Annotated in this window: 210 protein-coding genes, 1 tRNA gene, 2 other RNA genes, 7 pseudogenes and 1 riboswitch (1 of these 221 only partly in view); of the genes and pseudogenes, 133 read left to right on the plus strand and 87 right to left on the minus strand. The window is 62.2% G+C overall.

Features of this window, described 5'->3' with window-relative positions; translation table 11 throughout:
- Nucleotides 1-68 precede the first annotated feature (68 nt).
- Both ACS4RS_RS14525 and ACS4RS_RS14530 read left to right on the plus strand, forming a co-directional pair.
- Entirely contained in the window at nt 69-407 is a 339-nt protein-coding gene (locus ACS4RS_RS14525; RefSeq protein ID WP_439010415.1) for a TIGR01244 family sulfur transferase, read from the plus strand.
- A gap of 75 nt (nt 408-482) precedes the next feature.
- Nucleotides 483-827: a RidA family protein gene (locus ACS4RS_RS14530; RefSeq protein ID WP_239791724.1), complete on the plus strand. Its 345-nt coding sequence runs from the start codon at nt 483-485 to the stop codon at nt 825-827.
- Nucleotides 828-877: 50 nt separating this feature from the next.
- Here the strand turns inward: ACS4RS_RS14530 and ACS4RS_RS14535 are convergent, their stop codons facing one another.
- Genes ACS4RS_RS14535 through ACS4RS_RS14550 form a run of 4 tightly spaced genes read right to left on the minus strand, consistent with a single transcriptional unit; the run spans nt 878 to nt 5,652 of the window.
- Nucleotides 878-2,536, minus strand: coding sequence for a thiamine pyrophosphate-binding protein (locus ACS4RS_RS14535; RefSeq protein WP_449313698.1), 1,659 nt, complete (start codon nt 2,534-2,536; stop codon nt 878-880).
- Nucleotides 2,533-3,732: a CoA transferase gene (locus ACS4RS_RS14540; RefSeq protein WP_439010413.1), complete on the minus strand. Its 1,200-nt coding sequence runs from the start codon at nt 3,730-3,732 to the stop codon at nt 2,533-2,535. Before ACS4RS_RS14540 ends, ACS4RS_RS14535 begins: the two co-directional genes overlap by 4 nt.
- Nucleotides 3,733-3,748: 16 nt before the next feature.
- Entirely contained in the window at nt 3,749-4,705 is a 957-nt protein-coding gene (locus ACS4RS_RS14545) for a DMT family transporter (protein WP_449313699.1), read from the minus strand.
- Between the two features lie 17 nt (nt 4,706-4,722).
- Nucleotides 4,723-5,652 carry an alpha/beta fold hydrolase gene (locus tag ACS4RS_RS14550; RefSeq protein ID WP_439010412.1) on the minus strand — a complete coding sequence of 310 codons (930 nt, stop codon included), beginning with the start codon at nt 5,650-5,652 and terminating at the stop codon, nt 4,723-4,725.
- 158 nt (nt 5,653-5,810) lie between these two features.
- Here ACS4RS_RS14550 and ACS4RS_RS14555 point away from each other — a divergent pair, with 158 nt between their 5' ends.
- The 4 genes from ACS4RS_RS14555 to metF all read left to right on the plus strand — a co-directional run bounded on the left by ACS4RS_RS14555 (nt 5,811) and on the right by metF (nt 10,391).
- Nucleotides 5,811-6,551, plus strand: coding sequence for a ribonuclease T2 family protein (locus tag ACS4RS_RS14555; RefSeq protein ID WP_439010411.1), 741 nt, complete (start codon nt 5,811-5,813; stop codon nt 6,549-6,551).
- A gap of 98 nt (nt 6,552-6,649) precedes the next feature.
- Nucleotides 6,650-8,299, plus strand: a complete 1,650-nt coding sequence (gene ettA, locus ACS4RS_RS14560; RefSeq protein ID WP_439010410.1) for an energy-dependent translational throttle protein EttA — start codon at nt 6,650-6,652, stop codon at nt 8,297-8,299.
- Between the two features lie 162 nt (nt 8,300-8,461).
- Nucleotides 8,462-9,487, plus strand: coding sequence for a metalloregulator ArsR/SmtB family transcription factor (locus tag ACS4RS_RS14565; RefSeq protein WP_439010409.1), 1,026 nt, complete (start codon nt 8,462-8,464; stop codon nt 9,485-9,487).
- Nucleotide 9,488: 1 nt separating this feature from the next.
- On the plus strand, nt 9,489-10,391 hold the full coding sequence (gene metF / locus ACS4RS_RS14570) for a methylenetetrahydrofolate reductase [NAD(P)H] (protein ID WP_449313700.1): 903 nt from the start codon (nt 9,489-9,491) through the stop codon (nt 10,389-10,391).
- A gap of 563 nt (nt 10,392-10,954) precedes the next feature.
- On the opposite strand, the gene ACS4RS_RS14575 is transcribed toward metF, so the two are convergent.
- From ACS4RS_RS14575 to ACS4RS_RS14595, 5 genes are all read right to left on the minus strand, one after another.
- Entirely contained in the window at nt 10,955-11,860 is a 906-nt protein-coding gene (locus ACS4RS_RS14575) for an EamA family transporter (protein ID WP_439010407.1), read from the minus strand.
- Nucleotides 11,861-11,992: 132 nt separating this feature from the next.
- Nucleotides 11,993-13,210: a lytic murein transglycosylase gene (locus ACS4RS_RS14580; RefSeq protein ID WP_439010406.1), complete on the minus strand. Its 1,218-nt coding sequence runs from the start codon at nt 13,208-13,210 to the stop codon at nt 11,993-11,995.
- 81 nt (nt 13,211-13,291) lie between these two features.
- On the minus strand, nt 13,292-14,089 hold the full coding sequence (locus ACS4RS_RS14585; protein ID WP_439010405.1) for a GH25 family lysozyme: 798 nt from the start codon (nt 14,087-14,089) through the stop codon (nt 13,292-13,294).
- Between the two features lie 125 nt (nt 14,090-14,214).
- On the minus strand, nt 14,215-14,889 hold the full coding sequence (locus ACS4RS_RS14590) for a methyltransferase domain-containing protein (RefSeq protein ID WP_439010404.1): 675 nt from the start codon (nt 14,887-14,889) through the stop codon (nt 14,215-14,217).
- Nucleotides 14,886-16,130 carry a DUF3419 family protein gene (locus ACS4RS_RS14595; RefSeq protein ID WP_439010403.1) on the minus strand — a complete coding sequence of 415 codons (1,245 nt, stop codon included), beginning with the start codon at nt 16,128-16,130 and terminating at the stop codon, nt 14,886-14,888. Before ACS4RS_RS14595 ends, ACS4RS_RS14590 begins: the two co-directional genes overlap by 4 nt.
- Before the next feature lie 190 nt (nt 16,131-16,320).
- Here ACS4RS_RS14595 and ACS4RS_RS14600 point away from each other — a divergent pair, with 190 nt between their 5' ends.
- Nucleotides 16,321-17,745: a serine hydrolase gene (locus ACS4RS_RS14600; protein ID WP_439010402.1), complete on the plus strand. Its 1,425-nt coding sequence runs from the start codon at nt 16,321-16,323 to the stop codon at nt 17,743-17,745.
- A 30-nt stretch (nt 17,746-17,775) separates the two neighbouring features.
- Here ACS4RS_RS14600 and ACS4RS_RS14605 read toward each other — a convergent pair whose 3' ends face one another.
- From ACS4RS_RS14605 to ACS4RS_RS14615, 3 genes are all read right to left on the minus strand, one after another.
- Entirely contained in the window at nt 17,776-18,717 is a 942-nt protein-coding gene (locus ACS4RS_RS14605) for a transglycosylase SLT domain-containing protein (RefSeq protein ID WP_449313701.1), read from the minus strand.
- Between the two features lie 115 nt (nt 18,718-18,832).
- On the minus strand, nt 18,833-19,468 hold the full coding sequence (locus tag ACS4RS_RS14610) for a LysE family transporter (protein ID WP_439010400.1): 636 nt from the start codon (nt 19,466-19,468) through the stop codon (nt 18,833-18,835).
- A 57-nt stretch (nt 19,469-19,525) separates the two neighbouring features.
- Nucleotides 19,526-20,737 carry a pyrophosphate--fructose-6-phosphate 1-phosphotransferase gene (locus ACS4RS_RS14615; RefSeq protein ID WP_439010399.1) on the minus strand — a complete coding sequence of 404 codons (1,212 nt, stop codon included), beginning with the start codon at nt 20,735-20,737 and terminating at the stop codon, nt 19,526-19,528.
- A gap of 459 nt (nt 20,738-21,196) precedes the next feature.
- On the opposite strand from ACS4RS_RS14615, the gene ACS4RS_RS14620 reads away from it, so the two are divergent.
- From ACS4RS_RS14620 to murB, 18 genes are all read left to right on the plus strand, one after another.
- Complete coding sequence (locus ACS4RS_RS14620; RefSeq protein ID WP_003593343.1) at nt 21,197-21,904, plus strand: J domain-containing protein; 708 nt, start codon at nt 21,197-21,199, stop codon at nt 21,902-21,904.
- Complete coding sequence (locus ACS4RS_RS14625; RefSeq protein WP_439010398.1) at nt 21,901-22,662, plus strand: N-acetylmuramoyl-L-alanine amidase; 762 nt, start codon at nt 21,901-21,903, stop codon at nt 22,660-22,662. Before ACS4RS_RS14620 ends, ACS4RS_RS14625 begins: the two co-directional genes overlap by 4 nt.
- 261 nt (nt 22,663-22,923) lie before the next feature.
- The gene (locus ACS4RS_RS14630) at nt 22,924-23,451 is read left to right on the plus strand and encodes a transglycosylase SLT domain-containing protein (protein WP_439010397.1); all 528 of its coding nucleotides are present in this window, start codon (nt 22,924-22,926) and stop codon (nt 23,449-23,451) included.
- Between the two features lie 138 nt (nt 23,452-23,589).
- Entirely contained in the window at nt 23,590-24,777 is a 1,188-nt protein-coding gene (locus tag ACS4RS_RS14635) for an FAD-dependent oxidoreductase (protein ID WP_439010396.1), read from the plus strand.
- 11 nt (nt 24,778-24,788) lie between these two features.
- The gene (locus ACS4RS_RS14640) at nt 24,789-25,964 is read left to right on the plus strand and encodes an FAD-dependent oxidoreductase (RefSeq protein ID WP_439010395.1); all 1,176 of its coding nucleotides are present in this window, start codon (nt 24,789-24,791) and stop codon (nt 25,962-25,964) included.
- A 53-nt stretch (nt 25,965-26,017) separates the two neighbouring features.
- Nucleotides 26,018-26,415: RNase P RNA component class A (rnpB, locus tag ACS4RS_RS14645), an RNA gene on the plus strand.
- Between the two features lie 427 nt (nt 26,416-26,842).
- On the plus strand, nt 26,843-27,280 hold the full coding sequence (gene mraZ, locus ACS4RS_RS14650) for a division/cell wall cluster transcriptional repressor MraZ (protein WP_024320776.1): 438 nt from the start codon (nt 26,843-26,845) through the stop codon (nt 27,278-27,280).
- Nucleotides 27,281-27,297: 17 nt separating this feature from the next.
- Entirely contained in the window at nt 27,298-28,323 is a 1,026-nt protein-coding gene (gene rsmH / locus ACS4RS_RS14655; RefSeq protein ID WP_439010394.1) for a 16S rRNA (cytosine(1402)-N(4))-methyltransferase RsmH, read from the plus strand.
- 1 nt (nt 28,324) lies between these two features.
- Complete coding sequence (ftsL, locus tag ACS4RS_RS14660) at nt 28,325-28,798, plus strand: cell division protein FtsL (RefSeq protein WP_439010393.1); 474 nt, start codon at nt 28,325-28,327, stop codon at nt 28,796-28,798.
- Entirely contained in the window at nt 28,798-30,558 is a 1,761-nt protein-coding gene (locus tag ACS4RS_RS14665; RefSeq protein ID WP_439010392.1) for a penicillin-binding transpeptidase domain-containing protein, read from the plus strand. Before ftsL ends, ACS4RS_RS14665 begins: the two co-directional genes overlap by 1 nt.
- Before the next feature lie 6 nt (nt 30,559-30,564).
- On the plus strand, nt 30,565-32,085 hold the full coding sequence (locus ACS4RS_RS14670; protein WP_439010391.1) for a UDP-N-acetylmuramoyl-L-alanyl-D-glutamate--2,6-diaminopimelate ligase: 1,521 nt from the start codon (nt 30,565-30,567) through the stop codon (nt 32,083-32,085).
- The gene (locus tag ACS4RS_RS14675; protein WP_439010390.1) at nt 32,082-33,521 is read left to right on the plus strand and encodes a UDP-N-acetylmuramoylalanyl-D-glutamyl-2,6-diaminopimelate--D-alanyl-D-alanine ligase; all 1,440 of its coding nucleotides are present in this window, start codon (nt 32,082-32,084) and stop codon (nt 33,519-33,521) included. Before ACS4RS_RS14670 ends, ACS4RS_RS14675 begins: the two co-directional genes overlap by 4 nt.
- Nucleotides 33,522-33,543: 22 nt before the next feature.
- A complete protein-coding gene (gene mraY / locus ACS4RS_RS14680) occupies nt 33,544-34,644 on the plus strand; it encodes a phospho-N-acetylmuramoyl-pentapeptide-transferase (protein ID WP_439010389.1) in 1,101 nt (366 codons plus the stop codon).
- A 7-nt stretch (nt 34,645-34,651) separates the two neighbouring features.
- The gene (gene murD, locus ACS4RS_RS14685; protein WP_439010388.1) at nt 34,652-36,064 is read left to right on the plus strand and encodes a UDP-N-acetylmuramoyl-L-alanine--D-glutamate ligase; all 1,413 of its coding nucleotides are present in this window, start codon (nt 34,652-34,654) and stop codon (nt 36,062-36,064) included.
- A 1-nt stretch (nt 36,065) separates the two neighbouring features.
- Nucleotides 36,066-37,220 carry a putative lipid II flippase FtsW gene (gene ftsW / locus ACS4RS_RS14690; protein ID WP_439010387.1) on the plus strand — a complete coding sequence of 385 codons (1,155 nt, stop codon included), beginning with the start codon at nt 36,066-36,068 and terminating at the stop codon, nt 37,218-37,220.
- 6 nt (nt 37,221-37,226) lie between these two features.
- Complete coding sequence (gene murG, locus ACS4RS_RS14695; RefSeq protein WP_097628245.1) at nt 37,227-38,351, plus strand: undecaprenyldiphospho-muramoylpentapeptide beta-N-acetylglucosaminyltransferase; 1,125 nt, start codon at nt 37,227-37,229, stop codon at nt 38,349-38,351.
- Nucleotides 38,348-39,763 (plus strand): UDP-N-acetylmuramate--L-alanine ligase, encoded by a 1,416-nt coding sequence (murC, locus tag ACS4RS_RS14700; protein WP_449313702.1) that lies wholly within the window; start codon nt 38,348-38,350, stop codon nt 39,761-39,763. Before murG ends, murC begins: the two co-directional genes overlap by 4 nt.
- Nucleotides 39,760-40,734: a UDP-N-acetylmuramate dehydrogenase gene (gene murB / locus ACS4RS_RS14705; RefSeq protein WP_439010386.1), complete on the plus strand. Its 975-nt coding sequence runs from the start codon at nt 39,760-39,762 to the stop codon at nt 40,732-40,734. The genes murC and murB overlap by 4 nt, the downstream gene beginning before the upstream one ends.
- Nucleotides 40,735-40,738: 4 nt before the next feature.
- On the opposite strand, the gene ACS4RS_RS14710 is transcribed toward murB, so the two are convergent.
- Nucleotides 40,739-41,668, minus strand: a complete 930-nt coding sequence (locus tag ACS4RS_RS14710) for an NAD-dependent epimerase/dehydratase family protein (protein ID WP_439010385.1) — start codon at nt 41,666-41,668, stop codon at nt 40,739-40,741.
- A gap of 307 nt (nt 41,669-41,975) precedes the next feature.
- Here ACS4RS_RS14710 and aqpZ point away from each other — a divergent pair, with 307 nt between their 5' ends.
- The 10 genes from aqpZ (at nt 41,976) to ligA (ending at nt 54,882) form a co-directional block, all read left to right on the plus strand.
- A complete protein-coding gene (aqpZ, locus tag ACS4RS_RS14715; RefSeq protein ID WP_439010384.1) occupies nt 41,976-42,662 on the plus strand; it encodes an aquaporin Z in 687 nt (228 codons plus the stop codon).
- A gap of 287 nt (nt 42,663-42,949) precedes the next feature.
- A complete protein-coding gene (locus tag ACS4RS_RS14720) occupies nt 42,950-43,876 on the plus strand; it encodes a D-alanine--D-alanine ligase (protein WP_439010383.1) in 927 nt (308 codons plus the stop codon).
- Nucleotides 43,864-44,796 (plus strand): FtsQ-type POTRA domain-containing protein, encoded by a 933-nt coding sequence (locus ACS4RS_RS14725; RefSeq protein ID WP_439010382.1) that lies wholly within the window; start codon nt 43,864-43,866, stop codon nt 44,794-44,796. The genes ACS4RS_RS14720 and ACS4RS_RS14725 overlap by 13 nt, the downstream gene beginning before the upstream one ends.
- Nucleotides 44,793-46,124 carry a cell division protein FtsA gene (gene ftsA / locus ACS4RS_RS14730; protein WP_003565034.1) on the plus strand — a complete coding sequence of 444 codons (1,332 nt, stop codon included), beginning with the start codon at nt 44,793-44,795 and terminating at the stop codon, nt 46,122-46,124. Before ACS4RS_RS14725 ends, ftsA begins: the two co-directional genes overlap by 4 nt.
- 55 nt (nt 46,125-46,179) lie before the next feature.
- Nucleotides 46,180-47,895, plus strand: coding sequence for a cell division protein FtsZ (gene ftsZ, locus ACS4RS_RS14735; protein ID WP_439010381.1), 1,716 nt, complete (start codon nt 46,180-46,182; stop codon nt 47,893-47,895).
- A gap of 261 nt (nt 47,896-48,156) precedes the next feature.
- Nucleotides 48,157-49,113 carry a UDP-3-O-acyl-N-acetylglucosamine deacetylase gene (gene lpxC, locus ACS4RS_RS14740; RefSeq protein ID WP_439010380.1) on the plus strand — a complete coding sequence of 319 codons (957 nt, stop codon included), beginning with the start codon at nt 48,157-48,159 and terminating at the stop codon, nt 49,111-49,113.
- 244 nt (nt 49,114-49,357) lie between these two features.
- A complete protein-coding gene (locus ACS4RS_RS14745) occupies nt 49,358-50,227 on the plus strand; it encodes an outer membrane protein assembly factor BamD (RefSeq protein WP_439010379.1) in 870 nt (289 codons plus the stop codon).
- 5 nt (nt 50,228-50,232) lie between these two features.
- On the plus strand, nt 50,233-51,906 hold the full coding sequence (recN, locus tag ACS4RS_RS14750) for a DNA repair protein RecN (RefSeq protein ID WP_449313703.1): 1,674 nt from the start codon (nt 50,233-50,235) through the stop codon (nt 51,904-51,906).
- Between the two features lie 78 nt (nt 51,907-51,984).
- A complete protein-coding gene (locus tag ACS4RS_RS14755) occupies nt 51,985-52,512 on the plus strand; it encodes a DUF6886 family protein (protein ID WP_439010377.1) in 528 nt (175 codons plus the stop codon).
- Nucleotides 52,513-52,725: 213 nt separating this feature from the next.
- The gene (ligA, locus tag ACS4RS_RS14760; protein ID WP_439010376.1) at nt 52,726-54,882 is read left to right on the plus strand and encodes an NAD-dependent DNA ligase LigA; all 2,157 of its coding nucleotides are present in this window, start codon (nt 52,726-52,728) and stop codon (nt 54,880-54,882) included.
- Between the two features lie 31 nt (nt 54,883-54,913).
- Here ligA and ACS4RS_RS14765 read toward each other — a convergent pair whose 3' ends face one another.
- A complete protein-coding gene (locus ACS4RS_RS14765; protein ID WP_439010375.1) occupies nt 54,914-55,450 on the minus strand; it encodes a GNAT family N-acetyltransferase in 537 nt (178 codons plus the stop codon).
- 286 nt (nt 55,451-55,736) lie between these two features.
- Between ACS4RS_RS14765 and ACS4RS_RS14770 the strand changes: the two genes are divergently transcribed.
- Together ACS4RS_RS14770 and ACS4RS_RS14775 are read left to right on the plus strand one after the other, a co-directional pair.
- Nucleotides 55,737-56,327 (plus strand): 3'-5' exonuclease, encoded by a 591-nt coding sequence (locus ACS4RS_RS14770; RefSeq protein WP_184378204.1) that lies wholly within the window; start codon nt 55,737-55,739, stop codon nt 56,325-56,327.
- 181 nt (nt 56,328-56,508) lie between these two features.
- On the plus strand, nt 56,509-57,003 hold the full coding sequence (locus tag ACS4RS_RS14775) for a CreA family protein (protein WP_439010374.1): 495 nt from the start codon (nt 56,509-56,511) through the stop codon (nt 57,001-57,003).
- 251 nt (nt 57,004-57,254) lie between these two features.
- Here ACS4RS_RS14775 and ACS4RS_RS14780 read toward each other — a convergent pair whose 3' ends face one another.
- A complete protein-coding gene (locus ACS4RS_RS14780; RefSeq protein ID WP_003541378.1) occupies nt 57,255-57,725 on the minus strand; it encodes a chemotaxis protein CheW in 471 nt (156 codons plus the stop codon).
- 318 nt (nt 57,726-58,043) lie between these two features.
- On the opposite strand from ACS4RS_RS14780, the gene ACS4RS_RS14785 reads away from it, so the two are divergent.
- From ACS4RS_RS14785 to ACS4RS_RS14805, 5 genes are all read left to right on the plus strand, one after another.
- Nucleotides 58,044-58,646, plus strand: coding sequence for an SCO family protein (locus ACS4RS_RS14785; protein WP_003593391.1), 603 nt, complete (start codon nt 58,044-58,046; stop codon nt 58,644-58,646).
- Nucleotides 58,647-58,714: 68 nt separating this feature from the next.
- Complete coding sequence (locus tag ACS4RS_RS14790; protein ID WP_439010373.1) at nt 58,715-59,593, plus strand: 50S ribosomal protein L11 methyltransferase; 879 nt, start codon at nt 58,715-58,717, stop codon at nt 59,591-59,593.
- A 395-nt stretch (nt 59,594-59,988) separates the two neighbouring features.
- Nucleotides 59,989-60,849, plus strand: a complete 861-nt coding sequence (locus ACS4RS_RS14795; RefSeq protein ID WP_439008560.1) for a tyrosine-type recombinase/integrase — start codon at nt 59,989-59,991, stop codon at nt 60,847-60,849.
- Nucleotides 60,850-60,861: 12 nt separating this feature from the next.
- Nucleotides 60,862-62,037 carry an IS91 family transposase gene (locus ACS4RS_RS14800; protein WP_439008559.1) on the plus strand — a complete coding sequence of 392 codons (1,176 nt, stop codon included), beginning with the start codon at nt 60,862-60,864 and terminating at the stop codon, nt 62,035-62,037.
- Nucleotides 62,038-62,424: 387 nt separating this feature from the next.
- A protein-coding gene (locus ACS4RS_RS14805; protein ID WP_439009996.1) for an IS630 family transposase occupies nt 62,425-63,371 on the plus strand; the annotation gives its coding sequence in 2 pieces (ribosomal slippage) (nt 62,425-62,763 and nt 62,766-63,371; 945 coding nt in all).
- A 176-nt stretch (nt 63,372-63,547) separates the two neighbouring features.
- On the opposite strand, the gene ACS4RS_RS14810 is transcribed toward ACS4RS_RS14805, so the two are convergent.
- Nucleotides 63,548-63,721 carry a hypothetical protein gene (locus ACS4RS_RS14810; protein WP_449313704.1) on the minus strand — a complete coding sequence of 58 codons (174 nt, stop codon included), beginning with the start codon at nt 63,719-63,721 and terminating at the stop codon, nt 63,548-63,550.
- Nucleotides 63,722-63,999: 278 nt separating this feature from the next.
- Here ACS4RS_RS14810 and ACS4RS_RS14815 point away from each other — a divergent pair, with 278 nt between their 5' ends.
- Nucleotides 64,000-65,835, plus strand: coding sequence for an aminopeptidase P family protein (locus tag ACS4RS_RS14815; protein ID WP_449313705.1), 1,836 nt, complete (start codon nt 64,000-64,002; stop codon nt 65,833-65,835).
- Between the two features lie 36 nt (nt 65,836-65,871).
- On the opposite strand, the gene ACS4RS_RS14820 is transcribed toward ACS4RS_RS14815, so the two are convergent.
- A complete protein-coding gene (locus ACS4RS_RS14820) occupies nt 65,872-66,180 on the minus strand; it encodes an AzlD family protein (RefSeq protein WP_439010372.1) in 309 nt (102 codons plus the stop codon).
- 3 nt (nt 66,181-66,183) lie between these two features.
- Nucleotides 66,184-66,915, minus strand: a complete 732-nt coding sequence (locus ACS4RS_RS14825; protein ID WP_439010371.1) for an AzlC family ABC transporter permease — start codon at nt 66,913-66,915, stop codon at nt 66,184-66,186.
- Nucleotides 66,916-67,015: 100 nt separating this feature from the next.
- Here ACS4RS_RS14825 and ACS4RS_RS14830 point away from each other — a divergent pair, with 100 nt between their 5' ends.
- Nucleotides 67,016-68,059, plus strand: coding sequence for an IS481 family transposase (locus tag ACS4RS_RS14830; RefSeq protein ID WP_439010370.1), 1,044 nt, complete (start codon nt 67,016-67,018; stop codon nt 68,057-68,059).
- A pseudogene (locus tag ACS4RS_RS14835) lies at nt 67,962-68,630 on the plus strand (hypothetical protein); the annotation flags it as partial. The gene ACS4RS_RS14830 and the pseudogene ACS4RS_RS14835, both read left to right, overlap by 98 nt.
- 21 nt (nt 68,631-68,651) lie before the next feature.
- Here the strand turns inward: ACS4RS_RS14835 and ACS4RS_RS14840 are convergent.
- The 3 genes from ACS4RS_RS14840 to ACS4RS_RS14850 form a co-directional block, all read right to left on the minus strand.
- Nucleotides 68,652-69,317 (minus strand): dihydrofolate reductase family protein, encoded by a 666-nt coding sequence (locus ACS4RS_RS14840; RefSeq protein WP_439010369.1) that lies wholly within the window; start codon nt 69,315-69,317, stop codon nt 68,652-68,654.
- Between the two features lie 169 nt (nt 69,318-69,486).
- Nucleotides 69,487-70,113, minus strand: coding sequence for a bifunctional nicotinamidase/pyrazinamidase (gene pncA, locus ACS4RS_RS14845; protein ID WP_439010368.1), 627 nt, complete (start codon nt 70,111-70,113; stop codon nt 69,487-69,489).
- Between the two features lie 250 nt (nt 70,114-70,363).
- Entirely contained in the window at nt 70,364-70,867 is a 504-nt protein-coding gene (locus tag ACS4RS_RS14850) for a hypothetical protein (protein WP_439010367.1), read from the minus strand.
- A 416-nt stretch (nt 70,868-71,283) separates the two neighbouring features.
- On the opposite strand from ACS4RS_RS14850, the gene ACS4RS_RS14855 reads away from it, so the two are divergent.
- Nucleotides 71,284-71,631, plus strand: coding sequence for a hypothetical protein (locus ACS4RS_RS14855; RefSeq protein WP_012558348.1), 348 nt, complete (start codon nt 71,284-71,286; stop codon nt 71,629-71,631).
- Between the two features lie 28 nt (nt 71,632-71,659).
- Here ACS4RS_RS14855 and ACS4RS_RS14860 read toward each other — a convergent pair.
- Both ACS4RS_RS14860 and ACS4RS_RS14865 read right to left on the minus strand, forming a co-directional pair.
- Nucleotides 71,660-74,136, minus strand: a pseudogene (locus ACS4RS_RS14860) (ATP-dependent helicase).
- Nucleotides 74,137-74,188: 52 nt separating this feature from the next.
- Nucleotides 74,189-74,323 (minus strand): hypothetical protein, encoded by a 135-nt coding sequence (locus ACS4RS_RS14865; RefSeq protein WP_449313706.1) that lies wholly within the window; start codon nt 74,321-74,323, stop codon nt 74,189-74,191.
- A gap of 42 nt (nt 74,324-74,365) precedes the next feature.
- Here ACS4RS_RS14865 and ACS4RS_RS14870 point away from each other — a divergent pair, with 42 nt between their 5' ends.
- The 9 genes from ACS4RS_RS14870 (at nt 74,366) to ACS4RS_RS14910 (ending at nt 88,157) form a co-directional block, all read left to right on the plus strand.
- A complete protein-coding gene (locus ACS4RS_RS14870; RefSeq protein ID WP_439010365.1) occupies nt 74,366-74,842 on the plus strand; it encodes a VOC family protein in 477 nt (158 codons plus the stop codon).
- A gap of 407 nt (nt 74,843-75,249) precedes the next feature.
- Nucleotides 75,250-77,193, plus strand: a complete 1,944-nt coding sequence (locus ACS4RS_RS14875) for a PrkA family serine protein kinase (RefSeq protein WP_449313707.1) — start codon at nt 75,250-75,252, stop codon at nt 77,191-77,193.
- 12 nt (nt 77,194-77,205) lie between these two features.
- On the plus strand, nt 77,206-78,480 hold the full coding sequence (locus tag ACS4RS_RS14880) for a YeaH/YhbH family protein (protein WP_449313708.1): 1,275 nt from the start codon (nt 77,206-77,208) through the stop codon (nt 78,478-78,480).
- The gene (locus ACS4RS_RS14885) at nt 78,477-80,027 is read left to right on the plus strand and encodes a SpoVR family protein (protein WP_439010363.1); all 1,551 of its coding nucleotides are present in this window, start codon (nt 78,477-78,479) and stop codon (nt 80,025-80,027) included. Before ACS4RS_RS14880 ends, ACS4RS_RS14885 begins: the two co-directional genes overlap by 4 nt.
- A 169-nt stretch (nt 80,028-80,196) precedes the next feature.
- A complete protein-coding gene (locus tag ACS4RS_RS14890; protein ID WP_439010362.1) occupies nt 80,197-81,111 on the plus strand; it encodes an adenylate/guanylate cyclase domain-containing protein in 915 nt (304 codons plus the stop codon).
- 266 nt (nt 81,112-81,377) lie between these two features.
- Nucleotides 81,378-82,601: an efflux RND transporter periplasmic adaptor subunit gene (locus ACS4RS_RS14895; RefSeq protein WP_439010361.1), complete on the plus strand. Its 1,224-nt coding sequence runs from the start codon at nt 81,378-81,380 to the stop codon at nt 82,599-82,601.
- Complete coding sequence (locus ACS4RS_RS14900; protein WP_439010360.1) at nt 82,598-85,753, plus strand: efflux RND transporter permease subunit; 3,156 nt, start codon at nt 82,598-82,600, stop codon at nt 85,751-85,753. Before ACS4RS_RS14895 ends, ACS4RS_RS14900 begins: the two co-directional genes overlap by 4 nt.
- Before the next feature lie 265 nt (nt 85,754-86,018).
- A complete protein-coding gene (locus ACS4RS_RS14905) occupies nt 86,019-87,017 on the plus strand; it encodes a flagellin N-terminal helical domain-containing protein (protein WP_003593421.1) in 999 nt (332 codons plus the stop codon).
- A gap of 474 nt (nt 87,018-87,491) precedes the next feature.
- Nucleotides 87,492-88,157, plus strand: coding sequence for an OmpA family protein (locus tag ACS4RS_RS14910; protein ID WP_049733608.1), 666 nt, complete (start codon nt 87,492-87,494; stop codon nt 88,155-88,157).
- A gap of 50 nt (nt 88,158-88,207) precedes the next feature.
- Here ACS4RS_RS14910 and ACS4RS_RS14915 read toward each other — a convergent pair whose 3' ends face one another.
- Nucleotides 88,208-88,615 (minus strand): DUF2000 family protein, encoded by a 408-nt coding sequence (locus ACS4RS_RS14915; protein ID WP_439010358.1) that lies wholly within the window; start codon nt 88,613-88,615, stop codon nt 88,208-88,210.
- Nucleotides 88,616-88,655: 40 nt separating this feature from the next.
- On the opposite strand from ACS4RS_RS14915, the gene ACS4RS_RS14920 reads away from it, so the two are divergent.
- Nucleotides 88,656-89,567 (plus strand): AraC family ligand binding domain-containing protein, encoded by a 912-nt coding sequence (locus ACS4RS_RS14920; RefSeq protein WP_439010357.1) that lies wholly within the window; start codon nt 88,656-88,658, stop codon nt 89,565-89,567.
- Here ACS4RS_RS14920 and ACS4RS_RS14925 read toward each other — a convergent pair.
- Both ACS4RS_RS14925 and ACS4RS_RS14930 read right to left on the minus strand, forming a co-directional pair.
- Nucleotides 89,527-89,701, minus strand: a pseudogene (locus tag ACS4RS_RS14925) (AbrB family transcriptional regulator); the annotation flags it as partial. The gene ACS4RS_RS14920 and the pseudogene ACS4RS_RS14925 sit on opposite strands and share 41 nt — an antisense overlap.
- A 98-nt stretch (nt 89,702-89,799) precedes the next feature.
- A complete protein-coding gene (locus ACS4RS_RS14930; RefSeq protein WP_439010356.1) occupies nt 89,800-90,702 on the minus strand; it encodes a LysR substrate-binding domain-containing protein in 903 nt (300 codons plus the stop codon).
- A 92-nt stretch (nt 90,703-90,794) separates the two neighbouring features.
- On the opposite strand from ACS4RS_RS14930, the gene ACS4RS_RS14935 reads away from it, so the two are divergent.
- Nucleotides 90,795-91,829, plus strand: a complete 1,035-nt coding sequence (locus ACS4RS_RS14935; protein ID WP_439010355.1) for an aldo/keto reductase — start codon at nt 90,795-90,797, stop codon at nt 91,827-91,829.
- A 15-nt stretch (nt 91,830-91,844) separates the two neighbouring features.
- On the opposite strand, the gene ACS4RS_RS14940 is transcribed toward ACS4RS_RS14935, so the two are convergent.
- Nucleotides 91,845-92,852 carry a zinc-binding dehydrogenase gene (locus ACS4RS_RS14940; RefSeq protein WP_439010354.1) on the minus strand — a complete coding sequence of 336 codons (1,008 nt, stop codon included), beginning with the start codon at nt 92,850-92,852 and terminating at the stop codon, nt 91,845-91,847.
- A 95-nt stretch (nt 92,853-92,947) separates the two neighbouring features.
- Between ACS4RS_RS14940 and ACS4RS_RS14945 the strand changes: the two genes are divergently transcribed.
- The 3 genes from ACS4RS_RS14945 (at nt 92,948) to ACS4RS_RS14955 (ending at nt 99,197) form a co-directional block, all read left to right on the plus strand.
- Nucleotides 92,948-93,874 carry a LysR substrate-binding domain-containing protein gene (locus ACS4RS_RS14945; RefSeq protein WP_439010353.1) on the plus strand — a complete coding sequence of 309 codons (927 nt, stop codon included), beginning with the start codon at nt 92,948-92,950 and terminating at the stop codon, nt 93,872-93,874.
- A 119-nt stretch (nt 93,875-93,993) separates the two neighbouring features.
- Nucleotides 93,994-95,406, plus strand: coding sequence for an FAD-linked oxidase C-terminal domain-containing protein (locus tag ACS4RS_RS14950; RefSeq protein WP_439010352.1), 1,413 nt, complete (start codon nt 93,994-93,996; stop codon nt 95,404-95,406).
- A gap of 89 nt (nt 95,407-95,495) precedes the next feature.
- Nucleotides 95,496-99,197 (plus strand): AsmA family protein, encoded by a 3,702-nt coding sequence (locus ACS4RS_RS14955; RefSeq protein ID WP_439010351.1) that lies wholly within the window; start codon nt 95,496-95,498, stop codon nt 99,195-99,197.
- 17 nt (nt 99,198-99,214) lie between these two features.
- On the opposite strand, the gene ACS4RS_RS14960 is transcribed toward ACS4RS_RS14955, so the two are convergent.
- The 4 genes from ACS4RS_RS14960 to ssrA form a co-directional block, all read right to left on the minus strand.
- Nucleotides 99,215-99,439, minus strand: a complete 225-nt coding sequence (locus ACS4RS_RS14960; RefSeq protein WP_439010350.1) for a ribbon-helix-helix domain-containing protein — start codon at nt 99,437-99,439, stop codon at nt 99,215-99,217.
- 103 nt (nt 99,440-99,542) lie between these two features.
- Entirely contained in the window at nt 99,543-99,737 is a 195-nt protein-coding gene (locus ACS4RS_RS14965) for a DUF4169 family protein (RefSeq protein WP_439010349.1), read from the minus strand.
- A 49-nt stretch (nt 99,738-99,786) separates the two neighbouring features.
- Complete coding sequence (locus ACS4RS_RS14970) at nt 99,787-100,302, minus strand: SspB family protein (RefSeq protein WP_439010348.1); 516 nt, start codon at nt 100,300-100,302, stop codon at nt 99,787-99,789.
- Between the two features lie 128 nt (nt 100,303-100,430).
- Nucleotides 100,431-100,793, minus strand: a transfer-messenger RNA (tmRNA) gene (ssrA, locus tag ACS4RS_RS14975).
- A gap of 111 nt (nt 100,794-100,904) precedes the next feature.
- Between ssrA and ACS4RS_RS14980 the strand changes: the two genes are divergently transcribed.
- The 5 genes from ACS4RS_RS14980 (at nt 100,905) to ACS4RS_RS15000 (ending at nt 106,360) form a co-directional block, all read left to right on the plus strand.
- Nucleotides 100,905-101,699, plus strand: coding sequence for a thymidylate synthase (locus ACS4RS_RS14980; protein ID WP_439010347.1), 795 nt, complete (start codon nt 100,905-100,907; stop codon nt 101,697-101,699).
- A gap of 13 nt (nt 101,700-101,712) precedes the next feature.
- Complete coding sequence (locus tag ACS4RS_RS14985; protein ID WP_439010346.1) at nt 101,713-102,231, plus strand: dihydrofolate reductase; 519 nt, start codon at nt 101,713-101,715, stop codon at nt 102,229-102,231.
- 148 nt (nt 102,232-102,379) lie between these two features.
- The gene (gene hflK / locus ACS4RS_RS14990; RefSeq protein ID WP_439010345.1) at nt 102,380-103,465 is read left to right on the plus strand and encodes an FtsH protease activity modulator HflK; all 1,086 of its coding nucleotides are present in this window, start codon (nt 102,380-102,382) and stop codon (nt 103,463-103,465) included.
- A gap of 3 nt (nt 103,466-103,468) precedes the next feature.
- Nucleotides 103,469-104,428 (plus strand): SPFH domain-containing protein, encoded by a 960-nt coding sequence (locus ACS4RS_RS14995; RefSeq protein WP_439010344.1) that lies wholly within the window; start codon nt 103,469-103,471, stop codon nt 104,426-104,428.
- A 207-nt stretch (nt 104,429-104,635) separates the two neighbouring features.
- Nucleotides 104,636-106,360 carry a Do family serine endopeptidase gene (locus ACS4RS_RS15000; RefSeq protein ID WP_449313709.1) on the plus strand — a complete coding sequence of 575 codons (1,725 nt, stop codon included), beginning with the start codon at nt 104,636-104,638 and terminating at the stop codon, nt 106,358-106,360.
- 303 nt (nt 106,361-106,663) lie between these two features.
- Here ACS4RS_RS15000 and serB read toward each other — a convergent pair whose 3' ends face one another.
- On the minus strand, nt 106,664-107,554 hold the full coding sequence (serB, locus tag ACS4RS_RS15005) for a phosphoserine phosphatase SerB (protein ID WP_439010342.1): 891 nt from the start codon (nt 107,552-107,554) through the stop codon (nt 106,664-106,666).
- On the opposite strand from serB, the gene miaA reads away from it, so the two are divergent.
- On the plus strand, nt 107,553-108,449 hold the full coding sequence (miaA, locus tag ACS4RS_RS15010) for a tRNA (adenosine(37)-N6)-dimethylallyltransferase MiaA (protein WP_439011827.1): 897 nt from the start codon (nt 107,553-107,555) through the stop codon (nt 108,447-108,449). The genes serB and miaA overlap by 2 nt on opposite strands.
- Here miaA and pdxR read toward each other — a convergent pair.
- A complete protein-coding gene (gene pdxR / locus ACS4RS_RS15015) occupies nt 108,446-109,948 on the minus strand; it encodes a MocR-like pyridoxine biosynthesis transcription factor PdxR (protein ID WP_439010341.1) in 1,503 nt (500 codons plus the stop codon). The two genes, miaA and pdxR, sit on opposite strands and share 4 nt — an antisense overlap.
- Nucleotides 109,949-110,045: 97 nt before the next feature.
- On the opposite strand from pdxR, the gene ACS4RS_RS15020 reads away from it, so the two are divergent.
- Both ACS4RS_RS15020 and ACS4RS_RS15025 read left to right on the plus strand, forming a co-directional pair.
- Complete coding sequence (locus ACS4RS_RS15020) at nt 110,046-110,660, plus strand: LysE family transporter (RefSeq protein WP_439010340.1); 615 nt, start codon at nt 110,046-110,048, stop codon at nt 110,658-110,660.
- Nucleotides 110,661-110,681: 21 nt separating this feature from the next.
- Nucleotides 110,682-111,596 carry a dihydrodipicolinate synthase family protein gene (locus ACS4RS_RS15025; RefSeq protein ID WP_439010339.1) on the plus strand — a complete coding sequence of 305 codons (915 nt, stop codon included), beginning with the start codon at nt 110,682-110,684 and terminating at the stop codon, nt 111,594-111,596.
- Here the strand turns inward: ACS4RS_RS15025 and ACS4RS_RS15030 are convergent.
- Nucleotides 111,581-113,605, minus strand: a complete 2,025-nt coding sequence (locus ACS4RS_RS15030; RefSeq protein WP_439010338.1) for a helicase HerA domain-containing protein — start codon at nt 113,603-113,605, stop codon at nt 111,581-111,583. The genes ACS4RS_RS15025 and ACS4RS_RS15030 overlap by 16 nt on opposite strands.
- A 324-nt stretch (nt 113,606-113,929) precedes the next feature.
- On the opposite strand from ACS4RS_RS15030, the gene ACS4RS_RS15035 reads away from it, so the two are divergent.
- Entirely contained in the window at nt 113,930-115,720 is a 1,791-nt protein-coding gene (locus ACS4RS_RS15035; protein ID WP_097629310.1) for an acetolactate synthase 3 large subunit, read from the plus strand.
- A gap of 82 nt (nt 115,721-115,802) precedes the next feature.
- Nucleotides 115,803-116,375, plus strand: coding sequence for an acetolactate synthase small subunit (gene ilvN / locus ACS4RS_RS15040; RefSeq protein ID WP_097629311.1), 573 nt, complete (start codon nt 115,803-115,805; stop codon nt 116,373-116,375).
- A 40-nt stretch (nt 116,376-116,415) separates the two neighbouring features.
- Here the strand turns inward: ilvN and ACS4RS_RS15045 are convergent, their stop codons facing one another.
- Nucleotides 116,416-117,264, minus strand: a complete 849-nt coding sequence (locus ACS4RS_RS15045; RefSeq protein ID WP_439010337.1) for an aldo/keto reductase — start codon at nt 117,262-117,264, stop codon at nt 116,416-116,418.
- A gap of 150 nt (nt 117,265-117,414) precedes the next feature.
- Between ACS4RS_RS15045 and ACS4RS_RS15050 the strand changes: the two genes are divergently transcribed.
- Entirely contained in the window at nt 117,415-118,008 is a 594-nt protein-coding gene (locus tag ACS4RS_RS15050) for a LysE family transporter (RefSeq protein WP_439010336.1), read from the plus strand.
- On the opposite strand, the gene ACS4RS_RS15055 is transcribed toward ACS4RS_RS15050, so the two are convergent.
- Nucleotides 118,000-118,476: a DUF2269 family protein gene (locus ACS4RS_RS15055; RefSeq protein ID WP_439010335.1), complete on the minus strand. Its 477-nt coding sequence runs from the start codon at nt 118,474-118,476 to the stop codon at nt 118,000-118,002. The two genes, ACS4RS_RS15050 and ACS4RS_RS15055, sit on opposite strands and share 9 nt — an antisense overlap.
- A complete protein-coding gene (locus ACS4RS_RS15060) occupies nt 118,476-119,750 on the minus strand; it encodes an NAD(P)H-binding protein (RefSeq protein WP_439010334.1) in 1,275 nt (424 codons plus the stop codon). The genes ACS4RS_RS15055 and ACS4RS_RS15060 overlap by 1 nt, the downstream gene beginning before the upstream one ends.
- A gap of 327 nt (nt 119,751-120,077) precedes the next feature.
- Here ACS4RS_RS15060 and nthA point away from each other — a divergent pair, with 327 nt between their 5' ends.
- From nthA to ACS4RS_RS15075, 3 genes are read left to right on the plus strand one after another with little or no spacing between them, the layout of a single operon-like run.
- The gene (gene nthA, locus ACS4RS_RS15065; protein WP_439010333.1) at nt 120,078-120,761 is read left to right on the plus strand and encodes a nitrile hydratase subunit alpha; all 684 of its coding nucleotides are present in this window, start codon (nt 120,078-120,080) and stop codon (nt 120,759-120,761) included.
- Nucleotides 120,758-121,417, plus strand: a complete 660-nt coding sequence (gene nthB / locus ACS4RS_RS15070) for a nitrile hydratase subunit beta (RefSeq protein WP_439010332.1) — start codon at nt 120,758-120,760, stop codon at nt 121,415-121,417. Before nthA ends, nthB begins: the two co-directional genes overlap by 4 nt.
- Nucleotides 121,404-121,775 (plus strand): nitrile hydratase accessory protein, encoded by a 372-nt coding sequence (locus ACS4RS_RS15075; RefSeq protein WP_439010331.1) that lies wholly within the window; start codon nt 121,404-121,406, stop codon nt 121,773-121,775. Before nthB ends, ACS4RS_RS15075 begins: the two co-directional genes overlap by 14 nt.
- A gap of 3 nt (nt 121,776-121,778) precedes the next feature.
- On the opposite strand, the gene ACS4RS_RS15080 is transcribed toward ACS4RS_RS15075, so the two are convergent.
- From ACS4RS_RS15080 to ACS4RS_RS15090, 3 genes are read right to left on the minus strand one after another with little or no spacing between them, the layout of a single operon-like run.
- Nucleotides 121,779-122,561, minus strand: a complete 783-nt coding sequence (locus ACS4RS_RS15080) for an anti-sigma factor family protein (RefSeq protein WP_439010330.1) — start codon at nt 122,559-122,561, stop codon at nt 121,779-121,781.
- Nucleotides 122,558-123,073 carry a sigma-70 family RNA polymerase sigma factor gene (locus ACS4RS_RS15085; RefSeq protein WP_439010329.1) on the minus strand — a complete coding sequence of 172 codons (516 nt, stop codon included), beginning with the start codon at nt 123,071-123,073 and terminating at the stop codon, nt 122,558-122,560. Before ACS4RS_RS15085 ends, ACS4RS_RS15080 begins: the two co-directional genes overlap by 4 nt.
- Nucleotides 123,074-123,101: 28 nt before the next feature.
- On the minus strand, nt 123,102-123,482 hold the full coding sequence (locus ACS4RS_RS15090; RefSeq protein WP_439010328.1) for a COG4315 family predicted lipoprotein: 381 nt from the start codon (nt 123,480-123,482) through the stop codon (nt 123,102-123,104).
- A gap of 272 nt (nt 123,483-123,754) precedes the next feature.
- Between ACS4RS_RS15090 and ACS4RS_RS15095 the strand changes: the two genes are divergently transcribed.
- Nucleotides 123,755-124,243, plus strand: a complete 489-nt coding sequence (locus tag ACS4RS_RS15095; protein ID WP_003593477.1) for an RrF2 family transcriptional regulator — start codon at nt 123,755-123,757, stop codon at nt 124,241-124,243.
- Nucleotides 124,244-124,290: 47 nt separating this feature from the next.
- Here the strand turns inward: ACS4RS_RS15095 and ACS4RS_RS15100 are convergent, their stop codons facing one another.
- From ACS4RS_RS15100 to ACS4RS_RS15115, 4 genes are all read right to left on the minus strand, one after another.
- Nucleotides 124,291-125,769 (minus strand): mechanosensitive ion channel family protein, encoded by a 1,479-nt coding sequence (locus tag ACS4RS_RS15100; RefSeq protein ID WP_439010327.1) that lies wholly within the window; start codon nt 125,767-125,769, stop codon nt 124,291-124,293.
- A 94-nt stretch (nt 125,770-125,863) separates the two neighbouring features.
- Nucleotides 125,864-126,280, minus strand: a complete 417-nt coding sequence (locus ACS4RS_RS15105; protein ID WP_439010326.1) for a cupin domain-containing protein — start codon at nt 126,278-126,280, stop codon at nt 125,864-125,866.
- 61 nt (nt 126,281-126,341) lie between these two features.
- Entirely contained in the window at nt 126,342-127,097 is a 756-nt protein-coding gene (locus ACS4RS_RS15110) for an NAD(P)H-binding protein (protein WP_439010325.1), read from the minus strand.
- Nucleotides 127,098-127,166: 69 nt separating this feature from the next.
- Nucleotides 127,167-127,646, minus strand: a complete 480-nt coding sequence (locus ACS4RS_RS15115; protein WP_003593481.1) for a carboxymuconolactone decarboxylase family protein — start codon at nt 127,644-127,646, stop codon at nt 127,167-127,169.
- Between the two features lie 132 nt (nt 127,647-127,778).
- On the opposite strand from ACS4RS_RS15115, the gene ACS4RS_RS15120 reads away from it, so the two are divergent.
- On the plus strand, nt 127,779-128,705 hold the full coding sequence (locus ACS4RS_RS15120) for a LysR family transcriptional regulator (protein WP_449313710.1): 927 nt from the start codon (nt 127,779-127,781) through the stop codon (nt 128,703-128,705).
- A gap of 70 nt (nt 128,706-128,775) precedes the next feature.
- Nucleotides 128,776-129,903 (plus strand): ATP-dependent DNA helicase, encoded by a 1,128-nt coding sequence (locus ACS4RS_RS15125; RefSeq protein ID WP_003593484.1) that lies wholly within the window; start codon nt 128,776-128,778, stop codon nt 129,901-129,903.
- 79 nt (nt 129,904-129,982) lie between these two features.
- Here ACS4RS_RS15125 and ACS4RS_RS15130 read toward each other — a convergent pair whose 3' ends face one another.
- Nucleotides 129,983-130,675 carry a MerR family transcriptional regulator gene (locus tag ACS4RS_RS15130; RefSeq protein ID WP_184379087.1) on the minus strand — a complete coding sequence of 231 codons (693 nt, stop codon included), beginning with the start codon at nt 130,673-130,675 and terminating at the stop codon, nt 129,983-129,985.
- 173 nt (nt 130,676-130,848) lie between these two features.
- Complete coding sequence (locus ACS4RS_RS15135; protein WP_439010324.1) at nt 130,849-131,052, minus strand: hypothetical protein; 204 nt, start codon at nt 131,050-131,052, stop codon at nt 130,849-130,851.
- Between the two features lie 78 nt (nt 131,053-131,130).
- Here ACS4RS_RS15135 and ACS4RS_RS15140 point away from each other — a divergent pair, with 78 nt between their 5' ends.
- Both ACS4RS_RS15140 and ACS4RS_RS15145 read left to right on the plus strand, forming a co-directional pair.
- Complete coding sequence (locus ACS4RS_RS15140) at nt 131,131-131,883, plus strand: pyridoxine 5'-phosphate synthase (RefSeq protein ID WP_439010323.1); 753 nt, start codon at nt 131,131-131,133, stop codon at nt 131,881-131,883.
- 277 nt (nt 131,884-132,160) lie between these two features.
- Nucleotides 132,161-133,891, plus strand: coding sequence for a WG repeat-containing protein (locus tag ACS4RS_RS15145; RefSeq protein ID WP_439010322.1), 1,731 nt, complete (start codon nt 132,161-132,163; stop codon nt 133,889-133,891).
- Nucleotides 133,892-134,005: 114 nt separating this feature from the next.
- Here ACS4RS_RS15145 and ACS4RS_RS15150 read toward each other — a convergent pair whose 3' ends face one another.
- Nucleotides 134,006-134,914, minus strand: a complete 909-nt coding sequence (locus ACS4RS_RS15150) for an NmrA family NAD(P)-binding protein (protein ID WP_449313711.1) — start codon at nt 134,912-134,914, stop codon at nt 134,006-134,008.
- Nucleotides 134,915-135,037: 123 nt separating this feature from the next.
- Between ACS4RS_RS15150 and ACS4RS_RS15155 the strand changes: the two genes are divergently transcribed.
- A complete protein-coding gene (locus ACS4RS_RS15155; protein ID WP_003593493.1) occupies nt 135,038-135,454 on the plus strand; it encodes a winged helix-turn-helix transcriptional regulator in 417 nt (138 codons plus the stop codon).
- Nucleotides 135,455-135,460: 6 nt separating this feature from the next.
- On the opposite strand, the gene ACS4RS_RS15160 is transcribed toward ACS4RS_RS15155, so the two are convergent.
- The 4 genes from ACS4RS_RS15160 to ACS4RS_RS15175 all read right to left on the minus strand — a co-directional run bounded on the left by ACS4RS_RS15160 (nt 135,461) and on the right by ACS4RS_RS15175 (nt 139,320).
- The gene (locus tag ACS4RS_RS15160; protein WP_439010321.1) at nt 135,461-136,669 is read right to left on the minus strand and encodes an MFS transporter; all 1,209 of its coding nucleotides are present in this window, start codon (nt 136,667-136,669) and stop codon (nt 135,461-135,463) included.
- A 100-nt stretch (nt 136,670-136,769) separates the two neighbouring features.
- Complete coding sequence (locus ACS4RS_RS15165; RefSeq protein ID WP_449313712.1) at nt 136,770-137,390, minus strand: TetR/AcrR family transcriptional regulator; 621 nt, start codon at nt 137,388-137,390, stop codon at nt 136,770-136,772.
- A 60-nt stretch (nt 137,391-137,450) separates the two neighbouring features.
- Entirely contained in the window at nt 137,451-138,368 is a 918-nt protein-coding gene (locus ACS4RS_RS15170) for a GNAT family N-acetyltransferase (RefSeq protein ID WP_439010319.1), read from the minus strand.
- Between the two features lie 232 nt (nt 138,369-138,600).
- Complete coding sequence (locus ACS4RS_RS15175) at nt 138,601-139,320, minus strand: amino acid racemase (RefSeq protein WP_439010318.1); 720 nt, start codon at nt 139,318-139,320, stop codon at nt 138,601-138,603.
- Between the two features lie 155 nt (nt 139,321-139,475).
- Here ACS4RS_RS15175 and ACS4RS_RS15180 point away from each other — a divergent pair, with 155 nt between their 5' ends.
- The 5 genes from ACS4RS_RS15180 (at nt 139,476) to ACS4RS_RS15200 (ending at nt 145,202) form a co-directional block, all read left to right on the plus strand.
- Nucleotides 139,476-139,940, plus strand: a complete 465-nt coding sequence (locus ACS4RS_RS15180) for a winged helix-turn-helix transcriptional regulator (RefSeq protein WP_439010317.1) — start codon at nt 139,476-139,478, stop codon at nt 139,938-139,940.
- A gap of 27 nt (nt 139,941-139,967) precedes the next feature.
- Nucleotides 139,968-140,525, plus strand: coding sequence for a PH domain-containing protein (locus ACS4RS_RS15185; protein WP_439010316.1), 558 nt, complete (start codon nt 139,968-139,970; stop codon nt 140,523-140,525).
- Between the two features lie 126 nt (nt 140,526-140,651).
- A complete protein-coding gene (locus tag ACS4RS_RS15190; protein ID WP_439010315.1) occupies nt 140,652-141,170 on the plus strand; it encodes a BA14K family protein in 519 nt (172 codons plus the stop codon).
- A 282-nt stretch (nt 141,171-141,452) separates the two neighbouring features.
- Nucleotides 141,453-142,718, plus strand: a complete 1,266-nt coding sequence (locus tag ACS4RS_RS15195; protein ID WP_439010314.1) for an FAD-dependent oxidoreductase — start codon at nt 141,453-141,455, stop codon at nt 142,716-142,718.
- A 372-nt stretch (nt 142,719-143,090) separates the two neighbouring features.
- Nucleotides 143,091-145,202: a GTP-binding protein gene (locus ACS4RS_RS15200; RefSeq protein WP_449313713.1), complete on the plus strand. Its 2,112-nt coding sequence runs from the start codon at nt 143,091-143,093 to the stop codon at nt 145,200-145,202.
- Here the strand turns inward: ACS4RS_RS15200 and ACS4RS_RS15205 are convergent.
- Complete coding sequence (locus tag ACS4RS_RS15205; RefSeq protein ID WP_439010312.1) at nt 145,163-146,209, minus strand: alcohol dehydrogenase catalytic domain-containing protein; 1,047 nt, start codon at nt 146,207-146,209, stop codon at nt 145,163-145,165. The two genes, ACS4RS_RS15200 and ACS4RS_RS15205, sit on opposite strands and share 40 nt — an antisense overlap.
- A gap of 218 nt (nt 146,210-146,427) precedes the next feature.
- On the opposite strand from ACS4RS_RS15205, the gene ACS4RS_RS15210 reads away from it, so the two are divergent.
- From ACS4RS_RS15210 to ACS4RS_RS15220, 3 genes are all read left to right on the plus strand, one after another.
- Nucleotides 146,428-147,336 carry an AraC family transcriptional regulator N-terminal domain-containing protein gene (locus tag ACS4RS_RS15210; protein WP_439010311.1) on the plus strand — a complete coding sequence of 303 codons (909 nt, stop codon included), beginning with the start codon at nt 146,428-146,430 and terminating at the stop codon, nt 147,334-147,336.
- 98 nt (nt 147,337-147,434) lie between these two features.
- The gene (locus ACS4RS_RS15215) at nt 147,435-148,490 is read left to right on the plus strand and encodes a glycosyltransferase (protein WP_439010310.1); all 1,056 of its coding nucleotides are present in this window, start codon (nt 147,435-147,437) and stop codon (nt 148,488-148,490) included.
- The gene (locus ACS4RS_RS15220; RefSeq protein WP_439010309.1) at nt 148,490-150,172 is read left to right on the plus strand and encodes a hypothetical protein; all 1,683 of its coding nucleotides are present in this window, start codon (nt 148,490-148,492) and stop codon (nt 150,170-150,172) included. The genes ACS4RS_RS15215 and ACS4RS_RS15220 overlap by 1 nt, the downstream gene beginning before the upstream one ends.
- Here ACS4RS_RS15220 and ACS4RS_RS15225 read toward each other — a convergent pair.
- The gene (locus ACS4RS_RS15225; RefSeq protein ID WP_439010308.1) at nt 150,167-151,171 is read right to left on the minus strand and encodes a sugar-binding domain-containing protein; all 1,005 of its coding nucleotides are present in this window, start codon (nt 151,169-151,171) and stop codon (nt 150,167-150,169) included. The two genes, ACS4RS_RS15220 and ACS4RS_RS15225, sit on opposite strands and share 6 nt — an antisense overlap.
- A gap of 93 nt (nt 151,172-151,264) precedes the next feature.
- On the minus strand, nt 151,265-152,299 hold the full coding sequence (locus ACS4RS_RS15230; protein ID WP_439010307.1) for a sn-glycerol-3-phosphate import ATP-binding protein UgpC: 1,035 nt from the start codon (nt 152,297-152,299) through the stop codon (nt 151,265-151,267).
- Between the two features lie 151 nt (nt 152,300-152,450).
- Here ACS4RS_RS15230 and ACS4RS_RS15235 point away from each other — a divergent pair, with 151 nt between their 5' ends.
- The 6 genes from ACS4RS_RS15235 to ACS4RS_RS15260 all read left to right on the plus strand — a co-directional run bounded on the left by ACS4RS_RS15235 (nt 152,451) and on the right by ACS4RS_RS15260 (nt 158,998).
- Complete coding sequence (locus ACS4RS_RS15235) at nt 152,451-153,809, plus strand: extracellular solute-binding protein (protein WP_439010306.1); 1,359 nt, start codon at nt 152,451-152,453, stop codon at nt 153,807-153,809.
- A 13-nt stretch (nt 153,810-153,822) separates the two neighbouring features.
- On the plus strand, nt 153,823-154,788 hold the full coding sequence (locus tag ACS4RS_RS15240) for an ABC transporter permease subunit (RefSeq protein ID WP_439011826.1): 966 nt from the start codon (nt 153,823-153,825) through the stop codon (nt 154,786-154,788).
- A 2-nt stretch (nt 154,789-154,790) separates the two neighbouring features.
- On the plus strand, nt 154,791-155,711 hold the full coding sequence (locus ACS4RS_RS15245) for an ABC transporter permease subunit (RefSeq protein ID WP_439010305.1): 921 nt from the start codon (nt 154,791-154,793) through the stop codon (nt 155,709-155,711).
- Nucleotides 155,712-155,739: 28 nt separating this feature from the next.
- Nucleotides 155,740-156,468 (plus strand): glycerophosphodiester phosphodiesterase family protein, encoded by a 729-nt coding sequence (locus ACS4RS_RS15250; RefSeq protein ID WP_439010304.1) that lies wholly within the window; start codon nt 155,740-155,742, stop codon nt 156,466-156,468.
- Nucleotides 156,469-156,471: 3 nt separating this feature from the next.
- The gene (locus ACS4RS_RS15255) at nt 156,472-157,188 is read left to right on the plus strand and encodes an HAD-IA family hydrolase (RefSeq protein WP_439010303.1); all 717 of its coding nucleotides are present in this window, start codon (nt 156,472-156,474) and stop codon (nt 157,186-157,188) included.
- 178 nt (nt 157,189-157,366) lie between these two features.
- Nucleotides 157,367-158,998, plus strand: a complete 1,632-nt coding sequence (locus ACS4RS_RS15260) for an FGGY family pentulose kinase (protein WP_439010302.1) — start codon at nt 157,367-157,369, stop codon at nt 158,996-158,998.
- Between the two features lie 26 nt (nt 158,999-159,024).
- Here ACS4RS_RS15260 and ACS4RS_RS15265 read toward each other — a convergent pair whose 3' ends face one another.
- The gene (locus ACS4RS_RS15265) at nt 159,025-159,483 is read right to left on the minus strand and encodes a hypothetical protein (protein WP_439010301.1); all 459 of its coding nucleotides are present in this window, start codon (nt 159,481-159,483) and stop codon (nt 159,025-159,027) included.
- A 170-nt stretch (nt 159,484-159,653) separates the two neighbouring features.
- On the opposite strand from ACS4RS_RS15265, the gene ACS4RS_RS15270 reads away from it, so the two are divergent.
- Both ACS4RS_RS15270 and ilvC read left to right on the plus strand, forming a co-directional pair.
- Entirely contained in the window at nt 159,654-160,319 is a 666-nt protein-coding gene (locus tag ACS4RS_RS15270; protein ID WP_439010300.1) for a TetR/AcrR family transcriptional regulator, read from the plus strand.
- Between the two features lie 50 nt (nt 160,320-160,369).
- Entirely contained in the window at nt 160,370-161,389 is a 1,020-nt protein-coding gene (gene ilvC / locus ACS4RS_RS15275) for a ketol-acid reductoisomerase (RefSeq protein WP_004668557.1), read from the plus strand.
- 106 nt (nt 161,390-161,495) lie between these two features.
- Here the strand turns inward: ilvC and ACS4RS_RS15280 are convergent, their stop codons facing one another.
- A complete protein-coding gene (locus ACS4RS_RS15280; protein WP_439010299.1) occupies nt 161,496-162,443 on the minus strand; it encodes a LysR substrate-binding domain-containing protein in 948 nt (315 codons plus the stop codon).
- Between the two features lie 84 nt (nt 162,444-162,527).
- On the opposite strand from ACS4RS_RS15280, the gene ACS4RS_RS15285 reads away from it, so the two are divergent.
- The gene (locus tag ACS4RS_RS15285) at nt 162,528-163,052 is read left to right on the plus strand and encodes a hypothetical protein (protein ID WP_439010298.1); all 525 of its coding nucleotides are present in this window, start codon (nt 162,528-162,530) and stop codon (nt 163,050-163,052) included.
- A 95-nt stretch (nt 163,053-163,147) separates the two neighbouring features.
- Here ACS4RS_RS15285 and ACS4RS_RS15290 read toward each other — a convergent pair whose 3' ends face one another.
- The 5 genes and pseudogenes from ACS4RS_RS15290 to ACS4RS_RS15310 all read right to left on the minus strand — a co-directional run bounded on the left by ACS4RS_RS15290 (nt 163,148) and on the right by ACS4RS_RS15310 (nt 165,881).
- Nucleotides 163,148-163,735 carry a methyltransferase domain-containing protein gene (locus ACS4RS_RS15290; protein WP_439010297.1) on the minus strand — a complete coding sequence of 196 codons (588 nt, stop codon included), beginning with the start codon at nt 163,733-163,735 and terminating at the stop codon, nt 163,148-163,150.
- A complete protein-coding gene (locus ACS4RS_RS15295; RefSeq protein ID WP_439010296.1) occupies nt 163,725-164,060 on the minus strand; it encodes a type II toxin-antitoxin system RelE/ParE family toxin in 336 nt (111 codons plus the stop codon). The genes ACS4RS_RS15290 and ACS4RS_RS15295 overlap by 11 nt, the downstream gene beginning before the upstream one ends.
- Nucleotides 164,044-164,295 (minus strand): type II toxin-antitoxin system ParD family antitoxin, encoded by a 252-nt coding sequence (locus tag ACS4RS_RS15300; RefSeq protein WP_439010295.1) that lies wholly within the window; start codon nt 164,293-164,295, stop codon nt 164,044-164,046. The genes ACS4RS_RS15295 and ACS4RS_RS15300 overlap by 17 nt, the downstream gene beginning before the upstream one ends.
- A 116-nt stretch (nt 164,296-164,411) precedes the next feature.
- A pseudogene (locus tag ACS4RS_RS15305) lies at nt 164,412-164,672 on the minus strand (PIN domain-containing protein); the annotation flags it as partial.
- A gap of 108 nt (nt 164,673-164,780) precedes the next feature.
- Nucleotides 164,781-165,881, minus strand: coding sequence for a branched-chain amino acid aminotransferase (locus tag ACS4RS_RS15310; protein WP_439010294.1), 1,101 nt, complete (start codon nt 165,879-165,881; stop codon nt 164,781-164,783).
- A gap of 317 nt (nt 165,882-166,198) precedes the next feature.
- On the opposite strand from ACS4RS_RS15310, the gene ACS4RS_RS15315 reads away from it, so the two are divergent.
- Nucleotides 166,199-167,419: an aminotransferase class I/II-fold pyridoxal phosphate-dependent enzyme gene (locus ACS4RS_RS15315; RefSeq protein ID WP_439010293.1), complete on the plus strand. Its 1,221-nt coding sequence runs from the start codon at nt 166,199-166,201 to the stop codon at nt 167,417-167,419.
- Nucleotides 167,420-167,772: 353 nt separating this feature from the next.
- Here ACS4RS_RS15315 and ACS4RS_RS15320 read toward each other — a convergent pair whose 3' ends face one another.
- Both ACS4RS_RS15320 and ACS4RS_RS15325 read right to left on the minus strand, forming a co-directional pair.
- Nucleotides 167,773-168,831 (minus strand): aldo/keto reductase, encoded by a 1,059-nt coding sequence (locus ACS4RS_RS15320; RefSeq protein WP_439010292.1) that lies wholly within the window; start codon nt 168,829-168,831, stop codon nt 167,773-167,775.
- Between the two features lie 239 nt (nt 168,832-169,070).
- The gene (locus tag ACS4RS_RS15325) at nt 169,071-169,532 is read right to left on the minus strand and encodes a transcriptional regulator, SarA/Rot family (protein ID WP_439010291.1); all 462 of its coding nucleotides are present in this window, start codon (nt 169,530-169,532) and stop codon (nt 169,071-169,073) included.
- A gap of 221 nt (nt 169,533-169,753) precedes the next feature.
- On the opposite strand from ACS4RS_RS15325, the gene ACS4RS_RS15330 reads away from it, so the two are divergent.
- From ACS4RS_RS15330 to ACS4RS_RS15375, 10 genes are all read left to right on the plus strand, one after another.
- Complete coding sequence (locus ACS4RS_RS15330) at nt 169,754-170,521, plus strand: alpha/beta fold hydrolase (protein ID WP_439010290.1); 768 nt, start codon at nt 169,754-169,756, stop codon at nt 170,519-170,521.
- A gap of 187 nt (nt 170,522-170,708) precedes the next feature.
- Nucleotides 170,709-171,686: an extracellular solute-binding protein gene (locus ACS4RS_RS15335; protein WP_439010289.1), complete on the plus strand. Its 978-nt coding sequence runs from the start codon at nt 170,709-170,711 to the stop codon at nt 171,684-171,686.
- A 7-nt stretch (nt 171,687-171,693) separates the two neighbouring features.
- Nucleotides 171,694-173,388, plus strand: coding sequence for an ABC transporter permease (locus ACS4RS_RS15340; RefSeq protein ID WP_449313714.1), 1,695 nt, complete (start codon nt 171,694-171,696; stop codon nt 173,386-173,388).
- Nucleotides 173,376-174,395 carry an ATP-binding cassette domain-containing protein gene (locus tag ACS4RS_RS15345; protein ID WP_439010288.1) on the plus strand — a complete coding sequence of 340 codons (1,020 nt, stop codon included), beginning with the start codon at nt 173,376-173,378 and terminating at the stop codon, nt 174,393-174,395. Before ACS4RS_RS15340 ends, ACS4RS_RS15345 begins: the two co-directional genes overlap by 13 nt.
- A 542-nt stretch (nt 174,396-174,937) precedes the next feature.
- Entirely contained in the window at nt 174,938-176,047 is a 1,110-nt protein-coding gene (locus ACS4RS_RS15350) for an endonuclease/exonuclease/phosphatase family protein (RefSeq protein ID WP_449313715.1), read from the plus strand.
- Nucleotides 176,048-176,055: 8 nt separating this feature from the next.
- Entirely contained in the window at nt 176,056-176,826 is a 771-nt protein-coding gene (locus tag ACS4RS_RS15355) for an NUDIX hydrolase (protein ID WP_439010287.1), read from the plus strand.
- Nucleotides 176,827-176,956: 130 nt separating this feature from the next.
- Nucleotides 176,957-177,868, plus strand: coding sequence for a PhzF family phenazine biosynthesis protein (locus ACS4RS_RS15360; protein ID WP_003593544.1), 912 nt, complete (start codon nt 176,957-176,959; stop codon nt 177,866-177,868).
- A 218-nt stretch (nt 177,869-178,086) separates the two neighbouring features.
- Nucleotides 178,087-178,162 (plus strand) — tRNA-Lys (locus ACS4RS_RS15365).
- A gap of 154 nt (nt 178,163-178,316) precedes the next feature.
- Nucleotides 178,317-178,613 (plus strand): hypothetical protein, encoded by a 297-nt coding sequence (locus ACS4RS_RS15370; protein WP_439010286.1) that lies wholly within the window; start codon nt 178,317-178,319, stop codon nt 178,611-178,613.
- Nucleotides 178,614-178,671: 58 nt separating this feature from the next.
- Nucleotides 178,672-178,974 (plus strand): hypothetical protein, encoded by a 303-nt coding sequence (locus tag ACS4RS_RS15375; RefSeq protein ID WP_439010285.1) that lies wholly within the window; start codon nt 178,672-178,674, stop codon nt 178,972-178,974.
- A 221-nt stretch (nt 178,975-179,195) separates the two neighbouring features.
- On the opposite strand, the pseudogene ACS4RS_RS15380 reads toward ACS4RS_RS15375, so the two are convergent.
- Nucleotides 179,196-179,511: pseudogene (locus ACS4RS_RS15380) on the minus strand (hypothetical protein).
- A gap of 258 nt (nt 179,512-179,769) precedes the next feature.
- Here ACS4RS_RS15380 and ACS4RS_RS15385 point away from each other — a divergent pair.
- A complete protein-coding gene (locus ACS4RS_RS15385) occupies nt 179,770-180,585 on the plus strand; it encodes a chromate resistance protein ChrB domain-containing protein (protein WP_439010284.1) in 816 nt (271 codons plus the stop codon).
- A gap of 1 nt (nt 180,586) precedes the next feature.
- The gene (gene chrA / locus ACS4RS_RS15390; protein ID WP_439010283.1) at nt 180,587-182,008 is read left to right on the plus strand and encodes a chromate efflux transporter; all 1,422 of its coding nucleotides are present in this window, start codon (nt 180,587-180,589) and stop codon (nt 182,006-182,008) included.
- Nucleotides 182,009-182,066: 58 nt separating this feature from the next.
- Here the strand turns inward: chrA and ACS4RS_RS15395 are convergent, their stop codons facing one another.
- Together ACS4RS_RS15395 and ACS4RS_RS15400 are read right to left on the minus strand one after the other, a co-directional pair.
- Nucleotides 182,067-183,398, minus strand: coding sequence for a CNNM domain-containing protein (locus ACS4RS_RS15395; RefSeq protein WP_439010282.1), 1,332 nt, complete (start codon nt 183,396-183,398; stop codon nt 182,067-182,069).
- A 166-nt stretch (nt 183,399-183,564) separates the two neighbouring features.
- Entirely contained in the window at nt 183,565-183,948 is a 384-nt protein-coding gene (locus ACS4RS_RS15400) for a VOC family protein (RefSeq protein WP_439010281.1), read from the minus strand.
- Between the two features lie 314 nt (nt 183,949-184,262).
- Here ACS4RS_RS15400 and ACS4RS_RS15405 point away from each other — a divergent pair, with 314 nt between their 5' ends.
- A complete protein-coding gene (locus tag ACS4RS_RS15405) occupies nt 184,263-184,589 on the plus strand; it encodes an RcnB family protein (protein ID WP_439010280.1) in 327 nt (108 codons plus the stop codon).
- Between the two features lie 288 nt (nt 184,590-184,877).
- Here ACS4RS_RS15405 and ACS4RS_RS15410 read toward each other — a convergent pair whose 3' ends face one another.
- The 3 genes from ACS4RS_RS15410 to ACS4RS_RS15420 all read right to left on the minus strand — a co-directional run bounded on the left by ACS4RS_RS15410 (nt 184,878) and on the right by ACS4RS_RS15420 (nt 187,404).
- Nucleotides 184,878-185,057, minus strand: a complete 180-nt coding sequence (locus ACS4RS_RS15410; protein WP_439010279.1) for a hypothetical protein — start codon at nt 185,055-185,057, stop codon at nt 184,878-184,880.
- Complete coding sequence (locus tag ACS4RS_RS15415; protein WP_439010278.1) at nt 185,054-186,259, minus strand: GTP-binding protein; 1,206 nt, start codon at nt 186,257-186,259, stop codon at nt 185,054-185,056. Before ACS4RS_RS15415 ends, ACS4RS_RS15410 begins: the two co-directional genes overlap by 4 nt.
- A 110-nt stretch (nt 186,260-186,369) precedes the next feature.
- Nucleotides 186,370-187,404, minus strand: a complete 1,035-nt coding sequence (locus ACS4RS_RS15420) for a metal ABC transporter solute-binding protein, Zn/Mn family (RefSeq protein ID WP_439010277.1) — start codon at nt 187,402-187,404, stop codon at nt 186,370-186,372.
- 101 nt (nt 187,405-187,505) lie between these two features.
- Here ACS4RS_RS15420 and ACS4RS_RS15425 point away from each other — a divergent pair, with 101 nt between their 5' ends.
- Genes ACS4RS_RS15425 through ACS4RS_RS15435 form a run of 3 tightly spaced genes read left to right on the plus strand, consistent with a single transcriptional unit; the run spans nt 187,506 to nt 189,614 of the window.
- Entirely contained in the window at nt 187,506-188,411 is a 906-nt protein-coding gene (locus ACS4RS_RS15425) for an ATP-binding cassette domain-containing protein (protein WP_439010276.1), read from the plus strand.
- Entirely contained in the window at nt 188,404-189,219 is an 816-nt protein-coding gene (locus tag ACS4RS_RS15430; RefSeq protein ID WP_439010275.1) for an iron chelate uptake ABC transporter family permease subunit, read from the plus strand. Before ACS4RS_RS15425 ends, ACS4RS_RS15430 begins: the two co-directional genes overlap by 8 nt.
- Complete coding sequence (locus ACS4RS_RS15435; RefSeq protein ID WP_003593569.1) at nt 189,216-189,614, plus strand: Fur family transcriptional regulator; 399 nt, start codon at nt 189,216-189,218, stop codon at nt 189,612-189,614. The genes ACS4RS_RS15430 and ACS4RS_RS15435 overlap by 4 nt, the downstream gene beginning before the upstream one ends.
- A 147-nt stretch (nt 189,615-189,761) precedes the next feature.
- Here ACS4RS_RS15435 and ACS4RS_RS15440 read toward each other — a convergent pair whose 3' ends face one another.
- Nucleotides 189,762-190,859, minus strand: coding sequence for a hypothetical protein (locus tag ACS4RS_RS15440; protein ID WP_439010274.1), 1,098 nt, complete (start codon nt 190,857-190,859; stop codon nt 189,762-189,764).
- 190 nt (nt 190,860-191,049) lie between these two features.
- Between ACS4RS_RS15440 and ACS4RS_RS15445 the strand changes: the two genes are divergently transcribed.
- Together ACS4RS_RS15445 and ACS4RS_RS15450 are read left to right on the plus strand one after the other, a co-directional pair.
- On the plus strand, nt 191,050-191,625 hold the full coding sequence (locus tag ACS4RS_RS15445) for a transglutaminase-like cysteine peptidase (protein ID WP_439010273.1): 576 nt from the start codon (nt 191,050-191,052) through the stop codon (nt 191,623-191,625).
- 233 nt (nt 191,626-191,858) lie between these two features.
- Nucleotides 191,859-192,260 (plus strand): hypothetical protein, encoded by a 402-nt coding sequence (locus tag ACS4RS_RS15450; RefSeq protein ID WP_439010272.1) that lies wholly within the window; start codon nt 191,859-191,861, stop codon nt 192,258-192,260.
- 101 nt (nt 192,261-192,361) lie between these two features.
- On the opposite strand, the gene ACS4RS_RS15455 is transcribed toward ACS4RS_RS15450, so the two are convergent.
- The gene (locus ACS4RS_RS15455; RefSeq protein ID WP_439010271.1) at nt 192,362-192,892 is read right to left on the minus strand and encodes a DapH/DapD/GlmU-related protein; all 531 of its coding nucleotides are present in this window, start codon (nt 192,890-192,892) and stop codon (nt 192,362-192,364) included.
- A gap of 10 nt (nt 192,893-192,902) precedes the next feature.
- Nucleotides 192,903-193,598: a fumarylacetoacetate hydrolase family protein gene (locus ACS4RS_RS15460; RefSeq protein WP_439010270.1), complete on the minus strand. Its 696-nt coding sequence runs from the start codon at nt 193,596-193,598 to the stop codon at nt 192,903-192,905.
- Between the two features lie 278 nt (nt 193,599-193,876).
- Between ACS4RS_RS15460 and ACS4RS_RS15465 the strand changes: the two genes are divergently transcribed.
- Complete coding sequence (locus ACS4RS_RS15465) at nt 193,877-194,629, plus strand: nucleotidyltransferase domain-containing protein (RefSeq protein ID WP_439010269.1); 753 nt, start codon at nt 193,877-193,879, stop codon at nt 194,627-194,629.
- A 219-nt stretch (nt 194,630-194,848) separates the two neighbouring features.
- Here ACS4RS_RS15465 and ACS4RS_RS15470 read toward each other — a convergent pair whose 3' ends face one another.
- A complete protein-coding gene (locus tag ACS4RS_RS15470) occupies nt 194,849-195,829 on the minus strand; it encodes an NAD-dependent epimerase/dehydratase family protein (protein WP_439010268.1) in 981 nt (326 codons plus the stop codon).
- 171 nt (nt 195,830-196,000) lie between these two features.
- Nucleotides 196,001-196,558, minus strand: coding sequence for a DUF308 domain-containing protein (locus ACS4RS_RS15475; protein WP_439010267.1), 558 nt, complete (start codon nt 196,556-196,558; stop codon nt 196,001-196,003).
- 139 nt (nt 196,559-196,697) lie between these two features.
- Here ACS4RS_RS15475 and ACS4RS_RS15480 point away from each other — a divergent pair, with 139 nt between their 5' ends.
- Complete coding sequence (locus ACS4RS_RS15480) at nt 196,698-197,279, plus strand: TetR family transcriptional regulator C-terminal domain-containing protein (protein WP_439010266.1); 582 nt, start codon at nt 196,698-196,700, stop codon at nt 197,277-197,279.
- 95 nt (nt 197,280-197,374) lie between these two features.
- Here the strand turns inward: ACS4RS_RS15480 and ACS4RS_RS15485 are convergent, their stop codons facing one another.
- Both ACS4RS_RS15485 and ACS4RS_RS15490 read right to left on the minus strand, forming a co-directional pair.
- A complete protein-coding gene (locus ACS4RS_RS15485; protein WP_439010265.1) occupies nt 197,375-199,348 on the minus strand; it encodes a CHASE2 domain-containing protein in 1,974 nt (657 codons plus the stop codon).
- Complete coding sequence (locus ACS4RS_RS15490; protein ID WP_439010264.1) at nt 199,348-203,106, minus strand: FecR domain-containing protein; 3,759 nt, start codon at nt 203,104-203,106, stop codon at nt 199,348-199,350. The genes ACS4RS_RS15485 and ACS4RS_RS15490 overlap by 1 nt, the downstream gene beginning before the upstream one ends.
- A 127-nt stretch (nt 203,107-203,233) precedes the next feature.
- Here ACS4RS_RS15490 and ACS4RS_RS15495 point away from each other — a divergent pair, with 127 nt between their 5' ends.
- Nucleotides 203,234-203,773 carry a Pycsar system effector family protein gene (locus ACS4RS_RS15495; protein WP_003593591.1) on the plus strand — a complete coding sequence of 180 codons (540 nt, stop codon included), beginning with the start codon at nt 203,234-203,236 and terminating at the stop codon, nt 203,771-203,773.
- 97 nt (nt 203,774-203,870) lie between these two features.
- On the opposite strand, the gene ACS4RS_RS15500 is transcribed toward ACS4RS_RS15495, so the two are convergent.
- Entirely contained in the window at nt 203,871-204,359 is a 489-nt protein-coding gene (locus tag ACS4RS_RS15500) for a RidA family protein (protein ID WP_439010263.1), read from the minus strand.
- The gene (locus tag ACS4RS_RS15505) at nt 204,353-205,078 is read right to left on the minus strand and encodes an SDR family oxidoreductase (protein ID WP_439010262.1); all 726 of its coding nucleotides are present in this window, start codon (nt 205,076-205,078) and stop codon (nt 204,353-204,355) included. Before ACS4RS_RS15505 ends, ACS4RS_RS15500 begins: the two co-directional genes overlap by 7 nt.
- A 193-nt stretch (nt 205,079-205,271) precedes the next feature.
- On the opposite strand from ACS4RS_RS15505, the gene ACS4RS_RS15510 reads away from it, so the two are divergent.
- Nucleotides 205,272-206,174: a LysR substrate-binding domain-containing protein gene (locus ACS4RS_RS15510; RefSeq protein WP_439010261.1), complete on the plus strand. Its 903-nt coding sequence runs from the start codon at nt 205,272-205,274 to the stop codon at nt 206,172-206,174.
- A gap of 108 nt (nt 206,175-206,282) precedes the next feature.
- Nucleotides 206,283-207,059, plus strand: a complete 777-nt coding sequence (locus tag ACS4RS_RS15515; RefSeq protein ID WP_439010260.1) for a DUF1194 domain-containing protein — start codon at nt 206,283-206,285, stop codon at nt 207,057-207,059.
- Nucleotides 207,060-207,249: 190 nt separating this feature from the next.
- On the opposite strand, the gene ACS4RS_RS15520 is transcribed toward ACS4RS_RS15515, so the two are convergent.
- Nucleotides 207,250-207,939: a VOC family protein gene (locus ACS4RS_RS15520; protein WP_449313716.1), complete on the minus strand. Its 690-nt coding sequence runs from the start codon at nt 207,937-207,939 to the stop codon at nt 207,250-207,252.
- A 161-nt stretch (nt 207,940-208,100) separates the two neighbouring features.
- Nucleotides 208,101-208,535: a 6,7-dimethyl-8-ribityllumazine synthase gene (locus ACS4RS_RS15525; RefSeq protein ID WP_012558171.1), complete on the minus strand. Its 435-nt coding sequence runs from the start codon at nt 208,533-208,535 to the stop codon at nt 208,101-208,103.
- A 78-nt stretch (nt 208,536-208,613) separates the two neighbouring features.
- A riboswitch (FMN riboswitch) is annotated at nt 208,614-208,757 on the minus strand.
- A gap of 228 nt (nt 208,758-208,985) precedes the next feature.
- Here ACS4RS_RS15525 and ACS4RS_RS15530 point away from each other — a divergent pair.
- Both ACS4RS_RS15530 and ACS4RS_RS15535 read left to right on the plus strand, forming a co-directional pair.
- Nucleotides 208,986-209,432: an SRPBCC family protein gene (locus tag ACS4RS_RS15530; RefSeq protein ID WP_003593603.1), complete on the plus strand. Its 447-nt coding sequence runs from the start codon at nt 208,986-208,988 to the stop codon at nt 209,430-209,432.
- 183 nt (nt 209,433-209,615) lie between these two features.
- Nucleotides 209,616-209,936 carry a GCG_CRPN prefix-to-repeats domain-containing protein gene (locus ACS4RS_RS15535; protein WP_439010259.1) on the plus strand — a complete coding sequence of 107 codons (321 nt, stop codon included), beginning with the start codon at nt 209,616-209,618 and terminating at the stop codon, nt 209,934-209,936.
- A 186-nt stretch (nt 209,937-210,122) separates the two neighbouring features.
- On the opposite strand, the gene ACS4RS_RS15540 is transcribed toward ACS4RS_RS15535, so the two are convergent.
- Nucleotides 210,123-210,347, minus strand: coding sequence for a hypothetical protein (locus ACS4RS_RS15540; RefSeq protein WP_003593606.1), 225 nt, complete (start codon nt 210,345-210,347; stop codon nt 210,123-210,125).
- Between the two features lie 194 nt (nt 210,348-210,541).
- On the opposite strand from ACS4RS_RS15540, the gene ACS4RS_RS15545 reads away from it, so the two are divergent.
- From ACS4RS_RS15545 to ACS4RS_RS15555, 3 genes are all read left to right on the plus strand, one after another.
- Nucleotides 210,542-211,654 (plus strand): adenylate/guanylate cyclase domain-containing protein, encoded by a 1,113-nt coding sequence (locus ACS4RS_RS15545; RefSeq protein ID WP_439010258.1) that lies wholly within the window; start codon nt 210,542-210,544, stop codon nt 211,652-211,654.
- A 72-nt stretch (nt 211,655-211,726) separates the two neighbouring features.
- Nucleotides 211,727-212,377 carry a helix-turn-helix domain-containing protein gene (locus ACS4RS_RS15550; protein WP_439010257.1) on the plus strand — a complete coding sequence of 217 codons (651 nt, stop codon included), beginning with the start codon at nt 211,727-211,729 and terminating at the stop codon, nt 212,375-212,377.
- On the plus strand, nt 212,374-213,639 hold the full coding sequence (locus tag ACS4RS_RS15555; RefSeq protein ID WP_449313717.1) for an MFS transporter: 1,266 nt from the start codon (nt 212,374-212,376) through the stop codon (nt 213,637-213,639). Before ACS4RS_RS15550 ends, ACS4RS_RS15555 begins: the two co-directional genes overlap by 4 nt.
- On the opposite strand, the gene ACS4RS_RS15560 is transcribed toward ACS4RS_RS15555, so the two are convergent.
- On the minus strand, nt 213,628-214,551 hold the full coding sequence (locus ACS4RS_RS15560; protein WP_439010256.1) for a LysR substrate-binding domain-containing protein: 924 nt from the start codon (nt 214,549-214,551) through the stop codon (nt 213,628-213,630). The genes ACS4RS_RS15555 and ACS4RS_RS15560 overlap by 12 nt on opposite strands.
- Before the next feature lie 129 nt (nt 214,552-214,680).
- A complete protein-coding gene (locus tag ACS4RS_RS15565; RefSeq protein WP_439010255.1) occupies nt 214,681-215,604 on the minus strand; it encodes a phytanoyl-CoA dioxygenase family protein in 924 nt (307 codons plus the stop codon).
- Nucleotides 215,605-215,701: 97 nt separating this feature from the next.
- On the opposite strand from ACS4RS_RS15565, the gene ACS4RS_RS15570 reads away from it, so the two are divergent.
- Nucleotides 215,702-216,526, plus strand: a complete 825-nt coding sequence (locus ACS4RS_RS15570; protein WP_449313718.1) for an AraC family transcriptional regulator — start codon at nt 215,702-215,704, stop codon at nt 216,524-216,526.
- Nucleotides 216,527-216,550: 24 nt separating this feature from the next.
- Here ACS4RS_RS15570 and ACS4RS_RS15575 read toward each other — a convergent pair.
- Nucleotides 216,551-217,572 (minus strand): annotated as a pseudogene (locus tag ACS4RS_RS15575) (LLM class flavin-dependent oxidoreductase).
- Between the two features lie 145 nt (nt 217,573-217,717).
- Here ACS4RS_RS15575 and ACS4RS_RS15580 point away from each other — a divergent pair.
- Both ACS4RS_RS15580 and ACS4RS_RS15585 read left to right on the plus strand, forming a co-directional pair.
- Nucleotides 217,718-217,974: pseudogene (locus ACS4RS_RS15580) on the plus strand (inositol monophosphatase family protein); the annotation flags it as partial.
- 213 nt (nt 217,975-218,187) lie between these two features.
- Nucleotides 218,188-218,829: a metallophosphoesterase gene (locus tag ACS4RS_RS15585; RefSeq protein ID WP_439010252.1), complete on the plus strand. Its 642-nt coding sequence runs from the start codon at nt 218,188-218,190 to the stop codon at nt 218,827-218,829.
- A gap of 182 nt (nt 218,830-219,011) precedes the next feature.
- Here ACS4RS_RS15585 and ACS4RS_RS15590 read toward each other — a convergent pair whose 3' ends face one another.
- Complete coding sequence (locus ACS4RS_RS15590; RefSeq protein ID WP_439010251.1) at nt 219,012-219,374, minus strand: hypothetical protein; 363 nt, start codon at nt 219,372-219,374, stop codon at nt 219,012-219,014.
- A gap of 5 nt (nt 219,375-219,379) precedes the next feature.
- On the minus strand, nt 219,380-220,177 hold the full coding sequence (locus ACS4RS_RS15595) for a DUF899 family protein (protein WP_439010250.1): 798 nt from the start codon (nt 220,175-220,177) through the stop codon (nt 219,380-219,382).
- A gap of 118 nt (nt 220,178-220,295) precedes the next feature.
- Between ACS4RS_RS15595 and ACS4RS_RS15600 the strand changes: the two genes are divergently transcribed.
- From ACS4RS_RS15600 to ACS4RS_RS15610, 3 genes are all read left to right on the plus strand, one after another.
- Nucleotides 220,296-221,516, plus strand: coding sequence for a helix-turn-helix domain-containing protein (locus ACS4RS_RS15600; RefSeq protein ID WP_439010249.1), 1,221 nt, complete (start codon nt 220,296-220,298; stop codon nt 221,514-221,516).
- 44 nt (nt 221,517-221,560) lie between these two features.
- On the plus strand, nt 221,561-222,199 hold the full coding sequence (locus ACS4RS_RS15605; protein ID WP_439010248.1) for an outer membrane protein assembly factor BamB family protein: 639 nt from the start codon (nt 221,561-221,563) through the stop codon (nt 222,197-222,199).
- A gap of 206 nt (nt 222,200-222,405) precedes the next feature.
- Nucleotides 222,406-223,320 (plus strand): phosphotriesterase family protein, encoded by a 915-nt coding sequence (locus ACS4RS_RS15610; protein ID WP_439011825.1) that lies wholly within the window; start codon nt 222,406-222,408, stop codon nt 223,318-223,320.
- A 21-nt stretch (nt 223,321-223,341) separates the two neighbouring features.
- Here ACS4RS_RS15610 and ACS4RS_RS15615 read toward each other — a convergent pair whose 3' ends face one another.
- Entirely contained in the window at nt 223,342-223,875 is a 534-nt protein-coding gene (locus ACS4RS_RS15615; protein WP_449313719.1) for an N-acetyltransferase family protein, read from the minus strand.
- Nucleotides 223,876-223,959: 84 nt separating this feature from the next.
- Here ACS4RS_RS15615 and ACS4RS_RS15620 point away from each other — a divergent pair, with 84 nt between their 5' ends.
- Nucleotides 223,960-224,247, plus strand: partial view of an ATP-binding protein gene (locus tag ACS4RS_RS15620; RefSeq protein ID WP_439010247.1) — the beginning only. Its footprint extends 1,455 nt past the window's final position; only the first 288 of its 1,743 coding nucleotides appear in the window; its start codon is at nt 223,960-223,962; its stop codon lies off the right edge, out of view.

Consider the following 224,247-nt stretch of genomic DNA (forward strand, 5'->3'; position numbering starts at 1 on the left):
AAGTGTTGTTGACGCTTGCCAAGCTGCGTCGTAGACCTTCAGCCCACCATTTTTGAGGAGACAGAACGATGGATATTCGCCAGATCGACGATGAATATTCGGTTTCGGGTCAGATCACGCCCGAGGACCTCGACGAGATCAAGGCGCAGGGGTTCAAATCGATCGTCTGCCACCGCCCCGACCATGAAAGCCCGGATCAGACGTCGTTCTCCGTTATCGAGGCACGCGCCAAGGAACTCGGTCTGGAGATCACCCATGTGCCTGTCGGGCCGATGGGCGTGACCGAGGAAGCCGTGCAGGGCATGGTCGATGCGCTCGATGAATTCCCCCGGCCGATGCTCGGCTATTGCCGCTCCGGCGCCCGCTCGACGGCAATCTACCAGAAGACCCACCATATCCGCAGCTAGGCCCCGGTTCCGGCTGCCGATTTTCCGGCGCTGCACCGCAGCGCCGCCACCTTCCCATTCACTCAGGAGACTATGATGAGCATTAAGCGTATCGACGTCGGCGCACGCATGAGCGGCGCCGTCATTCACGGCAACACGGTTTATCTCGCAGGCCAGGTCGGCGAGGGCGAAAGCGTCACCGATCAGTGCAAGTCCTCGCTTGCCGAAGTCGACCGCCTGCTGGCTGCATCCGGCAGCAGCAAGTCGAAGATCCTGCAGACGATCGTCTATCTCTCCGACATTGCCTATTTTGCCGAGATGAACGCCGCCTGGGAAGCCTGGATCGATCCCGCCAATCCGCCGGCCCGCGCCACCAGCGAAGCCAAGCTCGCAGCGCCGAAATACAAGGTCGAGTTCATCGTCACGGCCGCGATCGACTGATCGTCGCCGCAGCACTGCATCTAAGCCGGTAAGTGCGTGGGCTCACGGACTTACCGGCTTTTTGTTTGCGCGATTTCCGAGAGCGTGCGTGTCGGCGTGATCGCCTCGGGATCGAGTTTGACTTCGATGATTGCCGGCTTGCCGCTTGCGCGCGCCCGCTCGAAGGCGGGAGCGAATTCTTCCGTGCTCTCCACTGTCTCGCCATGGCCGCCATAGGCGCGGGCAAGGGCTGCGAAGTCGGGATTGGTCAGATCGGTGCTGCTGACGCGGCCGGGATATTCGCGCTCCTGATGCATGCGGATCGTGCCGTAGATGCCGTTGTTGACGACGACTGATATGATCGGCAGGCCGTAGCGGATGGCGGTGGCGAACTCCTGGCCGTGCATCAGGAAACAGCCGTCGCCGGCAAAGCAGATGACCTCGCGCTCTGGAAAAAGCCGCTTGGCGGCGACGGCGGCGGGCAGGCCGTAACCCATCGAGCCTGAGGTGGGGGCGGCCTGGGTATTGAAGCGGCGGAAACGATGGAAGCGGTGCAGCCAGGTGGCGTAATTGCCGGCGCCGTTGGTGAAGATCGTCTCAGGCCCGGTATTGGCTTCCAGCCACTCCATGATCGGCCCCATATGGACGGCGCCCGGACCTGTCGCCGGCGGTTTCGACCAAGTGAGATAGGACTGGTGCATGCGCTGCGTGCGCTCCGCCCAATGCGGCTCGGCCGGCGCTTCCAGGTCGGCAAGTGCAGCCACGAAGTCGGCAGGTGCGGCGCAGATGGCGAGATCCGGGCGATAGATGCGCCCGAGTTCGGACGCGTCGGGATAGACGTGAACCAGCGATTGCTGGGGGTAGGGGATATCGATCAGCGTATAGGACGAAGACGGCATTTCCGACATGCGGGCGCCGAGCAGGATCAGCAGGTCGCTCTCCTTGATCTCCTTTGCCAGCGCCGGATTGATGCCGATGCCGACATCGCCGGCATAGGAGGGATGGAGATGATCGAACAGCATCTGCCGGCGGAAGGAGCAGCCGACCGGCAGTTGGAAACGCTCGGCGAAAATTGCAAAATCGGCGACGGCATCGGCATCCCAGCGCGTGCCGCCGAGGATCACCATCGGCCGCTCGGCTTTTAGCAGTCTTAGATAGAGATCGTCGATCTGGCGGCGGCCGGGATGCGCCTCGACGCCCACGTAACGCTTGGCGCGGGGCGCTTCGACTTCGTCGCGCAGCATATCTTCCGGCAGCGTCAGCACTACGGGGCCGGGGCGGCCGGAGGTCGCGATCGCAAAGGCACGGGTGACGAATTCGGGAATGCGAGCGGCATCGTCGATCTCGCCCACCCATTTGGCGAATTCGGTGAAAGCGCGGCGGAACTCGACCTCCTGAAAGGCTTCGCGCTCGCGTGCTTCACGCTGCACCTGGCCGATGAAGAGGATCATCGGAATCGAATCCTGCTTGGCGATATGCAGGCCGGCAGAGGCGTTGGTGGCGCCGGGGCCGCGGGTGACCATGCAGATGCCGGGTTCGCCGGTCAGCCGGCCCCAGCAATCCGCCATCATCGCCGCGCCGCCCTCCTGGCGGCAGACGAGCACGTCGATATCGCTGTCGCGCAGCGCATCGAGGACGGCGAGGAAACTCTCGCCGGGCACGCAGGACAGACGCTTGACGCCGTTCGCCTTCAGCGCCTCGACGATCAGTTCCCCGCCGGTCTTCTTCATGACGATGCCTTCCTCTCGCGCTCGGCGAGTTCCGCCAGAATTTCTTCGGTGTGTTCGCCGAGACGTGGGCTCGGCCTGCTATAGTGCAATGGCGTCTCCGACAGCACCACCGGCGTCCTGACCCCGGGGATGATGGTGCCGGCGGCATCGGCAAGATCAATGCGCAGGCCGCGGGCTTCTACCTGCGGATCGGCGAACATCTCCTCGATCGTATTGATCGGGCCGGCAGGGACCCCGTTCTCCTCGCAGGCCTTCAACAGATCGGCCTTCTGCCATTTCAGCGTCTCGGTGGAAACGAGACGGCGTAGTTCGCCGCGATTGGCGACGCGGGCCTTGTTGGTGGCGAAACGCTCGTCGTCGGCGGTTGTCTCCAGGCCGAGGATGGCGCAGAGGCGGCGAAACTGGCCATCGTTGCCGACCGCGAGGATAAGATAACCGTCCGCCGCCGGCACGACCTCATAGGGCGAGATATTCGGATGGGCATTGCCGAGACGGGTGGGTGCGGCGCCGGAGACGAGATAATTCATGTTCTGATTGGCGAGCACGGCCGATTGCACGTCGAGTAGGGCCATGTCGACGAGCTGGCCTTCGCCTGATTTGAGTGCGTGGATCAGGGCGGCCTCGATCGCCGAGACGGCATAGATGCCGGTGAAGATATCGGCGATGGCGACGCCGGCCTTCATTGGCTGGCCGTCCGGCTCGCCGGTGATCGACATGAAGCCCGACATGCCCTGGACGATGTAATCATAGCCGGCGAGGCCGGCATAGGGGCCGGTTTGGCCGAAGCCGGTGATCGAGCAATAGACGAGCTTCGGGTTGACCTTGCGCAGGCTGTCGTAATCGAGGCCGTATTTGACGAGGCCGCCGCGCTTGAAATTCTCGATCACCACATCGGCTGACGCAACCAGGCGGCGGACGAGATCCTGGCCTTCGGGGCTCCTCAGATCGGCGGTGACGGAGCGCTTGCCGCGATTGGCGGCGTGGTAATAGGCGGCCGAGAGATTTTCGCCATCCGCGCCTTCGATGAAGGGCGGCCCCCATTGCCGGGTATCGTCGCCGCCGTCGGGGTTTTCGACCTTGATGACATCGGCGCCGAGATCGGCAAGCATCTGTCCCGCCCAAGGGCCGGCCAGCACGCGGGCCAGCTCGATCACCCGGATGCCGGCAAGCGGCGGCTTTTTCGTGGTCTGCGTCATATTCCCTCGTCGGTCCTTACGGCGCCAGCGTCGCCTCAGATGTATCGGATACGGGCTTTGAAGCAAAGCGGCGCTCGCGCCAGAGGATGTACAAGCCCGATGCCATGATGATGGCGATGCCGAGCCATTTGACCGCATTCGGAAAGTCGCCGAAAACCAGCCAGGCGAAGATCGTCGCCGAGACGATTTCGAAATATTGCAGCGGCGCCAGCGTCGAGGCCGGTGCGGCGCGATAGGCATAGACGCCGAAGATGCCCGCAATTGCGGCCATGGCGCCGACGCCAGCGACGTAGAACCAGGCGCTGCCTTCGGGCATGACGGGATCGAAGAGATCGGAGCCGCTTCCATCGCCGATAAAAAGCAGGATGGCGCAGAAGAGCAGGCCCCAGATGCCCATCTGGAGCTGCATCGCCCAGGGATCTTCCCGGTGCGAGAGGACGCGGGTCATCAGCACGAAGATCGCGATGCAAAGCGCGCTGAGCACGGGCAGGAGGGCGATATAGCCGACCTCCTGGAAACTCGGCTGGATGATCAGCATCGCCCCCAAGAAACCGACGCCGCATGCGGTATAGCGCCGCCAGCCGATCGTCTCCTTCAGGAAAATGCCGCCGAGGATCGTCACCATGATCGGCTCGACGAAGAAGATCGCAATGGCGTCGGCAACCGCCATGTATTTCAGCGTGGTGACGAAAGAGATCATCGAGACGGTGATGATTAACCCGCGGATGGCATGGAACAGGCTCTGGCGCCAGGAGAAATCGGCAAAGCTGCGCCGCCATATGACGATAGGCAGCATGCACAGCGCCTGCACGACGAAGCGACCGGCAGTGACCTCGGCGGAGGGGATGGTGACGACGGCAAGCTTGGCGAAAATATCGATGAGCGGCGAGAACATCACCGAAAGAAACATCAGCGCGAGCCCCATCGTTACCTCGGAGGTTGAGGAAACGGGGCGGGCGGAGGTGCTGCTCATGACGGAATCTCTCTGGTTCAGGAAATTGCGACGGCCTCGTCGCACCAGTCCGCGAAGGCGGCGGTTGCAGCATCCGCGCCGATCTCGTTCAGCGTTTCGTGCCGCATGTCCTGATATATCTCGGTGCTGATACGAGAGAAGCCGCAGGCTTTCAAATGGTTTGACAGCCAGAGCACGGCTTTTCCGCGCTCCGTCGCCGGGTCTTCTCCGCCGCCGACGAGATGGATTGGCAGGTCGCGCGGCAGCCGATCCAGATGGAGCTTCTGCGGGGCGCGAAACGTCAGCTCGAAGAGATCGAGCCAGAGTGAAACAGAAGCGTCGAAGCCGCAGAGCGGATCGGCGATATATTTGTCGACTTCACCGGGAAGGCGCGACAGCCAGTCGAACTCGGTGCGGCGGCCCGCAATGGATTTCCCCCAGGCTGCGAAGGTGAGCTTCGGCAACAGGCCGCTCGGCACGTCGGCACCCTTCAGCATGCGTTCGGCAAGCAGGATCGCCTGGGCGGCCCGGCCGGCAAGGCCGACAGCGAAATTCGAATTCCAGACGGCGACGGCGTCGAAATCGGCCGGCGCCGTGACGGCAGCATTGAGGGCGATCAGGCCCCCCATCGAATGGCCGAAGAGGATTACCGGCAGGCCGGGATGGCGCATGGCCGCGTAAGCGCGCATGGCACGGACGTCGCCGATCACCCTGTCGACGCCGCCTCGCCGGGCGAAGCGGCCGATCGGGGCGTCGGGCGCCGTTGTCTCGCCGTGGCCGCGATGATCATGGGCATAGACATGATAGCCGCGCGCCGCCATCGCCTCGGCGAAAACGCGATAGCGTTTCGAATGTTCGGCGAGACCGTGCGATATCAACAGGATGCCGCGTACCGGGCCGGTGGCCTCGGCATGGTGATAGGCGAGCGACGCCCCCGTCGAAGCGAGCCGTTGCGTTTCAGAAAACATCTGGGTCCTCCTTGCGGCAACAGACCAGATCACCGCCCAAAAGCAACATCGGTTCCGGGTTTATCCGATAACAAATTGCGTTGCTGCTGCGATTCAGGGTTGCGGGCTGTCGATCTTCGTGCTTATTTGTTCCCGTATTGTTCTTTTTGGGGGTTGAAATGAGCAGCATGCAGTTGCGTACCTTGACGTTCGCCGTATCGATGGTTCTCGCAGGCGCCGCCGCGTCGCAGGAGGCTGGCGGGCGCACCCGTTTTATACTTTCGGCGAGCTGGCAGCCCGCTTTTTGCCAGACGAACCAGAAGAAGGCCGAATGTGCGAGCCAGACCGGTGAGCGCGCCGATGCGACGAATTTTTCGCTGCACGGGCTTTGGCCGATGCGGCAGAATTATTGCGACGTCAGTGCCGAGCAGAAGGCTGCCGACAAGGACGGCAAGTGGGACACATTGCCGGCGGTCACCCTGTCGGCCGAGACGCAAGCCGCGCTGGCAAAGGCGATGCCCGGCACGCAATCCGGCCTGGAACGGCATGAATGGGTAAAGCACGGCACCTGCACGAAAATGAGCGCCGACGATTATTTCGGCGTCGGCGTGCATCTCGTCGGTGCGCTCAACACCTCGTCCGTGCGCGATCTCTTCGCCGCCAATATCGGCAAGCCGGTCAAGGCCGAGGCGATCAAGGCGGCTTTCGACAAGAGCTTCGGGCCGGGTGCCGGCGACCGCGTCAAGATGAGCTGCCGGCGCGCCGGCAATGTCAAGATGATCAGCGGGTTGACCATCGGGCTTTCGGAAGCCGCCGGGTCGGCGTCGGCGAAGAGCTCCGGGCTTGGCGATCTGATCCAGGGCGCGGGAAAAACGACGTTCGGATGCGACGAGGGCGTCGTCGACGCTGCGGGCTTCTGACCGGAATTCCTGCGTAAACCGGGTTTCGGCGTTGCCCGCAGGCGCTGTTTCGCCTACATAGCGGCACAATCGAAGTTTCCCGCCCGGAGCAGCGCAGTATGGCACGTCAGTTCATCTATCATATGTCCGGCCTCAACAAGGCCTATGGCAACAAGAAGATCCTGGAGAACATCCACCTTTCCTTCTACCCGGATGCCAAGATCGGTATTCTCGGGCCAAACGGCGCCGGTAAATCCACTGTGCTGCGCATCATCGCCGGCCAGGACAAGGAATATACCGGCGAAGCCTGGCTCGCCGAAGGGGCGACGGTCGGCTACCTCGAGCAGGAGCCGCACATCGATCCCAACAAGACGGTGTTCGAGAACGTGATGGAAGGCGTTGCCTCGAAGACGGCCGTGCTCGAGCGCTACAATGAACTGATGATGAACTATTCCGACGAGACGGCGGAAGAGGGAGCCAAGCTTCAGGACATTATCGACAGCCAGAACCTCTGGGATCTGGAAAGCCAGGTCGAGATGGCGATGGAAGCCTTGCGCTGCCCACCGCGCGACGCCGATGTCGCCAGCCTGTCCGGCGGCGAGCGCCGCCGTATCGCGCTCTGCCGGCTGCTGCTTTCGCAGCCGGACCTGCTGCTGCTCGACGAACCGACCAACCACCTGGACGCCGAGACGATCGCCTGGCTCGAAAAGCATCTGCGCGACTATCCGGGCGCCGTGATGATGATCACCCACGATCGTTACTTCCTGGACAACGTCACCGGCTGGATCCTCGAACTCGACCGCGGCCGCGGCATTCCCTACGAAGGCAATTACTCGGCCTACCTGCTCGCCAAGGCCAAGCGCATGCAGCAGGAAAACCGGGAAGAGGCCGGCCGCCAGAAGGCGATCAGCCGCGAACAGGAATGGATCGCCTCCAGCCCGAAGGCCCGTCAGGCCAAGTCCAAGGCGCGTATCAAGTCCTATGAACAATTGGTGGAAGCGGCCGAAAAGCAGCGTCCCGGCGACGCTCAGATCATTATCCCGGTCAGCGAGCGCCTCGGCCAGGTGGTCATCGAAATGGAAGGCATCACCAAGGGCTTCGAGGGCCGCACGCTGATCAACGACCTGTCGATCAAGCTGCCGCCGGGCGGCATCGTCGGCATCATCGGCCCGAACGGCGCTGGCAAGACGACGCTGTTCCGCATGATCACCGGTCAGGAAAAGCCGGACGCGGGATCGATCCGCATCGGTGAGACCGTCCATCTCGGTTATGTCGACCAGAGCCGCGATGCGCTTGACGGCAGCAAGACCGTCTGGGAGGAAATCTCGGGCGGCGCCGAAGTCATCAAGCTCGGCAAGTTCGATATGAACTCCAGAGCCTATTGCGGCGCCTTCAACTTCAAGGGCGGCGATCAGCAGCAGAAGGTCGGCAATCTCTCGGGCGGCCAGCGCAACCGCGTTCACCTTGCCAAGATGCTCAAGGCCGGCGGCAACGTGCTGCTGCTCGACGAACCGACCAACGACCTCGATACGGAAACTCTCGGTGCACTGGAAAGCGCGCTTGAGGCGTTTGCCGGATGCGCCATCATCATCAGCCACGATCGCATGTTCCTCGACCGCCTGGCGACGCACATCCTGGCTTTCGAAGGCGAAGGCCATGTCGAATGGTTCGAAGGCAACTTCGAGGATTATGAGCAGGATAAGGTGCGCCGTCTCGGTCCCGATGCCCTCAATCCGGGCAGCCAGGCCCATAAGCGCCTGACGCGCTGATCGCAGCCATTTTTGCAGTCGAGAAGCCCCGGTTCCTACCGGGGCTTTTTCACGTCTGGCCTGTCGCAATTTGAGCAGGCAATTTCGCTGAAGTGCGAATTGCCGCTTGTCACCATCGTTCAAATCACATAAAGATATCTTTATATCTTGATTGGATCAAAGATGAGCGAACCCTTGAAGCTTGGACTGGATGCGCTGGTGGACGTCATGAAGGCGGCCGGCGAGCCCACGCGCCTGCGTCTTCTGGCGCTTCTTGACGGCGGCGACCTGACGGTGACCGATCTTACCGAAATTCTTGGCCAATCCCAGCCCCGCATCTCCCGCCATCTGAAGCTGCTCGGCGAGGCCGAACTGATCGAACGCTACCAGGAAGGCGCCTGGGCCTATTTCCGCCTCAAGCAGGAGGGCAAGGCGGCCATGCTGGTGCGGGCATTGCTGAAGCATGTCTCCGAGAACGACCCGACCGTGCTTCGCGACGGCGAACGGCTGTCGCAGGTCAAGCGCCAGCGCGCCGAGCGAGCGCAGGCCTATTTCAGCCGCAACGCCGCGGAGTGGGATGAGCTTCGCCGCCTGCATGCCGCCGATGAAGAGGTCGACGCCGCCGTCATCCGGCTGCTCGGCAGCCAGCCGATCGATTCGCTGCTCGATCTCGGCACCGGCACCGGCCGCATCCTCGAACTGCTGTCGGGGCTCTACCGCCGGGCGATCGGCGTCGATGCCAGCCGCGACATGCTGAGCGTGGCGCGCGCCAATCTCGACAAGTCCCGCATCACCAAGGCCACCGTACGCCACGCCGATATCCTGAACCTGCCGTTCGAGGGTCAGGATTTCGACCTGGTGACGATCCATCAGGTGCTGCATTTCTTCGACCAGCCGGAGATTGCGATCGCGGAAGCGGCGCGCATGCTCCGGCCGGGCGGCCGGCTGGTGGTCATCGACCTTGCGCCGCACGCGCTCGAATATCTTCGCGACGAGCATGCGCATGTCCGTCTCGGTTTTTCGCACCAGGCGATATCCGACTGGCTGCACCGGGCCGGGCTCGACGTTGAGCAGGTCGTCGACCTTCATCCGGGTCAGCAAAGCGGGCAGGGGTTGACGGTCACCGTCTGGCTCGCGCGCGATCCGAGGCGCCTGATGGCTTCGCAGACGAGCGAGGGCGCCGAACCTACATTTGCCGGGAGAGTATGACATGGCTTTGAATAACGAGGCACGCGGCCGCAACATCGGGATCTCCTTCGAATTCTTCCCGCCGAAATCGGAGGAGATGGAAGGTCAGCTCTGGGATACGGTCAGCAAGCTGCAGGACTGGGACCCGGATTTCGTCTCGGTGACCTATGGCGCCGGCGGCACCACCAAGGCGCCGACGCTGACTGCCGTCACACGTTTCCTGTCGCAGACGCCGCTCGCCACCGCTTCGCACCTGACCTGCGTCGGCGCGACGAAGGAAGAGACGCACCAGATGATCGAGACGTTCCGCAAAGTCGGCGTCACACATTTCGTAGCGCTGCGCGGCGATGCGCCCGGCGGCGCCGGCGCGCCCTACCAGCCGCATCCCGGCGGTTATGCCAATGCGGCCGAGCTGGTGGCCGGCCTCAAGGCGGTCGGTGATTTCGAGATTTCGGTTTCCGCCTATCCGGAAAAGCACCCGGAAAGCCGTGACACGGCCGCCGATATCGACATGCTGAAGCGCAAGGCCGACAATGGCGCCGACCGGGCGCTGACACAGTTCTTCTTCGACAACGACAATTTCGAGCGCTACCTGGAGAAAGTGCGCGCTGCCGGGGTCTCGATCCCCGTTGTGCCCGGTATCATGCCGATCCAGAACCTGACGCAGCTGAAGCGTTTCGCCGGCGCCTGCGGCATGATCATCCCGGCCTTTCTCGATGAACGCTTCGCCGGCTTCGACGACAAGCCCGAGGAGCGGGCGAAGGTCGCAGCCGATGTCGCCGCCGAACAGATCGAGGATCTCGTCCGGCGCGGCATCCATGAGTTCCATCTCTACACGATGAACCGCGCGCCGCTGGTTTCCGCCGTGCTCGACAATCTCGGCTTTTCCCGCCGGGCGGCAAAAAGCGCGGGCGCGGCGGCCTGATCCTTCTAAAGCGCGTCGCGATCTTTCAGATTGCTCCTTGCGCTTTAGCTCTTTGTTTTTACGCAGTCGTTGCCGCAAAACCGCTGCGCACTTTTGCGCGACATGCTTTACACGGTTCAAAAAGGTGAAAAAGCGCATGTCGGGCGGGACATGCGCTTTTTCATTGGCGGATTGATCAGGGGAGTTCAGGTACTACCAGTCATTCCGCTTTCACCGGCCAGCTCAGATGAAGAGCATGGACAAGACGAAAGCAAACGCTGCACTGACCAACAGAACATTCAAGGATTGCGTGAGTCCCATGTCTGTCTCCTCGCGTTAACCGGCCGATAATATGTCGGAAATATGTCGATTGGGAAGCGGATTCTATGCTGCGCTGCCGAAGGGCGCGGTGGAAAAATCGAAGAACATCTCGGCAAGCCGTTGAAACTAATCGATTATATTCGATAAATTTTTGTTCACAGATTTTAACGTGCCGTTAAATCCGGCGATTACCAGTTTACCTATGCGCCGAAAACATGGCGAGCGGCCAACCGGTTGAAAACACGTGGAATTCACAACCGATATCAGGTGGTCTTCGCTAGCAGGCGATAGGCGCGGCCGTCGAGAATGACGAGGCCGAAACCGATCAGCGCCATGCCGGCAAATTCACCTGACGTGAGCCTTTCACCAAGGAAAAGCACGCCGAGAAGGATGGCGCTCGGCGGCACCAGCAGAGTGACGAGCGAGGCGTTGGTGGCGCCGGCTGCCGCCATGATCCGGAAATAGAGGATATAGCCGAACGCCGTCGAGAGCAGCGCCAGCGCCAGGATGGCAAGCAGCGCATCCAGCGGCGGCGCGGCCAGGGTCCAAGGGCGATCGGCGAGCAGCGACAGCGGCAGCGCGATCAGCGAAGAGGCGGTCAACTGGCCGGTAGCGGTGACCGGGGCCGGAACATTCCTGAAACGTTTGCCGTAGGTGGCGGCGAAACCATAAGAGATGGCGGCAAGCACGGGGAGCAGCAGCGCCCAGAGCGGCGCCTCGCCGCCGGCCGAGATGCCAGGACCGATCAGCACGATCGTTCCGGCGAGACCGACGAGGCAGCCGGCGATTTTTGCCGATGACAGCTTCTCGTCGGCGGTGAAGTAATTGGCAATGAGCACTGTCCAGATCGGTGTCGTTGCGTTCAGGATCGCCGCAAGGCCGGCGCCGATGCGGGTCTGGCCAAAGAAGATCAGCGCATGCGGCAGGGCATTGTTGATGAGCCCGAGGATCAGGAATTCGCGCCAGCGGGCCTTGAGGATCGAATAGACGTCGAAACGGCCGGCGATATAGACATGTAGCGCCAGCGCTGCAACCAGCAGCCTGAGAAAGACCAGGGTCAGCGGCGGCACATGCTGGACTGCGATGCGGGCAAAGAAGAAGGAGGCGCCCCAGATCAGGCCGAGCAGGACCAGCAGGCTCCAGGTCCACGCATTCATTCTGCTATCCACGCCGGTTCCTCCACCGCAAGCCGCTCGTTTACCGAAAACCGGGAGCGGTTTCCAGGACTGATGCTTAGGCCATACGGCGGACTGCGCCACCCGTTTCTTGCGAAATAGGGGGCGGTGAGGTGTCGGCGGCGATTAGAGAGCGTTGAGGAGGGCAGGCGTTGCCCAGCCGTCGGCCGGCATGCCGAGGCGCTGCTGCTCCTTCTGGATCGCGACACGCGTGCCGGAGCCGAGGATGCCATCGATCTCGCCGACATCATGACCGAGCGACTGCAGCTTGGTCTGCAGCGTCTTCATCTGGTCGTTGGCGAGCCCCTGTTCCGGCACGCCCTTGAGATAGGTCGGAGCGCCGGAAAGCCGGGTCCCGAAATAGGCGGCCGAGGTCGTGTAGATGAACGACTTGTTCCATTCGAGATAGATCTTGAAATTCGGGTAGGCGATGAAGGCCGGTCCCATGCGGCCCTGCGGCAGCACCAGGTCGCCTTCCAGGTTGCCGAAGGCGGTGTTGCCGTCGCGCGGCTTGACGCCGAGCGCGAACCATTCGCCTGCCGTCATCGTGCCGCCGAGGCCGGATTTCTCCCAGGGCAGATTGTCGGGCAGGGTGACTTCCTGCAGCCAGGGCTGGCCACGCTCGAAGCCGAGATGCTGGATGAATTTCGCCGCCGTCAGGATGGCGTCCGGGCCGCTCTGCTTCAGGCGGACATGGCCGTCGCCGTCGCCGTCCATGCCATAGGCGATGATGTCGCGCGGCAGCATCTGCACCTGGCCGATCTCGCCAGCCCAGGCGCCGGTATTGGTTGCGGGGTCGAGGTCGCCGTGCTGGACCATCTCGATGAGGGCGATCAGTTGCGGGCGGAAGAGCTCCGGGCGGCGGCAGTCATGCGACAGTGTCACCAGGGCGTTGCGGGTGTTGAAATCGCCTTGGACGGCGCCGAAATCGGTTTCCATCGCCCAGAAGGCGGTAATGACGCCTGCGGGAACGCCGAATTCCTGCTCGGCACGGGCAAAGACGTCGGCATATTGCTTCATCTTCTGGCGGCCGATGTCGAGGCGGGCTTGGCTGACGGTGCGCTGGGAGAATTCGAGGAAGGTCTGCTTGAAGACGCCCTGGGCTCGATCGCGGCTCAGAACCTTGGGGTCGATCTCGGCGCCGGCAAGGGCTGTGTCGGCGGCTGCCGCACTGGCGCCGGCGGCAATTGCATCCTTCTTGACGCCTTCAAGGAAGGCGGACAGATCGCCGCCACAGGGCGCGGCCGGGGCCGCGTCCGGCGCTTGCTGGGCGGCTGCGCCGCTGGCAAGCGCGAGGGCAAACAGGAGGGCGAGTGCAGAGCGGCTTGCGAGCGAGCGGTGCATGGATGCGGTCCTTATATCAAACAGATTGCCGTCGCTTTCACAGAGGAATGTGACAGAAGCAAGAAACATCATAAGACGTTACTAAGAATTTCTATCCTTGGAAACGGCCGCAACCCAATTGTTCCAGTTCTTTGCGCTGCCGGCAAAGACATTGATATCGGTGGGACCGCTGATGCCGGGAATGACGCCGGTCGAGGTATATTGCCAGAAGGCCCAGCGGCGGTCGGAATAGGTCACTTCGGGGTGTTTTGCCACCGAACGCACCCAGAAATGATAATCCTGGAAGTAACCGGCGAGGTTGTCGCGGTGGAAATCGACTGAGGTGTAGATGATCGGGCGCTTGCCGTAATAGGCCTCCAGCCGGTCCATGAAACGCTGCATTTCGGCGCGCACCGTTTCCGGGTCGGGACGGTAGCGGCAGGTCTTCGATTCGGCGTTCCATTCGACGTCGAGCACCGGCGGCAGGCGCATCGCCTCCTTCGGCACGTTGCGGATGAACCAGTCGGCCTGCTGATCGGCTGAAGAGCAGAAATAGTAGAAATGGTAGGGCGCATGCGGGATGCCGGCGGCTCGGGCCTCGCGCCAGTATTCGTCGAAGCGCGGATCAACCCGGTCCTTGCCTTCGGTCGCCTTGATGAAAGCGAAGCCGACGCCGGAATTTTTCACCGTCGCCCAGTCGATATCGCCCTGCCATTTGGAGATATCGATGCCGTGGACCTGGTTCTGCTGCGGATGCTTCGGGCCGAAATCCTGCGGATCGGTGTCCTTGAAGCGCGTCTTCGGCTTAATCGATGCTGTTTCGAGATAGTCGTGGCCAGAAGAGGAGCAGCTTGCCAGAAGAATGGCCAGAGGCAGAACGCAAAACAAAAGCCGGCGCATGGGCATCCCGTCGTGAACCGAATGATCTCTTTGCCCCACAGCCTGACCTTCGAAAAAGACGAGTCGGCAGAGGATAACCCTCTTTTCACCATATCAACGTAAAAAATCGGTTAGTTTCAAGCGAATTATGAGCGCTTGCTGATAATGGCCGCCCGCCAGGCATAACCGCCGCCGACGGTATCGAACAACAATCTCGCGTTGTTTTCATGGGCTTGCGCTTCCAGGACCTCGCGCAGATCGGAGCGCGGGGTGACGTGGAATTTTGCGAGCCATGACTGCAGCATGCGGCGGAACCAGCCGGGCAGGCCTTCCTGCTGGCCGAAATCGACGATGTGCAACTGACCGCCGGGGTTGAGTGCGGCAATCGACGCATCGACGGCGCGCTCCCAGTCCGGGATCATCGACAGGGCATAGGAGATCACGATGCGGTCGAAGCCGCTGACGCCGAAGTCGCGCGGCGTGAAGGCGGTGGCGTCGGCGACGCGGAATTCCGGGATCGTCGCCCTGGTGGCGAAGGTCTTGCGTGCCGAAAACAACATTTCCTGAGAAATGTCGAGGCCGAACAGCTTGGCCGTCGGGAAATGCCGATGGGCGAAGGCCATGTTACGGCCGGTGCCGCAGCCGACTTCAAGCAGGGTGCCGCCCTCGGGCACGTCGAGATTGCGGATCGTGCTGTCGCGGCCGAGAAGGTAATATTTGCGCGTCAGATCGTAGATATGGCGCTGGTAGCGGTACATGCCATCCATCAGGCTGGCATGTTCGCCGCTCTTTCCTGCCGTCTCGGTGCTGACCTTGCTCACGCCTTCTTCCCGTAAATGTGGAAGCCGCCGTAGATCGCCGAACGATCGAGCGCCGTCAGTTCGCGCGACTTCTCCTCGAAGTAATCCCACTGGTCGCGGATCGAGGGTGACAGGCGGCCTTCGATGATGCTCTTCTCGGCGGCAGTGCGGAAGATCACGCGGGCGCCTTCACGCGCCGTGCGGGTGATTTCCCGCCAGACGTCGTCCAGCTGCTCCTCCGTCATCCAGTCCTGCGCGTCGAGCAGGATGTAGCGGTCGCGCGAGGCGGCCGGCTCGCGGGCCAGAAGCTCGGTGAAGCTTGCATGGTGGACGTTGACGCGGTCGACATTGGCGCGGATCACTTCATAGTGCTCGGGCTTCAGATAGGTCGGCAGCGGGCCTTCCTCTTGGGTGCCGTAGCGGCGGCCGAAGGCCTGCCAGGCGAAATAATTGTCGCGCATCGGGAAATGACAGGCGAGCTTTTCCAGGCGGTGCTTCAGCACCGGTGCGATCGAATGATCGGCGGCGAGGCTTGCGAGCTCGTCATATTGCTGCGGCGGGATGCCGAGGCCGAAGAGCGAGCTCTTGCGGCCGGTGATCCAGCGCACCACCGGCTTTTCGAACAGCGGCGCGATCTGTTCTTCGAAGAACTGGCGCTGCTCGCGGATCGAGCGGGTCTTGGTCATCTCGCGCAGCTTGACGCCATGCAGGCGGGCAAGAAGATGGGCCGCGCCGATGAAGCGGCCGAGCAGGCCGGTCTCGTAGATGTTGCGGTCGAAGACAGTGACACGGCGGCGGCCGAACTTGCGGCCGTTCCAATAGCTGCGGGTCGCCTCGTCAAGCTTGACGGCGAGATGCCGGTCGTAGGCGCGGCTATTCGACTTCTCGTTCGGCATGGCCAGGAAACGGACGAGATCGGCATGATCCGGCAGGTGCTTGAAGGCGGCAAGTTTCAGGCGGTTCAGCGCGATATGGTGCGGGTTGAGATCGACGACGTCGATCGAGGCCGGCGCCTTGGAGAGATAGGCGAGCATGTTGCAGCCGCCGGAGCCGATGGTGACGATGCGATGGTTGGGCTTCAGCTCCATCGCCTGCATGTCGAGATCCGGATCCTCCCAGATCTGCGGATAAACGAGGCCGGAGAAGAGGAGGCCGAAGAGACGCTCGGAAAAACCTTCCTTCGAAAAAGCCTTGTGGCGGAGAAGGGCGTCCTTGAGTTTCCGGTTCTTGCGGAAGCCGGCATCCGGTGCAAATTCTGACATGAGTCTGTCACCTTTTTAGCGTTCAGGGCGTGTAGCGCGCCACTGCTACAGTTTGATGACGTGGGCTGTGGGCACCGTTCTGCGGAGAGATCGCCCTCTTGGTAAAGTGATCGCAGTGACGGCCCTTCTTCGCTGTGGCCTCTTTCCGGCGTGTGCGATTCCTGCTTCTCTCCCGGCATGGAGGAATGCCATGCGATTTGTTCTGCGTATCCTGAAGGCGCTTGCTCTCCTTATCGTGCTGGTCGTCATCGGCGCCGGCGGCTGGCTCTTCGTGCAGCCGCCGGAACTGCTGCGTGTCGGCGACGGCTATGCCGCCAAGATCGTTTGTTCCAATGTCTTCATCGCCGGCCGGGAGGCCGAGGAGGTGCTTGAGGATGATGTCCAGGCGCCCGGAAATCCGCTGCTGCGGCTGGTGCGCGTCAGCGTCGACCGCGACAACGACCGTGTGACGGCGCGCTTCATGGGGCTGTTTGCGCCGAGTTATGCGCTCTATCGCGGCGCTTTCGGCTGCATGAGCGTGCCGGACGGCAATTTCGAGGCGGCGGCGAATGCGGTGCCTTTCGATACTCCGGCCAGGGTGGAGGCGAACGAGGCGTTGTGGCCGCAGGGCGAGGGCATCGGGGACCCGCCGGAGGGGAAGATTGCCGCGCTGCTTGCCGATGAGAGCGTGGCCGGCCCGGCAATGCGGGCGATTGTCGTGGTGCTTAACGGCCGCATCGTCGCCGAAGCCTATGGCCCCGGCTTTTCGGCGAAGACGCCGCTGATCGGCTGGTCGATGACGAAGACGGTGAATGCTGCGATTGTCGGCCGACTGATGCTCGACGGTAAGATCTCCTTCGACGACGACAATCTGTTGGCGCAGTGGAAGAATGACGGGCGTGCCAGGATCAAGGTCTCCGATCTGCTCGGCATGGAGAGCGGCCTTGCCTTCAACGAGGATTATGGTGATGTCGCCGATGTGACGCGCATGCTCTATCTCGATCCCGACATGGTATCGCTGCCGGCCAACGCACCGATGGAGGCGGAGCCGGGCAAACGCTTCCGCTATTCGAGCGGCACGGCGGTGCTCTTGTCACGCATCTGGATGGACAGGGTCGGCAATGCACAGGCAGCCTTTTCCTATCCCGACGACGCGCTGTTTTCACCGCTCGGCATGACGAGCGCCGTCTTCGAACTCGATGCGCGCGGCACGTTTGCCGGAAGTTCCTATCTCTATGCGACGGCGCATGACTGGGCGCGTTTCGGGCAGTTCCTGCTGCAAGACGGTGTCTGGAACGGCCAGCGGCTGCTCCCGGAAGGTTTCGTCGGCGCCATGCGCACGCCGACGGCAGCGTCGAACGGCCGCTATACGCAGGGCCAAGCTTGGCTTGCGCCCGGCGGCCCGAGTGCAAAATTCGGGCTGCCCGAGGATACGTTCTGGCTGACGGGGCATGACGGGCAGAGCATGGCGATCGTACCGTCCGCCGATCTGGTTGTCATCAGGCTCGGCCTGACGCCGAGCTGGCTCGGCTATCAGCCGCAGACGCTTCTCAAGGCTGTTCTGGCGGCCTTGCCGCAAACGGGCGCGCCGCAACAGCAGGCCGGCTCGCAACAGCGCGCGCAGCCGCAGCCATAGGCGGCTTCCGTCGTTTCAGTCGTTTATTGTTTAATAGTTGCCCTGGGCGATGTCGGTCATGCCCTTGCGCTTGGCGTCGTAATAATAGCCGCGCGCATAGAGACGCACGGCATCGTCTTCCTTGCTGTCGGAGACGAGCCAGGCGCCGCGCAGATATTTCGCGGCATATTTGATGTTGGTCTCGGCATCGAAGAGACCGCCCGGGGCGCCGTCATAGCCCATGGACTTGGCAGTGTTGTACTTGATCTGCATCAGGCCGAAATAGCCGCGCTTGTTGTAGGCCTTCGGATTGTAGCGGCTCTCGCGATGGACGATGCGATGGAGCAGCGTCTCGGGAATTTCGTAGAGCTTCGAATATTTCTGAATGAGTTTGGTGACGAAGCTCTTTTCGACCGTCGGCGCATCGTCCTTGTCGTCGTCGCTGAACATCGGCGGCGCCGTCGGCGGATCGATCGGCCCGGATTCGTCGAAGCCGTAATCCATGCTGGCACGCGGGGTGGTGTCGACTGCGGCAAGGGCTGCAAGCGCGCCGTTCTGCGGTGTCGCGGCAAAGGCAAGCTGCGTCGTCGGCTGTGCTGGGGCTCCCGGACGCGGCGTCGGCACCACGGATTGGATCGCCGTCATCTCGGGCGTCAGCGGGATCCGCGCGTAGGCTGCCGGCTGGATGCCTGGCTGCGTGGCGAGATCGCCAGGCTGAGAGGCTGTCACGGTCGGCATCGCCGTTGCGGTCAAGGAGGGGGATGTCTGGGGAATGACGGCACCGGCAACCTGACCGGCTGCGCCTTCGGCTGTCGGGATCGCGGCGAGTGTGGCGTCTTCGCCGGGTTTCGGCATCGGCACCACGGTCTGAGCGGCTGTCAGTTCGGCCTGAGAGGTGTATTCGACGCTGGCGCATCCGGTCATCACGCCACAGCAGAGTATCGTCGAAACGACAAGACTGCGTTTTAGGCCGGACAATCCGATCGCTACCATTCCGCCACTTTCGTGAAATCGCGCCGCCCCGGCAGCGTTATAAAAGTTACTAAAAAGCTTAAATCCGACGACCCCATTAACCTATTCGTGGCATTCCGGCAACCACGGAATATTTCTAGGCTGCAATACGGCGATACCCGGCGGTTACGGCGCCTGCAGCGATCAGTAGGGTCCCGCCCGTACGGTTTACAGCCCGCTGGACGCTCGCCTTGCGAATCAGTCCGCGCGCGGTATTGGCAAGAAACGCATAAGCGGAAGCGTTGAGGATCGCCAGAACGAGGAAGGTCGCTTCCATGATTGCCATCTGGCCGAGGAAGGGCAGGGCCGGATTGAGGAACTGCGGCACGAAGGCGACGAAGAAGATAATGCTCTTCGGATTAAGGGCGGTGACGACATAGGCGTGGAGGAAGATCTTGAGCGATTTCTCTTCCGGCAGATTGTCGTTGTCGGCAACCGGTTCGCCGATGACAGGAGCCCGCCAGAGCTTGATTCCCAGCCAGATCAAGTAGGCGCCGCCAATCCACTTCAAGACGGTGAAGAGGGTGGCGGAGGCGGCGAGGACGGCGCCGAGACCGAAGAGAGACGCCGTCATCGCGGTGAAGTCACCGAGCGCCACGCCGCTCACCGTCGCAAACGCAGTCCTGCGTCCATGACCGAGCGCATAGGAAACGACGAGCAGTATCGTCGGTCCCGGTATGGCCAGCATGATGGCGGATGCGGCCGCAAAAGCCAGCCAAGCTTCAAGTGACATGGTGTCTCCTCCTATTCCTCAGGAACAAGCAAAGACATCATATTAACCATCCGTCAATCACGCTTCTTTGTATTTCTGGCCTATATTGTCCATGACTTCGGCAAACCATGCCGTCGACAGGTCAAAAGCCTTGCCGCCCTTGATGCGCGGGAATTCTATAGTGCGCAATTTACCATTCTGCGCTTCATCGTGGCCGGTGACGCCGGAGACTTTGTTGAGCGCGCTTTCGACGGCGAGATCGACCATGCTCTGGATCAGCCTGAGGTCGTCGCTGTTGGCAGGCGCCGAGCGGGCGAAATAGCCCGATTTTTGCACGAGCGAGCGTTCGGCGTTCAACAGGCTGGCGAACTGCTTCTGGAACCAGGCGCCGACATTGATCGTGTCGATCTTCACGTGGCCGAAGGCGTCGCGCTTGACGGTCTCGCCGGCGGCTTCGCGCTCCGCGACGATGGCATCGAGGCAGGCGCCTTCAGAGACGAAGACCGTGGCGTGGCCGTTGCGGTCCATGCTTTCCTTCAGGCGGGCGGCCTCGGCATCGAGGTCGAAGGCCATTTCAGGCAGGTAGACGGCGTCGATGCTTTTCAGATGCGCGTCCATCATCAGGCCGTCGACATATTGGTTGCGGCTGGTGAGCTGGAGATAGGCGCGGGCGGTTGCGGCGGTCAGCCAGCCGCAATGGCGGCCCATGACCTCATGGATGACGAGGGTGCGGGGAGCGGCCGTCTGCTCGTTGCCGACATTATCGAAGAAATGCGCGCCGACTTCGGCGGCCGTCCAGGCGCCGAGCGACTGGCGGATCGGCACGACGTCGTTGTCGACGGTCTTCGGCAGACCGACGACGGTCAGGTTGTAGCCGTTGGCGGCCAGATAGGCGGCAAGGTCGGCAGCGGTGGTGTTGGTGTCGTCGCCGCCGATCGTGTGGAGAATGGTGATGCCGTCATCGGCGAGGCGTTCGGCGGCAACCCGCAGCGGGTTGTCGCCTTCCTTGACCAGGCCGCGCTTGACGCAGTCGGCGGCATTGGTGAGCTTGACGCGGCTGTTGCCGATCGGCGAGCCGCCATAACGATGCAGCAGCGGCGCCTTTTCGCGCATCTCGCGGGTGATCTCGATGCTGTCGCCGAGCAATACGCCCTGGTAGCCGGACCTGTAGGCGACGAGATCGAGGTCGGGGGCGATGTCGCTGTATCGTTCGATGAGTCCGCCGACGGCGGAGGAAAGACAGGGCGCCAGGCCTCCGGCGGTCAGCATTGCGACTTTCTGCTTGGCCATGATCCCTCCTATGGCGTTTCCGTGCGGCGGCGTCAGCTACAGGCGTCGCCTCGAATTCGATTCAAGCGACGCGCCTTAGCGCATTGTTTTCATGGATGTCGTTATCCCGGACCCGCTGCACACTTCCGGGCGACATGCATGAGCGCATGGATGCGGCAGGGAAGGGAGCCTGTAAAGTAAAGAATTTACGAAAAAGCGCCTTTCTGCCGCGTTGCGATCGGAAGAGCTGATATAATCGTTTCAAGCCGGTTCTGGCTGCCGAGAACTCTTGTGGAAATTGCTGGCGCAGTGCGCCGCAAAGCGGAGGTGCCGAGCGCAGGAGGAACCTTTGCTGCGGTGCGACAATTACCAAATCGTGAAAACTGTGTTCGGCCCTACGACCAATAGTCGCCTTGCAAAGGCTACGATTCTTTGGTCAAGCTATCTGCATATAAGTTGACAAGCGTGCGAGAGATTTCGATGTCCTTCTGGGAAAAACTGTTGAATGCCATTGGCAATACCGCGGGCAATGCGCTGTCTGCGGTAGTCGAGGCTATCCGAACGGTTTTCGAAGGCGATCCTGAGACCCGGCGCAAGGTGGCCTTCTCCGTGGCGATCATCGCGCTGTCGGCCAAGATGGCCAAGGCCGACGGCATCGTCAGCGAGAAGGAGGTCGAAGCCTTCCGCGAAATCTTCGAGTTCCCACAGGACCAGGCAAAGAACGTCGCCAGGCTTTACAACCTCGCACGCCAGGACGTGGCCGGCTACGAAGCCTATGCCGAACGGCTCTCGACGCTCTGCGTTACCTGTGCGGCCAATTGCACCGTGCTCGAAGACGTGCTCGACGGTCTCTTCCATATCGCCAAGGCCGATGGGCTGATCCACGAGAAGGAACTGAATTTCCTCAGCCATATCGGCGAGATCTTCCAGATGAGCGAGACGCGCTTCGAGCAGATCGCCGCCCGTCACGTCTCCACAGGCGGCGATCCCTACAAGGTGCTCGGTGTGTTGCCCTCGGACGATTTCCCGACCATCCGCCGCCGCTATCATGGGCTCGTCAGCGAACACCATCCCGACCGGCTGATCTCGCGCGGCGTGCCGAAGGAGTTCCACGTCATCGCCAATGAGCGCATGGCCGCGCTGAACGCGGCCTATGCGGCGATCGAGAAGGAACGCCGCGCCGCATGACCTCTTTCGAGGCGGACTGCGGGAGCGCCCGCGTGCAGCCCTCGCCAAACCACGGCGAGCGCGCGGACGGGCGCTGTCCGGACATGATCCTGTTGCACTATACCGGCATGCCGACGGCTGTCGGCGCGCTCGACTGGCTCTGTCGCGCCGAGAGCCAGGTTTCCAGCCACTATTTCGTGCATGAGAACGGCGAGGTGGTGCAGCTCGTGCCGGAGGTGCGGCGTGCCTGGCACGCGGGAAAGAGCAGTTGGCACGGCGAGACGGATATCAATTCGCTGTCGATCGGCATCGAGATCGCCAATGCCGGCCATCCCGGCGGGCTTCCCGATTACCCTAAAGAGCAGATCGCCGCGGTGATCGAATTGTGTCGCGACTGTGTCAAACGTTGGTCGATCGCGCCGGAACGGGTCCTGGGGCACTCCGATGTCGCCCCGATCCGCAAGGTCGATCCAGGTGAAAAATTCCCCTGGGCCGAGCTCCACAGGGCGGGCATCGGGCACTGGGTCGAGCCGGCAACGATCACCGGCGGGCGCTTTTTCCACCAGGGTGATGCCGGCCAGCCTGTCGAAGCGCTGCAGTCGATGCTGTCCCTCTATGGTTACGGCACTGAAATTACGGGCCAATTTTCCGAAAAGACGGCGGGTGACGTGGAAGCTTTCCAGCGCCATTTCCGGCCTGAACGGGTGGATGGCATCGCCGATTTCTCGACGATCGACACGCTGCACCGGCTGCTGTCGGCGCTGCCGCGGTATTCCTGAGCGGAAGAGGCCGAGTTCCGGCCGATAATTCCGCGGCCGGCGAGAAAGCCGCCTCGCCACATCATTTCCCTATTATCTCCTCATTGCGATGGTTTAAGAACGCCCGCTGAACAGCGCTCACGGATTTTCCAAGTGTAACGATGAGCGCCAAATGAAACGATAAGAATTGCTGCGGAACGCGGTCAGTCCTTGATCGCGTATATCCGGATGACGGCGAGGCGCGCAGTCCTGCAATTCTATGGGTCGGAGTGAATAGACTACATGAAGAATATGATTGTTGGTGCTGCGGCATGCGTTGGCATGCTGCTGGCGGGATATAGTTTTGCCTTGGCTGATGATGACTGGGGTGCCAGGGCCCAAACCATCCCGCTGAAAACCGTCGATCGCCAGAGCGGCTATGCCATGCCCGATTTTTCCGCCAGCGTTCCCTATGCCGCGCTGATCAATAAATATGCCGCTGAATACGACGTGCCGGTCGCGCTCGCCCAGGCCGTCGTGCGTGTCGAGAGCAATTTCAATCCGAAGGCCCGCGGCAGCGCCGGCGAAATCGGGCTGATGCAGATCAAGCCGGCGACGGCGCGGATGATGGGCTATTCCGGCACGAGGAAGGGCCTGTTCGATCCGGAGACCAACATCAAATACGGGATGAAATACCTGGCGGCCGCCCATCAGCTTGGCGGCGGGCAGACCTGCAACACGATCCTGAAATACAATGCCGGCCATGCCGCCACGCGCATGAACCCGGTGTCGAAGACCTATTGCGGCAAGGTGCTGGCGATGCTCGACTGAGCTTCGCCGGACGCGCCCGGCGAAAATTCTTCCGGCATTTTTGCGATATGAATCAGGATGCTTGCCGTGATATCCCCACCTGAAACGAGGTGGGCCACCTCGAGAATGAGGTTAGGCCACCTCGAGACGGGGTTAGATATGGCAGTCGATTTCAGGTTCATCATCATCGGGCGCGGCATGATGGGGGCGGCTGCTGCACGGCATCTCGCCTTAATGGCCGACGGCGTTGCGCTGATCGGCCCGCGCGAGCCGGAGCAACGCAAGGCCCATCATGGGATATTCGCCAGCCATTACGACGAAGCGCGCATCACCCGCACCTTCGACGGCAATCTGGCCTGGGGAAGTTTCGCTGCCCGTGCGCTCGACCGCTACCGCGAGATCGAGGCAAGGAGCGGCATTTCCTTCTATTCTGAAGTCGGCTGCCTCTTTGCCGGTCCGCCGCCCAAGGATGAGCAGGACTATATCAACCGGGCGCTAACCGTCAGCCGGACGCTCGGCAGCGATATCGAGACCATCGCGCCGTCGGACCTTCGCCAGCGTTTTTCGTATCTTGCCGTCAATCCTGAATTCACCGGATATTTCGAGCGCAAGCGCGCCGGCCACGTCAATCCGCGGGCGCTGGTACGGGCGCAGGCGAAGCTTGCCGAACAGGGCGGCGTCTCGCTGATCGAGGCAACCGCGACGTCCCTGCGCGACGCCGGTTCCCATGTCGAAGTGACGGCCGGCGACAGAAGCTACAGCGCCGAGCGCGTGCTGGTCGCTGCCGGCGGTTTCAGCAATTTCCACGCCCTGCTGCCGCGTCCCGTCGATACCAGGGTGATGGCGCGCACGGTCGCCTTCTACGAGATCGGCGAGCGCGAGATGGCAATCTTCGGCGATATGCCGTCGACGATCGTGCTCGGCGAGCGGGAGGAGGACCACATTTATATCCTGCCGCCGGTGCGTTATCCCGACGGCAAGACCTATCTGAAGCTCGGCGGCGATACCGAGATGCTTTCTTTCAGAGAGCTGGAGGATGTCGGCGCGTGGTTCCGTTCTGATGGCAGCGTGGCCGAGCGCGAGCATCTCTCCCGCGTCGCGCTGGCGTTGATGCCGGCACTTGCCGGCTGCCCGGTTACCTCTGGGCCGTGCGTGGCGAATTTCACGCCAACCGGTTATCCCTATGCCGGATTTACGCAGTCGCCGCGCATCGCGGTGCTCACCGGCGGCAATTTCGTCGCGGCCAAATCCTCCGACGAGCTGGGACGATTGGGAGCCGTGCTTCTGGCCGAAGGGGCGCTCGGCGACAAGGATTTCGGCGGCGAGCTGACGCCGGTCTTTGCCTGAAAGGGAGCATCATGACAGTCGATTTCAAATATATCGTCGTCGGCCGCGGGCTGATGGGCGCTGCGGCGGCGCGGCATCTGGCGCGACAGGTGGATGGCGTGGCGGTGATCGGTCCGGACGAGCCTGATGATCGCAAGGCGCATCAGGGCGTCTTTGCCAGCCATTACGACGAGGGGCGCATCACCCGCACCATCGATCCCGACCGCAACTGGGCGCTGCTCGCCAACCGCTCGATCGGCCGCTATGGCGAGATCGTCCGCGACAGCGGCATCGACTTCTATCGCGAGGCCGGCTGCGTCGTCGTTGGCGCTGATCGAGGCGATTATCTCGAAAAAACCCGGCAGGCGGCCGTTTCGCTCGGCGTCGAGACCGGCGTCATCGACGCGGCTGGGCTGAAGGCGACGTTTCCATTCTTTGCCTTCCCCGATGGCGCCGCCGGCGTCTTTGAGGCGAGTGGGGCCGGGCATATCAGTCCGCGCAAGCTGGTGAAGGCGCAGTCGCTGCTGGCCGAAAAGGCGGGTGCTGCCGTCATTCGCGACCATGTCGTCTCGATCCGCAGCGAGGGCGGATCGGCCGTCGTCGAGACCGCAGGCGGTCGGAGCTATCGCGGTGAAAAGGTGCTGCTGGCTGCGGGCGGATTTTCCATTGCAGAGAATCTGTTGCCGAAGCCCGTTGCCATGACGGTTTATGGTCGGACCGTCACGCTTTTCGAAGTGAGCGAAGCCGACGCGGCGCGCCTTGCGACCATGCCGTCGCTCATTCTGAATGTGCCCGGTACCCATATTTATCTGCTGCCGCCGATCCGTTATCCCGACGGCAAATTCTACCTGAAGATCGGCGGCGACCCCGATGACCTGGCGCTCGGCGACGCGGTGGCGATGCGCGCCTGGTTCAAAACCGAGGGACGCGAGAGCGTGCGCGCCTATCACGAACGCATCGTCGAAGGTCTCGTGCCCGACTTGGCGCCGTTCTCGATTTCGACGGCGGCCTGCGTCGTCTCGCAGACGGAAAGCGGCTACCCGATGATCGGCTACACCTCATCGCCTGAAATCGCGGTACTGACGGGCTGCGCCGGCACCTCGGCCAAGAGCTCGGACGAAATCGGTCGGCTTGGGGCCGAGCTGCTTTTGTCAGGCAGAATCAGCGAGCAGGGCTACTCTACGGATTTCACACCGCAATTTCGCTAGATAAATTTTGATTTCGGTGGCAATTGCCGTCTCTGTCGTTTATGGGACCCCTGCCAGTTGGCTGGGCAGCCGCGCTTTATCAATGCCGAAAGGCGGTAGGGTGAGGAAAGTCCGGGCTCCACGGAAACACGGTGCCGGATAACGTCCGGCGAGGGCGACCTCAGGGAAAGTGCCACAGAAAGCAAACCGCCTGTCATGACAGGTAAGGGTGAAAGGGTGGGGTAAGAGCCCACCGCATCTCCGGCAACGGAAATGGCACGGTAAACCCCACCGGGAGCAAGACCGAATAGGGATGACGCGGCAGGCCGAAAGGCCTTCCGGCCGGTTTCCAGGCCAGTCATCCGGGTGGGTTGCGCGAGGCAGCGTGCGAACGCTGTCCCAGAGGAATGGCTGCCACGTTCCGGTTCACGCCGGAGCCATACAGAACCCGGCTTACAGGCCAACTGGCGATTAACTTTTGTGGCGCGATCAAGCCCCGATTTCAGGAATCACTTCCCCGTAAGCCGCTGAAATCGAAGGTTTTCAAGTGGATGCTCATGCAATCCGCCTGTTGAAAATTCTTTTTGCAAAAGCACCGCTGCTCGACCATCGCGACAGGGCGATCCTAACTCTTTGTTAAACTTAACAGCTTATAAATTTTTGATCATGCGTCTGTTGCAAAATGGGCGTATCCCATTGACGCCCATATGGTCCCATGCTATCCCAAATGCGCACTGCACCAGGGCAATCACCTGCCCATTCATCGCAAAGCAAAGGCGTCTTCCTCTCCGGAAGCGTCGGAGGGGTTTTTGCTCATCCGGCTTGCGAAGCTGTGCCTGATATCGGGAGTTTCGGGCGTCTTTTGGTCCGGATCCCTGCGGGAACGGATGTTTCGTGTGATGAGCCGCTTCCTTTCGAATGCGACCAACAGGATCGATGCCAAGGGCAGGGTTTCCGTGCCTTCGGCGTTCCGTTCCGTGCTGGCGCAGCGCAATGTTCAGGAGCTCTATTGCTTCCAGGACTTTGTGTTTCCGGCGATCAGCGTCGGCGGTCCGGATCTTCTCGAAAGATTCGAACGGCAGATTGCGGCGGAGGATCCGTTTTCGCCGGACGCGAACGAGATGTCGCTTCTCATTCATGGAGGCGGGGTCTTCATGAAGCTCGACGCCGAGGGGCGGCTGATGGTCACGGATTTCATTCGCGGCTTTACCGGCATCTCGGACGAAGTGACCTTCGTCGGTCGGGCGGATCATTTTCAGCTTTGGCAGCCGCAGGCTTTTGTGGCTGCGCAGGCGCAGGCACGAGGGGAGCGCAAGCTGGCGGGCAAGCGTTCCTGAAAGAACGAGGGAACGGAATGGTGGCGAATCCTGGCGGAGGTTCAACTGATGCCGGTGGCGGACCGGTTCGTCACATTCCTGTTCTTCTTGATGAAGTGCTTTCAGCACTGGCGCCCGCGCCCGGCAAGCTCATCCTCGACGGTACCTTCGGTGCTGGTGGTTACAGCTCCGCCATTCTTGCGGCTGGCGCCGAGGTGATCGCGCTCGACCGCGATCCGATGGCGATTGCATCGGGCCAGGCAATGGTTGCCGCCCATGGTGGCCGTCTCAAGCTCGTTCATTCGCAATTCTCGCATCTTGCCGATCATGCGCCGCAAGGCGGGCTCGATGGCGTCGTCCTCGATATCGGCGTTTCCTCCATGCAGATCGATGAGGCCGAGCGCGGTTTCTCCTTTCAGAAGAACGGGCCGCTCGACATGCGTATGTCGGCCGCAGGCGTTTCGGCGGCCGATGTCGTCAACCGCGCCAAGGTCGCCGATCTCATCCGCATCTTCCATTTTCTCGGCGAGGAAAGTCAGGCGCCGCGCATCGCGCATGCGATCGAGAAGCGTCGCGAGGAAAAGCCGTTCGAGACGACACGCGATCTTGCAGGTCTCATCGAGCTGGTCACCCCACGCAAGATGAAGGACAAGATCCATCCGGCAACGCGCGTCTTCCAGGCCTTGCGCATCTTCGTCAATGACGAGCTTGGTGAACTCGCACAGGCGCTGTTTGCAGCGGAGGTGGCGCTGAAGCCGGGCGGCCGGCTCGTCGTCGTCACCTTTCATTCGCTCGAAGATCGCATCGTCAAGAAATTCTTCTCCGACCGCGCCGGCAAGGCGTCGGGGTCGCGGCATTTGCCGGTCGCGCATGAGAGGGCGGCAACTTTCGCGGCAATCGGCAAGCCGATGGTTTCGGCAAGCGAGGCGGAGGCGGAGGTTAATCCGCGCGCCCGCTCCGCCAAGCTGCGCGCCGGCCTCAGGACGGAGGCCGCCGCTGAAGTTTCGGATATGTCGCTCTTCGGGTTTCCCAATCTCGCCAGTCTCGGAAAGCTTGGAGGTTGATATGCTGAGAACGTTCGATCTCGTGCTCGTCGGCGTTATGACGGCCACCGCCGCCGTCACCTACACGATCAAACATCGCGCCGAATTGAAGCTCGAGGAGGTTCATCGCCTCGAAGCGGAGATCAAGCTCGAGGAGGACACAATCGACCTTCTCAAGGCCGACTGGGCGCTGCAATCGCAGCCGAACCGGCTGGAGCGGCTGGTCAAGGCCTATGATGACGAGTTGCAGTTGCAGCCGACGCAATCGACGGCGCTGGTGCACGCCAAGGAATTGCCGATGCTGAAATCCGAGGTTCCTGTGCCCGAGGTGACGGAGGCCAAGGCCAGCGCCAAAGGCGCGACCGAGGCCAGCGGCAAAGGTACGACCCTGGCCGGCGCGGCGGCCACGATGAAGGCGCAACCCGTTCCAAAGCCCGCGCCGCGCGCCGAGCCGGAAGATGATGCAGACGAAATCGAAACGGGGTCGGTAGAATAATGTCGTTTCTTTCCCGCATCATGGTCTTGAAGAGCCAGGCGCATTTCTCCGCCGGCGTCTACAATCGTTTCGGCGGTCCTTCCCCCGTCGGCCTGGCAATCGAGGGATCCCGCAAGAAAAAATCAGGGCAGGCAAAAAGCCGCGTCGGCCTGCTGATCCTCGGATTCATGGGTGTCTATGTCGTCATCGGCGGCCGCCTCGTCGAATATGCGATGAAGGATCAGGAGGTCGTCTCCAGCATCCTGCCGCCCGATCGGCTGATGGCCTCGCGCCCCGACATTCTCGACCGCAACGGCGAAGTGCTGGCGACCGACATCCGTACCGTCTCGCTGTTTGCCGAACCCAACAAGATCGTGGATGCCGACGAGGCGGTCGAGAAGCTTGCGACTGTTCTGCCAGAGCTCGACGTCCGGGATACCTATAAGAAGCTCTCGGTCAAGACCTCGCATTTCGCCTGGCTGCGCCGGCAGCTGACGCCGAAGCAGCAGAGCCAAATCCTGGCACTCGGCATTCCCGGCATCGGCTTCCGGCCGGAGAAGCGCCGCTTCTATCCGGGCGGTTCGACCGCCGCGCATATCCTCGGTTACGTCAATATCGACAACCGCGGTGTGGCCGGCATGGAGAAATATATCGACGATCAGGGGCTTGCCGACCTCGCCTCGGTCGGCATGACCAGCGACCAGCCGCTCGAGCCCGTGCGGCTTTCGATCGACCTACGTGTGCAGAACATCGTCCGGGATGCGGTCGTCAACGCCGTCAACAACTTCCAGTCCAAGGGGGCGGGTGCTGCCGTTATCGACGTGCATACCGGGGAAGTGCTGGCCATGGCCTCGGCACCGGATTTCGATCCCAACGATCCGCAGGAAGGGGCCAAAGATGGTTGGCTCAACCGGATGACCAACGGCACCTTCGAAATGGGGTCGACCTTCAAGACCTTTTCGCTGGCAATGGCGCTCGACTCCGGCAAAGTGAAGATGACCGACAGCTTCGATGCCAGCAAATCGATCTATATCGGCGGCTTCACCATCCACGATTTCCACGGGCAGCGCCGCTGGCTGACTGTGCCCGAGATTTTCCAGTATTCGTCGAATATCGGCACGGCGCGCGTCATCGACATCGTCGGCATCGACGCGCAGAAAGACTATCTGACCAAGTTCGGCCTACTGACCAAGATGCAGACAGAACTGCCTGAGGTGAAGATGCCGAGCCAGCCGAGGGTGTGGAAGAAGATCAATTCGATCACGATTTCCTTCGGCCACGGCGTCTCGACGACGGCGCTGCAGACCGGGGTGGCGGCCGCCGCTCTCGTCAATGGCGGCAAGCTGATCGAGCCGACATTCCTGCCGCGCAGCCGCGAGCAGGCCGATCAGATCGCGACCCAGGTCATCAAAAAAACGACCAGCGACGAAATCCGCTATCTGCTCGATTTCAACGGATACAAGGGATCGGGCCGCGTCGCCCGCGTGCCGGGTTTTGCCGTCGGCAGCAAGACCGGTACGGCCGACAAGGTGGTGAACGGCCGTTATTCCGCGACCCTGAACTTCAACTCCTTCATTGCCGCATTCCCGATCAACGATCCAAAATATGCTGTGATCACCTTCTGCGACGAGCCGAAGACCGGCGAAAAGCAATATGGCGGAACGATCTCTGCCGGTACCGCAGGCCCGATCGCCCGCGAAATCATCAGCCGCGCAGCCCCCATTCTCGGCATCGAGCCGAAATTCGGGGAGGGCGGATCGGCCTTGCTGGTGTCTTATTGAGTGTGAATGAATATCGACGCCGATTCGCGAGGGGTGGACCGGCTTCAAGAGAGAAAAGTGCATTCGATGAAATTGCGACACCTGGCCGGAGATCAGTTTCCGGAAATTGAAGCACAGCTCGAAGGCCCGGCAGGCTTGCTTGATATTTCAGGCCTGTCTTCGGATAGCCGCAATGTGGCGCCGGGCAATGCTTTCGTCGCTGTCGCCGGCACCAAGGCGGACGGCGCGGGCTTCATCGCCGATGCCGCCGGCCGGGGTGCCGCCGTCGCGATTGCTTCCCAGGCCGTCGAGGCCTCCATCCCGGTGCTTGCTGTCAAGGAGCCCCGCCGTTTCCTTTCGATCGCCGCCTCGCGCTTCTTTGGCAGGCAGCCAGAGACCATGGTCGCCGTCACCGGCACGGCGGGCAAGACCTCCGTCGCCTCCTTCGTCAGGCAGATCTGGGCGCATGCGGGCCATGCGGCGGCGATGATCGGCACAACCGGCGTCGTTTCGCCGACGCGCAACGAATATGGTGCGCTGACGACGCCCGATCCGGTGTCGCTGCACAAGCTGCTCGCCGAACTTGCCGACGACGGTGTCACGCATGCGGCGATGGAGGCTTCCAGCCACGGCCTCGACCAGAGCCGGCTCGACGGGGTCAAGCTTGCCGCCGCCGCCTTCACCAATCTCGGCCGCGACCACATGGATTATCATCCCACGATCGAAGCCTATATGGCCGCCAAGATGCGGCTTTTCGATACGCTGCTGCCGAAGGGTGCGCCGGCAGTGATCTTCGCCGATGATCCATGGTCGGCGCAGGCGGTGAAGGTTGCCGCCGACGCCGGTCATGATGTGCGCACCGTCGGGCGCAAGGGCGATTACCTCACGTTGAAACGTGTCGAGCACTTTCGCCATAAGCAGACCGCCGAGATCCATATCGACGGCGAGATTTTCGAGGTGGATATTCCGCTGGCCGGCGATTTCCAGGTCGCCAACGCACTGGTCGCCGCTGGCCTTGCCATGTCGACCGGCGTTGCGGCCAAGGTCGCTATGGCCGCGCTCGAGAAGCTCGTCGGCGCGTCCGGCCGCCTCGAACTGGTCGGCCATACGAAAGATGGCGCGCTCGCCTATGTCGACTACGCTCATAAGCCTGACGCGCTGGAAAATGTGCTGGGCTCGGTCCGGCCCTTCACCACCGGCCGCGTCGTTGTCGTCTTCGGCTGTGGCGGTGACCGCGATCGCGGCAAACGGCCGATCATGGGTGAAATCGCCTGCCGACTTGCCGACGTCGTTATCGTCACCGACGATAATCCGCGCTCGGAAGAGCCGGCCGCGATCCGGGCCGAGATCATGGCGGCAGCATCAGGCGCCTCGGAAATCGCCGATCGCGCCACGGCAATCCGCGAGGCTGTGGGCATGCTGCGATCGGGCGATACGCTGATCGTCGCCGGCAAGGGGCATGAGGAAGGTCAGACGATCGGCAGCGTTACCCTGCCGTTCTCCGATCATGCGGAGGTGCGCAAGGCCTTGGAGGAACTGCAATCTTGAGCTGGCTCTGGACGACCGAAGATATGATCGCAGCCATGGCGGGGCGCCCTTTCGGCACCCTGCCAGAGGGTATCACCGGCATTTCCATCGACAGCCGTTCGATTGCTCCAGGCGAGGCCTTCTTCGCGATCAAGGGCGACCGTGTCGACGGTCACGACTACGCATCGATGGCGACGGCGAACGGCGCATCCCTTCTCGTCGTCAGTGAGGCGAGGCTTCCGGCCATGGGCCGCCTGACGGTGCCGATGATCGTCGTGGAAGACGTGCTCGGAGCACTCGAGCGGCTCGGCCTTGCCTCGCGCCAGCGCTCCAAGGCCCGGATCATCGCGGTGACGGGATCCGTGGGGAAGACGACCACCAAGGAAATGCTGCGGCACGTGCTGTCGCCCTCCGGCAAGGTGCATGCCTCCGTCGCCTCCTTCAACAACCATTGGGGTGTGCCGCTGACGCTGGCGCGCATGCCTGACGATACGGATTACGGTGTCTTCGAAGTCGGCATGAACCATCCCGGCGAGATCCGGCCGCTGGTTGAGATGATCCGTCCCGATGTCGCCATCATCACGACGATCGCGCCGGCCCATCTCGGCAATTTCAAGAACATCAAGGAGATTGCTGCTGCCAAAGCGGAGATCTTCGAGGGGCTGGAACCGGGTGGCCATGTCGTGCTCAACCGCGACAACGACCAGTTCAATTTCCTTGATCGAACGGCACAGTCGCTCGGCATCGAGCATATCCATTCTTTCGGCCAGCATGCCAAGGCCGAATTCCGCCTCGCCGAATTCAACGGTGCCGACGAGAATTCGACGCTGTGGCTGACGATCGGCGGTGAGACGCTGGAGGTCGCGATCGGCGCGCCCGGCCGCCATATCGCCGAGAATGCGCTCGCAGCGCTCGGGGTCGTCAGGATCGTCGGCGCTGACATGGAAAAGGCGATCGCAGCGCTGGCGACGCTGAAGCCGGAAAAGGGCAGGGGCAAGCGCCACCGGCTTTCTATCGGCAGCGGCAGCGGCAGCTTCACGCTGATCGACGAAAGCTATAATGCCAATCCGGCTTCGATGCGCGCGGCGATCGCACTGCTTGCCGCCTCCGAGCCAACCGGCCGCGGACGCCGTATCGCCGTGCTGGGCGACATGCTTGAAATGGGCGAGTATGCGCAAAAGGTCCATACCGACCTCGCCGTGCCGCTACTTGCGGCCGGCATCGAACATGTCTGGCTCGCCGGCGCAGAGATGGCCGCGCTCAAGGAATCACTGCCGGAAAGTGTCCATGTCGAATATCGCGAGAACACCGGCGAATTGACGGATTATGTATTGAACTCGGTCGCGCCAGGCGACGTGGTGATGGTGAAATCGTCTCTGGGCATCGGTTTCGGCAAGATCGTTGCCGCGCTCCTTGACAAGTTCCCGCCATTTTCCGAGACGCAACGCGAACTTTGATCGGGTAAACAAGGGGCCCTGAATGCTGATCTGGCTTGTCGAACTGTCGGAATATTTCAAATTTCTGAACTTGTTCAGATATATTACCTTCCGTACAGGCGCTGCTCTCTTCACCTCAGCCCTGATCGTCTTCCTGTTCGGGCCGACGATCATCAATTCGCTGCGCATCCGGCAGGGCAAGGGCCAGCCGATCCGCGCCGATGGGCCGCAGACCCATTTCAAGAAGGCCGGCACGCCGACCATGGGCGGGCTGATGATCCTTGCCGGCATCGTCGGCGCGTCGCTGCTCTGGGCCGATCTTTCCAACGTCTATGTCGTCGCAACGCTGCTGGTGACGCTTGGCTTCGGCGCGATCGGTTTCTATGACGACTATCTCAAGGTGACGAAGCAGAGCCATATGGGCTTTTCCGGCAAGGCGCGCCTCGGCATCGAATTCGTCATCGCCGGCATCGCCGTCTATTTCATGATGCGCACCGCTCTTGCCTCGGGCGTTGCCGGCTCGACGTTCGGCTCGTCGATCGCCTTTCCTTTCTTTAAGGACTTCATGATCAATATCGGCATCATGTTCGTCGTCTTCGGCGGCTTCGTCATCGTCGGCGCCGGCAATGCCGTCAACCTGACCGACGGCCTTGACGGGCTTGCTATCGTGCCCGTCATGATCGCCGCCGCCTCCTTCGGCGTCATTGCCTATCTTGCCGGCAACGCGGTGTTTGCGAACTACCTGCAGATCAATTTCGTGCCCGGCACCGGCGAGCTTGCCGTCGTGCTCGGCGCCGTCATTGGCGCTGGGCTCGGCTTTCTCTGGTTCAACGCGCCGCCGGCCGCCATCTTCATGGGCGATACCGGGTCGCTCGCACTCGGCGGCACGATCGGCACTGTTGCCGTCGCCACCAAGCACGAGATCGTCATGGCGATCATCGGCGGCCTCTTCGTCATGGAGACGCTCTCGGTCATCATCCAGGTGGGCTTCTTCAAGATGACCGGCCGGCGTGTCTTCCTGATGGCGCCGATCCATCATCACTTCGAGAAGAAGGGCTGGACCGAAAGCCAGGTGGTGATCCGCTTCTGGATTATCGCCGTCGGCCTTGCCATGCTCGGCCTCTCGACGCTGAAACTACGGTGAGGCGGTGATGATCCCGGTCACCACGCTCAAGGACAGGAAGGTCGCGCTCTTCGGGCTCGGCGGCTCCGGCCTCGCCACCGCTCGGGCGCTGGTTTCAGGCGGCGCCGAGGTGACCGCATGGGACGACAATCCCGACAGCGTCGCCAAGGCTTCCGCCGAGGGCATCCGGACTGAGGACCTGCACACCATCGACTGGAGCCAGCAGGCGCTGTTCGTGCTGTCGCCCGGCGTGCCGCTCACCCATCCGAAGCCGCACTGGACAGTTGATTTGGCGCGCGCCGCCGGCGTCGATATCGTTGGTGATGTCGAGCTCTTTGTGCGCGAGCGCCGCGCCCATGCGCCGGATTGCCCGTTCATCGCCATCACAGGCACCAACGGCAAGTCGACGACGACGGCGCTGATCGCCCATATCTTGAAATCCGCAGGCTACGATACGCAGCTCGGCGGCAATATCGGCACCGCGGTTCTGACGCTCGATCCGCCGAAGGCCGGGCGTTATTACGTCGTCGAATGCTCCTCCTATCAGATCGATCTGGCGCCGACGCTGAACCCTTCCGCCGGCATCCTGCTCAACCTGACACCCGATCATCTCGACCGTCACGGCACGATGCAGCATTACGCCGATGTCAAGGAACGGCTGGTCGCCGGCAGCGATGTCGCGATCGTCGGCGTCGACGACAGCCATTCGGCGCTGATTGCCGACCGCGTCGAGCGAGCCGATGTCAAGGTGGTGCGCATTTCGCGCCGCAGCGTGGTGGCGTCAGGCATTTATGCCGAGGGCACCAGGCTCATTCAGGCCGGCGGCGGAGCCATGCTGCCCTTCGCGGATCTCGATGGTATCCAGACGCTGCGCGGCAGCCATAATGCGCAGAACGCCGCCGCAGCTGTGGCCGCCTGCCTTGCCGTCGGTGTTTCCGCCGACGATATCCGCGCCGGCCTTGCCTCGTTCCCCGGCCTCAAGCACCGCATGCAGCCGGTGGGGCAGCGTGGCCGCGTCGTTTTCGTCAATGATTCCAAGGCGACCAATGCCGATGCGGCGGCACCGGCGCTTTCGAGCTATGATCGCATCTACTGGATCGCCGGCGGCCTGCCGAAGGCCGGCGGCATCACCACGCTCGCTCCCTATTTTCCGCGCATCGCCAAGGCCTATCTGATTGGCGAGGCGGCGGCGGAATTTGCAGCGACGCTCGGCGAGGCCGTGCCTTACGAGATCTCGGGTACGCTGGAGCGCGCGGTCGTGCATGCGGCAGCCGATGCCGAGCGCGACGAGGCCGCCGCTTCGGCCGTAATGTTATCCCCGGCTTGCGCAAGCTTCGATCAGTATAAGAATTTCGAAGTCAGGGGTGAAGCCTTCGTCGGACACGTGGCAGCGCTTGACGGGATTGCGATGCTGATCGGTTCGGCAACAGGAGAGAAATGACATGGTAAGCCGCGCGGAACGTGGGCCTCTGGCCGATTGGTTCTGGACCATCGACCGCTTCTTCCTGGCGATGTTCATCTTGCTGATGGGCATCGGCTTCATGTTGTCGTTTGCGGCGTCTCCTGCCGTTGCCGAGCGCATCGGGCTCGAGCCCTTCCACTTCGTCAAGCGCCATGCGGCCTTCATGATTCCCTCGATTTCCGTCATGCTCGGACTGTCGTTCCTGACGCCTCGGCAAGTGCGGCGAACGGCGATCCTGCTGCTGATCATCTCGCTCGCCATGATGGTTCTGGTGCTGTTCGTCGGGCAGGAGGTCAAGGGCGGCAGGCGCTGGATCTGGATAGCCGGCCTGTCCATCCAGCCGTCAGAATTCATGAAGCCCGCTTTCGTCGTCGTTTGCGCCTGGCTGTTTGCCGAACATGCGCGCCAGCCGGAGATTCCCGGCAATCTCTTCGCCATCATCCTGTTTGCCATCGTCGCCGCCCTGCTCGTCGCGCAGCCCGACCTCGGCCAGACTATCCTGACCACCGCCGTCTGGGGCGGGATGTTCTTCATGGCCGGCATGCCATGGATATGGATCATGCTGCTCGGCATCGGCGGCGCCGGCGGCTTGCTCAGCGCCTATTACGTCTTCCCGCACGTCGCGTTGCGAATAGACAAGTTCATGACCGGCGAAGGCGACACGTTCCAGATCGACACGGCGCGCGAGGCGATCATCCGCGGCAGCTGGTTCGGCCAGGGGCCGGGTGAGGGCATCGTCAAGCGCATTATCCCGGATGCGCATACCGACTTCATCTTCTCGGTCGCGGCCGAGGAGTTCGGCATCGTCTTCTGCATGGCGCTGGTGGCGCTGTTTACCGTGCTGGTGCTGCGCGGCCTCTCGCATGCCTATCGCGAGCGCAACGACTTCAACCGCTTCGCCGTTGCCGGCCTGGTGCTGCAGATGGGCATCCAGTCGATCATCAATATCGGCGTCAACCTCGAATTGCTGCCGGCAAAGGGCATGACGCTGCCGCTGATTTCCTACGGCGGCTCGTCCATGGTGGCGATCTGCGTCACCGCCGGCTTCATTCTGGCGCTGACGCGTCATCGACCGGAAAAGCGTGCGCAGGACCGGAGCCTTTTCCGCGTCCCGCACGGCATGCCGGCGGAGTAAAAGGCCATGAGCAAAGGCATCGTGCTGCTTGCCGCCGGGGGAACCGGCGGCCATGTGTTCCCGGCGGAGGCGCTGGCCTTCAAGCTGAAGGAGCGCGGCTACTCGGTGCATCTCGTCACCGATAGCCGGGCCGAGCGCTATGCCGGCAAGTTCCCGGCCGAAGAGATCCATGTCGTGCCGTCGGCGACTATCGGCTCGAAGAACCCGGTCGCCGTCGCCCGTTCGCTGTGGACACTCTGGAGCGGCATGCGGGCGGCAAAGAAGCTGATCCAGCGGCTGAAGCCCGTTATCGTCGTCGGTTTCGGCGGTTATCCGACAGTGCCGCCGCTGCTTGCCGCCACAAGGCTTGGCGTGCCGGCGATGATCCACGAGCAGAATGCCGTAATGGGCCGCGCCAACAAGGCCTTGGCGACCCGCGTGCAAGGTATCGCCGGCGGTTTCCTGCCGGAGGGGGGCGGCGCCTTCCCGGACAAGACGGTGACGACGGGCAATCCGGTTCGCCCGGCGATCATTGCCGCCGCCGAGGTGCCTTACACGCCGTCTCATCCCGGCGAAGCGTTCAATCTTGTCGTCTTCGGCGGCAGCCAGGGTGCGCAATATTTCTCCAAGGCGCTGCCGACGGCGATCAGCCTGCTCGACGATGCGCTGCGCCTGCGGCTGCGCATCACCCAGCAGGTGCGTCCTGAGGATATGGAGATGGTCGGCGGCTGTGTCGCCAAGCTGGAGATGGGGGCCGATATCGCGCCTTTCTTCACCGACATGGCCGAGAGGCTGGCGAAAGCCCATCTTGTCATCTGCCGCTCGGGCGCCTCGACGGTTTCGGAGATCTCCGTCATCGGCCGGCCGGCGGTGCTGGTGCCTTACCCGCACGCTCTCGATCACGACCAGGCGGCGAATGCGGCAGCGCTGGCTGCGACCGGCGGAGCGAAGGTGATCGCCCAGTCCGAGCTTTCGCCGGAGAAGATCGCGGCGATCCTGACGGCTGTGATGAACGATCCGGAAAAGCTTTCGCACATGGCAGCGGCGGCGAAACTCGCCGGAAAACCCGATGCCGCGAACTTGCTTGCCGACATGGTTGAGGCTATTGCCGCCGGACGGACAATTGCGGAATTGAAGAGGACACGCGCATGAAACTGCCGAAGGCGATCGGCCTCGTTCATTTCATCGGCATCGGCGGCATCGGCATGAGCGGCATTGCCGAAGTGCTGCACAATCTCGGCCACAAGGTGCAGGGATCCGACCAAGCCGACAGCGCCAATGTCCAGCGCCTGCGCGACAAGGGCATCGAAGTGTTCGTCGGCCACCGGGCCGAGAACCTGGGCGATGCCGAAGTCGTCGTCGTCTCGACGGCGATCAAGAAGAGCAATCCGGAATTGATCGCCGCGCGCGAAAAGCTGCTGCCGGTGGTGCGCCGCGCCGAAATGCTTGCCGAACTGATGCGCTTCCGCAATGCGATTGCCATCGGCGGCACCCATGGCAAGACGACGACCACGTCGCTGGTCGCCACGCTGCTCGAAGCCGGCGGGCTCGACCCGACCGTCATCAACGGCGGCATCATCAATGCCTACGGCACCAATGCCCGCATGGGCGAGGGCGAGTGGATGGTGGTCGAGGCCGACGAATCGGACGGCACCTTCCTGAAGCTTCCTGCCGATGTCGCCGTCATCACCAATATCGACCCGGAGCATCTCGACCATTACGGCAATTTCGACGCCGTGCGCGCCGCCTTCCGGCAGTTCGTCGAGAACGTGCCGTTTTACGGCTTCGGCGTCATGTGCCTCGACCATCCCGAGGTGCAGTCGCTGGTCGGCCGCATCGAGGATCGCAAGATCATCACCTATGGCGAGAACCCGCAGGCCGACGTACGCTTCAAGAATGTGCGCATCGACGGCACGCGCTCGATCTTCGACGTCGAAATCCGCCGCCGTCGCACCGGCCAGGTGATCGAGCTCAAGGGGCTGGTCATGCCGATGCCTGGACGGCATAATATTTCCAACGCGACGGCGGCGATCGCCGTTGCCAACCGGCTCGGCATATCGAGCGCCGATATCGCCAAGGGGCTTGCCTCCTTCGGCGGCGTCAAGCGCCGTTTCACCCTGACCGGCGAATGGAACGGGGTGCAGGTCTTCGACGACTACGGCCACCATCCGGTCGAGATCAAGGCGGTGCTGCGCGCTGCCCGCGAATCCTGCAAGGGGCGGGTCATCGCGGTCCACCAGCCGCACCGCTACAGCCGCCTTGCAAGCCTCTTCGAGGAATTCGCCGCCTGCTTCAACGATGCCGACAGCATTTTCCTGGCGCCGGTCTATGCGGCAGGGGAAGATCCTATCGCGGGGATCGATTCCGTGTCGCTGGTCTCGCGGATAAAATCCGGCGGCCATCGCGACGCCCGCTTTCTCACTTCGGCGGAGCTTCTGCCGCAGATGGTTGCGGAGGTTGCAAAGCCTGGCGATTTCGTGGTTCTGTTGGGGGCTGGGAGCATCACATCCTGGGCGGCGGCGCTGCCCAAGCAACTGGAAGGCCTATCGGGAAAGTCCGTATGAAACAGGTGAATGGGGAAAAGCTTCTCGCGTCTCTCGGAGACGGTGTAAAGGATATCCGCGGTCGCATCACGCCGGATGCCCCCATGGACCGTGTCACCTGGTTCAGGGCAGGCGGCCTCGCCGAGTTGATGTTCCAGCCGCATGACATCGACGATCTCGTCGCCTTCCTGAAAATCTTGCCGGAAGAAGTGCCGCTGACGGTGATCGGCGTCGGTTCGAACATTCTGGTGCGCGACGGCGGCATTCCCGGGGTCGTGCTGCGCCTGTCCGCCAAGGGCTTCGGCTTCGTCGAGCTTGCCGGCAAAAACCGCATTCTGGCCGGCAGCATCTGCCCCGATAAACATGTGGCGGCGATGGCGATGGACAACGGCATCGGAGGCTTTCATTTCTTCTACGGTATTCCGGGCAGCATCGGCGGCGCGGCCCGCATGAATGCCGGGGCCAATGGCGTGGAGACGCGCGAGCGGCTGATCGAGGTCAACGCCGTCGACCGCAAGGGCAACAAGCACGTGCTGTCCAATGCCGAGATGGGCTATTCCTATCGTCATTCGACCGCATCTAGCGATCTGATCTTCACCTCCGTGCTGTTCGAGGGCTATCCGGAAGAGCGCGCCCAGATCCGCGCCGAGATGGACGCCGTGCGCAATCATCGCGAGACGGTGCAGCCGGTGCGCGAAAAGACCGGCGGCTCGACCTTCAAGAACCCTGCGGGCCATTCGGCCTGGAAGCTGATCGACGAGGCAGGCTGCCGCGGTCTCGTCATCGGCGGAGCGCAGATGTCGTCGCTTCACTGCAACTTCATGATCAACATGGGGCAGGCGACCGGCTACGATCTTGAATATCTCGGCGAACAGGTGCGCCGCGAAGTCTTCGAGAAAGAGGGCATCAAGCTCGAATGGGAAATCAAGCGCCTCGGCGTCTTCATGCCCGGCCGTGAAGTGCGCCCGTTCCACGGCGTCACCAGCGAATAGCTTTTTACTTCACGGCAAGCTGCAGACCTTCGCGCGGCGTGACGATGGGCGACCAGCCGAGCACGTTGCGGGCGTGGGATATGTCAACCTGCAGGGAACCGCAAAGACGCTGGTAGAGGGCGTCTTTCCCCGTCAATCTTGCGCCCAGCTGTAGCAAGGCGGGGGGAAAGGGGAGCAGCATCGGTTTGACACCCAAGCCTGCGGCAATGCCTTCGATGAGCCCGGGCGTGGAGAGATCTTCTCCGTCGCCTGCGAGAAAGGTCTGGCCGGCCGCATGCTGATGCGTCATGGCCGTGATGATCAGGTCGACGAGATTTGGAAGCGCAACCAGTGTGCGGTGGTTTTTCAGTGAGGCGAAGGGGAGCGGTATCTTTTTCCGGACAAGTCCGACGAGGACGGCGAAGTTGCCCTTGGCGCCAGGCCCATAGACGAGGGGCGGCCGAATGACGACGACTTCGATGCCTGTTCGGTCGGAGATTTCATGCAGCCCGATTTCGCTTTCCAGCTTCGAAACGCCATAGGGATCAAGCGGCATCGGCGTATCGTCGTGGCGGAAAGGCCGGTCGTTTTCTTCACCATTGACTTTGATGCTGCTGATGAAAACGAACCTCTTTACCCCGGCGCGTGCGGCCTGCTCGGCGAGATTGAGCGTGGCGGCGGTGTTGATCCGGCGGAATTCCGTCAGAGGATCGGCCGCGCGGTCATTCATGATGTGCACCCGGGCGGCGAGATGGACGACGACGTCAACACCGTCGAGAGCGGCCGTCCAGTCCGTTTCGCTGGATATTTCGATGGGGAAATGCCGCACCTCTGCCGGAAAGGCGGGGGCTGCGGATCGCGTCGTCACCTGAAGCTCCCACAGCCGCTCGCCATGCAGTCTTTCGACGAGAGGCCCGCCGACAAAGCCGGCCGCGCCGGTGATGAGGCATCGCATGATCTGTTCCCCGCTTCAGCTTGAGTGCTCGGGTTAGCCGGAAGTGCCGACCGCATCAACAAGAAAGCCGCGCTTAAGCGCGTCGCATCAAACTTGATTCATGCGACGCGCCTTAGCTCTTTGTTTTGATGCATGTCGTTATCCCGGAACCGCTGCACACTTCCGGGCTTAGCCGTTACAGCTTCGTCGGATACGCAGTTTCTCGATCCTTGCGTGAGGCTTGCCGCAGCATTTGCCGCCGGCTTGACCGGAATCGAATTGTGGCAGATTCACTATGAACTCTATGGCTGAAGATTAGGAGCTGCGCATGCAAAAGAGTCTTGTTGCCGAGTTTCTCGGCACGTTCTGGCTTGTCTTTGGTGGATGCGGCAGCGCCGTCCTTGCCGCGGCCTATCCCGAATTGGGCATCGGTTTTGTCGGGGTGGCCTTTGCATTCGGCTTGACCGTGCTCACTATGGCCTACGCCGTCGGCGGTATTTCGGGCGGTCACTTCAACCCGGCCGTCTCCCTCGGCCTGACGGTCGCCGGACGGTTTCCCGCCGCGCGCCTGCTTCCCTATATCGTCGTCCAGGTTGTCGGCGCCGTCGCCGCGGCCGCGCTGCTTTATCTCATTGCCAGCGGCAAGGCGGGTTTCGAACTCGGCGGCTTTGCGGCCAACGGCTATGGCGATCATTCCCCGGGCGGTTATTCGCTGCTTTCGGCACTGCTGATCGAAGTGCTGCTGACCATGTTCTTCCTGATCATCATCCTGGGATCGACCAGCAGCCGGGTGCCTGCGGGCTTCGCGCCGCTTGCGATCGGCCTTGCGCTGACGCTGATCCATCTCATCTCTATCCCGGTGACAAATACCTCGGTCAATCCGGCGCGTTCCACCGGCCAAGCGCTTTTCGTCGGCGGCTGGGCATTGCAGCAGCTCTGGTTGTTCTGGATTGCACCGCTTGCCGGCGGGGCGCTCGGCGGCCTGGTGTGGAAGTTTCTCGACGACGCCGACTGACTGTAAGACCTGAGGCTATCTCGTTGAGCCCGCGTGGTTTTTCCATGCGGGCTTTGCCTTTTTGACGGATCGGCTGCGATATTCGCCTCGAAGACGTGAAGCTTCGAAAAATCAAGTGCGCGGCACGGACAAATGCCGCGCTTGGGAAGAAGAAGTTAACGAAAGTAAACACTTCATTAACCATAATGATGCTCTAATGCATGCAGGTCGGACAAAGGCCTGAAACGGCGCAGACAGCTTCGCGCAAGCGTTGATTTCGAGAATGAAAGTTATTTTTGGGGGTGTTGATGAGTCGCAAGCGTGTCGCTGTCCTGATGGGCGGATTTTCCTCGGAACGGCCTGTCAGCCTTTCCTCAGGAAAGGCTTGCGCAGAAGCCCTCGAAGCGGAAGGCTTCGACGTGACACGCATCGATGTGGCGCGCGATGTTTCGGAAAAGCTTGCCGCGTTGAAACCCGATGTGGTCTTCAATGCGCTGCATGGCCCCTTCGGCGAGGACGGCACCATTCAGGGTATCCTCGAATATCTCGAGATCCCCTATACGCATTCGGGCGTGCTTGCCTCGGCGCTGGCGATGGACAAGGACAAAGCGAAGCTTGTCGCCGCCGCCGCCGGCATTCCGGTCGCCGAATCGCAGGTGATCAATCGTTTCGCCTTTCCATCGACGCATCCGATGAAGCCGCCCTATGTGGTGAAGCCGGTGCGGGAGGGGTCGAGCTTCGGCGTCGTCATCGTTACGGAAGATCAGGCGCATCCGCCGCAGATCGTCAGCTCGCCCGAGTGGCGCTATGGCGAGGAAGTGCTCGTCGAGCGCTACGTCTACGGCCGCGAACTCACCTGCGGCGTCATGGGCGAGACTGCGCTCGGCGTCACCGAAGTGGTGCCGCAGGGACACAATTTTTATGATTACGATTCCAAGTATGCGGAGGGCGGTTCAAAACACGTCATCCCGGCGAAAATTTCACCGAATATTTACCAAAAAATACAAAGATTGGCCCTAAGGGCGCATCAGGCAATCGGTTGTCGCGGCGTCAGTCGGTCCGACTTTCGTTACGACGATCGTTTTTCCGAAGACGGCGAAATCATCTGGCTGGAGGTCAATACCCAGCCAGGCATGACTCCAACCTCGCTTGTGCCCGAAATGGCCGGTCATGCCGGTTATTCCTTTGGTGAGTTTCTCCGGTGGATGGTGGAGGACGCGTCTTGTTTGCGTTGACAGTCAAGAGGATAGGGCGCCCCAGCCATCATGCCGTGCTTCCGGTCATGGAAGCCGAAGAACGATTCGTCCTGCCGCGCCCCTTGCGCCGCGTTACCCGTTTCCTGATCAGCCTTGGCAGCGGCCGCATCTACATCCCGGCCCATACGGGCACGGTTTCGGCGCTGGCTTTCCTGGCTGCGACCGGGCTTTACGGCATGTCGCTTGGCGGCCACACCGAAGCCGTCGCGCAGGCGACGACGACGGCGGCGGGTTTTGCGATCGAGGACGTGAAGGTTTCCGGGAATTCGGAGACTTCCGAAATCGAGATCCTGCAACTGATCGGCCTCGACGGCACGACCTCGCTGGTCGCCCTCGACGTCGATGCTGCTCGCCGGAAGATCGCCCATCTCCCCTGGGTCGAAAGTGTCGAGGTTCGCAAGATCTATCCGAAGACGATCGAGGTGAAACTCAAGGAGCGTCAGGCCTATGCGATCTGGCAGCACGGGCAGGAGCTTTCGCTGATCGAAAAGAACGGCAGCGTCATTGCGCCGCTGCGCGACAATAAATTTTCGTCGCTACCGCTCGTTGTCGGCCGCGATGCGGAAACGGCGGCGGCGTCGCTCGACGAGGCCTTCTCGAAATGGCCCGACGTCAAGGCCCGCGTGAAGGCCTATGTCTGGATATCAGGCCGTCGCTGGGACCTGCACATGGATAACGGCGTCGTCGTCAAGCTGCCGGAAGACGGTATCGACCAGGCGCTGGCGACACTTTCGAAGTTCGACAAGGAGCACCAGCTCTTGGAGCGGGACATTGCTGCGGTCGACCTCAGGCTGTCCGACAGAACCGCAATCCAGCTGACGCCGGAGGCGGCAGTCCGCCGTCAGGCGGCTGTGATGGAGCGCACCAAGGAATTGAAGAAGGCGGGGCAGAATATATGAGCTTGTTCGGTTCATCCCATTTCGGATTGCCGCGCCTGAAGCCGCTCTCGTCGAAGCGGTCGCATGTCGTTTCGGTGCTCGACATCGGTTCGACCAAAGTCGTCTGCATGATCGGCCGGCTGACGCCGCGCGAGGAAAGCCAGATCCTGCCGGGCCGCACGCACAATATCGAGATCATCGGCATCGGGCACCAGCGCTCCCGCGGCATCAAGACCGGCGTGATCGCCGATCTCGACGCGCTGGAAGGCGTCATTCGCCTCGCCGTCGACGCGGCGGAGCGCATGGCTGGGCTGACCGTCGAGAGCCTGATCGTCAATCTGACGGCCGGCCGTCTCGGCAGCGACATTTACACGGCGACGATCGATCTTGGTGGCCAGGAAGTCGAACTCAACGATCTGAAGAAGGTGTTGTCGGCCGCCTGCCAGCAGTCGCTGCGTCAGGACCGTTCGGTACTGCATTCGCTGGCAACCGGCTTTTCGCTCGACGGCGAGCGCGGCATCCGCGATCCGCTGGCAATGTATGGCGATGCGCTTGGCGTCGATATGCATGTGGTCACCGCAGAGCGCTCGGCGCTGAAGAACCTCGAACTCAGCGTCAACCGCGCGCATCTGTCAGTCGAGGGCATCGTCGCGACGCCCTACGCATCGGGCCTTGCGGCTCTCGTCGACGACGAAGTCGAACTCGGCTGCGCGGCGATCGATATGGGCGGCGGCACGACGACGATTTCGGTCTTTGCCGAAGGCAAGCTCGTTCATACGGATGCCGTCGGCCTCGGCGGCCATCACGTCACCACCGATCTGGCGCGCGGCCTTTCGACCCGCATCGAGGATGCGGAGCGGCTGAAGGTCGTGCATGCCACGGCCCTTTCGAATTCCTCCGACGAGCGCGAGCTGATCTCGATTCCGCCGATCGGCGAGGACGACCGCGACCAGCCCTCGCAAGTGCCGCGGGCGCTGGTTTCGCGCATCGTTTCGGCCCGAATCGAAGAAACGATGGAACTGATCCGCGACCGCATCCAACGCTCCGGCTTCAGCCCGATCGTCGGCAAGCGCGTCGTCCTGACCGGCGGTGCCAGCCAGCTGACCGGCCTTGCCGATGTGGCGCGGCGCATTCTTGCCCGCAACGTCCGCATCGGCCGCCCGATGGGCGTATCGGGACTGCCGACGGCGGCCAAGGGCCCGGCTTTTTCGACGGCCGTCGGCCTGATGATCTATCCGCAGGTCGCGGACATGGAGACACATGCGTCACAGAGCGGTCTGCTCATGTCGCTTGGTGGAAATAACAGCCGCATAGCCCGGATGGGCCAGTGGCTGAAGGAAAGCTTCTGAAATTGAGTGATTGGCCGGCGTGGCGATGCGGCCAGAGAGAGAAGGAACAGGTACCATGACCATCAAGCTGCAAAAGCCTGACATCACAGAGCTGAAGCCGCGCATCACCGTATTCGGCGTGGGCGGCGGTGGCGGCAACGCTGTCAACAACATGATCACCGCCGGTCTCCAGGGCGTCGACTTTGTCGTCGCCAACACGGATGCCCAGGCGCTGACCATGACGAAGGCGGAGCGGGTCATCCAGCTCGGCGCCAACGTCACCGAAGGCCTGGGCGCCGGATCGCAGCCGGAAGTCGGCCGCGCGGCCGCCGAAGAGTGCATCGACGAGATCATCGATCACCTGAACGGCACGCATATGTGCTTCGTCACCGCCGGCATGGGCGGCGGCACCGGCACGGGCGCGGCGCCCGTCGTCGCACAGGCCGCCCGCAACAAGGGCATCCTGACGGTCGGCGTCGTTACCAAGCCGTTCCATTTCGAAGGCGGGCGCCGCATGCGCCTGGCGGAGATGGGCATCCAGGAGCTGCAGAAGTCTGTCGATACGCTCATCGTCATTCCGAACCAGAACCTCTTCCGCATTGCCAATGACAAGACGACCTTCGCCGATGCCTTCGCGATGGCGGATCAGGTTCTCTATTCGGGCGTTGCCTGCATCACCGACCTGATGGTGAAGGAAGGTCTCATCAACCTCGACTTCGCCGACGTCCGCTCGGTCATGCGCGAAATGGGCCGCGCGATGATGGGTACCGGCGAAGCCTCCGGCTCCGGCCGCGCGCTGCAGGCCGCCGAGGCCGCCATCGCCAACCCGCTACTCGACGAGACCTCGATGAAGGGTGCCCAGGGCCTGCTGATCTCCATCACCGGCGGTCGCGACCTCACCCTCTTCGAAGTCGACGAAGCCGCGACCCGCATCCGCGAGGAAGTCGATCCCGACGCCAACATCATCCTCGGCGCCACCTTCGACGAATCGCTTGAGGGCATCATCCGCGTCTCGGTCGTCGCAACCGGCATCGATCGGGCGATCAGCGAAGCCGCCGAGCGCAACGTTCAGCCGGTCGCAAGGCCTGCTATCCGTCCCTCCGCGGCTGTTGCTCCGGCAGCGGCCGCAGTTCAGCCTGCCCCCGTGATGCAGGCACCGAAGGTGGTGGATCCGATCGCGCAGACCATCCGCGAAGCCGAGATGGAACGCGAACTCGAATTCCCGGCCCCGCGTGCCAGCGCCCCGGTACAACAGCCTGTGGCACAGCAAGAAACCTTCCGTCCGCAGAGCAAGATCTTCGCGCCTGCGCCGGAAGCTCCCGTCATGCGTGCTCCGGTGCAGCAGCAGGCTCCGGCGCCCGTCATGAGCCAGCCGGTCACGAGCCAGCCCGTCCAGCAGCAGCCGGTCCGACAGGAGCCGATCATCCGCCAGGCGCCCGAACCGATGCGCATGCCGAAGGTCGAGGATTTCCCGCCAGTCGTCCAGGCCGAACTCGACCACCGCACGCAGCCGGCTGCCGCGCATGCAGCGGAAGAGCGCGGTCCGATGGGTCTGCTCAAGCGAATCACCAATTCGCTCGGCCGCCGCGACGACGAAGCCGTTGCCGCCGACATGACTGCCGCACCGCCGGCCGCTTCGCAGCAGCGCCGTCCGCTGTCGCCTGAAGCAAGCCTCTACGCACCGCGTCGCGGCAACCTCGACGACCAGGGCCGGGCGGTTCCGCAGGCCCGGATGATGCAGGAAGACGACCAGCTGGAAATCCCGGCATTCCTGCGTCGCCAGTCGAATTGAGCGGCTGAATCAGCACCGTTCATGCCCGGGATCAAGGTCCCGGGCATTGCTGTTTTTCAGCCCATGATTCGCAAGTGATTTCAATCGTGTGACTTCGTAACAAAGCGAAAGAAACAGTGATTTGGATTGGAGCGCCGGCGCACGTAAGTATGGTGCAAGGAAACTGCCCCACGAGTCCTTTCGGCAGGCTCGTTGTACAGAATGAACGGTGACCGCGCCGATCGGGCAGACTGCCGGTGCGGAAGAATAAAGGCAGAATTTATGGCAATTGGCTTGCTGGGTTTTCAAACTACGGTATCGCGTCCCGTGACGCTTTCGGGCATCGGAGTCCATTCGGGCGCGAATGTCTCGATCACGATGAACCCGGCCGAATCGGATACCGGCGTCATTTTCCAGCGCATGCATGCCAATGGTGATATCACCGAACTAAAGGCTGTCTCCTCGCAGGTCGGCAATACCGACCTCTGCACCGTACTCGGCTTCTCGCCCGCCCATTCGGTCGCGACGATCGAGCATGTGATGGCGGCGATCTATGCGCTCGGCCTCGACAATGTGGTTATCGAGGTGCAGGGCTCCGAAATGCCGATCATGGACGGCAGTTCGCTGCCCTTCGTCGAGGCGATCGAGCAGGTCGGTCTTGTCTCGCTCGGCGTCAAGCGCCGCTATATCCGTATCACGAAGCCGGTTCGAATCGAGCATGGCGGCTCCTGGAGCGAATTCCGTCCTTATGACGGCACGCGCTTCGAAGTCGAGATCGATTTCGACTGCCCGCTGATCGGCCGGCAGAAGTGGGCCGGCGACATGACCGCGGCCGCCTTCAAGGCCGAGCTTTCCCGCGCCCGCACCTTCGGCTTCATGCGCGATGTCGAGCGTCTCTGGGCCTCGGGCCACGCGCTCGGCTCCTCGCTCGAAAATTCCGTCGTCATCTCGGACGACAATACCGTCATCAACGTCGAAGGGTTGCGCTACGCCAAGGACGAATTCGTCCGCCACAAGACGCTCGATGCCGTCGGCGATCTATCGCTTGCCGGCGCCCCGTTCATCGGCTGCTACCGTTCCTATCGGGGCGGCCATAAGATGAATGCCAATGCGCTGAAGGCGCTGCTCGCCGATCCGTCTGCCTATGAGGTTGTGGAGACGTCGACGCCGCGCCAGCGCGTCGCCGCCCGCGAACTGATCGCGGTCAGCGCTTCGGAATTCGCTCCCTGGTCGGCATGACCTCCAGCACATTCTCAAGACCAGGCCGCCTCTTTCCCGGAGGCGGTTTTTTTATGTCCGCCGGGTCAGATGCTTTCCTGCCACAGGTCGGGGAAGAAGAGGAAAAGCCGGTCATTCCCCGGCTGCTGCCACAAAAATGCGTTAATGCCTTATCATTGCGTTGCTCTTGATGCACATTTATGGCTAGAAACGCCAGCGAGGCGTGGCTGCCGTGGAGCGAGCGGCGGCAGTGGGGTTCTTTCGAATGGGTTATGCAGGATCTGACGGTATGATGAAGACAGCGCGTGCTTTGTTCGCATCGCTTCTGGTGCTCAGCGCAGGCGCCTCGATATCCGGTTGCCAGTCGGATCCCGATATCGACATCACCAAGCTCGGCCTCGAAACCGATCCGCCGGATGTGCTCTACACCCAGGGCCTTGCCAACATGAAGGCCGGCAACATGGCGGAAGCGGCGCGCAAGTTCGACGCCATCGACCGCGAGAACCCTTTCTCCGAATGGGCGCGCAAGGCGCTTGTAATGAGCACCTTCGTCAAATACCGCCAGGGCCGCCTGGACGATGCGCTTGCATCGGGCAACCGCTACATGTCGCAATATCCGAAATCGCAGGATGCGGCCTATGTGCAGTATCTCATCGGTCTCACCTATTCCAAGCAGATCGTCGACGTAACGCAGGATCAGCGCGCCTCGGCCAAGACGATTGAAGCGATGCAGGCCGTGATCGACAATTACCCGAACTCCGAATATGTCGACGACGCGCAGGCCAAGATCCGCTTTGCGCGCGACCAACTCGCCGGCAAGGAAATGCAGATCGGCCGCTACTACATGGAGCGGAAGGAATATCTCGCCGCGATCTCCCGCTTCCGCATCGTCGTTGAGAAATATCCGAACACGAACCAGATCGAAGAGGCCTTGGCGCGTCTCGTTGAGGCTTATTACGCTATGGGCATCGTCGACGAGGCGCAGACGGCGGCTGCCGTCCTCGGCCACAATTATCCTGACAGCCAGTGGTATGCCGATTCCTACAAGCTGCTGCAGACCGGCGGTGCCGAGCCGCGTGAAAACAAGGGCTCGTGGATCGCTGCGGCAGGCAAGAAACTCCTGCTCGGTTCCTGAGGCCAATGCTGATCCAGCTTTCGATCCGCGATATCGTCCTGATCGAGCGGCTGGATCTTGCCTTCGAGACCGGCCTCTCCGTGCTGACGGGCGAGACCGGAGCGGGCAAATCCATCCTGCTCGACAGTCTGTCACTGGCGCTCGGTGGGCGCGGCGATGGCGATCTGGTGCGCCACGGCGAGGACAGGGGCCAGGTGACGGCGGTGTTCGACGTCGGCATGGACCACGGCGCCCGCACACTGCTGCGTGAAAACGGCATCGATGACGAGGGCGACCTGATCTTCCGCCGCCAGCAATCGGCGGACGGGCGCACCAAGGCCTATGTCAACGACCAGCCGGTCAGCGTGCAACTGATGCGGCAGGCCGGCCAGATGCTGGTCGAAATCCACGGCCAGCACGACGATCGCGCCCTTGTCGACACCAATGCCCATCGCACTCTGCTTGATGCCTTCGCCGGTCTCACCGATGAGGTCTCGGAGGTTTCCCGGCTGTATCGTCTGTGGCGCGACAGCGAGCGGACGCTGAAGAAGCACCGCGAGAAGGTGGAAGGTGCGGCGCGCGAAGCCGACTACCTCCGCTCTTCCGTCGAGGAGCTCGAGAAGCTCTCGCCGCAGGATGGCGAGGAGGACGAACTCGCCGATCGCCGCCAAAAAATGATGAAGGCCGAGCAGATCGCCGGCGATATCGCCGAGGCGTCCGAGTTCCTGAACGGCAATGCCTCGCCGGTGCCTCATATCGCCTCGCTGGTGCGCCGGCTGGAGCGCAAGAGCCATGAGGCGCCGGGCCTACTTGAAGACACCGTGACGCTGCTTGATGCCGCGCTCGACCAGCTGTCTAACGCCCAGATGGAAGTCGAAGCAGCGTTGCGCAAGACCGAATACGACCCGAGGGAGCTGGAGCGGGTGGAGGAGCGGCTTTTCGCGCTCAGGGCGGCCTCGCGCAAATATTCCGTGCCCGTCACCGAGCTGCCGGCTCTTGCGGTCCGCATGATGGCCGATCTTGCCGACCTCGACGCGGGCGAGGAGAGGCTTGCCAGGCTCGAAGCCGAAGTCGGCCTGGCGCACGAGAATTACGATGCGGCGGCGCGCTCGCTCTCCGACAAGCGCCATCACGCCGGCACCGCACTGGCTGCGGCCGTCATGACGGAGCTGCCGGCGCTGAAGCTCGAACGCGCCCGTTTCATGGTCGAGATCACCACGGATGCGCAGGAGGCGCTCGCGGAGGGCATCGACGTCGTCGAGTTCCATGTCCAGACCAATCCTGGCACGCGGCCGGGCTCGATCATGAAGGTTGCCTCCGGCGGCGAGCTGTCGCGTTTCCTGCTGGCGCTGAAGGTGGCGCTGGCCGATCGCGGATCGGCCCCGACGCTCGTCTTCGACGAAATCGATACCGGCGTCGGCGGCGCGGTGGCCGATGCGATCGGCCAGCGGCTGAAGCGGCTGTCGGAGCGGGTGCAGGTGCTCTCGGTCACGCATGCGCCGCAAGTCGCCGCCAGGGCGGCGACGCATCTTCTGATCTCCAAGGGGCCAGCCGCCGAGGGATCGGAAAAGATCGCCACGCGGGTGGCGACGATGGCGCAGAAGGACCGCACCGAGGAGATCGCCCGGATGCTGGCCGGGGCTTCGGTGACCGAAGAGGCGAGGGCGGCGGCGAAGCGGCTGCTGTCCGGCAACGGCTGATTTTCCAGCACTGCCGGCGGTGACAAAGATTCCGCTTCGCGTTATGCGCACCATTCCGAACAGCGTCGAACCGGTGCCATGCGGCTTTTCCATTTCAGCGATGACCCCGATATTGCGGTGTTCGAGCCACGGCCAGTCCGCATGCCCTCGATGCGCCCGACAGGCCGGGAATGGCTGAACGGCCCGCTCGTCTGGGCGATCGATGGCGAACATGACTTCATGTATCTCTTTCCGCGCGACTGTACGCGCATCCTGATATGGGCGACGGCCGAGACGCCAGAGATCGAGCGGCGGCAGTGGCTCGGGGATTTCCGGGCTGCAGCCTATGTCGAGCGCCATTGGCTGGAAGAGCTCAGAGAAGCAACGATCCATTGCTACGAACTACCCACCGACGGTTTCGAGGATCTTGGCGATGCAGGCATGTGGGTGGCCCACGGGCGCATCGTCCCCATCGAGCGCACCGCCATCGCGCGGCTCGGCGGGGAGTTTGCGCCGCGTGGGGTCGAACTGCGGGTGGTCGATAGCCTCCGGCCGCTGAAAAGCCTCTGGGACACCGGCCTTCATGTCAGTGGCATCCGCCTGCGCAATGTGAGGGATTGGGAGTAGAGCGGGCGGGGCGATGCGTTTGCCGCGAACGCTAACCTCAATCTCCTCATTCCTGTGACATCCCTCGGGTCAAAGCCCGAGGACAGGAATGACGGAGGAGAGGAAAAGTGGGTCAATCTTACCGATACGGTATATGCACACTCTCTTTTCATCCGGCAATTTTGCTCTAAAACCAATGCAGATTTCTGGCCAGATTCTCTGGAGTGATATTCCATGCCCACCGAAGGTTCCGCCGTCGACACGTTGACGATCGAAGAGGCTGCCGCCGAGCTTGAGCGGCTGGCAAAGGAGATTGCGCATCACGACGCGCTCTACCATGGCAAGGACCGGCCGGAGATTTCGGATGCGGATTACGACGCGCTGAAGCGCCGCAACGATGCGCTGGAAGTGCGGTTTCCCGAGCTGATCCGCGAGGATAGCCCGTCGCGGCGTGTGGGTGCCGCGCCCTCCGTCACCTTCTCGCCCGTCGTCCATGCGCGGCCGATGCTGTCGCTCGACAACACGTTTTCGCAGGAGGACGTGCAGGATTTCGTCACCAGCGTCTATCGCTTCCTCGGCCGTCTGCCGGACCAGTCGATCGCCTTCACTGCCGAGCCGAAGATCGACGGTCTGTCGATGTCGATCCGTTACGAGAACGGCAGGCTGGTGACGGCGGGGACGCGCGGTGACGGCACGACGGGCGAGAACGTCACCGCCAATATTCGCACTATCGCCGAAATCCCCAACAAGCTGCCAAAGGGCGTGCCCGCGGTGGTGGAGATCCGCGGCGAGGTCTATATGGCCAAGAGCGACTTCCTGGCCCTCAATCGGCAGATGGAAGCGGAGGGCAAGCAGACTTACGTCAATCCGCGCAATACCGCCGCCGGGTCGCTGCGCCAGCTCGACGCCAAGGTGACGGCGAGCCGCAAGCTGAAATTCTTCGCCTATGCCTGGGGCGAGATGTCGGAAATGCCCGCCGACACCCAGTTTGGCATGGTGCATGCGTTCAAGGACTGGGGTTTTCCGGTCAACCCGCTGATGAAGCGGCTGAATTCGGTCGCCGACATTCTGGCGCATTACGACGAGATCGGCCTCGAGCGCCCGGATCTCGACTACGACATCGACGGCGTCGTCTACAAGGTCGACAGCCTCGAACTGCAGACCCGCCTGGGCTTCCGCTCGCGTTCGCCACGCTGGGCGACGGCGCATAAATTTCCGGCCGAACAGGCCTTCACCGAAGTCGAGAAAATCGAGATCCAGGTCGGCCGCACCGGCGCACTGACGCCGGTGGCGCGGCTGAAGCCGATCACCGTCGGCGGCGTCGTCGTCACCAACGCGACGCTGCACAACGAGGACTATATCAAGGGCATCGGCAACAGCGGCGAGCGCATTCGGCCTGAAGATCACGATATCCGCGAAGGCGATACCGTCATCGTCCAGCGCGCCGGCGACGTCATTCCGCAAATCCTCGACGTGGTGATGGAGAAGCGCATGGCCGACGCCCGGTCGTACGAATTTCCGAAAACCTGCCCGGTCTGCGGCTCGCATGCGGTGCGCGAGGTCAACGAGAAGACCGGCAAGATGGATTCTGTGCGCCGCTGCACCGGCGGCTTCATCTGCCGGGCGCAGGCGACCGAGCATCTGAAGCACTTCGTCTCGCGTAACGCCTTCGATATCGAGGGGCTCGGATCGAAGCAGATCGACTTCTTCTTCGAACACGAGGACGCGTCGCTGCAGATCCGCACCGCGCCCGAAATCTTCACGCTGGAGAAGCGCCAGCAGCAATCGCTGACCAAGCTGGAGAATATCGACGGCTTCGGCAAGGTCAGCGTCGGCAAGCTTTATGCGGCGATCAACGAACGGCGCAGCATTGCCCTCCACCGCTTCATCTACGCGCTCGGCATCCGTCATGTCGGCGAGACCACGGCAAAGCTGCTGGCGCGTTCCTACGGCACCTACGAAGCCTTTGCGACCGCGATGAAGGAAGCAGCCCCGCTTTCCGGCGACGCCTGGAACGATCTCAATGCCATCGAGGGCATCGGCGAGGTGGTGGCGCGCGCCATGGTTGAGTTCTACAAGGAACCGCGCAATGTCGAGGTGATCACCCGCTTGCTTGAGGAAGTGACGCCCCAGCAGGCCGAACAACCGGTAACGACCGGCAGTCCGGTGGCCGGCAAGACCGTGGTCTTTACCGGCTCGTTGGAAAAATTCACCCGCGACGAGGCGAAGGCGAGGGCGGAAAGCCTCGGCGCCAAGGTGGCGGGATCGGTCTCCAAGAAAACCGACATCGTCGTCGCCGGCCCCGGCGCCGGCTCGAAGCTCGACAAGGCGCGCGAACTGGGCGTGCAGACGATGGACGAGGACGAGTGGCTGGCGCTGATCAGCGGGTGAGGGCTGACGGCAGGCCGCCAGCCTCGTTCGCTCATAGACTGAGCCGGGCCATCGTATAGGCGTCGACATACTCTCCCGATCGGAAACCGAAGGCCCTCAACAGGCCTTCCCGCTCGAAGCCGAACGTCTCGTAGAGGCCGATGGCGGCGTGGTTGTCGGTGTAGACGGTCAGTTCCAGTCGTTTGACATCCAGCCAGTCGTCGGCGGCATCGACCATGGCGCCGAGCAGGATGCGGCCGAACCCGCGGCCGGTGAAATCGTCATGTACGCCCATGCCGAGGCTGGCTGCGTGCTGCCTGCGGCCGGAGAGACGGTTGAGGCCGCAATTGCCGACGATCTTGCCATCCAGGGTAACGACGAGGTTCAGCGCACCCGGCGCTGGGTTTTCCATGTATTTGCGAACCTCTTCGACCCTCTGGTACGGCGGGCGCAGGGTGCCGGCCCGATAGCCCGGCAGATTTATCAGATCGGTGATTTCCTCCGCATCGGAAAGGCGTACGGCGCGCACGAGGATGCCCTCCGGTAGGCGCGCCCGGCGGCCAGGCTCATTCTCTTCGTTTTCGGACATTGGCTGCTCTCCGTTGGTTTCAAAAGGAGAGCCGGAGTTTTTCTGAAAACCCTGCTCGCCTCGGCAGGGTTTTCGGGATGATCGGATCGCTGCTAACGCGCCATCGCTCCCGCGCACCCTTCAAGGGTCGTGGTGTGATGGATAAGCGCTGCCATGGTTACGGTACCGATCATGCCGGCAAGTTTCGATATGCGGGGTGAAATGTCAACCGTGCGTCGTATCGAATTTGCGCGGCCGGGAGCGGGACGGTATTTCTGTTTCGGAAAGAAACGATTCGGGTGCCGATTTGAAGACCATCGCGATTGACTTCGAGACGGCGAACGAACAGCGCGGCAGCGCCTGTTCCGTCGGCCTTGCCTGGATCGAGGAGGGTAGGGTGACGCGCGTCGAGGAGCGGCTGATCCGGCCGCGGGACATGCGTTTTGCCGGGATGAACATTGCGATCCACGGCATCCGGCCGGAGCATGTCGAGGATGCGCCTGAGTTTCCCGAAGTGATGGACGAGTTTCACGAGGATATCAGCGGCGCGACGATGATCGCCCATAATGCCGCCTTCGATTTCAGCGTCTGGCGGGCTAGCCTCGATCTTTACCGGCAATCCTATCCGGAACTGACCTATCTCTGCAGCCTGAAGATGGCGCAGCGGATCTGGCCGCACTTCCTCTCGCATCGGCTGAACCTGATCGCCGAGCATCTCGGCCTGCGTTTCGTGCACCATAACGCCGCCGAGGACGCCGTCGTCTGCGCGGCAGCTGCCATCGAAATGGCTAAGGCGGTCAAGGCCAATGCCGTCCACGCCATACCGGCGCTGATCGGCATGAGGCCCGGCCGGCTGACGGCGCGGGCCTACGAGCCCTGCACCTGCCGGAAAGGCTGATCGTTTCCCGCGGACAGCCGTTTCTTGCAAAGCATCGGGGCGCACTTATCTAGAAAGCGGATCATTCAGCGCATAAACCCTAAAATCGGAATCGATTTTCGGAAAGGATTATGCGCAGATTCAGAGTGATAGAGCGTCCTTAGCGCGTCCGGTCGGACGCGCGGCGCTCTAAGGAGCCGCCATGTCCAAGTCGCGCAATCTTCTCCTCGCCGCCTTCTCCTTCGCCGCCCTTTCCGCCGGCGCCGCCTCGGCCGAAGTCGTCGGCAAGGTCGGGGTCGACTGGATCGGCAACGACATCATCGTCGAGGCGGTCTCCGATCCGGAGGTCAAGGGCGTCACCTGCCACGTCACCTATTTCGACCGCAGCCTGATCGACCGGTTCAAGAACGGCAACTGGTTCGAAGATCCCTCCAACAATTCGATCGCCTGCCGGCAGACGGGGCCGATCGAGATCGGCAATATCGACCTGTCCAAGGATGGCAGCGAAGTGTTCCGGCAGGGCATGTCGCTGATCTGGAAGACGCTGGTCGTCAACCGCATCTACGACAAGGCCAACGACACGCTGATCTATCTCGCCCATTCCAGGGAACTGACGGATGGCTCTGCGAAGATGTCGATCTCGACGATTCCGCTCTATGGGCAGAATGTGACGTGGAAGAATGGGAAGCCGCAATAGGTTGCAGGTTTGTGTGCGACGCGCGTTTCATCTTGAGTAGTGCATCTCTCCGAGCTCCCTCATGCCTGTGCTTGTCACAGGCATCCAGCATTTGGCAAGCGAGTCTTTCACCGCGCAGACGCGCGGTGGCTGAATCTCTGTGACGAGCACAGAGATGAGGGAGGAGAGGGCGGAGAGATTGGCGATGGGGCGCTCCTGTTCAAAGCAAAAGGCCCGGAAAACCGGGCCTTCCAATGCCTAATTGAGAAGTGTCAAGCCGCCTGCGTCAGTTCGTCGGCAATAACGGTATCGAGGTTGAGGAAGCAGACCATGGTCTTTTCCAGCGCGACGATGCCGCGGCAGAAGGCGCGCTGGGCTTCCGGGATGATTTCCGGCGGCGGCTGCAGATCTTCGCTCTTGATGGTCATCATGTCGGAAACCTGCTCGACCAGCAGGCCGACCAGCTTGCCGGCGATGTCGGTGACGATGATCGCCGAGCGCTCCGAGGGTTCGGTCATCTTCATGCCGAGGCGGCAGGCCATGTCGATGACGGGGATAACCGCGCCGCGCAGGTTGATGAGGCCGAGCACGTAGGGCGGAGTGTGCGGCATCGGCGTCACCGGCGCCCAGCCGCGGATTTCGCGGATGGCCATGATATCGATGCAGAATTCCTGGTCGCCCAGGTGGAACGAGACGATTTCGAGATAAGCGCCCGACTGCTTGATGGCGTTGTTGTTGTTCATGGTCAGAATTCTTCCCAGTTATCCCCGGCGGAGTAGCGATGCAGAACCGCCATTAAATATAGATGTGACGGCTTAAGTCTTTCCTAACGATATGTATTTTGGGATTGCCCGTCGCTCTGAAGGCAAGCTATTCACAAACATCGCTTTTTTGATCCGTACTGATTTCTTGGGCTGGTTTCCGGTTGGGGACGGCCGCGGCCGATGAGACAATTAATCACGGGTCAGAAAACATATTGTTGAGTTGCGCGCCTTCGGTCGAGACTGTAATCACGCCGGCAAAGGCGGGCGACGCATTCGCCTGGATCGAGGATCTCGCCAATGAAGACATTTCGCATTGCCGTCTGGGTCGGTGTCCTGATACTTGCAGGGGTTCTCGGGTTCTTCAGGTGGTATCCGTTAAAATCGGGTGATGTGGCGTTGGAGGCGCCCTTCGGTGTTCCTTTCACCCTGGTCTCGCAGAGCGGACGGCCGATTACCGAAGAAGCGTTGCGCGGCAAGCCGACGGCGCTGTTCTTCGGTTTCACCCATTGCCCCGAGGTCTGCCCGACGACGCTTTTCGAGCTGAACGGCTGGATGGAGAAGGTCGATCCGAAGGGCGACAAACTGCAAGCCTATTTCGTGACCGTCGATCCGGAGCGCGACACGCCCGAGATCATGAACGAATACGTTTCCAACGTCTCCAAGCGCATCACCGGCATTTCGGGTCCGCCCGACAAGATTGCCGAGGTCATCAAGGGTTTCCGTGTCTACGCCAAGAAGGTGCCGGTCGACGAGAAGGATCCGAACGGCGATTACACGATGGATCACACCGCCTCGGTCTTCCTGCTCGATTCGGCCGGGCGGTTTGCCGGAACGATCGCCTATGGCGAAAACCCGGACACGGCGGTAAAGAAGCTGGAGAATCTCGTCAGCAAAGGGTGATGGTTTCAGCGTGATGGGGCGCTGGCTCGACCGGTGGCGGGCAACGGAAACGGGAAAGACCGCCTATCGTGAGTGAAATCCGCCTTTATGTGACGACGACCGAGAGCAAGGCCGAAGAGATCCTCGATCTTCTGAGCGCGGTCTTCGGCGAAGAAGACTTTGCCATCGGTACCACCGAGATCGACGAGAAGAAAGACATCTGGGAAGCCTCGATCTATATGATGGCCGAGGACGAGGCCGAGGTGCATTCCCGCGTCGAGGACGCATTGAAGGCCTCTTTTCCCGATGCCCGGCTGGAGCGGGAAGTCATCCCCGATGTCGACTGGGTGGTGAAATCGCTGGAGGGGCTGAAGCCTGTCAGGGCGGGGCGCTTCCTGGTGCATGGCTCGCATGACCGCGACAAGGTCCGCCCCGGCGATATCGCCATAGAGATCGATGCCGGCCAGGCCTTCGGAACCGGCCATCACGGCACCACCGCCGGCTGCCTCGAAGCGATCGACGCTGTGGTGCGTTCGCGCCAGGTGCGCAACGCGCTCGATCTCGGCACCGGCAGCGGCGTGCTGGCGATTGCGGTGCGCAAGCTGAAGAACATACCGGTGCTCGCAACCGACATCGATCCGATCGCGACGCGGGTGGCGGCAGAAAACGTGCGCCGCAACGGCATCGCGTCTGGTATCGTCACCAGGACCGCGCCGGGCTTTCATTCGACGGCCTTTTCCGAGCATGGTCCTTTCGATCTGATCATCGCCAACATTCTCGCCCGGCCGCTGATCCGCATGGCGCCGAAGCTGGGGGCGCATCTGGCACCCGGCGGCTCGGTCATCCTTTCTGGCATTCTCGCCGCGCAGCGCTGGAAGGTGATCGCCGCCTATAGCGGCGCGAGGCTTCGGCATGTCCGGACGATTTGGCGGAACGGCTGGGTGACGATCCATTTCGATCGGCCGTGAGTTTTTGGGGCGATGAGGAGGCGAGTGCCTGCTTGATGGCGCATCCGCCGCGGTGTTTCACTGCGCCGACGGCGAGTTTGGCGAGAACATCACCTCACTCTCCGTCATCCTCGGCCTTGAGCCGAGGACCCATGCCACTGCTGCTGATAGATGCCGCATGGATGCTCGGCTCAAGGCCGACGATGACGGAGCGTGGGGTCGGCGGGAGCAGCCATTCACCGTACAGGCGCCTATATCAGGAACCTGTCCGCCAGCTAGAGCGGGATGATTTTAGGTGGAATCGCAATTGGGATTGAACGAAGCCGCTTTCGCGGCATTTGGAGGATCTGATTGCATGAAGCGCTCCTGATTGAAGGAATGGGCTGTTTTGCCCAACCTTCAATCAGGAGATGACGATGACGGAGATGAGCCCTCTACGCCGGCGCATGATCGATGACATGACGATCCGCAATCTTTCGCCAGCAACGCAACGATCGTATTTACATGCGGTAACGAAGTTCTCGCGCTATTTCGGGCGATCGCCAGACCGTCTTGGACTGGAAGACGTGCGCGCGTTTCAGGTGCATCTGGTTTCATCGGGCCTATCATGGCCAGCCTTGAACCAGACAGTTTGTGCCCTGCGGTTCTTCTTTGGCGTCACGCTTGGTCATGGCGAGATACCGGAGCGCATTGCCTATGCCCGGACACCGGCCAAGCTGCCGACGATCCTCAACGGCGACGAGATCGTGCGGTTTCTGGAAGCCGTTCCAAGCCTGAGGACCCGTACCGCACTGACGACAGCGTATGCGGCGGGGCTGCGCGCCTCGGAAGCTGTCCATCTCAAGGTCCGCAACATTGATGGCGAACGCGGCATCATCCGCGTCGAGCATGGCAAGGGCGGAAAGGATCGCAACGTCATGCTGTCAGCGCAGTTGCTCGCGATCCTGCGGGTCTATTGGCGGCTGGCGAGACCCGAGGTCTGGCTGTTTCCGGGTCGGGACGAGACCAAGCCCATCGACGTCCAGGTTCTGTATTCTGCCTGCCGTTCGGCGTGCGCCGCGGCCGGCATCGACAAAAGGGTAACGGTGCATACGCTGCGCCACAGCTTTGCCACCCATCTTTTGGAAAGCGGAACCGACATCCGCATCATCCAAGTTTTGCTCGGCCACAACAATCTGTCCACCACGGCACGCTACACGAAGGTTTCCAATACCCTGATCCGCAGCACGACCAGCCCGCTCGACCGACTGACGCTGGAGGTGGTGCCGCCAAGCTGAGCAAGTTTCGCCATGGCGGCGGGACTGGAGGTGGCGGATATTTTTCGCCGCCACGGGGAAAGATATCGTCAAGCCCACGACACCCATCTCGGGCGTGTCGAACGCCGGGTCATGAGTGCGGTCGAGATGTGCCGGACCGCTCGCCTGGGCGGGCATGTCCAGCAATGTCAGGACTGCGCGGCGTTCCGCATCGCCTATAATTCCTGTCGCAACCGGCATTGCCCAAAGTGCCAGGGACAGGCGAGCCGTGACTGGCTTGCTGCCCGACAGGCCGACCTTCTGCCTGTCGGCTATTTCCACGTGGTCTTCACCCTACCGCAGCAGATCGCCGCAATTGCCTTCCAGAACAAACATGCCGTTTACACGATCCTGTTTCGCGCCGTCGCCGAGACGTTGCGCAAGCTTGCTGCCGATCCCAGGCATCTGGGTGCAGAGATCGGCTTCATCGCGGTGCTGCACTCCTGGGGACAGAACCTCCATTTTCACCCTCATATCCACTGCATCGTGCCGGGCGGCGGATTGTCGGCGGACCAGTCCCGTTGGGTTCCCTGCCGGGCAAACTTCTTCCTGCCCGTGCGCGTTCTGTCATCCCTGTTCAGGCGGTTGTTTCTTGAAGAGCTGAAGCAGGCCTACGACCTGGACCAGCTTCGGTTCTTTGGCGATATCGCCGGCCTGGCCAATCCGGCGGCGTTCAATCACATTGTCAAAGAAACGCGGCGTGTCGCCTGGGTGGTCTATGCCAAGCCGCCATTTGCCGGACCCGAACAGGTGCTGGCCTATCTCGGGCGCTATACCCATCGCATTGCCATCTCCAATTCCCGCCTCGTCAGCATCGATGGCGATCGAGTCACATTCCGATGGAAGGACTATCGAACGGGCGGCAGGCAAAAGGTAATGACGCTCGATGCCCACGAGTTCATCCGCCGTTTCCTGCTTCACACCGTTCCGGACGGCTTTCACCGCATTCGTCATTATGGCCTGCTTGCCAATGGCCATCGGCAACTGAAGCTGGACCTGTGCCGAAGCCTGCTCGACGTCCCGCCGCCGGAACACCCGGTCGAAGAACCGGACACAAAGCCACCACCTTTGCTGCACCGCTGCTCCTGTTGCGGCGGAACCATGACGATCATCGGCGCGTGGACCCCGCTCCAGCCGGTACGTCGGCCAGCATGGAACGACAGTTCATGATCATACCACGCGCGCCATCATTGCAACGATCAGCGTCGGCATGCCGAAGAGCCGCGGTGCGAGTGCTTTGGCCAATCGTGCCCGAGCGACGTTTCGGTCGATGCAAACCAGCCGACAGGCGCGTCAAAGACACCGCAAATACCGGCAAGAATCTCCTTCCATACCTGTCCACGGGCTCCGGCAAGGCTCAACCCTGCAAAACGCCATCCACCGCTTCGGCTAAATCCCCATAGCGCCAAACAACCCGCGCCTTCGCTCAATCCGGCTTCAATGAGGTCCGATCAGTGAATGCCGCACGCACAGCGCCCGGACCTCACAGAACCCTCCAGATTCCCTTTTGGACGCAAATCAGATTCATCCTTCAGGCCGGTAAGGAGGCCGGTCTGGATGGCGAGACCTTTTTCGAATGATCTGCGAGAGCGTGTTGTCGGGGCGGTGACGCAGGAGGGGCTGTCGTGCCGGGCTGCGGCCAAACGGTTCGGCATTGGCATCAGCACCGCGATCGATTGGGTGCGGCGGTTCCACGCAACGGGCAGCGCAGCACCCGGCCAGATGGGCGGCCACAAGCCGCGGGCAATCTGCGGTGGCCACCGGGAATGGCTTGTCGAACGCTGCCGCGCGAGTGCGTTCACGCTGCGTGGGCTGGTCGCGGAATTGGCGGAGCGGGGTCTGGACGTGGATTACCGGTCCGTCTGGGCCTTCGTCCAGGATGAAGGGCTGAGTTATAAAAAAAGACGCTGGTCGCCAGCGAACGGGAGCGACCCGACGTCGCCGCCAGGCGGGCGCGCTGGCTGAAGCATCGCCATCGCATCGATCCGGCCCGCCTTCTCTTCATCGACGAAACCTGGACGAAGACGAACATGGCGCCGCTCAGAGGCTGGGCGCCGCGTGGCGAGCGGCTCTTGGGCAAAGCTCCTTTCGGCCATTGGAATACGATGACCTTCATCGCCGCGCTTCGAACCGACCGCGTCAGCGCACCATGGATCATTGATGGCCCCATCAACGCCGAACGCTTTCTCATCTACGTTGAAAAGGTGCTGGTGCCAGAACTCAAACCTGGCGACATCGTCGTGATGGACAATCTCGGCTCGCATAAAGCCAAGGCGATCCGGGTCGCCATCCGCAGGGCCGGCGCCCGACTATTCTTTCTGCCGCAATACTCCCCAGATCTCAATCCGATCGAGAAGCTCTTCGCCAAGATCAAACACGGGCTGCGACAGGCACAAGCCAGAACCCGCAACGCCATCGACGACGCGCTTGCAGCTATCCTCCAAACCGTCTCGCCAAAAGAGTGCCTAAACTACTTCAAGGAAGCCGGATATGAACGGACGTAAAATCATCCCGCTCTAAACCCTACCGATGACAACGAAAAAGGCGGTGCCGATGGCACCGCCTTGGACCGGTCTATCCGGCCAATGCCCGCGAGCTCAAAGGGGAGGAGCGCTCGAGCGGGCTCTACTGCATTCCAATAGGCCGGTCCGGGAGGGAGGAGACGGACGGGCTTTCAGACTTAGAACGCGTAGCTGGGAGCGCCGTTGTGGCGCGTGGCGCGCTGGCCGGCGCCGAGCAGCTTGAGGCTGTCTTCGTTCTGCGGCCGGCGGGCGCCGATGACGTGACGTACGGTCTGGCGTTCGCCAGCCTGCACCGGGCTGCTATATGCGAAGCGCGAGAGAGAGGCGGTCATTTCAAAAATTCCTTTGTTGCAGGTTCATCGCGAACCGTTCGATGCCGGCTATATAGCTATTCTGAAAGGCGGAGGCAGAGGGTTTCGCTCATGGGAGCCATGCGGCCAATGCATAAAGCGTGCCAAATTAACTTTTCGCGTCACAGTTCTGTCAAAATATTAGGCGGCACCGAGGGTTTCGACTCGTTTCGTCGCTTTTTCTCCCCATCGATTGAAATTTCGCTAACATGGCCGGCATCCCATTTACCGGATTCGTCTCAACCATTCGGGTTTCCAGCATGTTCCAGTCCTTCGAAGTCACCTCCACGCCCCAATTCGGCAGGGATCGGGTATCGGCGCTGCGCGCTGCTTTCGATCTGCTCGGGATCGACGCCTTCCTGGTGCCGCGCGCCGACGAGTTCAACGGCGAATATGTTCCCGCATGTTCGGAGCGCCTGGCATGGCTGACGGGCTTCACCGGCTCTGCAGGCATTGCAATGGTTCTGCGCACGCAGGCGATCGTCTTCGTCGACGGGCGTTACGTGACGCAGCTTGCCGAACAGGTCGACGGTTCGGTCTTCTCGGGCGGCGATCTCGTCAACGAGCCGCCGCATCTCTGGCTGGCCGCAAACGGCGCCAAGGGCCTTCGGCTCGGCATCGATCCCTGGCTGCATTCGGGTGCCGAGGTGCGCCGTCTGGAACGCGCGCTTTCGCAGATCGGCGGCACGCTCACCTTCCTGCCGCACAATCCGCTCGACAGGCTCTGGAGTGACCGGCCGGCCGAGCCGCTCGGCGCGGTCAGCATCCAGAATGTCGCGCAGGCCGGCGTGCTTGCCAGGGATAAAATCGCGACGATCGCGGTCGACCTTTCGAAGAAGGTTCTGGCGGCAGTGCTGATCGCCGATCCATCCTCGGTCGCCTGGACGTTCAACATTCGCGGCTCCGACGTGCCGCATACACCGCATCCGCTGGCGCGCGCCATCGTCCATGCCGATGGGCGGGCCGATCTTTTCCTCGACAAGCGCAAGACAGGCATCGAGCCGGAGGCCTATCTCGGACAGATCTGCACACAGCTGCCGCCCTCGGCGCTGGAGGAGAGGCTCGCTGCCGTTTCCAGGGATGGCGGCCGCGTATTGATCGACCCGGATATCGCTTCCTATGCGCTGGCCGAGATCATCCGCAAGGCGGGCGGCGAAGTGGTGGAGGGTACTGATCCCGCCAAGATGCCGCGCGCGGTGAAGAACGACGTCGAGATCAACGGCTCGGCCGCCGCGCATCTGCAGGATGGCGCGGCGATGGTGGAATTCCTCTATTGGCTGTCGCAGGAAAAACCCGGGACGGTGAGCGAAATTGCTGCCGCCGAGCATCTCGAAGCGGTGCGCGCTCGCGTCGGCCAGAGCATGCAGAACCCGCTGAAGGACATTTCCTTCGACACGATTTCAGGTGCCGGCGAACATGCGGCGATCATGCATTACCGCGTGACCACCGAGACCAACCGGATGATCGAGGCCGGCGAACTCTTCCTGATCGATTCCGGCGCGCAATATATCAACGGCACGACAGACATCACCCGCACGGTCGGCATCGGCGCGGTTTCAGAAGAGCATCGCCGCTTCTTCACGCTGGTGCTGAAGGGGATGATCCAGATCAGCACGGCGCGTTTCCCTAAGGGTACGCGCGGCTGCGACCTCGATCCTCTGGCGCGCATCGCGCTGTGGCGGGCAGGGGCCGATTTCGCCCATGGCACGGGCCATGGCGTCGGTTCCTATCTCTCAGTGCATGAGGGGCCGCAGCGCATCTCGAGGCTTTCGACGCAGGAACTGCTGCCCGGCATGATCCTGTCCAACGAGCCGGGCTATTACCGCCCCGGCAGCTTCGGTATCCGCATCGAAAACCTGATCTATGTGCGCGCGGCCGAGGAGATCGACGGCGGCGACGCGGCGATGCTCGGCTTCGAAACGCTGACCTTCTGCCCGATCGACCGCAGCCTCGTCATTCCGGAGCTTCTGACCCATGACGAGCTTCATTGGTTTAACGATTATCACCGCCGCACATGCGAGGCGCTGATGCCGCTGATCCACGATCACGATGTCAGGGCTTGGCTCGAAAACGCGACGCTGCCGCTGGAATATTAAGAAGACGGGTTTGAGGCGCCGGCCTTCGGCCGGTGCTCAGACCCCGATCGTGTGGCGCCATGCCATCACGACGATCCAAGCGGCGACCAGCATCCAGCTATGCGAAACCCGCAGGCCGACGAAGAGAGCAACGACCAGCGCCAGTTTTGACTCCCAGCCGCCGATAAAGAAGGCCGGCGCGACCAGCGTCGTCAGCACGGCGGCCGGCACGGCGTTCAGCGCCGCTTCCATGCGCGGCGGGATGCGCTTCATTTTGGTGATGAGGATGTAACCGCCGATGCGGGTGGCGAAGGTGGCGGCTGCGGCGGCGAGGATGACGAGCGCCATGTGAAGATCGAATTCCATGGCTTAGACCTCATGCAATTCGGATTGAAGGGCGTCGGCTTCGAGGTCGGGCTCCTGCGGCGGCAATGGCAGCAGGGCGGCAAGCACGATGCCGGCAGCGGCGCCGAGGCTGACATGCCAGGGCGAGCCGACATAGCGATAGGCGAGCACGGACGCCACTGCGCTGACGAGCGCCACGGGCAGGAAATTGTCGCGCTTTCGGAAGCCGAGGACGATGCCGAGGAAATAGGCCGGCAGCAGGATATCGAGGCCGATCGCCTTCGGATCGCCGATGAAGCCGCCAAGCATGCCGCCGATGACGCTGATCAGCACCCAGGGGATATAGATGATGATGCCGAAGCCGAGATACCAGACGAAGGTGAGTGGCCGGCCGGATTCACCGCGCTTGACCGCTTCGGCAAATTGCGGATCGACGAGCAGGAAGAAGGTGAAGAATTTCTGGACCGGCGTGAAATGGCCGATGTAGCGCGCCAAGGCCGCCGAATAGAGCACGTGGCGGAAATTGACGGCGAGGATCGACAGCACGATCAGCCAGGCATGGACATTGTGGCCGAAGAGTTCGATGCCGACCATCTGGCTGGCGCCGGCATAGACCGTGGCGCTCATGAAGGCGGCTTCGGAAAGCGACATGCCGTTTTCGACTGCGAGCGCTCCGAACAGGGCGGCAAAGGGCGCCGATGCCAGCGCAACGGCGGAGCCGCCCCGCAAACCTTCAACAAAGTCGGCGCGATTCATATGGGTGATCCTGTTGGAAATTCAGCTTTCCCTTATGGTCTAGGTGTTTAGTCCCGGCATTTGATGGTGCAATATTTTCCTTGGCATGGAGGGACGCACTATGGGCCAGGTTCTACACGGGAGCGCCACGACGACAGAGGCAATCCGTCGAGCAATACAAAATAGTGAAGAGAGCCTGAGAACGCTTTCGAAGCGATACGGGATCAACCAGAAAACCGTAGCAAAATGGAAGAAGCGGACATCGTTGGTCGACCTTCCTACAGGCCCGAAGGACCCACACTCGACGACCCTTTCCCTCGAAGAAGAGGCCGTTATCGTCGCCTTCCGCCGGCATACACTGCTGCCGCTCGATGATTGCCTCTACGCTCTTCAGCCGACCATCTCACATCTGACGCGTTCGTCGTTGCACAGGTGTTTGCAGCGCCACGGCATTTCACGTCTGCCGGAGGTCGGAGGCGACAAGGAACCGAAGAAGAAGTTCAAAAGTTATCCGATCGGCTATTTCCACATCGATATTGCCGAGGTGCAGACGGCCGAGGGCAAGCTCTATCTCTTTGTCGCAATTGACCGAACATCCAAGTTCGCGTTCGCAGAACTCTACACCAAAGCCGGCAAGATGAATGCCGCCCAGTTCTTACGCAATCTGATCGTGGCAGTGCCCTACACCATTCACACCGTTTTGACCGACAATGGCATTCAGTTCACCAACCGAGCTTGTGATCGAAATGCCATTCAGCACATCTTTGACTGGGTCTGCGACGATCACAGCGTCGAGCATCGCCTGACCAAGGTGAAGCATCCCTGGACCAACGGACAGGTCGAACGGATGAACCGAACGATCAAGGAGGCGACCGTCAAGCGCTTCCACTACGACGATCATGCGCAGTTGAAAAAACATCTGGCCGACTTTATCGACGCCTACAATTTCGGGCGCCGGCTCAAGACGCTAAAGGGCCTCACGCCTTACGAGTTCATCTGCAAACGATGGACTTTGGAGCCAGATCGATTCATCATCGATCCCATCCATCAAATGCCGGGACTAAACACTTTTTACGCTTGTCTATCCCGGCGGATACAGACATCAGGCGCTCTGGCTGGTTTTCATGATCGCGATGACCGCCTTGACCACAGAGTTCCAGTGTGAAGGGATGGACGTTGCCGGCATCAAGGCTGCCGGCGGCGGCGTAAAGTTCGGGCGCCTGTGCTTCCTGATATTGCTGGCGCTGCAGGTCGTGTCCGGTGTCGAAAAGATCAATCGCGCCTTCGTGGCTGAAATACCCTTCAGCCGGAGCAAGGATTTCGGTGCCTTCATGCAATCGCGCCCCGATCTCAGGGATGCGATCATCATGGCAGATCCCGACTATCTCGTGGAAGCGCTGCCTTATTATGTTTCCAATCGCACCTATCTTCCGCGGGAGGAGCGGTTCGGCGCCATCGTGCGATATACCCAAAACGCGCGGCTTTCGCTCAGCCTTGCCGATATGCTGCAAACGGCGCGTCGATTGCAGCAGAGTGAGCAGGTGCCTGTCGTCATTCTGCTTTCGCAGCGGATCGACCAGATTGCTGCACCTGTCTCCCTGCGTGAAAGCTATGTTTGGCAATTGTCCCTGACGCCGGAGGATATTTCGGCTTTCCAGAGTGCGACAGAGCTCGTCAAACGCTTCGGCCCCACTGCCGGGAGCGATGAGAGCTACGACGTCTATGTGATGAAGTAAGACGCCGGACTGCGGTCTCCCTCAGCCCTCCCGCTTCATCCGCTCCCGGCGCGCGACTTCGGCCTGCGAAGGCTCCGACATGGCGAAACTGCCGGGTTCGACCTCGCCGGTGCGTTCGTAGACGCTCATGATGACGCCGGTGGTCGATACCGAGTTGGCGGTCAATTTCAGCGCTTCCGGTTTGGCGCCATGGCCGAAAAGGCGCTTGCCGGGGCCGAGGATCACCGGGAAGGTCAGAAGCCGGAGTTCGTCGATCAGGTCGTGCGCCAGCAGGGTTTGCAGAAGGCCGCTGCTGCCCTGGGTGAGCAGGTCCGGGCCATCCTCCCGTTTCAACCGGGCGACCTCGGCGGCGGCATCGCTGCGCAACGCAATGGAATTTTCCCAGTTAAGCGGCTCCGCCGAGGTGGTCGCCACATATTTGGTCGCGGCTTTGAAGGCCTTGCCGATGGGATCGTCTTCACCGACAAAGGGCCAGTGGGCTGCGAAGATCTCGTAGGTCTTGCGGCCGAGCAGCAGCGCGAAGGGATCGGTGAATATTCCGTCCATGAACTGGCCCATCGCCTCGTCCCAATAATTGACGGTCCAGCCGCCAAGGGTGAAGCCGCCGGTCGGATCCTCCTCAGGCCCGCCGGGCGCCTGCATCACGCCATCCAGGGTCACGAAGGCTGCGGTCACAAGCTTTCTCATCTCGCGGCTCCCATGGTTGGTGTGTTCATAGCCAAGGACGGATGGGCGTGCGCCAATCCGACATTCCTCGCACTGTTTTTAAAGCCTGGCGCGTAAAACGACATGCATAAAGACAAGGAGCTAAAGTGCGGGGAGCGAATCTGAAAATCGCGAGGCGCTTTAGCTTGAGTTAACTGGCCAGGATTTCGGTGCTGTCGATGGTGGCGATGCCATGGGCGCGCATCTCCTCGATGGCGGCGGCGACGCCTTCGGGGGTGATGCCGCGGCTTGCATCCTCGATGAAGCGGACGCGGACACCGGGGATCATCTCCAACGCGTCGAGCGCGGAGAACTTGACGCAATAGTCGGTCGCCAGTCCGCAGACGTCGAGATCGGTGACACCCTGGCCCTCGAGGAAATCGGCAAGGCCGGTCGAGGCATCGCGGTCATTGTCACGAAAGGCGGAATAGCTGTCGATGTCGGGATCCTCGCCCTTCTGCTGGATCAGGTCGATCTCTTCGGATTTCAGCGCGGGATGCAGTTCGGCATCGAGCGTGCCCTGAATGCAGTGGTCGGGCCACATCATCTGCGGCTTGCCCGACAGTTCGCCCATCTCGAAAGGTGCCGCACCCGGATGGGCGGAGGCGAAACTGCCATGGCCCGGCGGGTGCCAATCCTGGGAGGCGACGATCAGATCGTATTTGCCACTGTCGATCAGGCTGTTTGCGATAGGAACCACCTTATCGCCATCCGGGACCGGCAGATTGCCGCCCGGACAGAAGCCATTCTGAATGTCGACGAGCAGCAGCGCTTTCATCAAGGCCAATCCCTTCGCTTATTCCAGTGTACAGACGCCAAGCATATTGAACGCATCAACTAGTGGATTTCCAGGCGCCGGCGCGCAAGTGTTAAATCTGGTGCTAGCGGTAGTAAGTGGCTGAAAAAGAATACGCTAATGCAACCAATGAGAGAATTGGCGGCGGCTCTCGTGTCGAAATGGAAGGGAAGGCGGAAGAGGCTTTTGCCTCTGGCGGATCGAGGCTCCCCCGGCGGAGCCTCATGCCGAACTATGCCGCGGTTACGCCGTCGGCTGCGGAATCACTTGCCGCGGGGGATGCGCCGTAGGTATTGCGGTGGGCTTGGAGGGCCGTCTGCATGTCGCTCAGCACTTTGGTGAGCAGCGGATCGCTGTCGCCGGAGGTGCTGATCTTGTTCGGATCGGCGGCGAGGAATTCGGCCTCGGTCAACTTGCCGTCGCCATTGGTATCCATCGCGGCAAAGACGTCCTTGGAGGTGCCCTCGCTCTGATCGTTGCCGTCGCTCTGATCGTCGCTGCCGTCGGTCTTCTGCAGGGACAGCATCAGCGACAGGATGTCCGCGGTGATCTTCTTGACGATATCGGCGCTGCTGTCGTCGCCGTCGGCGGTGGTCGCCGCCGCGCCGGATGACGAGGACGGCGATGCGGCGGCGAGTTCGTCCGCCGAAACGACGCCGTCGCCATTCTTGTCGAGGCTGGAGAGCGGAGACTGATACTGGGATAATGTGCTGCCGAGAGATGAAACACTGGTCACTTGAACCTCCTTCGAAAAGTTCGTCGTGAAGCCCGCCTTTCATGGACGGGCAGGTTCCGGGCTAAGCTGATTTGCGCAAAGCGTCAAAGCGACGTTTTGACACGTTAACTTTTCGGTAACAAAGATATCCTATTGGAATTATTGTATTTTCATAGTCGCTGAGTTCAGCCGAACGGCGTTCTGCGCCGATGATCGCATGAGATCGCGCCGGCGCGGCTTGCGGACAGGGCGTTGAGCGCTGAGCCGGACCTCCGCCGCTACGGCATTTCGTCCGCCGTCCCGGAGCGCGATGCCAGCAAGCCTTAGTGATGTCGCCCGAAAACCGCTCACAGTTTTCGGCATCATGCTCTGGGCCGATCTTGCTCCCAGCCGCGATTTCTGCCTTTCTTGCTGAGACGCAAGCCGGAAGCGAAACCATGTCCGAGGCAGAGCCGAACGAGAAGATCGATGCGACATTCCGCAACGGATCGCTGACGGCGACCGGGATCATCCTCGGTTTCTCCCTCAATTTCATCAGCCTCTGGGTTTCCAATCCCAATGACTGGAGCCGCATCGATCTGCTGCCAATGTCATTCCTGATGGTCGGCATCGCCATTCAAGTGAAGGTGTTTGCCGATCTCTTGGCGCGGGACTCGCTGCTTGCCGTCAAATATGACCGGTCGCGCCGGCTCTTTCTGATCGGATTGTCGATCGTCGCCGTCGGGATGGGGATCGCCCTGATGAACGATATTCTCGGACTCGGCAGCATGCGGATGCTCGGGTAAAGGGTCTCGCGTCGCGCCGAGGTGATTATCACACGCGCTCGACGAACCCGTCCAGCACCCGCTTCTGCCCGGCTCGGTCGAACTCGATCGTCAGCTTGTTGCCTTCGATGCCGGTGATATTACCGTTGCCGAATTTCAGATGGAACACACGGTCGCCGAGGGTGAAGCGCGAAGGCTCCGACGAGGTGGATTTTGCCACCAGTTCGCCTTCGATCGTCCGTCCCTTCGGGCCGCTTTCGCCATAGCCGATGCGTTCGACGGCGTGGCCGGAGCGGGAACCCCAATTGTCACGCGTGGCGTCGGTCTTGTTTGCCTGGGCGCGTTTCCAGCCGGGGTGGAATAGGAATTGGCAAAAGGCTCGGCCTTGTCGAAGCGGGACTGGCCGTAGCCGCCGCGGCCATAGCCACCATAGCCCTGCTCCATTTCGGCGACCTCGACATGGGTTTCCGGCAGCTCGTCGAGGAAACGCGAGGGCAGGGTCGATTGCCATAGCCCATGGATGCGGCGATTGGAGACGAACCAGATGTGGCAGCGGTGCTTGGCGCGGGTGATGCCGACATAGGCGAGGCGGCGTTCCTCCTCCAGGCCGGCGCGGCCGCTTTCATCGAGCGAGCGCTGATGCGGAAAGAGGCCTTCCTCCCAGCCTGGCAGGAAGACGGTGTCGAACTCCAGGCCTTTGGCCGAATGCAGCGTCATGATCGAGACGGCATCGAGGTTCTCGTTGGTCTCGGCATCCATGACGAGAGAGACGTGTTCGAGAAAGCCGCGCATCGACTCGAAGCTTTCCATCGAGCGGATCAGTTCCTTGAGGTTCTCAAGGCGGCCGGGCGCTTCGGCGCTCTTGTCGTTCTTCCACATGTCGGTATAGCCGGACTCTTCGAGGATCTGCTCGGCAAGTTCGGTATGCGGTGTGTTTTCAAGCAGTTCCTGCCATCGGCTGAAAGATTGAATCACGTCGAAGAGGGCTTTTCGCGCTTTCGGCTTCAGCTCATCCGTTTCGATGATGTCGGCGGCGGCCGCAAGCATCGGGATATCGCGTGCTCGCGCGTAGTCATGCAGCGCGCGCACCGTCGTGTCGCCGAGGCCGCGCTTCGGCGTGTTGATGATGCGCTCGAAGGCGAGGTCGTCGGAGGCTTGAGCGACAAGGCGGAAATAGGCCATGGCATCGCGGATCTCCAGGCGCTCGTAGAAGCGCGGGCCGCCGATGACGCGGTAGTTGAGGCCAAGGGTGACGAAGCGGTCTTCGAATTCGCGCATCTGGAAGGAGGCACGCACGAGGATCGCCATGTCGTTGAGCAGATGTTTGCCGCGCTGAAGCTGCTCGATTTCCTCGCCGATGGCGCGGGCTTCCTCCTCCGAATCCCAGGAGGCGTGCACCTGGACCTTGACGTCATCCGGATCTGAGCGGTCGGTGAACAGCGTTTTGCCGAGCCGCCCTTCATTGTGGGCGATCAGATGGGCGGCGGCCCCGAGGATATGTTCGGTCGAGCGGTAGTTGCGCTCGAGCTTGATGACCTTGGCGCCAGGGAAATCCTTTTCGAAGCGCAGAATGTTGTCGACCTCGGCGCCGCGCCAGCCGTAGATCGACTGATCGTCGTCGCCGACGCAGCAGACGTTCTGCGGCTCGCCCTTGGCGCGCTGGGCGAGGAGCCGGAGCCACATATATTGAGCGGTGTTGGTGTCCTGGTATTCGTCGACGAGGATATAGCGGAAGCGGCCGTGATATTCCTTCAGAAGATCCGGGTTCTTGCGGAAGATCGCGATCGGATGCATCAACAGGTCGCCGAAGTCGCAGGCGTTCAGCGTCGTCAGGCGCGCCTGATAGGCGAAATAGAGATCGCGGCCGCGGCCGTTGGCGAAGGCGCGGGCGTCGCCCTCGGGGATATCGGCCGGGCCGAGCCCCTTGTTCTTCCAGGTGTCGATCATGCCAGCGAACTGCTTGGCCGGCCAGCGCTTGTCGTCGAGACCTTCGGCCTGGATCAGCTGCTTGATCAGGCGGACGACGTCGTCGGTGTCGAGAATGGTGAAATCGGAGCGCAGGCCGACGAGCTCGCCGTGGCGGCGCAGAAGCTTGACGCCGATCGAGTGGAAGGTGCCGAGCCAGGGCATCCCTTCGACAGCGCCGCCGACGAGCAGCGCGATGCGTTCCTTCATCTCCCGGGCCGCCTTGTTGGTGAAGGTGACGGCGAGGATCTGCGAGAGGAAGGCGCGGCCGGTATTAAGAATATGGGCAATGCGCGTCGTCAGCACGCGCGTCTTGCCGGTTCCGGCGCCGGCGAGCACGAGGACCGGGCCTTCCAGGGTTTCGACGGCTTCCGTCTGCTCGGGGTTCAGCCCTGAGAGATAATCCGGCCGGCTGCCGCCGTCGCGGGCCGCCATGGCGCGGGCGGCAATGCCGCCGACGGCGGGCGCCCTTCCGGCGGGTGCGGCAGGCGGCTGCGGCTTGCGCGCCATCTCGCCCGGCTCTTCGTCGAAGAAGGGAATATCGTCGAAACTATTGCTCATGGCGCGTAATGTAGTGATTCGGGAAGGAAAGACCAGAAAAGATGTTCTGCTTTCATTCCCATGCCGCCGCTACTCCAAGGGGTTTGCGCATGGCGGCAGCGCCGCCGAGCGCGACGGCGGCGACACAACGGAAAAATTTCAGCCGCACTCTGTCGGAACCGGCGCCGGCGGGGCGTCCTTGGATCATCGGACAGCGGTCCGGGTCAACCGTCAACAAGGAGGCTGTATCATGGCGAAGGTCGTTTCAAATCTCTGGTTCGCGAAGGAAGCGCGCGAAGCCGTCGAATTCTATGTGTCCATCATCCCGGATTCCGGGATCGGCCGCACCACCATCCTTCCGGCAGAAACGCCGAGCGGGCCTCCCGGCAGCGTCGAGTTGATCGAGTTCACGCTTGGCGATCAGGCCTTCCTGGCGATGAAAGCCGGTCCGCTCGATAGCTTCAACCATTCCTTCTCGATCGCGATCCTCTTGGAAAGCCAGGCCGAGATCGATCGGGTCTGGGAAGCATTCCTCGCCAATGGCGGCACGCCGGAGGCCTGCGGCTGGCTGAAAGACCGTTGGGGACTTTCCTGGCAGATCGTGCCGCGCATGCTTTCCGAGATGATCGCCGACGACGACCGCGAGCCGGCCAAGCGCGTGACCGAGGTGATGCTCGGCATGGTCAAGATCGATGTCGCGGCGCTGGAGCAGGCATTCAACGGCTAAATTGCGCCGGCGGCGAATGGTTCGAACGATTGGCTCAAGGCCGGCATGCGACCGTTTCCACCATCGCGGGCGCCGATCGGCACATGCTGTCCAGCATCGACTCTGCGCAGATTTGGCTGCCAATCGTCGATTTTTCCGGAACTCGAATCACGGGCGACATTGCACACCCTTTTCATCTTTCTGTCACGTCGCGAAATGTGCTGATACCGCACGGGTGCTTTATTCAACTATAATGAGAAACAGTTTCGTAGAGTAAAAATAACCGGTGCATGCACGTTTTTGTGCGTTGCAAGAAGCAGCCGGTGAGCGTCGAATATACCTACGAAATTATTGATTCTTAGGAACGTCGTAGCCATCTCGATGGTTATACGACTTTGAGCCTGCGGCATAACCTTACTGGAGGGCCCATGCTGAACGAATCCGTATTCGATGCGTTTACGCGCAGTTACGAAGCGCGCCGCGAAACCGATATGTCGGTGGCCGAGTATCTCGATCTCTGCAAGAAAGACCCGATCGCCTATGCCAATGCGACCGAGCGCCTGCTCGCCGCGATCGGCGAGCCGCAGATGGTCGATACTGCGAGAGATGCGCGGCTCGGGCGAATCTTCATGAATAGGACCATCCGGATCTACCCGGCCTTTGCCGGTTTCCACGGCATGGAAGAGACGATCGAACGCATCGTTTCCTTCTTCCGGCACGCGGCGCAGGGGCTCGAGGAGCGCAAGCAGATCCTCTACCTGCTCGGCCCCGTCGGCGGCGGCAAGTCGTCCTTGGCGGAACGGCTGAAGCTGCTGATGGAGGTTCATCCGATCTACGTGCTGAAGGCTGGCGACGAAATCAGCCCTGTTTTCGAAAGCCCGCTCAACCTCTTCGATCCGGAGACGATGGGGTCTCTGCTCCAGGAGCAATACGGCATCCCGCTGCGGCGCCTGAACGGGCTGATGAGCCCGTGGTGCCTGAAGCGGCTCGATGACTTCGGCGGCGACATTTCCCGCTTCCGCGTCGTCAGAATTCAGCCTTCGCGTTTGCGCCAGATCGCCATCGCCAAGACCGAGCCGGGAGACGAGAACAATCAGGATATCTCGTCGCTGGTCGGCAAGGTCGACATCCGCAAGCTTGAGACCTACTCGCAGAACGATCCGGATGCATACAGCTATTCGGGCGGGCTCAACCGCGCCAATCAGGGCGTGCTTGAATTCGTCGAAATGTTCAAGGCACCGATCAAGATGCTGCATCCGCTGCTGACGGCGACGCAGGAGGGGAACTATATCGGCTCCGAGAACATCGGCGCCATCCCCTTCTCGGGCATTGTTCTCGCCCATTCGAACGAGGCGGAATGGCAGACCTTCAAAGCCAACAAGAACAACGAGGCCTTCATTGACCGGATCTGTGTGATCAAGGTGCCCTACTGCCTTAGGGTGACGGAAGAGCAGAAGATCTACGAGAAGCTGATCGAGGGATCCGAACTCGCGGATACGCCGTGCGCTCCGGCAACGCTCGAAATGCTGGCCCGTTTTTCGGTGCTTTCACGCCTGCGCAAGCATGAGAACTCGACGTTCTTCTCGAAGATGCGCACTTATGACGGCGAGAGCCTGAAAGAAACCGATCCCCGCGCCCGCAGCGTTCAGGAGTACCGAGATGCTGCCGGCATCGACGAGGGCATGGACGGCATATCGACCCGCTTCGCCTTCAAGGTGCTCGCTTCCACCTTCAATCACGACACCACGGATATTGGCGCCGACCCTGTGCATCTGATGTATGTACTGGAACAGGCGATCCGCCGCGAGCAGTTTTCCGACGATGTCGAGAAGCGCTATCTGGAATTCATCAAGGCTGATCTTGCGCCACGCTACGCAGAGTTCATTGGCAATGAGATTCAGAAGGCTTATCTTGAATCCTATGCGGACTACGGACAGAACCTGTTCGACCGCTACGTCGACTATGCCGATGCCTGGATCGAAGACGTGGATTTCAAGGATCCCGATACCGGCCAGCTTCTCGACCGCGAGCTCCTCAACCAGGAACTGACGAAAATCGAAAAGCCGGCTGGAATTGCCAATCCGAAGGATTTCCGCAATGAAATCGTCAAATTCTCGTTGAGGTCGCGGGCAGCCAACGGCGGAAAAAATCCGTCATGGACGAGTTACGAGAAGATCCGGGAAGTGATCGAGAAGCGTATGTTCTCGCAGGTCGAAGATCTTTTGCCGGTCATTTCGTTCGGATCGAAGAAGGATTCGGAAACAGAAAAGAAGCACAGCGAATTCGTCTCGCGCATGGCCGCGCGGGGTTACACGGAGAGGCAGGTTCGGCGCCTCGTCGAATGGTACATGCGCGTCAAACAGGCAAGTTAATGCGGAGCCACCATGCACATTGTCGACCGTCGGCTAAATCCGCGCGGTAAAAGTCTGGAAAATCGGCAACGGTTTCTTCGGCGCATGAAAGGCGCCGTGCAGCAGGCGGTCAAACGTTCTCTGCAAAACCGCAACATCCGCGATGTACTCGACGGCGGGGAGATCAGCCTGCCGATCGACGGAATGGCCGAACCGAGCCTTCGCAAAGGCGAAGGCGGCACCGCCGATCACATCCTGCCGGGAAACAGAGCCTTCGTCGAAGGCGATATTATTCCGCGCCCGCCGGGCGGCAGGGGTGGAAAGCCAAAAGATGCGGGCGAGGGCGATGGTGAGGACGGTTTCCGTTTCGTGCTGACGCGCGAGGAATTCCTCGATGTGTTTCTCGACGACCTGGAACTGCCCGATCTTGCCAAACGGCGTCTCGCCGAAACCGAAGAGGAAACGCCGTTGCGGGCCGGCTATTCCGTGTCCGGATCGCCGTCCAACATCGCCGTCGGCCGCACGACGCGGCTGGCGATGATGCGCCGCGTCGCGCTTCACCGTCCGCGCCGCGAAGAGATCGAAGCCCTGCAGCGGCAGATCGAGGAATGCGAGGACGACGAAAACCGCCTGGCGCTCGAGGCGAAACTCAAATCCCTGACGGAAAAAAGCCGTCGCATTCCCTATATCGATCCGCTCGACGTGCGGTACCGCCGTTACGAAAACGAGCCGAAACCTGTGGCCAAAGCCGTGATGTTCTGCCTTATGGACGTCTCCGGCTCAATGTCGGAACACATGAAGGACCTTGCGAAGCGGTTCTACCTGCTGCTCTATCTCTTCCTGTCGAAGCGCTACAAGAAGGTGGAGATCGTCTTCATCCGCCATACCGACAAAGCCGAGGAAGTCGACGAGGAAACCTTCTTCTACGGTCCGGCGACCGGTGGTACGCTTGTTTCCAGTGCCCTTGCGGCCATGCGCGGGATCATTGCGGCGCGTTTCGATCCAGCAGAGTGGAACATCTATGGCGCCCAGGCTTCGGACGGCGACAACGCCCATTCGGACGGAAACCTGAGCGGACAACTGCTGCGCGAGATTTTGCCGCTCTGCCAGTATTTCGCCTATATCGAGGTCGGCGAAGAAGGCGGCGACTCGTCGGTATCGCGTTCACCGCTTTGGATGCTCTATGACGGGATCCGCTCCGATCTGCTGCCGCTTTCGATGCGCAAGGTCTGCCGGCGAAGCGAAATATTCCCGGTTTTCCACGATCTCTTCCAGAAGCGTGACGCACAGTCGAGGGTGACGCCATGAACACGACGATGAGGCCAAGAGATCGGCTGTTGTTCGAGGGGGCCGACTGGGATTTTTCGACGCTCCAGCGCATCCACGACGCCTGCGAGGAGATCGCGCTCGGCGAACTCGGCCTCGACGTCTATCCGAACCAGATCGAAGTCATCACCTCGGAGCAGATGCTGGATGCCTATTCCTCGACCGGCATGCCGCTGTTTTACCGCCATTGGTCCTTCGGCAAGCATTTCGCGCATCACGAAGCCTTCTACCGCCGCGGCATGCGCGACCTCGCCTATGAGATCGTCATCAACAGCTCTCCCTGCATCTCCTATCTGATGGAGGAGAATACGGCGACGATGCAAACGCTCGTCACCGCGCATGCGGCCTTCGGGCACAACCATTTCTTCAAGAACAATTATCTCTTCAAGCTTTGGACGGATGCGGAGGGAATCCTCGATTACCTCGATTTCGCCAAAGGTTATATCACCCGCTGTGAAGAGCGTTACGGCGAGACGGCTGTCGAGCGGACGCTTGATGCGGCGCATGCGCTGATGTCGCACGGGGTGCATCGCTATGCGGGCAAGACCACTGTCGACCTTCGCCAGGAGGAGAAGCGGCAGCAGGAGCGCCGTGCTCACGAAGAGCAGATGTTCAACGATCTGTGGCGCACGGTTCCGGTCGGCAAGGCCAAAAAGACGAGCGACGGCGGCCTGGAGAAACGCCGCGCCGCACTTGGTCTTCCGCAGGACAACATCCTCTATTTTCTTGAGAAAACCGCGCCGCGGCTGCAGCCATGGCAGCGCGAGATCCTTCGCATCGTCCGCCATGTCGCCCAATATTTCCATCCCCAGCGGCAGACCAAGGTGATGAACGAGGGAACCGCGACCTTCGTCCATTACCAGATCATGAACCGGCTTCACGAGCGCGGGCAGATCAGCGACGGAAACTTCCTCGAATTCCTGAAGTCGCACTCCAATGTGGTGTTCCAGCCGAGCTACGACGATCGGCGGTTCTCAGGGTTCAACCCCTATGCGCTCGGTTTTGCGATGATGCAGGATATCGAGAGGATCGTCACCGAGCCGACGGAAGAAGACCGCGCATGGTTTCCCGATATCGCCGGCCGCGGCGATGCGATGGCCGTCCTGCGCGATATCTGGGCCAATTACCGGGACGAGAGTTTCATCAGCCAATTCCTCAGCCCGAACCTGATCCGCCAGTTGCGGCTGTTCCACCTCTACGACGACCCCGAACAGACCGAGGGTGTGCTGGTTTCGGCGATCCACAATGAGCGCGGATATCTGCGCATCCGCCGCCAGCTTTCCCGCGAATACGATATCGGCTGGACCGATCCGGCAATCGATATCGTCGATGTCGACCTCGCCGGCGACCGCCGGTTGCTGCTGCAACATATCATGATGAGCGGCAGCTATCTTCAGGAAGCCGACACAAGGGCTGTCCTCCAGCACCTCGCCGATCTCTGGGGCTACGACGTCCTGCTTCAGGAAATCGATAGTTCGAACACCGTGGCGAGGGAGCACACGGCGAGCCCGCGCAAGATCGCTCAATGATCCCTGATATTTCTCCGAACCGTGTTGGTTACCATCGATAGTGTGCAATTATCGATGGTAACGAAGACAAAGGCTTAGTAACTTACCGCCGCTGCAATCGCCCATCACTCACCTACATTCCACGTTTGCAGCGACCTTGCGGGAGCAGACAGCGCGGAGACGAGAGACCATGAGTGAAACGCGGCGCAAGCTGACGACGATCTTCTGTGCTGACGTGCAGGACTATACCCGGCTGATGGGGGCCGACGAGGAGGGGACGCTTGCGGCGCTGAAGCGCTGTCGGGAGGCGATGGCGCGCCTGATCGAAAGCCATGGCGGGCGAGTCGTCAACACCTGGGGCGACGGACTGATCGCCGATTTCCCGAGCGTGGTCGAGGCGGTGCGCGCCGCCGTCGATACCCAGAACGAACTTGCCGGCTTCAACGCCCGCCGCCCGGAAGACGGACGCATGCTGTTCCGCATCGGCATCAATCTCGGCGACGTGATCGTCGAAGACGACGACATCTACGGCGACGGCGTCAACATCGCCGCGCGGCTTCAGGCCTCGGCTTCGGCCGGCGGCATCGTCATCTCAAGCACCGTCTACGACCAGGTCCGCAACAAGGTCGCGGTCGGTTTTGAGTTTCTCGGGCCGCTGATGGTGAAAAACGTCGATGAAGGCGTGCCGAGCTACGCGGTGAAGATCGGCGATGCCAAGGATGAGACGCCGCCTCCCCGACGACTAGGCCCCCCGCGGCCGCAGCCGCAGCCAGCGGCTCAAATTGCCGAAGCAAGCCCACAACCTGGCAGACGCAGGCTGTTCGCTGTGCTCGGCGTCATCGCGGCTGTGCTGATCGGCATCAATCTTTTATCGTGGCAGGGCATTTTCTGGGCGCGCTTTCCTGTGCTCGCGCTCGCCGTCGTCGCGGCGTTCGCCTGGAACCGCAACCAGATCCTGTTCAACCGGAAGATCACCTCTCTGGCGATCGTGGCGCTCGGCATTGCCGGCATCAACCTCTTCACCTGGACGGGACAGTTCTGGGCGGTGTGGCCGATACTGGGAATTGCGGCCGTCATGGGCTTGCGATGGTCGATGAGCCGATAGACATCCAACCCGCATCGGCAGAGATTTTGCACGGCATCTCGCCCGCCCATCGGTGGCGTCAAAGACACGGCGAGTGTTCGTTCAAGCAAAAGTGAGCGGCGGGGTTATTTCAATTCTTTGCTGATATTACAAATCGGTAATGCCGGCTGCTTATGCTTGCTGGTACGCTGTAAACGCGCGATATTGTCGCATCAGACGGGACCTTCATCCCACAGCGCCTCTTTCGACCGACCCTGGTCCAACCCCGAGTCCCTCCGGAGACGTGAATGGCCTTTTGGAAGCAGTTTATACTTTCGCTCATCGTCATTATTGCCGGCTTTGCCGCGTGGGTTTTCTTTGTCCCGGGCGCCGGCGATATGATGCGCGATGCGGGTATTCCAGACGGCATCGTCTCCAGGATCGCGCCGAAGGCCGAGCAGACGGCGGATGCCGACGCTCCCGCCCGGGCGCAAGGCCAGCAGCGTGGCGAAGGACAAGGCCAGGGGCAGGGACAGGGCCAGAACCGCCGCAATGGCGGCGGGCGCAACGGCGCCATTCTCGTCGCAACGCAGGCGGTGGTCCAGGGTGTCGTCAATGACCGGTTGAACGCCATCGGCACGGGTGACGCGATCCGCTCGGTCGCGGTCACGCCGCAGGCATCGGGTACGATCCGCGAAATCCTCATCAAGTCGGGCGACAGGGTGAAGGCCGGCCAGGTGCTTGCCAAGCTCGACAGCGAGGAGCAGGTGATCGCCCGGGGCCAGGCTGACGTGGCGGTCAAAGCCGCCGTCGAGAAATCCAATCTCTATCATAACATCAAGTCCAGCGTGTCGCGCATGGACGTGTTCGATTCCGAGATCGCCGAGCAGGGCGCGCGGCTGCAGTTGCAGGCTGCCGAGCTCAATCTCGCACGGCGCAACATTGTTGCGCCGATCGACGGTATCGTCGGCATCGTGCCGGTCAATATCGGCGACAATGTCACGACGAGCATCCCGATCGTCACCCTCGACGACCGTTCGGAAATCCTCGTCGACTTCTGGGTGCCTGAGCGCTTCGCCAACACGGTGTCGGTCGGCCAGCCGGTCGAGGCGATGTCGGTCGCAAAGCCTGGGCAAGTGTTTTCCGGGGAAGTCGAAGCCGTCGACAACCGCATCGATGCGGCAAGCCGTACGCTTAGATTGCGCGCCCGCATCGACAACTCTTCCGACGAGCTACGCGCCGGCATGTCCTTCAGCGTCAGCATGAAATTCCCCGGTGACAAATATCCGGCGGTCGATCCGCAGTCCGTGCAGTGGGATTCGCAAGGATCCTTCGTCTGGCTGGTCAACGACGAAAAGTCGCATAAGGTGCGGGTCAGCGTCGTGCAGCGCAACCCGGATTTCGTGCTCGTCAAAGCCGATCTCAAGGACGGCGACAAGATCGTGACGCAAGGCCTGCAGCGCGTGCGTGAGGGCGGGGCGGTGCGCGTTTCCGCCGATGTCACCGCGAATGCGGAGGTCGCCACACAATGAGTGTGACCGAGATTCACCAGGACAAGGCCTCGGGCAAGCAGAGTTTCACCGCGCTTTTCGTTCGCCGGCCGATCCTGGCGCTGGTGTTCAACACGCTGATGGTCGTCGCCGGCCTTGCGGCTTACGTCGGCGTTGAGGTGCGCGAACTGCCGGATGTCGACCGTCCCGTCGTAACCGTGCGCACGACCTTCGACGGCGCATCGCCGCAGACGATCGATCAGGAACTGACCAAAGTGATCGAGGGTGCGGTCGCGCGCGTCAGCGGCCTGAAATCGATATCGTCCACCTCGTCCTTCGGCCAGAGCCGGGTGACGCTCGAATTCTCGGATGCGATCGATCTTGCGGTCGCCGCCAACGACGTGCGCGACGCGATCGGCCGCATCACCCAGAACCTGCCCGACGAGGCGGATGCGCCGCAGATCGTAAAGGCGGATTCGGATTCCTCGGCGATCATGCGCCTTGCCGTCACCTCCACCAAGCTCAACATGGACGACCTGACGCAGCTCGTCGAGAACGAGGTGATCGACCGTCTCGCCTCCGTCGACGGCGTTGCCGACGTCGAGGAATATGGCGACCAGGAGAAGGTGTTCCGGATCGACGTCGATCAGGGCGCGCTGGCGAGCCGCGGGCTGACCATCGGCGACCTGACGAAGGCGCTTGACAGCGCAGCACTCGACGTGCCTGCCGGCTCGCTGAAGAGCACGACACAGAATATCGTGGTGCGCGCCACCGCCAGCCTGCAGACGCCGGCGGATTTTTCCAACGTCATCCTGCAGGACCGCGTCAGGCTCGGCGACGTCGCGACGGTGACGCTCGGGCCCCGTGACGGCGAAACGGCGCTGCGCTCCAACGGCAAGCCGGGCATCGGCCTCGGCATCATCCGTCAGGCGCAATCCAACACGCTGAATATCTCGGCCGGCATCAAGGACGCCGTCGACCAGCTGTCGAAGACGCTGCCCGAGGGAACGACGATCGCGATCACCAGCAACGACGCCGTCTTCATCCAGGGCGCGATCCACGAGGTGGTGCTGGCGCTAGTGCTTGCCGGCGTCATCGTCACCGCCGTCATCTATCTCTTCTTGCGCGACTGGCGAGCGACGCTGATCCCGGCGGTCAGCATGCCCGTAGCGCTGATCGGCACGCTGGCGGCGATCTACATGGTCGGCTTCTCGATCAATATCCTGACGCTGCTGGCGATCGTGTTGGCGACGGGCCTCGTCGTCGACGACGCGATCGTGGTGCTCGAAAACATCGTGCGGCGGCGCGCCGAAGGCATGGGGCCGCGGGCGGCCGCCGTGCTTGGAACGCGCGAGGTGTTCTTCGCTGTTGTCGCGACGACCGCGACGCTCGCGGCGGTGTTCATCCCGCTCTCCTTCCTGCCGGGACAGGTCGGCGGCCTCTTTCGTGAATTCGGCTTCGTGCTCGCCTTCTCCGTCGGCCTGTCGTCGATCGTGGCGCTGACGCTCTGCCCGATGCTGGCCTCGCGCATGCTGACGAAGCCGATGATCGAGGATCACGGCGCGCTCGGCCGTTTTGGCGGAGCGCTTGCCCGCCTCTATAAATGGGCGCTGCACGGCTGCCTTAGCGCCCCCTTCGTCGTCATTCTCTTTTCGGTGATCTTTGCCGGCGCAGCGCTGGTCGCCTTTTCCACAGTCAAGAGCGAGCTGACACCCGAAGAGGACCGGTCGATGGTGATGATGCGGCTGACGACGCCGCAGGGATCGAGCCTCGAATATACCCGCGACAAGATGCAGCTCGTCGAGGAATATTTGCAGCCGCTGGTCACCAGTGGCGACATCCGCAACATCTTCTCGATTTCCGGCCAGGGCGGTTCGCTGAACAGCGGCTTCATGGTGCTGACACTCGCCCCTTGGGGAGAGCGCCAAAGGACGCAGAAGGAGATCGTCGGCGACATCAACCAGGCGGCGGCAAGGGTGCCGGCGCTGCGCGGCAATGCCATTTCCTCCAACAGCCTGCGCATCCGCGGCGCCGGCAGCGGCCTGCAGATGGCGCTGATCGGCAATAATCACGAGGCGCTGACGGCGGCGGCGGCGAAGCTGGTGCAGGCGCTCGACGCCACGGACCGCTACGATACGCCGCGGCTGACCAACGAGCCGACGCAGGCGCAGGTGTCGGTGGCGATCGACCGCGAGCGCGCTTCCGATCTCGGCATCGACATCACAGGGCTTTCGACGGCGATCCAGTCGCTGCTCGAAGGGCGCTCGGTGGTCGACGTCTTTGTCGACGGCGAGTCCTATCCCGTGCTTCTGACCTCGACGACGCGGCCGGTCGACGATCCGACCGACCTTGAAAACGTGTTCCTGAAAACAGGCGACGGCAAGATCGTGCCGATGTCGGTCATCGCTACGATGACGGAAGGTTCGGTTGCGCCGCAGCTCAATCGCGAGCAGCAGCTCGCCTCCGTCGCGATCACCGCTGGCCTTAAAAACGGCATGTCGCTCGGCGACGCGGTCAAACAGGTGACGGAACTTGCGGCGCCGCTGCTGCCGGCAGGCGCACGCCTGCTGCCGCTTGCCGAAGCCGCGACGCTGGAGGAGAATTCAAGCGGTATGGCGCTGACTTTCGGCTTTGCCATCGTTATCATCTTCCTGGTGTTGGCCGCGCAGTTCGAAAGCGTGCTGTCCTCGCTGATCATCATGTCGACGGTGCCGCTCGGCTTGGCTTGCGCCGTCTTCGCGCTTGTTATCACCGGCTCCAGCCTCAATATCTACAGCCAGATCGGCCTGGTGCTTCTGGTCGGCGTCATGGCGAAGAACGGCATCCTGATCGTCGAATTCGCCAATCAGCTGCGCGACCGGGGAGAGGACGTGCGGTCCTCGATCGAAAAGGCCTGCGCGCTGCGCCTTCGCCCTGTGATGATGACGATGATCGCCACCATCCTTGGCGGCGTGCCGCTGGTCTTTGCCCATGGCGCTGGTGCCGAAGCGCGCGTGGCGCTCGGCTGGGTGATCGTCGGTGGCCTCGGCTTCGCGACGCTGGTGACGCTGTTCATCACCCCGGTCGCCTATCTGCTGCTCGCCCGCTTCGGCAAGCCGCACGCCCATGAGGAAGCGCGGCTGCACGAGGAGATGGCGGTCGCGACGCGGCCACGCGCAGTGCCCGACGAGGAGCGGTTGCAGGCCGCCGAATAAACCTTTTATCCGAATTGAATACGCGCCGGGTTTCCCTTCGGTCGCGTTTCTTATGGTGTATGAAACCTTGCGAAATAAGACAAATTACTTCTGAAGTTTAGCCGTTTGTTAAGCATAAACGGCAATGATCGTGACCAGCAACCGGCTGGTCTTCTTCGTTTCTTGAAGGCTGCAACGCGCTGGAGTTTCCAGCGACCCCGGACATGAAGGTCCGTGCGGCAACGGTTCATTTCTTGTGCAGTTTGCGTTTTGGAGTTTAGTTCCCGTGAGTATTTATCAGCGCGTCTCCGTGGACGCGGCGCTTCATGTGCTGCGCGATATCAACCGGAATATGACGGTCACCCAAAACCACATCACGACCGGCATGCGTGTCGCAAAAGCCGCCGACAATGGCGTCTATTGGTCGGTCGCCACCACCGCGCGCACCGACAACAAGGCCGTTTCGGCGATCCAGGATGCGCTCGGCATGGCGGCGGCGACGATGGGCACAGCCTATACCGGCGTCGAGAACGTCATCGACGTCGTCTCCGAGATCAAGGCCAAGCTGGTTGCCGCGACCGAGGACGGCATCGACAAGAACAAGGTCAACGAAGAGATCAAACAGCTGCAGGAGCAACTGCGCAGCGTTTCGGAATCGGCGACCTTCAACAGCGACAATTGGGTGATCCTCAACAACGATGCGACGCCGACGCAGCCGCGCCAGATCCCAGCCTCCTTTATCCGCAATGCGGACGGCACGGTCTCGGTCGGAATGTTGAGTTATCATATCGACAACACGCCGGTGGGAGCGACGAGCTCCAAGGACGCGCGCTATTTGATCGACGACCGCGCCACCGGTTCTGGCGAATACGGCGTGCTGACATCGGCCTATTTCGCCACCGAGCTCGGTGCCTCGCAGAATTATGTGTTGATGGAAAGCAAGAATGGCACCACCACCGGGCAGGTGGTGATCTCGCTTTCGGACGCTACGACGAAGGGGCAGATCGGCGAAATGATCAGTGTCGTTGATGCGGCGCTGACGCAGCTGACGACGGTCGGTTCGGCCTTCGGCGCGCTGGAGAAACGTATCAACCTGCAGAACGATTTCGCCTCGAAACTGCACGACAATAACACCGCCGGCATCGGCCGGCTCGTCGATGCCGACATGGAAGAAGAGTCGAGCAAGCTCAAGGCGTTGCAGACGCAGCAGCAGCTCGGCCTGCAATCGCTGAACATCGCCAATGCCACTTACGACACCGTGCGGCAGCTGTTCCAGAATTTCTAAGGTTGTGAGAGCCCGCCACCCGCCCTCGTGGTTCGAGACGGCCTTTGGGCCTCCTCACCACGACTCCTAGTTGTTGTGCCCTGTTGCTGCGGTTATCGGCGCCTTGGCGCTGCCTTCTCCGTTGGGCGAGCCGCAGCCTCTCTCCGGCCTCATCCTGAGGCGCCCTGCAAGGGCCTCGAAGGACGGGGCCGGCCACCGGCGCACGACGATCTCGGCACGCAGCCCGCACTCATCAGCCACCCGCCCTCGTGGTTCGAGACGGCCCTGCGGGCCTCCTCACCATGAGGGCTAGTTGTTGTGCCTTGTTGCCGCGCAAGCGTGTTCGATCCATTAAAACTGGTGATATCAGCGCATTCCCGCAAAATGGCGCCTATTTCGGCGCCTGAAATTCCCCTATCACGAGAGCATCTTCATTTTCTTGCCGCAATCCTTGCCATTTGCTCGCATCAGCTTCGAACGGAGACCATCCTGTCCATGATCAAGAAATTCGTACTTTTGGCTGTCGCAGCAAGTTATCTCAGTGCCTGCACGACGACCGATCCCTATACCGGTGAACAGAAGGTTTCCAATACGGCGGGTGGCGCGGCGCTTGGTGCGCTTGGCGGTGCTCTTGTCGGCGTGGCTGTCGGCGGCGGCGGTCACGGCAAGCGCAACGCGGCGCTGATCGGCGCCGGTGTCGGCGCGCTCGCCGGCGGGGCGATCGGCAATTATATGGACCAGCAGGAATCCGAGCTTCGCGCCCAGCTCGAAGGCACCGGCATTTCGGTGACCCGCAACGGCGACAACATCATCCTCAACATGCCCTCGAACATCACCTTCGATGTCGACCAGGATGCGGTGAAGCCGGGCTTCTATCCGACGCTGAATTCGGTGGCGATCGTGCTGCGCAAGTTCAATCGCACGCTGATCGACGTCAACGGCCATACGGATTCGACCGGCAGCCTGCAGCACAATCAGGACCTGTCGCAGCGCCGCGCGCTTTCGGTTGCCGATTATCTCGGCGGCCAGGGCATCGACCAGCGCCGCGTCTCCGCCGTCGGCTTCGGCCCATCCCAGCCCGTCGCCTCCAACGCCAGCGAGGCCGGCCGCGCGCAGAACCGCCGCGTCGAGATCCAGATCGCGCCGATCACGCAGGGCTGAGCCGGATTTTCCCATCTTTTAAGCGGCCGGGCTATGCCCGGCCGTTTTTGTTATTGCTGCATCGTCGCACCCTTGGTGATCTTGTCGACGATCTTCTTTTCCGCCCGTACTGCGATGCCGACCACCTTGGCGTCGTCGGGCGTAAATTCGGCGAAGACGGCGCGGTTGGCGGCGTCATGGCCAGTCGCAAACATCTCCTCGATGAAGAGGGAAGCGGTGACCTCACGGTCCAGCGCGCGGCGATGGATGGCTGATATCGTCGTCTCGTCGGCGGAGAGCACGATGATCGGCTGGATCGACAGCGGATTATAGAGATTGCCGGCGCGGTCCTTGTAGGGCTCGCCGATGATTTCGGGATGCCCGCCGGCGATGCCGGTCATCAGGAAAGCGGTAACGTTCAGCTTCTGCCAGCCGGCAAGATTGTTTCGCAGGACGACGGCAATTTTGGTATCAAACATCGGACAGTCTTTCACCTCGGGTTATGGAGTATCGGGCGCGTTGAGCCAGGATCTACATCCGCAGGCCTTCGAAGGTCTTGAACGTTTGTGTGCGGGACCATCCGGCAACGCCATCCTGGCGGCCCCGGCCTTTCCCGGCATCGAGCGCATCGAGGCGCAGTTTTCAGGCAATGCCTTCGAGCCGCATCGACACGACACCTATGCGCTCGGCGTGACGCTGAAGGGCGTGCAGACTTTCGGCTATCGCGGCGAGCGACGCTTCAGCCTGCCGAGCCAGGTGATCGTGCTGCATCCCGATGAGGAGCATGACGGCGGGGCGGGGACCGAGGACGGGCTGCACTATCGCATGCTTTACCTCGAACCGTCGCTGCTGCTCGAATGCCTGGAGGCCGATGGCGTCGGCCTGCCTTTCGTCAGAGAACCTGTTATCGGCGATCCAGCGCTGGCCGGCGTGCTGCTTGCCGCGCTCGGCGAACTCGACCGCGAGTTGGACGAGCTTTTCGTCGACGACTTTGTCTCGCGGGTGACGGGTGGGCTGTCCAAGCATGCGCTGATGCCACGCCGGCCGCTCGGCAGCGTCGCCTGGCGGCAGGCGCGGGCGGCGCGGGATTATCTCGAGGCGCATGCGTTGCGAGCGGTACGCTCAGGCGAGTTGGAAGCGGTGACCGGGCTCGACCGTTTCGCGCTGTCGCGGCATTTCCGGGCGGCCTTCGCCACCAGTCCACACCGCTATCTGCTGATGCGGCGGCTGCAGCAGGCCCGCGCCATGATCGGTGCGGGAGAGGGAATTTCGGACGCGGCGGCGGCGACCGGCTTTGCCGATCAGAGCCATCTCAACCGGCATTTCAAGAAGGCCTACGGCATGACGCCTGGCCAGTGGGCAACGCTCGCCCACAATTCCGCCCCGCGCTTTATACGGGATTTTCCGCAAGGCCGGAGCGGCGGGCGATGAAGCGGGCGAGCGTCGGGCCGATCTTCAGGATCCGGGAAACGGCCGGTCTGCATCGCCATGACGAAGGGCATGTCGACATCGCTGGAGGCGGCGATGATAGCGCCGGAATCGGCGCCGCCGGGGCTGGTGGAGAGCGCCAGCGGCAGCGCCCGTTTCGGCAGGCCGGCATCGCGTGGCAGGCGGCGTGCGTCGCTGAATGGCATGATTCGCCGAACGCTTTGGGCAGGATTTATCAGAGGCGCACATGGCTGGCGAGAAAATCGAGCAGGGCGCGCACGCGCGCTGGCAGCGGGCCGCCCTGGCCCATGTAGAGGGCGTAGAATTCTTCGAGATCGCCGGGATTGGCCTCATCGAGCACCGGCTTCAAGCGTCCGGCATCGATGTCGGCGCGCACGGTGAAAGCGGCAAGGCGGGCAAGGCCTGCGCCTGACAAAGCGAGGTGGCGCATGGCTTCGCCGTCTCCCACCTGGACGCCGGGGGTGATCGGGATTGTTATCGTTTCGCCGTCCTCGCGTAGCGGCCAGCCCTCGACGGCGCGGGCATAGGAAAAGCCGATGCGGCAATGGCGGCGGAGATCGGCGACCGTGCGCGGCTCGCCGTGACGCCTGAGATAATCCGGCGAGGCGACGATGATCTTGCCGGTGGCGCCGAGCTTGCGGGCGATCAGGCTGGAATTCTTCAAGGGGCCGGCGCGGATCGCGACATCGGCGCGCTCCTCCATCAGGTCGACGATCCTGTCGGTATGGGAGATATCCAGCGTCACGGCGGGATGAAGCGCCATGAAGGCCGGCATCAGCGGCGCCAGCACATGATTGCCGAAAGAGCCGCTGGTGTTGATGCGGATGCGACCCGAAGCCTGTTCGCCTGATGAGGCCTGGCGCTCGGCCTCGGCAATATCGGCCAGGATGGCGATGCTGCGCTCGTAGAAGGCGCAACCCTCCGGCGTCAGCTGCAGCTTTCGGGTCGAGCGATTGACAAGGCGGGCGCCGAGGCGTGACTCCAGCCTAGCGACGAGCTTGCTGACGGCCGACGGCGTCATGCGCCGGGCGAGGGCGGCCGCGGTAAAGCCGCCGCGCTCGACGACGCTGACGAAGACCTCCATTTCGCCGGAGCGGTTGATGTCCTGACGGCTCATGATGAATTCAAGTCACAGATGATTTGCTGACAGGCAATCTATATCACCAGGCAGCCGAGGTCTATCTCAGTGGAAACGAAGGAGACAGATCCATGGACTACAGAAATCTTGGCGCATCCGGGCTCAGAGTGCCTGTGTTGAGCTTTGGCGCCGGCACATTCGGGGGCAGCGGCCCGCTGTTCGGCGCCTGGGGTAATACCGAGGCGGACGAGGCGCGGCGGCTCGTCGACATCTGCCTCGAAGCCGGCGTCAATCTCTTCGACACCGCCGACGTCTATTCGGCCGGCGCTTCCGAGGAGGTGCTCGGCCAGGCGATCCGCGGCCGGCGCGACGCCGTGCTGATCTCGACGAAGACGGCGCTGCCGATGGGCGAGGGGCCGCAGGACTGGGGAACGTCGCGGGCGCGGCTGATCCGTGCCACCGAGGCTGCGCTCAGCCGGCTCGGAACCGACTATATCGACCTCCTGCAACTGCACGCCTTCGATGCCTCGACGCCGGTCGGCGAGGTGCTGTCGACGCTCGACGGGCTCGTGGCATCCGGCAAGATCCGCTATGTCGGTGTGTCCAACTTTGCCGGCTGGGAACTGATGAAGTCGCTTGCGGTGGCCGAGCGCCACGGCCATCCGCGTTACGTCGCCCATCAGGTCTATTATTCGCTGGCGGGGCGCGATTACGAATGGGAGCTGATGCCGCTCGGCGCCGACCAGGGCGTCGGCGCCCTGGTCTGGAGCCCGCTCGCCTGGGGACGGCTAACCGGCAAGATCCGCCGCGGCCAGCCGTTGCCCAGGGAAAGCCGACTGCACGAAACAGCGCAATATGGCCCGCCGGTCGACGACGAAAAGCTATTCGACATCGTCGATGTCCTGGATGCCATCGCAACGGAAACGGGCAAGACGGTGCCGCAGATCGCCATCAACTGGCTGCTCGGGCGGCCGACGGTATCGAGCGTCATCATTGGTGCCCGCAACGAGGCCCAGCTCAGGCAGAACCTCGGCGCGGTCGGCTGGAGCCTGTCGAAGGAGCAAATCGAAAAGCTCGACGCCGTCAGCGCGGTGACAGCGCCCTATCCCTATTTCCCCTATCGGCGGCAAGAGGGTTTCGCGCGGCTCAATCCGCCGATCGTCTGAGCCGCCCCGCTGCCGTCAGTGCAGCAGCACCACCTTGCCGAAGCGGCCGCCCCGTTCGAAATGGCGCATGGCGGTCGCCACTTCCGTCCAGGGAAAGGTCCGGTCGATGACCGGGCGGAGGCGGTTGACGTCGATCGCCCGGTTCATCGCCTCGAAGGAGGCGCGTGAGCCGACGGGGATGCCTCGGACGCGGGCCTGGCGGCGGAAGATATCGAGCGGGTCGATCGTACCGGCCGTACCACCGAGATAGCCGATGACATCGATCTGGCCGCCGCGCCGGACTGAGCGCAGCGAGCGGGCAAAACTCTCCGGACCGCCGACCTCGATAATATGGTCGACGCCGCTGCCGCCGGTGAGCCTCAGCACCTCTTGATCCCACTCGGGATGGCTGACGTAGTTGATGCCATCGGCAGCGCCGAGTGCGCGCGCGCGGGCGATCTTCTCGTCAGTGCTCGAAGTCACGATGACTCTGGCGCCCGAAGCTGCGGCAAATTGCAGGGCAAACAACGAGACGCCGCCGGTGCCCTGCACCAGCACCGTGTCTCCTGCCTTCAGTCCGCCCTCGGTGACGAGCGCATGCCAGGCGGTGACGCCCGCGCATGGCAATGTCGCCGCCTCGGCATCGGTCAGATGCGGGGGAACGGCCACGGCCGCCTGCTCGTCGATCCTGGTATATTCGGCCAGCCAGCCGTCGATCGGTCCGCCGCGCTGGTATTGCGCTTCCGCCATGTCGAAGCCGCCGGCGACCCAGCGCTCCCAGAAAGTGCCGCTGACCCGGTCGCCGATCTTCCAGCGCGTCACGTCCTCACCGATCGCCACCACCTCGCCGACACCGTCGGAAAGAGGGATGAGAGGGTGCGGGAAGGCGGTGTGATAGCTGCCGCGGGCGATCTCGATGTCGCGATAGTTCAGCGCGGTCGCCTTGACGCGCACGACCACCTCGTGCCGGCGCGGTTCCGGCTGCGGACGGTCGACCAGCGCCAGGCTGTCGAAGCCGATGCCTTCCAAAGTTATGGCTTTCATTGAATGTCTCCGGGATCAGGGTCCGACTGGACATGTACCGCCCGAAGCGGCTATTCTCAAATTCATAATATCCATAATGATTATGTGTTTCAGGAATGATTGACGAGATCAGGACATTGGTTGCCTTCGCCGAGGAGGGCTCTATCCAGCGGGTGGCGGATCGGATCAGGCTGACGCAGCCGGCCGTCAGCCGGCAAGTGCAGCGCCTCGAGGCGATGCTCGGCGGCGCGCTCCTCGACCGCCGCCAGAAGCCGCCGCAATTGACGGCCCTCGGCGCAGGAGCCGTCGAGAAGGGCAGGGAGATCCTTGCGGCATTCGAAGGGATGAAGGCGCTGGCGAACGGAGCGGAGCCGCAGGGTGTCTTCCGGCTCGGGCTTGCCAACGGCCTCTCCGACGATGTCGTATCGAGTATCGTTGCCGAGGTCATCGATGGTTTCGGTGGCATATCACTGCACCTCAAGACCGGCTGGAGCGGCGAACTTGCCGAGTTGTACCGGCAGGGGCAGCTCGATGCGGCAATCGTGCTCGGCGACGCACTGCCTGGCGGTGGGGCAGTCATCGGTCACGAGGAGCTTGCAGTGATCGCCGCACCGCAATTCGCCGATCGATGGCGGGCCGGGGACTTCACGCTTGCCGACATGCCCTGGGTTTTGAGCCCCGAGCCTTGCGATGCCCGGCGACTGCTGGCAAGCCGCGTCGGCCGCAGGCATCTGCCGGTGACGGGCGAGCTCGACGATCCGAGACTGCAGCTTGCCTGGGTGCGCAGAGGGGCCGGCGCCAGCCTGCTGCCGCGGCGGCTTCTTTATGCCGTGGGCGAGGGCATCGAGGAGATCGAGGCCGCCAGCCTCGCGCTGACGCTGCCGGTCGTCCTGCTGGCATCGCCGCATCTCGGCGCCCGCAGCGTCGTCGCGGATACGCTGGCAGCAAGACTTGCCGATGTCTTCGACAGGGCTTTCGAGGCGCCGGACAGCCGGCCCGGTCGGAATACACCGAAGCGCTTCCTGCCGGAAACGGTTCTATAACAAAAAGGGAATGAGATCTTCTCCCAATCTTAACTGGACAGTCGCTTTGACTTGCCGCATACCCAGCCTGACCCCATGGGGTATGACATGTCCCATGGAATGGCAGGGAGATCAAAGGGATGGCGCTGAAGGACGCGAAGGCCGGCACACGCAACGAGGCGGGGATATCAGCCGTGCTCGGCATTCTCAAGCAGAGCTTCGGCGAGCGCTTCCAGACCGGCCAGTCCTTCCGTGAACAGCATGCCCACACGACCACCTATATCCCGCCGCAGATGCCTGATGGCGTGCTCTTTGCCGAGAGCGCCGACGATGTAAAGGCGGTGGTCAGGGCGTGTGCGACCCACAAGGTGCCGGTGATCGGTTTCGGCGTCGGGACCTCGCTGGAGGGTCAGGTCAATGCCGCCAATGGCGGTATTTCGATCGATTTCAGCCGCATGAACCGGGTGCTCGAGGTCAATCCCGAGGATCTCGACTGCACCGTCGAGCCGGGTGTGACGCGCGAGGCGCTGAACATCCATCTGCGCGATACCGGACTGTTCTTCCCGATCGATCCCGGCGCCAACGCCTCGATCGGCGGCATGGCCTCGACGCGGGCTTCCGGCACCAATGCCGTGCGCTATGGAACGATGAAGGACAATGTCCTTGCCGTCACCGCCGTCACCGCCAATGGCGAGGAGATCCGCACGGCCCGGCGCGCCCGCAAATCTTCCGCCGGCTATGACCTGACGCGGCTCTTCGTCGGCGCTGAGGGCACGCTTGGCATCCTGACCTCGGTGACGCTGCGCCTGCAGGCGATCCCGCAGAAGATCGCCGGCGGCGCCTGCGCCTTTCCGAGCATCAAGGCCGCTTGCGATGCGGTCATCATGACGATCCAGATGGGCATTCCGGTGGCGCGCATCGAGCTGCTCGATACGGTGCAGATGCGGGCCTGCAACGCTTATTCCAAACTTTCCTATGCCGAAAGCCCAACGCTCTTCCTCGAATTCCACGGCACTGAAGAGACGGTGCCGCTGCAATCGGCAGCCTTTGGCGAGGTCGCGGCGGAATGCGGCGGGAGCGAGTTCCTATGGACCGCCAATGCCGAGGAACGGACCAAGCTCTGGAAGGCGCGCCACGATGCCTATTGGTCCGCAAGGGCGCTGGCGCCTGGGCTTGCCGCACTTTCGACGGATGTTTGTGTTCCGATATCGCGGCTTGCCGATTGTGTTTCCGAAACGCAGGCTGATATCGAGGCCCATGGGCTGCTCGGCCCGATCGTCGGCCATGCCGGCGACGGGAACTTTCATGTGCTGCTGTTGTTCGATGACAAAAGCGCCGAAGACATCGCCAAGGCCGAGAGCTTCGTGCAGCGGCTCAATCGGCGAGCGCTCGACATGGACGGGACATGCACCGGCGAACACGGGATCGGGCAGGGCAAGATTGCGTTCCTCGAACAGGAGCTGGGGGGCACGGTGGATCTGATGCGACAGGTGAAACAGGCGCTCGATCCGGACAATATCTTCAATCCCGGCAAGATTTTCCACCAGGGCTGAAAACGGAATATTCTCATGAACTTGGGCCTTGCCCCCGGCATGAATAGCGCTAGTGTCGGCAACAGAATGCTGAATGGAGAATCCTTGCGTTGGTAGGCCGGTTTCTCGTCTTTCTGGGGGGAGTGATCGTCGTAGTGCTGTTTGTGGCGCTGCTTGCGCCGCTGTTCATCGACTGGACGGATTTCCGCAAGAATTTCGAGGATCAGGCAAGCCGCATCATCGGCAAGAAGGTCACCGTCTACGGCACGGTGGATGCGCGTCTCCTGCCGTTTCCGTCGGTTACACTGCATGACGTGCGCGTCGGCCAGGAGGCGGACGGCACGCCGATCGTCAAGGTCGAGCAGTTCTCCATGGATGCGGAGCTCGCGCCTTTCCTGTCGGGTGAGGCGCTGATCTTCGACATGCGCGTCGTCAATCCGAAGGTGCGCCTCAGATTGCTCAAGGACGGCACGCTCGACTGGATGCGCGGCAGCCGCGCCGAAATACCGGCGAAAAACGTCGTTCTCGAAAACGTGCATGTCAATGGCGGCGAGGTCGAGTTCATCGATGACCAGTCCGGCCGCTCACGTCGCATCACCGGCCTCAATGCGGAAATGTCGGCCAAGTCGCTGGCCGGCCCCTGGCGCATCGAGGGCAATGCGGCGCTTGACGGCGAGCACGGCAGTTTTTTGATCTCGAGCAGCCAGCCGGACGAAAAGGGCGTGCTGCGCATGCGCACGAAGCTTTCGCCGGACAAGCACCCTGTCAGCATCGATCTCGATGGCGAATTGAAGCTCGTCGACAGCAAGCCGAACTATCAGGGGCAGCTTTCAGCGGCGATCGAAAGCGGCAACAGCGCCAAGCCCGCCAACAAGAAGGAGCAGCCGCCGCGCGTCAAGGGCCGCTTCGAGCTCACCAATGAACGCATCCGCATTCCCGAATACCGGATGGAGATCGGATCGACGGACGATCCCTACGTCATAACCGGCGAGGCGACGCTCGATACCGGCAATGCGCCGGAATTCCTGTTGACCGCCGACGGGCAGCAGATCGACGTCAACCGCATCGGCAATCAGGGCGAGGCCGGCAAGACAACCCGCGATCCGGCGGTTTCGGCGCGCCAGCGGCTGAATTCGTTGATCGATGTCATCGCACAGGTACCGATCCCGCAGGTGCCGGGCAAGGCAAGTGTCAAGCTGCCGGCGATCGTCGCCGGCGATACGACGCTGCGCGACGTGCAGTTGGAGCTCGAACCGGCCGGTACCGGCTGGATGATCGACAGCGCCACCGGTACGTTGCCGGGGCGCACTCAGGTGGAAGGCAAAGGCAAACTCCTGCTCCAGGGCGAAGCCTCGTTCAATGGCCAGATCGTGGTGGCCTCCAGCCAGCCGACCGGGCTTGCCTCCTGGCTTGCCGGCTCGGTCGATCCGGCCATCCGGCAATTGCGGCAGGCGGGCTTTTCCGCCAATGTTAGCCTGACACCCGAGTTGCAGCGTTTCGAAAATCTTGAGATCGCCATGGGGCCGGCGACGCTGAAGGGCCGGCTGGAGCGGCAGGCGATCTCCGGCCAGACGCCGACACTGTCGGTGGCCCTGAATGGCGATACGCTCGATCTCGATGCGCTGCAGGCGCTGAGCGGGCTGATGACCGGCCAGGATGCCGGCGACAACGTGCTCGACCACAAGATCGCTGCCCAGCTCAAGGCCGATAAGTTCACCGCTTTCGGCGTCGATGCCGAGAATGTCGAGACCACCTTCACGATCGCCGACGGAGAGCTTGCCGTCGACCGGCTGTCGATCAAGAATATTGCAGGCGCCGAATTGACGGCGACGGGCAGGGCGGAAGGCTCGCTGCTCGATTACAAGGGCGCCGGCGAGATCACCTTCAAATCGGCCGATCCCGGCGGCTTTTTCACCATGCTGCGCCAGCACCTGCCGCACCACCCGGTGCTCGACCGACTGGTGCGCAATGCCGGCTGGTACGGCAATACGGCGCTGCGCGGCGCTCTGACGCTCGGCGGCGACGAGGGCAACGCGCTGACGGTGACGCTTGCCGGCGTCTCGAACGGCAGCCGCGTCAATCTCGACTACCGCATGTCCGACCTGTTGGCGCTGACCGGCAACGGTACGACGAGCCTCGAGGCGACGCTCGAAAATGCCGTGCCGTCCATTCTGTTCGGCCAGGCTGGGCTCGATCCGCTGCCGGTCGATGTCGGCGCCAACGGCCGCCTGACGCTGAAGGTGAAGGCATCGGGCAACGATCCCGCCGATGCTGCGCTGACCTTTGCGACCGACCGGACCTCGTTCACAGCCAATGGCAAAGTCGATGTCCGGCCGGAAACTTTCATGAACGGCAAGATCGCGCTTTCGCTCGACAGCGCCGATATCGACCCCTATCTTATCATGAACGGGATCGCCCTGCCGCAGACGGGAACCGGGCTGCCGTTCGGCCTGCAAGTCAATGCAGGCGTCGACAGCGACAAGATCGTCTTTTCCGACCTCAAGGGGCATGCGGCCGACAACGAGTTTTCAGGCGCGCTGAGCTTCGACCGGAAGGCTGCAAAGACGACCGCGACCGGCGAGCTGACACTCTCCAAGGCGGATGCCGGCTGGCTTGGCGAGGCAGTGTTCGGCCAGATCGTCGATCCCGCCAATGGCGCGCTGACGAAGGCGCCGCTCGGGCTGCCCGTCTTCAAGGATCTCAACGTCGACGTGAAGCTGACGGCCAAGCAGTTCTGGCCCGGCCTGCCGGAAACGGCGGTCACCGACTTCACCAGCAACGTCGCCTACAAGGGTGACGAGCTGCAACTCAACGACATGGCCGGCAACTGGGACGGCGGAAAGCTCTCCGGCAATCTGCTGTTCACCAATGCCGACGGCACCGGCTTCCTGCAGACGAAGCTTGCGCTTGCCGATTCCGATGTTGCCGGCGTCGTCTGGCTGCGCGACGGCGCGCCGATCGCCAGCGGCAAATTCGGGTTGTCGGTGTCGATGGAAGCCTCGGGCAAGACCATCGGTGAGATCGCCAGTTCGCTGAACGGTTCGGGCGAGCTGAGGCTCGGCGAGACCAGCATACGCGGGCTGAACCTCGCCATCCTTCCGCCGCTGCTTGCCGCGACTGATACGATGCAGGAGCAGATCAATGCCGGCAAGGTGCATCCAATCGTCGAGACGCTGCTCAGCAACGGAGAGGCGAAGCTGCCGCCGCTCGGCATCCCCTTCAATATCGCCGACGGCACACTGCGCGTGCAGAATGTCACCGTCGCCAACGACCTCGCCCGCATCACTGCCGATGCGCAGATCGCGCTGCCGGAGGAACGGATCAGCGCGACGCTGGGCGTCGGGCTCAATCCGGGCACGGAAGCGCTTTCTGGCGCCGAGCCGTCGCTCAGGCTGAATTTTTCCGGCATGCTGCCGTCGCCCGGCAAGACGATGGATGTGACCGATATCACGAGCTACCTGTCGCTGCGCGCCTTCGAGCGCGAGCGCCGGCGCGTCGAGCGGCTGCAGGCGATCGTGCTCGAAAAGCAGCGGCTGCGCCGCGAGGCGGCGCTCTATCGGTTCAATGACGCCGAGCGCGTCAGGGCGGCCGAAATCGAGCGGCAACGACAGGCGGAGGAAGCGCGGCTGCGTGCATTGGCGCAGGCGGCGGCCGCGCAGAAGGCTCTCGCGGAAGCGGAGGCTGCACGCGCGGCGGAGGCCAAGGACAAGGCGGATGCACAGGCGAGGGCAGCCGCGGAAGCGGCGCGGCGCGGCGAGCCGCAGCCCGGTTCGCTCAATTTCGACCAGGTGCCGGGCGTTCAGGCGCAATGATAATGCATGGAATTTGATTATAAGCCGCGGCCAGCGCCGGCCTTCGCCCAGGCCAGCACGTGGAGCCGAAGCGCCGAGGACAGGTTGCTGTCTGGCGGCCGATGGTCATCGATTTCGGAAATGAGAGCGGCGAGCGGTATCGAACGGCGAGCGGCGATCGCCTTCAACTCGTCCCAAAACTCCTCTTCCAGCGAGAAACTGGTGCGGTGGCCGTGCAGTGTCGCAGAATGCTTGCGGATCATGAAGCGGCTTCACACCTGATTGGTTGGCAGATCGATTCAAGGAAGCTGCATAAGTGGCTGATCGCAGACTGCATTCCGGCGGCTCAAGCTTTGCGTGAAAGCTTCACGCGCCGTCGTCATCGGTCTCGAGCCGGCCGTCGCGATGGGCCTTGTCGGCCTTCTCGTTCAGGCTGCGGGTGAGCTGCTTTTCGGCTTTGGTGCGGCCGAAGGAAATGCGGTTCTGCTCGGCCTGCGTCTCCTTTTCGGAGCGGGCCTGCTTCTTGCGGAATTGGCGCAGATTGACGATTTCGGCGCTCATGCGGGCCCCTGAATCCCTATGAAAAAGGGAGGCTTGGCCTCCCCTCAAATCACTGCTTCTTGCGGAAGGAGTCGAGCGAGACGACGGAACCCGGTTTCTTCTCTTCGCCGTCGCCGGGTTTGGCAGCCGCGGCCTCATCGGGCTTTGCTGCCGCGTCGACGGGATAAGCGGTGATTTCACCGGACGGCAATTCCTCGCCATCGGCGAGCGGCACGTCGAATTCGAGCTCGAAGTTGACGGAGGGATCGTAAAAGCCGCGGATCGCATTGAACGGAATGACCAGCTTTTCCGGGACGTCGGAGAAGGAAAGGCCGATCTCGAAATGCGACTCGGTAATCTTCAGGTCCCAAAACTGATGCTGGATGACGATGGTCATCTGCTCGGGATATTTCGATTTCAGGTGCTGGGAGATGCGTACGCCGGCAGCGCCTGTGAGGAAGGTGATGAAGAAGTGATGGTCACCGGGCAGGCGGCCCGTCGCTCCGACTTCCGCCAAAACCTTGCGGATGACGCCGCGAAGTGCATCCTGTGCCAGAATGTCGTAGCGGATATGATCCTGCCCCATGCTTTTCCTGTCTTTCGTCGGTTCGGAAGTCTTTTCACAAGGTTATATGCCACGTCCGGGCGCCTTGGGAAAGACCGGAGCCGAGTCACGTTTTTCAGTAGCATACATGATTTCGGCGGCAGGGAGAAGGTGAAGGCTTCTGTTGCCAGGTGCCTTCGGACCCCGCCTAGAGGTGCGAACCACTAGGACTTTGATTGAAGTGTCACACCGCGATTAAGCAGCGAGACGAGCTTCCGCATAGTTGTCGTTTGCAACTACAATTTTAGCCCGATAACGGCGGTACAATGCCGAGCAAAAAGACGATCTTTACACCCTTGTCGATCCTGTTTCGCCCCCATCAAAAGCCGGCCTTCATGCCCGCCGGTTTTTGGTGGAGGCGCCGGGTACCGCCCCCGGGTCCAATAGGTTTATTACACCGCTCATTTATCGCCATAGCCAGCCCGAAAGCCAGCATGGGTGATATAGGGGTTTCCGCCGCCCAAGGAAAGGGCCAACGTCATAAAAGCGTTATGCGGGCCATCAGAAACACTGGGAAAATGCCCGCCGGTGATTGGTTTCCTGCTGCTGGTAGCTTAAATTAGGCCAAACGGAATCAGCGCGCCATGAAGCAATATCTCGATCTCCTCAACCATGTGATGGAAAAAGGCTCCGACCGGGGCGACCGCACCGGCACCGGCACGCGCTCGGTCTTCGGCTACCAGATGCGCTTCGACCTTCAGGACGGCTTTCCCGTCACGACAACGAAGAAGCTGCATCTTCGCTCGATCATCCACGAGCTTTTATGGTTCCTCAAGGGCGAGACGAACATCGGCTATCTCAAGGAGAACGGCGTTTCGATCTGGGATGAGTGGGCCGACGAAAACGGCGATCTCGGGCCGGTCTACGGCGCCCAGTGGCGCTCGTGGCCGGCGCCGGACGGCGGCCATATCGATCAGATCGCCAATCTCGTCAAAGGCATCGTCAACAATCCAAATTCGCGCCGCCATATCGTCACGGCCTGGAATCCGGCCGAGGTCGACCAGATGGCGCTGCCGCCCTGCCATTGCCTGTTCCAGTTCTACGTGGCCGATGGCAAGCTCTCCTGCCAGCTCTATCAGCGCTCGGCCGACATTTTCCTCGGGGTACCGTTCAACATCGCCTCCTATGCGCTTTTGACAATGATGGTGGCTGAGGTCACCGGGCTGAAGCCTGGCGATTTCGTCCACACGCTGGGCGACGCCCATCTCTACCACAACCATTTCGACCAGGCGAAGCTGCAGCTGGCGCGCCGGCCGAAGCCGCTGCCCTTTATGCGCATCAATCCCGATGTTAAGGACATTTTCGGCTTCACCTTCGACGATTTCGAGCTGATCGGCTACGAAGCCGATGCCAGCATCAAGGCGCCGATCGCCGTCTGATCCGGGACATTTCATGGCCGATATCCGCAGGACCATTATCGCCGCCGTTGCGCGCAACGGCATCATCGGCCGCGATGGCGACATGCCCTGGCGGCTGTCGAGCGATCTCAAGCGCTTCAAGGCGCTGACTTTGGGCAAGCCTGTCGTGATGGGCCGCAAAACCTATGATTCCATCGGCAAGCCGCTGCCGGGGCGGCCGAACATCGTCATCTCCAGGCAGGCGGCGATAGACCATCCCGATGTTTCCATGGCGCATTCGCTGGCGGAGGCGATGACGGCGGCCGAAAGGCTGGCGCGCGAACACGGCATCGACGAGGTCTGCATCCTCGGCGGCGGGCAGGTCTATGCCCAGGCAATCGGCCTTGCCGACCGCATGTGTATCACCCATGTCGAGGCCGATCTCGACGGAGACGCCTCGTTCCCCGCGATCGATCCCGACATCTGGCGAGCAGGGGAGCCTATCGCGGTTCCGGCCGGCGACAAGGACAGCCATCCCACGCGCTACGTGGTCTATGAGCGCCGACACGTCTGAAAATGAACTATTTTCCAATTAAATTGACCAAGTTTCTCACGTTGCGTTGAAAGCCGATGCGGCGATACTTATAACGGTCCCAACGCATCCGCCGGTCAGCCCCCACGGTTCCGGATGCGTGGAAGACTTAACGAACAACGAGGTTTTGATGCCCTGGAGCAATCAGAATGGCGGCGGCGGCCCTTGGGGCGGCGGCGGCGGTAACAATCAGGGACCATGGGGCCAGGGGCCGAACCGCCCGCGGGGCGGTGGCAGCGGCAAGGGCGGACCGCCCGATCTGGAAGATATCATCCGGCGCGGCCAGGACCAGCTGCGCAACATCGTTCCCGGCGGTTTCAACGGCGGCGTGGCGGTGATCATAGTCGCAATCGTCGCGGTGTTCTGGCTGATCCAGTGCGTCTACGTGGTGCAGCCGGACGAACGCGGCGTCGAGCTGCGGTTCGGAAAGCCGAAGCAAGAGATTTCGATGCCGGGCCTGCATTTCCACCTCTGGCCGATGGAATCCGTCGAGACCGTCAAGGTGACCGTGCAACAGCTGAATATCGGCGCGACCTCTGCATCGTCTTCGAACGGCCTGATGCTGTCCAGCGACAAGAGCGTCATCAATGTGCAGTTCGCCGTCTTCTACACGGTCAGCGATCCGAAGGCCTATCTCTTCAACGTCGAAAATCCGGCAGAGACCCTGCAGCAGGTTTCCGACAGCGCCATGCGCGAAATCGTCGGGCGTCGCCCGGCGCAGGACGCGTTCCGCAGCAATCGCCAGCCGATCGAAGTGGATGTGCTCAATATCGTGCAGGATACGATGAACCGTTATGGCGCAGGCGTGACCGTGACCGGGGTGACGATCCAGAACGTGGCGCCACCGCGCGAAGTCGCCGATGCCTTCGAAGAAGTGCAGCGTGCCGGCCGTGACCGCGACAGCACCATCGAAGAGGCCAATCGCTACACGAACCAGAAGCTCGGCCAGGCGCGAGGCGATGCGGCGCGAATCCGGGAAGATGCTGCCGCCTACAAAGACCGTGTCGTGAAGGAGGCGGAAGGTGAGGCGCAGCGCTTCACTGCGATCAACGAGGAGTATTCGAAGGCGCCCGATGTGACTCGCAAGCGGCTGTTCATCGAAACGATGGAGCAGGTGCTGAAGAATTCGAAGAAGGTCATCATCGACGAAAAGCAGGGTGTGTTGCCCTATCTGCCACTTAACGAACTCGGCAAGCCGGCGCAGCAGGGAGGTTGAACCATGACATCGAACAGACTTCCCATCATTCTCCTCATCCTTGCCATCGTGCTGGTCGGGCTCTATTCGTCGATCTTCGTGGTGAATGCGCGCGAGCAGGCGATCGTCGTCCGCTTCGGCCAGATCCAGTCGGTCAAGACCGAACCCGGCATCTATTTCAAGCTGCCCTTCGGCTTCATGGATGCCGACCGCGTCCAGCTGGTCGAAAAGCAGGCGCTGAGGCTCGATCTCGACAATATCCGCGTTCAGGTCCAGGACGGCCAGACCTTCGACGTCGATGCCTTCGTGATCTACAATATTTCGGATGTTCGCCGCTTCCGCGAAACGGTCTCGGGTGACCGCGAGGCCGCGGAAGCGCGGCTGAGGGCGCAGCTCGATTCATCGCTTCGCCGCGTCTACGGCCTGCGCGACTACAATGCCGCACTCTCGGAAGAGCGTGTCGCGATGATGCTGGAGATCCGAGACGACCTGCGGACGGATGCCGAAAATCTCGGCCTGCATATCGACGATGTTCGCATCCGCCGCACCGACCTTTCTCCCGAGGTTGCGCCCAACACCTACAACGCCATGCGTTCAGAACGCCTGGCCGAAGCCGAGCGCATCCGCGCGGAGGGCAATGAAGAAGGTCAGCGGCGCCGGGCCGTCGCCGACCGCCAGGTCGTCGAGTTCACCGCGGGCGCCCAGCGCGATGCGGAAATTCTGCGCGGTCAGGGCGATGCGGAACGCAACCGCGTCTTCGCCGACGCCTTCAGCAAGGATCCGGCTTTCTTCGAGTTTTATCGCTCGATGGCGGCCTACTCCTCAGCGCTTTCATCGCAGGACACGACGCTGGTGTTGTCTCCGAATACGGAATTCTTCCGCTATTTCGACAATGCCGCCGGCACCCTGAAAGCGCCGACAAATCCGGCTGCGGCAATTCCCGGCGCGGCTGCTCCGGCAGCGCCTGCCCAGCCGGCGAACTGACACCGAGGGATGCCACTCGCATCCTGACAATCTTGGAAGGGCCGGCCCGGGTGCCGGCCCTTTTTTCGTGGAAAGGTCGAGATAATCAGGCTTTTGTGAGGGCCCTTCGTATTGCACGGGGATTTCGCGAAAAGGTGATTTCGCCCTCCATCATTCCGCCTTATGCTGGTGCTCAATGTGCGCATTCACCCCTTATGAGGAAGCTTGATGGCCCCCACGAATCGCTCGCCCTTCAGACGAACGCTCGCGCTTATGGCCAGCGCTGCAATTCTTGCGCATGCCGGCATGAATGGGGTCGCCTATGCGCAAACCGCGCCGCAGACGACTGCGCCCGGAGTTGTTACACCCGCTCCGGTTACTCCGGAAGCGGCTGCTCCTGCGCCGACGCCGCCAGCGACGGCTGCGCCGCAGCCGACTCCGCATATTCAGGGCGGAGTCCCGGACAACGGTCCGGCTTCGGTCGCCGATTTGGCCGAGGGACTGCTCGACGCCGTGGTCAACATCTCGACCTCGCAGAACGTGAAGGATGACGAGGGCGTCGGTCCGGCGCCACGCGCGCCCGACGGCTCGCCGTTCCAGGAGTTCTTCAACGACTTTTTCGACAAGAAGCAGGGCAACAAAGGCCCGAACCACAATGTCAGCTCGCTCGGCTCCGGCTTCGTCATCGATCCGGCCGGCTATATCGTCACCAACAACCATGTGATCGAGGGCGCCGACGACATCGAGATCAATTTCGCCAATGGTTCGAAGCTCAAGGCGAAACTGATCGGCACGGATACGAAGACCGACCTTTCGGTGCTGAAGGTCGAGCCGAAGACACCGCTGAAATCGGTGAAATTCGGCGATTCCAGCACCATGCGCATCGGCGACTGGGTAATGGCGATCGGCAATCCGTTCGGCTTCGGCGGTTCGGTGACGGTCGGCATCATTTCGGGGCGCGGCCGCAACATCAACGCCGGCCCTTACGACAATTTCATCCAGACGGATGCCGCGATCAACAAGGGCAATTCCGGCGGCCCGCTCTTCAACATGAAGGGTGAGGTGATCGGTATCAACACGGCGATCATTTCACCGAGCGGCGGCTCGATCGGCATCGGCTTCTCGGTGCCCTCCGAGCTTGCCTCCGGCGTCGTCGACCAATTGCGCGAATATGGTGAGACGCGGCGCGGCTGGCTCGGCGTGCGGATCCAGCCGGTCACCGACGATATCGCCGACAGCCTCGGGCTCGACACCGCCAAGGGCGCGCTGGTCGCCGGGGTCATCAAGGGCGGCCCCGTCGACGACGGTTCGATCAAGGCGGGCGACGTCATTTTGAAATTCGACGGCAAGACCGTAAGCGAAATGCGCGATCTGCCGCGCGTCGTGGCGGAAAGCTCGGTCGGCAAGGAAGTCGACGTGGTGGTGCTGCGCGACGGCAAGGAACAGACCGTCAAGGTGAAACTCGGCCGGCTCGAAGACAGCGATCAGGCGGCGGCATCCGACGATGCGGCGCCCGACGGTTCGCAGGACGACGGCGTGATCACTCCCGATCCCGGCGAGAACAACGACATGGACGAGCCGGATTCCGGCGATCAGGCCCAGCCGGCGCCGCCTGACCAGCACCAGGGCGAGGTGTCACCGGATGCAGCCACGCCGAAGAACGTGCTCGGCCTGTCACTGTCGCTTTTGAGCGCCGAGACCCGCAAGGCTTTCGGCATTGCCGAGAGCGTCGACGGTGTCGTCGTGACGGAGGTGACACCCGGCTCCGCCTCGGCCGAAAAAGGGCTGAAGCCCGGCGATGTGATCGTCGAGGTGGCGCAGGAGTTCATGAAGTCGCCGGACGCGGTCGCCGCCAAGGTGAAGTCGCTGAAGCAGCAAGGCCGCCGCAACGCCCAGTTGATGATCGCATCGGCAAATGGCGATTTGCGGTTTGTGGCGGTGCCGATGGAGTAGGGAGGACGGCGGCGACTAGCCGCTGCGTTCGTCTTCTCGCCCAACCTCTCCTCCGTCATTCCTTTGCTTGTCACAGGAATCCAGCCATCGCGCGTCTGCGCGGTGAATGAGTCTCATGAAGGTAAGGGGTCTCCCGCGCCCAAGGACTTGGGCGCGCTGGATCCCTGTGCCGAGCACAGGGATGAGGAGATTGGGGTAAGCGTTTGCGCCAAATTTCCTGCCGACGCATTCGACAGTGCCGAATGGCCTATGATCAACCGAGGTTTTGATTTAGCGACCGTCCAGAGATGGCGAACTAAACATTCAACCCGTTACGAAATCCGTCTTCCGATAGCCCTGGATGTAGAGCAGCGCCGTCAGGTCACCGTGGTTGATGCGCATCTGCGCCTCGGCGGCGACGGTGGGCTTGGCGTGGAGGGCGACGCCGGCGCCGGCGAGGTGCAGCATGCCGAGGTCGTTGGCGCCGTCGCCGACGGCGATCGCGTCTTCAGGTAAAATGCCGAGGTGAGCCGAAATCTCGTTCAGCGCATCGACCTTCGCCTGCTTGCCGAGGATCGGTTCGGCGACGAAGCCGGAGAGGATGCCGCCATCTTCGAGCAGCGTGTTGGCGCGATTCTCATCGAAGCCGAGGGTGGCGGCGATGCGGCTGGTGAAGACAGTGAAGCCGCCGGAGACGAGGGCGGTGTAATGGCCTTTCGACTTCATGGTGGCGATCAGTTCCGGGCCGCCCGCCGTCAGCGTGATGCGCTTGGCGATCACTTCGTCGACGACCGATATCGGCAGGCCCTTCAATAGGGCGACGCGTTCACGCAAAGCAGGCTCGAAAGCGATCTCGCCGTTCATGGCGCGGGCGGTAATGGCTGCGACCTTCTCCTTCAGGCCGACTTCGGCGGCAAGTTCGTCGATGCATTCCTGGCCGATCATCGTCGAATCCATATCGGCGATCAGCAGTTTCTTGCGGCGGCTTTCCTGCTCCTGAATGACGAGGTCGATCGCCGCCTCTGATATGACCGCAAGAATATTGGCCTCGGCTGCCTGCAACTCGGTGCCGTCGCGTAGCGCGATGTCGCAGGCGATGCCGTCCGCCAGCCAGTAGAGGCCCGAAGCGTTCACCGCTTCGGCGGCCTGTTCGGCGATCTTGGGTGTCAGCACGGGATTTGACGGATTGGCAACAAGCGTGGCAACGAGAGCCATGATGGAAAACCTTCTGAGCACAGTGAACGCGATCCTGATAACCGGGCCGACCGCCAGCGGCAAGTCCGCGCTCGCCGTCGAACTGGCCAAACGCCACGGCGGCGCGATCGTCAACGCCGATAGCATGCAGGTCTACGACACCCTGCGGGTGCTGACAGCGCGCCCGTCGGGAGAGGAAATGCAGGGCGTGCCGCATCATCTCTACGGCCATGTGCCGGCAGGTGCCGGCTATTCCACGGGCGCCTGGCTGCGCGATGTCTCGGCGCTGCTACCGGCGCTCAGGGCCGCCGGCCGGCTGCCGGTCTTCGTCGGCGGCACCGGGCTTTATTTCAAGGCGCTGACCGGTGGCCTCTCCGATATGCCCGAGATACCCGAGGCGTTACGGGAGGAATTGAGGGCGCGGCTGCTAGTGGAGGGGCCGGAGGGGCTGCAGGCCGAGCTTGCCGAGGCTGATCCCGCCATGGCGGCCAACCTCAACCGCCAGGACGGGCAACGTATCGTCCGGGCGCTTGAAGTGGTGAAGGCGACGGGACGGTCGATCGCCGATTTCCAGCGCCAGTCGGGACCGGTGGTGATCGACGCCGCCCAGGCTCGCAAGATCGTCGTGCTGCCGGAGCGGGAGGTGCTGCATCAGCGTATCAACGGGCGTTTTGAAAAGATGCTGCGTCAAGGCGCTGAAGACGAGGTGAGGGCACTGCTGGCGCTCGACCTCCCGGCCGAAGCGCCTGTGATGAAGGCGATCGGGGTTTCGCAGATCGCGGCGATGCTGAAGGGCGGGATGACCCGCGACGAGGTGCTGAAGAAGGGTGCTGCGGCGACGCGGCAATATGCCAAGCGGCAAATGACTTGGTTCCGCAACCAGATGGACAACAGCTGGGAACGGCTGACGGTTTAGGCTCTGCATTGGCCTCCCACTCCGAAGATCTGCAACTCCAGCAGCTTGACGAGTTCGCCAACCGCCGCCTGCAATTGCTCCGGCAGAAATCCGCCGAAGCCCAACATCAGGCCGGGACGAGCCGGCTGCACCGCATACATCGGGGAGATCGCGCGCACCGCGAGGCCGGCCGACAGGGCACGGGCTGCGAGCTTTACGTCGTCGGTCTCCTCGGGCAGCCATAGAAGAATGTGCATTCCCTGGTCGCTCGGCTGAATGCGGCAGCCGTCCGGCAAGGCCCGATCTAGCGATGTGAGCAGGACTGCGCGGCGTTCGGCATAGAGGCCGCGGATGCGGCGGATATGGGCTTCGAAATAACCCTCCCTCATGTAGGCGGCCAGAACGTGCTGTTCTGCGGCCGGCGAGTGCCGGTCGAGAATGGCGCGAGCGCCGGCAAAGGCTTCTGCGAGCGGAGCAGGGGCGACGACGTAGCCGAGGCGCAGCGAGGGAAAAAGCACCTTGCTGAAGGTGCCGAGATAGATGACGCGGGAGGGACGCAAGCCCTGCATCGAGGGGAAAGGATGTCCGGCATAACGCAGCTCGCTATCGTAATCGTCCTCGACGATCCAGGCGCGGTTCCGATCGGCCCAGGCGATCAAGGCATTGCGCCGCGCCATGCTGAGCGGCATGCCGACCGGATATTGATGTGAAGGGGTGACGAAGGCGGCGCGCGCTTGCGGCCAGAGTTCGAGGCCACGTTCGACGTTCATTCCCTGTGCGTCGACCGGGATGCGGTGCGTCTTGACGCCGAGATCGTCGAGCACGGCCGTCAGCCCCGGATAGGCCGGGTCTTCGACCCAGACCGGATCGTCGCGCGACAGCAGGACCCGGCCCGCCATATAGAGGCCTTGTTGGGTGCCCGAGGTGACGATGACCTGTTCCGGCTCGCAGCGAACGGCTCGCGCGCGGCGGACGTGTTCGGCAATGGCGACCCGCAGCTCGAAGAGGCCCATCGGATCTTGATAACTTGCGGGGGCTGCCTGTTTCGACGCGCGCACGCGATTGCCGAGGCGGCGCCAGTTGTCGTCGGGCGCGATGCCGGCAGCAGGGACGGCGATGGCAAAGGGAATAGGCGGGTGAGGGGTGAGCGCGCGGGCTATGGCAATGAGCCGCGCCGCCGGGGACGGCAGGTCGATGGCATCTGCCCCCGGCGGCATCGCCGGTGTGGGCGGGGGCATTGGTGTCGTGTCCGTCAGAGCGGCGGCGACACGGGTTCCGGCCCCGATTCTCGCTTCGAGATAGCCTTCGGCGGTCAACTGATCGAACACCTCCACCACGGTGCCGCGGGCTATCTTCAAGGAAGCCGCAAGGGCGCGCGTCGACGGGAGGCGCTCGCCGGGCCTCAACTCGCCGTGCGAGATTGCGCTCCGTAGAGCCTGGGCAAGCTGGCGGCCGACATTGACCGTTCGGTCGATCGCGTTGAGCGACGGGATCTCGATGGTGCTGCGCCGCTTGGACATTAAGAAGTGGTCCACGAAGATTCTTGAAAATGGTGCTTCATGATGGACCAATTTTCGAGGAGAAGGAAGCGAATTGGATGCTTCCGGAAGAATGGAAATGCAGGATCTTCTCGTCGTCTATATCGCCTACGTCATCGCGGCCGGCAGTCCCGGACCCAGCAACATGGCGATCATGAACGTGGCGATGAGCCAGGGGCGGCGACCGGCTTTGGCGCTTGCCGCCGGGGTCATCACGATGTCGACATGCTGGGGTCTGATCGCGGTGACGGGCATCTCGACGCTCCTTGTCCGCTATGCCCATGCGCTGTTCATCCTAAAGGTCGCGGGTGGGCTTTACCTCCTTTGGCTCGCCTGGAAGGCGGCCCGCTCGGCGGCGGCCACGCATAGATCGGCAAGCGCGGTCGTTCGGCCCGGCGCGGAGCTCGGGGCACTGTATCGTCGCGGTATTCTGATGCATCTCGGGAATCCGAAGGCGGTTCTGGCCTGGGTGGCGATCATGTCGCTCGGTCTCAAGCCCGGCGCTTCGCCGGAGATGGCGGTTACCGCGTTCGGCGGCTGCGTGCTTTTGGGGATTTCGATATTTTCCGGTTATGCGCTGCTGTTCTCGACTGCGCCGATGGTGCGCGGCTATGCGCGGGCGCGCCGCTGGATCGAAGGAAGTCTCGCCGTGTTCTTTGCGGGCGCCGGATCGCGCCTGCTATTCTCGCACTGATCGCTGTTTCAGGATCGCATCATGTCTTCCGTTTCTCCGTTTCATGGCCTTTCGGCCTTTCCGCCAACGCCGGCCGACATCAATGGCCGGGTGGACACGGAAGCCCTCTGCCGCCTTCTCGAACCTCTGTGTGACGCCGGCGTCGCCTCCATCGGCCTTCTCGGCAGCACTGGAATCTACTCCTATCTCACGCGCGAGGAACGGCTGCGGGCCGTCAAGGCGGCGGTCGAATGCGTTAAGGGGCGTATTCCCATCGTCGTCGGCGTCGGGGATCTCCGGACTGATCATGCCCAGGGTCTTGCCAGAGATGCCGAGGCGGCCGGCGCGGACGCGCTTCTGCTGGCGCCGGTATCCTATACGCCGCTGACCGAGGAAGAAGCCTACCAGCACTTTCTCGCGGTCACCAAAGCGGTGACGCTGCCGCTCTGTATCTACAACAATCCCGGCACCACCCACTTCACCTTCAGCCGCAAGCTTCTGCAGCGCCTTTCCGAAATCGAGACAATCCGGGCGGTGAAGATGCCCTTGCCGGCCGGCGGCGATGTGCGGGGGGAACTTGCAGCATTGCATGAGAAGACCGGTCTCGCGATCGGTTATAGCGGCGACTGGGGCGCGGCCGAAGCGCTGCTCTCAGGCGCCGACGCATGGTACAGCGTCGTCGGCGGCTTGCTGCCGCGCACGGCCCTTGCCTTGACCAAGGCGGCGATTGCAGGTGACGGCAATGAGGCGCGCAGGCTCGATGGGCTGCTTGAGCCGCTTTGGAAGATGTTCAAGGAATTCGGAAGCATCCGTGTGGTCTATACGCTGGTCGCGCATCTTTTGCTGGCCCAAGCAGAGCTGCCGCGGCCTCTCTTGCCGCTTGGCCCGACGTTGCGGCAGCGTGTGCTCGACGTTACCGAGCCGCTCACAGCTTTGGAGCGTCAATCCTTGTTGTAAAGGCTGCTCAGCGGCTTTTTCAGAATGCTTTCGCGCAGCGACGGGCCGGGTTCTCGACGGGTGATTGCGGGCTGGTCGGCCGGAGGCGCCGGCCGCTGAAAGACCGGCTCTTCGCGGCGCATCTCGCGGCGCAGCGCGTCCAGCCGGGGATCGGTCGCCGGCGGCGCGGCGGGGTCGAGCCGTGGCGTCTGCGGTAGCAGTTCCCGCCGGTAGGATTCGAGCGGAGCGGCCGACGGGGCAGGCGGCGTGTAGGGCGTTGCTTCGATATCATCGGCGGCCGCATCAACCTCGTCGTGGGCTGCCGCTGAGGCCGCATAGTTCTGCTGGAAATTCGAAATGTCGGGTCCAACGGTGACCGCGCGCATGCGGGTGACGATCTTGCGCAGATCGACCGTATCCGGATCTTCCTCGCTGTGCTTGCTGTTGGCGCTGGCAGCCTTCGGCAGCAGGCTGTCGTCGACGCGGGAAAAGCGCATGCGCATCGGCACGCTGATCGCCTCACCGAAGGCAATCGCCTCGCCGTTGCCGATCGAAGAAATGAAGCTCGTCGTCGAGATCGACGAATTCGGGATGGCCGAGCGGATGATTTCCTGGTCGCGATCGTTGGCGAGGCGCATGGCAAAGAGCGTCGAGCACTGCGAGAGGATCGTCTGGTCGAGCTCGCCCGGCCGCTGGGTGATGATCCCCAGCGAGACGCCGTATTTGCGGCCTTCCTTGGCGATGCGGGCGATCGCCTGGCGCGTCGGCACGAAGCCGAGCGTCGGATCGGAAGGGATATAGCGGTGGGCTTCCTCGCAGACGACGAGCATGTGGATGGCGCCCTCGCTCCAGAGCGCCACCTCGAAGGCCATGCGGCAGAGCACGGAGGCGACCGAATTGACCACCTCGGAGGGAATGCCGGCCAGTTGGAAGGTGCAGATCGGACGGTTCTCGCCGGGAATGCGGAAGATCTGCGCAATGGTCTCGGTGATCGTGTCACTGATCGTGTTGTTGGAGAACATGAAGTGATAGCGCGGATCGTTGATCGCGGCGATGAGGCGCATCTTCAGCGACCGCAGGAAAGGTTTTTCCGTGCGGCCTTCCAGGCGGCCGATGCGCTCGTCGATCAGCGCCAACAGATCGGCCATGCGGTAGGGAACCGGCGTGTCGGCGGTGATCGAGCTCTTTTCCGTCGTGCGGCGCACCAGCGAGTTGTCGCTGCCGCGGAAGGCGCGCTTGGCCTCGGGCAGGATATCGCGCAGCATGTCGAGCTCTTCCGGCACCGGCGGGCGGCCGCGAAAGACCACTTCGGCGAATTCCTCCAGCCGCATCAGCCAGAAGGGCAGGTCGAGCGTATCGGTATCGATTGTGACTGCGTGCTTGGGAAAGGCGGCGGCGAATTCGTTATGTGGATCGAGGATCAGCACCCGCAGCTTCGGGTTGGCTGCGATCGCCTTGTGCAGCAGCAGCGACACGGCTGTCGACTTGCCGACACCGGTGGAGCCAACGACGGCGAAATGCTTGGAGAGCATCGAGGGGATGTGGATCGCCGCATCGATGCTTTCGTCCTGGGTCAGCTTACCGATGACGGCGGTCGTGCCTTCTCCGGCATCATAGATGCGCATCAGGTCGGCGGCGCGGATGCGGTGGGCGATGGCGCCGAGATAGGGATAACGTGAAATGCCGGTGGAGAATTCCTCGCGCCCGTCCTCATCGACACGGACTTCGCCGAGGAGTTCTGTCTCGATCTTGAAATTGTTGTCCTCGCCTTCGCCCCAGGCATGGCTGCCGGTGTTCATCTGATAGACGAGGGCAACGACGCGGTTGCGGCCGACGCTGATCGAAATCAGCCGGCCGACGGACCAGAGTTCGGTCAGATCGGTGCCGCCTTCTTCGGCGACGGCGGCAATCGTCGCCCGCGAGCCGCTGCAGGCAACGACGCGGCCGAGAAAGCGATTTCCCGGCGCATGGCCGTCGCGTCGATCGTGCTCGCCTGCCTTGCCAGACACGCGCAAGTCGTTGTTGAGCAAAGGGCTACTCCCTGCAATGGGGCTGAATAATAAAGCCCATCCTTTAACAAATCCTTCAAACCATGGTTTTTAGAGGGTAAAGGAGCGCGGATGGATTTTTATTGCGGCATGCGTTGACGCTGCGAAATTTTCTGTCTATCACTTCCGACCATGAAAATCGCAACGGCTCTTATCGTGGTGGGAAAGCGCATGGGCAGGATGGTGTAACCATCCGGCGGTAGCCACCCATGCGCTAGATGACAGGCTCCTCCGGGGCCTTTTTTTATGCCCAAAATTCGGGCTTCCGGCCACAAACGCAATCCCAGCATCAAACGGAACAGACAGATGAGCACGGACAATCAGGCGGCAGGCAATCGGATGACGGGAGCGGAGATCGTTCTCAAGGCGCTGAAGGACAACGGCGTCGAACATATCTTCGGCTATCCCGGCGGCGCGGTCCTGCCGATCTATGACGAGATCTTCCAGCAGGAAGAGGTCAAGCACATCCTCGTCCGCCACGAGCAGGGAGCAGGCCATGCGGCCGAAGGTTACGCCCGCTCCACCGGCAAGGTCGGCGTCATGCTGGTCACCTCGGGCCCGGGCGCCACCAATGCGGTCACGCCGCTGCAGGACGCGCTGATGGATTCGATCCCGCTCGTCTGCCTGACCGGTCAGGTTCCGACCCCGCTGATCGGCTCCGACGCCTTCCAGGAATGCGACACGGTCGGCATCACCCGGCCCTGCACCAAGCACAACTGGCTGGTCAAGGACGTCAACCAGCTCGCCGCCGTCATTCACGAGGCTTTCCGCATCGCTCAGTCCGGCCGTCCGGGCCCGGTCGTCGTCGATATTCCGAAAGACGTGCAGTTTGCGACCGGCACCTACACGCCGCCCGCCGATTACGCGATCCAGAAGAGCTATCAGCCGAAGATCCAGGGCGACCTCAACCAGATCCATGCGGCGATCGAGCTGATGGCGACTGCGCGCCGTCCGATCATCTATTCCGGCGGCGGTGTCATCAATTCCGGCCCTGAGGCGTCCAAGCTGCTGCGCGAGCTGGTCGAGCTCACCGATTTCCCGATCACCTCGACGCTGATGGGCCTCGGCGCCTACCCGGCTTCGGGCAAGAACTGGCTGAAGATGCTCGGCATGCACGGCTCCTACGAGGCCAACATGGCGATGCACGACTGCGACGTCATGGTCTGCATCGGGGCCCGCTTCGACGACCGCATCACCGGCCGCCTCAACGCCTTTTCGCCGAACTCGAAGAAGATCCATATCGATGTCGATCCCTCTTCGATCAACAAGAATGTCCGGGTCGATATCGGCATTCGCGGTGACGTCGGTCATGTCCTTGAAGATATGGTCCGCTTGTGGCGGGCGCTGCCGAAGAAGCCGGAGAAGAACCGTCTCGAAGACTGGTGGACCGATATCGCCCGCTGGCGGGCGCGCAACTCCTTCGCCTACACAAGGAGCAACGATGTCATCATGCCGCAATATGCGCTGGAGCGGCTCTATGCGCATACCAAGGACCGCGATACCTACATCACCACGGAAGTCGGCCAGCATCAGATGTGGGCGGCGCAGTTCTTCGGCTTCGAGCAGCCGAACCGCTGGATGACGTCGGGCGGCCTCGGCACGATGGGCTACGGCCTGCCGGCCGCACTCGGCGTGCAGATCGCCCATCCCGACAGCCTCGTCATCGATATTGCCGGCGATGCCTCGATCCAGATGTGCATTCAGGAAATGTCGGCGGCGATCCAGCACGATGCGCCGATCAAGATCTTCATCATGAACAACCAGTATATGGGCATGGTGCGCCAGTGGCAGCAGCTGCTGCACGGCAACCGCCTGTCGAACTCTTATACCGAGGCGATGCCCGATTTCGTCAAGCTGGCGGAAGCCTATGGCGCCGTCGGCCTGCGCTGCGAAAAGCCGGATGAGCTCGACGACGCCATTGTCGAGATGATCGAGGTCAGAAAGCCCGTCATCTTCGATTGCCGCGTTGCGAACCTCGCCAACTGCTTCCCGATGATCCCCTCGGGCAAAGCGCATAATGAAATGCTGCTGCCTGATGAAGCCACCGACGAAGCGGTCGCCAATGCGATCGACGCCAAGGGCCGCGCGCTCGTCTGACATTTTAATTTGCGCATAATCCTTTCCGGAAATCGCTTCCGGTTTTCGGGGTTATGCGGCAGGGAAGAGGAAACTCAAGACCATGAACGCACACCTACAGCCCACGGGCTCCGCTTACTTCATCTCGCCGGAAACGGCGGCGATCGAAAGCCACACGCTTTCCATCCTCGTCGACAACGAGCCGGGCGTCCTTGCCCGGGTCATCGGCCTGTTTTCCGGCCGCGGCTACAATATCGAGAGCCTGACGGTCTCCGAGACCGAGCATCAGGCGCATCTTTCCCGCATCACCATCGTCACCCGCGGCACGCCGCACGTGCTAGAACAGATCAAGGCGCAACTCGAGCGCATCGTGCCGGTGCACCGCGTCGTCGATCTGACGGTGCGCGCCCGCGAACTCGGCCAGGACCGGCCGATCGAGCGCGAGGTGGCGCTGGTCAAGGTGATCGGCGAGGGCGAGATGCGCGCCGAGACGCTGCGCCTTGCCGATGCCTTCCATGCCAAGGTGGTGGATGCGACGGTCGGTCACTTCATCCTGGAGATCACCGGCAAGTCGTCGAAGATCGACCAGTTCGTGGCGATCATGAAGCCGCTGGGGCTCATCGAGGTCTGCCGCACCGGCATCGCCGCGATGAACCGTGGCGCGCAGGGCATGTGAGCCGGGCACGCACCACAACAGTGCAAAAAACCGCTGGAGGTCAGAGCATCTCCAGCGGCTTTTTCTTTGCCGGCGGCGGGAAGGCGGCGTCGAGCGCCTGCCAATCCTCGTCGGTAATATCGAGGGAAACGCAGTCGCGGTTTTCCGCGGCGCGGGCGGCATTCGAGGTTTTCGGGATGACGATGACGCCGTTGCGTTCCAGCAGGAAGGCGAGCGCCAGCTGGGCGGGTGTTGCCTGATAGGCCTTGGCGATGCTGATCAGCTCGGGATGATGCAGGATATGTCCCTGCTCGATCGGCGAATAGGCCATGACCGGAATGCCGCGGCTCTGGCACCAGGGCAAAAGGTCGAATTCGATGCCGCGGCGGGAGAGGTTGTAGAGCACCTGATTGGCGGCGACATTGGCGCCGTCGGGCACGGTGAACAGTTCCTCCATGTCGCCGGTGTCGAAGTTGGAGACGCCCCAGGCGCCGATCTTGCCGGAAGCCTTCAGCATTTCGAAGGCCGCGACGGTCTCCGCCAGCGGATGACTGCCGCGCCAGTGCAGAAGATAGAGATCGATGCGGTCGGTACCGAGCCGCTCCAGGCTGTGCTCGCAGGCTTCCACCGTGCCTTTCAGGCTGGCATTCCAGGGATAGACCTTGCTGACGATGAAGACCTCGTCGCGCCGTCCCTTGATCGCCTGGCCGACGATCTCCTCGGCGCCGCCGTCGCCATACATTTCGGCGGTGTCGATCAGTGTCATCCCCAGATCGATGCCGGCTTTGAGGCTTTCGATCTCGGCCCTGGCATGGCCGGCATCCTCGCCCATGGCCCAGGTTCCCTGGCCGAGCGCCGGCACTTGCGCGCCGTTCGGAAATCTGACGAATGGAATTGGGTCATCCTGCATGGGGCTTTTTCCTGGGAGAGAGATTGGGCCGTGCGGCCATCTTTCAAGTAATCCTGTCACCATGACAATGATGTAATGGCATCGGTGATTTAGGGCAGTTATGCTGACCTAAATAAACGGCCTGCGGGAAAGCCGGCCTCGGGAGGTCGCATGCCGCTGGATACGTTTCTCGCCCTCGTGCTATTTGCCTTCACGACGTCGATCACGCCCGGGCCGAACAATATGATGCTCTTCGCATCGGGCGTGAATTTCGGCTTCCGCAGAACGATCCCGCATATGTTCGGCATCGGTGTCGGCTTCTTCTCGCTGCTGATCGGCGTCGGTCTCGGGCTCGGCGCGGTGCTGCACACGATGCCGGCCGTCTATACGGCGTTGAAATTTGCGGGCGGCGCCTATCTCGTCTGGATCGCCTGGAAGATCGCCTCATCACGTTCGCTGAGCGAAGGCAAGAGCGCCGTCGAGCCGATGTCCTTCTTCTCGGCGGCTGTCTTCCAATGGGTCAATCCGAAAGCCTGGGTGATGGCGGTCACTGCGATGGCGACCTATACCAATCCGGAGCTCTATCTCGTCAGCGTGCTTCTCGTCGGCCTGGCCTTTGCGGCGGTCAATGTGCCGAGCGTTTCGACCTGGGCAGGTTTCGGCTCGGCGTTGCAGGAATGGCTTTCTGATCCGGTACGGCTGAAATGGTTCAATATCAGCATGGCGGTGCTTCTGGTGGCGAGCCTCTGGCCGATGTTAAAATAGAGCGATCGACGGTTTCGTCAGCATCAGCCAGAGAATGCCGAGGACAGCAAAGAAGGCCGGAAAGCCGCAGGCGAACCAGATGCGGTAGAGGCTGAAATAGGCCGGCGGCAAGGCGCTTCCGGATTTTGCTGCGACACGAGCGAGATTGCGCAGCCGGATCTGGATCCAGACGACCGGCAGCCAGAACAGGCCGGTGACGATATAAAGCAGCAGCGACAGCGCGATCCAGCCTTCCCAAAGCTCCCAGCCGATCGCCCGCGCCAGCAGATATCCGGTCACGGGTTGGAAAATGGCGGCGGTGGCGGTGAAGATCGTATCGGCAATGACGACGGTTCCGGCGACATGGGCGATCAGAACGGGATTACGCGTGCAATGCGCCATCACCATGAAGAAGGCGATGCCGGCGCCGGTGCCGAAGAGCACGGTCGCGCCGACGACATGGGCAAGCAGCAGCCATTCCTCGAGCATCAGCGTTCATCCAGGGTGGCAAGGGCGGTCAGCGTCAGCAGGATCGACGGTAGCACCTTGACGAGGGGGCCGAGCAGATCGAGCCACAGCGCGGGTTCGAGCAGGCTGGCGCCGGTGAGATAGGCGAAAGAGACGGCCAGCATGCCGAGAAGCGCGCGTTTGGCGAGCGGACGGACAAGCACGGCAGCGCCGAGCGCCACGTCGATCAAGCAGCTCGCAAGCGTCAGCGCCGTTGCCGCGACCTCCGGCATGAACGGCAGGAAGTGGGCGGATGTCTTCGTGAGTGCCAGCAGCGGCATGAGGCCGGAGAGCAGCCAGAAAGCGGAGAGGCCTGATATGACGAGCGGTTTCAGGAGATAGAGCCGGGCAAACCAGAGATCCTGCACGCCGGAGGGATTGGCCGAGAGCGTTGCCGCCGCCGATGTCGCGGTTAGGCCGCTTTCCCGTTTCGCGCTTCGTATGCCCTCCGACATGACGGTCATCGCCGTCGAGCGTAGCGGCGAACGCCAGCCGAGCAGCCCCGCCATATCGGCAAGCGACGTCGCCGGCCTGGCAAGCCAAGGGGCAAGGGACAAGACGCGGGCGGGCGGCAGGCCCAGCCATTGCCGATGAAGGCCGACGAGATCGGCGAGGGTGAGAACCTTTTCGGCAGCAAGATCGATATCCCCGCGGAGGCCGCCTGCGACCGCCTGGGATACGGCTTCCGCCAGGTCGTCCACCGAAAGCGTTTCGACCGGACTGTCGGCATGGACGAGCGGCAGCGCCAGCGGAAAGGCGGCAAGCGCCCTGAGCAGCGACGAGCCGCCATGGGCATTGCGGCCGAGAACGAGGGCAGGGCGGAGGATGAGATGAGGCAGGCCGCTTGCTGCCAGCGCCTCGTCGGCCCGCCGCTTGGTGGCGAGGAAGGGCAGGTCGCCTGCCGCTCCCGCCGTCCTTGCCGATATCTGCACGATCAGAGGCTGCGATGTGCGTTTGGCGGCGGCATAGAGCGCCAGCATCGCCTCGGCCTGCATAGCCGAGAGATCATCGCAGAGCCCATCCTGTAGCGCGCCGGCGCAATTGACGACGGCGTGCTGGTTTTTAAGAAGGTCTTCCCAGTCCCCGGGCTTTGTCATGCGCGCGAGATCGGCGCGCCGCCATTCGATCGCCGGCTGTTTCAGGCGGGCACGCATGGGACTGCGGCCGAGCCCGGTTACGGCATGCCCATCGGCGACGAGCCGGGCCGCGACGACGGAGCCTATGAAGCCGGTTGCGCCGAGAATCAGAATGTTCATGGCGGGAGATTAGCGGAAAAGATCAGAGCGCATAGAAGGGCTTGGCGGGGTTGTGGTGTATGATAGAAAGAGTGGTGAATATTTCCACGAACGATGCTTTGAGGGACCCCCCACCACATCTCTCTTCTCCCCTACGGGGAGAAGATGCCGGCAGGCAGATGAGGGGTGAGCGACGCCAGGAGCGAGTGTGCTGAGCGCGAGCGATGGGCAGTGTGAAGGGTGTACCGTGCGGCCCCCTCATCCGACCCTTCGGGCCACCTTCTCCCCCCTGGTTCGGCCGCGCGAGAGTAAGTGGGGCGCCTATCCGCGTTCCGGGAGGATATTGCGATGCACAACGACCACGACCAAAATGGCGACCACGGTCACCACCACAATCATGACCACCACCACCACGACAACCAGTATTCCGACATGCAGGCCCGGGTAAAAGCGCTGGAAACGCTGCTGACGGAGAAGGGGCTGATCGATCCGGCGGCGATCGATGCGATTGTTGAGACCTACGAGACGAAGGTGGGGCCGAGGAATGGGGCGCATGTCGTCGCCAAGGCCTGGAGCGATGCCGATTTCGCCGCGTGGCTGAAGCGCGATGCGACGGCGGCGATTGCGAGCCTCGGTTATACCGGCCGGCAGGGCGAGCATATGCGCGCCGTCTTCAACACGCCCGAAACCCATAATCTCATCGTCTGCACGCTTTGCTCCTGTTATCCCTGGTCGGTGCTCGGCCTGCCGCCCGTCTGGTACAAGGCGCCGGCCTATCGCTCGCGTGCGGTCATCGATCCGCGCGGCGTGCTTGCCGAATTCGGTCTGACGCTGCCGGAGGAAAAGAAGATCCGCGTCTGGGATTCGACGGCGGAGCTGCGTTATCTCGTTATCCCCGAACGGCCGGACGGAACCGACGGAATGGACGAAGCCGCACTGGCCAGCCTCGTCAGCCGCGATGCGATGATCGGCACGGCGATCGCAGTCAGCTCGAAGATTTCAGCTGCCGGCAGCCCGGAGGCTCTGCCATGAACGGACCGCACGATCTCGGCGGGCAGATGGGCTTCGGGCCTGTTGTGCCTGAAAAGGACGAGCCCTGTTTCCATGCCGAATGGGAAAAGCGGGCACTCGGCATCACGCTTTCCTGCGGCGCCTTCGGCGCATGGACGATCGACGAAAGCCGGCATGCCCGCGAAAACATTCCGCCGGCCGATTATCTCGCCGCCAGCTATTACGAGATCTGGATCCGCGGCGTCGAGACGTTGCTGGCGCGGCACGGTTTCGCAACGCGCGAGGAGTTGCTGTCCGGCCGCAAGCTGGAGGAGAGTGCTGCGCCGAAGCGGGTGCTGAAGGCGGAGATGGTGCCGGGCGCGCTGGCGAAAGGCGGGCCTTGCGATCGGCCTGTCGAAACCGCACCGCTCTTTGCGGTCGGCGAGACGGTGAAGACGAAGAATTTCAGTCCGACCACCCATACGCGGCTGCCGCGTTATGCGCGCGCCAAGACGGGCGTCGTCGAGGCGGTGCAAGGGGCTTTCGTCTTCCCCGACGACAATGCGCATGGCCGAGGCGAGAATCCGCAATGGCTCTATACCGTCGTCTTCGGCGGCGGTGAGATCTGGGGTGGGGGAGCGGATCCGTCGCTGTCGGTCTCCATCGATGCATGGGAGAGCTATCTTGAGCGTTTGTGAGACGCCGTCTGAGCTGGCGCAATCGCTTGGGTTGCCGAGGTCGCCCAAAGGTGATCCGGTTTTTCCCGAGCCTTGGGCGGCGGACGCTTTCGCCATGACGGTGCATCTGCACGAGAAGGGGCTGTTCGCCTGGAGCGAATGGGCCAAGGCACTGTCCAAGGAGTTGCATAAGCCCGGCCGCGCTGGCGATGGCCGCGATTATTTCGACTGCTGGGTGGCGGCCCTTTCCGAACTGCTCGTCAGCCGCGGCATAGCGGATGCATCCGTCATCCTCGACCTGCAGCAGAGCTGGCAGCGGGCGGCCGAAGCCACGCCGCATGGGCAGCCGATCGAACTTGCCAACGATCCGCTGCGCTGATCTTCACGAAGGGAATTGCCTGTAGCACTCCTCGGCCACACCCCGCAGGGTCTCACGCGAGATTTCGCCGGTGACGGCATAACCGAGTTCGCCGTCGATCCAGTAGAAGGTTTCGAGATTGCCCGAGGAGGCGAAGCGGAAGCTCGTCGTGCGGTTTTCCGTGTTGCGGCCGACGATGACGGTCAGGCGTTCGCCCGCCTGGTTCTCATACATGAACATGGCGCCCGGTCTGTCATCGACCGGCAGCAGGCGCCCGCCAACCAGCTTGAAGCCGAGCGATTGCAAGTTCGGGATCTTCAGGTTCTGGATGGCGAGGCGCTTGCCGAGCCAGGTGGCGAGATGGGCCTCCTCGTCAGCGAAGACCTCGACCGGGTGGCGAACCTCGGCGGCGTAGACCATGAATGCGGTCTCGGCCTGTTTCGGCAAGGTTTCTGAACCGGTCAGTTGCAACGCCGGCCTTTCCAGCAGTGCCGGGCCATAATGGCCGCTGACGGCGCCGAGCGTAAAGACGACGAGGGCAGCGGTGGCAATCGCCCAGCGTTTCGGCGTAGAGGAGACCGCGCGAGTGGGGGCGACGAGCAGTGGGTCGGTGTCCTTTGCCTTCTCGTAACCGGCAAACACCGATCGGATGCCGCTATTCTGCGCGTGCCATTCGGCGACCAGCGCCGCCTCGTCGGGATTGTCGGCAAGATAAGCTTCGACGCGGGCGCGCGCGGTTTCCGGCAGCTGGCCGTCGGCATAGGCGTGGAGATCGGCTTCGGTGACGATCGGGTTTGTTTCGTTCATTTCGGTCTCCGCAGCGTAATGACGTTATCGGCCTTCAGCCTCTCGGCGACGCGCTGGCGGGCGCGCGACAGCCGGGACATGACGGTGCCGATAGGAATGTCGAGGGAAGCGGCGACCTCGCTATACGTGTACCCTTCGATGACCACGAGCATCAGCACGGCGCGGTGTTCCTCCGAAAGGCTGTTCAGTGCGTTATCGAGCCGCGCGCGCTCCAGCGGATCGGCCGGCGGTTCGGGAGTGGCCATATCCCCGGCGGCATCAAGCTCCACCAGCCCGTCGCGCGCCTTGCCGCGCCGGCCGTTGCGGTAAAGATTGGTCATAATGGTCAGGACCCAGCCGCGCAGGTTGAGGCCGCGCCATTGGCCACGGCGCGCCAGCACCTTCTCAACACAGTCCTGCAGCAGATCCTCGCCATCGGCATCCGAGCGCGTCAAGCTGCGCGAATAGCGCCTGAGCGAGGGAAGGAGGGCCAGGATCTGGCCCTCGAAACTTTCCGGTGCGGGTGTTTTCACGCCAGCCGCTTTCCGATGATCAAGGCGATCAAGGCTTGGCAAGCTCCCAGTTGCCGCCGACGCCATCGCCGGTGATGTCGCCCATCTTCTTGTCCTTGACCCAGTAATAAAGCGGCATGCCGTCCTTGGCCCATTGCTTCTTGCCATCCTTGCGGTCGATGATCGAATATGCACCATCGGCCTTGGCATCGGAAGCGGCCATCAGCGGCGGCCAGTTCTTGGCGCAATCGCCATTGCAGTTGGAAACGCCCTTGGCGTCCTTCTTGAAGGTGTAGAGGGTCATGCCGTTTTCGCCGGCAAGAACCTTGCCCTTGGCGGATTCGACTTCCTTGACAGGAGCGGCTGCGAAAGCAGCGGTCGCTGCGAGGGCTGCGGCGGCCACGACGGACAGGAATTTCACGGATTTCATGATGTCTCTCCTCAGGTTGGGCACGCAATTTTGCGATACCTGACATGAGACACCAGACGAGGCTGTATTATTCCGCATGCAGGCAAAGTTTTATCGCGGGCGGGTGATCATTCGCTGTGATTAAGCCCTGCGGAATTATGTCGCCGGCACGATTGGGAGGATTTCAACTCCCGCAACACGCTGCTTTTGCGGGTCGTTTACATCATTTCAATTTGCGGATATGATGTATCCTTAATTCCGTTCGCAGAACCAGCCATCACGCGAGTTGCTGAATGATCCTGAAAAGCCAGGTCGAGTGGGCGCTCCACTGTTGCGCCATTCTCGCGGGCCTGCCCGAGGGCAGGTATCTCTCCACCAAGGCGCTCGCCGAGCTTCATGGCCTGCCGAAGGAATATCTCTCCAAGGCGCTGCAGAGCCTTTCGCAGGCATCGCTGGTCGATACCACGCTCGGCCCGAGCGGCGGTTACCGGCTTGCCCGGCCCTCGTCCGAGATCAATTTTCTCGACATCGTCGAAGCGGTCGAGGGCAAGGCGCGCAGCTTCACCTGCACGAACATCCGCGACAACAATCCCTGTCGGCCGGCCGGCTATTGCGACAGCAAGCCCTGCGCGGTCGCCCGCATCATGTGGGAAGCCGACGAGGCCTGGCGCGATACGCTGCGGCGCGTCCGGCTTTCCGATCTGGTCGGCACCTTGTCCGAGGAAGTACCGGCCGAGCTTTGGCGGAGTACCTTCGAATGGGTGCTCAAGCGCGCCGGCTGATTGCAGGGCCGTGCGTATTATTGGACGTATTGAATCTACGCATCGTGCTAGCCCCTGAAGATTGTCCTGATGGTTTTCAGAATGGCATGCGCGCTGTGGGCGGGTTCCGGGGGCAGGGCGGCATCGCGAAAGCGCTCGGCGCGGCTGGCGAGTTCTTCGGCGATTTCCTCCGCCAGCGCCGGACGCTGGTTCAGCAACGGGGCGAAGGCCTGCTGATCGATTTCATAGACCGTCACGGGGGTCAGAGCCTCGAGCGTGCAGACTTCCTGCATGCCGGCGAGCAGTCCGGTCTCTCCGAAAAAATCACCTGGCGCGAGCCGCCCGCGTTCCCCATCGCCGTGCCGCGCCGCAATAATGCCGGCCCGCACCATCATCAGCGACGGCAGCATGTCCCCCTCCCGCACGATCACGTCGCCCTTGCGGAATTCACGCACGGCAGTGGTCTCGGCAAGCTTCTGCTTTTCATCTGACTTCAGCGTCGCAAAGATCGGAATGGCCTCGATCAGTTCGAGCGGCGTCACGCGGGGCGGTCGTGCGCTCTCTTCGGTCGGCAGGTCGCCCGTCAGGACCGAAGCCGCCGCCGGAACGGCGAGAAGCAGGCCGGCGGATTTGCAGTGACGATAGACGAGATCGAACACCTCGTTGCGCGCCTGAACACGCCGGCTCGGGCTCGTCACCCGGAACTGCAGCTCGACTTCGAGCGCGGTGGCGTCCAGCCCCTTCAATGCGACGACCGGCGGCGGGTCGCGCACGATCGAATTGCAGCTCGTCAGCGCTGATAACATGACCTGGCGGACCGATGCCGGCATCCGTGTCGGGGCGATACGGATGGTGAGGACAAGGAGATGGCTCTCGTCCGGCCGGCTGACATTCGTCAGACCGAGCTTGGCGAGAAAACTGTTCGGCAGAACGACGACATTGTTGCCGCCGGTTAGGATATGCGTCGCGCGCCAGTTGCTCTCGACGACACGCCCTTCGGTGCCATCGCTCAAGAGAATCCAGTCGCCGATGACATAAGGCCGGCCGAGTGTCAGCGCGATGCCGGAAAAAACGTCGGCGAGCGTGTTCTGGAGCGCAAGGCCGAGAATGATGGCGACCACGCCCGAGGTGGCAACGAGGGTGCCGATCGGCACGCCGAAGACAAAGGCCAGAACCGACAGGGCCATGCCGATATAGACGACGCCGATGACGAGATCCTGGAGCAGGCGGGCCTCTCGGGGACTGCCCTCCAGAACCAGATACAGCCTGATGAAACCGATAACAGCCCATGCGAGATGAATCCACCAGAGCGTTTTCGCGACAACGACAAGCAAGGCCTGCGGATCCTCGGACCCATATCCTTGAAACCGATGAGGTTCGATGCCGCTGCCGACGAGGATCAGCGTCATCACGCCAAAAAAGACGATCTGCACCACCAGCCGCGTCGTCGGCCGCTGGCGGGAAAGCAGGTGCCAGACGACGATACCGGCAAAGCCGACTGTTATTAGGGATATCAGAGGCTTGCCGAAGAGCCCGTCGTAGATCATCGCTTTCTGTCTCCGGGAGGGGCGGGCGGCACATGATTGAGCATGTCGCCCGTCCGCGCAAGCATCGGCCTCGCGCGGACGGGTTTGGCGGCCCTTACTTCTTGAGGGGATAGGTCAGCTCTTTCTGGTCGGTGTCGACGACGAACACGGCAAGCAGGCGGGCGGGCTTCGTTTCGCTGCCGTTGGCGCTAACGCCGTGGCGGTCGCCCGGCATTTCGGAGAAGCTCTCGCCAGCCTGATAGACCTTGACCGGGCCATCATTGACCTGGCTGCGGATCGCGCCTTCGAGCACGGTGGCGTAGATGAAAGCCGAGTCGGGATGGGTATGACCGTCGGAGAAGCCGCCCGGGCCGTATTCGACCAGCACGCCCTTGATGCTCTTGCCCGGCACGTTCGGAAGCTCGTGCTCGTAGACGAGGGTGACCTTGGCAGATTTGCTGTTGTCGTTGGCGCCGGCGCCGGTGGCCGCCAGGCAGGCGAGGGCGGCGGCGAGGATCGATGCTCTGATCATTGGAATCTCCATCTTTTCTGGGTGGGAGGACACGCCCCCGTGGCCGCGTCCCGGGCCAAAATCACATCGGCTGGGCGGACTTTGCGAACCATTGCTCGAAGGTGATCGAACCGAGCCGCGGGTTGTCGTCGGAAACGAGCGAGTGGTTGTTGAGCCGGACGCCGAAATATTTTGCTTCCGGATCGGCCTCGACGGTGCGCGGGTCTTTCATCGCTTTCAGATATCGGGCGACGAGTTCGCTCAAGCGCGCCCGTTCCGGACCTGATATTTCGATCGTGGCGTTGGCGGGCGCGGAGAGCGCCACATCAGCCATGGCGTCGGCGACATCGTCGGAGGCGATCGGCTGCACATAGGCCGGCGACAGGTGGACCGTCTGGCCGACGGTGCCGGACTGGGCGATGCCGTTCAGGAATTCCATGAACTGCGTTGAATGCACGATGGTATAGGGAATACCCGACGCCTTGATGAGCTTTTCCTGGGCGAGCTTGCCCCGGAAATAGCCGCTGTCCTGCAGCCGCTCGGTGCCGACGACGGAGAGCGCGATATGGTGCTTGACGCCGGCAATCTTCTCGGCGGCGAGAAGATTGCGCCCCGAGGTCTCGAAGAATTCGAGAACGGCCTTGTCTTCGAAGGAGGGCGAATTGGCAAGGTCGAGCACGACTTCCGCGCCCTTGAGCGCCGCTGCCAGTCCTTCTCCCGTGATCGTATTGACGCCGGAGTTCGGCGAGGCGGCAATCACCTCATGCCCCTTCTGGCGCAGGCGTTCGACAGTCTTCGAACCGATGAGGCCGGTTCCGCCGATGACAACGATTTTCATAACAGATCTCCGTTCGCTGCCGGAGGTGCGGCAGCGTCAAAGGTGAATCTTCTCAATGAATTGTGGGGTTTAGTTCAAGCCAGCCTTGTCGAGGCCGTAGGCCTTATCAGCGGAACCGGGAACGGTCTTGAAGCCGACATTGACGCGGTTCCAGGCATTGATGGCCATGACGACGAAGGTCAGGTCGGAGATTTCCTTTTCGGAAAGCTGGCCGCGAACCCGTTCGTAAATCTCGTCGGGAATGCCGCCTTCTGGAAGTTTCGTCAGCGCTTCGGTCCAGGCAAGGGCTGCACGCTCGCGCGGGACGAACAAGTTCGATTCCCGCCAGATGGCAACGTGATGGAGCCGCAGTTCCGTTTCGCCGTGGATCTTTGCCTGTTTCACATGCATGTCGAGGCAAAAGCCGCATCCGTTGATCTGCGAAGCGCGGATCTCGATCAGGGCCTGCAGCTTCTCGTCGATCACGCTGCTGCGCAATGCCATGCTGAATTCCATGAACTTCTTGAAAAGCTCGGGGGACTGCTGGGCGTAGTTCAATCGCTGGGTCATGTCGTCTCTCCTTTAATTAAGGATACTTGATATCCTTATGGATAAAAGATATCCGTAATTTCTGGACTGTAAAGCCATTCCAGCCTAGTTTGGCTGCATAAAGCCTATGCGCAAAAGTATGAGGGGCGGGGGATGGATATCGTTTCGGCATTACGGACCTTCCAGCGAGTCGTGGAGACGGGCTCGTTTTCGGCGGCGGCGCATGATCTCGACGTGACGCAGCCGGCGGTCTCGCGGCAGGTCGCAGCCCTTGAGGGGCATTTCAACACGCGCCTCCTGCACCGCACGACGAGCGGCCTGTCGCTGACGGCGGAGGGGGAGCGCATGCTGCCGATGGCGCTCAGAATTCTCGAAGCGGTGGAGGAGCTCGGCGATGCCACTGGATCGGACGGCGTCATGGCTTCCGGGAAGGTCAGGCTCAGTGTTCCGGCACCGCTCGGCCTCTATCTCAGCGAGCGGCTGGGCGATCTTCTCGCCGCCCACCCGAAACTCTCGGTCGAACTGCTCTTCAGGGAGCAGAGCTCCGATATGATCGAGGAGCGCCTCGACCTTGAAGTGCGGCTCGGCTCGGTCGCCGACAGCAGCCTCGTCTGCCGCCGGATCGGCTGGACGACGGCCTTCCTCGTCGCATCGCCCGCCTATCTGGCGCGCAAGGCGCCGCCGCGGACGCCGAAGGACATCAAGGACCATGAATGCCTGTGCTACAACAGGGCGGGCGATGCAGCGACATGGTCGTTCTCCAACGGGTCCGAAGACATTTCGGTTCGGATCTCGCCGCGGCTGACCGCCTGCAGCGCGGTCGCCATTCACCGAGCCGCGCTTGCCGGCGCGGGACTGGCGGTGCTTTCGCATATCATTGCCTTGCCCGATATCGCCGCCGGCCGGCTGATCCCCGTGATGGAGGATTTTCAGCCGAGCCGGCTGCCGATCACCGTCGTCTATCCCTCGAGACGGAACATGCCGCTGCGCGTCAAGACGGTTCTGGATTTTCTGACCGATGCCATCGGGCGGGACCCGTCGATGTCCGCGAGCGGCATGGACCGGCGGTGGGACGGATGATCGTCCCGCCGGGCGATTTGCGGTTTTCCGCCTTGCCTAACGCCCGCGAATCCTGCCAAGTCGTCTGATCATGCAATTTGCGCCGCAACAAGACGAAGCCCTCAAGGCTGTTTCGAAATGGCTGAATGAAGGGCGCTCGCCGCTCTTTCGCCTGTTCGGCTATGCCGGAACGGGGAAGACGACGCTTGCCAAGCATTTCGCCGAGAATGTCGATGGCGACGTGCTGTTTGCCGCCTTTACCGGCAAGGCCGCGCAAGTGCTGCGCTCGCGCGGCGCTTCCAACGCCAAGACGATCCATTCGCTGATCTATCGGCCACGCGGCGAGGAGGCGGTGGAAGACGAGGAAACCGGCAAGACCTCGATCGCACCGATGTTTTCGATCAACCGGCAAAGCCCGGTCGCCAAGGCGGCGCTGATCATCGTCGACGAATGCTCGATGGTGGACGAGGCGCTCGGCAAGGATCTGATGAGCTTCGGCACGCCGATCCTGGTGCTCGGCGATCCCGGCCAGCTGCCTCCGGTCAGCGGCGGCGGTTACTTCACCAATCAGGATCCGGATTATCTGCTCACCGATATTCACCGGCAGGCCCGCGACAATCCGATCATCAAGCTCGCCATGCAGGTGCGCGAGGGCAATGAGGTGATGTACGGCGATTACGGCACGGCCAAGGTGATCTCGAAGAACGAGGTGACGCAGGATCTCGTGATGAAAGCCGACCAGGTGCTCGTCGGCACCAACAGGACGCGGCGGCGCTATAATCAGCGCCTGCGCGAGTTGAAAGGCTTTAATGCCGAGTATCCGCAGACCGGCGACAAACTCGTCTGCCTCCGCAACGATCCGGCCAAAGGCCTCCTCAACGGCTCGCTCTGGCAGGTGATGACCTCGTCCAAGGAAACGACGAAGCCCGGCATCAATCTGCTGGTCCGGCCCGAAGACGACGACATGGATCGGGGCGCTGCCAAGATCAAGCTCCTGAAACAGGCCTTCGAGGATGTCGAAGGCGAAATCCCCTGGAACACCCGCAAGCGCTACGACGAGTTCGACTACGGCTATGCACTGACCGTTCACAAGGCGCAGGGTTCGCAATGGAACGACGTCGTGCTCTTCGACGAGAGCTGGGCGTTTCGCGATACGCGGGAACGCTGGCTTTATACGGCCATCACACGCGCGGCGGAGACGCTGACGATCGTGCGCTGATAGGATTGGCGGGAGGCGACGGTGGCGGCCGTCGAGAGCGTGGGCCAGGCTTGCCCGCGGCGCGGTCAGGCGTTCAAGGTTATGCCTGCACGATGCCGAGCAGAACGGCCTTGGCGATCGCCTGGAAGCGGTTGTTGGCGCGGAATTTCAGGATGATTGCGGCTTCGAGATCCCTCGTCTCATCATGCTTCAAATCGAGCGCCCGGGCGATTCGCTGGGTGGAATAGCCCTCCGCCATCAGTTCCAGGCAACGCCGCTCCTGCGGGGTCAGGCTTGCGCTGTCCTGGTTGTCGTTGAGCGGCGGCTCTTCGACACTGTCGTCGTAATCCAGAAGGTCGCCCACCTGCTGGAGCTGGCGGTGTAGCGTCGACATCTCTGCAGTCAGCTCGCGCTTGCGCACCTGCAGCGCCTCGCGGAACATCGCTTCGGCCCTTTCCTGCGAATCGGCCTTGCGAAGCTCGTCCATCAATTCCTGGATGACGGCGATCGGCATGCCGGTCTCGCGGCAGACGGTGATGACCGCCATGCGCATCACGTCGTCCTGGCCGTAGACCCGCATCAGCCCGATGCGATTGGCCGAAATCAACCCCTTTTCTTCGTAGAAATGCAGTGTCCTGTGCGTAACGCCGAATGCGTTGGCCATATCGGCGATTGGCACCGGACCGTCCGGTAGATCCGGCGGCAGCGCGGCCGAAGGCAGAAACCGGTATTTCGACCGGGCCTCCGAAGCGATACCGGCGGCAGCAAACAGGCGTTTGGAACCGTCTGGCATGAACCCTCCTAGGGCATCGTGTTGCACCTCATGCGGATTTGCCAGTTGCTTCCCAGGCGCGGCGAGTGGGGTTTTCCTCTGGGCGTTCTTATCATTGGGAAAGAAGCAGTACGCGGCCTACGTTTACGCGATACAATGTCCACGTTATGCGTGAACGATCTCTTTTATAAGTGCTAAAAATAATCTCTTTTAAATGGGATAGCAACGTAAGGGCATATTTTGCCGGCACGCCTTCTGTGCTGCAGCAAAACATGTGCTGCGCTGCCGCATGATCCGGCCATCTTCGGAAGGCAGCGGGAATTACTGTTTGCGCTACGCTTGCCGTCGATGTTCGATTGAAATGCTTGGGTTTCATCAACGTCCGGCATCGCATCCATCTGCAGATCTCGTTGGCCATTGCAGAGCACTTGGCTTAAAGCAGGGCATCCCGTTTCCGTGACCGATGGATGCCAGCCATGCCCGCCAAGCTCTCCGTGAACCTCAACGCCGTCGCCATGCTGCGCAACCGGCGCGACCTGCCCTGGCCGAGCGTCGAAGCGCTGGGGCGAATCGCCCTTGCGTCAGGAGCGAGCGGCCTGACGGTGCATCCGCGCCCCGACCAGCGCCACATTCGCTTTTCCGACCTGCCCGTCATCCGCAATCTGATCGATGACGAATTCCCGAACGCCGAGTTCAACATCGAAGGTTATCCCACGCAGGAATTTTTTGACCTCTGCGCCGGAGCCGCGCCCGAACAGGTGACGCTGGTGCCTGACGATCCCGCGCAGGCGACCTCGGATCACGGCTGGGATTTCCGCAAGCACCGGGCATTTCTGACCGATGCCGTCGCACGGCTGAAGACGATGGGATGCCGGGTGTCGCTGTTTGCCGACGGAGACGGGGATGCTGAAGCCGTCGAGATCGCCAAGGCCGTCGGCGCCGACCGGATCGAACTTTATACCGGTCCCTATGGCGGCTGTTACGACGCGCCGGAACGGGCGGCCCCGATTCTCGAAGCGCTCGGACGGACGGCGGATGCGGCGCTGGCGATCGGCCTTTCCGTCAATGCCGGCCACGACCTGACGGTTGCAAACCTCCCTGATCTGGTGAAGCGCATTCCGGCGCTTGCCGAAGTCTCGATCGGCCATGGGCTGACGGCTGATGCGCTTGAGTATGGCATGGCCGAGACGGTGCGGCGGTTCTGCCGGGCGTGCGGGCAGGCGGTTTAAGGAAGGGCTGTTTCCTTCTTGCGTATTGGCGGCAACTAATTTGATACGTTGCAAAGGTTTCCCATGCCCGCGGGTGAAGGCGCTGGATTCCTGTACTCATGACATCCGACCTGCGGATTGGCCATATTTCCAACACACGAGCATCTCCTAGTTCTTTCAACCGGGGGGCGCTAGGGTGAGAGTTGCTACACGTCAAATTATATTTGTCGCGGCGGCATGGGCGTGTTTGCTCTGCTCCGTTGGAACCGGCGTCGCCGATCCCCGGCCGGAAAGATGGGTGGAAAGATGCGGCGGTGTCTACGCTCTTTGCGGCTATATCGACAGAGCGACGTTCGAACCACGGATTGATCGCAAGTTCGAAGTTGTACTTCCTTTCTCGGAGGGGCTGGCCGCCGTGCGCTCCGAGGGGAAGTTCGGCTATATCAATTCGAGGGGCGAGATGGTGATCGCGCCTGCGTTCGACCTTGCCCGCGGATTTCGCAAAGGCCACGCCGAGGTGGTGGTCGGCGACAAGGCGGGAATAATCGATAGAACGGGAAAGTTTCTGCTGTCACTGAACTATGCGCGCGCCATTCCATTCGGAGCCGGGGCGGCGCTCGTTCGCCCCGGCAAAGCGGTTGCAGGGGATTCTTTTGGCATGCTGCGTTTCACGTTCGGGGAACTGTTGCTTGAGAGGAACAATCCACCTTATCTGCTCGTCGATCTGCATTCAGGAAAGATCCTGAAGGACGAGCTGGCCATTAAAGAATTCGACTTCGGCACTTTCGTTTGGGCCGCTCAACCGGGAGATAAACGATACGGATTGCTTGCTCCCGACGGAACCTGGAAGGTCGAGCCTCGCTTCGAAACAGCCAGCAAACTCGGTGGAGGAAGAGCAATTGTCTGTTATGGCGGTTCGGCCGGACACAAGGGTCGGTCCAGCCAACATGACTCGGCCGACGCCACCCAATGCGGCGTGATCGGCCAGGACGGCCAAACTATTCTGGCCCCGCAGCGATTTTGGATCCAGGATTATCGAAACGGGTTTTACCGTGTGGCCAAAGACCAGAAATTTGGCGTTCTTGACGAGGCGGGACGGTTGCTTGGCGGTCGTCTGTTTGACGATGCGAGACTGCCGGATTATTCCGGTGAGGTGGCCAGGATATCGGTGGACGGTCAGTGGATCGGTCTCAACCGGGCCGGGGATCTGGTGCCCGACCCGGAGGACGGGAAGGCGTGGGCGGCATGTCCTTCGGGTATCAAATTCATCCACCGCGGCAACCTTATTCAGGTCGTCGGAGCGGATGGAAAGCCGACGGTTTCGTATCTTTTTGACAACACGTACATGACTTGCAAATTCCCCGTATCCGTTCGGTACAATGGAAAATGGGGGTTTCTCAAGCAGGACGGTAAACTGCTTGTCGATCCGCCATCATTTCAGAGCCAATCTGGTTTCAGCGGTGGCTATGCCGGCGTCAATGTTCAGGGCAAATGGGGAATACTGGACGCTAACGGTGTGTTAGCCCTCGCTCCGCAGTTCGATGAGCTGCAGCCTGATTCCGGTGCCTATGCGGTATCGAAGGATGGGCGGAAGTTTTGGATCGACGCATCAGGACGTGAAGTCTCCGAGCCGCGCCGCCTGGAAGACCGGCGATCAAAGTTGCGTTGCGGACGCGACGGCGGACAGCTCGTCTCGAGGAATTCGAACGGAACCTTGCTTTGGGGCATTGAGGATGCCGCCGGGAACATCGTCGTCGAGCCGAAATATCGGGCCATCACCTGTTTCCGGGATGGTCTCGCGTGGGTTCCGCTCGACGAAAGACGAGAATGGTGTGCAATCGATCGGAATGAGCGGACACGCGAGAGCGTCGCGTGCGTCAAGAACTGGCCTGACAGCAATACCGCCGACGCCCGAACTGAGACAATGTCCGACGATCCCTATGAAAGCGGCGTGCTCTGGATGCGGGCCGAGCTTGAATACGGACTTGACCTCAGGGAAAAACCGCCTGGCTTCGTTTCGCAATTCTGAGGGGCGACCCTGCGCGTCGGTGCGGTGAGCGACACATCTGACGTGATGCGGGATCCAGTGTCCAGAATCGGAGCACGCTCATCCCTGCGGCGAGCGCAGGGATGAGCGGAAAGCTCAATGGCCTCCGGCGTTGCCTGAAGCCGTCAAAGCAGCCTTGTGCGCCACGAAGAAATCCTTCAGCGATTGCGGCTGTCTGCCCGTCAGCTTGGTGAAATCCTCGGTGACGATGTCGAACTTGCCGGCGCGGATGTTGGCGTCGGCCGACACCAGCATGTCGGCGACGAAGCCGGGGAGGCCGGCGCCGCGCAAGCCCTGGCCGAGCTGCTCATCATTGACGTCGACCACTTCGAGCGGCTTGCCAGCGGCTTCGGCGGCGATGGCGGCGATCTGCCGGTTGTTGAGCGACGTCGCACCGGTCAGCGTGTAGGTGGCGCTGTCCGATGTGCCGGAGGCAAGGGCTGCGGCGATCGCCAGGGCGCAGTCGTCACGCGAGATGGTCGAGACCTTGCCGTCGCCGGTGGCGCTGTACCATTTGCCGGCCTGCAGGTTGTGCGGCATGCTGTGCAGGTAATTGTCGTGGTACCAGGCGTCGCGGATGATCGTGTAGGCGAGGCCGCTCGCCTTGATGGCGTTTTCGCTGCCGAGATGGTCCGGCGCGAAGGTGACGAGCGAATCGTCCGGCGCCGGCATCGAGGTATAGGCGATGTGCTTGACGCCAGCCTTGGCGGCAGCGGCGACGGCCGCCTTGTGCTGGGCGAGGCGTTTGCCGGGGGTATCCAGCGCATCGGTGCTGATGATCAGCAGGCGGTCGACGCCGGCGAACGCCTTCTCGAGGCCTGCCGCGTCATCGAAATCGGCCTTGCGGGTGACGACGCCCTTGTTTGCGAGTTCGGCGAGCTTTTCCGGGCTGCGCGTCGCCGCGATGATCTGGCCGGGGGCGACCTTGTAGGTCTCGATGAGGTGATGGATGACGCGCTGGCCGAGCTGTCCGGCGGCGCCGGTGACCAGGATGGTTTCGCTCATAAGTCGGTTCCTTCTGTGCTCGATAGGTAGTCTCAAAAAGAGAGCAGCACTACAATAGGAATTGACTTGGCGGTGTAAAGGAGGCAGTTTTTCGGCTCTACGTTACCAAAAGGGAACCAGCTCATGAGCGGCGCGGTCGTCAGTCTGAAGAACAGGATGCCGGGGGCGCGGCGCGAGATCGATCTTGCCGGCCTTGATTTTTCCAATTGCCCGGTCAGGGACATGATGCAGCAGATCGGCGGCAAATGGTCGACGCTGCTGCTTGAGGTGCTGGCGGCCGAACCCCGCCGCTTCGGTGAGTTGCGGCGGATGTTGCCCGATATTTCGCAGCGCATGCTGACGCAGACGCTGCGCGACCTGCAGAGGGACGGTTATATCGCCCGCGAAGTCTTTCCGACCAAACCGCCGAGCGTCGAATATTCGATGACCGAACTCGGCCGCTCGCTCTACCTGCCGCTGTCGCAGCTGTTGAACTGGGCGGAAGCCAACCATGATGCCGTCCGCGCCGCCCGTTCGCGTTTCGATTCTGCCGATAGCTAGAGTGTCTTACTTACCGCGCCCTTCCGTCAGGAATAGCAGGAAGGCGAGCGCCGGGAAGGCGAAGCCGATCCAGGCGGTCATCGTCCAGCCGCCGGTGGCATAGGCCCAGCCGCCCAGCGCCGAGCCGAGCGCGCCGCCGGCGAAGAAGGTGGCCATGAACAGGCCGTTCAGCCGGCTGCGATGTTCCGGGTTCAAGCCATAGATCGCACGCTGGCCGCAGACGAGATTGGTCGTCACCCCGAAATCGAGCATGATCGCCGCCACGGTCAGCAGGATCAGGGCGGTCAGCGAGCCGTCCGCGGCGAAATGGCTGATCAGGAAGGATGCCATGCCGAGCAGCATGGCAAGCGTCGAGGCGATCTTCGTCATGCCGCGATCGGCAAGCCGCCCGGCGATCGGCGAGGCGATGGCGCCGGCCGCGCCGGCAAGCGCGAAGAGGGCGATGCCGTTTTGCGTCAGTCCGAAGGCCGGGCTTGCAAGCAGCAGCGGCGTCGTCGTCCAGAACAGGCTGAAGGCGCCGAACATGCCGGCCTGATAAAGTGCCCGGCGCTGCAGCACACGCGAGGTCAGCGCCAGGTGGCCCATGGAAGCCAGCAGCTCGCCGTAGCGCAGCTTCGTCTTCGGCACGCGCACCGGCAGGTTGGCGCGCAGGATGACGGCGAGCACGATCATCAGCGCTGCGGTGACATAATAGACCACATGCCAGGACGAGGCCTCGGCGACGAAACTTGCGAAGGGGCGGGCGAGCATGATGCCGCAGAGCAGGCCGCTCATGACGTTGCCGACGACCTGTCCGCGTGTCGCATCGGGCGCCATGTTGGCGGCAAAGGGAACCAGGACCTGAACGGCGACCGATGAAAGGCCGATGCAGAGCGAGGCGAGGAGGAAGGCTGTGGGTGTCGAAGCCAGCGCCGCGCCGATCAGCGCAACAGCGGAGACGGCAACCAGCAGCAGCACGAGCCGGCGGTTCTCGGTGAGGTCGCCGAGCGGCACGATCAGCAGCAGGCCGAGGCCATAGCCGATCTGCGTCAGTGTGACGATCAGGCCGGTTGCGGCAGGCGTGAAGCCAAGCTCGGCGCTGATCGGGCCGGCAAGCGGCTGGCCGTAATAGAGATTGGCGGCCACCAGCCCGCAGGCGGCAGCAAAAAGAAAGGTAAGCCAGGGGGATAGCGCCCTTGGAATGGCCTTATCCGGCGCGGTGGCTGAAATGCTCATCAGAAACTCCGGGATGATTGAATGGATAAATCGCAAATCGGTCTGCCGGCGGCCACCCGTTTCCGGGCGAGGGGAATACTTGCATTCCCCCGGGGGAATCTCAGGTCACCAGCTTCATCGCGGCTTCGGCAGCGGCAGCCATTTCTTCGCCGCTGCGTTCCGTCTTGCCGATGACGCGCATGCCCTTGGTGAGGCAGAGAAGCGCAAGTGCTACCGCCGATGCATCGATATCCGCCGAAATCGAGCCGTCGGACTGGCCGAGGCGGATGAGGTCGGCGAGAAGCGTCTCGTCGGTGATGAAGGCGGTGGCGACACGTTCGGCCGCCTCTTCGTCGAAGAGGGCGAGATCGCCGGCGCTGCCGACGACGAGGCAGCCCTGCCTGCCGATTTCACCGTGCGAAGAGCCGGCAAAAAAGGTGATAAGCGCATGGAGCTTGTCGCGACCGGTCTCGGCGCATGCCAGCCTGGCATCGAGCAGGCCGCGACGCACGGCACGGTAGCGGTCGAAGGCGGCAAGGAAGATGCCGCGCTTGTCCCCGAAAGCCTTGTAGACGCTGCCGGCGGCAAGCCCCATGGCCTCGGTGAGTTCGCTGATCGATGCAGCATGGTAGCCTCGCTCTGAAAAGACGCGCAGCGCCGCGTCGAGTGCCGCCTCGGCGTCGAATTCCCGCGGACGGCCGCGGCTCCGGGTCTTCTCATGGTCGAGGGTTGTTGCGTTCATGCTCGCCTAATTAGGAAATGATCGTTTCCAAATCAAGCGAAATTTTTGCGACGCAGCAAATCAGAGGGTGAGAAGCCAGTTTTGGCCATTGGCTTCGGGGCCGAACATGCGATGTCTCTCCTCGGAGACAAGTCGGAAGCCTGATTTGACGTAGATGGCGCGGGCGGTCTCCAGCATGTCATTGGTCCAGAGCTGGAGATCGCGGTAGCCTTTCTGCCTGCAAAAGCGGATGCATTCGTCGACCAGCAGCTTGCCGAGCCCGAGGCCGCGGGCTGATTTGTCGACATAGAGCAGCCGCAGCTTGGCGACGCCATCGCCGCCATTGGTGACGAGGACCGAGCCGACATTGACGCCGCCGCGCTCGGCAATCCAGCAATATTCCTTGGCGGGATCGAAGTTGGCGAGAAATTTACCGGCGACCTCGGCGACCAGCGCCTCGAAACGCAGGTCCCAGCCATATTCCTCGGCATAGAAGCGGCCCTGGCTCTGAACGATCCAGCCGATATCGCCGGCGCGATGGGCGCGGATGATGGCAGGTGCGGGCTTAGCCGCCGGGTCGAGCAGGGCGCGGATCGTGTCCATGGCCGAGACGACGGCTTGCGGTTCGCCGATCGCCAGATTGTCGAAGCGGGCGGCGATCTGGGCATTGGCGCGCCGACCGAGTTCCTCGAACTGCGCGCGTCCCCGATCGGTGACATTGATGATCTGGCTGCGCAAGTCGGCCGGATCCGGACTGGTCTCGATCAGACCATCGGTGCGAAAGCGCTTGAGGATGCGGCTGAGATAGGCCGGGTCGAGATGCAGATCGCGGACAAGGGCTGCGGCGCTGACGCCGTCATGCGAGCCGATCTCGAAGAGAATGCGGGCATCCGTCAGCGTGAAGGGGGAGTCGAGATAGGCTTTGTTCAAGAGGCCGAGGAAATTCGTGTAGAAGCGGTTGAAATCGCGGGCGGTTTCGATGATGGCGGTATCGGACATGGCAAAGGCCTCCCAATGAGACCTCGGACTCGCCGACAAGGCCGGCCACCCACCATCCGTCATGCTCGGGCTTGTCCCGAGCATCTGCTTCCGGTCGATAGGCAGCAGATCCTCGGCACAAGGCCGAGGATGACGTTGCGTAAGGAAGCCAGGCTCGTCGATCAACCGAGGCCTTCAGACGAAGTTATTCGTCATATATTTACTGGACTGAGTCAACTAACTTGATCGCAACTCACGCAGCTTCTTCCGTTTCCGCTTCGTCGTCGCCGAGAGCGAAATCCACCGCCGCGCGTGCATGGATCGTCGTGGTGTCGAAGCCCGGCAGCGGCAGGCGGTTGGGATCGAGGATCAGGCAGATTTCGGTGCAGCCGAGGATGATGCTGTCGGCGCCGTGCTCTGCGGCGCGGTCGATGATATCGATCAGTTTTTCGCGCGAGCTGTCGTGCACCCTGCCGGCGCAAAGCTCGTTGAAGATAATGTCGTGCACCGTGGTGCGGTCGGCGGCGTCGGGCACCATGATATCGAGACCGAGGCTCTTCATCCGGTCGGTGTAGAAACCGTGCTCCATCGTGTAGCGGGTGGCAAGCAGCAGCGGACGCTTGCGGTCGGCCGCATGCAGCGATTTCGCAGTCTCGTCGATGATGTGGATCAGCGGCGCGGAGATATTGGCGGCGACCTCATCGGCAATCAGGTGCATGGTGTTGGTGCAGATGAGGATACAGCCGGCGCCCGCGGCCTCAAGACGCGCTGCCACCTCGCCGAGGCGGCGAGCCGCACCAGCCCAGTCGCCGGCCTTCTGAAGAGCGACGATCTCCTCGAAATTGACCGAATGCAGGATGAGCTCGGCCGAGGCGAGGCCGCCTTTGCGGGCGCGCACCATCTCGTTGACGAGGCGGTAATAGACCGCCGAACTTTCGAAACTCATGCCGCCGATCAGGCCGATCGTTTTCATCTCTTCATGCTCCCATGCTGCGAGTTTCGAAAATGATGCCGCAATGCTCGCGCGATGTGTTTGCGTTGTTTGTCTTCCATGTCAAATATCTGCTATGGTTTTGCGCAGTTTTTAAAAATCATGCAAAAATCAGGCGGAGGACTCCCTTAAGGCACATGCTTGATGATCGTGACAGACGCATTCTCGACATGCTGCAGAAAGATGCAGGCATATCCGTGACCGATCTGGCCGAGTACGTGGCGCTATCGGTCTCGGCCTGCTCGCGCCGCATTCAGCGGCTGGAGGAAAGCGGCCATATCCTTCGGCGCATCATCGTGCTCGACCGGGAAAGGATGGGCGTGCCGACGACGGTCTTCGCGCTCGTCAAGACGGCACACCATTCCGACGAATGGACGGAAACCTTCCGCCGGATCATCAGCGACATCCCCGAGATCGTCGAAGCGCACCGGCTGACCGGCAACCACGATTACGTCCTGAAGATCGTGCTGCCGCGCGTCGAGCATTACGATGTCATCTATAAGCAGATCGTGCGCAAGCTGGAACTCTTCGACGTCTCGGCGTCGATCTCGATGGAGGAGTTGAAACAGGGAATGGCGATACCCGTGGGCTATGCCCGATAAAACGGCATTTTGAGAGGCTGCGATAATATGAGCAACAGCGATATTCATAGCTATTTTCTGCCAAGCGAAAAACTTCTTTGGTCGGGGCGTCCAGCACAGGGATTTCGTCTGACAACGTGGGATTTCGCCCTCGTTCCCTTCTCTCTTTTTTGGGGCGGCTTCGCTCTCTTTTGGGAGACCAGCGTATTGACCACGCCGGGAACGCCGGTTTTCATGCGCCTATGGGGTATCCCGTTCGTTCTGATAGGCCTTTACCTGATCGCGGGACGCTTTGTCGTTGATGCGGCCGTGCGTGCGCGTACCGAATACGCCCTGACCGACCGGCGCGTCATCATTCGCAGAAGCGGTCTGCTTCCGAATTTCTCTGCCACTCAACTCGACCTGCTGCCGTCGATCAATCTCGAAGAGGGCAGTTTCGGTAGGGGGACGATCACATTCGGCACGTCTTCTTTTCAGCGATACACAACGGCAGGCGTCTGGACGCCCAGCCTGTCAAGAGACCCTCAGCTTCTGGGAATCGACAGCGTGCGGCAAGTCTATAATCTTCTGGAAAAAGCACGGCTCGATTGCATGAAAAGCCGATAGTTCTCCGCGCCATCGATAGCGATTTATTTGCCTCGATACGGAACGTTTTTCGACATATTGCGTTCACCTTTGGTTCAGGAGGAGGGGAAGCTATCCCTCCACTTGGAGGAGTAGAGGAGAACAGTCATGAGAAAGCTAACCATTACAGCGTTATGCTTGATCATAGGTATGCCCGGCGTTACGCCGGCGCAGGCGTTTCCGGCTATCACCCCACCCAGGATCGAACCTCAGCAGCAGATCGAGCAAGTGCAATGGCGTGGCCGAGGCGGCCACTGGAACGGCGGCCATCACGGCGGGTACCATCATAGCCATGGATCGGGTTGGGGCTGGGCCTTGGGCGGTCTGGCCGTCGGTACGATCATAGGCGGCGCATTGTCCCAGCCCTATTACGGCTCGTATTATGGCTCACCCTACGGCGGCTATTACGGTACGCCCTACCGCTATTATGGTTCGCCCTATCGCTACTATGGCTCGCCTTACCGCTATTATGGCCGGCCGTACCGCGCCTATGCATCTTCTGCCTATTATGGAGGAGGCGGAAGCCACGAGGCTTGGTGCTATTCGCGCTATCGTTCGTACAGGGCGTTCGACAATACGTTCCAGCCCTATCACGGACCCCGTCGCCAGTGCGTCGGTCCCTATTGATCGGCGCGTTACGCATCTGCGCCGTGAACTGCTTCGAGGCGACCCCCGTATTGCGACCCGGCGACACGGCATGCCTGTGTTGAACCCCGGCTGACGCTCGGGCTGGGTGGTTACGACTCGGCCCGAGTTCGGCTCCCATGAGCTTTCCCACAGGAAAAGCCGATCATCATCGAACCCTCTCGACCGCCGGCGCCGCAGGGCAGGCATGCCGAAACGGCAGTTGCAACATTCGCGGCAAAAGCCACATTGGTTTCGAGCGAAATGGCGCAAAAGGGGCAGGTCATGAGCGATCATCATGTCGTCGTTGTCGGCGGCGGTTTCGGCGGGCTGCAACTCGTCAACGGGTTGAAGGGGGCGGGTGTGAAGGTCACACTCGTTGACCGGCGCAATCATCATCTTTTCCAGCCGCTGCTCTATCAGGTGGCGACCACCATCCTTTCCACCTCGGAGATCGCCTGGCCGATCCGCCGCCTCTATGCCGACCGGCCCGATGTGACGGTGCTCCTCGGCGAGGTCACCGGCGTCGACAGCGGCGCCAGGACGGTGTCGCTGCGCAACGGCATGACTCTGGGTTACGATACGCTGGTGCTGGCGACCGGGGCGACGCATGCCTATTTCGGCCGTGACGAATGGGAACCGGTGGCGCCCGGCCTGAAGACGCTCGAGGATGCGACGACGATCCGCCGGCGCGTGCTGCTTGCCTTTGAGAAGGCGGAGATGGAGCGCGATCCCGCCGTGCGCGACGCGCTTCTGACCTTCACCATCGTCGGTGCCGGGCCGACCGGCGTCGAGCTTGCTGGCATTATCGCCGAGCTCGCGCATTTCACGCTGCCGAAGGAATTCCGCAACATCGATACGCGCAAGACCCGCGTCGTGCTGGTCGAGGCAGGCCCGCGGGTGCTGCCGACCTTCGCCGAGGAGCTTTCGGCTTATGCTCAGACGGCGCTGGAAAAACTCGGCGTCGAGATTCATCTCGGCAGGCCGGTGACCGATTGCAGCACCGACGGCGTGAATATCGGCGAGACCTTCGTCGCCAGCCGGACGATCGTCTGGGCGGCTGGCGTCACCGCCTCGCCGGCGGCCCGCTGGATCGGTGTGCCGGCCGACCGGGCGGGGCGCGTCGTCGTCGAAAAGGACCTGAGCGCGCCTGGCCTGCCCGATGTCTTCGTCATCGGCGACACCGCTTCCGTCATGCGCGAGGACGGCAAACCGGTGCCGGGCATCGCGCCGGCGGCCAAGCAGCAGGGCGGCTATGTCGCCAAGGTCATCCGCGCCCGCCTGTCGGGAAAATCGGCGCCGGCGCCTTTTCGCTACCGGCATCAGGGCAGCCTGGCGACGATCGGCCAGAGTGCGGCGATTATCGATTTCGGCCGCATCAAGCTGAAGGGCTGGATCGCCTGGTGGATCTGGGGCCTTGCCCACATCTACTTTCTGATCGGCACCCGCTCGCGCTTCTCCGTCGCCTGGAGCTGGCTGTGGATCTATCTCAGCGGCCAGCACAGCGCCCGGCTGATCACCCAGCGGGAGACGATGCGGGAGGAGGGGTAGGCGTTCTGTGCCGTCGCTCCGGCCTGATCCTGAGGTGCCCCGAAGGGGCCACGAAGGACGAGGCCGGCCACCGACGTTTCACCGAGGGATATATGCATGGAGCCACCCGCCCTCGTGGTTCGAGACGGCCCTGCTGGCCTCCTCACCATGAGGGCTGATCGTTGTGCCCGGGGCGTTCGCGCCGACGGCCGGAGCGGTAAAGCAGTAGTACGCAAGCTTGACACATCTCCCCACACCACCTTAGCATCCCGCCCGCGTCTCCCAATCACCAACTGGGGTGTCGCATCCAGCCGTATCAACGGATAGAGGTTCCAATGCGCCGAGTCACTTCTCACGAAAATCACATCCGAATTTCTGAGAAGTTGGTGGTTCATGCGCACTTTGAATCTGGGCATCCTCGCCCATGTGGATGCAGGCAAGACTAGCCTTACCGAAAGACTGCTTTTTGACGCCGGCGTCATCGACAAGCTTGGCAGCGTCGACACCGGCAATACACAGACGGATACCCTCGAACTCGAGCGACAGCGCGGCATCACGATCAGGGCCGCGGTGGTGTCGTTTACGATCGGCGACAGGGTCGTCAATCTGATCGACACGCCCGGCCACCCCGATTTCATCGCCGAGGTCGAGCGGGTGCTCGGGTTGCTGGATGCGGCAGTCGTCGTCGTTTCGGCGGTCGAAGGCATACAGGCGCAGACGCGTGTGCTGGTGCGGGCGCTGCGGCGGCTCGGCGTTCCCTTCGTCTTCTTCGTCAACAAGGTCGATCGCCTCGGCGCGCGGTACGCGGAAGTGATGGAAGCTCTTGCCGCGCAACTGGCGGTGCGTCCCATCGCCATGTCTTCCGTCACCGATGCCGGCGGCAAGCTTGCCCGGGTGGAGGCTCTGGCGCCGGGAGACGAGCCGCTTTTTTCGGCGCTCTGTGAGGCACTCGGCGAGAACGACCAGGCGCTGCTCGACGACTATGTGCTCGCCCCAGAACGACTGACCACGGAAAGGCTCGGGTGCAGTCTGGCCGATCAGGTGGCAAAGGGTCTGGTGCATCCCGTCTTTGCAGGAGCGGCCATGACCGGCGCCGGCGTGCGGGCGCTAAGCTCGGCCATCGCGACGCTGTTGCCCGAACGGCGGCTTGATCCGGACGGGCCGATCGCCGGCAAGATCTTCAAGATCGAGCGCGGCTGGGGCGGCGAAAAGCTCGCCTATCTCTACCTGACTTCGGGCACCGTGCGGCTGCGGCAATATCTGGATCTGCCTAGCGGCGAGAGGCGGGTGACCGCAATCCATGTGTTCGAAGCCGGCCGCAGCCATGGCGCCGCGAGCTTCTGCGCCGGCCAGATCGCCCGCGTCAGCGGCCTTGCCGGCGCGCGGATCGGCGATGCGGTGGGCAGCGATCCAGCCTCGGGTGGGCGGGCTTACTTTGCCTCGCCGACACTCGAAACGCGCGTGCTTGCCCGACGGCTCTCGGACAGCGCGGCGCTTTGGCTGGCGCTGAACCAGATGGCCGAGCAGGATCCGCTGATCAATCTGCGCAGGACCGAGGAGACGAATGAAGTCTTCGTGTCGCTCTATGGCGAGGTGCAGAAGGAAGTGATCCACTCGACTCTGCTGACGGATTTCGGCCTCGAGGCGGGGTTCGAGAAAAGTACGGTCATCCTGGTCGAAAGACCCGTCGGCACCGGGGCCGGCCTGCAGATCCTCTTCAAGGAGCCGAATCCGTTTCTCGCCACCATCGGCCTGCGCGTCGAGCCGCGTCCTGCCGGCGCAGGCAACAGCTTCGCGCTGGAGGTGGAGGTCGGCCAAATGCCCGTCGCCTTCTACCGGGCGGTCGAGGAAACCGTGTTCGAGACGCTGAAGCAGGGCATTTTCGGCTGGCAGGTCATCGATTGCCATGTGGCGATGACGGCGGCGCGGCACAGTTCGCCCGCAAGCACTGCCGCCGATTTCCGGCAGTTGACACCCTGGGTGCTGGCAACCGCGCTCTCGGCTGCGCAAACGGTCGTCTGTGAGCCTTTCGACCACTTTCAATTGGAAGCGCCCGTGGAGAGCCTGAGCAGCGTGCTGAGTTTGCTGGCGAAATCCGCTGCGGCGACGTCGGATTCCGTGATCGCCGATGGCGTGGCGCGGCTCGAAGGCACTCTGGCGTCTCAGATGGTTCAAAGCGTCCAGCAGCAATTGCCGGGCCTGACGAGCGGGGCAGGGACGATGGAAACCGCTTTCGATCACTACGCCCCTATATCAGGCCGCCGCGCCTGCGCCGGCGTTCGGGGCCCGATCCGTTCAACCCGGTCGAATATCTGCTGCGGCTGCAGTCCACGAGAGCTTCATGCTGAGTGGGCAGGCCGAAGGGTCGGAGTCTCGAAGCACGGGGTGGCCACTCCGATATGGCGGGCAGGAGGATGCCGGCCCACCAATAAAGGGCGGCCCCCGAAGGAGCCGCCTCTCATTCCTCAAGCCGCCAGCGAGGCAATATCGATGACGAAGCGGTAGCGGACGTCGCTCTTGACGACCCGCTCATAGGCTTCGTTGATATTCTGGATGTCGATCTTCTCGATCTCCGAGACGATGTTGTGCTTGCCGCAGAAGTCGAGCATTTCCTGGGTTTCCTTGATCGAGCCGATCATCGAGCCCGCCAGGCTCTTGCGCCCGCCGATGACCGAGAAGGCGTGGACCGGAACCGGGTGCTCGGGAACGCCGACCAGAACCATCGTGCCGTCAGACTTCAGCAGGTTGAGATAGGCGTTCCAGTCGATTGTGGTGCCGACCGTGTTGATGATCAGGTCGAAGGTGCCGGCGAGCTTGGTGAAGGTCTCAGCGTCGCTCGTTGCATAATAGTCCTTGGCGCCGAGCTTGAGGCCGTCTTCCTTCTTCGACAGCGATTGGGAGAGGACGGTGATGTCGGCGCCCATGGCAGCACCGATCTTCACGCCCATATGGCCGAGACCGCCCATGCCGACGATCGCGATCTTCTTGCCGGGGCCGGCCTTCCAATGCGCGAGCGGCGAATAAAGCGTGATACCGGCGCAAAGCAGCGGGGCGCCGGAGTCGAGCGGAATATTGTCGGGGAAGCGCAGCACATAACCCTCCTTAACGACGATCGAGTCGGAGTAGCCGCCGAAAGTCGGGGTCGTGCCATCCGCTTCATAGCCGTTATAGGTCGGGACGAGGCCCGGCATGTAGTGCTCGTAATCCAGGTCACGCGTGGCGCAGCCGACGCAGGAATCGACGAAGCAGCCGACGCCGACGCGGTCGCCGACCTTGAATTTCGTGACCTTGGAGCCGACGGCGGAAACGACGCCGGCGACCTCGTGGCCCGGTACCATCGGGAATATGGAATTGCCCCACTCGTTGCGGGCCTGGTGAATGTCGGAGTGGCAGACGCCGCAATATTGAACTGCGATAACGACGTCGTCATCATTGGGTTCGCGGCGCTCGAAGGTGAAGGGGGTCAGCGGTTGCGACGCGTCGGTTGCGGCATAGCCTTTTGCGATAGCCATCTGAAGCTTCCTTTTGGGGTTGGGAGGGGTTGAGCGGGATGGCGGACTATTGCCCGGATGTTGGCGAGGGCGTTAGAGTGATCCTCTCAGCTTCTTGCACGATCCTGCAAAAGTCAGGCGCCCGCCTGTTTGCGAAACGCGAAAGACACTCTAATTAAGGGCGGTATCGCCCGCGCCAAACAGCTGACAGTCAGACAGCAGACAGAGAGAGTTGCCGCATGACTTTGCCCTTCAGCCCCTATCAGGAGATCGTCGATATCGCGATGCGCTTTGCGCCTCGCGACGGTGAGTTCTCGACTGCCATCGGCAATCTCCAGGTCAGCCGCAGGTCCAAGCCCAGCGATCCCTTGCACAGCAGCTACCGGCCCTGTTTTGCCTTCGTGCTGCAGGGAACCAAGAGCCTGCAACTCGGCACGGAACAGATCAGCTACGGGACGGGGGATTATCTGCTGACCTCGCTCGACCTGCCCGTCGCCTGGCGGGTCACGGAGGCAAGCCCTGAGGTTCCGCATCTCTGCCTGGGGCTGGCAATCGATTCCGAAAAGCTTTTGGAGTTACTCAGCCGCATCGATATTCCGCGCCCGGCCGCCCATACCGACGGGCAGCGTGGCATGGTGGTGAACGTCGCGCCGCCCGAGCTTATGGATGCCGCCGTCCGCCTGCTGCGCTTGCTCGATCGTCCAGGCGACATTCCCGCCATGGCGCCGCTGATCGAGCAGGAAATCCTCTACCGGGTGCTGACCGGGCCGCATGGCGCCCGGCTGATCAACATCGCCACATCAGACAGCCACAGCAACAGGATCGCGCGCGCCGTCGCCTGGCTGAAGGAGAATTTCGCCCGGCCGCTGCGCATCGAGGACCTTGCCGACCGCGTCAACATGAGCGTCTCGTCCTTCCATCACCACTTCAAATCGGTCACGGCGATGACGCCGGTGCAGTACCAGAAGCAACTTCGTCTGCATGAGGCGCGCCGGCTGATGTTCGTCGAGCGGCTCGACGCCGGCACGGCCGGCCACCGCGTCGGCTATCAGAGCCCGTCGCAGTTCAGCCGCGAATACAGCCGCCTCTACGGCGCTTCGCCCGCCCGCGATGTCGATGGCGGGCGCGAGATCATGGCGGCGGAATAGCGTTCAAGGACGTTCGGTGGCGCCATCCGTCCATTAAAGGATGTTTGACGATTCCCGGCTAGGCTGGCGCTATCAATCAAGCAGGCACCGCCGTCCACATGACGCAAGCACCGTCACTTTCCATCGTCGCGCCTTGTCACAACGAGGAAGAGGGTCTGCGCGAGTTCTGCCGCCGCGCTGCCGCTGCCGCGCAGAGTGTTGTTGGCGACGCCTTTGAGCTCATCCTTGTCGATGACGGCTCGTCCGATGGCACCTGGGAGATCATCTCGGATTTGGCGGCGAAGCTGCCGCAGGTGCTCGGCGTTCGTCTCCTGCGCAATCACGGCCACCAGCTGGCCTCGACTGCTGGTCTTTCCGCGTCGCGGGGCGAGCGCGTTCTTTTGATCGACGCCGATCTGCAGGACCCGCCCGAGCTGCTTTTGATGATGATGCCGATCATGGAACGCGGCGCCGATGTCGTTTACGGCCAGCGCACGCGCCGCGAGGGCGAAAGCTGGTTCAAACTCGCCTCCGCGTCGCTTTTTTATCGCACGCTTTCCAGGCTCGCTTCCGTCACCATCCCGCGCGATACCGGCGACTTCCGGCTGATGCGCCGGCGCGTCGTCGATATACTGCTGGCGATGCCGGAGCGCGATCGCTTCATTCGCGGCATGGTCAGCTGGATCGGCGGCAGGCAGGTGGCGCTTCCCTATGAGCGCGACGCCCGTTTTGCCGGCACGACGAAATATCCGTTGCGTAAGATGATCAATTTCGCGCTCGATGCGATTACCAGTTTTTCCACGACGCCACTGCGCATCGCCACATGGCTCGGCATGATCAGCGCCGGCGTTGCGATGGCGTTGCTCGTCTATACCTTCATTCGCTGGCTGCAGGGCGAGACGGTCACCGGCTGGTCGTCGATCATGGCCGCCGTCAGCGCTTTCAGCGCCATCCAGTTGATCTGCATCGGCATCATCGGCGAATATCTCGGCCGTCTCGTGCAGGAGAGCAAGAGACGGCCAATGTTCATGATCGAAACCATCCTGCGCGGCGGCGAACATGCCGAGCTGCCGATGGCTTTTTCGGAGATGAGCGCCGGCGACAAGCGCTCTGCACTGGATGCGGCCTTCACATCCGGTGAGCCGCGCTCGCATAAGAGCAGCCGGATCGGATGATGGACCGGATTGCTGCGCCTGTTCATTCGGCAATCAGGCCCGAAGAATTGGTTGCCAGGCAGGATTCCACCATTGCGGTCATTGCTTTCGTCGCGCTTGCCGCGGCCCTGGTGGTGCTGTTTCGCTTTCCACCGGTTCTCGACTACGCAAATCACTACGCCCGTATCTGGCTTCTTTCGGGCGGGATCGGCGAGCAGCCGTTTCCTGAAATCTACGCGATCGATTGGACCCGCACCTTCACCAATGTCGGGATCGATCTTCTGGCGATTTCGGTAGGGCCGCTGGTCGGCGCCGACAGGCTGGCGCGGGCTTTGCTTTTCCTGGCCATCGTGCTGCCGCCGCTTGGCGCGATCGGCCTGCACCGGGCGCTTTTCGGCGGCCGGCACTATTGGCAGATCGCTATGCTGTCGCTTGGCTGGTGCGCCACGATGATCGGCGGCTTCATCAACTTCCAGATCGGCCTTGGCATGGCCTTGTTCTTCGCCTGCGCCGACCTGCGGCTGCAGCGCCGAAATCCGGTTCTGCTTTTTGCCTGGCGGCTTGCCGCCGCGCTGCTGCTGACGGTGATGCACATCTTCTCACTCGGCTTCTATATGGCGATCGTCTGCGGCCTCGAATTTTCCTGGCGTTTCGACATCGTGCGATCGAAGACAGGGCTGATGAGGCTCGCCGGCCGTTTGGCGCTGGCGATCGGCGCCTGCGCCCTGCCGCCGCTCGCGCTCTATCTTCGCACCACCGCTTTGCCGAACGCCGGCGGCGATGGCCTCGGCCTTGTCTGGAACGATGGCGTCGTCCTGATCGTCATGAACCTGTTTTCCGCCATCACCACCTATGTCCCGATGGTGGATGTCCTGCTGGTTCTGCCGTTGATCCTCATCTGCACGCGCGCCGTTCGCGCAGGCGACATCCGCATGCATGTGGGCCTTGCCGTCGCGGCCTGCGGATTGCTGCTTCTCTCCTGTGTCGCACCGCTCCACATGCTCGGTACCGGATGGATCAGCTGGCGCTTTCCGATCATGACGGTGCTCGTCGCCATGGCGATGGTTTGCCCCTTCGCCAATCTGACGCGCCGGCAGGCGCTGCTGCTGGCGCTTGTCGTCAATCTCGCGGTTTTCGGCCGGGCCGGCTGGATCGGCTGGAACTGGTGGCTGGCACAGAAAGATACGGCTGCCGTCGAGGCCGTGCTGAAAAAGGTGCCGGCCGGCGCGGCCGTTCTGCCTCTGGGGCACGAACCCGAGATGGTCGGCGACTTCGCCCACACCAATCGGCATTTTGCCTGGGGGCTGGACACCTTCCGGCATTTGCCGACGCTCGCCGTACCCTTCTCGCACGCTTTCGTGCCGACGCTCTTCACGGCCAAAGGCAAGCAGCCGCTCTCCGTTCTGCCGCCATGGTCGGAGATCGCTGTTCCCGAGGGCAATCTTGTGCCGATCAGCGTGCTTTCATGCCCTGACATCATGCAGGAATATAGAGGCTATGCGCCTTATCTCTCGGACTGGCGCAGGCGTTTCGATTTCATCCTCGTCGCCAATGCCGATATTCCCGACCGGCATGTCGGTAACTTGATGCCGGCGGGGCTGACGCTGATCGAGGATGCCGGATTCGCGAAGCTCTACGCAATCGACAAGGGGGCGCCGGCAGAGCCTCTCTCGGTGCCTGCCGGTTGCGCTACGGCTCTATGAACCGCTGCGCGCCCGGAGATCGAGCGCAAGCTGTCGCGCTTGCCGGGCCGTCTCTTCGTCGCAGATCAGCACGTTCCCCAGACCCGACAGCAACACGGCGGCAATAGCCTGCGCTTTGTTCAGGCCGCCCGACGCGAAAATGACGTTCGGAATGGCGCGCAGGGCTTCGAGCTCGGGAGCGATCGCGCATCTGTTTATCGCATGTTCGATCGGGCGCCCGGTTTTGTCGATGAACTGGCCGAGAACATCGCCGCAGGCGCCGGCTGCGACCAGCTCCTCGATGTTGATGCTGCTCGGCAGGCCGTAGCGCATCAGCAGCGAGCGTTCGGTCATGTCGCCGATGCTGAGCACGATGACGTCATTGGCCTCGATCTGCCGAAAGGCCGTCTCGAAGACATCCTGCCTGATGATCGCCGTGCGCGACTCCGGCGTGCCGGCATAGATCGGCGCCGCGAGATAGGAGCATTCGGCGTTAAGCTGACGGGCAAGATCGCTCGCAATGTCGAAGGTATTGATTTCGATGCCGTGAGTCAGCCCGCCCATGACCGAGTTGACACAGATGTCAGGGCGTCTCAGCGACGGCATATGACGCACCATTTCGCGGAGCGTCGCTCCCCAACCGACGCCGACGCCGCTTATGTTGCCGCCGTTCAGCAATTGCACGAGATAATCGGCTGCGGCCTGGCCGAGCAGAACGGGGATAAGCTCCACGTCCTCCGGTGTCGGTACGATGATTGCGCGATTGAGCGAGAATTCCGCGGCCAGCTGCTGTTCCAGGGCGACGCAAGATGTCAGCCGGGAATTGAGGGTGATCGTCACCAGGCCCGACCGACGCGCCTCGGCGATGATCTTGTTGACTCGAAGCCGGTTGGTCGAGAGCGCTTCTGCAATCTCACCCTGGGTGCGTCCCTCCATGTAATAGAGCCAGACCACGCGCACCTGCATCTGCTCGTCGGGGAGCGCCATCGGCTGGAAAGAAGCACCTTTGTACTGTGACATGCAATAATCTGCGCCTCCAATTCGATGGTGATGGATCTCAAATCCCTGCCGCTTGTCAATCGCAAGGGGCAGTCGTCAAGTGCCTCACTCCCCTCAATCGGTTCGCCGCCCTGTCGTCCTGTTGAAGGGATGCAAACCGTCCCTTCTTACGTGACACGAAGTGCGATCGCCTTCCTGCAGACGTCGATCGGTGGAAACGCTCGCCACGATGCGCTTGTCGCTGCCATCGATGCGCAGATGGACGTTGTTGTCGTCACCGACGGTTTCGATCAATTCGACATTGGCGTCGAAGCGGAGATCATGCGCCGATCCATCACCGAGGTTGATCGCACTTGGCCGGATACCTAAAAGATCCGTGTCTCTGGGAAGTGCGAGGTCACAGGGTCCCAGTTCGTCGAGATCGATCAGATTCATCGGCGGAGAGCCGATGAAGCCGGCAACGAAGACGGTCTCTGGACGACGATAGACCTCAATCGGTGTCCCGATCTGCTCGATCCGGCCGCCGTTCATGACGACCAGCCTGTCGGCGAGCGTCATGGCCTCGAGCTGGTCATGCGTCACGTAGAGGCTCGTGGTCTTGAGCTGCCGCTGCAGCCTGCGGATTTCGACGCGCATCTGCACGCGCAGCTTCGCATCGAGATTGGACAGAGGTTCGTCGAACAGAAAGGCGGCGGGATCGCGGACGATGGCGCGGCCCATGGCAACGCGTTGGCGCTGTCCGCCCGAGAGCTGGCGGGGGCGCCGCTCGAGGAAGTCGCCGATTTCCAGGATGCCGGCGGCGTTGGCGATCCGCCGGTCGATCTCGTCGCGCGGCACGCGGCGATTCTTGAGCCCGTATTCGAGATTCTGCCGAACGGTCATGTGCGGATAGAGCGCGTAATTCTGGAAGACCATGGCGATGTTGCGGTCGGCCGGATCGACATGGCCGACATCGCTGCCTGATATCCTCAGATGCCCGGAACTTATGGCTTCAAGGCCCGCGATCATCCGCAGCAAGGTCGATTTTCCGCATCCTGAAGGCCCGACCAGCACGATCATCTCACCGTCGGCGACGGTCAGATTGATCCCCTTTACCGCCGGAACCGCTCCGTAATTCTTCTTCAGATCGATCAGCTCGATAGCTGCCATGGCATCCTCCTCACGCGATGTCATACATTTGTAACATGCTATTGACATTTGTAACAAGTGGCCCCAACCTTGTTTTATCGCCACTCTGGGAGGGGTTGACCGGCGCTGAACGTGCCGGTCGGCGAACAACGGCAATGGAGAGGAAAACGAAATGACGGCAAAGTCTTCGATAGGCGCCCGCATGGGGCGGACGATCCGGTCGTTCGCGGCGGGTGCTGCACTGGTGACGCTCGGATTGGCCAATGCTGGCGACGCCAGCGCGGCCGATCGCGTCAAGATCGAATGGTGGAATGCGGCCGGCGGCCGGCTCGCCGAGATCACCAACAAGCTGATTGCCGACTTCAACGCCTCGCAGGACAAATACGAGGTCGTCGGCATCGGCAAAGGCAATTACGAGGAGACCATGGCGGCGATGGTGGCCGCCTACCGCGTCCACCAGCAGCCGGTGCTGATCCAGGCCGCCGAGCGGGGTTTCCTCACCATGTACAATTCCGGCGCCATCATTCCGGTGCCGGAGCTCATGGAGAAGGAAGGTTACAAGATCGACTGGAGCGACTTCCTCGCGCCGGTGGCCGGCTTCTATCTCGTCGACGGCAAGCCGGCCGCGATGCCTTTCAACAGCTCGACGCCGATCTTCTGGTACAATGCCGATCAATTCAAGGCGGCCGGCTTCGACAGGCCGGGCGAGACCTGGCAGGAGCTCGACAAGCAGCTCAACGCCATCAGGGAGAAAGGCGTTTCGAAGTGCCAGATGGCGCTCGCGAACGATTTCTACTGGAGCCTGATCGAAAACTACGCGGCGATCCAGGACCAGCCTTACGGCACCAAGGCGAATGGCTTCGGCGGTCTCGATACCGAGTTCATCTTCAACAAGAGCCCGCTGGTCGTCAGTCAGGTGACACGCCTCAAGACGTGGCTCGACGCCGGCATCCTGCAGATCGCGGGCCAAGGGCTCTCGCCCGATCAGTTGTTCACGTCTGGAACCTGCTCGACCTATGTGGCTTCCACTGCGGCGCATGCCGCCGTCGAGAGCGGCGCAAAATTCAATTGGAGCGCGACGTTCCTGCCGCATGAGGAGGGTATCGAGCCGAAGAACAGTACCATCGGCGGCGGCGCGCTCTGGGTCCTGAAAGGCAAGTCGGAGGAAGAATATGCGGGTGCCGCCGCTTTCCTGAACTTCCTCGCTTCGCCGAAGACGCAGGTCTGGTGGAGCAAGCAGACCGGCTATGTTCCGGTGACGAACGCCGCCTATGAACAAGCCAAGGCCGAGGGCTATTTCAAGGATCACCCGACCCGCGAGATCGCCATTCTTCAGCTCACGCGCGGAACGCCGACCGATAATTCGCGCGGCTTCCGCTTCGGCAATCATAATCAGTCGATGGCGCTTCTTGTGGAAGAGATCCAGGGCGTGTGGACCGGCCAGAAGACACCGCAACAGGCACTGGATGCGGCGGCGGCCCGTGGAAACCAGATCCTTCGCCAGTATGAGCAGCTTCATGCAGCAAAGTAGAACCCTCGGAAGGATGGAGGGCGCCGCCAGGCGCCTTCGCATCCCGGATATTCTGTCGACAGGCCTGAGGAGCGCGCAGCCCTCGGAAGCCGGGTTAAAGTCGGCTCACTTCAACAAGCCTTGGCTCGCCTTCGGCCTGGTCGCGCCGCAGCTGCTGATCCTCCTGTTCTTCTTTTTCATCCCTTCCTACAAGGCGCTGTCGCTGGCCTTCGTTCAGGTCGATCCCTTCGGCGGCACGCAGATTTTCGTCGGGTTGGCGAATTTCTACAATCTGTTCGCAAGTCCGGAATATCGCGGAAGCGCGCTGTTCACGCTGTGGTTCACCGTTACCCAGAATGCCGCAACGCTTCTCCTTGCCGGCCTGTTTGCTTTCGCGACCGATTTCGTGATCAGGGGCAGGGGGATCTATAAGAGCATCATCCTGCTGCCATACGCGATCGCCCCCGTGATATCAGGGGTGATCTGGGCCTTCCTGTTCAATCCGGCCGTTGGGCCGATCGCGCAGTTCCTGCATTGGCTCGGTGTCGAATGGGATCCGAACCGGCGTCCGTTCGATGCGCAGCTGCTGGTCACCATCGCCTCGGTCTGGAAGAATGTCTGCTACGACTACATCTTCCTCGTCGCCGCATTGCTGGCTGTGCCCGTCTCGCTTCTCGAGGCGGCAAAGCTCGACGGCGCAAGGCCCGTTCGCCGCTTCTTCACGATTTCGCTCCCCCTGATCTCGCCGACGATCTTCTTCCTCGTGGTGATGAACTTCGTCTACGGACTGTTCGAAACTTTCGGCATCATCGACGCGGTCACCCGCGGCGGCCCGGCGGGGGCGACGAACAGCCTGGTCTACAAGGTCTATCAAGACGGCTTCGTGCAGCTGGACCTCGGCTCGTCGGCCGCGCAATCCGTGCTGCTGATGCTGATCGCGATCCTGTTCACCATCGTTCAATTCCGCGCCCTCGAGCGCAGGGTCAATTACCAGGTGTAGCCATGCCGGAACGTCATCTCGGTCTTTCGATCTTCTGCCATGCGGTGCTGCTCATCGGCGCGGTCTTCGTCTGCCTGCCGCTCTACTTCGCCTTCGTCGCCGGCTCGCTCACCTTGCAGGAAGTTCAGCAGGCGCCGTTCCCGGTGATGCCGGGTACACATTTTCTCGAAAACCTCTCCGCCGCCTGGGAGCAGGGCGAGTTCTCCCAGCTGTTCCTGAATTCGATCATCGTCACCGCCGGCATCGTCATCGGCAAGCTGGCGATCTCGCTGATCGCCGCATTCGGCGTGACCTATTTTCGCTTCCCCTTTCGCATGACGGCGTTCTGGCTCATTTTCGTGTCGCTGATGCTGCCGGTTGAGGTCCGCATCATTCCGACCTATGAAGCGGTCGCGGATGCCGCCGGGCCGGTTCGGTGGTTCGCCGGGACGATCGGTCTTTCCGGTGTCGTCGCAAGGCTGACGGGATACAGCATCGAAGCCTCGTTGAAATGGAACATGGTCAACAGTTATGCCGGCCTGATCCTGCCGCTGATCGCCTCTGCCTCGGCAACCTTCCTGTTCCGGCAGTTCTTCCTGACCGTTCCCGATGAGCTTTGCGAGGCGGCCAAGCTCGACGGCGCCGGCCCGCTGAAATTCTTCAAGGATATCCTTCTTCCGCTGTCGAGCGCGAACATCGCAGCCCTGTCGATCATCCTGTTTCTCTACGGCTGGAACCAGTATTTGTGGCCGCTGCTTTTTACGACCGACAAGGAGATGGGAACCGCGGTGCTCGGGCTGAAGCAACTCGTCCCCGTCTCGGACTCGGCACCTGCCTGGAACATTGCGATGAGCGCTGCGCTGCTCGTCATGCTTCCGCCTGCGGCCGTCATTCTCTTCATGCAACGTTGGTTCACCAAGGGGCTGGTGGACTCCGGAAAGTAACACGCCGAATCTCAAGGATATTCAGACGATGGTGCATATCATCGGCCACCGCGGTGGCCGCAATCTCTGGCCCGAAAACAGTCTTTCGGGCTTCCGGAACCTTGCGCAAATGCCGGTCGACGGCGTGGAGTTCGACATCCACCTGACACGGTCGGGTGAAATGCTGGTCATCCACGACTCGACGCTCGAGCGCACGACGGATGCGCGTGGCCTGGTCGCCGACCTTGGCCCCGGAAAACATCGTGAAATCAGCCTTAAGGAAAGCGATGGGGAGACGATCCCGACGCTGGAGGAAGTGCTTGCAGTCTTCAAGGACGCGGCGCTCGAGCTTCATATCGAACTGAAGACTCATGCCGACGGCACGCCTTACGAGTGGCTGGCCGCCAGGGCATTTGCCGCCATCGAGCAGCTTGGCCTGGCTGAGCGCTCGATCCTGACGAGCTTTCATCCTGAGGTGCTTGCCGATATTCGCAAGGCCGCCCCTGGAATTCGCACCTTGTCATCCTTCGACGCCAAATCGGCGGAGCGTCTCGGTCTGACGAGCGGCCTCAGCCTGATGAAGCAATACTCGGATATCATCGCCGTCGAAAAATCGCTGCTTCAGGCAAAGTGGGACGAGATCATCCAACTCGTCCCGCTCGACCGCCTCGGCGCCTGGGTCCCGAACGAAGTGAGCGATCTCGAATACTGGCTTGCCAAACCGATCCGGCAGATCACCACCGACCGGCCGGATCTCGCCTTGCAGGCGCGGGGGTGAGGCATGCTCGATAGCCGCATCGATTATCCCGGGATACCGGGGGGCATGGATAACATCGACCTCGTGATCTTCGATTGTGACGGGGTGTTGATCGACAGCGAGCCGATCGCCAGCCGCACTTTGGCGGAAACGCTGCAAGGCGCCGGTATTGCGATCAGCGCCGCCGAGGCCCATGTCAAATTCACCGGCAATTCGGAGAGCATCATCGCCGAAATGTGCCGGCGCGATTACGGGATCATCGATATCGCCGCGCTGTTCGAGACCTGGCATCTCAATCTGTTCGACGAATTCGCGCGCTCGCTGACGCCCATTCCTGGCATTTCCGACATCGTCCATAATCTCAACCGGCCGAAATGCGTCGCATCGAACAGCACGATGCAGCGGCTGCGCAACAGCCTGGGTAAGCTCGATCTGTGGAGCGCCTTCGGCGAGGACGTCTTCAGCGCCGAACTCGTCCCCCGGCCGAAGCCGGCGCCGGATCTGCTGCTGCATTGCGCCGAGCGTTTCCGGGCCCGCCCTGCCAAATGCGTCATGATCGACGACAGCGCCCATGGCGTTGCGGCAGCCGTATCAGCAGGCATGACAGCGGTCGGATTCGTCGACCCTGCCGATCCGAGACCTGACCGCTGTGCGGTGCTCGATGCTGCAGGAGCGGTCGCCATTGCAACCGGGGCAGATGAGCTCGCCGCCATTCTGGAAAATGTGGGAGAGAGGCTGTGACGGCGATCGTCTCGGGAAGAGGTCGCGCTTCTTGGCCTCGCGCCTCGCTCTCCTTGTCATGTCACCGCGACCGCGTAATGTCAGCGTCGCTGGACGCGGCGATCTGTCCGGAGATAGACCTTGAATCCGGCCGCAGTTGCCCATCAACCCGATCCCTGGCGATCTGAAACGAGAGACCATGAGCGACACATCCCATAGCCCGGAAGTCGGCGCCAAATATGTCATCGGCGTCGATGTCGGCACCGGCAGCGCCCGGGCGGGCCTGTTCGATATGGCCGGCAGCATGCTTGCCTCCGCCAAGCGGAATATTAGCCTGTTTCATGAGGCCGGTTCCATCGTCGAGCAATCGAGCCGCGAAATCTGGAGCGCCGTTTGCGCGGCCGTGCGAGAGGCGGTTGCCGCAGCTGGCGTCGATCCGGCTTCCGTGGTCGGGCTGGGATTCGACGCCACCTGTTCGCTCGTCGTCCTCGGCGAAGGCGGCAAGCCGCTCGCCGTCGGGCCTTCGGAAGATCCGGACCGGGACATCATCGTGTGGATGGATCACCGCGCCGTCCCCCAGGCGGAGCGCATTAATGCGTTGGGTCACGACGTGCTGCGTTACGTCGGCGGCCGCATCTCGCCGGAGATGGAAACGCCCAAGCTTCTCTGGCTCAGGGAGAACCGGCCTCAGGTGTTCGATGCCGCCTGGCAATTCTTCGATCTTGCGGATTTTCTCACCTGGCGGGCGACCGGCGATCTGTCGCGTTCGACTTGCACTGTCACCTGTAAGTGGACCTATCTCGCCCACGAAAAGCGTTGGGACGGCAGCTATTTCCACCAGATCGGCCTCGGCGTGCTGGCGGACGAAGGTTTTGTCCGCATCGGCAACTCTATCGTCGAGCCCGGTTCGGCGCTCGGTGAGGGACTGACCGCTGATGCGGCGGAGGAACTCGGCCTGACACCGGGAACGGCTGTCGCGGCCGGGCTGATCGACGCCCATGCGGGCGGTGTCGGAACCGTCGGCGCCGATCCGCAAGCCAATCTTGCCTATGTTTTCGGGACCTCTTCCTGCACGATGACCTCGACGGCAGAACCATCTTTCGTTCCCGGCGTCTGGGGACCTTATTATTCGGCGATGGTGCCGGGCCTATGGCTGAACGAGGGCGGCCAGAGCGCTGCCGGCGCGGCGATCGACCATCTCCTTTCTTTCCATCCGGCGGTCGGCGAAGCGGGCGAGCTTTCGAAGAGCGCGGGTATTCCGCTGCCGGTGCTGCTTGCAGACATCGCCGCCGGCAAGACGGGCCGTCCTTCCGATGCCGTCAAGCTGGCGGCCGGGCTGCACGTCGTTCCCGAATTCCTCGGCAACCGTGCGCCCTTTGCCGATCCGCATGCCCGGGCAATCATTACCGGTCTCGGCATGGAGCGGGACGTCGACAGCCTGGTCTCGCTCTACATCGCAGGGCTCTGCGGCATCGGCTATGGCCTGAGGCAGATCATCGAAACGCAGGCCGAGGCGGGAGTCACCGTCGAGAACATCGTCATCAGCGGCGGCGCCGGCCAGCACAATTTCGTCCGCCAGGTGCTCGCCGATGCGAGCGGCAAGCCGGTGGTGGCCACGAAGGCCGAAGAGCCGGTGTTGCTCGGAGCGGCCATCCTCGGTGCCGTCGCCGGCCGGCGATTTGTCGATGTTCGCGCGGCGATGAGCGAGCTTACGAGGGTGGAAACACGTTTTCAGCCGTCGGAGGGTGAGATTTCCGATCTCCACCGCAAGCGTTACGAAGCATTCAAGGAGCTTCAGACACTGGCGCGCAAGCTTCGCAGAGATGGCTGACATCGCTGCGCGACGAATGTCGCGGGCTAATTATTGATGGCGATGATCGCCCAATGGCTCTCCTCGCAGGCGTTATCCTCGCAGACCGCGCCCATCCAGACGGCGCCGTTTGCGAGCATGACGCCGTCGCTGTTGACGAAGAGATCCTGATATTGCTGGCGCCCGACGGCGCGGCGCGTCTCCGGCGTCACCAGATCCTCGAAATTCTCGACGAAATCCTCGGCGTTCTCGACATCATAGGTCTCGCCATTGGCTTTGACGGTCAGCGGATATTCGGCGAGCCCGGCAATGGTCTCGGCGTCGCCGGAGCGCATCGCCAGAACCAGCTGGCGCAGCGGCCGGTCGAAAGCCTCGGCATTGCCGTGCAATTCCTCGATCGTGTTATAGACCTCGTTTTCCGACTGCGCGATGGCGCCGGCGCTTAGGAGCGGTGCTCCGAAGACGACTGCGCCGGCGAGGAGAAGGGCGGCAGGCAAGCGCGACATGGAAAGCTCCCGGCAATGGCATCGGGTGATATTATGCGATGCTGACCGATGCGCGCCTATCCAATTCTGGTGTCTCCCTGAGCTTTCGCGTATAAAAATCTGCCGGGCCCGCTTGACGGGCCGATCGGTTTGTCGCATAAGCCTCACGAACCGTACCGTACGGTACGTATATGGGAGCCGTGACCGTGTCCGTCGATACCGCAGAGCCGAGCGAGTTTTCGCCGCGCCAGAACGCCGTTCTGGAGCAGGCGCTGCGGCTGCTCGTCCATGGCGGCGAGAAGGCTCTGACGACCTCGGGCGTCGCGCGTGCCGCCAATTGCTCGAAGGAAAGCCTCTACAAGTGGTTCGGCGATCGAGACGGGCTGCTGTCGGCGATGATTGCCTATCAGGCGAGCAAGGTGCGCACCTTCGAGCGCAACGGCGAACGGCTGACGGCGGCGAGCCTGCACGACCACGTCGCCATTTTCGCGCGTGACCTGCTGGAGGTGCTGGCCGGCGACGTCTCGCTGGCGCTGAACCGGCTGGCGATCGGCCAGTCGAACCGCGATGGCTCGAAGCTCGGCAAGCTGCTGCTCGAGCGCGGCCGCCGGCAGATCGACCGCCGCGCCATGGCGCTGATCGATGCCGGAAAGAGGGCAGGGCTCCTGCGTTTTTCCGATGCCGATGAGGCCTATCATACGCTTTACGGCCTTGTTGTTTCCGACCTGCATGTGCGCATGCTGCTCGGCGAACCGGGCCTCAAGGATACCGCGCGCCAGGCGGAGAGGGCGGTGACAGCCTTCCTCCGGCTCTACGGCACGGACAAGGTTCTGGCGGAGATGTCGGTTCTCGGCTGATTTCGCCTTAATGACAGTCAACAGGACAAGCACAAGGGAAGGAACTTCAAATGCGCGTCTATTACGATCGTGATGCCGATCTCAACCTCATCAAGGCCAAGAAGGTCGCTGTCATCGGCTACGGCTCGCAGGGCCGTGCCCATGCGCTGAACCTTAAGGACAGCGGCGCTCAGAACCTGGTCATCGCGCTGAAGGCCGGTTCCCCCACCGTCAAGAAGGCCGAAGCCGATGGCTTCAAGGTCATGACGGTTGCCGAAGCCGCCGGCTGGGCCGACCTGATGATGATGGCGACCCCCGACGAACTGCAGGCCGACATCTACAAGGCCGACATCGCTCCGAACATCCGCGACGGCGCTGCCATCGCTTTCGCTCACGGCCTCAACGTTCACTTCGGCCTGATCGAGCCGAAGGCTTCGGTCGACGTCGTCATGATCGCGCCGAAGGGCCCGGGCCACACGGTTCGCGGCGAATACCAGAAGGGCGGCGGCGTTCCCTGCCTCGTGGCCGTTCACCAGAACGCGTCCGGCAATGCGCTTGAACTCGCGCTCTCCTACGCCTGCGGCGTCGGCGGCGGCCGTTCCGGCATCATCGAAACCAACTTCCGCGAAGAGTGCGAAACCGACCTCTTCGGCGAGCAGGTCGTTCTCTGCGGCGGCCTGGTCGAGCTCATCCGCGCCGGTTTTGAAACGCTGACCGAAGCCGGTTATGCGCCCGAGATGGCCTATTTTGAGTGCCTGCACGAAGTGAAGCTGATCGTCGACCTGATCTATGAAGGCGGCATCGCCAACATGAACTACTCGATCTCCAACACCGCTGAATGGGGCGAATACGTCACGGGTCCGCGCATCATCACCGAAGAAACCAAGGCCGAGATGAAGCGCGTCTTGAAGGACATCCAGACCGGCAAGTTCACATCCGAGTGGATGCAGGAATACCGGTCGGGCGCTGCTCGCTTCAAGGGCATCCGCCGTAACAACGACAGCCACCAGATCGAGGAAGTCGGCGCCAAGCTGCGCGGCATGATGCCCTGGATCGGCAAGAACAAGCTGGTCGACAAGTCGGTTAACTAAGCGGTTTCAAGGGCGCGCCGCACGAGCCTTGGTTCGTGCGGCGCGTTCGGGTTTTTGGTTTTAGGCATGTCATCTCCCAAAAGGCTACATTGTGCCTAGGTAGCACCTACTCACCGCTGCCCCGAATGCAAGTCTTGCCGGTTGTATCCGGATTGTTCTTCATGTGATCGATGAAGGCGCGCAGTTTCGGTGTCATTTGCCGATGGCCGGGATAATAGAGAAAAACGCCCGGCGTCTTCGGCGCGAATGATGCAAGCACCTCGATGAGCTTTCCCGTTCTGATCTGTTCGACGGCGATCGGCTCCGGCACCTGGGCCAGGCCCATCCCCTCGAGGGCTGCGCCGAGCATTGTCGGGAAGTCGTGAGTGATAAGCGGCCCCGCGACGGCGATCTCGATGGCTCGGCCATTGTCGTCGAGCGACCACCGCGCGAGCGCACCATTGGAGCGGCGTATTCTGAGGCATGCATGGTGACGCAGGTCGTCCGGGCACGCTGGCAGATCCCGGTTGGAGAAATAGATCGGGCTCCCGACAATGATGAACCGAAACGGCGGCGTCAGCCGAACCGCGGTCATGTCGGCATCGATGAACTGGCCCATCCTCATCCCTGCATCAAAGCCTTCGATCGCGAGGTCGACCAGTTTCTCGCTGACGGCGATCTCCACCTCAATCTCGGGATACGCTTGGGAAAAGGACGCAATCAGCGGCTCGATGAGGACCGGGACAACGGCGCGCGGCACCGAGAGGCGCAGCCGTCCGGCCGGTCGCTGTCCAAGCTCATGTGCGACGGCGCTTGCGGCGATTAGCTCTTCGAAGGCCGGCTTTGCACGCGAAAGGAAACGCTCGCCTGCTTCCGTCAGCCCTACGCTACGCGTCGTTCTGATGAACAGGGCTGCGCCGATCCGCGCTTCCAGCGTGCGCACGGCCTGGCTGAGCGCGGAGGGAGTGACGCCGAGTTCCGCCGCTGCCCGGCGAAAGCTGCGGTGCTGGGCAACACTGAGGAATGCCTCCACCCCGTCGAGCGCGCCCTGCCTAACTGTGAAGTTCTGCTTCATGCCCTGTCCATATTATCCCGAATAGTCGCTCGGTATAAGCGGCCGTATATTGCGCTGGAAACCAGCAGCCCGACAGGAGGCAAAATGTCCCCGGCCGCCATCTTCCAGCTTCACCTGCTGCTCGGCTACGTCGCGTGGCTGCTTTGCATAGGCGTCTATGTCGTGCCCCGGCTCAAGTCGGTGGACCGCGCCGGGGCGCAGCGGGCTGTCGCAACACTCCATAGCTTCCGCTTTTTCGGCCTCGTCTTCATCCTTCCCGGCGTCGCCGGTCCCGATCTGCCGTCCGGCTTTGCCGTTACGGCCGCCTATGGCGATCTTGCTGCCGGGCTGCTGGCCATGCTGGCGCTGATCTCGTTCCGCATCCGCCCACTGTTCTGGCTGCTCGTCGTTGCCTTCAATCTCGTGGGCGTCGGTGATCTGGTCATCGACTATTATCACGGCGCCCAGTCCGGCCTGCCTGTCTTGGCGGGGCAGCTAGGCGCAGCCTATGTGGTCGTGATCGTCTACGTTCCGTTGCTGATGATCACCCATATGATTGCGTTCTATTTGCTCGTCGCCCGGCAGCCCATGACCGCTCAAGCCCATCGCGGCCATCCTGTTGCCAACTGACCGGCCAGGACAGGCTGACATTGTTTCGTGAGGTAATTCCACGCTTTGGGCGATATGCAACAAGCTGCTGCAGTTTAAGGCCGGGGCTTCGGCCTCTAACGTTCCACGCGTACGATGAGCCAGCGGGTCGGCTTGCCGTCATAGCCGCCGCCGTCGCTTTCCTCGATGGCGAGGTTGCGCCAGCCGCCTTTGGTCAAAAGCGCCGACAGCCATTCGCGTGAGGGATAGTTGTAGTAGCGCCCGAAGCCGTCATGGTCTTCTGCTTCTCCCGCCTTGAAACTTGCGTGAAGAAGGCCGCCGGTTCTGAGCGCGCGGCGGATGCGGGCGAAGACATCAGGCAGTTCAGCCCTGGGGACGTGGAGAAGGCTTGCATGCGCCCAGACGCCGTCGAAGGCGCTGTCGACGTCGAGCTCCTGGAACAGCATGACCTTCACCGGCCGGCCGATCAACACTTCCGCCTGTCTTGCAAGCTCGGCCGAGCCATCCGTCGGCGTCACGTCGAAGCCCTGCGACAGCATATAGGCGCTGTCCTGGCCGCCACCGCAGCCGAGTTCGAGGATTGCGCCACCCGGTGCGATGCCGGCGAGGAAGGCATCGAGCTGCTGCTTTGGCAGGCTGCGCGTCCGGTTGGCGTATATCTCGGCGTTTTCCTCGTAAAAGGCGGAGGTACTGTCACGAGGCATGCGGGTCGGCCGTTGGGGAGCGTCGTCTGGATTGAAGGTGTCTTTCGGGAAGCCGGTCGGCGCCGATGATGTCGACGACGAGGATGCCGTCCGGTATTTCGCGGTAGAAGGCGACGTGGCGCATGTGGAGGAGGCGGCGAAGACCGGAGCCGAGTTCGTCGCACGCGTCTCCCATGGAGGGTACGCGCGAAAGAAGCACGAAAATCCTGTCCCAATCGAGAAGATAAGCATCCGCCTGCGCCTCGCCGAAATGCAGGCTGGCATATTCGTCGATGCCTGACAGCACGGCGTCTGCGGTTCGGGTCAGCCTATAGGTGGTTATCACGCAGCTTCGCCTTCGTTTCCAGCAGGATGTCGGCAATGCGCCGTTCGCTTATGCCGCTCTCCTCAGCGTGCCTTAGGATACCACGTAATTCGTCGTCGTCGAGCTTGCGGTGGTTCTGATCCTTAAGGACGAGTTCCGCCAGATATGCGCCGGCACTGCTGTATCTGCCGCTTGCAACACGGCGTACGACGTAGTCCGCCAGATTGTCCGGAAGCATGATCGTCATTTTCGCCATCGAATTCGGTGCCGTCCCTAGATGCCGGTTTCAGCGTCCCTGATGCCAGCTTCCCATTCCCCACATTGTGATAGAAGCGTTGAGCGCCGCCGTCGAGCACTTGGGTCACAACAAGGTCACTCTTTTTTATCGAAGTATACGACTCGTTCGAGGCCCTTGAAATGGGCATCGCAAGTCAGGATATCCGCATCATGGCGCTCGGCCGTCGTATAAATGAGCGCATCAGCGGTGGCGAGTTTGAGGGCTGCCGATATCTCGGCGGCACGGCGGGCGAGCGTCGTGTCGAGGGGCACCACCATGCATTTCGTGGTGTAAGCGATGAAGCGGTCGACGGTCTCTTCGTCCCTTTCGCGTGCCGTCGGTACGATACATTGATCGCTCCGGCGAGACCGAATATATCTCTAGCCCGACGGCTTTGCGGGCGACGGAGAGCGGCGCCCACCCTGTCGGTGTTGACGCCGCCGTTCGCGTGGAATGTCCGAAGTTCAGGTCGGGATGAGGCGCGTCCAGCCGTGCTCATCGTTCGTTACGCCCTTCTGCAGACTGACGAGCTGTTGGCGCAGTTCACTCGTCAACTTGCCGGTCTGTCCGTCTCCGACTAGAAACTCACCGCCGGCATGTCGAACCAGGCCGATGCCCGCCAGAACTGCGGCAGTGCCGCAAGCGAACGCTTCGACGAGCCTGCCACTGGCAGCGTCGTCTTGCCATTCCGCGAACGAGTAGGGGCGCTGCTCGACGCGCAAGCCCCTTTCTTCCGCGAGCACGATCACGGAAGCCCGGGTAATGCCCGGCAGGATCGTGCCGCCAAGGGGCGGGGTCACCATTGATCCATCGTTCATCACGAAGAAGACGTTCATGCCGCCGAGTTCTTCGACCCAGCGATGCTCTGCGGCGTCCAGGAAGACCACCTGATCGCAACCCTTTTTGGTCGCCTCGGCTTGCGCCACGAGGCTGGCTGCGTAGTTTCCGCCGCATTTTGCAGCGCCGGTGCCGCCGGCGGCTGCACGGGTGTATTCGGTCTCGACCCAAAGGGAAACCGCCTTTGCGCCGCCCTTGAAGTAGGCGCCGACCGGAGAGGCTATGATGCAGAAGACATATTCCTGGGCCGGACGAACGCCGAGAAACGCCTCGTTGGCGAACATGAAGGGGCGAAGGTACAGGCTGGCGTCACCGGACGGAATCCAGGCCTTGTCGACACGGACAAGTTCTTCGACCGCCTTCAGGAAGAGGTCTTCGGGCACGGGAGGCATCGCCATGCGGGTCGCCGACTGCGCGAAGCGGCGTGCATTCTCTTCAGGCCGAAAGAGCAGAATCCGGCCATCGTCCGCCTTGTAGGCTTTCATGCCCTCGAAGATTTCCTGAGCATAGTGCAGCACGGCGCTCGCAGGATCGAGCTCCAGGGGTCGCCTCGGCGTAACCTTTGTATCGTGCCAGCCCTCGTCGGCAGTCCATCGCGCCAGGACCATATGATCCGTGAAGAGCTTGCCGAAGCCGGGGGTCTCGAGTGCCTGAATGCGATCGGCGTCCGGGACGGGAGACTTGTGGAGTTCGATTTTGATTTCAGGAGAGGCTGACGTCACGGTCATTTCTGGCACCTTGATAGTAAATTGAATAGTGCCGGCGACACTACCGCCGCCGGGCTGGTCTTGGAAGGGTCTGAATCAGCCGGTTTCGACTTCGATCAGAGGAATAATCGCTTGATGTGGTTGACGTCGAGCCGCAAATTCGCAACCGGGCGCCTTCGATGTCAGATGGCGGTTACATCAAGTGAAATCCCGACCATCCAAAGGCTTTTGAATATAAGATTCCAACATGTCACCATGACAAGAAATTAGGTCAGTATTGTTGACATAAATTTCCCGGCATGGTCTTCTGCCGGGAATAGAAAATACGAGGAAACCCCATGCTGAACTGGGACACCATGTTTGCGTCGCGCTCGTCGCGCATGCGCGCATCCGAGATCCGCGAGCTTCTGAAGCTTCTCGACCGGCCCGATATCATTTCCTTTGCCGGCGGCATTCCGGATCCGGCGCTGTTTCCCGATCAGGAATTCAAGCAGGCCTATGCCGATATCTTCGATGGCGCTGCCGTCAATTCGGCGCTGCAATATTCGGTCAGCGAAGGCTACAAGCCGCTGCGCGAATGGCTGGTTCGGCAGATGGCCGATCTTGGCATCCCCTGCGAACTCGACAATGTCTTCATCGTCTCCGGCTCGCAGCAGGGCCTCGATTATCTCGGCAAGCTTTTCCTGTCGCCGAAGGATACCGCGCTCGTGACCTGGCCGACCTATCTCGGCGCGCTGCAGGCCTTCAACGCCTATGAGCCGGTCTACGACCAGCTGACGCCGAACGGCAACCGAACGCCGGACTCTTATCGTGCGGCCGCAGCGGCAGCCGGCGGCAAGGTGAAATTCGCCTATCTCTCCGCCGACTTCTCCAATCCGACCGGCGAAACGGTCGATCTCGATGGCCGCCGGAAGGTTTTGGCGCTGGCCGAAGAGCTCGACATCGCCGTCATCGAAGACGCTGCCTATCAGTCGCTGCGTTACGACGGCGACCCGATCCCGCCGATCCTGGCGCTCGAGATCGCCGAAAAGGGCCACATCAACGATACGCGCACGATCTACTGCGGCAGTTTCTCGAAGACGCTGGCGCCTGGTCTTCGTGTCGGCTTCATCGTCGCCAACGCGCCTGTTATCCGCAAGCTGGTGCTTATGAAACAGGCCGCCGACCTGCATTCCTCGACGATCAACCAGATGGCGATATCAGATGTCGCCGAGCGGGGCTTTGACGCGCAGGTCGCCAAGATCAAGGCCGCCTACATGAAGCGCCGCGACTGCATGCTGGCAGCGCTCGAAAAATATATGCCTGAAGGCACGAGTTGGACGAAGCCGGAAGGCGGCATGTTCATCTGGATCACGCTGCCGGAAGGCATGGATGGGGCCAAGCTCTTGGCGAAATCGCTCGAAACCGCAAAGGTCGCCTTCGTGCCCGGCAAGGCCTTCTTCGCCGACGGTTCCGGCGCCAACACTTTCCGCGTCAGCTTCTCCTGCGCCAACGAGCAGATGATCGAGGACGGCATCGGCCGCCTGGGCGCGCTGATCTCGGCCGAGATCGGCAGCTGATCGTTGTCGATTGGGGGACGGTGGGCGTGACGTGCTCCCGTTTCATCTGATCTTTTCGATGGGTTTCTAGGAAGCGAAACGCCGCCACGATTCCCCTTCTCCCCAGCGGGGAGAAGATGCCGGCAGGCAGATGAGGGGGTGAGCGGCAAAGCCGCGAATGCGCTGAGCGCAAGCGAAAGCAGCAAAGGCGTGCGGTGCGGCCCCCTCGTCCGACCCTTTGGGCCACCGTCTCCCCGAGGGGAGAAGAGGGAGCAAGCCAGCCAGCGCCAATCAGAAGATTGTCGTCCAGCCTTCGTTCGCCGTTTCGCTCTTGCCGCGGCCGACGCGGTCGACCACGGCGCTGTCATGATCGCCTATTGCTGGAGATGCGGGCCGAAAAGCTCGAGATCGGCTTCACCAAGCCTGTCGCTCACCGTATTCAGCTGGTGCCAGTAGGGATAGATCACCGGCGGCAGGCTGACGGCATCGAGGCGCTTGCGCTCCTCGTCCGTGAGTTTCAGCTCGGCGGCGGCGATATTGTCGCGGAATTGGGCTTCTGTGCGGCCGCCGATGATGACCGAGGTTACCGCCTTGCGGCCGATCAGCCAGGCGAGCGCCACTTGTGCGGCCGAGACGCCGCGTTCCTTGCCGATCGCGACCAGCGTCTCGACGATGTTCCAGAGGCGGTTCTCGTCACGGATCGGCGGTTCGGTCCAGCCGGCGAACTGCCGCGTGCCTTCGGGAGCGGCCTGGTTGCGGCGGTGTTTGCCGGAGAGCAGGCCGCCGGCAAGCGGGCTCCAGACCAGCACGCCGAGGCCCTGGTCGATCGAAATCGGCAGCAGCTCGTATTCGGCGTCGCGGGCTTCCAGCGTATAGTGGATCTGCTGGCTGACGAAGCGCTGGTAGCGATGCTCGTTGGCGATGCCAAGCGCCTTCATGATGTGCCAGCCGGAATAGTTCGAGCAGCCGACGTAACGCACCTTGCCCTGCTTGATCAGCGTGTCGAGGGCTTCCATCGTCTCTTCGAGCGGCGTCTGGCCGTCCCATTCATGCACCTGGTACAGGTCGATGACATCGGTCTTCAGGCGTTTGAGGCTCGCTTCGCATTCCCGGATCAGGTGGTAGCGCGACAGTCCCTGGTCGTTCGGGCCGTCACCCATGCCGAAACGGGCCTTGGTGGCAAGCAACACGCCTTGCGGCCGCTTGCCGGAGAGCACGTCGCCGATGATGTTTTCGCATTCGCCGTTGGAATAGGCATTGGCGGTGTCGATGAGGTTGATGCCGGCATCGATGCAGATATCGATCATCTTACGCGCCTCGGAGACCCCGAGGTCCCCGACGGTCTTTGCCCAGCCGACGCCGCCGAAGGTCATAGTGCCCATGGTCAAAGTCGAAATTTTGAGGCCTGAACGGCCGAGCAGACGATATTCCATTGAAATTCCTCCTTCATCGAAAACACGATTGACGTACCTCAGCGCGGCGGAATGGCAATGGCTGGGTATTCACGCCTGCGTGAGGCTAGGCAAGATTTCGAGCGCCTGCATCTTCCGGGCCGGCCGCGGTCGACGCGCGTGTCCGGCGGCAGTGCGCCGGCAGACTGATCGTACAATATGCCATCGGCTTGTCGACGGAAATCGTTCGGGCGCACCGATGACGCGCCGCGTCAGGTCTCTTACTCGTTCTTCTTGTGAATGTTGTCGCGGATGGAAGCGATCGTTTCCCGAATCGTGTTGACGGTCGCGGCGTCGAGACCGACGGCTTTTCCGATGCAGTCGAACACTGGGGCGGCACGGCTCTTCAAGGCGTGCCCCTCCTTCGTCAGGCGCAGGAGGACCTGCCGCTCATCGGCGGGATTTCGGTTGCGGGTGACGAGGCCTGATTTCTCCAGCCGCTTCAACAGCGGGGTGAGTGTGCTCGAGTCGAGAAACAGGGTCTCGCCCAGATCCTTCACCGTGCGGTCGTCATGCGCCCATAATGCGGTCATCACCAGGAACTGCGGATAGGTGAGATCTAACTCGTCGAGCAGCGGGCGGTAAAGCTGGTTAAAGGCATGGCCTGCCGAATAGATTGAAAAGCAGAGCATTTCATCTACCTTCGGCACGTCGGTGAGATCATCTGGTGTGGCCTTTTTCATCACCTTCTCCTCAGGCCTCAATATAATTTGTGCGCGATCTATTTGCAAGCTATTGACGTCGCGGGCTCTCTGGCCTATCTAGATCGTGCACAAACAAATCGCTTACAAATTATATGTCATCGAGAATATGGGCGGCCTGCCGCGTCAGGAGATGCGGAGACGAGTGATCGCCCTCCCGGTACGAATCTTAGTCAAACCCAACCGACGAAAGGAAATGACCAATGTTCAAGTTTGCTGCTGTCGTCGCCCTGGCGGGCGCGCTTCTTTCCGGTACTGCCGTTGCCGAGACGGCCAAGCCAACCGTCGTCCTCGTCCATGGCGCCTTTGCCGATTCCTCCAGCTGGAACGGCGTCGTCGAAATCCTGCGAAAGGACGGCTTCCCGGTCGTGGCTGCTGCCAACCCGCTGCGCAGCGTTTCCAATGACGCCGCCTATGTTTCCGATGTGGTCGCCAGCATCGCCGGTCCGGTCGTCCTCGTCGGCCATTCCTATGGCGGGCAGGTGATCTCGACTGCCGCAAACGGCCACGACAATGTCAAGTCGTTGGTCTATGTCGCGGCCTTCGCACCTGATGCAGGGGAATCGGTTGCCGATCTCGCCGGCAAGTTTCCCGGCGGCACGCTGGGTGTTGCGCTTGCGGCGCCGGTGAAACTGAGCGGAGGCGGCGTCGATCTTTATATCGACCAGGCGAAGTTCCATGACCAGTTCGCCAGCGACGTGCCGGCTGAACAGGCTGCCCTGATGGCGGCGGCGCAACGGCCGGTCACCGACGCGGCTCTCAACGAAAAGTCGGGCGAGCCCGCCTGGAAGAAGCTGCCGTCGTGGTTCGTCTACGGCACCGGCGACAAGAACATTCCGGCCGCAGCCCTTGCCTTCATGGCCGAACGGGCAGGTTCCAAGCGAACCGTCGTGGTCGAGGGCGCTTCCCACGTCGTGATGGTTTCGCAGCCGCAGAAGGTGGCAGACCTCATCGAAGAGGCGGCAAAGTAACGTTCGATCAGGGCCACGGCGCTGAAGTGCCGTGGCTCCGTTTTTGGCAAGCATGAGCCCGCGTGCGAGGCCGCGATCGACCGGGTTTGCAGCGATGGCTTGTCGGCGTCCAGCGGCGGCGGCACCTGTCACATCCCTGTTAACGACCCCCAATAAGGGAGGGGTGACCGCAATGAGGATCCCTCACATGAAAACGATCGTTTCCGCCGCTGCACTTCTTGCCGCGAGCTTCCTTGCCGTTCCGGCCCTTGCCGCAAACCTCGTTCTCTACACCAGCCAGCCGAACGAAGACGCGCAGGCGACGGTCGATGGCTTCATGGCCGCCAATCCCGATATCAAGGTCGACTGGGTGCGCGACGGCACGCCGAAGATCATGGCCAAGCTCCAGGCCGAAATCCAGGGCGGCAACCCGGTTGCCGATCTTCTCCTCATCGCCGATATGGTGACGCTGGAGCGCCTCAAGGAAGACGGCAAGCTGCTCGCCTACAAGTCGCCGGAAGCCGCACAGTACGACGCCGCTCTCTATGATGCCGACGGCTATTACTATTCGACCAAGCTGATCACCACCGGCATCATGTACAACACTTCGGCGGAAATGAAGCCTGCGAGCTGGAAGGATCTGACGAAGCCGGAAGCCAAGGGCCTCGTCACCATGCCGAGCCCGCTCGCCTCGGGTGCGGCCCTCATCCATGCCCAGACGCTTGCCGCCGTTCCGGGCCTCGGCTGGGACCTCTACAAGTCGCTCGCAGAAAACGGCGCGATCGCCGCCGGCGGCAACGGCGCCGTGCTGAAGTCGGTCGCCTCGGGAGAAAAGGCTTACGGCATGGTCGTCGACTATCTGCCGATCCGCGAGAAGGCCAAGGGCGCTCCGGTCGAGTTCGTCTTCCCGAGCGAAGGCGTTTCGGCCGTCACCGAGCCGGTCGGCATCCTCGCCAGCACCAAAAATGCCGATGCCGCCAAGAAGTTCGTCGACTACGTGCTTTCCGAAAAAGGCCAGGAAGGTTTTCTCAAGCTCGGCTACATCCCGGCCCGCAACGGCATGAAGCTGCCGGAAGGTTTTCCGGCGCGCGACACCATCAAGGTCCTGCCGATCAAGGCCGCAGATGCGCTCAAGAATACCGATCAGGATCTGAAGACCTTCTCGGGCATCTACGGTTCGAACTGATCCTTCCATGCACGGCTATGTCAGAACCGGAAACAGCCAGCCCGCCTGGCTGTTTCCCTTTGTCGTCATCACCGTCCTGATCCTCAGCGTGCTGCCGCTCGCCCGCCTTGCCATGGTCGGGATCGCGGCCCTCGCCAATGGCGGCGTTCTGACTGTGCTCGGCGACCCGTCGCTCTGGTCGGCGACCTATTATACCATCGTCACGGCAATTCTCGGCACGATCATCTCGCTGGTCATCGGCTGCCTCTTCGCCTTCCTGATGACGCTGACCGATATTCGTGGCAAGGGGCTGCTCAGCTTCTTCTTCGTGCTGCCGATGATGATCCCGCCGCAGGTGACGGCGCTGGCCTGGGTGCAGATGTCGGGGCCATCAAGCCCGCTGTTGAAGGCGCTCTCCATCGCCCCGCCGCTTGGCTGGCCGCAGCCGCTCTATTCGGTCGGCGGCATCGCGCTGCTTTATGGCGTGCAGCATGCGCCGCTGGTCTATCTGGCGCTCCGGGCTGGGCTGATGACGCTGCCGTGCGACGGGGTAGAGGCTGCGCGCCTTTCCGGCGCCTCCAGCCTGCGGGTGTTCCGCGACATCATCCTGCCGCTGTCGCTGCCCGGTATCATCGCCGGGGCGGCAATCTCCTTCGTCTCCTGCACCGGCAATTTCGGCATTCCCGCCATTCTCGGCATTCCGGCCTCTATCTTCACGCTGCCGACGCTCATCTTCACCAAGTTTTCCGCTTTCACCAGCCGCACCTTCGGCGATGTCGCCGTGCTCTCGGCTGTTATCGCGATGATCTCGATCGCTGGACTGATGATCCAGGACCGCGCCCTCAGAGGTCGCGACTATCGGGTCATCGGCCTGTCAGGGGCGAGTGCCGCCTTTGAGCTCGGCGCCTGGCGGTTCGCCTTCACGCCGCTTCTCTGGGCAATCCTGTTCTTCATGCTAGCCGCACCCTTCTTCGCGCTCGTCGCCGGCGCGTTGGTGCCGGCCTATGGCGTGCCGCTCACCTTCAAGACCATGTCGCTGCATGCCTTCGAGGAGATCCTGTTCCGGCAGGCGGTGACGCGCACGGCCTTTATCAATTCGCTGTCGCTCGCCGCTGCTACCGGCCTTTGTCTCCTGGCGGTGACGGTGCTTGCGGCCTATGCGCTGACGCGGCGAAGAGATGCGGCTTCCCGCATCGTGTCCAGCCTGATCGAGATACCCTATTCGCTGCCCGGCATCGTCATGGCGGTCTCCTTCATCCTGGTCCTCGCGGCGCCCATCCCGTTCCTGCACATATCGCTCTACGGCACGATCTGGATCATCCTGATCGCTTACCTCTCCTCCTTCTTTGCCGTCAGCCTGAAACCCGTGGTCAGCGCTTTCCATCAGCTCGACCCGGCGCTGGAGGAAGCGGCGCGGCTTTCCGGCGCCGGCTTCTTCCGCCGGCTTTTCGATATCATCGTGCCGCTCATCGCGCCGGCTGCCGGCGCCTCGGTCATCCTCGTCTTCCTGATTGCCTGCAACGAGCTGACGATCTCCGCGCTTCTCTGGTCGGCCGGCACCCAGACGCTCGGTGTGGCCATCTACAATCTCGACGACAGCGGCAGTTCCGACCTTGCTTCGGCGCTCTCGGTGCTGGTCGTCCTCATGGTGGTCGTCATGATGCTGCTGCTCGAACTCCTGGCAAAACGCCTGCCGAAAGGGGTGGTCCCATGGCGAAACTGATCCTCAACCGGCTGGCCAAGGATTTCGGCACCGGGCGGGCGGCCGTCAGCGATTTCTCGCTCGACGTGCGCCAGGGCGGCTTCCTGGCGCTGCTCGGGCCTTCCGGCTGCGGCAAGACGACGGTTCTCAGGATGATCGCCGGTTTCGAGACGCCCTCCGATGGCTCGATCCATCTCGGTGAGCGGCTCATTGCCGATGTCGCCCAGTCGCTGCCGCCTGAGAAGCGCAACATGGCGATGGTGTTCCAATCCTATGCGCTCTGGCCGCATATGAGTGTGGCCGACAATGTCGGATACCCCTTGAAGGTGCGTGGCATTTCCGGCGAGGCTTACCGGGCGAAGGTCGGCGAGGCGCTTTCTACCGTGCGGCTTGCCGATTACGGCGGGCGGCGACCGGCAGATCTCTCGGGCGGCCAGCGCCAGCGCGTGGCGCTCGCCCGCTGCCTGGTGACTTCGCCCGACGTCGTGCTGCTCGACGAGCCGCTCGCCAATCTCGACCGGCACCTGAAGCAGGAGATGGAAGAAACCTTCCGCGAGTTCCACCAGCGCTCCGGCGCGACGATGATCTACGTCACCCACGACCAGAGCGAGGCTATGGCGCTCGCAACCGACGTCGCCGTCATGTCGGAGGGGCGGCTGCTGCAGGTAGCGCCGCCGGCCGAGATCTATGCCCGGCCGGAAGGGCGCGTCGTCGGCGGGCTGATCGGACGAGGGGCAATCCTGACGCTGCCGGTGATGTGCAGCGAACGCCATCTGGAGTGGGACGAGTTGCAGGATGCGCTGCAGGCAGCGAACACCGATGGCGCCGATATCCTCGTGCGGCCGGAGGATGTGACCATCGGCGGCGAGGGGGCTCCGGCAACCGTCGAAACCGTGCTTTTCGAGGGCGAACGTTATGCGGTCAAGCTCACGCTCGGCAACGGCCAGACGCTGCGCGCATTCAGTCGTGTGGCTGTCGTGCCCAGTGAAGGGGTGCGCGTCGTCATCCGCGCGGGCTGGCGGCTTTGATAGATCGAGAGTGAACGTCTGCGGCGATATCAGTTGAAGCTCGACCATAGAGGTCGAAAACTGCGGGTATCTTCTTTCGAATCACCATAAAGTTGAGTACATCTTCCAGCTTCGATCTGACAAGCGGTGCTGCAGAGCAAGCGGCTAAATTAATATAAGCGCATGGGGCAAGCAAAACTCGCGCGATAATCAATCAATTGAGGGGACATATTCGTATGCCAATTCCGGTAAAGCGTATTCCATCCGTTTTCGTGCTTTTGGCGGCTCTTTTTAGTGCGGCGAGCGTGCTCCAGGGATGCCGATCCTTGAGCGGGGCGAACGGGCCCAAACATTTAGCCCAAGTGACTTATACCGCGGTTCAAACAATAGGAGTTCGTCCAGCAGTCCTGATGGCGGGCACAGCCAACCTCACGACGGCGCCACCTCAAGCCCGCCCAGCCGTATCTAGGGGCGGAGGGCATTTGTCCGCATATTTCTTGGCCCTGCCATCTTTTCCTCGTGCGATTGCCGGATAAGGTACTGCCCGCAACCGGACCTTTGCCATGTCGCTTCGCCTCGCCACTTTCAACGTCGAAAATCTCCTGACCCGTTTCGATTTCACCGGCTTTCGCAACCAGTTGCGCCAGGATCGCGTCATCAAGCTTTTCGAGGTGAACAGCGAGGGCGTCTATCAGCAGCTGGAGCAAGCCCGCGTGATCGCCGCCACCGACGACACCAGGCAGATGACGGCGCTGGCGATCGCCGATGCGGATGCCGATATCCTCTGCCTGCAGGAAATCGACAACATGGCCGCTCTACAGGCCTTCGAATACGGCTATCTCTTCCGCATGGTTGGAAACGGCTATCGGCAGAAATATCTGGTCGAGGGCAATGACAGCCGCGGCATCGATGTCGCCGTGCTGATGCGCGAGAAAACGCGCGACGGCCAGGCGATCGAGGTCAGGGACGTAAGAAGCCATGCGATGACGACCTATCGCGATCTCGATCTCTTCGATGAGGAGCTGGCGCTCACCAAGCGCGTCGATGACAAGATCTTCAAACGCGACTGCCTGGAACTCGATCTCCTGATCGGCGGCCGGCCGTTGTCGCTCTATGTCGTGCATTTCAAATCGATGGGCAATGCGCGCGACGGGCTGGACGGGCGGCAATCGACGATGCCGATCCGACGCGCCGAGGCGCGCGCCGTGCGCCGCATCATCGAGGACCGCTTCGGCGCCGGCCATACAGGCAAGAAAAGTTTTGCCATCTGCGGCGACATGAACGATTACCAGGAGCGCGTCGATGTCATCGGCCGCCGCGGGGCCGGCTATCGTTTCGAGCATCAGGACGAGGCCGAGAGCGCGCTCGACGTTTTCAGCCATGACGGCTTTGCTGAAAACGTCGTGCGCCGCCGTGCGGCCCTCGACCGCTGGACGCTTTATCACGCCCGCGGGCCGCAGGAGCAGTGGCTCTGCCAGCTCGACTATCTCTGGCTTTCGCCTGATCTTGCCGCCCACAATACCGGCCGCCTGCCTGACATCATCCGCAGCGGCCAGCCCTATCGCACCATCTTCCCGCCGGGGCAGGAGGTGGAGCGTTATCCGCGCACAGGCTGGGACCGGCCGAAGGCGTCCGATCACTGCCCCGTCGTCATGACACTGGATCTCCCCTGAAAGCGAACATGAAAACCAATTTGAACATGAAATTTGCAAACAGCGATTTTTCCGATGATTTCGCCGGCTGGCCGCCGGAGGCCACCGTCTTCCCGATCGCCGGCGTCGATCTGCGCGTCCTGCCCGGCAGCCATCCCTTTCTCGTCGCCCAGGAAGCGGCGATCCGCGAGAACTGGGCCAAGGAAACCGCCGCCAACCCGGCGCTCTTCGACGGGCGCCTGGTGTTCCAGCAGCGGCTGTCGTTCGGTGAGGACGGGATTGCGGGCGAGGGCTACGTCACTCCATTTTCGGCCTTCATGTGGTGGCGCCGGCAGCCGCAGCGCCAGGGCGGTCTGCATATCTTTGCTTATCCGGTGCTGGAAAGCTCAGACGGCGCGCTGGTGGCGATCCGCATGGGCGCCCACACCGCCAATCCCGGGCAGGTCTATTTCGCCGCCGGTTCGCTGGAACAGGAGGATATCGTCGACGGCCGCTGCGACATCGAGGCCAATATGCGCCGCGAGGTCCATGAGGAGACGGGTCTCGACCTTTCCGATTCCGTGGCAGGGCAGGAGCTCTATGCCAGCCATTCCAGACGCACGGTCACGCTTATGCGGCTCTTCCGCTTCGACATGACGGCGGAGGAGATGGTGAAGCGGATCGAGGCCCACATGCTGGTCGCCGAGGACAAGGAGATTGCCGGTGCGGTGGCGATCCGCTCGGCCGATCCCAAGGCCTATCCTTATAACATCTCCATGCTGCCGGTGATTAGCTGGTATTTCGGCAAGGCGGGCGCATAAGAGGCTCGAGGCCAGCGCCTCGACGGACACGCTCCGGCTTGGCTCCTTGCATCCATCTGACTTAGCGCCTTGCACTCGGCCGTTTGGTCGGGCAGGTTGGCGGCGCGATGACCGATTCAAGGAGGCCGATGTGGCGCGAAGCTACAGCGTCTATGACGTGTTCACCGATCGAAAGCTGGCGGGCAACCCGCTGGCGGTGATCTTCGACGGAGACGATCTCAGCGACGAGGCGATGCAGGCGATCACCCGGGAGATCAATCTCTCCGAGACGGTGTTCGTGCAGCCTTCGAGCAATCCCGCCTATGCGGCGAAGCTCAGGATCTTCACGCCGGGGCGTGAGCTGCCGTTTGCCGGCCATCCCACAGTCGGCACGGCGGTGGCGCTGGCCGAACGGGCGCATGGCGCGGCGACGCTCGATCTGGTGACGGTGCTTGAGGAAAACGTCGGGCCGGTGCGCTGCGCGGTGCGGCTGAGAGAGGGCGAGGCGAGCTTTGCCGAATTCGACCTGCCACGGAAATCACAGCCGGCCGTCATGCCGCTGGACAAGCTCGGCATGGCCGATGCGCTGTCGCTGAAGGTCACCGAGATCGGCTTTGAAAATCACGTGCCCTCGGTCTGGAGCGCCGGCGTTCCTTTCCTGCTCATTCCGGTGCACGATGTCGGCGCCGCGCAGCGGGTGGAATTCGATCCGCAGCTCTGGGAAAAGATCGTGCCCTTCGTCGAGGGGGCGCTTGCCTCGGCCTATGTCTATTGCCGCGGCGGCGTCAATCACGTCGCAAAGTTCCATGCGCGCATGTTCGCAAGCGGCATGGGGATCGTCGAAGACCCGGCCACCGGTTCGGCGGCGGCGGCACTCTCCGGCGCGATCCACCATTTCGACCGGCTGACGGACGGGCATCACCCGATCATGATCGAGCAAGGCGTCGAGATGGGGCGGCCATCCTTCATCCATCTGCATATCGATGTCGATGGCGGGACGATCTCCAACGCGCGGATCGGCGGCCAGGCGGTGCGGCTGGCGAGCGGCACGCTCGATCTTTGATTTTATGAGAGTGCCGCGCGTCCGGCGTGCGGTGCTCTATCGCTTTGAATCTGCGCATAATCCCTTCCGAAAATCGATTCCGGTTTGCCGGGTTATGCCCAGCTTTTCAGCCGTCGGGAAAAATCTTCGCGATTAACCAAAGAAATTTCGCCGATGCGCTGGACAAGCCTGCCGATCCTGTTTATACGCCCCGTCACACCGCGCAGCCAAGCGCGAACGGGTGATTAGCTCAGTTGGTAGAGCAGCTGACTCTTAATCAGCGGGTCGTAGGTTCGAGCCCTACATCACCCACCAAATCTCTTGATAAGATTGAATTATTTGAATTCAGGCCGGATCTTCCGGCCTGCCGGAATTTGTTCGGGGCCGGGCGGCATGGTTGGTGTCGTCAGCATGTCTGGCAGCGTCGATCCTCGCGCCCTATTTGCTCTTAGGTAAGCGGGAGGGTTCCATGAGAAGCGTCGTTCTAGTCGTTGCCTTGTCTCTGCCGTTGCCGGCCTTCGCTGCGGGGGCGAAGGAGATCAAGGCGAGCGAGTATAGCTGCAGTGAGATTGCGCAGATCATCCGCCAGAATAAGAAGGTTTTCGTCCGTGTCGGCTTCGGCGGCCGAAGCTTCCGCTATCCGCCGGCGCAATGCAGCATGGGCGACAAGCGCACCAGCACGAGTTTCCGCGATGCTGGCGGGAAGCAGTGTATTCTCGACTATGCCTGTGTCTTTGACCCGGCATCCCCCTATAATTTTCCGTAGGGCGGGATGATCTTGGGCCCGTTTGGCCAAAAACGTTCTCCCACAATCAGGAGTTTTCATGAAAAGCATTGTTCTGGCGATTGTGCTGCTGTTTCCGTCCGCAGCCTTTGCCATCGAGGCGGTGGAGGTCAATGCCAGGGATCATACTTGCGAAGAGCTTGCGCAGATCATCCGCAAAGACAAAGCGGTTTTCGTGCGCATGGGCTTCGGCGGCCGCAGCTTTCGCTATCCTCCGGCCAGGTGCAATCTCGGCGACAAGTACGACACGGCAAGGGTCAGGGATGCCAACGGCAAGATTTGCCTTCTCGATTACCAGTGCGTGTACGACCCCCAGTCCTTCTACAACAGGATCCCCAAATAAAATCCCGCTGCGAGAGCTGTCGGAGAGCCAAGAAAAAAGGCCGGGCGAAACTCGCACCGACCCTTCCTCGATCTGTCTCGATAACGGCTGCCAGTACATCCGTGGTCAGCCGTCAGAGACAAATTCAATATCTCTAAAATAAGCTTTCTCTGCCGGTATTCAAGAGCGCACGACAGAAAAGGAAGCCGGCACTGGGCCGGCTTCCTTTAGCCGAGCAGCGGTTACTGCTGGGCAGGGGCAGCCGGCGGAGTGGCCGGTGCAGGTGCCGGTGCGGGCGTTGCGCTGTTGTCGGTCGGAGCGATCGGCTTGGGCGCCGCCGGTGCCGGCTCGGATTGGGTGGTGGAGGCTGTCGTATCCGGGGATGTGCCCGGGGGTGCTCCACTGCGAATAGGCGAATGCAGCGACAGCGATCACGGCCAATGCAGCGACCCAGACAACCCACGTATTATTGCTGCGCGCGCTCGGCGTGGTGCGCAGATCCAGATTTGGGTTCAGGGGGCGGTTCGGGTCGTTGGCATTATTGGGGTCGTACGTCATGGTACTTTCTCCTCTTTCGGTGAAACAATAATGCCGAAGTGAGGATTTTGTTCCGTACCGGGACCGCGAAGCAGTTGATATCAAGGGATTCCGGGCGGCGGTTGACCCGAATCGGCTGCGCTCCGCTGTTCTATGCAAGCGCCCGCTTGACACGGCGGGGTCTGTTTGCGCATGGTTTTGCCATGGGGTTGCGATCATCCCACGAGGCGTCATGCTGAAGAATCGCGTCCAGTAACACCGATCAACGGAGGACGCGTCATGCCGTCATTTCTCGAAATTTCTCCCGACAAACTCAGCCGTCTTATTGGAACCCCCGCCGCGCCTTGCATCGTCGACGTTCGCACCGAGGAGGACTTCGCGCTCGATCCGCGCCTCGTTCCGGGCTCGATCCGGCGCGATCATGCCGAGGTAGCGTCCTGGGCGGACAGCATGAATGCCGGCACTGTCGTGGTGATATGTGAAAGGGGCAGCAAGCTCAGCCACGGTGTGGCCGCTTACCTGCGCCATGCCGGGATCGACGCCGAGAGCCTCGAAGGCGGCTTCGAAGCCTGGATTGCCGGCGGAGCGGCAGTGCCATCGGAAAAGCTTCCGCGCCGCGACGCGGAGGGGCGCACCGTCTGGGTGACACGGGCGCGGCCGAAGATCGACCGCATCGCCTGTCCCTGGCTGATCCGGCGCTTCGTCGATCCGAACGCCGTCTTCCTGTTCGTGCCGGCGCCCGAGGTTATACCAGTTGGCGAACGCTTCGGGGCGGTGCCCTTCGATATCGAAGACGTGTTCTGGAGCCATCGCGGCGAACTCTGCACCTTCGACGTGATGGTCGAGGAGTTCGGTCTGGCGTCCGAACCGCTTCTTCGTCTGGCGCGGATTATCAGGGCGGCGGATACCGCAAGGCTAGATCTCGCGCCCGAGGCGGCGGGGCTGCTAGCAGCATCGCTCGGTCTCTCCAGGATGTTTTCAGACGATCTGGAGCAGCTCGAAGCTGGAATGCTTCTTTACGATGCCTTCTTCCGCTGGTGCCGGGACGCGACCGAGGAAACCCACAACTGGCCTGCGCCGAAGAAGAGGGCATGAGATGGCCGAGATGACGGACAACGGCCGCGCGGGCAAAACGATGGAGAAAGATGCGGACGAGGAGCATCACCACGGCGTCTCCTTCGGTGAGGGCTTCAAGGTATGGCTGCGGGTCGCAGCCTTGAGTTTCGGCGGCCCGGCCGGCCAGATCGCCGTCATGCACCGGATCATCGTCGACGAGAAACGATGGATCGGCGAGCACCGGTTCCTGCATGCGCTGAATTATTGCATGCTGCTTCCCGGCCCCGAGGCGCAACAGCTCGCCGTCTATATCGGCTGGCTGATGCACCGCACGCTGGGTGGTATGGTCGCCGGCTTACTGTTCGTGCTGCCGGGATTCCTGTCTATCCTCTGTCTCAGCTATATCTACGCGGCTTATGGCAGCGTCGGTATCGTCGCCGGCCTGTTTTTCGGGCTGAAGGCAGCGGTGCTTGCCGTCGTCGTGCAGGCCGTCATCCGTATCGGCAGCCGCGCTCTCAGAAATAACGTCATGCTGGCGATTGCGGCCGTGGCCTTCGTCGCCATCTTTTTCCTGCATGTGCCGTTCCCGCTGATCGTGCTTGCCGCCGCCATCGCGGGCTTTCTCGGCGGCCGCTTCGGGCTTGCCGCCTTCAATCCGGGCGGCGGCCACAGGGCCGGAAGCGGCCCAGTGCTGTCGGATGCGGAGTCGGCGCTCGGTGAGGGCATACCGGAGCATGCACGCCCCAATCTCGGCTGGTCGCTGCGTATGTCGGCAGTACTGCTCGCACTCTGGCTCATGCCCATCGCCGCCCTCTATGCGGCTTTGGGCGCACACGACGTTTTCACCGAGATCGGTCTGCTCTTCAGCAAGATGGCGGTCGTCACCTTTGGCGGCGCCTATGCCGCGCTCGCCTATGTCGCGCAGGAGGCAGTGCAGCGTTTCGGCTGGCTGAAACCCGGCGAGATGCTCGATGGTCTGGGGATGGCCGAGACGACGCCGGGGCCGCTGATCATGGTCCTTCAGTTCGTCGGCTTCATGGGCGCCTATCGCAATCCCGGATCGCTCGATCCGATGCTGGCTGCCACGCTTGCAGCAATCCTGACGACTTGGGTGACGTTCGTACCCTGTTTCCTCTGGATCTTTCTCGGTGCGCCCTTCATCGAAAAACTGCGCGGCAATGTGGCGCTCGCTGGCGCGATGTCGGCCATCACGGCTGCGGTGGTCGGGGTCATTCTCAACCTCGCCCTCTGGTTTGGCCTGCACACGCTGTTTGCTGAAGTCGCGACCGTCAGCCTTGGCGGCTTGCGGCTCGATATCCCTGTGCTGCAATCGGCCGTGCCGGCGGCAATGGCGCTGTCTGCCGCCGCCGCCATCGCGATCTTCCGGTTCAAGACCTCGGTCATCACGACGTTGCTTGCCTGTGCGATATCGGGAATGCTCTGGACGCTGGCGGTAGGTTAGAGCTCTTTATGTTATGCATGTCGTCCCGGAACCGCTGCACACTTCCGGGCGACATGCATTAGCCTTCCGCCCCGTCCGCGGGGATGCGCGTTGCCAGCATCTTGTCGATGCGCATACCGTCCATATCGAGGACTTCGAAGCGCCAGCTATCAAAAACGAAGGTTTCGCCGGCTTCGGGGATGTGCTGGAGCTGGTGCAGCGCGAAGCCTGCAAGTGTATGGAAATCGGCATCCGGACGATCGCGCAGGCCGAGCCGCTCGAAGGCGTCGAAGGCGGGCATCATCGCATCGATCAAAAGCGATCCGTCTTCCCGCACGATAATGTCAGGCTCTTCGTTGGATCCCGGCAGGTCGCCGGCGATGGCTTCCAGCAGGTCGGTCTGGGTGACGATACCCTCAAGGCTGCCATATTCATCGATGACGATGGCGAGCCGCACAGGCGAGGCCTTGAAACTGTCGAGCACGCGCACGACCGAGGTGCCCTCGTGCAGCACCAGCGGCTGCTTGATCACCTCCATCGGTCGGACCTTGCCGCCGTCGAGAACCTGATCGAGAAGATCTTTCTTCAACACCATGCCGATCGGTTCGTCGATCGAGCCGCGGGCGACCAGCAATTGTTCGGGGCTGCATTCACGGATGGTCTTCAGGATCTCGGCCTCGCTGTCGTCGGCATCGAACCATTCGATATCGAGACGCGGGGTCATGATGTCCGAGATCGGTCTGTCGCCGATGTTGAAGACCCGTTCGACGAGCTGCTGCTGCACCTGGTTGAGAAGACCGGCTTCCTGGCTTTCGGCGACCAGCAGCTTGAGTTCCTGCGGCGAATGGAACGACGATTCCCCGGTTCCGGCGCGAAGGCCGACGCCCCGCAGCACGAGGTTGCCCATGCCGTTCAGAACAACGATCGCCGGCTTGAACAGCACCAGGAAGAGCCCCAGCGGACGTACGACGGCAAGTGAAGTGGCCTCACTGCGCTGAAGCGCCAAGCTTTTCGGCGCCAGCTCGCCCAGCACGATGTGCAGTGCCGTAATGATGACGAAGGCAATGACGATGGCGACGGTATGCGCGCCTGTTGCCGCCCATTGCCCGGGCAGCCAGGACAGGAGAGGCTCGATCAGGTGGGCAAGCGCCGGCTCGCCGACCCAGCCAAGCGCCAGCGACGAGATGGTGATACCAAGCTGGGTGGCGGCAAGATTGGCGTCGAGATTGTCGACGGCGCGCTGGAGGGCGGAGGCATTCATGCGGCCTGCCGCGGCAAGTTCGGTGACACGGCTGCGCCTGACTGAAACCAGCGCGAATTCCGCAGCGACGAAGAAGCCGTTGGCGGCCACCAGAAGAAGCACGGCGAGTATCCCGACATAGTCGAAGACGCCGCCCGCGGATTCGGACATGTTTTCCCTACCTCTGAATTGATCCCAATCCGAAACTACACGCTCGGACAGAGGTAGCAAGGCGCGGCAGCCATTCTTGCTGCGAGCGATGTCGATGCAAACTATTGTCGTCAGGGTCTTGCGGGCGATTGGCCCGATACGCAGAACATGATCGCTGCCACGGCAATCATCTCTTCGGCGCTTCGAAGAGTTCGATCGGGTTTCCGGCCGGGTCTTCGAGCAGGATCTGCTTGCCGCCTATGCCCTGCACGATCTCGCCACGAAAACGCGCGCCCGCCTGGCGCAGCGTGGCGACTTCCGCTTCCAGGTCCGCGACTTCGATCTGGATGCGATTCCATCCGCCGGGCTCCGGCTTGCGTCCGTCCGGCATTCCCTGGGCTCCGCCGCCCGGTCCCGTCATGCCGCTGACGAGCAGCCGAAAACCATCTTTCGTCAGGATGGCAAAAGTCGGCGCGGGGTGAAGAGCGACCGCGAAGTCAAGATGTTTCGTGTAGAATTCCAGGGCGGCGTCGACGTCGTCGACGATGTAGCGCATGCTGATGCCGGGCATGGTTTCCTCCATCATCTATCGAGCGATTCCGGACGACGGTCCGACGGCGCTAGCCGCCGGATCGAACGCGCGAAGGGCGCTCCATGGATCGAACCTGCGCCCAATCCTTCGGAAAATCGAATCAGAACTTCGGGACACCCGCCGGGCGCGTTCCAGGCAAAACTCCAGTTCGTCAAGGTGCATAAGTTTAATCTAAAATATAAAGTTCGCGCCTTATGCCTCGAATTCCATTACGAAAGTTTAATATAAGTTTCAGTTTCGGTTCATCTTTTCGGGCCTAGTTTTCTCCCGTGCCCAACATGAGGAACCCCCACATGAAAAAGATTTTTGCTGCTCTCCTTTCCGCCTCCTTCCTTCTCTCCCCGATGGTCGTCTCCCAGGCCAGCGCGGATGATTACCGCCGTCCGCCTGTCGTCGTGCAGAAGAGGGTGATCGTCGAGAAGAAAGTCGTCCGGCCGCACTGGAAGAAGGGATACCGCGTCAATGCCAGCGAGCGCCGCCGGTTTCACGACGTCAACGACTACCGCCGCTACCGGCTCGCGCCTCCGCCGCGCGGCTATCGCTGGGTGCGGGCCGACAACGACTACCTGCTGATCGGCGTCACCAGCGGTGTGATCTCCAGCATCATCGCCGGTCGTTGATTGGTGACAAGGGGAGGGTGGCTTCGGCCGCCCTTTCTCGATTCTTAGGATATCGAGACCCCGTGCCGCATGAGGACTCCGTCGGCACCGAGACCTCGTCTCGATAGGCATTTTCGCTCTCCCACTCACCTCATTCCTGTGCTCGTCACAGGAATCCAGCCACCGCGCGTCTGTGCGGTGAATGATCCCATGCGAGTTCGCAGAAGAGTCTTCGGCGCCCAAGGACTTGGGCGCGCTGGATCCCTGTGACGAGCACAGGGATGAGGGCGGATGGGGTGTGGTCCGCGCCTAATTCCGCCGCCGTGCAGCTATCACCCGCTCGGCAATAATACCAAGCAACCCCTTTGGTCTCTCGGCATCAACCTTCACATCCCCCTCATGTGTCAACGGATGAAGCCCCTCGATCGGCGGCAGCGGATCACACTCCGTGCAGACGCAGCGATAGGCTTTGATCACGGTTGCCTTCATGCCGCCTGGCGGCTCCAACTGGCGAAGAGGTCGGGCAGGTTTCGCCAGCGATCGGGCGTGAAGACCTCGGTCTGGATGAGGCAGGCGTCGAGTTCTTTCCTGATCCAGGCCTCGTCCATCGGGTCGGCGCCGATGAAGACGATTTCCTGGCGGCGGTCGCCCCAGACGGGATCGAGGTAGGGGCTGATGGCGCGCAGGAAGCCCGGTTCGTCGGGCCATTGTCCGCGCGGCACCGCCGCCCACCAGAGGCCCACCTTGCCGGTACGCACGAGGGCGCCCGCCTGGCTGATCTCGCCGACATGGTGCGGCCGCGTCGCCAGCCAGAAGAAGCCTTTGGCGCGCACCACGCCCGGCCATGTCAGGTCGAGAAAGGCCTGCAATTTTGCCGGATGGAAGGGCCGTCTTTCGCGGTAGACGAAGGAGCGGATGCCGTATTCTTCGGTCTCCGGCACGTGGTCCTTGAAGCCGTGCAGCTCCTTGTACCAGAGCGGGTGGGTCTCGGCCCTTGATATATCGAAGCGTCCGGTGCCGAGCACCTCCTTCAGCCCCACCTTGCCGAAATCCGCCTCGATCAGCTTCGCATCCGGGTTGAGGCCGGTGATGATTTTCCGAGCGGCGTCGCGTTCCGTCTCGCTTGCCGTGCCGATCTTGTTCAGCACCACGACATCGGCGAATTCGATCTGCTCGACCAGCAGGTCGACGATGGTTCTGGTATCGCCGTCGCCTGCCGTTTCGCCGCGGTCGGCGAGGAAATCGGCCGAGGCATAATCGGTGAGCAGATTGGCGGCATCGACGACGGTCACCATCGTATCCAGCCTTGCGACGTCGGAAAGGCTTTCTCCGCTCTCATCGCGGAATTCGAAGGTGGTGGCGACGGGCAGGGGCTCGGCGATGCCCGTGGATTCGATCAGCAGGTAATCGAAGCGGCCTTGGGTCGCCAGATCGCGCACCTCCTTCAAGAGGTCGTCGCGCAGGGTGCAGCAGATGCAGCCATTCGTCATCTCGACCAGTTGCTCCTCGGTGCGAGAAAGATTGGCGCCGCCATCGCGCACCAGGGCGGCGTCGATATTCACTTCGCTCATGTCGTTGACGACGACGGCGACGCGCATGCCTTCGCGATTGGCAAGCACGTGGTTCAGCAGCGTCGTCTTGCCGGCGCCGAGAAAGCCGGAGAGCACCGTGACCGGAAGTCTGTTGTCCATGAAACCTCACATATTAATGTTATATCATTACATTATTGGAGCCGAAAAAAGGCGGAACGGGGTCATCCGCCTCATTCCGCCTCAGCTCTCCCCGGAGCGCCGCATGTCTATCATGCGCTGGAGAGGCAATCCTTCATGCTCTCGGCGATGCCGCGCATGAGGGTGAAGTAGAGATCGGGGCCGGCCTTCAGCGTCGCCGCTTCGGGGTCGAGCACGCCGGATCTGGCGTTCGTGCCCTCGATGACGACATTGACGAGGCGCGGCTCGAATTGCGGTTCGGCAAAGACGCAGGTGGCGCCGAGTTCGCCGACCTTGCGGTGGATTTCCGAAACGCGCTCGGCACCGGGAATGGTTTCCGGGCTGACGGTGATCGAGCCGGCGACGCGGATGCCGTAGCGATGCTCGAAATACTGGTAGGCGTCGTGGAAGACGATAAAGGGCTTGTCCTTGACGGGAGCGACCGTGGCGGCGATTTCCTTGTCCAGCGCCGTCAGCTTGTCGTCCAGCGCCTTGGCATTGGCCTGGTAGGTCAGCGCATTGGCGGGATCGGCGGCGACCAGCGTCGTGGTGATCACGGCGGCCATGGCTTTGGCATTCATCGGGTCGAGCCAGAGATGCGTGTCGAAGGCGCCATGGTCGTGATCATCATCATGGCCGGTGCCGGCGGCATGATCGTGATCCTCACCCTCGGCGGAAGCGCCATGGTGCTCATCGCCATCCTCATGCGGCTCGAAGGCGCCGCCTTCGCGGAAGGGCAGCTTGACGAGGCCCGGGGCATGATCGAGCTCGGCGATGCTGGCCTTCGAGCCCAGCGCCTGCAGCGGTTTTTCCAGAAAAGCCTCGAGGCCGGGGCCGGTCCAGAAGATCACCTTGGCTTCCTGCAGCGCGCGCGCATTCGACGGCTTGAGGCTGTAAGTATGCGGGGAGGCGGCGCCATCGACAATCAGCTCCGGTTCGGCCACACCCTGCATGATCGCCGCAACCAGCGAATGGATCGGCTTGATCGAGGTGACGACCACGGGCGCGTCGGCCGCCCGCACGGTGACGGCAAAGAGCAAGGCGGGGACCACCAGCGCCGGGAGGGCGAGGGCGAGCGGAATTTTGAAGGCCAGGATCTTCAGGGCTGTGCCCAGGGTGCGTTTCATCGAATGCTCCGCTTGAATTGCAGATGTTATGTTATTACATCAATTGCGTTATGCTATAACGTGTGCAATAGCAGGATGCAACAGCGCTGTCGGAAAATTTGATGCTCTCTCCCGCAAATACGAAGGGCGAACCGCTGGTTTCGCTTGAGAATGTCGGCGTTCTGCGCAACGGCCGCTGGCTTGTGCGCGGCGTCGAATTTTCCGTCTCGCGCGGCGAGATCGTCACGCTGATCGGGCCGAACGGCTCCGGCAAGTCGACCAGCGCCAAGGCGGCGATCGGTGTGCTGAAGCCGAATGAGGGCAGGGTGGAGCGTCTGGCCGGCCTGAAGGTCGGCTATGTCCCGCAGAAGCTTGCGATCGACTGGACGCTGCCGCTTTCGGTGCGCCGGCTGATGACGCTGACCGGACCCCTGCCGGAACGTGACATGCGCGCGGCACTCGAAGCCGCCGGCATCGACCATATGCTCGATGCCGAGGTGCAGCATCTCTCCGGGGGCGAATTCCAGCGGGCGCTGATGGCGCGCGCCATTGCCCGCAAACCCGACCTGCTCGTGCTCGACGAGCCAGTACAGGGTGTGGATTTCTCCGGCGAGATCGCGCTCTACGATCTGATCAAATCGATCCGCAACGCCAGCGGCTGCGGCATCCTGCTGATCTCGCACGATCTCCACGTCGTCATGGCCGAGACCGACACGGTCATCTGCCTCAACGGCCATGTCTGCTGCCGCGGCACGCCCGAAGCCGTCAGCCGCAGTCCGGAATATGTGCGTCTGTTCGGCAGCCGCGCGGCGCAGACGCTTGCCGTCTACAGCCATCATCACGACCATACGCATCTGCCGGATGGGCGCGTGCAACATGCCGACGGTTCGGTGACCGACCATTGCCACCCCGATGACGGGCATCACGCGCATGACCATGGGCATAGCCATGACCATGCCGGGCATAGCCACGGTCATGGCCCTCACGATCACGGTCACGCCCATGCTGAAGGGGAGCGCCATGCTTGACGATTTCTTCGTTCGCGCGATCTTTGCCGGCGTCGGGCTGGCGCTGACGACGGGACCGCTCGGCTGCTTCATCATCTGGCGGCGCATGGCTTATTTCGGCGATACGATCGCCCATTCGGCGCTGCTCGGCGTCGCCCTGTCGCTGCTCTTCGAACTCAATCTGACCCTGGCCGTCTTTGCCGTCGCAGCCCTCGTATCGGTGCTGCTGCTCTTCCTGCAGAAGCGCCAGGCGCTGTCGGCCGATGCGCTGCTTGGCATCCTTTCGCATGCCACACTGGCAATCGGCCTCGTCATGGTCGCCTTCATGAGCTGGGTGCGGATCGATCTTATCGCCTTCCTGTTCGGCGACATCCTCGCCGTGTCCTCGATCGACATCGCGCTGATTTGGGGTGGAGGGCTCTTTGTGCTCGTGGCAATGGCCTGGCTCTGGCGGCCGCTGCTGGCCGCGACCGTCAATGCCGAGCTTGCCGAGGCGGAGGGTTTGCAGCCGGAGCGGGCGCGGCTGTTCTTCATGCTTTTGATGGCCGTTGTCATCGCCATTGCCATGAAGATCGTCGGCATCATGCTGATCACCTCGCTGCTGATCATTCCGGCGGCTGCGGCGCGGCGCTTTTCGGCGACGCCGGAGATCATGGCGGTGCTTGCCTCGGTCATCGGGGCGGTGGCCGTCGTCGGCGGGCTGTTCGGCTCGCTCACCTACGACACGCCCTCCGGTCCCTCGATCGTCGTCGCGGCGCTGATCCTCTTCATTCTCAGCCTGCTTCCCCTCAGGCGGCATCGCGCAGACATGCAAGGACAAGGCTCATGACGACACCGCAACTCACCAAGAACCAGTCGCTGGTCTTCGACGTGCTCGAAAAGGCCGAAGGGCCGCTCAGCGCCTATACCATCCTCGACAAGCTGCGTGACCACGGTTTTCGGGCGCCGCTGCAGGTCTACCGGGCGCTGGAAAAGCTGCTTGAATACGGTGTCGTGCACCGGCTCGAAAGCATCAATTCCTTCGTCGCCTGCGCCCATCCGGGCGATGACTGCCACAGCCACGGCATCGTCGCCTTCGCCATCTGCGAAAGCTGCGGCCAGGTGACGGAGTTCCACGATCACGAGGTCGACCACCGGTTGATGGCCTGGGTGCGGGGGCAGAAGTTCAAACCAGCGAAGACGACGATCGAGATTCGCGGTTTGTGCGAGGCTTGTGCGGCGTAAGCGGCCACACCTATCGCACCAACGGGACTTTGACGGGGCGCCCACTTCTCCTCGCCGTATTTGCTGCCGATCGATACACAAAGCGATGACTCAAAAAGGTGAGGCCGCGAGAGCGGCCTCACCTTTTGCATTTCTGCGCGGGTAAGCCTAGTCCGGCTTGGATTCGGAGCCGCCCTTACCGGAGCCGCCATTGTCGCCCTTACCGGAGCCGCCATTGTCGCCCTTACCGGAGCCGCCATTGTCGCCCTTGCCGGAGCCGCCATTATCGCTTTTGCCGGAGCCGCCATTATCGCTTTTGCCGGAGCCGCCATTGTCGCTCTTGCCGGAGCCGCCATTGTCGCTCTTGCCGGAGCCGCCATTGTCGCTCTTGCCGGAGCCGCCATTGTCGCTCTTGCCGGAGCCGCCATTGTCGCTCTTGTCGGAGCCGCCATTGTCGCTCTTGCCAGAGCCACCATTGTCGCTCTTACCGGAGCCGCCATTGTCGCTCTTGCCGGAGCCGCCATTGTCGCTCTTGCCGGAGCCGCCATTGTCGCCCTTGCCGGAGCCGCCATTGTCGCTCTTACCGGAGCCGCCATTGTCGCTCTTGCCAGAGCCACCATTGTCGCTCTTACCGGAGCCGCCGTTGTCGCCCTTGCCATGGCCGTCCTTGCCGTCCTTGCCAGGACCGTCGCGTCCGTCATGGCTCGGGCCATCCTTGTCGTGCCCGTGATCTTTTCCACCCTTGCCGCCGTGATGATCGCGGTCCTTGTCGCCGTGGTGATCTTTCCCATGACCACCCTTGCCATGATCGTGATCTTTTCCGCCCTTGCCGCCGTGATGATCGCGGTCCTTGTCGCCGTGGTGATCTTTCCCATGACCGTCCTTGCCATGATCGTGATCTTTTCCGCCCTTGCCGCCATGATGATCGTGGTCCTTGCCGTCGCCATGATCATCGTTGTCATTGCCATCGCCGGTGTCCGATCCGCCGCCGTCCGCGACCTGGTCGCCATTGCCAACGGTTCCTGTGGCCGAACCGGTGCTGGACGACTTCTTGCCGCCGCCGATGCCTTGGCTGCCACGATCGTTATCGTTCGGGCTGAAGTTGCCATCTGCCTGAATTGCTCTGGTCGGCATGCACAGCCTGTATTCGAGTGTGCCGCGAACTGCACTGTTGCAATTAACGACCGCCGGGGCTGCCGTTGCCAAGCTGCTGCTTGCCAGAAGGGAAGCAATGGCAAGGCCGAATTTCGATGCTCTGCTGATCATTTCATGCGTCTCCCAAGGTTAACCGAATGTTAATGGGGAGAGTTCTTATACTAACAACGAATTAACGCGAAGAATAAATAATGGTTAATCTGTATCGCTGATATAATAGGGTTAAATTCGCAAGTATAAAATTTTAATAAATTTTTATCCCGACTCTGTTATTGTCTCGGGTCAAATGGGGGAATCGGCTATGGCGCGTCTCTTTTCTCTTGCTGCTATTTCATTCTTTTTTCTTGCTTTTCAGGCTGTTGCCGGATCGTCGCTGCCGGTGACAAGAAGCATCGGCGCGCCTGTGGGATTCGGCGCGGCCTGCGCCAAGTACAAGTGGCTGTGCGGCAGGATGGCGGCGCAACAGCGAAACGACGGGGCAGGAATAGCGCTTCTTCAAAGGATCAATCGTGCCGTAAATCTACGCATCATTCCCGCAGAAGATCGTCCGTCTTCCGGAAACAGTGATGTTTGGTCTCTGCCGGTTGCCGGCCGCGGCGACTGTGAGGACTATGCTCTCCAGAAGATGAAGGACCTGATCGAGGCTGGTTTTCCATCGAACCGGCTGGCGCTTTCGGTGGTCATTGGGCCGCATGATCAAAACCATGTCGTTCTCATTGCCCGGACGGATGGCGGCGATTTTGTGCTCGACAATCTGACCAGTGCCGTGAGGCCCTGGCGCATGACGGGCTATACGTTTCTGGCCACCCAAGATTTCCAATCGCGCACGGGCTGGCGCGTGACGCTTGCCGGTCCCCGCGCCGGTGAATTCTCCTGAGGCGTGTCGTCGTTCAGCCGCCAATGTGCCTGGCACCACCTCGAACGACGCTCAAATCGGGTGCAGATGGCGGTAAATTCGACGAAGAATTGTGTGCCCAATGCGGTGCTTGACGCGTGCCTCATGTAAGAATCGGAAACACTTTGTGACTAAGTGTTTCCAAAAGCAGCGTTTTTTGACTTGCTGCGTAAAGAGAGATGAAGGATATTCTGCAAACGTTGAGGGAAGCCTTCATGATCAGAATGATTGAAAACCCTGCCGAACTGGCTGGCGAAGACATCACCGGCAAATATATTCTCCGGAGGCTGAACTATCATTGGTTCGCCTACGGCAAGGCGGCTATTGTAACCGCCTGCAAGGGAACGATCCTGCATCTCGAGCGGGAAGAAACGGTCTATTCCGAGCGTTGGGGCCGTCGCGCCTATACCGGAACCGGCAAGCGTTACCCCGGCGGCATCTGTCCCATTTCGGCGGTCGCCTGCGTCTGCGATACGCCCGATGACGTCAATGCCGTCATTCAACTGGATGTCGAAGCGCAGGACGAATTCTATGAGCTGATCGCCAAGGCGGAAGCCAGGGTTCAGGCGCTTGCCTCTTCCTCGCGAAACAGCCAGTTTCTAGAGGCTGCCGAGTAAGGCGATTTTTCAACCCAATCAGTCCGGAGCCGGCAGCCGGAGGCGCCCATAGGGATTCCTCGAAGGACGGGGCTGGCCCCCACTTCTTCTCAATTTCCTGATCACCCGATCTGCTGGAGATCGCGGGCGAAGCGTTGCCAGTTGGCAATGTAGTTTTCCGCCGAGCGGCGGATGGCTTCGACTGCGGCGTCGTCGAGCAGACGAATGGCGCGGGCGGGTGCTCCGACGATCAGCGAGTTGTCGGGGAATTCCTTGCCTTCGGTCACCAGCGCATTGGCGCCGACGAGGCAGTTGTTGCCGATCTTCGCGCCGTTGAGGATGGTGGCGCCCATGCCGATCAGCACATTGTCGCCCAGAATGCAGCCGTGGAGGATGGCATGGTGGCCGATGGTGCAGCCTTTGCCCGTGGTCAGCGGGAAGCCCATGTCGGTATGGGCCATCACGCCTTCCTGAATGTTGGTGCCTTCGCCGACGGTGATCTTCTCATTGTCGCCGCGCAGCACCGCGCCGAACCAGACGCCGACATTCTCGCCGAGCTCGACCTGGCCGATAATATTGGCGTCCGGTGCGATCCAGTAAAGGCTGGCGGCGGGCAGTTTCGGCGTCGATCCGCCGAGCGCATAGACGGGCATGGCTCTCTCCTCAGACGACGTCGACCGATAGGGTGGCGACGCCGTCAATGCCGCAACTGATGCGGTCGCCTCTGGAAACGGCGCCGACGCCGGCGGGCGTGCCGGTCATGATGATATCGCCCGGCGCCAAAGTGAAGAGCTTCGACAACTCGGCGATGATCTCCGGCACCTTCCAGATCATCTGGTTGAGATTGCCGTCCTGGACGCGTTTGCCATTCTGCTCCAGCCAGATCCGCCCTTCGCCGGGGTGGCCGAGGCGGCTGGCCGGCACGATCGCCGAGACAGGGGCCGAATGTTCGAAGGCTTTGGCGACTTCCCAGGGGCGGCCGAGTTTCTTGGCCTCGCCCTGCAGATCGCGGCGGGTGAAATCGATGCCGACGGCATAGCCGTAGATGCAGTCGAGCGCTTGCCCGGCCTCGATATTCGCGCCGCCGGATTTCAGCGCCAGAACGCATTCGACCTCGTAATGCACATCGTTCGAGAGCGGCGGATAAGGAAAAGCATTGTCTGCCGGCAGCAGGTTATCGGCATTCTTCTGGAAGAAGAAGGGCGGCTCGCGGGAGGGATCATGGCCCATCTCGATCGCATGGTCGGCATAGTTGCGCCCGACGCAATAGACGCGGCGCACCGGAAATCGCTCATCGCTGCCGTCCACCGGCAGCAGAACCGGTGCGGGACGCGGGATGACGGTGACGGGGTGGGGCATGGGCGGCTCTTCCTGTTTGACGAGTCTTGGCGCCATCTTAGACGGAAAACAACGCGCCGGGGAAGCATTCTCGGTGCATTGACGCTCCCGCCGCCGGGCGATATCCTCGCCGCCATGACCGGGATTTTTGCAGTTTCGACGATGTCTACGACCACCGCCCCGGGCGGTGGGTGCAGACGCGTGAACTGAATTCCGTTCATTGCTGCTGAGACCCAACCCGCCGGAAACGAGCGGGTTTTTTCATATCCGCTCGTCTGCCGCCATTCGAGGACGAGATCGTGGACGACATCCAGAAACACATTCTTGCGGAGCGGGCGGTCGCCGCCGCCCATCGCTGCGTCGCCAACCGCTATGCCGGGGCCGCTTTCGCTTACGCCACCGGCTCGCTGCTGCGCGGCGAGGGCACAGCGTTTTCGGATATCGATCTCGTCGTCGTGTTTTCGTCGCTGGAACGAGCCTGGCGGGAATCCTTCACCCATGAAGGCTTTCCGGTCGAGGCCTTCGTCCACGATGAAGAGACGCTGGCGTATTATATCCATGCCGATACCGAGAGCGGCTGCCCTGTTATGGCCCACATGGTCGCCACGGGTCGCGTGGTCGGACCGGATATCGAGCGCGCTTACATCGTGCAGGCAAGGGCGACGGCAATGCTGGCGGCCGGGCCGAAACCGCTTGCCGGCGCACGTTCCGACATGCTGCGCTATCAGGTCACCGATCTTGCCGACGATCTGCGCGGGACGCGCCCGCCCGAAGAGATCGCGGCGATCGCCGCGCAACTCTACCAGAAGCTCGCCGATCTCATTCTGCTCGGACGCGGCGAATGGGCCGGCCGCGGCAAGTGGGCGCCGCGTCTCATCAGCAAGCTCGATGCCCGACTGGCGGCGGAATTCGACGCGGCGTTCAGGCTGGCGGCAGGGGGCGATGGCGCGCGATTGCTGGCTTTGGCCGATCGCGAGCTTGCCTTGCGTGGCGGCCGCTATTTTGAAGGATTCAGGCAGGAGGCGCCGCTGGAGGCACGGCGCGTGGAATAATCAGGCTGCTGGAGAGCGGTAAGGCCCATGAGAGCCTCACCCTGAGGTGCCCCGCCAGGGGCCTCGAAGGGCGAGGCGGGTGTTCTGGTGGTTGATGGGTGCAAGGAGCGATGTTGCGGCGTGTCCTTCGAGGCTCCGGCCGTTGGCCTGCGCGCCTCAGGATGAGGTACGTTGGAGAGTGCCGTACCCATCAGAGCGTTGGAGGATGCCCCGATTGCCCTAGCCGAGAGCGCTTTGAGCGGCGCAGATCCGGTCGATCAGAGCATTGACTTCACCCTTCGGCGGACGGCTTTTGGCAAGCCGCTGCTTGAGGTGCATGATCGGCTCGGCGAGAATTTCATCGAGGCTCTCGGCGCAGGTGAAGTCGCCCGCCACGCGCTTGACCTTCGAATTGTCGAAGATCGCCGTCCAGGCCTTGTCGCCTAAGAGCGGACCGACCCATTCAGGATTGTACCGGATCAGCGTGTCCGTTGGCACGTGGACGATCTTCGCGTCGACGCCAAGCAACCTTGCGATCGTCTTCTGGATGTCGTCCCAGATATGCGCACGGTCGGAGGTGATGTGGAAAATCTCGTTCAGCGCCGCCTGCTTGCCGAACAGGCCGACGAAAGGCACGGCGAAATCGATTGAGCGAGTCAGTGTCCAGGGCGTGTGGCCGTCGCCGGCCACAATGATGGGCTCGCCATCCAGCATGCGTCTTGCCATGACATCGCTGTCGCCCATCATGATCGGCAGGCCGGTGCGAACGGTGTGGCTGGGACGGACGATCGTCCAGGCCAGATCTGCGGACTGTTTGAGCAGTTCCTCGCAGGCGATCTTCGCCTGGCTATAGGGCCAGTGGGGATTGATCGCCGGGGTCTCCTCGGTGATCACGTAGTGGCGCGGCGGCTTTTCATAGACCGAGGCGGAAGAGATGAAGATATACTGGCCGCAATTGCCCGAAAACACCTCGATGTCGCGGGCGACCTGGTCGGGCGTGAAGGCGATGAACTGGCAGACCACGTCATAATTGCCCTTGGCGAGATCCGCATAGGCGCTCGATCCCAATTCGCCGACGATCGAGGTCACCCCTGCGGGCAAACCAGCATTTCTCAAGCCGCGATTGTAGACGCTGACCTGATGGCCCTTAGCAACGGCGCGCTCGACGCAGGGATAGGAGATTTGGCCGGTGCCGCCAATGAAAAGAACTTTCAAAGCCATGGGAGTGACCTCAGGGTCTATGGGCGGGAAGTATTGCCGCCTTTCATAGCGCGAAAGAATGTCATCGTCTCCGCAAATCTCGTGCACGGTGCAGAGCACGGGAATAAGCCGTACTCTGGCCTCCTGCGGCGGCAAAAGGCTTCAGGTTTGCCGCCGCAAGACCTGACTGCCCTATGCATGCGCCTTGCGATAGGCTGCGACGACAAGCCAGATCGAGGAGAGCAGGAAGTAGAATGCGCCAAAGCCCGCATAAGGCACGATATCGAGGATGGTCGGCGGGGCGGCGCCAAGCGAGCGGCCGATCATGAAGCCGCCGGCAAGGGCAGACTGCGCGCCGCTCAGGATCATTACCCATTGGGCGCCCTCGGTGCGCCAGCGCCTCACACCAGTATAGAGCTGCAACAGACCCGAGAGGATTGCCCAAGCCCCGAACACGGCCAGGACGGCATAGGAGCTCACGCCGAGCGCGACGACGACGGCGAGAGATGTGACCGTGCTGACCGCGACATTCAACGTCTGCGAGGGATTGACCTGCAGGCCGCCATTGGCTCGGGCGTCGACCAGATTGGCGAGCGCGTCCCACGAGGGATAGATCACCAGCAGAAAGGCCGCGGCGCTCGGCTGCCCGGCGAAGGCAATGGCGGCGGCAATCCAGACGACCGAGAATGCGGCGCGTGTGAAATAATAGGATCGCAGCCAGTTGGGCTGGTTCAAAGATTGAACTTGCATCGACAGTTTCCTTGTTTTGCCTACCTACTAGTAGGAAGTTTCCAAGATTGAAGTCAATGCGGCGGGCAGACACCTTCTTGTGACTGAAGAGGAAAGCTCCTGGGCTTGACAATCTGCCTACCAGAAGGTAGGCGACGCTATGAAATCAATGCCTTCGACCTCGGACAAGATCCTCGATATCGCCCAGTCGCTCATCGTGGCGGGCGGCTATAACGGCTTCAGCTATGCCGACATCTCCAACGCGATCGGCATCAGGAAAGCGAGTATCCACCATCATTTTCCGGCCAAGGCCGAGCTGGTCGCGGTGCTGGTCGATCGTTACACCAAGCAGGCGGAGGCGGGTTTGCATTCTCTGCGCGAGCAGGCCGCAAGCCCTGCCGATCAGCTGCGGTTCTACATCGACTACTGGCGTTCATGCATCGAGAACGCTTCGCAGCCTTTCTGCGTCTGCGCGATGCTCGCCAGCGAAATGCAGATGCTGCCCAACGAAGTTGCATCACGAGTCCGCACCCATTTCCGAAATCTCGCGGCATGGCTGACCTCGGTACTGCAGGCCGGAGTAGAGCAGCGCCTGTTCCAACTGGACAAACGGCCGGAAGAGCAGGCCCAGATGCTGATGGCCTCGGTGCACGGAGCTATGCTCTCGGCGAGGGCTCTCGGCGATCCCGGATTGTTCATCGCAATCGTGGGGCCTGAGATTGCGAGGCTGCGGGTCGCATAACGCAGTAGGAGAGTTGCCGCCGAGAGGGGCCTCGAAGGGCAAGGCGGGTGCGCCAAGGCATAGAGGAGCATCCGCGCAGAACTGTCGCGGCGCGATTATTCCCCGCCATCACCAACCAGCGCATCCCGCACGATGGCATAATAGGCGGCAAGCTCGGGGATATCGGCGGCCAGTCTATCGAAGGCCGGATCGGACGGGGCAAGCGTGCCGCCATATTTGGCCTCGATGAAGGCCTGGTGAGCGGCAATTGCTTTCGCATCGGCCTTGTGCACGACAGTGTAGACCGGCGAGGGCACGGTGCGGCCCTTGACGATGATGCGGTCGAGCTCGATGACGATGTAGGTCTCGGCGACCAGCCTTGCGGTTTCTTCGCCGAGCAGCAGTGCCACACCGTAATTCTTCGAGGCGCCTTCGAGGCGGGAGGCGAGGTTGACGCTGTCGCCAAGGCAGGAATAGTCGAAGCGGCGGGTCGAGCCCATATTGCCGACGATGCATTCGCCGGTGTTGATGCCGACGCCCATCTTCAGGACATGCGGCTTGCCGCCACGCGCTGCCGCCTCCCGCTCCAGTTGGGTGTTCAGCCGCGAAATCGCTGTCTGCATGGCAAGCGCGGCGCGCACAGCATGCAGGGCGTGGTCGGGATCGTCGAGCGGCGCGTTCCAGAAGGCCATGATGCAGTCGCCCATATATTTGTCGATCGTACCGCCATGATCCATCACCACGTCGGAGAGCGGCGTCAGCAGCCGGTTGATCAGGCCGGTCAGTTGCTCCGGATCGTCCTTCAGCGTCTCGGCGATGGTGGTGAACCCGCGCACATCGGAGAACAGTACGGAGAGCGTGCGCCGCTCGCCGCCGAGCTTCAGCTGCGAGGGGTCGTTCGACAGGCGCCTGACGAGGTCGGGGGAAATATATTGGGCGAAGGCGCGGATGATCTGGCGCTTATTGCGGCGCTCCTCGGCATAATCGAAGGCGGCCTGGCCGAAGACCACCGAGATATAGGCGACGGTCGGGCCAAGCGGCGAGACGAAGACATGGGCAAGCCGGATGCCGGCAAAGCTGGCGGTCGCGAAGGCGAGGAGGGCCGCTGCACTGGTCACGATCGTCAGCCATCCCGTCGAGCGCCAGACGGTCGTGGCGGCCAGGAGCACCGATATCAGGATGCAGGCAGCAACTGCCGGCAGCCGGGCTTCCGCGATCGACAGGCCAGCGCGGATATTGTCGTAGATCGTCGCTTGGATCTCGACGCCGGAGACGAGTTTGCCGGTGTGGATCGTATAGGGTGTCGCAAAGGCATCGACACCGCGCTTGTCTATCTCTGGCGCATTCTGCAGGCTGAGGCCGACGAGCACGACGCGGTCCCTGAAATAACCCGGCGGCAGCAAGTTCTCGGGATCGAGCGCCTGGTAATAGGAGACCGTGGGGTAGCTGCGGGCCGGGCCAAAGGATTGGATGAGACGGCCAGCCGGCAGGTCTGCGTTTGCTGCTCCCGATGCCGCTTTCATCAGCATGGCAGCAAAACCGTCCTCGTAGCCCGGAATGCGACGAAACATGCCGTCGCCGCTGAGATCGATCGAGGCGATGCCGGTCACGGCACCGGCTTGCGTCAGTTGCGGCAGCGGCGTGGCGCGGATCAGTTGCGAGGCCTGCGGTGTCTCGATCAGCGTTTCGTCGCCGGCCAGCACGACATCCGGGCCGACCGCCTTGGCGATCGCTGCGTCATTGTCGGGGTTCGAGGGTTCGGCCATGATGATGTCGAGGCCGATGACGCGGGCGCCGGCGGCGCGCAGTTGGCTTACAAGCTCGGCATGCAGGCTGCGCGGCCAAGGCCATTGTGCATTGATATCGGAAAGCGAAGGCTCATCGATCGCAACGATGACAGGGCCGCCGGGTGGCGGACGGGGATCGTCGACGGTCGAGAGATAGTCGAAGCTTCTGAGCTCCAGCAATGACCAGGCGGGCAGGCGCGACAGCAGCGAAATGGCGATCAGCACGGCGAGCGACAGCACCAGCAGCCTCAAACGGCGGCTCCCGGTTTGCCTCGCCTGCCGCGGCTTGTCCCGCACCGGCATCAGAAGCGGACTTTGAGCGTGCCCTTGAAGGCGCGACCCCAGCCGGGAACGCCCGGCGTGATCTCGAAGTCCTCGTCGAGCAGGTTATAGGCGGCGGCCTCGAGCGCGATGCGCTTGTCCAGTGGTTCCCAGATCAGATGGGCGTCGAGGGTCCAGTAATCGTCGAGCTTGGTGCCGAGATCGTCGCCGTCGCGCTCGCCGACATAATTGGCGGCAACCGTTGCCTTGACCTTGGCCTCGTCGACCCAAGTCAGCGCGATCTGCCCGGAATTCTTGGGAATGAAGGGCAGGGAGCCGCCGTAATTCGGCTCGAGCGGGTCCTTGTTCTCCGATTCCATATAGGCATAGGTGGCGGAAAGGCCGAAACCAGCACCGAGCGCCAGGTTTGCGGTAACGGCGGCACGGTCGATGCTGCCGCGCGACAGCGGCAGGCTGTCGGCCGCCGGAAGCGAGATCAGCGGAAAATCGATCGAGAAATCATGCAATTCCTGGTGCTGGTATTCGGCCGAGGTGAAGAACCGGTCGGTCCATTCGGCGTCCCATTGCAGCGCCACCGTATCGGCATAACCCTCGATGCCGATCGAATATTGGTTGGCCTGCAATCCGAGGACGCCGATCGGGGCAAGAGTGGGTACGCCGGTGTCGAGGCTCTGGCGCATGAAGGCGGCGCGCAGCCAATGGTTCTGGGCGGGTGTCCAGGCAAGGCCGAAACGTGGTTCCAGGCGGTTGACGTCGACTCCGTCGCCTTCCATATGCGTGCCGAAGAGAGCGTATTCGCCCTTGAGATCGGGCGTGATCTCGTGCAGCACGTCGATGTAGGCGCGGCTGATATTGACGCGGTTGCTGAATGTGTCCGGGCCGGTCGTGGTCTCTGGGATGATCACGACGCGCGGAAAGAGTTCATGCAGGCGAGAAGAGGTGGTCGTGCTGGCATCGATCCAGCCGCCTTCGATGCCGTACCGCCACGTCAGCGGTCCGCTGCCGATGGAATGGCTGAGCGCGCCGATATAGGTTTTTGAAGACAGATCCTCGGTCCCGTCCAGGAATGGAATGATGTCGGGATCGCGCAGGCCGAGAACCGGCGCATCGTCGACCTGAAGAGAGGTGGACATCCGCGACTTGCTTTCCGAATAGAGGAAGGCGCCGTTCAAGATGTTTTCGTAGCCGAAGGTATGGCTCCAGCCGAGGCCGGCATTGGTTGTTTCGCTGACAATGCGCCGATAATTGTATTCCGAAGAGACTTCAGTTGGAATCCCGAAGCCCAGGATGTTGAGGAAGTCGGTCAGTGACGAGCCTTGCGTCAGTGCGTTCAGCGTTCCATCGTTTTTGGCATGATTGACATAGGCCACCATGCGATCGTCAGGCGTCACCGTTGCCGTCAGATAGCCATTGCCGCCGACGAGCTTGTTGTCGGTCTGGAAGCCGCCGAAATCGCGATAGTCGCCATCGAGCGCCAGTTCTTCCCAGGTCAGGTTGCCATAGAAGCTGAGTGGGATCGTCTCGTTCGAGAAACCCTGGATTTCAGCCTCGCCGATACCCCTCGTATGGCCGTCGACGCTGTTGATGCCGCCGCCCAGCGAGCCTTCGATGAACGGCGTGCGCAGCAGCGTTGCCGACCGAGAGCGGCCGGAGAGCATGTGCGGATCAAGCAGCAAGCCCTGAATGAAGGCTGAATAGCTCGATGCGTTGCCACGGTTCTGGATGACATTGTCGTCGCTGAAGCTCGTTGCGTTGACGTAAGGGAAGATGCTGCCCTTGATCGACTGGTCGATATAGCCGCTGCCTTCGAAGGGGCTGAAGACCGCGTCCCCGTAATAGCGGCCCCAGGCATCCAGACCCTGCAGGCGAAAAGCGTTGTTCAGCGTCGAGCCGGCATCCTGATTGGCGCCAAGGGCGCTGTAGTCGCCGCCGCGGGCGCGCGAGCGGCGCAGAAATTCCTGCGCGTTGCGGATCGCGCCGTCGGCGTCGTAATCGTCGATATCGACGGCGGTGCGGAAGGAGGAGATGACCGGATCGTTCTTATCGAGCCTGTCGGCATTGTCGACCGCCTGCTCGGAGGGGATGCGGTCGCCCTTTTCGTAATGGGCTGCGGCGAGCATCAGCTGCGATTGCGAATGGGCGGGATTGGCGGTGCTGGCGGCCAGCAGGTCCTCCAGCGCCTTGTCGCGCTCGCCGGTCTGCAGGTAATAGCGGCCGCGGGCGAGGAGGGCGATGTCGAAGGAGGGATCGGCGGCGAGCGCCGCATCGATCTCGCGCTTGGCCTCCTTCATGCGCGATTGGTCGAGATAGAGGATGGCAAGATTGGCGTGGGGGACGGGATCCTGCGGATCGAGGGCGATCGCCCTCAGGAAGGCGGCCTCGGCCTCGCGATTGGCATCGCGGGCGCTCTGCAGCAGGCCCATCGAGTTCAACGATCCCGAAGCTCCCGGCGCAAGTTCGATGGCACGGTTCAGATCGGCGAGCGCCCCGTTGATATCGCTTTCGTAGCTCGCCTTGTAGGAGGCGCGTGCGGCAAGGGCGATCGGATGGTTGGGATCGAGCGCGAGCGCGCGGTTTACCGCCTCCTGCATCTGGGCGCGGTCATCGATCAGCTGCGCCAGCTGGGCGCGGATCGCAGGAAGGGTGGGATCATCCGGATAACGCTTTTCCGCATCCTTGATCAGATCGACGGAGGCGCGGGGATTTTTGAGGAAACCCGCCGTATAGGCCTGCATGATCGCGCCATAGGGGCCGACAGCCGATGATGGCGGCTTTTCGACATGGGCTGGGTCGGCAAGCGAGCGGGCGAAATAGCCGCCATATTGCGCCATGTTCCGGCGGGCCGGATCGAGATGTGGCAATGCCGCCGCAAACAGCCTTGCGGCTTCGTCGTAGCGTTTTTCAGAACCGGCGATCGTAGCATCGATCAAGTCGACGCGCGCCTTCTGGAGGGTCGTCAGCTTGCGCCGGCGAACCTCCTGAAGCGTCTCTGCGGCGACCTGCCGGCCGTCGAAGGCGCTCTGCACTTCGGCAAGCTCCAACCAGTCCTCGGTGGTGCGACGTTCCGGCGGCAAGGCCAGCAGCCGGCGGCGCTCGTCGGCCATGCGGCCTGCCGGCAGCGGCGAAGTCGGCATCAGGCCGAAGCCGTCGCGAAGGTTCAGATAGAACAGCATCTGCTCGCGGTCGTCGGGCGTGACGATCACCAGCTTGCGCGGTGCTTGGCCGATGGTGGCGACCGCCCCTTCGCCCTCGTTCACCTCGACGCTGCCCTGCGGGTTGCTAAGCGCCACGCGGCCTTCGAGCACGATCATCGAGGTTTTGCTGCCCTCGACGGTCATCGTCCAATCGGTGCCGCGGATGGCGGCTGCGGCTGCAGGGGTTTCGACCGTCAGGCCTTGGCCGCCGCGCTCGGCGCGCGCCCAAATCGTTCCCGATTGCAGCTCCAGTGTCGTGTCGCCGCTTGCCGCCATCTTCTTGACCTGCAGCGATGAATTGCGGCCGAGGCGAACCTGGGTGTGATCGGAAAAGACGATGGCGAGCTGGCCGTTGGCGTTGGTGCGCAGCACGTCGCCGGTCAGGAGATCCTGATTGATATCGACGACACGCCAAGTCGACACGTCGATGAAGCGAACCTCTTCGCCGGTCTTGCGGGCGATGACGGAACCGGCGACCGGTGTTGCACGCTGTACCGGCTCGGCCATTGCCGACGGCGCGAAACCGGGCAAAGCAAGCGAAAGCGCCATCCCCGCGCGACAGATGTTCTTGGAATAACCCCGCATGACCCAGACCCCATCCCCACTTCCCGTTTGTCCGTGTAGAGTGGAAAAGTCAAGCGCATTGCACACGTGTTCTTGCTTTCGCCGTCAAGTGTAATATCAGGGAAACACTTGGGGATGGAGTATTCACGTGAGCGAATTCGAAACTGCAACTGAGGTTATGCTAAGCCAGCCGACGAGCGCGGATATCGGCGTCGAGTATTTCGACCATATCAAGAAAATCAATGATATATTTTACGATCAGGTCAAGATATCCGATCAGAAGGCCGCCTATATCTTCACATTTATGCTGGCCTTCCTGGTGAGTTCCAGCGAGGTGAGGGCGGTCTTCAGCCCGGCGCGTTATATCACCGGCACGTCAGGCAGCATGCTGTTTTCGGGCCTGCTTGCCGCAGCCTCGGTCTTCTCCATCCTGTCGGCGATCCTCGTCGTCCTGCCTCGCCGTTTGGATAGCTCGACCTCGCTGTTCTGGGGCGCTTGGCAGAACCACCGCGAGCTGTTCTTCGACGCGGCAATCAGGCGCGACGAACGCTATCTCTTCGACCAATATCTCGAAAACGCCAATATCCTGTCCGCCATCGCCCGCAGCAAATATCGCTGCGTGACCTTTGCGTTTCGTGGCTTGATGGTGAGCGTGATTGCCTATGTGCTGCTGTTGGTGGCGGTGTGAGGCGTGGGTGCTGCTTTGAGCTTTTCAGCCGGCTGAGGCCGGCGTTAGCGCCAGCGAAACCATGAAGACGGGCGCGCCGAAGCGCGCCCGACCGTTTTTAATCCTCGACCTCAACGATCAGCTCAAGCTCGATCGGCACGCCGAGCGGGAGGCTGGCGACGCCGAGCACGACGCGGCCGGAGAGCTTTTCCTCGCCGAAGACCTGGAGCAGCATTTCCGACGCTCCGTCCGCGACCTTCGGATGGTCGCGGAAATCGCCTTCGGTGGCGATATAGACGCCGAGCTTGACGACCTTTGCGACCCTGTCCAGCGAGCCGAGATAGTCCTTTGCGGCTGCAAGTGCGCTGAGTGTCGCCGTTTCGGCGGCCTTCCGACCGTCTTCGACCGTCAGTGCGCCACCGACGCGGCCGACATAGCGCGGCTCGCGGTTGATAACCGGCAACATGCCGCTGAAGAAGACCAGCTTGCCTGATCTGACCGCCTCGACATAGGCCCCCAGCGGTGTCGGCGGCGGGGGAAGGGTGATGCCGAGTTCGTGCAGCCGCCGTTCTGCGCCGGCTGCCTGTGCTTGCGGGTGATTTACCATTTGCCCAGATGTGCGCCGCCGTCGACGTGCAGCACCTCCCCGGTTACGCGCGGAGCTTCGGTCAGATAGACGACCGCATCGACGACTTCCCCAACATTGGAAATGCCAGCCATTGGCGACAGCGTGCTGAGGAAGTCCTTCGGATTGTCCTTGTGCAATGGCGTATCGACGACACCGGGAGCCACCGTGTTGACGCGGATTCCCTCGCTTGCATATTCCATCGCCAGGTTCTTGGAGATCGCGTCGATGCCTCCCTTGGTCATCATGGCGACCGAAGCCGAGAAACCGGCGATCGGATGGTCGATCAGCGGGGTGGTGATGCTGACGATGCTGCCGCCGGACTTCTGGGCGAGCATCTGCCGGACGACCAGCTGGGTCAGGTGGATGAAGCCTTCGAGGTTGGTCGAGGACAGCTTGCGGAAGTCGGTTATGGTGTAATCGACGAACGGTTTGCTGAAGAAAATGCCGGCATTGTTGACGAGGGCATCGATCGAGCCGAACCGGTCGATCGCGGTCTGTGCGATCCGCGCCGCGGTTTCGGCATCGCCGATGTCACCGTCGACGAGCGCCAGTCTTTCCGAAGCCAGCAAGGCATCCGAGGCGCTGACCTGGCGCGAGGTGGCGACGACATTATAGCCGCGCTCGATGAAGCCGTTGACGAGCCCGGCTCCGATACCCTGGGAGGCGCCCGTGACGATGACAGTCTTTGCGGTAGTCATGTTGAACTCCATAATTCGGTCGGGCAACGGAGGGCTTGCGCTTGCGAAGGCCGGGTCGCTCGAGATGGGGCGGCTGCGAATGCGCCTCCATCGGGTTGTGATTGTTTTCGCAAGGTGAATATGGCGAAATCTCCATTCCTCGATTAGATGGAAATATCTGGATTCTCTTTTGCATCTATGCAAAAATCGCGGCATGGCGGACCTGAACGACATCGCGGTTTTCGTGACGGTGGCGCGGTATGGCAGCTTCAGCCGCGCCGCCCATTCTCTCGGCATGCCGGTCTCGACCGTCAGCCGCAAGGTGACGTCGCTGGAGGAGCAACTCGGCGTGACGCTGCTGCAGCGCACGACCCGCAAGCTCAGCCTGACCGCGCAGGGCAGCGCCTATTTCGATCAGTGCAGCGAGCCGCTCGCCCATCTTATCGACGCCGAGCAGGCACTGACGGAAACGCAGAGAAAACCGCAAGGCTTGCTGAAGATCTCCGTGCCCGTCATCTTCGGGCAGGAGGTTTTCTACGAATTCGTTTCGGCGTTCCTGAAGACCTATCCCGAAATCCGGATCGATCTCTTCGTCACCAACCTGTTCCTCGATCTGATCGCCGAGAATATCGATCTCGGCATCCGCTTCGGCGAGCTCAAGGATTCCTCGATCGTCGCGCAGCGGCTCGGAAAGAGCGTGCGCTATCTGGTCGCCGCGCCGGACTATATGAAGGGCAGGGCGCTTCCCTCAAAGCCCGAAGACCTGAAGGATCACCAGTGCGTGCTGCTGAACGGCCGCAACGGCGAAGCGGAATGGCATCTCGTCAGCGGTCGCAAATCGATCCGCCAGCAGGTGTCGGGGCAGGTATCGAGCCGGGATTTCGAGGCGGTGAGCGCCTTCACCTATCGCGGACACGGCATCGGCCTGCTGCCTTCCACCTATTGCGACGATCAGATCGGAAGAGGTGAGCTCATCCGCCTGTTGCCGGACTGGTCGTCCGAGGAGATATTCGTGCATGCGGTCTATCCGACACGCCGCTTCCTGCCCTTGCGCCTGCAGATCTTTCTTGAGGCGCTGAAGGCGTGGAAGACCCCCTTGTGGCTTCCCTTGCATTGAGGCACCCAATGCCTTCACCGAAAATTGAAGCCGCGCCCGCGGGCCGGCGTCCCTGGTCGATCAAGCTGTGTTAGAGTTCGCTGGCTTGGATGGCGCGGGGATTTGCCGATGCTGACGACAGTTGCGGTGCTCATGGGTCTTTCCGGCCTCGTCCCGGCAGCGCAGGCGGGAACAAACGAGGTCGACGTCAGCCTCGTGCTTGCCGTCGACACCTCGCGGTCGATGGATTTCGAAGAGATCGGCATTCAGCGCGAGGGCTATGTCGAGGCGCTCAAGCATAAGGAATTCCTGGATGCGGTGAAGGGCGGCCTGACCGGTCGCATTGCCATCAGCTATTTCGAATGGGCAGGCTATGTCGTCCAGGATTCGGTGATCGACTGGCAGGTGATCGAGACGGAAGGGGACGCGATCGCCTTTGCCGGCAAGATCGAAGCCCGGCCGATCGCCACGCGACGGCGCACTTCGATATCCACGGCGATTGGCCAGGGCGCCAGCATGATCATCACCAGCCCGTTTCAGGGCAGGCGGGAGGTGATCGACGTCTCCGGCGACGGCCCGAACAACTCCGGCAATCCGGTTATACCGGCGCGCGACAAGGCGGTCGAAGCCGGCATGATCATCAACGGCCTTGCCATCATGCTGCGGCCCTCCGATGCCCCCAATGGGCTCGACACATATTATGCCGACTGTGTGATCGGCGGCCCTGGCGCCTTCGTGCTGCCGGTCCACAAGGTCGAGGATTTCGCCGTTGCCGTGCGCCGCAAGCTGGTGCTGGAGATCAGCGGCCTTTCCCCGCTGGCAACGGTGCAGAGAATTGTCGGGGCTGGGCCGGCGACAGACTGCATGGTTGGAGAAAAGCAGTGGCGGGATTTTTTCGATCGGTGAGGGGGTGGCTTGCCGGCGCTTTCGCTCGGGGTGAAGCGAGAGACAATGAAAGACGTGACGTGAGGGGGCCACACGGCACGTCCTCCATTGTCCTTCGCCTCGCCTTGAGCGGCAAGCGAAAGGCGAGCGGACTGCACTATTATTGAGAGGGAACACAGACGCGACGAGCGTCTGCGTCCGCTACCGCCATCTACAGCGGCAGCTCCCTGCCGGCCCGTTCGCTGACCATGTATTCGGCGTACCAGTCCGGCCAGTTCTCGTCGTGTTTGCCGCCGTTGCGTTTTTCGTGCTCGCCGTGGGCGGTGGCCGCGCGGCGAAGCGCTGATGCAAGGTCGCTCGAGGTCGCAAAGGCCGTCTCGTCGGCGTCGATGCGTCCGGGCAAGCGCTGAGTGACTTCCTGGAACAGCCAGCCGTTGCCGTCGGGATCCTTGAAGGAGGCGAAGGAGCGATAGCTGCGGTGATCGGGATCACGGCCGGCAAGCCTCAGCCGTCCGAAGAGATAGGGTTCGTCCTTGCCGGCATAGACCCCGGCAGCGTCATGGAACACGTCGCTGACCTCGACGCCGCGGGCGATGAGATCGCGGCGGGCGGCCTCGATGTCGGAGACGATGAGGTAGAGCCCCTGGGCGGAGCCGGGTGCGGCCGCGGTGATGTTCTTGCCGAAAATGATCGCGCAGCCGGAGCCGGGCGGGGTAAACTGGATCACCCGGAAATCGGCATCATTGGCGAAGTCGGCGTCCAGCCGCCAGCCCAAGCCGTCGTAAAAACGTTTGGCGCGGTCGACGTCGGAAACGGGGATGACGACCACTTCGAGCTTGGTGTCGACCGGCCGTGTTTTTGGATTTTCGATAGGGGGTTCACTGCGCATTGCATTGCTCATCTTCAGCTCCTTGGAGTTCTGGATGCGTTAAGAATGGCGATACATGTCGGGGTCGAGTGGACCACAGCGCGGCGAGGGCGTCGAATCAATTATTCTGTCGGAATTGACCTAATGAAAACGGCGGGATCGGTCCCGCCGCCTCGGTTCGAGGATCAGCCTTGCTACGCGGCAAGTGCGGCGCGTGTCTTGCCGATGGTCAGCGCGGCTTTTGCGGCCTCCCGCCCTTTCTCGACGAAGTGTGCCCGGTAGATCTGCTTGTGGTGGTCGGTTTCCTGATATTGGTGCGGCGTCAGCGAAACCGACAGGACCGGCACGCCGGTATCCATGCCGGCGCGCATCAGCCCGTCGACCACGGCCTGGGCGACAAATTCATGGCGGTAAATTCCGCCGTCGACGACGAAAGCGGCGGCAACCACGGCGGCATAGCGCCCGGTTGCGGCGAGATCGCGTGAAAGCAGCGGCATTTCGAAGGCGCCGGGAACATCGAACACATCGACCTGCTCGGGCGGCACGAGCTGGTAGAAGCCGTCAAGGGCGCGGTCGACGATGTCGGCGTGCCAGCTGGCTTTGATAAAGGCGTAGCGGGTGGGTGTCATGGCAATCTCCTTTGGCGAACAGACACATCACCCAAGGCGATCACGAACGTCCCCGACAGCCGCAAGGGCGGCAGGAACGCACGTTCTCTTTCATCCGGACTATGACCGTCGGCTCAGGCATCTCACCTGATCTGCTGACCCTTCCTTAAGAAGGCGCTCGCGGGCTCGCAATCGAAACTGCATACCGCCGGTAGGGACTTTCACCCCGCCCTGAGAACGGCGGGGACAATAGGGGCAAGGCGGCGGGTTGGCAATAGGACGAAATGCTTTCTGCAATGTGCAAGGAGCAGCGGCTACCTGTGCCCGCAATATGAGGATGACGCCCCGACCGCCCTTGCTGAACGTACACGTTTGCCTACATGCTTCCGATGAGGACACCCAATCTACACAGCATGACACGCTGATCCCGCCTGAGGCGAGGGCCAGCCATGACAGCCATGGGAGAGAGACATGCAAGATCCCCTCGTCGTTCACCGCGAGGCGCATATCGCGGCGCCGCCGGCCGCGGTGTTTGCGCTGATGACCGACCCGGAAAAGATTCTGCGCTGGATGGGAACTGAGGCTCAGGTCGAGCCGCAGCCGGGCGGGCTCTATCTCGTCAACGTCACCGGCGCTCGGTTTGCGCGCGGTTCGTTTCGCGAGGTGGTGCCGGTTCATCGCCTTGCCTATAGCTTCGGCTGGGACGGCAGCGAGGTGGTGCCGCCGGGGTCCAGTCTGGTCGAGATCGACCTGATCGAGCAAGGAGGCGGAACGCTGCTGCGACTGACCCATAGCGGCCTGCCGAGCGCCGATCAATGCGCCGGCCATGCGGAAGGCTGGGCGCATTACCTCGGACGACTGACCGAGGTCGCCGCCGGGCGCGATCCCGGTCCGGACAGTTTTCACGGCAGAACATGAACGATTTTTTACGGGCAGCGGGCGCCCGCAAGCGCTTGACGCCGCGGGAAAAGCGGTGCGGCGACACCCCGATCGGGCGTCCGAAAACGCCCGTTTTTCTCGTCTAAACATGAACGTGCAGTTCATCTCCAGTTCAATTTGGCGGCCATAAGGTCAGGGCGGCTGGATGAAATGGAGTTTTCGATGAAGGCACTTTCTATCGCGGCTGCCTTGCTCGCTGGCAGCCTCTCGATCGGTACGGCTGAGGCGATGCCGATGGGGACAATCAATGTCCAGAGCAAAGTCACAAGCGATGTCACGAAGGTCGACTATGCGTGCGGCCGCGGCTGGCATCTGACCCGCTGGGGCGAATGCCGGCCGAATTGGCGACGCCCGCCGCCGGTGGCATTTTACGGTGGCCCGCCGCGTTGGGGCTGGGAGCGACGCCACCGCGATTGGGACGGACCGCGCTGGGGCCATGAGCGGCGCTGGGATCGTGACCGTCGCTGGCGGGATGACCACTAAAGGCCTTGGTTAAAGCATGTCGCGCAAAAGTGTGCAGCGGTTTTGCGGCAACGACATGCGGAAAACAAAGACCTAAAGCGCAAGGAGTGAATCTGAAAGATCGCGACGCGCTTTAGAGGCAAGTTAACGAGGGCCGGTGCGAAGTTTCGCCCGGCCTTTTCCTATGAAATTTCCGCAGCCCCTGGGTCAGATCCTGCTGACGAGCCAGTGCTTGTCGTCGATCAGTTCCGCGAGTTCGATGGGATCCTTGACGCCGAATTCGAACCATTCGACGAGTTCCTTTGCCTTGCGGCTGCTTTCCTCCGCCGTCAGCTCGACCTGATACCTTTCGCACCACCGCCGAAGGATCGACGTCAGCAGCGTCATGTCATTCCCATCCAGCGGATCTTTCGGCCAGAATATCGTGCCCATCGTACCCCTCAATCACACGATGACGAACGGCCGCATAATGAAATCAAAACGGCGCAAGTTTAAAGCGTTATTTTTCGCTTTTCCCCGTGATGGAAGATTCGCGACAGGAATTGTCTGCGCAGGAATGGCTCAAGGTGTCGACAGGCTCCAGAAGGCATCCTTGCGGACGTCCCGGGGCGGTGTCATGTTGCAGCATGGATCTGCCCTCTCCCCTTGCCTGGCTGGTTGACGAGGCCGGTGCCGCGCCCGGTCCCGAACGGTTTCTGGCCGAGCTCGGGCGCCGGCTTTTGGCTGAAGGCCTGCCGCTGTCGGGCGGCGCGCTGACGCTATCGGTGCCGCATCCGATCATCGCGCGGCGCACTTGGCTGTGGCGGGCTGAAACCGGGGCCGTCATCGAGGCGTTGGCCTTTGCCGCCACTCCGCAAAGCGAAGCCGGGCGCGAGTGGCTGGCCGGGCTCGGGCCGGTGTGGGAGACGAGGATCGGGCCTGCACAGGATGATCAGGCATCGGACGGCCCGCTGCTCGGCTGGGCGGGGGTTGCCAACGGGGAAGGGGGCAGCGCAATCGGCCCGGCCGCGATCAGCCTGCTGCGCGAGGTCGCGCGTTTTGCCGCTGCGCCGCTTGCCGCACTTGCTGCGCGGGAGGCGCGGGCCGCGCTCCTCGAAGCCTATCTCGGTCGGCGCAGTGCGGCCCGGGTGCAGGCCGGCGCGCTAGCCCGCGGCACCGGTGAGACCATCCGCGCTGCTCTTCTTTGCGCCGATCTCCGCGATTTTACCGCGCTTTCCGAGGTGACCGAACCTCACCAGATGATCACCGCTCTGGACGCCTATTTCGACCGCGTCGCAGGCGCCGTGCACGCCTTCGGCGGCGAGGTGCTGAAATTCATCGGTGACGGCGTGCTGGCGATCTTTCCGGTGACGGCGGCTTCCGGCGGAGCAATCGAAGGAGACCGCGAGGCCTGCGAGGCCGCATTGCGGGCAGTCGCCGCCAGCCGCGCCGGCATGGTTCATCTCGACCAAGTGCGCCAGGCGCAAGGGCTGGCGCCGTTGCCGTTCGGCGCGGCGCTGCATTTCGGCGAGATCCTGTGGGGCAATATCGGCGCGGCCGACCGGCTGGACTTTACCGCAATCGGCCCCGCGGTCAATCTGGTCAGCCGGCTGGAAGGGCTCTGCAAGCCGCTCGGCCGAACTGTACTGGTTTCCGGCGCGGTGGCGGCCAACACGGCGACGCCCTTGATGCCGCTCGGAGAGCACACCCTGCGCGGCATCGCCGACCCCTGCGCGGTCTTCACCCTGCGGGAAGATTGAGCCTGCGGGCAGGCGCATCACTTTTGCAAAGAAATATTTGCAAAGATATGTTTGCAAATATATGCTTGAAGCATGAAACATCCGCAGCCTAAATCTTCCGCAGATGCCGTCGCCTCCCGCACCGTCAGCCGCGTCGTGCCCGAACCGACCGCGCTGAAGGCGCTGGCCCATCCCGTCCGGCTGCGCATGCTCGGCATGCTGAGGATCGATGGGCCTGCCACGGCGACGCAGCTTGCCGCGCGGCTGGGCTTGAACAGCGGTGCGACGAGCTATCATCTGCGCCAGCTTGCCCAATATGGCTTCATCGAGGAGGCGCCGCATGCCTCACGACGCGACCGTTGGTGGCGCGCCAGCCATGAGCTGACCTCGGTGCCGCCGAGCGAAGCCGAGGGGGAGGCGCTCGATCTCGACCTCGCATTCAACCAGGCGGCACTCTCGCTGCAGGTCGGCCAGATGCAGCAGGCGCTGGAGGAATATGCCGAACTGCCGACGGAGTGGCGCAAGGCGACGGCTGCCGATGACATCATTATTCCGATGACGGCTGATCAGGCCGAGGCTCTGACGAAACGGCTGACCGACATCATCCTGGAAGCGATGCGGGCGGCCCCGCCGCTGGGCGAGGCGGCGTCTCGGAATTCCGACATGGTTCCTTTTTATGTCATGCTGCACGCCTTCCCCTATCCGGGCCGCCTTCCGCATCGCGAAGGGGAGGAGGAGCGGTGAGGAGGGCCAGGCCTTTCCTGGCGCTCGCCGCAGCCGAGACATGTTCGCTTTCCGGCACGCGGCTGTCGACCATCGCTATTCCCTGGCTGGTGCTGAGCACGACGGGCAGTCCTGTCCTGACCGGCGTCACGGCGATGCTGGAGATGCTGCCCTATGTCGTTGCCAAGGCGCTCGGCGGGCCGCTGATCGACCGCGTCGGCGCCAAGCGTATCGCCATCATCTGCGATACCGCCTCGGTTGCCGTGGTCGGGCTGGTGCCGCTGCTCGACTTTTTCGGCCTGCTCGGCATGCCGGTGCTGCTGCCTGTCGTCTTTGCCATGGGCGTGTTGCGTGGGCCTTCCGACGCCGCCAAGCAGGCGATGGTTCCCGATATCGCCAGGCTCGCGAATGTGCCGCTCGAACGGGTGACCGGCGTCGCCAGCGCCATCGAGCGGCTTGCCTCGACGGCGGGTGCGGCCGGCGCCGGCGCGCTGATCGGCCTGATCGGCTCGGGCCAGGCGCTCCTCGTCAATGCCGCCACCTTCGCCGCCGCCGCGCTGATCGTCGCCGTCGGCATCCCCGGCATGCGGCGCACGCCGGAGCTATCCGGCGCGCCCGGCGCTCGACCGGCCGAGAGGGCTTCTTATCTCGACGATCTCCGTGAAGGCTGGCGCTTTCTGCGCGGCGATGCGGTGCTCGTCAGCATCGTCGTCATGGTGGCGATCACCAATCTGCTGGACCAGGCTTATCATGCGGTGCTGCTGCCTGTCTGGACACGTGATTCCGGCCACGGCCCGGAACTGCTGGGAGCGATGTTTGCGGCATTCACCGGCGCGTCGATCGCAGGTGCGGCGATTGCCGCAGCAATCGGCGAGCGGATGCCGCGCCTGATGGTCTATACCGTGGCGTTCCTGTTGACCGGCTTTCCGCGTTTTCTCGTTGTTGCGATGGATGCGCCGCTCGGCCTTGTCTTTACGACCCTGGCCATCGGAGGATTCGCCTCGGGCTTCCTCAACCCTATCCTGTCGGCTGTTATCTTCGAGCGCATCCCCAAGCGGCTGACCGGTCGAGTCATCGCAATGAACACCGCCCTCTGCTTCGCCCTCATTCCCTTCGGCGGCCTTGTCGGCGGCGCGCTGGTCAGCACGATCGGTCTTGCCGCGGCGCTGTTGCTCACCGGGTTTGCCTATCTCGTCGCCACTCTCTTTCCTCTTGCCCTGAAAAGTTTCCGCGGTCTCGACAGGGCGGTTGCCGATGCCGGCGCTTCCGTATCAAGGCGATGAGCGCGCGTCCGATCTATCGTGCTCCAACGCCTCGACCATCAGATCGACAAAACGGTGGATGCGCGGTTCCAGCAGGCGCTTGTCGGGATAGAGCGTGACGATCTTGGCGTCATCGGCTTCCAGGTCGGGCAGGACCTGCCGGAGACGCCCGGCGGCGAGATCGCCGGCGATGAGAAAATCGGGCAGGAGCGCGATGCCCAATCCCGCCAGGGCAGCGTCGCGGATCGCCTCGCCGTTGTCGAGCCTCAGGCGGCTGCGCCCCTGCGCCTTGATCCAGGCACCGCCCTTGCCGCGAAAACGCCAGCCTTGCCTTTGATTGCGGTTGGCGAAAATCAGGCAGTCGTGGGCTGCGAGATCGTCGATTTCGCGTGGCTCGCCGTTCGCGGCGAGATAGGACGGCGAGGCGCAGAGGCGCGTCTTGTAGGTGGCGATCACCCGCGAGACCAGCCGCGTATCCGACGCCGCGGCGCCGATCCGGATCGCCAGATCGAAGCCGTCCTCGATGATGTCGGCGAGGTGATCGGTAAAGCTCACCTCGACCTGGATGTCGGGCCAGGCCCGAAGATATTTTTCCAGCAGGGGCAGCACGACGAGCCGGCCGAAGGCATCGGGTACAGTCAGTCTGAGAAGGCCGCGCGGCATGCCGCTCTGGCCTCCCAGACTCGCTTCCGCCTCGTCGACCGATGCAAGGATCTGCAGGCCGCGCTCGTAGAATACCCGCCCTTCATCGGTCAGGCTCAGCGTTCTCGTCGTGCGGTTGAGCAGACGTGCGCCGAGCCGGTCTTCCAGCCGGATGACGGCCTTTCCCGCCGCCGAGCGGGAAAGGCCCATGGCCTGGCCGCCGGCGATAAAACTTCCGGCATTGACGACGGCCATGAAGATCAGGATATCGTTCAGGTTCGTGCGCGGCATCAGGCAACTCGAGCGGTTCGGTCCCAGCCATAAGTCGGTCAGTCATGCAACCGATTCAAGGCTTGGACCATCAACGCTCACGGCGGCAGTAAGGTCCCGACGCTTCGCTGCTGGGGTGCTGAAGCCGGGCTACAGCATATCGCCGAGGCTCCAATGGTTGTTCCATCGGGCGTCGATCTCGTCGTCGACATTCTGATATCTGATGTCGGTGGAGAGGCGCAGCCGCCGGCTGCTGTCCTGGTTGGTGGTCGAGGCGTGGATCATGTAGGGCGAGTGGAGCACAACGTCGCCGGCCTCATAATCGGCGGCGAGCCAGCGGGTGTCGAAGCGCTCCGCCATATCGGGAAGATCCTTCGACACCCAGCCGCCTTCCGTCATGTGGCTGTTATAGGCGCTGATCCGCTCTTCAGGCGAAAGATCGCCGCTTGCGGCCTGGAACTTCGCTTCCATCTTGACTCCAAGCGCGTGCGAACCTTCGAGGTAGACGAGGCCGCCCATCTCGGCAGGGATATCGCCGATCGGGATCCAGGCCGTCACCAGGCGACTGGTGCCGCCGCGGAGATAGACGAGATCGTAGTGAGCGGGTGTGGCCGTCGGCGTTCCCGGCTTGGTGAAACGCATGATCTTCCGCTTGTGCAGATAGGAGATGCCCTGCAGGAAATCATCCATGAAGCGGGTGAGCGGCGGCTGCGCGCAAAAACCTTCATAGGCGGCGGAGCGGACAAGCGACATCAGCCGCCGGTCTGCCAGGCTCCAGTCGAAGCTGGCTGCCGACGCAATCCCTTGCGAAAAATCGCTGCCGGGCTCGACCAGTCCTGTCACCGCGAGGCGTTCGAACACCCAGCCACGGAAATCAATGACATCGGCCCGCGGCAGAAGACCTTTCAGCCAGACATAGCCGTCGTTCTGGTAGCGGCGGCGGATGGCGTCGACGCCGATGGCGGGATCGGTCGGCGTGAGCCAGCCGATCCGCTCCGCAGCCAAGGTTTTGCTATGGGCGGCAAGGGGAAATTCCGGTGTTCGGGCCTGCATGGCTTCAGCAGCAATCGACATTTCAGCCTTCCCCAGCTTGAATTGAGTTGCCTTTAATTATCTGATCTGCAGGACTAACCGACATAGAGGAAATTGGCAGCTGGACTTTTCGCTCATCATGAGAGAGGCCGAGGCCATTTACAGGACGCCGCTTGGCGCGGCCGGCGGATTGGCGGTCACCGGAAGCGGCAGGCAGCATGCACGCCACGCGGTGACCGACCGGAAACTTCCGAGTTTCGCCGTCGTGCTGGTGGAGCGCGGGCAGGGCTGGCTGGAGACCGCCGCCAGCGGCCGCCTCAGCCTGACCGGGCCTGCCCTGTTCTGGCTGTTTCCCAACCGCGCGCATTCCTACGCTCCCGACGAAGACGGCTGGGACGAGCGCTGGGCGCTTTTCGAAGGATCCTTTACGCGGGACTTCGTCCGGCTGAGGATCATTGCCGAGCGGCATCCCATCGTGGCCTTGCATCGCCTCGATGACGTGGCGCGGCTCTTCGGGACGCTCCACGCCGATCTGCTTGACGATACCCACTTGGGACAGGCGTCGGCGGCATTGATGCTGCACCGCATCGTCATATCAGCCGCCAGACAGGCAATTGGAGCGGCAGATCGACGCCAGGAAAAGCCCGACATGGCCGTGATCGTGGAAACGCTACGGCGGCGGGCGATGCAACCGCTCGACCTTGCCGCCTTTGCCGCCGAGCACGGGTTGTCTCCGGCAACATTGCGCCGGCGGTTCACGCTTGAAACGGGACTGCCGCCCAAGGCATTTCAGCTTCGGGCGCGCATGGACCATGCCAAACAGCTGTTGGCAACCACCGACGAAAAAATCGAGACGGTTGCCGCCATGATCGGTCTGGATGACCCATTTTATTTTTCACGGGCCTTCCACGAGCGCGAGGGCTGCAGTCCTCGCGAATTCCGCGCCAGATACAGGCGAATGTGAGCGCCCGGTGCTTTGCCCGGAGCGTCAGCGCCAGCCAAGCGCCGGGGCGACGTGGGTCAGAATTGCCTCGATGACATGGGCATTGTAGGCGACGCCGAGCTGGTTGGGGACAGTGAGCAGCAGCGTGTCGGCCTCGGCGATCGCCTGGTCTTCGGCAAGCTGCCTGATCAGAATGTCGGGCTCGGCGGCATAGCTGCGGCCGAAGATCGCCCGGGTCTTCTCGTCGATGAAACCGATCTTGTCGTCTTCGTCGTTGCCATAGCCAAAATAGGCGCGGTCGCGATCGTCGACCAGTGCGAAGATGCTGCGGCTGACCGAGACGCGCGGCTGGCGCGCGTGGCCGGCCGCCTTCCAGGCCTCACGGTAAGCGCGGATCTGATCGGCCTGCTGGACGTGGAACGGCTCTCCCGTTTCGTCATCCTTCAGCGTCGAACTCTGCAGGTTCATGCCGAGTTTCGCCGCCCAGACAGCGGTGGCATTGGAGCTTGCGCCCCACCAGATCCGCTCGCGCAGCCCCTCGGAATGCGGCTCGAGACGCAGGAGGCCGGGCGGGTTCGGAAACATCGGCCGTGGGTTGGGCTTGGCAAAACCTTCGCCACGAAGGGCCTCAAGAAAGACTTCGGCGTGGCGGCGGGCCATCTCGGCCTCGTCCTGACCTTCCGATGGCGCATAGCCGAAATGACGCCAGCCATCGATCACCTGCTCGGGCGAACCGCGGCTGATGCCGAGCTGCAGCCGGCCGCCGGCGATGAGGTCGGCGGCACCCGCATCCTCGGCCATATAGAGCGGGTTCTCGTAGCGCATGTCGATGACGGCGGTGCCGATCTCGATCCGGCTGGTTCTCGCGCCGACGGCCGATAGTAGCGGGAAGGGGCGGCGAGCTGGCGGGCGAAATGATGCACACGAAAATACGCCCCGTCAGCACCGAGCTCTTCGGCCGCCATGGCAAGGTCGATAGACTGCAGCAGCGCATCGGCTGCCGAGCGCGTCTGCGATTGAGGCGAGGGCGTCCAGTGCCCAAACGAGAGGAAACCGATCTTCTTCATGTTGATGTCGCACCCTGAGCTGTTGCGCCTGTGGTCGATGGGTCATGACACAATTCCGGCCTGGAAGACAATCGGAACCGGCAGGGTGCGGCGCATCGGCGCCGGTACATTGCCGTTGTAATGAGGTTCCCCTTCATGCTTCGGCCTGCTGCGCTTTGCCCGCACCACCACATGGCCTGCTCGGCCTATGAATACCGGGCGCTGGCATCAGGCGCGATGAGCTTTGCCGAGCTCAAACCCTGGCATCACGCCGCCGGCGTGCTGATCCACCGCGACGCCAGCGGCTACGGCGCGTTGCTCACCCGCGAAACCAATCGACCGGCGATGACCAGGGGAAGGTTGCTGCTGGCACCGGATGCGGCAAGCTGGGAGATGATCCAGCGGATTTTTGTCGAGGGGTGATATCGGTCGCGGCTCGGCGTGATGCTGCTCAAGCGGAAGAAGAGGCAATCGCGGTAAATGCCGGAGACGGAGTCGGTTTCGCGATGGCGGCGGGGTTTGCGTTTGTTATGATGCGGCGGACGGCGAAGGGGGCGGGAGCCTCCGTGCCATGCCCTTGCGCGCCTTCTCGTCCTTGATCGCGGGCCGTGACATTGCAGCCGAGAGGCTTGGAACATGCGCTACACGTTTGCCATAGGCGATATTCACGGCTGCATCGATCCGCTCGACAGCATCATCGATCGCATCGAGACGTACGTTTCCAAGGGGACTGTGGTTTTCCTTGGCGACTATATCGATCGCGGGCCTGACAGCAGAGGTGTCCTCGACCGGCTCATTGCCGGTCCGTCCGACCCGTGGCGCTGGATCTGCTTGAAAGGCAATCATGAGGACATGATGGTCGCGGCGTATGCCGATAGCGACGACAGAGCCGTGTGGCTCGGCAACGGCGGGCTTGAAACCGAGATTTCATTTGGAGGCCGGGTTCTGCCCCAGCATCTGCAATGGGCGACCGAACGTCCGCTCATGCATGTCGATCGGCACCGCATCTTCGTTCATGCCGGCGTCGATCCCGCATTTCCGCTGGAACGGCAGACCAAGCGCGATCTTCTCTGGCTACGGTTCCCGTCCGGTGAGTCCAGCGACTATTGGGGCAAACATCTGGTCCACGGCCACACTCCCTCACTGTCCAACCCGGCTACGACAGGAAACCGCACCAATATCGATAGCGGCTGCGTCTTCGGCGGCAAGCTTTCCTGTGCGGTGTTCGACGACGAGGTTGCCGGCGGGCCGATCGACTTTATCGAGGTGAGGGCATGAACCTGGTCGCGTCGGTGAAGGTGTAAAGCCAGCGACGGCGGAGCGGAGCAGTGCGCCGAGGGATCTATCGCCCCGCCAGCAGAAGGTCTGGCGAGAACGCACTCAATCTCCGTCATTTCTATCCCTCGGGATAAAGCCCGAGGGCAGGATGACGGAGGAGAGATGTCGCGGCGTTGGCACCATCACCTTCGGCTCATGCCTCGCCAGCCGGCGGCGAGGCGCAGCCAGGGCGCCAGGTGGAAGCCGCTCATCAGCAGATACATCGGCATCATTCCGCCGATCGGCAAAGGATTCGGCGTCGTGGTGCAGATCATGTCGGCGCTGCCGGTGGTGGCTGTCAGCAACGCCATGAGCGCGAATGTCGGGGCGGCGGCGAGTGATAGCCGGTCGGCGGCATGAGCGGCGATGCGGCCGGCCGGGTTGGTCATCCTCCCCGTCGGCTTACCGGTTGATCCGTCGTCGGCGGCTGCCAGCGACAGCCATTCGGCGGCGTTGAGAGACGCGTTGCCATCGCCTCTCTTTGCGGTGTCGGCCGAAGGCAGCATCGCCGTTACTCCTTGCCGTAGCGGTCGTGATGGCGCCACCAGATGCCGGTTTCGTTGCGGCCCTTGGGCGCGCGGTCGAGCCATTGATACATGCCCCAAAGTCCATCCAGCCCGCGGGCATAGCTGGAATAGCTGTGATAGACCGCACCGTCGACGAGTTCGAAGGCGCTGACTCCAGGCCGGTCGCGGGTGTAGGTCATGACATCGGTGCCGGTCATGGCGGCGATTTGGGCAACCGGGCCTTCTCCTTCGGGCTGCTGCCATTGCTGCACGGTTTGGCCGGCGAGCGGTTCGGGGGCCGGCGGCTCAAGCCGGTAGTTGTATTCTATATCGCCCCGGCGCTGGTCTTCGGCACTGAACCAGACGCTGAAATCGCCGTTGAAATCGCTGGCGAAGGACGAGGCCCAGGGGAAGCTCCAGCCCATGCGCTGCTTGAATGCCTGAAGCTTTGTCAGCGGCGCACGCGACACCGCCCAGAAGGCGACATCGTGGTTTTCGAGATGGACGAAGACGCCGTTGAAACCGTCGGCAATCGACGAGCAGGACGGGCATCCGGCGGTATAATCTGGTCCGAACATGAAGTGATAGACGAGAAGCTGTGAACGGCCGCCGAAGAGATCCTTCAGCGAGACGTTGCCGCCTTCGGTGTCGAAGCGGTATTCCTTATCGATCCCAACACGCGGCAATTGCTGGCGCTTGACCGCCAGCGCGTCGCTCCGCCGAGTCAATTCCTTCTCCTCCTCGAGCAGATCGAGTCTTGCTGCCAGCCATTGCTGGCGTGTTGCGTTGAGCTGTGCCGTCATGGGGTCTTCTCCTTTGCCTGTCTATCGTCGTAGCATCCGGCGCGGGTTGCCTGCCGGTCTCAAGCAGATTACGGCCGGGCAGCGAAATGGCGGGAGTGACAAGTGTGACGGGATTTGAATGGACTCGCTGATCACAGCCGCGGCGAGGGCGCTGGCATCGGGTGATGCGCTTGGCGCGCTGAAGCGGGTAGCGCTGCGCGACGACGCGCCGGCGCTGGCGTTGCGCGGCATTGCGATGGCCCAGCTTGGTGACCTCGTTCGCGCCAAGGCGCTGTTGAAGAGTGCGGCGCGCGCCTTCGGACCGAGGGAGGCGGTGGCGCGGGCGCGTTGCGTGGTCGCCGAGGCCGAGATCGCGCTCGTCTCACGCGATCTCATCTGGCCGCCGAAGGCGTTGGAATCGGCGCGTAGGGTGCTGGAAGCGCATGGCGACAGGGTCAATGCCACCCATGCGGGCAATGTCGCCATTCGCAGGCTGGTGCTGATCGGCCACCTCGACGAGGCCGAGCGTGCGCTCGCAGCACTCGATCCGGCGCCGCTGCCGCCGGCGCTGCGGACTGCCCACGAACTGGTGGCGGCCGGCATCGCCGTTCGGCGCCTGCAGACGCAGGCAGCTCGCGCCGCCCTCGACCGGGCAAAGCTTTCGGCGCGCGCGGCAGCGATCCCCGCTTTGACGGCGGAGGTCGAAACCGCCGCGCTGGTGCTCGACACCCCGGCGGCGCGGCTGATGTCGCACGGGCGGGAGCACCCGCTGTTGTTGACCGAGGTGGAAGCGCTGCTTTCCTCCGGTACGCTCGTTGTCGATGCCTGCCGCCATGTGGTGTGGAACGCGGGCACGGCCGTCTCGCTGGCGACTCGACCGGTGCTGTTTGCGCTTGCCCGCACGCTCGCCGAAGCCTGGCCGGGGGATGTGGCAAGGGGTACACTGATTGCCCGCGCCTTCCGCGGCAAACATGCCGATGAATCGCAGCGCGCCCGGCTGCGGGTCGAGATCGGCCGGCTGCGCGCTGAACTGCGGGGACTGGTGGAGGTTTCGGCGACGAAGCGCGGCTTTGCGCTTTCGCCACTCGGCGCCGCAGAGATTGCCGTGCTGGCGCCCCTCGTTGAAGGGTCTCATGGAGCAGTGCTCGCGTTTCTGGCCGACGGGGAGGCGTGGTCAAGTTCGGCGCTTGCGATTGCGCTCGCGGCCAGCCCCCGCACCGTGCAACGGGCGCTGGATTCCCTGGCCGGTGAAGGCAAGGTGCAATCGCTGGGGCGCGGGCGGGCACGGCGCTGGATGAGCCCGCCGCTGCCCGGTTTCCCGACGATCTTGTTACTCCCCGGGCCGCTGCCGAGCGATTAGGATGGCCCGAGTTATAAGGAACCGGAGTAATCGGGAAGGAAGAGATGAAAAAATCAGCTGCGAATATCCTGCGTGAATATGGGCCTTTTCCTGGCGCTGAGCGCGTCAACGGTGTCACCTTCGACGGCGAGCATGTCTGGTTTGCCTCGGGCGACAAACTGAATGCGCTCGATCCCGCAAGTGGTGAGGTGGTGCGCTCCATCGAGGTCGCGTCGCATGCCGGGACGGCTTTCGACGGAGAGTTCCTCTATCAAATTGCCGAGGACGTCATTCACAAGATCGATCCGAAGACTGGCCGTATCCTTTCCACCATCCCGGCACCCGGCAATGGCGGCGATTCCGGCCTCGCCTGGGCCGAGGGCACGCTCTGGGTCGGCCAGCATCGCGGCCGCAGGATCCATCAGATCGACCCGGAGACGGGCGAGATCCTGCGCACCATCGAATCCAACCGCGTCGTCACCGGCGTGACCTGGGCCGACGGCCAGCTCTGGCACGGCACCTGGGAGGGCGACGACAGCGACGTCAGGCGCATCAATCCGCAAACCGGAGAGGTGCTGGAGCGGCTCGACATGCCCGAAGGCACCGGCGTCTCCGGCCTCGAATCCGACGGCGGCGACTGCTTCTTCTGCGGAGGCGGCGGCAGCGGCAAGATCCGCGCCATCAGCCGGCCGGAGGGGAAGTAGATGCGGCCGATACGGCATATCTCTCCCAAGCGATAGTCAGCGCGCCAACAATCCGGCTCCCACTCGGACGTCGGCATCCAGGGTCCAGTTGTCAGAATTTCGATCGGGTGAGCGATTGATTTCCTGACCTGACGATCTAGTTTCGCGGCAGTGTCGAGGCTTCGATGTCGGCCTGGACGCAAAGCTGGTTTGACCGGGGGAAGACTTTGAAATATCTGCGCACGACGCTCGGGCCCAAGAGCAGATCCGAACTTGGGATGATCTTGCCGCACGAGCACGTCTTCGTCGACCTCAGGACACCCGACCAGCCCGGTTATGCCGAAGCAGAAACCGAAGACGTTGTTCGGCTGATGGCGCCTGAAATCGAGTGCATCAAGAAGCTCGGGGTGACGGCACTGGTCGAATGCTCGACGGGCGGCGTCGGACTCCGTGCGGATATCGATCTTGCAGTGTCACTGGCGACGGATTTTCCGATAGTCGTTCCCACCGGCAATTACCGTGAACCCTGGATTCCCGAATGGGTCCGCCATGCGTCCGAGCAGGAGCTGGAGGCGTGGATGCTGCGCGAGCTGACGGAGCAGATCGGCGAGACAGGGTTCCAGGCAGGCTGGATCAAGCTCAGCGCCGGTGATGACGGCATGACGGCGCTCGAGACGAAAATCCTGCGGGCAGCTGCGCGCGCCGCGGCGCAGACGGACGCGGTCATCGGCAGTCATACGATCAGGGGACGGGTCGTCATGGATCAGCTCGATGTCATCGAGGCGGAGGGCTACAGGGCCGACAGGTTCATCTCGATTCACACGCAGGAAGAAGAGGACTTCGCTTACAATGTTGCCGTTGCCGCGCGCGGCGCCTGGATCGAGTATGACCATGTCGGCCGGGCCGGGGACAACGAGGTGGCCGAGCTGGTGATCAAGGCGCTGGAGGCTGGCTGCGGCGACCGCCTGTTGTTGAGCCATGACCGGGGCTGGTACGATCCGGCGTTGCCGATGGGCGGGACACCCAGGCCGTACACCCATCTTTCCACGGTCCTGTTGCCCGAGCTAAGACGGCGAGGCGTGGACGACACGACCCTGATGCGGCTGACCCACGAGAACCCGTTCGAGGCTTTCGCCCGATAGGAGCAGGCCGAGCGATCCAATTTATACCGCTTGACCTTCATCGAACAAAAACGCCATGCCGATCGCATCGATGAACCGGCCGTCTATACGCGCGGCGCGCCGGATTATGCCCTCGCGCATGAATCCCATTTTTTCATAGAGTGCGATCGCCCGGTGATTGTCCTGGTAAACATCGAGTTCGACCCGGAGAAAGCCGGCCTCCTGCGCGGCTCTCAATGTCGTCTCGATGAGCTTTCGTCCAAGACCCTGGCCGCGATAGGCCGGAAGGATCCCCATTCCGAGCTTGCCGCGATGGGCGTGCGACGGGAAGAAATGCCGGTCGATGTCGCACCAGCCGACGACCTCGTCTTGCGCGATAGCAACGAATTGCGGATTGCCTTTTGCAATCATGCCCATCACGAAGGCGCGCGTATCCGGTAGCGGTGTTGCCTCCAGCATGGACAGGTATTTTTTCTCCCGCGCGACGACGTCGAGCGCGCGATGAAAGCTGTCGATGTGCGCGGCCGCAATCGGTTCGATCCTGATGCCTGACGTATCCGACGCGGTGGCGTCCATGCGCTTCTCCTTCGAATATCGCGAATGCCTTCGGAGACATGTCGCGGGGCGCAGGGGAGCGCATAATTCACGGTCCGTCAACCTTTGCGTGTCAATTTCTCGGCAGCGGGCGCCGTCAAAAGGTTGCAGATATTGAAGGTCAGGCTAACATCGCACATTACATTCGTCTTGGTGACACTCACCTGTGCGGCGGCTGTGTTGCTGTGCGGATTTGCTTGGCTCGCCGCCATAAAGGTCGATGATCTCTCGCTGCGCCGGCAGGCCGACTTTGTCCGGCAGGGACTGGAAGAGCAGATCGCGGCGCTTCCCCGCGAACAGGAAAGCGTTGCCAAATGGGACGACGCCTTCCTTTATGCCAAGCAGCGGAACCAT

The sequence above is a fragment of the Rhizobium sp. F40D2 genome, from assembly GCF_051810745.2.
Classification (GTDB): domain Bacteria; phylum Pseudomonadota; class Alphaproteobacteria; order Rhizobiales; family Rhizobiaceae; genus Rhizobium.

Excerpts from the sequence above, each read along its gene's own strand:
- ACS4RS_RS14885 (WP_439010363.1), top strand. The coding sequence starts at position 78,477 with ATGAACACGACGATGAGGCCAAGAGATCGGCTGTTGTTCGAGGGGGCC.
- ACS4RS_RS14710 (WP_439010385.1), bottom strand. The coding sequence starts at position 41,668 with ATGCGATGCCTCATCACCGGCGCGGCCGGCTTTGTCGGCGGGCCTCTC.
- ACS4RS_RS15050 (WP_439010336.1), top strand. The coding sequence starts at position 117,415 with ATGCCGCTGGATACGTTTCTCGCCCTCGTGCTATTTGCCTTCACGACG.
- ACS4RS_RS15500 (WP_439010263.1), bottom strand. The coding sequence starts at position 204,359 with ATGGTAAATCACCCGCAAGCACAGGCAGCCGGCGCAGAACGGCGGCTG.
- ACS4RS_RS15255 (WP_439010303.1), top strand. The coding sequence starts at position 156,472 with ATGCTCGATAGCCGCATCGATTATCCCGGGATACCGGGGGGCATGGAT.
- hflK (WP_439010345.1), top strand. The coding sequence starts at position 102,380 with ATGCCCTGGAGCAATCAGAATGGCGGCGGCGGCCCTTGGGGCGGCGGC.
- ACS4RS_RS15475 (WP_439010267.1), bottom strand. The coding sequence starts at position 196,558 with ATGCAAGTTCAATCTTTGAACCAGCCCAACTGGCTGCGATCCTATTAT.
- ACS4RS_RS15395 (WP_439010282.1), bottom strand. The coding sequence starts at position 183,398 with ATGTCCGAATCCGCGGGCGGCGTCTTCGACTATGTCGGGATACTCGCC.
- ACS4RS_RS15260 (WP_439010302.1), top strand. The coding sequence starts at position 157,367 with ATGAGCGACACATCCCATAGCCCGGAAGTCGGCGCCAAATATGTCATC.
- pdxR (WP_439010341.1), bottom strand. The coding sequence starts at position 109,948 with ATGTCCAAGCGGCGCAGCACCATCGAGATCCCGTCGCTCAACGCGATC.
- ACS4RS_RS15090 (WP_439010328.1), bottom strand. The coding sequence starts at position 123,482 with ATGAAATCCGTGAAATTCCTGTCCGTCGTGGCCGCCGCAGCCCTCGCA.
- ACS4RS_RS14945 (WP_439010353.1), top strand. The coding sequence starts at position 92,948 with ATGATTGACGAGATCAGGACATTGGTTGCCTTCGCCGAGGAGGGCTCT.
- ACS4RS_RS14670 (WP_439010391.1), top strand. The coding sequence starts at position 30,565 with ATGAATATCGACGCCGATTCGCGAGGGGTGGACCGGCTTCAAGAGAGA.
- ACS4RS_RS15205 (WP_439010312.1), bottom strand. The coding sequence starts at position 146,209 with ATGGCTATCGCAAAAGGCTATGCCGCAACCGACGCGTCGCAACCGCTG.
- ACS4RS_RS15605 (WP_439010248.1), top strand. The coding sequence starts at position 221,561 with ATGAAAAAATCAGCTGCGAATATCCTGCGTGAATATGGGCCTTTTCCT.
- ACS4RS_RS14545 (WP_449313699.1), bottom strand. The coding sequence starts at position 4,705 with ATGAGCAGCACCTCCGCCCGCCCCGTTTCCTCAACCTCCGAGGTAACG.
- ACS4RS_RS15600 (WP_439010249.1), top strand. The coding sequence starts at position 220,296 with ATGGACTCGCTGATCACAGCCGCGGCGAGGGCGCTGGCATCGGGTGAT.
- ACS4RS_RS14830 (WP_439010370.1), top strand. The coding sequence starts at position 67,016 with ATGGGCCAGGTTCTACACGGGAGCGCCACGACGACAGAGGCAATCCGT.
- ACS4RS_RS14985 (WP_439010346.1), top strand. The coding sequence starts at position 101,713 with ATGGCCGATATCCGCAGGACCATTATCGCCGCCGTTGCGCGCAACGGC.
- ACS4RS_RS15080 (WP_439010330.1), bottom strand. The coding sequence starts at position 122,561 with ATGAACGAAACAAACCCGATCGTCACCGAAGCCGATCTCCACGCCTAT.
- ACS4RS_RS15245 (WP_439010305.1), top strand. The coding sequence starts at position 154,791 with ATGCCGGAACGTCATCTCGGTCTTTCGATCTTCTGCCATGCGGTGCTG.
- ACS4RS_RS15430 (WP_439010275.1), top strand. The coding sequence starts at position 188,404 with ATGCTTGACGATTTCTTCGTTCGCGCGATCTTTGCCGGCGTCGGGCTG.
- ACS4RS_RS14530 (WP_239791724.1), top strand. The coding sequence starts at position 483 with ATGAGCATTAAGCGTATCGACGTCGGCGCACGCATGAGCGGCGCCGTC.
- ACS4RS_RS14815 (WP_449313705.1), top strand. The coding sequence starts at position 64,000 with ATGTTCCAGTCCTTCGAAGTCACCTCCACGCCCCAATTCGGCAGGGAT.
- ACS4RS_RS15095 (WP_003593477.1), top strand. The coding sequence starts at position 123,755 with ATGATCCTGAAAAGCCAGGTCGAGTGGGCGCTCCACTGTTGCGCCATT.
- ACS4RS_RS15165 (WP_449313712.1), bottom strand. The coding sequence starts at position 137,390 with ATGAACGCAACAACCCTCGACCATGAGAAGACCCGGAGCCGCGGCCGT.
- ACS4RS_RS14890 (WP_439010362.1), top strand. The coding sequence starts at position 80,197 with ATGAGTGAAACGCGGCGCAAGCTGACGACGATCTTCTGTGCTGACGTG.
- ACS4RS_RS15350 (WP_449313715.1), top strand. The coding sequence starts at position 174,938 with ATGTCGCTTCGCCTCGCCACTTTCAACGTCGAAAATCTCCTGACCCGT.
- ACS4RS_RS14580 (WP_439010406.1), bottom strand. The coding sequence starts at position 13,210 with ATGCACCGCTCGCTCGCAAGCCGCTCTGCACTCGCCCTCCTGTTTGCC.
- ACS4RS_RS15290 (WP_439010297.1), bottom strand. The coding sequence starts at position 163,735 with ATGCCTCGTGACAGTACCTCCGCCTTTTACGAGGAAAACGCCGAGATA.
- ACS4RS_RS14620 (WP_003593343.1), top strand. The coding sequence starts at position 21,197 with ATGTCCTTCTGGGAAAAACTGTTGAATGCCATTGGCAATACCGCGGGC.
- ACS4RS_RS15485 (WP_439010265.1), bottom strand. The coding sequence starts at position 199,348 with ATGCCGGTGCGGGACAAGCCGCGGCAGGCGAGGCAAACCGGGAGCCGC.
- ACS4RS_RS15550 (WP_439010257.1), top strand. The coding sequence starts at position 211,727 with ATGAAACATCCGCAGCCTAAATCTTCCGCAGATGCCGTCGCCTCCCGC.
- ACS4RS_RS15180 (WP_439010317.1), top strand. The coding sequence starts at position 139,476 with ATGCTTGATGATCGTGACAGACGCATTCTCGACATGCTGCAGAAAGAT.
- ACS4RS_RS14605 (WP_449313701.1), bottom strand. The coding sequence starts at position 18,717 with ATGGTAGCGATCGGATTGTCCGGCCTAAAACGCAGTCTTGTCGTTTCG.
- ACS4RS_RS15355 (WP_439010287.1), top strand. The coding sequence starts at position 176,056 with ATGAAAACCAATTTGAACATGAAATTTGCAAACAGCGATTTTTCCGAT.
- ACS4RS_RS14970 (WP_439010348.1), bottom strand. The coding sequence starts at position 100,302 with ATGGGGCAGGATCATATCCGCTACGACATTCTGGCACAGGATGCACTT.
- ftsW (WP_439010387.1), top strand. The coding sequence starts at position 36,066 with ATGGTAAGCCGCGCGGAACGTGGGCCTCTGGCCGATTGGTTCTGGACC.
- ACS4RS_RS15435 (WP_003593569.1), top strand. The coding sequence starts at position 189,216 with ATGACGACACCGCAACTCACCAAGAACCAGTCGCTGGTCTTCGACGTG.
- ACS4RS_RS15300 (WP_439010295.1), bottom strand. The coding sequence starts at position 164,295 with ATGGCGAAAATGACGATCATGCTTCCGGACAATCTGGCGGACTACGTC.
- ACS4RS_RS14525 (WP_439010415.1), top strand. The coding sequence starts at position 69 with ATGGATATTCGCCAGATCGACGATGAATATTCGGTTTCGGGTCAGATC.
- ACS4RS_RS15215 (WP_439010310.1), top strand. The coding sequence starts at position 147,435 with ATGACGCAAGCACCGTCACTTTCCATCGTCGCGCCTTGTCACAACGAG.
- ACS4RS_RS14615 (WP_439010399.1), bottom strand. The coding sequence starts at position 20,737 with ATGGCCAAGCAGAAAGTCGCAATGCTGACCGCCGGAGGCCTGGCGCCC.
- ACS4RS_RS14875 (WP_449313707.1), top strand. The coding sequence starts at position 75,250 with ATGCTGAACGAATCCGTATTCGATGCGTTTACGCGCAGTTACGAAGCG.
- ACS4RS_RS15445 (WP_439010273.1), top strand. The coding sequence starts at position 191,050 with ATGGCGCGTCTCTTTTCTCTTGCTGCTATTTCATTCTTTTTTCTTGCT.
- ACS4RS_RS15240 (WP_439011826.1), top strand. The coding sequence starts at position 153,823 with ATGGAGGGCGCCGCCAGGCGCCTTCGCATCCCGGATATTCTGTCGACA.
- ACS4RS_RS15250 (WP_439010304.1), top strand. The coding sequence starts at position 155,740 with ATGGTGCATATCATCGGCCACCGCGGTGGCCGCAATCTCTGGCCCGAA.
- ACS4RS_RS15545 (WP_439010258.1), top strand. The coding sequence starts at position 210,542 with ATGGATCTGCCCTCTCCCCTTGCCTGGCTGGTTGACGAGGCCGGTGCC.
- ACS4RS_RS14880 (WP_449313708.1), top strand. The coding sequence starts at position 77,206 with ATGCACATTGTCGACCGTCGGCTAAATCCGCGCGGTAAAAGTCTGGAA.
- ACS4RS_RS15135 (WP_439010324.1), bottom strand. The coding sequence starts at position 131,052 with ATGGATGCGATGCCGGACGTTGATGAAACCCAAGCATTTCAATCGAAC.
- ACS4RS_RS14585 (WP_439010405.1), bottom strand. The coding sequence starts at position 14,089 with ATGCGCCGGCTTTTGTTTTGCGTTCTGCCTCTGGCCATTCTTCTGGCA.
- ACS4RS_RS15570 (WP_449313718.1), top strand. The coding sequence starts at position 215,702 with ATGAGAGAGGCCGAGGCCATTTACAGGACGCCGCTTGGCGCGGCCGGC.
- ACS4RS_RS15440 (WP_439010274.1), bottom strand. The coding sequence starts at position 190,859 with ATGATCAGCAGAGCATCGAAATTCGGCCTTGCCATTGCTTCCCTTCTG.
- ftsL (WP_439010393.1), top strand. The coding sequence starts at position 28,325 with ATGCTGAGAACGTTCGATCTCGTGCTCGTCGGCGTTATGACGGCCACC.
- ACS4RS_RS14625 (WP_439010398.1), top strand. The coding sequence starts at position 21,901 with ATGACCTCTTTCGAGGCGGACTGCGGGAGCGCCCGCGTGCAGCCCTCG.
- ACS4RS_RS14745 (WP_439010379.1), top strand. The coding sequence starts at position 49,358 with ATGGGTTATGCAGGATCTGACGGTATGATGAAGACAGCGCGTGCTTTG.
- ACS4RS_RS15285 (WP_439010298.1), top strand. The coding sequence starts at position 162,528 with ATGTCCCCGGCCGCCATCTTCCAGCTTCACCTGCTGCTCGGCTACGTC.
- ACS4RS_RS15195 (WP_439010314.1), top strand. The coding sequence starts at position 141,453 with ATGAGCGATCATCATGTCGTCGTTGTCGGCGGCGGTTTCGGCGGGCTG.
- ACS4RS_RS15325 (WP_439010291.1), bottom strand. The coding sequence starts at position 169,532 with ATGAAAAAGGCCACACCAGATGATCTCACCGACGTGCCGAAGGTAGAT.
- ACS4RS_RS15280 (WP_439010299.1), bottom strand. The coding sequence starts at position 162,443 with ATGAAGCAGAACTTCACAGTTAGGCAGGGCGCGCTCGACGGGGTGGAG.
- ftsZ (WP_439010381.1), top strand. The coding sequence starts at position 46,180 with ATGACCATCAAGCTGCAAAAGCCTGACATCACAGAGCTGAAGCCGCGC.
- ACS4RS_RS15120 (WP_449313710.1), top strand. The coding sequence starts at position 127,779 with ATGGATATCGTTTCGGCATTACGGACCTTCCAGCGAGTCGTGGAGACG.
- ACS4RS_RS14785 (WP_003593391.1), top strand. The coding sequence starts at position 58,044 with ATGAAGACATTTCGCATTGCCGTCTGGGTCGGTGTCCTGATACTTGCA.
- ACS4RS_RS15415 (WP_439010278.1), bottom strand. The coding sequence starts at position 186,259 with ATGGACAACAGACTTCCGGTCACGGTGCTCTCCGGCTTTCTCGGCGCC.
- ACS4RS_RS15105 (WP_439010326.1), bottom strand. The coding sequence starts at position 126,280 with ATGATCAGAGCATCGATCCTCGCCGCCGCCCTCGCCTGCCTGGCGGCC.
- ACS4RS_RS15035 (WP_097629310.1), top strand. The coding sequence starts at position 113,930 with ATGAGCACGGACAATCAGGCGGCAGGCAATCGGATGACGGGAGCGGAG.
- metF (WP_449313700.1), top strand. The coding sequence starts at position 9,489 with ATGGCTTTGAATAACGAGGCACGCGGCCGCAACATCGGGATCTCCTTC.
- ACS4RS_RS15025 (WP_439010339.1), top strand. The coding sequence starts at position 110,682 with ATGTCTTCCGTTTCTCCGTTTCATGGCCTTTCGGCCTTTCCGCCAACG.
- ACS4RS_RS14930 (WP_439010356.1), bottom strand. The coding sequence starts at position 90,702 with ATGAGCCGTCAGGACATCAACCGCTCCGGCGAAATGGAGGTCTTCGTC.
- ACS4RS_RS15595 (WP_439010250.1), bottom strand. The coding sequence starts at position 220,177 with ATGACGGCACAGCTCAACGCAACACGCCAGCAATGGCTGGCAGCAAGA.
- ACS4RS_RS14855 (WP_012558348.1), top strand. The coding sequence starts at position 71,284 with ATGTCCGAGGCAGAGCCGAACGAGAAGATCGATGCGACATTCCGCAAC.
- ACS4RS_RS15315 (WP_439010293.1), top strand. The coding sequence starts at position 166,199 with ATGCTGAACTGGGACACCATGTTTGCGTCGCGCTCGTCGCGCATGCGC.
- ACS4RS_RS15190 (WP_439010315.1), top strand. The coding sequence starts at position 140,652 with ATGAGAAAGCTAACCATTACAGCGTTATGCTTGATCATAGGTATGCCC.
- ACS4RS_RS14935 (WP_439010355.1), top strand. The coding sequence starts at position 90,795 with ATGGACTACAGAAATCTTGGCGCATCCGGGCTCAGAGTGCCTGTGTTG.
- ACS4RS_RS15160 (WP_439010321.1), bottom strand. The coding sequence starts at position 136,669 with ATGAGCATTTCAGCCACCGCGCCGGATAAGGCCATTCCAAGGGCGCTA.
- ACS4RS_RS14540 (WP_439010413.1), bottom strand. The coding sequence starts at position 3,732 with ATGACGCAGACCACGAAAAAGCCGCCGCTTGCCGGCATCCGGGTGATC.
- ACS4RS_RS15400 (WP_439010281.1), bottom strand. The coding sequence starts at position 183,948 with ATGCCCGGCATCAGCATGCGCTACATCGTCGACGACGTCGACGCCGCC.
- ACS4RS_RS15615 (WP_449313719.1), bottom strand. The coding sequence starts at position 223,875 with ATGGACGCCACCGCGTCGGATACGTCAGGCATCAGGATCGAACCGATT.
- ACS4RS_RS15510 (WP_439010261.1), top strand. The coding sequence starts at position 205,272 with ATGGCGGACCTGAACGACATCGCGGTTTTCGTGACGGTGGCGCGGTAT.
- mraY (WP_439010389.1), top strand. The coding sequence starts at position 33,544 with ATGCTGATCTGGCTTGTCGAACTGTCGGAATATTTCAAATTTCTGAAC.
- ACS4RS_RS15590 (WP_439010251.1), bottom strand. The coding sequence starts at position 219,374 with ATGCTGCCTTCGGCCGACACCGCAAAGAGAGGCGATGGCAACGCGTCT.
- ACS4RS_RS15320 (WP_439010292.1), bottom strand. The coding sequence starts at position 168,831 with ATGGAATATCGTCTGCTCGGCCGTTCAGGCCTCAAAATTTCGACTTTG.
- ACS4RS_RS14910 (WP_049733608.1), top strand. The coding sequence starts at position 87,492 with ATGATCAAGAAATTCGTACTTTTGGCTGTCGCAGCAAGTTATCTCAGT.
- ACS4RS_RS15175 (WP_439010318.1), bottom strand. The coding sequence starts at position 139,320 with ATGAAAACGATCGGCCTGATCGGCGGCATGAGTTTCGAAAGTTCGGCG.
- ACS4RS_RS14765 (WP_439010375.1), bottom strand. The coding sequence starts at position 55,450 with ATGTCCGAAAACGAAGAGAATGAGCCTGGCCGCCGGGCGCGCCTACCG.
- ACS4RS_RS15335 (WP_439010289.1), top strand. The coding sequence starts at position 170,709 with ATGAAAACGATCGTTTCCGCCGCTGCACTTCTTGCCGCGAGCTTCCTT.
- ACS4RS_RS15115 (WP_003593481.1), bottom strand. The coding sequence starts at position 127,646 with ATGACCCAGCGATTGAACTACGCCCAGCAGTCCCCCGAGCTTTTCAAG.
- ACS4RS_RS15405 (WP_439010280.1), top strand. The coding sequence starts at position 184,263 with ATGAAAAAGATTTTTGCTGCTCTCCTTTCCGCCTCCTTCCTTCTCTCC.
- aqpZ (WP_439010384.1), top strand. The coding sequence starts at position 41,976 with ATGCAAAAGAGTCTTGTTGCCGAGTTTCTCGGCACGTTCTGGCTTGTC.
- ACS4RS_RS14535 (WP_449313698.1), bottom strand. The coding sequence starts at position 2,536 with ATGAAGAAGACCGGCGGGGAACTGATCGTCGAGGCGCTGAAGGCGAAC.
- serB (WP_439010342.1), bottom strand. The coding sequence starts at position 107,554 with ATGGCTCTCGTTGCCACGCTTGTTGCCAATCCGTCAAATCCCGTGCTG.
- ACS4RS_RS15515 (WP_439010260.1), top strand. The coding sequence starts at position 206,283 with ATGCTGACGACAGTTGCGGTGCTCATGGGTCTTTCCGGCCTCGTCCCG.
- ACS4RS_RS15100 (WP_439010327.1), bottom strand. The coding sequence starts at position 125,769 with ATGATCTACGACGGGCTCTTCGGCAAGCCTCTGATATCCCTAATAACA.
- lpxC (WP_439010380.1), top strand. The coding sequence starts at position 48,157 with ATGGCAATTGGCTTGCTGGGTTTTCAAACTACGGTATCGCGTCCCGTG.
- ACS4RS_RS15125 (WP_003593484.1), top strand. The coding sequence starts at position 128,776 with ATGCAATTTGCGCCGCAACAAGACGAAGCCCTCAAGGCTGTTTCGAAA.
- ACS4RS_RS14555 (WP_439010411.1), top strand. The coding sequence starts at position 5,811 with ATGAGCAGCATGCAGTTGCGTACCTTGACGTTCGCCGTATCGATGGTT.
- ACS4RS_RS14630 (WP_439010397.1), top strand. The coding sequence starts at position 22,924 with ATGAAGAATATGATTGTTGGTGCTGCGGCATGCGTTGGCATGCTGCTG.
- murD (WP_439010388.1), top strand. The coding sequence starts at position 34,652 with ATGATCCCGGTCACCACGCTCAAGGACAGGAAGGTCGCGCTCTTCGGG.
- ACS4RS_RS15155 (WP_003593493.1), top strand. The coding sequence starts at position 135,038 with ATGAGCGGCGCGGTCGTCAGTCTGAAGAACAGGATGCCGGGGGCGCGG.
- ACS4RS_RS15420 (WP_439010277.1), bottom strand. The coding sequence starts at position 187,404 with ATGAAACGCACCCTGGGCACAGCCCTGAAGATCCTGGCCTTCAAAATT.
- ACS4RS_RS15210 (WP_439010311.1), top strand. The coding sequence starts at position 146,428 with ATGACTTTGCCCTTCAGCCCCTATCAGGAGATCGTCGATATCGCGATG.
- ACS4RS_RS15540 (WP_003593606.1), bottom strand. The coding sequence starts at position 210,347 with ATGGGCACGATATTCTGGCCGAAAGATCCGCTGGATGGGAATGACATG.
- ACS4RS_RS15480 (WP_439010266.1), top strand. The coding sequence starts at position 196,698 with ATGAAATCAATGCCTTCGACCTCGGACAAGATCCTCGATATCGCCCAG.
- ACS4RS_RS15345 (WP_439010288.1), top strand. The coding sequence starts at position 173,376 with ATGGCGAAACTGATCCTCAACCGGCTGGCCAAGGATTTCGGCACCGGG.
- ACS4RS_RS14960 (WP_439010350.1), bottom strand. The coding sequence starts at position 99,439 with ATGATCCGCAAGCATTCTGCGACACTGCACGGCCACCGCACCAGTTTC.
- ACS4RS_RS15310 (WP_439010294.1), bottom strand. The coding sequence starts at position 165,881 with ATGACCGTGACGTCAGCCTCTCCTGAAATCAAAATCGAACTCCACAAG.
- ACS4RS_RS14600 (WP_439010402.1), top strand. The coding sequence starts at position 16,321 with ATGCGATTTGTTCTGCGTATCCTGAAGGCGCTTGCTCTCCTTATCGTG.
- ACS4RS_RS15045 (WP_439010337.1), bottom strand. The coding sequence starts at position 117,264 with ATGCAGGATGACCCAATTCCATTCGTCAGATTTCCGAACGGCGCGCAA.
- ACS4RS_RS15470 (WP_439010268.1), bottom strand. The coding sequence starts at position 195,829 with ATGGCTTTGAAAGTTCTTTTCATTGGCGGCACCGGCCAAATCTCCTAT.
- ACS4RS_RS14965 (WP_439010349.1), bottom strand. The coding sequence starts at position 99,737 with ATGAGCGCCGAAATCGTCAATCTGCGCCAATTCCGCAAGAAGCAGGCC.
- ACS4RS_RS15170 (WP_439010319.1), bottom strand. The coding sequence starts at position 138,368 with ATGTCCGATACCGCCATCATCGAAACCGCCCGCGATTTCAACCGCTTC.
- ACS4RS_RS15130 (WP_184379087.1), bottom strand. The coding sequence starts at position 130,675 with ATGCCAGACGGTTCCAAACGCCTGTTTGCTGCCGCCGGTATCGCTTCG.
- ACS4RS_RS15235 (WP_439010306.1), top strand. The coding sequence starts at position 152,451 with ATGACGGCAAAGTCTTCGATAGGCGCCCGCATGGGGCGGACGATCCGG.
- ACS4RS_RS14665 (WP_439010392.1), top strand. The coding sequence starts at position 28,798 with ATGTCGTTTCTTTCCCGCATCATGGTCTTGAAGAGCCAGGCGCATTTC.
- rsmH (WP_439010394.1), top strand. The coding sequence starts at position 27,298 with ATGGTGGCGAATCCTGGCGGAGGTTCAACTGATGCCGGTGGCGGACCG.
- ACS4RS_RS15410 (WP_439010279.1), bottom strand. The coding sequence starts at position 185,057 with ATGAAGGCAACCGTGATCAAAGCCTATCGCTGCGTCTGCACGGAGTGT.
- murC (WP_449313702.1), top strand. The coding sequence starts at position 38,348 with ATGAAACTGCCGAAGGCGATCGGCCTCGTTCATTTCATCGGCATCGGC.
- ACS4RS_RS14780 (WP_003541378.1), bottom strand. The coding sequence starts at position 57,725 with ATGAACAACAACAACGCCATCAAGCAGTCGGGCGCTTATCTCGAAATC.
- ACS4RS_RS15150 (WP_449313711.1), bottom strand. The coding sequence starts at position 134,914 with ATGAGCGAAACCATCCTGGTCACCGGCGCCGCCGGACAGCTCGGCCAG.
- ACS4RS_RS15490 (WP_439010264.1), bottom strand. The coding sequence starts at position 203,106 with ATGCGGGGTTATTCCAAGAACATCTGTCGCGCGGGGATGGCGCTTTCG.
- ACS4RS_RS15565 (WP_439010255.1), bottom strand. The coding sequence starts at position 215,604 with ATGTCGATTGCTGCTGAAGCCATGCAGGCCCGAACACCGGAATTTCCC.
- miaA (WP_439011827.1), top strand. The coding sequence starts at position 107,553 with ATGATGGAAAACCTTCTGAGCACAGTGAACGCGATCCTGATAACCGGG.
- ACS4RS_RS15230 (WP_439010307.1), bottom strand. The coding sequence starts at position 152,299 with ATGGCAGCTATCGAGCTGATCGATCTGAAGAAGAATTACGGAGCGGTT.
- ACS4RS_RS15460 (WP_439010270.1), bottom strand. The coding sequence starts at position 193,598 with ATGCCCCACCCCGTCACCGTCATCCCGCGTCCCGCACCGGTTCTGCTG.
- ACS4RS_RS14795 (WP_439008560.1), top strand. The coding sequence starts at position 59,989 with ATGACGGAGATGAGCCCTCTACGCCGGCGCATGATCGATGACATGACG.
- nthB (WP_439010332.1), top strand. The coding sequence starts at position 120,758 with ATGAACGGACCGCACGATCTCGGCGGGCAGATGGGCTTCGGGCCTGTT.
- murG (WP_097628245.1), top strand. The coding sequence starts at position 37,227 with ATGAGCAAAGGCATCGTGCTGCTTGCCGCCGGGGGAACCGGCGGCCAT.
- ACS4RS_RS14995 (WP_439010344.1), top strand. The coding sequence starts at position 103,469 with ATGACATCGAACAGACTTCCCATCATTCTCCTCATCCTTGCCATCGTG.
- ACS4RS_RS14825 (WP_439010371.1), bottom strand. The coding sequence starts at position 66,915 with ATGAATCGCGCCGACTTTGTTGAAGGTTTGCGGGGCGGCTCCGCCGTT.
- ACS4RS_RS15110 (WP_439010325.1), bottom strand. The coding sequence starts at position 127,097 with ATGAAAATCGTTGTCATCGGCGGAACCGGCCTCATCGGTTCGAAGACT.
- ACS4RS_RS15265 (WP_439010301.1), bottom strand. The coding sequence starts at position 159,483 with ATGTCGCGCTTGCCTGCCGCCCTTCTCCTCGCCGGCGCAGTCGTCTTC.
- ACS4RS_RS15060 (WP_439010334.1), bottom strand. The coding sequence starts at position 119,750 with ATGAACATTCTGATTCTCGGCGCAACCGGCTTCATAGGCTCCGTCGTC.
- ligA (WP_439010376.1), top strand. The coding sequence starts at position 52,726 with ATGCCCACCGAAGGTTCCGCCGTCGACACGTTGACGATCGAAGAGGCT.
- nthA (WP_439010333.1), top strand. The coding sequence starts at position 120,078 with ATGCACAACGACCACGACCAAAATGGCGACCACGGTCACCACCACAAT.
- ACS4RS_RS15525 (WP_012558171.1), bottom strand. The coding sequence starts at position 208,535 with ATGACACCCACCCGCTACGCCTTTATCAAAGCCAGCTGGCACGCCGAC.
- ACS4RS_RS15530 (WP_003593603.1), top strand. The coding sequence starts at position 208,986 with ATGCAAGATCCCCTCGTCGTTCACCGCGAGGCGCATATCGCGGCGCCG.
- recN (WP_449313703.1), top strand. The coding sequence starts at position 50,233 with ATGCTGATCCAGCTTTCGATCCGCGATATCGTCCTGATCGAGCGGCTG.
- ACS4RS_RS15385 (WP_439010284.1), top strand. The coding sequence starts at position 179,770 with ATGCCGTCATTTCTCGAAATTTCTCCCGACAAACTCAGCCGTCTTATT.
- ACS4RS_RS14895 (WP_439010361.1), top strand. The coding sequence starts at position 81,378 with ATGGCCTTTTGGAAGCAGTTTATACTTTCGCTCATCGTCATTATTGCC.
- ACS4RS_RS14800 (WP_439008559.1), top strand. The coding sequence starts at position 60,862 with ATGGCGGCGGGACTGGAGGTGGCGGATATTTTTCGCCGCCACGGGGAA.
- ACS4RS_RS15020 (WP_439010340.1), top strand. The coding sequence starts at position 110,046 with ATGCAGGATCTTCTCGTCGTCTATATCGCCTACGTCATCGCGGCCGGC.
- ACS4RS_RS14775 (WP_439010374.1), top strand. The coding sequence starts at position 56,509 with ATGTCCAAGTCGCGCAATCTTCTCCTCGCCGCCTTCTCCTTCGCCGCC.
- ACS4RS_RS14610 (WP_439010400.1), bottom strand. The coding sequence starts at position 19,468 with ATGTCACTTGAAGCTTGGCTGGCTTTTGCGGCCGCATCCGCCATCATG.
- ACS4RS_RS15220 (WP_439010309.1), top strand. The coding sequence starts at position 148,490 with ATGGACCGGATTGCTGCGCCTGTTCATTCGGCAATCAGGCCCGAAGAA.
- ACS4RS_RS14950 (WP_439010352.1), top strand. The coding sequence starts at position 93,994 with ATGGCGCTGAAGGACGCGAAGGCCGGCACACGCAACGAGGCGGGGATA.
- ACS4RS_RS15200 (WP_449313713.1), top strand. The coding sequence starts at position 143,091 with ATGCGCACTTTGAATCTGGGCATCCTCGCCCATGTGGATGCAGGCAAG.
- ACS4RS_RS14640 (WP_439010395.1), top strand. The coding sequence starts at position 24,789 with ATGACAGTCGATTTCAAATATATCGTCGTCGGCCGCGGGCTGATGGGC.
- ACS4RS_RS15560 (WP_439010256.1), bottom strand. The coding sequence starts at position 214,551 with ATGCCGCGCACGAACCTGAACGATATCCTGATCTTCATGGCCGTCGTC.
- ACS4RS_RS14720 (WP_439010383.1), top strand. The coding sequence starts at position 42,950 with ATGAGTCGCAAGCGTGTCGCTGTCCTGATGGGCGGATTTTCCTCGGAA.
- ACS4RS_RS15330 (WP_439010290.1), top strand. The coding sequence starts at position 169,754 with ATGTTCAAGTTTGCTGCTGTCGTCGCCCTGGCGGGCGCGCTTCTTTCC.
- ACS4RS_RS15370 (WP_439010286.1), top strand. The coding sequence starts at position 178,317 with ATGAGAAGCGTCGTTCTAGTCGTTGCCTTGTCTCTGCCGTTGCCGGCC.
- murB (WP_439010386.1), top strand. The coding sequence starts at position 39,760 with ATGAAACAGGTGAATGGGGAAAAGCTTCTCGCGTCTCTCGGAGACGGT.
- ACS4RS_RS15055 (WP_439010335.1), bottom strand. The coding sequence starts at position 118,476 with ATGCTCGAGGAATGGCTGCTGCTTGCCCATGTCGTCGGCGCGACCGTG.
- ACS4RS_RS15375 (WP_439010285.1), top strand. The coding sequence starts at position 178,672 with ATGAAAAGCATTGTTCTGGCGATTGTGCTGCTGTTTCCGTCCGCAGCC.
- ACS4RS_RS15520 (WP_449313716.1), bottom strand. The coding sequence starts at position 207,939 with ATGAGCAATGCAATGCGCAGTGAACCCCCTATCGAAAATCCAAAAACA.
- ACS4RS_RS15225 (WP_439010308.1), bottom strand. The coding sequence starts at position 151,171 with ATGTCACAGTACAAAGGTGCTTCTTTCCAGCCGATGGCGCTCCCCGAC.
- ACS4RS_RS14980 (WP_439010347.1), top strand. The coding sequence starts at position 100,905 with ATGAAGCAATATCTCGATCTCCTCAACCATGTGATGGAAAAAGGCTCC.
- ACS4RS_RS15450 (WP_439010272.1), top strand. The coding sequence starts at position 191,859 with ATGATCAGAATGATTGAAAACCCTGCCGAACTGGCTGGCGAAGACATC.
- ACS4RS_RS14820 (WP_439010372.1), bottom strand. The coding sequence starts at position 66,180 with ATGGAATTCGATCTTCACATGGCGCTCGTCATCCTCGCCGCCGCAGCC.
- ACS4RS_RS15455 (WP_439010271.1), bottom strand. The coding sequence starts at position 192,892 with ATGCCCGTCTATGCGCTCGGCGGATCGACGCCGAAACTGCCCGCCGCC.
- ACS4RS_RS15535 (WP_439010259.1), top strand. The coding sequence starts at position 209,616 with ATGAAGGCACTTTCTATCGCGGCTGCCTTGCTCGCTGGCAGCCTCTCG.
- ilvC (WP_004668557.1), top strand. The coding sequence starts at position 160,370 with ATGCGCGTCTATTACGATCGTGATGCCGATCTCAACCTCATCAAGGCC.
- ftsA (WP_003565034.1), top strand. The coding sequence starts at position 44,793 with ATGAGCTTGTTCGGTTCATCCCATTTCGGATTGCCGCGCCTGAAGCCG.
- ACS4RS_RS14565 (WP_439010409.1), top strand. The coding sequence starts at position 8,462 with ATGAGCGAACCCTTGAAGCTTGGACTGGATGCGCTGGTGGACGTCATG.
- ACS4RS_RS14810 (WP_449313704.1), bottom strand. The coding sequence starts at position 63,721 with ATGACCGCCTCTCTCTCGCGCTTCGCATATAGCAGCCCGGTGCAGGCT.
- chrA (WP_439010283.1), top strand. The coding sequence starts at position 180,587 with ATGGCCGAGATGACGGACAACGGCCGCGCGGGCAAAACGATGGAGAAA.
- ettA (WP_439010410.1), top strand. The coding sequence starts at position 6,650 with ATGGCACGTCAGTTCATCTATCATATGTCCGGCCTCAACAAGGCCTAT.
- ACS4RS_RS15340 (WP_449313714.1), top strand. The coding sequence starts at position 171,694 with ATGCACGGCTATGTCAGAACCGGAAACAGCCAGCCCGCCTGGCTGTTT.
- ACS4RS_RS14550 (WP_439010412.1), bottom strand. The coding sequence starts at position 5,652 with ATGTTTTCTGAAACGCAACGGCTCGCTTCGACGGGGGCGTCGCTCGCC.
- ACS4RS_RS14940 (WP_439010354.1), bottom strand. The coding sequence starts at position 92,852 with ATGAAAGCCATAACTTTGGAAGGCATCGGCTTCGACAGCCTGGCGCTG.
- ACS4RS_RS14595 (WP_439010403.1), bottom strand. The coding sequence starts at position 16,130 with ATGTCAGAATTTGCACCGGATGCCGGCTTCCGCAAGAACCGGAAACTC.
- ACS4RS_RS15185 (WP_439010316.1), top strand. The coding sequence starts at position 139,968 with ATGAGCAACAGCGATATTCATAGCTATTTTCTGCCAAGCGAAAAACTT.
- ACS4RS_RS15585 (WP_439010252.1), top strand. The coding sequence starts at position 218,188 with ATGCGCTACACGTTTGCCATAGGCGATATTCACGGCTGCATCGATCCG.
- ACS4RS_RS15505 (WP_439010262.1), bottom strand. The coding sequence starts at position 205,078 with ATGACTACCGCAAAGACTGTCATCGTCACGGGCGCCTCCCAGGGTATC.
- ACS4RS_RS14900 (WP_439010360.1), top strand. The coding sequence starts at position 82,598 with ATGAGTGTGACCGAGATTCACCAGGACAAGGCCTCGGGCAAGCAGAGT.
- mraZ (WP_024320776.1), top strand. The coding sequence starts at position 26,843 with ATGAGCCGCTTCCTTTCGAATGCGACCAACAGGATCGATGCCAAGGGC.
- ACS4RS_RS15425 (WP_439010276.1), top strand. The coding sequence starts at position 187,506 with ATGCTCTCTCCCGCAAATACGAAGGGCGAACCGCTGGTTTCGCTTGAG.
- ACS4RS_RS15000 (WP_449313709.1), top strand. The coding sequence starts at position 104,636 with ATGGCCCCCACGAATCGCTCGCCCTTCAGACGAACGCTCGCGCTTATG.
- pncA (WP_439010368.1), bottom strand. The coding sequence starts at position 70,113 with ATGAAAGCGCTGCTGCTCGTCGACATTCAGAATGGCTTCTGTCCGGGC.
- ilvN (WP_097629311.1), top strand. The coding sequence starts at position 115,803 with ATGAACGCACACCTACAGCCCACGGGCTCCGCTTACTTCATCTCGCCG.
- ACS4RS_RS15140 (WP_439010323.1), top strand. The coding sequence starts at position 131,131 with ATGCCCGCCAAGCTCTCCGTGAACCTCAACGCCGTCGCCATGCTGCGC.
- ACS4RS_RS14870 (WP_439010365.1), top strand. The coding sequence starts at position 74,366 with ATGGCGAAGGTCGTTTCAAATCTCTGGTTCGCGAAGGAAGCGCGCGAA.
- ACS4RS_RS15270 (WP_439010300.1), top strand. The coding sequence starts at position 159,654 with ATGGGAGCCGTGACCGTGTCCGTCGATACCGCAGAGCCGAGCGAGTTT.
- ACS4RS_RS14915 (WP_439010358.1), bottom strand. The coding sequence starts at position 88,615 with ATGTTTGATACCAAAATTGCCGTCGTCCTGCGAAACAATCTTGCCGGC.
- ACS4RS_RS14865 (WP_449313706.1), bottom strand. The coding sequence starts at position 74,323 with ATGATCCAAGGACGCCCCGCCGGCGCCGGTTCCGACAGAGTGCGGCTG.
- ACS4RS_RS14840 (WP_439010369.1), bottom strand. The coding sequence starts at position 69,317 with ATGAGAAAGCTTGTGACCGCAGCCTTCGTGACCCTGGATGGCGTGATG.
- ACS4RS_RS14635 (WP_439010396.1), top strand. The coding sequence starts at position 23,590 with ATGGCAGTCGATTTCAGGTTCATCATCATCGGGCGCGGCATGATGGGG.
- ACS4RS_RS14755 (WP_439010377.1), top strand. The coding sequence starts at position 51,985 with ATGCGGCTTTTCCATTTCAGCGATGACCCCGATATTGCGGTGTTCGAG.